This is a genomic window from Candidatus Nitrosopumilus sp. SW (assembly GCF_006740685.1).
Classification (GTDB): Archaea; Thermoproteota; Nitrososphaeria; order Nitrososphaerales; family Nitrosopumilaceae; genus Nitrosopumilus.
On sequence record NZ_CP035425.1, the window covers coordinates 57,672 to 278,530 of the forward strand.

General features: G+C 33.2%; 303 protein-coding genes and 3 tRNA genes (1 of these 306 only partly in view). 170 read left to right on the forward strand and 136 right to left on the reverse strand.

Annotation, left to right across the window (positions count from 1 at the left end; all coding sequences use genetic code 11):
* The 6 genes from Nisw_RS00340 to phnE all read left to right on the forward strand — a co-directional run.
* Nucleotides 1-345, forward strand: partial view of a CbtA family protein gene (locus Nisw_RS00340; protein WP_141975497.1) — the 3' end only. The gene continues 384 nt to the left of window position 1, outside the view; 345 of the gene's 729 nt are visible here — the last part of the coding sequence; its start codon lies off the left edge, out of view; the stop codon is at nt 343-345.
* A gap of 67 nt (nt 346-412) precedes the next feature.
* Nucleotides 413-745, forward strand: coding sequence for a helix-turn-helix domain-containing protein (locus Nisw_RS00345; protein ID WP_012215260.1), 333 nt, complete (start codon nt 413-415; stop codon nt 743-745).
* Nucleotides 746-749: 4 nt separating this feature from the next.
* The gene (locus Nisw_RS00350; protein WP_141975498.1) at nt 750-1,100 is read left to right on the forward strand and encodes a helix-turn-helix domain-containing protein; all 351 of its coding nucleotides are present in this window, start codon (nt 750-752) and stop codon (nt 1,098-1,100) included.
* Nucleotides 1,101-1,186: 86 nt separating this feature from the next.
* Nucleotides 1,187-2,275, forward strand: a complete 1,089-nt coding sequence (locus Nisw_RS00355) for a phosphate/phosphite/phosphonate ABC transporter substrate-binding protein (RefSeq protein WP_185736628.1) — start codon at nt 1,187-1,189, stop codon at nt 2,273-2,275.
* A gap of 18 nt (nt 2,276-2,293) precedes the next feature.
* Nucleotides 2,294-3,124, forward strand: a complete 831-nt coding sequence (locus tag Nisw_RS00360) for a phosphonate ABC transporter ATP-binding protein (RefSeq protein WP_141975500.1) — start codon at nt 2,294-2,296, stop codon at nt 3,122-3,124.
* Nucleotides 3,108-3,899, forward strand: a complete 792-nt coding sequence (gene phnE / locus Nisw_RS00365; protein WP_141975502.1) for a phosphonate ABC transporter, permease protein PhnE — start codon at nt 3,108-3,110, stop codon at nt 3,897-3,899. Before Nisw_RS00360 ends, phnE begins: the two co-directional genes overlap by 17 nt.
* A gap of 1 nt (nt 3,900) precedes the next feature.
* Here the strand turns inward: phnE and Nisw_RS00370 are convergent, their stop codons facing one another.
* The 3 genes from Nisw_RS00370 to Nisw_RS00380 are packed head-to-tail and all read right to left on the reverse strand — an operon-like array spanning nt 3,901 to nt 5,397.
* Nucleotides 3,901-4,926, reverse strand: coding sequence for a formate--phosphoribosylaminoimidazolecarboxamide ligase (locus tag Nisw_RS00370; RefSeq protein ID WP_141975504.1), 1,026 nt, complete (start codon nt 4,924-4,926; stop codon nt 3,901-3,903).
* A gap of 27 nt (nt 4,927-4,953) precedes the next feature.
* Nucleotides 4,954-5,163, reverse strand: coding sequence for a hypothetical protein (locus Nisw_RS00375; protein ID WP_141975506.1), 210 nt, complete (start codon nt 5,161-5,163; stop codon nt 4,954-4,956).
* Nucleotides 5,164-5,211: 48 nt separating this feature from the next.
* Nucleotides 5,212-5,397 carry a hypothetical protein gene (locus Nisw_RS00380; RefSeq protein ID WP_141975508.1) on the reverse strand — a complete coding sequence of 62 codons (186 nt, stop codon included), beginning with the start codon at nt 5,395-5,397 and terminating at the stop codon, nt 5,212-5,214.
* Nucleotides 5,398-5,509: 112 nt separating this feature from the next.
* Here Nisw_RS00380 and aspS point away from each other — a divergent pair, with 112 nt between their 5' ends.
* From aspS to Nisw_RS00415, 7 genes are all read left to right on the forward strand, one after another.
* Nucleotides 5,510-6,820 (forward strand): aspartate--tRNA(Asn) ligase, encoded by a 1,311-nt coding sequence (aspS, locus tag Nisw_RS00385; RefSeq protein WP_141975510.1) that lies wholly within the window; start codon nt 5,510-5,512, stop codon nt 6,818-6,820.
* A gap of 10 nt (nt 6,821-6,830) precedes the next feature.
* Complete coding sequence (locus Nisw_RS00390) at nt 6,831-7,100, forward strand: aspartyl/glutamyl-tRNA amidotransferase subunit C (protein ID WP_141975512.1); 270 nt, start codon at nt 6,831-6,833, stop codon at nt 7,098-7,100.
* A complete protein-coding gene (gatA, locus tag Nisw_RS00395; protein ID WP_141975514.1) occupies nt 7,097-8,542 on the forward strand; it encodes an Asp-tRNA(Asn)/Glu-tRNA(Gln) amidotransferase subunit GatA in 1,446 nt (481 codons plus the stop codon). Before Nisw_RS00390 ends, gatA begins: the two co-directional genes overlap by 4 nt.
* Nucleotides 8,539-9,942: an Asp-tRNA(Asn)/Glu-tRNA(Gln) amidotransferase subunit GatB gene (gatB, locus tag Nisw_RS00400; protein WP_141975516.1), complete on the forward strand. Its 1,404-nt coding sequence runs from the start codon at nt 8,539-8,541 to the stop codon at nt 9,940-9,942. The genes gatA and gatB overlap by 4 nt, the downstream gene beginning before the upstream one ends.
* 2 nt (nt 9,943-9,944) lie before the next feature.
* Nucleotides 9,945-10,208, forward strand: a complete 264-nt coding sequence (locus Nisw_RS00405; RefSeq protein ID WP_141975518.1) for a hypothetical protein — start codon at nt 9,945-9,947, stop codon at nt 10,206-10,208.
* 43 nt (nt 10,209-10,251) lie between these two features.
* A complete protein-coding gene (locus Nisw_RS00410; protein ID WP_141975520.1) occupies nt 10,252-12,177 on the forward strand; it encodes an AMP-binding protein in 1,926 nt (641 codons plus the stop codon).
* A 69-nt stretch (nt 12,178-12,246) separates the two neighbouring features.
* Nucleotides 12,247-13,602: a pyridoxal phosphate-dependent aminotransferase gene (locus Nisw_RS00415; RefSeq protein WP_141975522.1), complete on the forward strand. Its 1,356-nt coding sequence runs from the start codon at nt 12,247-12,249 to the stop codon at nt 13,600-13,602.
* On the opposite strand, the gene Nisw_RS00420 is transcribed toward Nisw_RS00415, so the two are convergent.
* A complete protein-coding gene (locus tag Nisw_RS00420; protein WP_255430787.1) occupies nt 13,585-14,154 on the reverse strand; it encodes a hypothetical protein in 570 nt (189 codons plus the stop codon). The two genes, Nisw_RS00415 and Nisw_RS00420, sit on opposite strands and share 18 nt — an antisense overlap.
* A 184-nt stretch (nt 14,155-14,338) precedes the next feature.
* Here Nisw_RS00420 and Nisw_RS00425 point away from each other — a divergent pair, with 184 nt between their 5' ends.
* Complete coding sequence (locus tag Nisw_RS00425; RefSeq protein ID WP_141975526.1) at nt 14,339-15,028, forward strand: A24 family peptidase C-terminal domain-containing protein; 690 nt, start codon at nt 14,339-14,341, stop codon at nt 15,026-15,028.
* A 9-nt stretch (nt 15,029-15,037) separates the two neighbouring features.
* On the opposite strand, the gene Nisw_RS00430 is transcribed toward Nisw_RS00425, so the two are convergent.
* Both Nisw_RS00430 and Nisw_RS00435 read right to left on the reverse strand, forming a co-directional pair.
* Nucleotides 15,038-16,261, reverse strand: a complete 1,224-nt coding sequence (locus Nisw_RS00430) for a TIGR00300 family protein (protein WP_141975528.1) — start codon at nt 16,259-16,261, stop codon at nt 15,038-15,040.
* Nucleotides 16,262-16,317: 56 nt separating this feature from the next.
* Nucleotides 16,318-16,665 carry a hypothetical protein gene (locus tag Nisw_RS00435; protein ID WP_048069751.1) on the reverse strand — a complete coding sequence of 116 codons (348 nt, stop codon included), beginning with the start codon at nt 16,663-16,665 and terminating at the stop codon, nt 16,318-16,320.
* 125 nt (nt 16,666-16,790) lie between these two features.
* On the opposite strand from Nisw_RS00435, the gene Nisw_RS00440 reads away from it, so the two are divergent.
* Complete coding sequence (locus tag Nisw_RS00440; RefSeq protein ID WP_255430788.1) at nt 16,791-17,042, forward strand: hypothetical protein; 252 nt, start codon at nt 16,791-16,793, stop codon at nt 17,040-17,042.
* Here Nisw_RS00440 and Nisw_RS00445 read toward each other — a convergent pair.
* Both Nisw_RS00445 and Nisw_RS00450 read right to left on the reverse strand, forming a co-directional pair.
* Entirely contained in the window at nt 17,039-17,263 is a 225-nt protein-coding gene (locus Nisw_RS00445; protein ID WP_141975532.1) for a hydrolase, read from the reverse strand. The genes Nisw_RS00440 and Nisw_RS00445 overlap by 4 nt on opposite strands.
* The gene (locus tag Nisw_RS00450; RefSeq protein ID WP_141975534.1) at nt 17,263-17,796 is read right to left on the reverse strand and encodes an HD family hydrolase; all 534 of its coding nucleotides are present in this window, start codon (nt 17,794-17,796) and stop codon (nt 17,263-17,265) included. The genes Nisw_RS00445 and Nisw_RS00450 overlap by 1 nt, the downstream gene beginning before the upstream one ends.
* Before the next feature lie 78 nt (nt 17,797-17,874).
* On the opposite strand from Nisw_RS00450, the gene Nisw_RS00455 reads away from it, so the two are divergent.
* Together Nisw_RS00455 and Nisw_RS00460 are read left to right on the forward strand one after the other, a co-directional pair.
* Complete coding sequence (locus tag Nisw_RS00455; RefSeq protein WP_141975536.1) at nt 17,875-18,411, forward strand: cob(I)yrinic acid a,c-diamide adenosyltransferase; 537 nt, start codon at nt 17,875-17,877, stop codon at nt 18,409-18,411.
* Between the two features lie 43 nt (nt 18,412-18,454).
* A tRNA-Phe gene (locus tag Nisw_RS00460) sits at nt 18,455-18,528 on the forward strand.
* A 51-nt stretch (nt 18,529-18,579) separates the two neighbouring features.
* Here the strand turns inward: Nisw_RS00460 and Nisw_RS00465 are convergent.
* On the reverse strand, nt 18,580-18,870 hold the full coding sequence (locus Nisw_RS00465) for a hypothetical protein (protein ID WP_141975538.1): 291 nt from the start codon (nt 18,868-18,870) through the stop codon (nt 18,580-18,582).
* 245 nt (nt 18,871-19,115) lie between these two features.
* Between Nisw_RS00465 and Nisw_RS00470 the strand changes: the two genes are divergently transcribed.
* The 4 genes from Nisw_RS00470 to Nisw_RS00485 are packed head-to-tail and all read left to right on the forward strand — an operon-like array spanning nt 19,116 to nt 20,349.
* Nucleotides 19,116-19,418 carry a hypothetical protein gene (locus Nisw_RS00470; protein WP_141975540.1) on the forward strand — a complete coding sequence of 101 codons (303 nt, stop codon included), beginning with the start codon at nt 19,116-19,118 and terminating at the stop codon, nt 19,416-19,418.
* 34 nt (nt 19,419-19,452) lie between these two features.
* Complete coding sequence (locus Nisw_RS00475; protein WP_141975542.1) at nt 19,453-19,692, forward strand: hypothetical protein; 240 nt, start codon at nt 19,453-19,455, stop codon at nt 19,690-19,692.
* Nucleotides 19,686-19,904 (forward strand): Lrp/AsnC ligand binding domain-containing protein, encoded by a 219-nt coding sequence (locus Nisw_RS00480; protein ID WP_141975544.1) that lies wholly within the window; start codon nt 19,686-19,688, stop codon nt 19,902-19,904. Before Nisw_RS00475 ends, Nisw_RS00480 begins: the two co-directional genes overlap by 7 nt.
* A gap of 34 nt (nt 19,905-19,938) precedes the next feature.
* Nucleotides 19,939-20,349 (forward strand): VOC family protein, encoded by a 411-nt coding sequence (locus Nisw_RS00485; protein WP_141975546.1) that lies wholly within the window; start codon nt 19,939-19,941, stop codon nt 20,347-20,349.
* Here the strand turns inward: Nisw_RS00485 and Nisw_RS00490 are convergent.
* Together Nisw_RS00490 and Nisw_RS00495 are read right to left on the reverse strand one after the other, a co-directional pair.
* A complete protein-coding gene (locus Nisw_RS00490) occupies nt 20,346-20,732 on the reverse strand; it encodes a hypothetical protein (protein WP_141975548.1) in 387 nt (128 codons plus the stop codon). The two genes, Nisw_RS00485 and Nisw_RS00490, sit on opposite strands and share 4 nt — an antisense overlap.
* 59 nt (nt 20,733-20,791) lie before the next feature.
* A complete protein-coding gene (locus Nisw_RS00495; protein ID WP_141975550.1) occupies nt 20,792-21,163 on the reverse strand; it encodes a hypothetical protein in 372 nt (123 codons plus the stop codon).
* Between the two features lie 138 nt (nt 21,164-21,301).
* On the opposite strand from Nisw_RS00495, the gene Nisw_RS08995 reads away from it, so the two are divergent.
* On the forward strand, nt 21,302-21,448 hold the full coding sequence (locus Nisw_RS08995; protein WP_185736630.1) for a hypothetical protein: 147 nt from the start codon (nt 21,302-21,304) through the stop codon (nt 21,446-21,448).
* A 14-nt stretch (nt 21,449-21,462) separates the two neighbouring features.
* Here Nisw_RS08995 and Nisw_RS00500 read toward each other — a convergent pair whose 3' ends face one another.
* Together Nisw_RS00500 and Nisw_RS09345 are read right to left on the reverse strand one after the other, a co-directional pair.
* Complete coding sequence (locus Nisw_RS00500) at nt 21,463-22,254, reverse strand: adenylate/guanylate cyclase domain-containing protein (protein ID WP_141975552.1); 792 nt, start codon at nt 22,252-22,254, stop codon at nt 21,463-21,465.
* A 9-nt stretch (nt 22,255-22,263) separates the two neighbouring features.
* Nucleotides 22,264-22,386, reverse strand: a complete 123-nt coding sequence (locus tag Nisw_RS09345) for a hypothetical protein (protein WP_255430789.1) — start codon at nt 22,384-22,386, stop codon at nt 22,264-22,266.
* A 71-nt stretch (nt 22,387-22,457) separates the two neighbouring features.
* Here Nisw_RS09345 and Nisw_RS00505 point away from each other — a divergent pair, with 71 nt between their 5' ends.
* The gene (locus Nisw_RS00505; protein ID WP_141978415.1) at nt 22,458-23,297 is read left to right on the forward strand and encodes a hypothetical protein; all 840 of its coding nucleotides are present in this window, start codon (nt 22,458-22,460) and stop codon (nt 23,295-23,297) included.
* Nucleotides 23,298-23,479: 182 nt separating this feature from the next.
* Nucleotides 23,480-24,688 (forward strand): threonine ammonia-lyase, encoded by a 1,209-nt coding sequence (gene ilvA, locus Nisw_RS00510; protein WP_141975553.1) that lies wholly within the window; start codon nt 23,480-23,482, stop codon nt 24,686-24,688.
* On the opposite strand, the gene purE is transcribed toward ilvA, so the two are convergent.
* Nucleotides 24,689-25,264 (reverse strand): 5-(carboxyamino)imidazole ribonucleotide mutase, encoded by a 576-nt coding sequence (gene purE, locus Nisw_RS00515; protein ID WP_141975555.1) that lies wholly within the window; start codon nt 25,262-25,264, stop codon nt 24,689-24,691. It lies immediately after the preceding gene.
* A gap of 106 nt (nt 25,265-25,370) precedes the next feature.
* Here purE and Nisw_RS00520 point away from each other — a divergent pair, with 106 nt between their 5' ends.
* The 4 genes from Nisw_RS00520 (at nt 25,371) to Nisw_RS00535 (ending at nt 28,047) form a co-directional block, all read left to right on the forward strand.
* Complete coding sequence (locus Nisw_RS00520) at nt 25,371-26,513, forward strand: 5-(carboxyamino)imidazole ribonucleotide synthase (RefSeq protein ID WP_141975557.1); 1,143 nt, start codon at nt 25,371-25,373, stop codon at nt 26,511-26,513.
* A gap of 34 nt (nt 26,514-26,547) precedes the next feature.
* Nucleotides 26,548-26,937: a hypothetical protein gene (locus Nisw_RS00525; protein ID WP_141975559.1), complete on the forward strand. Its 390-nt coding sequence runs from the start codon at nt 26,548-26,550 to the stop codon at nt 26,935-26,937.
* Nucleotides 26,938-27,075: 138 nt separating this feature from the next.
* Entirely contained in the window at nt 27,076-27,342 is a 267-nt protein-coding gene (locus Nisw_RS00530) for an iron-containing alcohol dehydrogenase (RefSeq protein ID WP_141975561.1), read from the forward strand.
* A 36-nt stretch (nt 27,343-27,378) separates the two neighbouring features.
* The gene (locus Nisw_RS00535; RefSeq protein ID WP_141975563.1) at nt 27,379-28,047 is read left to right on the forward strand and encodes a nucleotidyltransferase family protein; all 669 of its coding nucleotides are present in this window, start codon (nt 27,379-27,381) and stop codon (nt 28,045-28,047) included.
* 9 nt (nt 28,048-28,056) lie between these two features.
* On the opposite strand, the gene Nisw_RS09000 is transcribed toward Nisw_RS00535, so the two are convergent.
* A complete protein-coding gene (locus Nisw_RS09000; RefSeq protein ID WP_185736691.1) occupies nt 28,057-28,206 on the reverse strand; it encodes a hypothetical protein in 150 nt (49 codons plus the stop codon).
* A gap of 99 nt (nt 28,207-28,305) precedes the next feature.
* Here Nisw_RS09000 and Nisw_RS00540 point away from each other — a divergent pair, with 99 nt between their 5' ends.
* Genes Nisw_RS00540 through Nisw_RS00550 form a run of 3 tightly spaced genes read left to right on the forward strand, consistent with a single transcriptional unit; the run spans nt 28,306 to nt 30,689 of the window.
* Nucleotides 28,306-29,268 (forward strand): LLM class flavin-dependent oxidoreductase, encoded by a 963-nt coding sequence (locus Nisw_RS00540; protein WP_185736631.1) that lies wholly within the window; start codon nt 28,306-28,308, stop codon nt 29,266-29,268.
* Nucleotides 29,269-29,274: 6 nt separating this feature from the next.
* Nucleotides 29,275-30,384: a thiolase family protein gene (locus tag Nisw_RS00545; protein ID WP_141975565.1), complete on the forward strand. Its 1,110-nt coding sequence runs from the start codon at nt 29,275-29,277 to the stop codon at nt 30,382-30,384.
* A complete protein-coding gene (locus Nisw_RS00550; RefSeq protein ID WP_141975567.1) occupies nt 30,381-30,689 on the forward strand; it encodes a hypothetical protein in 309 nt (102 codons plus the stop codon). Before Nisw_RS00545 ends, Nisw_RS00550 begins: the two co-directional genes overlap by 4 nt.
* Here Nisw_RS00550 and Nisw_RS00555 read toward each other — a convergent pair.
* Both Nisw_RS00555 and Nisw_RS00560 read right to left on the reverse strand, forming a co-directional pair.
* The gene (locus Nisw_RS00555) at nt 30,682-31,509 is read right to left on the reverse strand and encodes a hypothetical protein (RefSeq protein WP_141975568.1); all 828 of its coding nucleotides are present in this window, start codon (nt 31,507-31,509) and stop codon (nt 30,682-30,684) included. The genes Nisw_RS00550 and Nisw_RS00555 overlap by 8 nt on opposite strands.
* A 40-nt stretch (nt 31,510-31,549) precedes the next feature.
* A complete protein-coding gene (locus Nisw_RS00560; RefSeq protein WP_141975570.1) occupies nt 31,550-31,750 on the reverse strand; it encodes a hypothetical protein in 201 nt (66 codons plus the stop codon).
* A gap of 313 nt (nt 31,751-32,063) precedes the next feature.
* Between Nisw_RS00560 and Nisw_RS00565 the strand changes: the two genes are divergently transcribed.
* The 4 genes from Nisw_RS00565 to Nisw_RS00575 are packed head-to-tail and all read left to right on the forward strand — an operon-like array spanning nt 32,064 to nt 33,645.
* Entirely contained in the window at nt 32,064-32,612 is a 549-nt protein-coding gene (locus Nisw_RS00565; RefSeq protein WP_141975572.1) for a resolvase, read from the forward strand.
* Between the two features lie 58 nt (nt 32,613-32,670).
* A complete protein-coding gene (locus Nisw_RS09350; protein ID WP_255430791.1) occupies nt 32,671-33,024 on the forward strand; it encodes a hypothetical protein in 354 nt (117 codons plus the stop codon).
* Entirely contained in the window at nt 33,021-33,272 is a 252-nt protein-coding gene (locus Nisw_RS09355) for a hypothetical protein (RefSeq protein WP_255430792.1), read from the forward strand. Before Nisw_RS09350 ends, Nisw_RS09355 begins: the two co-directional genes overlap by 4 nt.
* Before the next feature lie 55 nt (nt 33,273-33,327).
* Nucleotides 33,328-33,645 carry a hypothetical protein gene (locus Nisw_RS00575; RefSeq protein WP_141975574.1) on the forward strand — a complete coding sequence of 106 codons (318 nt, stop codon included), beginning with the start codon at nt 33,328-33,330 and terminating at the stop codon, nt 33,643-33,645.
* Between the two features lie 293 nt (nt 33,646-33,938).
* Here the strand turns inward: Nisw_RS00575 and Nisw_RS00580 are convergent, their stop codons facing one another.
* Nucleotides 33,939-34,313: a hypothetical protein gene (locus tag Nisw_RS00580; RefSeq protein WP_185736632.1), complete on the reverse strand. Its 375-nt coding sequence runs from the start codon at nt 34,311-34,313 to the stop codon at nt 33,939-33,941.
* 103 nt (nt 34,314-34,416) lie between these two features.
* On the opposite strand from Nisw_RS00580, the gene Nisw_RS00585 reads away from it, so the two are divergent.
* Nucleotides 34,417-35,754: a threonine synthase gene (locus Nisw_RS00585; protein WP_141975576.1), complete on the forward strand. Its 1,338-nt coding sequence runs from the start codon at nt 34,417-34,419 to the stop codon at nt 35,752-35,754.
* Nucleotides 35,755-35,906: 152 nt separating this feature from the next.
* A complete protein-coding gene (locus Nisw_RS00590; RefSeq protein WP_141975578.1) occupies nt 35,907-37,160 on the forward strand; it encodes a hemolysin family protein in 1,254 nt (417 codons plus the stop codon).
* Here Nisw_RS00590 and Nisw_RS00595 read toward each other — a convergent pair.
* Nucleotides 37,157-38,209, reverse strand: coding sequence for a type II glyceraldehyde-3-phosphate dehydrogenase (locus tag Nisw_RS00595; protein WP_141975580.1), 1,053 nt, complete (start codon nt 38,207-38,209; stop codon nt 37,157-37,159). The two genes, Nisw_RS00590 and Nisw_RS00595, sit on opposite strands and share 4 nt — an antisense overlap.
* A gap of 114 nt (nt 38,210-38,323) precedes the next feature.
* Here Nisw_RS00595 and Nisw_RS00600 point away from each other — a divergent pair, with 114 nt between their 5' ends.
* Both Nisw_RS00600 and Nisw_RS00605 read left to right on the forward strand, forming a co-directional pair.
* Nucleotides 38,324-40,153, forward strand: coding sequence for a glycosyltransferase (locus tag Nisw_RS00600; RefSeq protein WP_141975582.1), 1,830 nt, complete (start codon nt 38,324-38,326; stop codon nt 40,151-40,153).
* Between the two features lies 1 nt (nt 40,154).
* Entirely contained in the window at nt 40,155-42,074 is a 1,920-nt protein-coding gene (locus tag Nisw_RS00605; RefSeq protein ID WP_141975584.1) for a polysaccharide deacetylase family protein, read from the forward strand.
* On the opposite strand, the gene Nisw_RS00610 is transcribed toward Nisw_RS00605, so the two are convergent.
* Nucleotides 42,064-43,020 carry a response regulator gene (locus tag Nisw_RS00610; RefSeq protein ID WP_141975586.1) on the reverse strand — a complete coding sequence of 319 codons (957 nt, stop codon included), beginning with the start codon at nt 43,018-43,020 and terminating at the stop codon, nt 42,064-42,066. The genes Nisw_RS00605 and Nisw_RS00610 overlap by 11 nt on opposite strands.
* Before the next feature lie 67 nt (nt 43,021-43,087).
* Here Nisw_RS00610 and Nisw_RS00615 point away from each other — a divergent pair, with 67 nt between their 5' ends.
* The 3 genes from Nisw_RS00615 (at nt 43,088) to Nisw_RS00625 (ending at nt 46,050) form a co-directional block, all read left to right on the forward strand.
* The gene (locus tag Nisw_RS00615) at nt 43,088-43,801 is read left to right on the forward strand and encodes a hypothetical protein (RefSeq protein ID WP_255430793.1); all 714 of its coding nucleotides are present in this window, start codon (nt 43,088-43,090) and stop codon (nt 43,799-43,801) included.
* 38 nt (nt 43,802-43,839) lie between these two features.
* The gene (locus Nisw_RS00620; protein ID WP_141975588.1) at nt 43,840-44,550 is read left to right on the forward strand and encodes a DsbA family protein; all 711 of its coding nucleotides are present in this window, start codon (nt 43,840-43,842) and stop codon (nt 44,548-44,550) included.
* A 105-nt stretch (nt 44,551-44,655) separates the two neighbouring features.
* Complete coding sequence (locus Nisw_RS00625) at nt 44,656-46,050, forward strand: hydroxymethylglutaryl-CoA synthase family protein (RefSeq protein ID WP_141975590.1); 1,395 nt, start codon at nt 44,656-44,658, stop codon at nt 46,048-46,050.
* A 2-nt stretch (nt 46,051-46,052) separates the two neighbouring features.
* On the opposite strand, the gene Nisw_RS00630 is transcribed toward Nisw_RS00625, so the two are convergent.
* A complete protein-coding gene (locus Nisw_RS00630) occupies nt 46,053-46,355 on the reverse strand; it encodes a hypothetical protein (RefSeq protein ID WP_141975591.1) in 303 nt (100 codons plus the stop codon).
* Between the two features lie 85 nt (nt 46,356-46,440).
* Between Nisw_RS00630 and Nisw_RS00635 the strand changes: the two genes are divergently transcribed.
* From Nisw_RS00635 to Nisw_RS09360, 5 genes are all read left to right on the forward strand, one after another.
* Nucleotides 46,441-46,989, forward strand: coding sequence for a hypothetical protein (locus Nisw_RS00635; protein WP_141975593.1), 549 nt, complete (start codon nt 46,441-46,443; stop codon nt 46,987-46,989).
* A gap of 72 nt (nt 46,990-47,061) precedes the next feature.
* Nucleotides 47,062-47,625 carry a hypothetical protein gene (locus Nisw_RS00640; protein WP_141975595.1) on the forward strand — a complete coding sequence of 188 codons (564 nt, stop codon included), beginning with the start codon at nt 47,062-47,064 and terminating at the stop codon, nt 47,623-47,625.
* A gap of 41 nt (nt 47,626-47,666) precedes the next feature.
* Entirely contained in the window at nt 47,667-47,951 is a 285-nt protein-coding gene (locus Nisw_RS00645) for a hypothetical protein (protein ID WP_141975596.1), read from the forward strand.
* 187 nt (nt 47,952-48,138) lie between these two features.
* Entirely contained in the window at nt 48,139-48,501 is a 363-nt protein-coding gene (locus Nisw_RS00650) for a response regulator (RefSeq protein ID WP_141975598.1), read from the forward strand.
* Between the two features lie 97 nt (nt 48,502-48,598).
* Nucleotides 48,599-48,733 (forward strand): hypothetical protein, encoded by a 135-nt coding sequence (locus Nisw_RS09360; protein ID WP_255430794.1) that lies wholly within the window; start codon nt 48,599-48,601, stop codon nt 48,731-48,733.
* A gap of 2 nt (nt 48,734-48,735) precedes the next feature.
* On the opposite strand, the gene Nisw_RS09005 is transcribed toward Nisw_RS09360, so the two are convergent.
* Both Nisw_RS09005 and Nisw_RS00655 read right to left on the reverse strand, forming a co-directional pair.
* Nucleotides 48,736-48,891: a hypothetical protein gene (locus Nisw_RS09005; RefSeq protein ID WP_185736692.1), complete on the reverse strand. Its 156-nt coding sequence runs from the start codon at nt 48,889-48,891 to the stop codon at nt 48,736-48,738.
* Nucleotides 48,892-49,143: 252 nt separating this feature from the next.
* A complete protein-coding gene (locus Nisw_RS00655) occupies nt 49,144-50,007 on the reverse strand; it encodes a prohibitin family protein (protein ID WP_141975599.1) in 864 nt (287 codons plus the stop codon).
* Nucleotides 50,008-50,114: 107 nt separating this feature from the next.
* Between Nisw_RS00655 and Nisw_RS00660 the strand changes: the two genes are divergently transcribed.
* Entirely contained in the window at nt 50,115-50,513 is a 399-nt protein-coding gene (locus Nisw_RS00660; RefSeq protein ID WP_141975601.1) for a hypothetical protein, read from the forward strand.
* Here Nisw_RS00660 and bioD read toward each other — a convergent pair whose 3' ends face one another.
* Complete coding sequence (bioD, locus tag Nisw_RS00665; RefSeq protein WP_141975602.1) at nt 50,514-51,197, reverse strand: dethiobiotin synthase; 684 nt, start codon at nt 51,195-51,197, stop codon at nt 50,514-50,516.
* Between the two features lie 80 nt (nt 51,198-51,277).
* Between bioD and Nisw_RS00670 the strand changes: the two genes are divergently transcribed.
* From Nisw_RS00670 to Nisw_RS00700, 8 genes are all read left to right on the forward strand, one after another.
* The gene (locus Nisw_RS00670) at nt 51,278-51,463 is read left to right on the forward strand and encodes a hypothetical protein (protein ID WP_141975604.1); all 186 of its coding nucleotides are present in this window, start codon (nt 51,278-51,280) and stop codon (nt 51,461-51,463) included.
* Nucleotides 51,464-51,547: 84 nt separating this feature from the next.
* Nucleotides 51,548-52,828 carry an adenosylmethionine--8-amino-7-oxononanoate transaminase gene (bioA, locus tag Nisw_RS00675; RefSeq protein ID WP_255430795.1) on the forward strand — a complete coding sequence of 427 codons (1,281 nt, stop codon included), beginning with the start codon at nt 51,548-51,550 and terminating at the stop codon, nt 52,826-52,828.
* A 381-nt stretch (nt 52,829-53,209) separates the two neighbouring features.
* Complete coding sequence (locus tag Nisw_RS09365; protein WP_255430796.1) at nt 53,210-53,335, forward strand: hypothetical protein; 126 nt, start codon at nt 53,210-53,212, stop codon at nt 53,333-53,335.
* Nucleotides 53,336-53,650: 315 nt separating this feature from the next.
* On the forward strand, nt 53,651-54,628 hold the full coding sequence (gene bioB / locus Nisw_RS00680; protein ID WP_141975607.1) for a biotin synthase BioB: 978 nt from the start codon (nt 53,651-53,653) through the stop codon (nt 54,626-54,628).
* Entirely contained in the window at nt 54,603-55,742 is a 1,140-nt protein-coding gene (locus Nisw_RS00685; protein ID WP_141975609.1) for a pyridoxal phosphate-dependent aminotransferase family protein, read from the forward strand. The genes bioB and Nisw_RS00685 overlap by 26 nt, the downstream gene beginning before the upstream one ends.
* A gap of 200 nt (nt 55,743-55,942) precedes the next feature.
* Nucleotides 55,943-56,677 carry a cytochrome c biogenesis CcdA family protein gene (locus Nisw_RS00690; protein WP_141975611.1) on the forward strand — a complete coding sequence of 245 codons (735 nt, stop codon included), beginning with the start codon at nt 55,943-55,945 and terminating at the stop codon, nt 56,675-56,677.
* Between the two features lie 4 nt (nt 56,678-56,681).
* Nucleotides 56,682-57,782 carry a redoxin family protein gene (locus Nisw_RS00695; RefSeq protein ID WP_141975613.1) on the forward strand — a complete coding sequence of 367 codons (1,101 nt, stop codon included), beginning with the start codon at nt 56,682-56,684 and terminating at the stop codon, nt 57,780-57,782.
* A gap of 91 nt (nt 57,783-57,873) precedes the next feature.
* Complete coding sequence (locus Nisw_RS00700; RefSeq protein ID WP_141975615.1) at nt 57,874-58,524, forward strand: Snf7 family protein; 651 nt, start codon at nt 57,874-57,876, stop codon at nt 58,522-58,524.
* Here Nisw_RS00700 and Nisw_RS00705 read toward each other — a convergent pair.
* Nucleotides 58,517-58,858 carry a hypothetical protein gene (locus Nisw_RS00705; protein WP_141975617.1) on the reverse strand — a complete coding sequence of 114 codons (342 nt, stop codon included), beginning with the start codon at nt 58,856-58,858 and terminating at the stop codon, nt 58,517-58,519. The two genes, Nisw_RS00700 and Nisw_RS00705, sit on opposite strands and share 8 nt — an antisense overlap.
* Nucleotides 58,859-58,915: 57 nt before the next feature.
* Here Nisw_RS00705 and Nisw_RS09010 point away from each other — a divergent pair, with 57 nt between their 5' ends.
* Nucleotides 58,916-59,089, forward strand: a complete 174-nt coding sequence (locus Nisw_RS09010) for a hypothetical protein (protein ID WP_185736633.1) — start codon at nt 58,916-58,918, stop codon at nt 59,087-59,089.
* Here Nisw_RS09010 and Nisw_RS00710 read toward each other — a convergent pair.
* On the reverse strand, nt 59,086-59,502 hold the full coding sequence (locus Nisw_RS00710; RefSeq protein ID WP_141975619.1) for a DUF371 domain-containing protein: 417 nt from the start codon (nt 59,500-59,502) through the stop codon (nt 59,086-59,088). The genes Nisw_RS09010 and Nisw_RS00710 overlap by 4 nt on opposite strands.
* Nucleotides 59,503-59,554: 52 nt before the next feature.
* On the opposite strand from Nisw_RS00710, the gene Nisw_RS00715 reads away from it, so the two are divergent.
* The 27 genes from Nisw_RS00715 to Nisw_RS00835 all read left to right on the forward strand — a co-directional run bounded on the left by Nisw_RS00715 (nt 59,555) and on the right by Nisw_RS00835 (nt 72,899).
* Nucleotides 59,555-60,292: an archaeal proteasome endopeptidase complex subunit alpha gene (locus Nisw_RS00715; RefSeq protein ID WP_141975621.1), complete on the forward strand. Its 738-nt coding sequence runs from the start codon at nt 59,555-59,557 to the stop codon at nt 60,290-60,292.
* A 31-nt stretch (nt 60,293-60,323) separates the two neighbouring features.
* Nucleotides 60,324-61,136, forward strand: coding sequence for a putative RNA uridine N3 methyltransferase (locus tag Nisw_RS00720; RefSeq protein ID WP_141975623.1), 813 nt, complete (start codon nt 60,324-60,326; stop codon nt 61,134-61,136).
* Between the two features lie 205 nt (nt 61,137-61,341).
* Nucleotides 61,342-62,337, forward strand: coding sequence for a 50S ribosomal protein L3 (locus Nisw_RS00725; RefSeq protein ID WP_141975625.1), 996 nt, complete (start codon nt 61,342-61,344; stop codon nt 62,335-62,337).
* On the forward strand, nt 62,334-63,149 hold the full coding sequence (rpl4p, locus tag Nisw_RS00730; protein WP_141975627.1) for a 50S ribosomal protein L4: 816 nt from the start codon (nt 62,334-62,336) through the stop codon (nt 63,147-63,149). Before Nisw_RS00725 ends, rpl4p begins: the two co-directional genes overlap by 4 nt.
* Nucleotides 63,146-63,412, forward strand: a complete 267-nt coding sequence (locus Nisw_RS00735; RefSeq protein WP_141975629.1) for a 50S ribosomal protein L23 — start codon at nt 63,146-63,148, stop codon at nt 63,410-63,412. Before rpl4p ends, Nisw_RS00735 begins: the two co-directional genes overlap by 4 nt.
* Nucleotides 63,413-63,439: 27 nt before the next feature.
* Nucleotides 63,440-63,835 carry a 30S ribosomal protein S19 gene (locus tag Nisw_RS00740; RefSeq protein WP_141975631.1) on the forward strand — a complete coding sequence of 132 codons (396 nt, stop codon included), beginning with the start codon at nt 63,440-63,442 and terminating at the stop codon, nt 63,833-63,835.
* A gap of 5 nt (nt 63,836-63,840) precedes the next feature.
* A complete protein-coding gene (locus Nisw_RS00745; protein WP_141975633.1) occupies nt 63,841-64,299 on the forward strand; it encodes a 50S ribosomal protein L22 in 459 nt (152 codons plus the stop codon).
* Between the two features lie 2 nt (nt 64,300-64,301).
* A complete protein-coding gene (locus Nisw_RS00750; protein WP_141975635.1) occupies nt 64,302-65,057 on the forward strand; it encodes a 30S ribosomal protein S3 in 756 nt (251 codons plus the stop codon).
* Nucleotides 65,054-65,260, forward strand: a complete 207-nt coding sequence (gene rpmC / locus Nisw_RS00755) for a 50S ribosomal protein L29 (protein ID WP_141975637.1) — start codon at nt 65,054-65,056, stop codon at nt 65,258-65,260. The genes Nisw_RS00750 and rpmC overlap by 4 nt, the downstream gene beginning before the upstream one ends.
* The gene (locus Nisw_RS00760) at nt 65,257-65,523 is read left to right on the forward strand and encodes a ribonuclease P protein subunit (RefSeq protein WP_141975639.1); all 267 of its coding nucleotides are present in this window, start codon (nt 65,257-65,259) and stop codon (nt 65,521-65,523) included. Before rpmC ends, Nisw_RS00760 begins: the two co-directional genes overlap by 4 nt.
* Complete coding sequence (locus Nisw_RS00765) at nt 65,520-65,843, forward strand: 30S ribosomal protein S17 (RefSeq protein ID WP_141975641.1); 324 nt, start codon at nt 65,520-65,522, stop codon at nt 65,841-65,843. Before Nisw_RS00760 ends, Nisw_RS00765 begins: the two co-directional genes overlap by 4 nt.
* Nucleotides 65,843-66,265, forward strand: a complete 423-nt coding sequence (locus Nisw_RS00770) for a 50S ribosomal protein L14 (RefSeq protein ID WP_048069135.1) — start codon at nt 65,843-65,845, stop codon at nt 66,263-66,265. Before Nisw_RS00765 ends, Nisw_RS00770 begins: the two co-directional genes overlap by 1 nt.
* A 4-nt stretch (nt 66,266-66,269) precedes the next feature.
* Entirely contained in the window at nt 66,270-66,710 is a 441-nt protein-coding gene (rplX, locus tag Nisw_RS00775) for a 50S ribosomal protein L24 (RefSeq protein WP_141975643.1), read from the forward strand.
* Nucleotides 66,710-67,426, forward strand: coding sequence for a 30S ribosomal protein S4e (locus Nisw_RS00780; RefSeq protein WP_141975645.1), 717 nt, complete (start codon nt 66,710-66,712; stop codon nt 67,424-67,426). The genes rplX and Nisw_RS00780 overlap by 1 nt, the downstream gene beginning before the upstream one ends.
* 4 nt (nt 67,427-67,430) lie before the next feature.
* Entirely contained in the window at nt 67,431-67,952 is a 522-nt protein-coding gene (locus Nisw_RS00785) for a 50S ribosomal protein L5 (RefSeq protein WP_141975647.1), read from the forward strand.
* Nucleotides 67,952-68,131 (forward strand): 30S ribosomal protein S14, encoded by a 180-nt coding sequence (locus Nisw_RS00790; RefSeq protein ID WP_014963151.1) that lies wholly within the window; start codon nt 67,952-67,954, stop codon nt 68,129-68,131. Before Nisw_RS00785 ends, Nisw_RS00790 begins: the two co-directional genes overlap by 1 nt.
* Nucleotides 68,132-68,137: 6 nt before the next feature.
* The gene (locus tag Nisw_RS00795) at nt 68,138-68,530 is read left to right on the forward strand and encodes a 30S ribosomal protein S8 (RefSeq protein ID WP_141975649.1); all 393 of its coding nucleotides are present in this window, start codon (nt 68,138-68,140) and stop codon (nt 68,528-68,530) included.
* A complete protein-coding gene (locus Nisw_RS00800; protein ID WP_141975651.1) occupies nt 68,520-69,077 on the forward strand; it encodes a 50S ribosomal protein L6 in 558 nt (185 codons plus the stop codon). The genes Nisw_RS00795 and Nisw_RS00800 overlap by 11 nt, the downstream gene beginning before the upstream one ends.
* A 17-nt stretch (nt 69,078-69,094) precedes the next feature.
* Nucleotides 69,095-69,382 carry a hypothetical protein gene (locus Nisw_RS00805; protein ID WP_141975653.1) on the forward strand — a complete coding sequence of 96 codons (288 nt, stop codon included), beginning with the start codon at nt 69,095-69,097 and terminating at the stop codon, nt 69,380-69,382.
* Between the two features lie 72 nt (nt 69,383-69,454).
* A tRNA-Asn gene (locus Nisw_RS00810) sits at nt 69,455-69,531 on the forward strand.
* A 188-nt stretch (nt 69,532-69,719) separates the two neighbouring features.
* Entirely contained in the window at nt 69,720-69,968 is a 249-nt protein-coding gene (locus tag Nisw_RS00815; RefSeq protein ID WP_141975656.1) for a hypothetical protein, read from the forward strand.
* 10 nt (nt 69,969-69,978) lie between these two features.
* Nucleotides 69,979-70,206, forward strand: a complete 228-nt coding sequence (locus tag Nisw_RS00820; protein WP_141975658.1) for a hypothetical protein — start codon at nt 69,979-69,981, stop codon at nt 70,204-70,206.
* Between the two features lie 124 nt (nt 70,207-70,330).
* Nucleotides 70,331-70,780, forward strand: a complete 450-nt coding sequence (locus tag Nisw_RS00825; protein ID WP_141975660.1) for a DUF2299 family protein — start codon at nt 70,331-70,333, stop codon at nt 70,778-70,780.
* 60 nt (nt 70,781-70,840) lie between these two features.
* The gene (locus tag Nisw_RS09015) at nt 70,841-70,993 is read left to right on the forward strand and encodes a hypothetical protein (RefSeq protein WP_185736634.1); all 153 of its coding nucleotides are present in this window, start codon (nt 70,841-70,843) and stop codon (nt 70,991-70,993) included.
* A gap of 319 nt (nt 70,994-71,312) precedes the next feature.
* Nucleotides 71,313-71,468, forward strand: coding sequence for a hypothetical protein (locus Nisw_RS09020; protein WP_185736635.1), 156 nt, complete (start codon nt 71,313-71,315; stop codon nt 71,466-71,468).
* Between the two features lie 436 nt (nt 71,469-71,904).
* On the forward strand, nt 71,905-72,393 hold the full coding sequence (locus tag Nisw_RS00830) for a DUF4352 domain-containing protein (protein ID WP_141975662.1): 489 nt from the start codon (nt 71,905-71,907) through the stop codon (nt 72,391-72,393).
* A 101-nt stretch (nt 72,394-72,494) separates the two neighbouring features.
* On the forward strand, nt 72,495-72,899 hold the full coding sequence (locus Nisw_RS00835; RefSeq protein ID WP_141975664.1) for a histone: 405 nt from the start codon (nt 72,495-72,497) through the stop codon (nt 72,897-72,899).
* Between the two features lie 81 nt (nt 72,900-72,980).
* Here Nisw_RS00835 and Nisw_RS00840 read toward each other — a convergent pair whose 3' ends face one another.
* The 9 genes from Nisw_RS00840 to purQ form a co-directional block, all read right to left on the reverse strand.
* Complete coding sequence (locus Nisw_RS00840; RefSeq protein ID WP_141975666.1) at nt 72,981-73,385, reverse strand: PPOX class F420-dependent oxidoreductase; 405 nt, start codon at nt 73,383-73,385, stop codon at nt 72,981-72,983.
* A complete protein-coding gene (locus Nisw_RS00845; protein WP_141975668.1) occupies nt 73,378-73,698 on the reverse strand; it encodes a hypothetical protein in 321 nt (106 codons plus the stop codon). Before Nisw_RS00845 ends, Nisw_RS00840 begins: the two co-directional genes overlap by 8 nt.
* Before the next feature lie 37 nt (nt 73,699-73,735).
* On the reverse strand, nt 73,736-74,239 hold the full coding sequence (locus tag Nisw_RS00850) for a winged helix-turn-helix domain-containing protein (protein WP_141975669.1): 504 nt from the start codon (nt 74,237-74,239) through the stop codon (nt 73,736-73,738).
* A gap of 348 nt (nt 74,240-74,587) precedes the next feature.
* Nucleotides 74,588-75,412, reverse strand: a complete 825-nt coding sequence (gene purC / locus Nisw_RS00855; protein ID WP_141975670.1) for a phosphoribosylaminoimidazolesuccinocarboxamide synthase — start codon at nt 75,410-75,412, stop codon at nt 74,588-74,590.
* A 33-nt stretch (nt 75,413-75,445) separates the two neighbouring features.
* Nucleotides 75,446-75,832, reverse strand: coding sequence for a hypothetical protein (locus tag Nisw_RS00860; RefSeq protein ID WP_141975671.1), 387 nt, complete (start codon nt 75,830-75,832; stop codon nt 75,446-75,448).
* A 34-nt stretch (nt 75,833-75,866) separates the two neighbouring features.
* Complete coding sequence (locus Nisw_RS00865; RefSeq protein WP_141975672.1) at nt 75,867-76,145, reverse strand: DUF427 domain-containing protein; 279 nt, start codon at nt 76,143-76,145, stop codon at nt 75,867-75,869.
* Nucleotides 76,146-76,147: 2 nt separating this feature from the next.
* On the reverse strand, nt 76,148-77,617 hold the full coding sequence (gene purF, locus Nisw_RS00870; RefSeq protein WP_141975673.1) for an amidophosphoribosyltransferase: 1,470 nt from the start codon (nt 77,615-77,617) through the stop codon (nt 76,148-76,150).
* On the reverse strand, nt 77,610-79,775 hold the full coding sequence (gene purL, locus Nisw_RS00875) for a phosphoribosylformylglycinamidine synthase subunit PurL (protein WP_141975674.1): 2,166 nt from the start codon (nt 79,773-79,775) through the stop codon (nt 77,610-77,612). Before purL ends, purF begins: the two co-directional genes overlap by 8 nt.
* On the reverse strand, nt 79,772-80,452 hold the full coding sequence (gene purQ / locus Nisw_RS00880; protein WP_141975675.1) for a phosphoribosylformylglycinamidine synthase subunit PurQ: 681 nt from the start codon (nt 80,450-80,452) through the stop codon (nt 79,772-79,774). The genes purL and purQ overlap by 4 nt, the downstream gene beginning before the upstream one ends.
* Nucleotides 80,453-80,537: 85 nt before the next feature.
* On the opposite strand from purQ, the gene Nisw_RS09370 reads away from it, so the two are divergent.
* Complete coding sequence (locus tag Nisw_RS09370) at nt 80,538-80,660, forward strand: hypothetical protein (RefSeq protein WP_255430797.1); 123 nt, start codon at nt 80,538-80,540, stop codon at nt 80,658-80,660.
* Here Nisw_RS09370 and purS read toward each other — a convergent pair.
* The 3 genes from purS to Nisw_RS09025 all read right to left on the reverse strand — a co-directional run bounded on the left by purS (nt 80,657) and on the right by Nisw_RS09025 (nt 81,642).
* On the reverse strand, nt 80,657-80,917 hold the full coding sequence (purS, locus tag Nisw_RS00885; protein WP_141975676.1) for a phosphoribosylformylglycinamidine synthase subunit PurS: 261 nt from the start codon (nt 80,915-80,917) through the stop codon (nt 80,657-80,659). The genes Nisw_RS09370 and purS overlap by 4 nt on opposite strands.
* Nucleotides 80,918-81,053: 136 nt before the next feature.
* Entirely contained in the window at nt 81,054-81,440 is a 387-nt protein-coding gene (locus tag Nisw_RS00890; protein WP_255430798.1) for a hypothetical protein, read from the reverse strand.
* A 46-nt stretch (nt 81,441-81,486) separates the two neighbouring features.
* Complete coding sequence (locus Nisw_RS09025) at nt 81,487-81,642, reverse strand: hypothetical protein (protein ID WP_185736636.1); 156 nt, start codon at nt 81,640-81,642, stop codon at nt 81,487-81,489.
* 113 nt (nt 81,643-81,755) lie between these two features.
* Here Nisw_RS09025 and Nisw_RS00895 point away from each other — a divergent pair, with 113 nt between their 5' ends.
* Genes Nisw_RS00895 through Nisw_RS00905 form a run of 3 tightly spaced genes read left to right on the forward strand, consistent with a single transcriptional unit; the run spans nt 81,756 to nt 83,274 of the window.
* On the forward strand, nt 81,756-82,220 hold the full coding sequence (locus tag Nisw_RS00895) for a hypothetical protein (RefSeq protein ID WP_141975677.1): 465 nt from the start codon (nt 81,756-81,758) through the stop codon (nt 82,218-82,220).
* Nucleotides 82,221-82,247: 27 nt separating this feature from the next.
* Nucleotides 82,248-83,039: a twin-arginine translocase subunit TatC gene (tatC, locus tag Nisw_RS00900; protein WP_141975678.1), complete on the forward strand. Its 792-nt coding sequence runs from the start codon at nt 82,248-82,250 to the stop codon at nt 83,037-83,039.
* 28 nt (nt 83,040-83,067) lie between these two features.
* On the forward strand, nt 83,068-83,274 hold the full coding sequence (locus Nisw_RS00905) for a twin-arginine translocase TatA/TatE family subunit (protein WP_012215156.1): 207 nt from the start codon (nt 83,068-83,070) through the stop codon (nt 83,272-83,274).
* Here the strand turns inward: Nisw_RS00905 and Nisw_RS00910 are convergent.
* Entirely contained in the window at nt 83,271-83,699 is a 429-nt protein-coding gene (locus tag Nisw_RS00910) for an SRPBCC family protein (protein WP_141975679.1), read from the reverse strand. The two genes, Nisw_RS00905 and Nisw_RS00910, sit on opposite strands and share 4 nt — an antisense overlap.
* Nucleotides 83,700-83,704: 5 nt before the next feature.
* Complete coding sequence (locus Nisw_RS00915; protein WP_141975681.1) at nt 83,705-84,262, reverse strand: UbiX family flavin prenyltransferase; 558 nt, start codon at nt 84,260-84,262, stop codon at nt 83,705-83,707.
* Nucleotides 84,263-84,560: 298 nt separating this feature from the next.
* Between Nisw_RS00915 and Nisw_RS00920 the strand changes: the two genes are divergently transcribed.
* Both Nisw_RS00920 and Nisw_RS00925 read left to right on the forward strand, forming a co-directional pair.
* On the forward strand, nt 84,561-85,652 hold the full coding sequence (locus Nisw_RS00920) for a formate--phosphoribosylaminoimidazolecarboxamide ligase family protein (protein WP_141975683.1): 1,092 nt from the start codon (nt 84,561-84,563) through the stop codon (nt 85,650-85,652).
* A 686-nt stretch (nt 85,653-86,338) separates the two neighbouring features.
* Nucleotides 86,339-86,599 (forward strand): hypothetical protein, encoded by a 261-nt coding sequence (locus Nisw_RS00925; RefSeq protein WP_141975685.1) that lies wholly within the window; start codon nt 86,339-86,341, stop codon nt 86,597-86,599.
* Here Nisw_RS00925 and Nisw_RS00930 read toward each other — a convergent pair.
* Together Nisw_RS00930 and Nisw_RS00935 are read right to left on the reverse strand one after the other, a co-directional pair.
* Nucleotides 86,596-86,844, reverse strand: coding sequence for a hypothetical protein (locus Nisw_RS00930; protein WP_141975687.1), 249 nt, complete (start codon nt 86,842-86,844; stop codon nt 86,596-86,598). The two genes, Nisw_RS00925 and Nisw_RS00930, sit on opposite strands and share 4 nt — an antisense overlap.
* 153 nt (nt 86,845-86,997) lie before the next feature.
* Entirely contained in the window at nt 86,998-87,390 is a 393-nt protein-coding gene (locus tag Nisw_RS00935; RefSeq protein WP_141975689.1) for a hypothetical protein, read from the reverse strand.
* 36 nt (nt 87,391-87,426) lie between these two features.
* Here Nisw_RS00935 and Nisw_RS00940 point away from each other — a divergent pair, with 36 nt between their 5' ends.
* The gene (locus Nisw_RS00940; RefSeq protein WP_141975691.1) at nt 87,427-87,624 is read left to right on the forward strand and encodes a hypothetical protein; all 198 of its coding nucleotides are present in this window, start codon (nt 87,427-87,429) and stop codon (nt 87,622-87,624) included.
* Here the strand turns inward: Nisw_RS00940 and Nisw_RS00945 are convergent, their stop codons facing one another.
* Together Nisw_RS00945 and Nisw_RS00950 are read right to left on the reverse strand one after the other, a co-directional pair.
* A complete protein-coding gene (locus Nisw_RS00945; RefSeq protein ID WP_141975693.1) occupies nt 87,625-87,843 on the reverse strand; it encodes a hypothetical protein in 219 nt (72 codons plus the stop codon).
* 40 nt (nt 87,844-87,883) lie between these two features.
* Nucleotides 87,884-88,318, reverse strand: coding sequence for a bifunctional nuclease family protein (locus Nisw_RS00950; protein WP_141978425.1), 435 nt, complete (start codon nt 88,316-88,318; stop codon nt 87,884-87,886).
* A gap of 149 nt (nt 88,319-88,467) precedes the next feature.
* Between Nisw_RS00950 and Nisw_RS00955 the strand changes: the two genes are divergently transcribed.
* Together Nisw_RS00955 and Nisw_RS00960 are read left to right on the forward strand one after the other, a co-directional pair.
* Complete coding sequence (locus Nisw_RS00955) at nt 88,468-90,285, forward strand: CBS domain-containing protein (RefSeq protein ID WP_141975695.1); 1,818 nt, start codon at nt 88,468-88,470, stop codon at nt 90,283-90,285.
* A gap of 35 nt (nt 90,286-90,320) precedes the next feature.
* On the forward strand, nt 90,321-91,133 hold the full coding sequence (locus tag Nisw_RS00960) for a hypothetical protein (RefSeq protein WP_141975697.1): 813 nt from the start codon (nt 90,321-90,323) through the stop codon (nt 91,131-91,133).
* A gap of 1 nt (nt 91,134) precedes the next feature.
* On the opposite strand, the gene Nisw_RS00965 is transcribed toward Nisw_RS00960, so the two are convergent.
* On the reverse strand, nt 91,135-91,398 hold the full coding sequence (locus Nisw_RS00965) for a hypothetical protein (protein WP_141975699.1): 264 nt from the start codon (nt 91,396-91,398) through the stop codon (nt 91,135-91,137).
* A 73-nt stretch (nt 91,399-91,471) separates the two neighbouring features.
* On the opposite strand from Nisw_RS00965, the gene Nisw_RS00970 reads away from it, so the two are divergent.
* Both Nisw_RS00970 and Nisw_RS00975 read left to right on the forward strand, forming a co-directional pair.
* Nucleotides 91,472-91,708 (forward strand): hypothetical protein, encoded by a 237-nt coding sequence (locus Nisw_RS00970; protein WP_141975701.1) that lies wholly within the window; start codon nt 91,472-91,474, stop codon nt 91,706-91,708.
* A 5-nt stretch (nt 91,709-91,713) separates the two neighbouring features.
* Nucleotides 91,714-92,280, forward strand: coding sequence for a hypothetical protein (locus tag Nisw_RS00975; protein WP_141975703.1), 567 nt, complete (start codon nt 91,714-91,716; stop codon nt 92,278-92,280).
* On the opposite strand, the gene Nisw_RS00980 is transcribed toward Nisw_RS00975, so the two are convergent.
* Together Nisw_RS00980 and Nisw_RS00985 are read right to left on the reverse strand one after the other, a co-directional pair.
* A complete protein-coding gene (locus Nisw_RS00980; protein ID WP_141975705.1) occupies nt 92,273-92,548 on the reverse strand; it encodes a DUF5615 family PIN-like protein in 276 nt (91 codons plus the stop codon). The two genes, Nisw_RS00975 and Nisw_RS00980, sit on opposite strands and share 8 nt — an antisense overlap.
* A gap of 187 nt (nt 92,549-92,735) precedes the next feature.
* Nucleotides 92,736-92,915 (reverse strand): DUF1059 domain-containing protein, encoded by a 180-nt coding sequence (locus Nisw_RS00985; protein ID WP_141975707.1) that lies wholly within the window; start codon nt 92,913-92,915, stop codon nt 92,736-92,738.
* 144 nt (nt 92,916-93,059) lie between these two features.
* On the opposite strand from Nisw_RS00985, the gene Nisw_RS00990 reads away from it, so the two are divergent.
* Nucleotides 93,060-93,272, forward strand: coding sequence for a hypothetical protein (locus Nisw_RS00990; RefSeq protein WP_141975708.1), 213 nt, complete (start codon nt 93,060-93,062; stop codon nt 93,270-93,272).
* Nucleotides 93,273-93,274: 2 nt separating this feature from the next.
* A complete protein-coding gene (locus Nisw_RS00995) occupies nt 93,275-93,481 on the forward strand; it encodes a hypothetical protein (protein WP_141975710.1) in 207 nt (68 codons plus the stop codon).
* Here the strand turns inward: Nisw_RS00995 and Nisw_RS01000 are convergent.
* Entirely contained in the window at nt 93,478-93,822 is a 345-nt protein-coding gene (locus Nisw_RS01000) for a hypothetical protein (protein WP_141975712.1), read from the reverse strand. The two genes, Nisw_RS00995 and Nisw_RS01000, sit on opposite strands and share 4 nt — an antisense overlap.
* A 31-nt stretch (nt 93,823-93,853) precedes the next feature.
* A complete protein-coding gene (locus tag Nisw_RS01005; protein ID WP_141975714.1) occupies nt 93,854-94,231 on the reverse strand; it encodes a DUF6659 family protein in 378 nt (125 codons plus the stop codon).
* Nucleotides 94,232-94,331: 100 nt separating this feature from the next.
* On the opposite strand from Nisw_RS01005, the gene Nisw_RS01010 reads away from it, so the two are divergent.
* Complete coding sequence (locus Nisw_RS01010) at nt 94,332-94,949, forward strand: O-methyltransferase (protein ID WP_185736637.1); 618 nt, start codon at nt 94,332-94,334, stop codon at nt 94,947-94,949.
* Here the strand turns inward: Nisw_RS01010 and Nisw_RS01015 are convergent.
* Nucleotides 94,941-96,389 (reverse strand): hypothetical protein, encoded by a 1,449-nt coding sequence (locus Nisw_RS01015; protein ID WP_141975716.1) that lies wholly within the window; start codon nt 96,387-96,389, stop codon nt 94,941-94,943. The two genes, Nisw_RS01010 and Nisw_RS01015, sit on opposite strands and share 9 nt — an antisense overlap.
* Before the next feature lie 113 nt (nt 96,390-96,502).
* Here Nisw_RS01015 and Nisw_RS01020 point away from each other — a divergent pair, with 113 nt between their 5' ends.
* Together Nisw_RS01020 and Nisw_RS01025 are read left to right on the forward strand one after the other, a co-directional pair.
* Nucleotides 96,503-96,733, forward strand: coding sequence for a hypothetical protein (locus Nisw_RS01020; protein ID WP_141975718.1), 231 nt, complete (start codon nt 96,503-96,505; stop codon nt 96,731-96,733).
* A gap of 70 nt (nt 96,734-96,803) precedes the next feature.
* Complete coding sequence (locus Nisw_RS01025; RefSeq protein WP_141975720.1) at nt 96,804-97,229, forward strand: hypothetical protein; 426 nt, start codon at nt 96,804-96,806, stop codon at nt 97,227-97,229.
* A gap of 2 nt (nt 97,230-97,231) precedes the next feature.
* Here the strand turns inward: Nisw_RS01025 and Nisw_RS01030 are convergent, their stop codons facing one another.
* Genes Nisw_RS01030 through Nisw_RS01040 form a run of 3 tightly spaced genes read right to left on the reverse strand, consistent with a single transcriptional unit; the run spans nt 97,232 to nt 98,349 of the window.
* Nucleotides 97,232-97,462 carry a hypothetical protein gene (locus Nisw_RS01030; RefSeq protein ID WP_141975722.1) on the reverse strand — a complete coding sequence of 77 codons (231 nt, stop codon included), beginning with the start codon at nt 97,460-97,462 and terminating at the stop codon, nt 97,232-97,234.
* 34 nt (nt 97,463-97,496) lie between these two features.
* Nucleotides 97,497-97,727 carry a hypothetical protein gene (locus tag Nisw_RS01035; RefSeq protein WP_185736638.1) on the reverse strand — a complete coding sequence of 77 codons (231 nt, stop codon included), beginning with the start codon at nt 97,725-97,727 and terminating at the stop codon, nt 97,497-97,499.
* Nucleotides 97,728-97,773: 46 nt separating this feature from the next.
* Complete coding sequence (locus Nisw_RS01040; protein ID WP_141975724.1) at nt 97,774-98,349, reverse strand: hypothetical protein; 576 nt, start codon at nt 98,347-98,349, stop codon at nt 97,774-97,776.
* A 312-nt stretch (nt 98,350-98,661) separates the two neighbouring features.
* Here Nisw_RS01040 and Nisw_RS01045 point away from each other — a divergent pair, with 312 nt between their 5' ends.
* Entirely contained in the window at nt 98,662-100,740 is a 2,079-nt protein-coding gene (locus Nisw_RS01045; protein ID WP_141975726.1) for a pentapeptide repeat-containing protein, read from the forward strand.
* A gap of 130 nt (nt 100,741-100,870) precedes the next feature.
* Complete coding sequence (locus tag Nisw_RS01050; protein WP_141975728.1) at nt 100,871-101,254, forward strand: nuclear transport factor 2 family protein; 384 nt, start codon at nt 100,871-100,873, stop codon at nt 101,252-101,254.
* An 8-nt stretch (nt 101,255-101,262) separates the two neighbouring features.
* Here Nisw_RS01050 and Nisw_RS09375 read toward each other — a convergent pair whose 3' ends face one another.
* The 6 genes from Nisw_RS09375 to Nisw_RS01075 all read right to left on the reverse strand — a co-directional run bounded on the left by Nisw_RS09375 (nt 101,263) and on the right by Nisw_RS01075 (nt 107,163).
* Complete coding sequence (locus Nisw_RS09375) at nt 101,263-101,397, reverse strand: hypothetical protein (protein ID WP_255430799.1); 135 nt, start codon at nt 101,395-101,397, stop codon at nt 101,263-101,265.
* Nucleotides 101,394-102,068, reverse strand: a complete 675-nt coding sequence (locus Nisw_RS01055; RefSeq protein ID WP_221624834.1) for a YbjQ family protein — start codon at nt 102,066-102,068, stop codon at nt 101,394-101,396. The genes Nisw_RS09375 and Nisw_RS01055 overlap by 4 nt, the downstream gene beginning before the upstream one ends.
* A gap of 90 nt (nt 102,069-102,158) precedes the next feature.
* Nucleotides 102,159-103,349, reverse strand: a complete 1,191-nt coding sequence (locus tag Nisw_RS01060) for a hypothetical protein (protein ID WP_141975730.1) — start codon at nt 103,347-103,349, stop codon at nt 102,159-102,161.
* 50 nt (nt 103,350-103,399) lie between these two features.
* Nucleotides 103,400-103,924, reverse strand: a complete 525-nt coding sequence (locus Nisw_RS01065) for a hypothetical protein (protein ID WP_141975732.1) — start codon at nt 103,922-103,924, stop codon at nt 103,400-103,402.
* Between the two features lie 91 nt (nt 103,925-104,015).
* The gene (locus Nisw_RS01070; protein WP_141975734.1) at nt 104,016-106,208 is read right to left on the reverse strand and encodes an elongation factor EF-2; all 2,193 of its coding nucleotides are present in this window, start codon (nt 106,206-106,208) and stop codon (nt 104,016-104,018) included.
* Nucleotides 106,209-106,257: 49 nt separating this feature from the next.
* A complete protein-coding gene (locus Nisw_RS01075; RefSeq protein WP_141975736.1) occupies nt 106,258-107,163 on the reverse strand; it encodes a sugar isomerase in 906 nt (301 codons plus the stop codon).
* Between the two features lie 84 nt (nt 107,164-107,247).
* On the opposite strand from Nisw_RS01075, the gene Nisw_RS01080 reads away from it, so the two are divergent.
* The 5 genes from Nisw_RS01080 (at nt 107,248) to Nisw_RS01100 (ending at nt 112,204) form a co-directional block, all read left to right on the forward strand.
* Entirely contained in the window at nt 107,248-108,075 is an 828-nt protein-coding gene (locus Nisw_RS01080) for an MqnA/MqnD/SBP family protein (protein ID WP_141975738.1), read from the forward strand.
* 26 nt (nt 108,076-108,101) lie between these two features.
* Nucleotides 108,102-108,392, forward strand: a complete 291-nt coding sequence (locus tag Nisw_RS01085; RefSeq protein ID WP_141975740.1) for a hypothetical protein — start codon at nt 108,102-108,104, stop codon at nt 108,390-108,392.
* A gap of 88 nt (nt 108,393-108,480) precedes the next feature.
* Nucleotides 108,481-111,525 carry a matrixin family metalloprotease gene (locus tag Nisw_RS01090; RefSeq protein ID WP_141975742.1) on the forward strand — a complete coding sequence of 1,015 codons (3,045 nt, stop codon included), beginning with the start codon at nt 108,481-108,483 and terminating at the stop codon, nt 111,523-111,525.
* A gap of 41 nt (nt 111,526-111,566) precedes the next feature.
* Complete coding sequence (locus tag Nisw_RS01095) at nt 111,567-111,860, forward strand: hypothetical protein (RefSeq protein WP_141975743.1); 294 nt, start codon at nt 111,567-111,569, stop codon at nt 111,858-111,860.
* A gap of 38 nt (nt 111,861-111,898) precedes the next feature.
* Nucleotides 111,899-112,204 carry an MTH1187 family thiamine-binding protein gene (locus Nisw_RS01100; RefSeq protein ID WP_141975745.1) on the forward strand — a complete coding sequence of 102 codons (306 nt, stop codon included), beginning with the start codon at nt 111,899-111,901 and terminating at the stop codon, nt 112,202-112,204.
* Here the strand turns inward: Nisw_RS01100 and Nisw_RS01105 are convergent.
* The 3 genes from Nisw_RS01105 to Nisw_RS01115 all read right to left on the reverse strand — a co-directional run bounded on the left by Nisw_RS01105 (nt 112,201) and on the right by Nisw_RS01115 (nt 114,311).
* A complete protein-coding gene (locus Nisw_RS01105; protein ID WP_141975747.1) occupies nt 112,201-113,298 on the reverse strand; it encodes a radical SAM protein in 1,098 nt (365 codons plus the stop codon). The two genes, Nisw_RS01100 and Nisw_RS01105, sit on opposite strands and share 4 nt — an antisense overlap.
* 236 nt (nt 113,299-113,534) lie before the next feature.
* Nucleotides 113,535-114,029, reverse strand: a complete 495-nt coding sequence (locus Nisw_RS01110) for a tetratricopeptide repeat protein (protein WP_141975749.1) — start codon at nt 114,027-114,029, stop codon at nt 113,535-113,537.
* A gap of 54 nt (nt 114,030-114,083) precedes the next feature.
* Entirely contained in the window at nt 114,084-114,311 is a 228-nt protein-coding gene (locus tag Nisw_RS01115; RefSeq protein ID WP_141975751.1) for a tetratricopeptide repeat protein, read from the reverse strand.
* Between the two features lie 122 nt (nt 114,312-114,433).
* On the opposite strand from Nisw_RS01115, the gene Nisw_RS01120 reads away from it, so the two are divergent.
* Together Nisw_RS01120 and Nisw_RS01125 are read left to right on the forward strand one after the other, a co-directional pair.
* A complete protein-coding gene (locus Nisw_RS01120; protein WP_185736639.1) occupies nt 114,434-114,877 on the forward strand; it encodes an Lrp/AsnC family transcriptional regulator in 444 nt (147 codons plus the stop codon).
* A gap of 10 nt (nt 114,878-114,887) precedes the next feature.
* Nucleotides 114,888-115,436 (forward strand): DnaJ domain-containing protein, encoded by a 549-nt coding sequence (locus Nisw_RS01125; RefSeq protein ID WP_141975755.1) that lies wholly within the window; start codon nt 114,888-114,890, stop codon nt 115,434-115,436.
* Here Nisw_RS01125 and Nisw_RS01130 read toward each other — a convergent pair.
* The gene (locus tag Nisw_RS01130) at nt 115,433-115,837 is read right to left on the reverse strand and encodes a hypothetical protein (protein WP_141975757.1); all 405 of its coding nucleotides are present in this window, start codon (nt 115,835-115,837) and stop codon (nt 115,433-115,435) included. The genes Nisw_RS01125 and Nisw_RS01130 overlap by 4 nt on opposite strands.
* A gap of 92 nt (nt 115,838-115,929) precedes the next feature.
* Between Nisw_RS01130 and Nisw_RS01135 the strand changes: the two genes are divergently transcribed.
* The 3 genes from Nisw_RS01135 to Nisw_RS09030 all read left to right on the forward strand — a co-directional run bounded on the left by Nisw_RS01135 (nt 115,930) and on the right by Nisw_RS09030 (nt 119,144).
* Nucleotides 115,930-117,243 carry an HD domain-containing protein gene (locus Nisw_RS01135; protein WP_141975759.1) on the forward strand — a complete coding sequence of 438 codons (1,314 nt, stop codon included), beginning with the start codon at nt 115,930-115,932 and terminating at the stop codon, nt 117,241-117,243.
* Nucleotides 117,244-117,252: 9 nt separating this feature from the next.
* The gene (locus Nisw_RS01140; RefSeq protein ID WP_141975761.1) at nt 117,253-118,698 is read left to right on the forward strand and encodes an FAD-binding oxidoreductase; all 1,446 of its coding nucleotides are present in this window, start codon (nt 117,253-117,255) and stop codon (nt 118,696-118,698) included.
* Nucleotides 118,699-119,000: 302 nt separating this feature from the next.
* Nucleotides 119,001-119,144 carry a DUF5679 domain-containing protein gene (locus tag Nisw_RS09030; RefSeq protein ID WP_012215116.1) on the forward strand — a complete coding sequence of 48 codons (144 nt, stop codon included), beginning with the start codon at nt 119,001-119,003 and terminating at the stop codon, nt 119,142-119,144.
* Nucleotides 119,145-119,161: 17 nt separating this feature from the next.
* Here Nisw_RS09030 and Nisw_RS01145 read toward each other — a convergent pair whose 3' ends face one another.
* The 4 genes from Nisw_RS01145 to Nisw_RS01160 all read right to left on the reverse strand — a co-directional run bounded on the left by Nisw_RS01145 (nt 119,162) and on the right by Nisw_RS01160 (nt 121,882).
* Entirely contained in the window at nt 119,162-119,413 is a 252-nt protein-coding gene (locus tag Nisw_RS01145) for a hypothetical protein (protein ID WP_141975763.1), read from the reverse strand.
* 55 nt (nt 119,414-119,468) lie between these two features.
* Nucleotides 119,469-119,843 (reverse strand): hypothetical protein, encoded by a 375-nt coding sequence (locus tag Nisw_RS01150; protein ID WP_141975765.1) that lies wholly within the window; start codon nt 119,841-119,843, stop codon nt 119,469-119,471.
* Between the two features lie 104 nt (nt 119,844-119,947).
* Nucleotides 119,948-121,207, reverse strand: coding sequence for a hypothetical protein (locus Nisw_RS01155; RefSeq protein ID WP_141975767.1), 1,260 nt, complete (start codon nt 121,205-121,207; stop codon nt 119,948-119,950).
* Nucleotides 121,208-121,258: 51 nt separating this feature from the next.
* Nucleotides 121,259-121,882 (reverse strand): superoxide dismutase, encoded by a 624-nt coding sequence (locus tag Nisw_RS01160; protein WP_141975768.1) that lies wholly within the window; start codon nt 121,880-121,882, stop codon nt 121,259-121,261.
* Between the two features lie 77 nt (nt 121,883-121,959).
* On the opposite strand from Nisw_RS01160, the gene Nisw_RS01165 reads away from it, so the two are divergent.
* On the forward strand, nt 121,960-122,520 hold the full coding sequence (locus Nisw_RS01165; RefSeq protein ID WP_141975770.1) for a hypothetical protein: 561 nt from the start codon (nt 121,960-121,962) through the stop codon (nt 122,518-122,520).
* 37 nt (nt 122,521-122,557) lie between these two features.
* Nucleotides 122,558-123,172 (forward strand): hypothetical protein, encoded by a 615-nt coding sequence (locus Nisw_RS01170; protein ID WP_141975772.1) that lies wholly within the window; start codon nt 122,558-122,560, stop codon nt 123,170-123,172.
* On the opposite strand, the gene Nisw_RS01175 is transcribed toward Nisw_RS01170, so the two are convergent.
* Complete coding sequence (locus tag Nisw_RS01175; RefSeq protein WP_141975774.1) at nt 123,173-124,897, reverse strand: DEAD/DEAH box helicase; 1,725 nt, start codon at nt 124,895-124,897, stop codon at nt 123,173-123,175.
* A gap of 234 nt (nt 124,898-125,131) precedes the next feature.
* Here Nisw_RS01175 and Nisw_RS01180 point away from each other — a divergent pair, with 234 nt between their 5' ends.
* Nucleotides 125,132-125,812, forward strand: a complete 681-nt coding sequence (locus tag Nisw_RS01180; RefSeq protein ID WP_141975776.1) for a PAC2 family protein — start codon at nt 125,132-125,134, stop codon at nt 125,810-125,812.
* A gap of 192 nt (nt 125,813-126,004) precedes the next feature.
* On the opposite strand, the gene Nisw_RS01185 is transcribed toward Nisw_RS01180, so the two are convergent.
* Nucleotides 126,005-126,664, reverse strand: coding sequence for a hypothetical protein (locus tag Nisw_RS01185; protein WP_141975778.1), 660 nt, complete (start codon nt 126,662-126,664; stop codon nt 126,005-126,007).
* A gap of 155 nt (nt 126,665-126,819) precedes the next feature.
* On the opposite strand from Nisw_RS01185, the gene Nisw_RS01190 reads away from it, so the two are divergent.
* A complete protein-coding gene (locus Nisw_RS01190; protein ID WP_141975780.1) occupies nt 126,820-127,785 on the forward strand; it encodes a carboxypeptidase regulatory-like domain-containing protein in 966 nt (321 codons plus the stop codon).
* Nucleotides 127,786-128,093: 308 nt separating this feature from the next.
* The gene (locus Nisw_RS01200; RefSeq protein WP_255430800.1) at nt 128,094-128,387 is read left to right on the forward strand and encodes an ArsC/Spx/MgsR family protein; all 294 of its coding nucleotides are present in this window, start codon (nt 128,094-128,096) and stop codon (nt 128,385-128,387) included.
* Between the two features lie 2 nt (nt 128,388-128,389).
* On the opposite strand, the gene Nisw_RS01205 is transcribed toward Nisw_RS01200, so the two are convergent.
* Together Nisw_RS01205 and Nisw_RS01210 are read right to left on the reverse strand one after the other, a co-directional pair.
* A complete protein-coding gene (locus Nisw_RS01205) occupies nt 128,390-128,632 on the reverse strand; it encodes a hypothetical protein (protein ID WP_141975784.1) in 243 nt (80 codons plus the stop codon).
* A gap of 18 nt (nt 128,633-128,650) precedes the next feature.
* Complete coding sequence (locus tag Nisw_RS01210; RefSeq protein WP_141975786.1) at nt 128,651-128,959, reverse strand: hypothetical protein; 309 nt, start codon at nt 128,957-128,959, stop codon at nt 128,651-128,653.
* Nucleotides 128,960-129,163: 204 nt separating this feature from the next.
* On the opposite strand from Nisw_RS01210, the gene Nisw_RS01215 reads away from it, so the two are divergent.
* On the forward strand, nt 129,164-130,213 hold the full coding sequence (locus Nisw_RS01215) for an ABC transporter permease (protein WP_141975788.1): 1,050 nt from the start codon (nt 129,164-129,166) through the stop codon (nt 130,211-130,213).
* Complete coding sequence (locus Nisw_RS01220) at nt 130,210-131,577, forward strand: ABC transporter permease (RefSeq protein WP_141975790.1); 1,368 nt, start codon at nt 130,210-130,212, stop codon at nt 131,575-131,577. Before Nisw_RS01215 ends, Nisw_RS01220 begins: the two co-directional genes overlap by 4 nt.
* On the opposite strand, the gene Nisw_RS01225 is transcribed toward Nisw_RS01220, so the two are convergent.
* The 4 genes from Nisw_RS01225 to Nisw_RS01240 form a co-directional block, all read right to left on the reverse strand.
* Nucleotides 131,578-131,889 carry a hypothetical protein gene (locus Nisw_RS01225; RefSeq protein WP_141975792.1) on the reverse strand — a complete coding sequence of 104 codons (312 nt, stop codon included), beginning with the start codon at nt 131,887-131,889 and terminating at the stop codon, nt 131,578-131,580. It lies immediately after the preceding gene.
* Between the two features lie 2 nt (nt 131,890-131,891).
* A complete protein-coding gene (locus Nisw_RS01230) occupies nt 131,892-132,221 on the reverse strand; it encodes a hypothetical protein (protein WP_255430801.1) in 330 nt (109 codons plus the stop codon).
* Between the two features lie 74 nt (nt 132,222-132,295).
* The gene (locus Nisw_RS01235; protein ID WP_141975793.1) at nt 132,296-132,694 is read right to left on the reverse strand and encodes a Mov34/MPN/PAD-1 family protein; all 399 of its coding nucleotides are present in this window, start codon (nt 132,692-132,694) and stop codon (nt 132,296-132,298) included.
* 31 nt (nt 132,695-132,725) lie between these two features.
* Entirely contained in the window at nt 132,726-134,006 is a 1,281-nt protein-coding gene (locus tag Nisw_RS01240) for an exonuclease SbcC (RefSeq protein ID WP_141975795.1), read from the reverse strand.
* A gap of 72 nt (nt 134,007-134,078) precedes the next feature.
* Here Nisw_RS01240 and Nisw_RS01245 point away from each other — a divergent pair, with 72 nt between their 5' ends.
* Both Nisw_RS01245 and Nisw_RS01250 read left to right on the forward strand, forming a co-directional pair.
* Nucleotides 134,079-134,540 carry an SRPBCC family protein gene (locus tag Nisw_RS01245; RefSeq protein ID WP_141975797.1) on the forward strand — a complete coding sequence of 154 codons (462 nt, stop codon included), beginning with the start codon at nt 134,079-134,081 and terminating at the stop codon, nt 134,538-134,540.
* Between the two features lie 63 nt (nt 134,541-134,603).
* Nucleotides 134,604-134,936: a hypothetical protein gene (locus Nisw_RS01250; protein ID WP_141978433.1), complete on the forward strand. Its 333-nt coding sequence runs from the start codon at nt 134,604-134,606 to the stop codon at nt 134,934-134,936.
* A 148-nt stretch (nt 134,937-135,084) separates the two neighbouring features.
* Here Nisw_RS01250 and Nisw_RS01255 read toward each other — a convergent pair whose 3' ends face one another.
* From Nisw_RS01255 to Nisw_RS01275, 6 genes are all read right to left on the reverse strand, one after another.
* Nucleotides 135,085-135,462, reverse strand: a complete 378-nt coding sequence (locus tag Nisw_RS01255) for a hypothetical protein (protein ID WP_141975799.1) — start codon at nt 135,460-135,462, stop codon at nt 135,085-135,087.
* A gap of 63 nt (nt 135,463-135,525) precedes the next feature.
* Complete coding sequence (locus Nisw_RS09035) at nt 135,526-135,702, reverse strand: hypothetical protein (protein WP_185736640.1); 177 nt, start codon at nt 135,700-135,702, stop codon at nt 135,526-135,528.
* A gap of 21 nt (nt 135,703-135,723) precedes the next feature.
* Nucleotides 135,724-135,957, reverse strand: a complete 234-nt coding sequence (locus Nisw_RS01260) for an Lrp/AsnC ligand binding domain-containing protein (RefSeq protein ID WP_141975802.1) — start codon at nt 135,955-135,957, stop codon at nt 135,724-135,726.
* Nucleotides 135,958-136,008: 51 nt separating this feature from the next.
* Entirely contained in the window at nt 136,009-136,656 is a 648-nt protein-coding gene (locus tag Nisw_RS01265; RefSeq protein ID WP_141975804.1) for a nitroreductase family protein, read from the reverse strand.
* 38 nt (nt 136,657-136,694) lie between these two features.
* Nucleotides 136,695-136,880 carry a hypothetical protein gene (locus Nisw_RS01270; protein WP_141975806.1) on the reverse strand — a complete coding sequence of 62 codons (186 nt, stop codon included), beginning with the start codon at nt 136,878-136,880 and terminating at the stop codon, nt 136,695-136,697.
* 108 nt (nt 136,881-136,988) lie between these two features.
* The gene (locus tag Nisw_RS01275; protein ID WP_141975808.1) at nt 136,989-137,471 is read right to left on the reverse strand and encodes a hypothetical protein; all 483 of its coding nucleotides are present in this window, start codon (nt 137,469-137,471) and stop codon (nt 136,989-136,991) included.
* A gap of 101 nt (nt 137,472-137,572) precedes the next feature.
* On the opposite strand from Nisw_RS01275, the gene Nisw_RS01280 reads away from it, so the two are divergent.
* The gene (locus tag Nisw_RS01280) at nt 137,573-138,247 is read left to right on the forward strand and encodes a hypothetical protein (protein WP_141975810.1); all 675 of its coding nucleotides are present in this window, start codon (nt 137,573-137,575) and stop codon (nt 138,245-138,247) included.
* A gap of 50 nt (nt 138,248-138,297) precedes the next feature.
* Here Nisw_RS01280 and Nisw_RS01285 read toward each other — a convergent pair.
* Both Nisw_RS01285 and Nisw_RS01290 read right to left on the reverse strand, forming a co-directional pair.
* Nucleotides 138,298-138,379: transfer RNA gene (locus tag Nisw_RS01285), tRNA-Ser, on the reverse strand.
* Between the two features lie 40 nt (nt 138,380-138,419).
* Nucleotides 138,420-138,680 carry a hypothetical protein gene (locus Nisw_RS01290; RefSeq protein WP_141975812.1) on the reverse strand — a complete coding sequence of 87 codons (261 nt, stop codon included), beginning with the start codon at nt 138,678-138,680 and terminating at the stop codon, nt 138,420-138,422.
* A 100-nt stretch (nt 138,681-138,780) separates the two neighbouring features.
* Here Nisw_RS01290 and fen point away from each other — a divergent pair, with 100 nt between their 5' ends.
* Together fen and Nisw_RS01300 are read left to right on the forward strand one after the other, a co-directional pair.
* On the forward strand, nt 138,781-139,803 hold the full coding sequence (gene fen / locus Nisw_RS01295) for a flap endonuclease-1 (RefSeq protein WP_141975814.1): 1,023 nt from the start codon (nt 138,781-138,783) through the stop codon (nt 139,801-139,803).
* A 41-nt stretch (nt 139,804-139,844) separates the two neighbouring features.
* A complete protein-coding gene (locus Nisw_RS01300; protein ID WP_141975816.1) occupies nt 139,845-140,369 on the forward strand; it encodes a PAS domain-containing protein in 525 nt (174 codons plus the stop codon).
* Here Nisw_RS01300 and acs read toward each other — a convergent pair.
* Both acs and Nisw_RS01310 read right to left on the reverse strand, forming a co-directional pair.
* Nucleotides 140,366-142,282: an acetate--CoA ligase gene (gene acs, locus Nisw_RS01305; protein ID WP_141975818.1), complete on the reverse strand. Its 1,917-nt coding sequence runs from the start codon at nt 142,280-142,282 to the stop codon at nt 140,366-140,368. The two genes, Nisw_RS01300 and acs, sit on opposite strands and share 4 nt — an antisense overlap.
* A gap of 54 nt (nt 142,283-142,336) precedes the next feature.
* Nucleotides 142,337-143,215 carry a CdvA-like protein gene (locus Nisw_RS01310; RefSeq protein ID WP_141975820.1) on the reverse strand — a complete coding sequence of 293 codons (879 nt, stop codon included), beginning with the start codon at nt 143,213-143,215 and terminating at the stop codon, nt 142,337-142,339.
* A gap of 133 nt (nt 143,216-143,348) precedes the next feature.
* Between Nisw_RS01310 and Nisw_RS01315 the strand changes: the two genes are divergently transcribed.
* The 5 genes from Nisw_RS01315 (at nt 143,349) to Nisw_RS01335 (ending at nt 147,310) form a co-directional block, all read left to right on the forward strand.
* Nucleotides 143,349-143,642, forward strand: a complete 294-nt coding sequence (locus Nisw_RS01315) for a hypothetical protein (RefSeq protein WP_141975822.1) — start codon at nt 143,349-143,351, stop codon at nt 143,640-143,642.
* 32 nt (nt 143,643-143,674) lie between these two features.
* Nucleotides 143,675-145,291 (forward strand): FAD-dependent thymidylate synthase, encoded by a 1,617-nt coding sequence (locus tag Nisw_RS01320; RefSeq protein WP_141975824.1) that lies wholly within the window; start codon nt 143,675-143,677, stop codon nt 145,289-145,291.
* Between the two features lie 35 nt (nt 145,292-145,326).
* Complete coding sequence (gene msrB, locus Nisw_RS01325; protein ID WP_141975826.1) at nt 145,327-145,734, forward strand: peptide-methionine (R)-S-oxide reductase MsrB; 408 nt, start codon at nt 145,327-145,329, stop codon at nt 145,732-145,734.
* Nucleotides 145,735-145,826: 92 nt separating this feature from the next.
* A complete protein-coding gene (locus tag Nisw_RS01330) occupies nt 145,827-146,837 on the forward strand; it encodes a homoserine dehydrogenase (protein WP_141975828.1) in 1,011 nt (336 codons plus the stop codon).
* Nucleotides 146,834-147,310: a PUA domain-containing protein gene (locus tag Nisw_RS01335; RefSeq protein ID WP_141975830.1), complete on the forward strand. Its 477-nt coding sequence runs from the start codon at nt 146,834-146,836 to the stop codon at nt 147,308-147,310. The genes Nisw_RS01330 and Nisw_RS01335 overlap by 4 nt, the downstream gene beginning before the upstream one ends.
* On the opposite strand, the gene Nisw_RS01340 is transcribed toward Nisw_RS01335, so the two are convergent.
* Together Nisw_RS01340 and Nisw_RS01345 are read right to left on the reverse strand one after the other, a co-directional pair.
* Complete coding sequence (locus Nisw_RS01340) at nt 147,307-147,756, reverse strand: Mut7-C RNAse domain-containing protein (RefSeq protein WP_255430802.1); 450 nt, start codon at nt 147,754-147,756, stop codon at nt 147,307-147,309. The two genes, Nisw_RS01335 and Nisw_RS01340, sit on opposite strands and share 4 nt — an antisense overlap.
* A gap of 35 nt (nt 147,757-147,791) precedes the next feature.
* The gene (locus tag Nisw_RS01345) at nt 147,792-148,388 is read right to left on the reverse strand and encodes a proteasome subunit beta (RefSeq protein WP_237087638.1); all 597 of its coding nucleotides are present in this window, start codon (nt 148,386-148,388) and stop codon (nt 147,792-147,794) included.
* Nucleotides 148,389-148,482: 94 nt separating this feature from the next.
* Between Nisw_RS01345 and Nisw_RS01350 the strand changes: the two genes are divergently transcribed.
* Complete coding sequence (locus Nisw_RS01350; RefSeq protein ID WP_141975834.1) at nt 148,483-148,902, forward strand: DoxX family protein; 420 nt, start codon at nt 148,483-148,485, stop codon at nt 148,900-148,902.
* Here the strand turns inward: Nisw_RS01350 and Nisw_RS01355 are convergent.
* From Nisw_RS01355 to Nisw_RS01365, 3 genes are read right to left on the reverse strand one after another with little or no spacing between them, the layout of a single operon-like run.
* Nucleotides 148,899-150,251, reverse strand: a complete 1,353-nt coding sequence (locus Nisw_RS01355; RefSeq protein ID WP_141975836.1) for a M20/M25/M40 family metallo-hydrolase — start codon at nt 150,249-150,251, stop codon at nt 148,899-148,901. The two genes, Nisw_RS01350 and Nisw_RS01355, sit on opposite strands and share 4 nt — an antisense overlap.
* 4 nt (nt 150,252-150,255) lie before the next feature.
* The gene (locus tag Nisw_RS01360) at nt 150,256-151,119 is read right to left on the reverse strand and encodes an NAD(P)H-hydrate dehydratase (protein ID WP_141975838.1); all 864 of its coding nucleotides are present in this window, start codon (nt 151,117-151,119) and stop codon (nt 150,256-150,258) included.
* Between the two features lie 44 nt (nt 151,120-151,163).
* Nucleotides 151,164-152,030 carry a tRNA (adenine-N1)-methyltransferase gene (locus tag Nisw_RS01365; protein ID WP_141975840.1) on the reverse strand — a complete coding sequence of 289 codons (867 nt, stop codon included), beginning with the start codon at nt 152,028-152,030 and terminating at the stop codon, nt 151,164-151,166.
* A gap of 217 nt (nt 152,031-152,247) precedes the next feature.
* Between Nisw_RS01365 and Nisw_RS01370 the strand changes: the two genes are divergently transcribed.
* The 4 genes from Nisw_RS01370 (at nt 152,248) to Nisw_RS01380 (ending at nt 153,746) form a co-directional block, all read left to right on the forward strand.
* Nucleotides 152,248-152,421, forward strand: coding sequence for a hypothetical protein (locus tag Nisw_RS01370; RefSeq protein ID WP_255430803.1), 174 nt, complete (start codon nt 152,248-152,250; stop codon nt 152,419-152,421).
* A gap of 230 nt (nt 152,422-152,651) precedes the next feature.
* The gene (locus tag Nisw_RS01375) at nt 152,652-152,993 is read left to right on the forward strand and encodes a hypothetical protein (protein ID WP_141975844.1); all 342 of its coding nucleotides are present in this window, start codon (nt 152,652-152,654) and stop codon (nt 152,991-152,993) included.
* Between the two features lie 57 nt (nt 152,994-153,050).
* The gene (locus Nisw_RS09040) at nt 153,051-153,188 is read left to right on the forward strand and encodes a hypothetical protein (RefSeq protein ID WP_182126749.1); all 138 of its coding nucleotides are present in this window, start codon (nt 153,051-153,053) and stop codon (nt 153,186-153,188) included.
* A 48-nt stretch (nt 153,189-153,236) separates the two neighbouring features.
* Complete coding sequence (locus Nisw_RS01380) at nt 153,237-153,746, forward strand: hypothetical protein (RefSeq protein WP_141975846.1); 510 nt, start codon at nt 153,237-153,239, stop codon at nt 153,744-153,746.
* A 252-nt stretch (nt 153,747-153,998) separates the two neighbouring features.
* Here Nisw_RS01380 and Nisw_RS09045 read toward each other — a convergent pair whose 3' ends face one another.
* From Nisw_RS09045 to Nisw_RS09380, 3 genes are all read right to left on the reverse strand, one after another.
* Nucleotides 153,999-154,154: a hypothetical protein gene (locus Nisw_RS09045; RefSeq protein ID WP_185736641.1), complete on the reverse strand. Its 156-nt coding sequence runs from the start codon at nt 154,152-154,154 to the stop codon at nt 153,999-154,001.
* 800 nt (nt 154,155-154,954) lie between these two features.
* Complete coding sequence (locus Nisw_RS01385; protein WP_255430804.1) at nt 154,955-155,416, reverse strand: hypothetical protein; 462 nt, start codon at nt 155,414-155,416, stop codon at nt 154,955-154,957.
* A gap of 105 nt (nt 155,417-155,521) precedes the next feature.
* Nucleotides 155,522-155,650, reverse strand: a complete 129-nt coding sequence (locus Nisw_RS09380; RefSeq protein ID WP_255430805.1) for a hypothetical protein — start codon at nt 155,648-155,650, stop codon at nt 155,522-155,524.
* Nucleotides 155,651-155,873: 223 nt separating this feature from the next.
* Here Nisw_RS09380 and Nisw_RS09385 point away from each other — a divergent pair, with 223 nt between their 5' ends.
* Nucleotides 155,874-156,002, forward strand: coding sequence for a hypothetical protein (locus Nisw_RS09385; RefSeq protein WP_255430806.1), 129 nt, complete (start codon nt 155,874-155,876; stop codon nt 156,000-156,002).
* Between the two features lie 168 nt (nt 156,003-156,170).
* Here the strand turns inward: Nisw_RS09385 and Nisw_RS01390 are convergent, their stop codons facing one another.
* Complete coding sequence (locus tag Nisw_RS01390) at nt 156,171-157,403, reverse strand: cation:proton antiporter (RefSeq protein WP_141975850.1); 1,233 nt, start codon at nt 157,401-157,403, stop codon at nt 156,171-156,173.
* 162 nt (nt 157,404-157,565) lie between these two features.
* Between Nisw_RS01390 and Nisw_RS01395 the strand changes: the two genes are divergently transcribed.
* Entirely contained in the window at nt 157,566-157,967 is a 402-nt protein-coding gene (locus Nisw_RS01395; RefSeq protein ID WP_141978435.1) for an AAA family ATPase, read from the forward strand.
* 69 nt (nt 157,968-158,036) lie between these two features.
* On the opposite strand, the gene Nisw_RS01400 is transcribed toward Nisw_RS01395, so the two are convergent.
* Together Nisw_RS01400 and Nisw_RS01405 are read right to left on the reverse strand one after the other, a co-directional pair.
* Nucleotides 158,037-158,525, reverse strand: coding sequence for a YqaA family protein (locus Nisw_RS01400; protein WP_141975851.1), 489 nt, complete (start codon nt 158,523-158,525; stop codon nt 158,037-158,039).
* Between the two features lie 497 nt (nt 158,526-159,022).
* A complete protein-coding gene (locus tag Nisw_RS01405) occupies nt 159,023-159,556 on the reverse strand; it encodes a hypothetical protein (protein WP_141975853.1) in 534 nt (177 codons plus the stop codon).
* Nucleotides 159,557-159,989: 433 nt separating this feature from the next.
* On the opposite strand from Nisw_RS01405, the gene Nisw_RS09050 reads away from it, so the two are divergent.
* Nucleotides 159,990-160,157 carry a hypothetical protein gene (locus Nisw_RS09050; protein WP_185736642.1) on the forward strand — a complete coding sequence of 56 codons (168 nt, stop codon included), beginning with the start codon at nt 159,990-159,992 and terminating at the stop codon, nt 160,155-160,157.
* Nucleotides 160,158-160,340: 183 nt separating this feature from the next.
* On the opposite strand, the gene Nisw_RS01410 is transcribed toward Nisw_RS09050, so the two are convergent.
* Nucleotides 160,341-161,270, reverse strand: coding sequence for a transcription initiation factor IIB family protein (locus Nisw_RS01410; RefSeq protein ID WP_141975855.1), 930 nt, complete (start codon nt 161,268-161,270; stop codon nt 160,341-160,343).
* Nucleotides 161,271-161,495: 225 nt separating this feature from the next.
* A complete protein-coding gene (locus tag Nisw_RS01415; RefSeq protein WP_141975857.1) occupies nt 161,496-161,708 on the reverse strand; it encodes a hypothetical protein in 213 nt (70 codons plus the stop codon).
* 621 nt (nt 161,709-162,329) lie between these two features.
* On the opposite strand from Nisw_RS01415, the gene Nisw_RS01420 reads away from it, so the two are divergent.
* Complete coding sequence (locus Nisw_RS01420; RefSeq protein ID WP_141975859.1) at nt 162,330-162,554, forward strand: hypothetical protein; 225 nt, start codon at nt 162,330-162,332, stop codon at nt 162,552-162,554.
* Between the two features lie 318 nt (nt 162,555-162,872).
* Here the strand turns inward: Nisw_RS01420 and Nisw_RS01425 are convergent, their stop codons facing one another.
* Both Nisw_RS01425 and Nisw_RS01430 read right to left on the reverse strand, forming a co-directional pair.
* Complete coding sequence (locus Nisw_RS01425; RefSeq protein WP_141975861.1) at nt 162,873-163,613, reverse strand: plastocyanin; 741 nt, start codon at nt 163,611-163,613, stop codon at nt 162,873-162,875.
* 10 nt (nt 163,614-163,623) lie between these two features.
* Complete coding sequence (locus Nisw_RS01430; RefSeq protein ID WP_141975863.1) at nt 163,624-164,298, reverse strand: PEFG-CTERM sorting domain-containing protein; 675 nt, start codon at nt 164,296-164,298, stop codon at nt 163,624-163,626.
* Between the two features lie 1,120 nt (nt 164,299-165,418).
* On the opposite strand from Nisw_RS01430, the gene Nisw_RS01435 reads away from it, so the two are divergent.
* Nucleotides 165,419-165,793, forward strand: coding sequence for a hypothetical protein (locus Nisw_RS01435; protein ID WP_141975865.1), 375 nt, complete (start codon nt 165,419-165,421; stop codon nt 165,791-165,793).
* A 58-nt stretch (nt 165,794-165,851) separates the two neighbouring features.
* Here Nisw_RS01435 and Nisw_RS01440 read toward each other — a convergent pair whose 3' ends face one another.
* On the reverse strand, nt 165,852-166,238 hold the full coding sequence (locus Nisw_RS01440; protein ID WP_141975867.1) for a DUF6659 family protein: 387 nt from the start codon (nt 166,236-166,238) through the stop codon (nt 165,852-165,854).
* 98 nt (nt 166,239-166,336) lie between these two features.
* On the opposite strand from Nisw_RS01440, the gene Nisw_RS01445 reads away from it, so the two are divergent.
* On the forward strand, nt 166,337-166,618 hold the full coding sequence (locus Nisw_RS01445) for a hypothetical protein (RefSeq protein WP_141975869.1): 282 nt from the start codon (nt 166,337-166,339) through the stop codon (nt 166,616-166,618).
* A 1,165-nt stretch (nt 166,619-167,783) separates the two neighbouring features.
* Entirely contained in the window at nt 167,784-168,677 is an 894-nt protein-coding gene (locus Nisw_RS01450; protein WP_141975871.1) for a transcription initiation factor IIB family protein, read from the forward strand.
* 146 nt (nt 168,678-168,823) lie between these two features.
* Here Nisw_RS01450 and Nisw_RS01455 read toward each other — a convergent pair whose 3' ends face one another.
* Both Nisw_RS01455 and Nisw_RS09390 read right to left on the reverse strand, forming a co-directional pair.
* Complete coding sequence (locus Nisw_RS01455; protein WP_255430808.1) at nt 168,824-169,285, reverse strand: hypothetical protein; 462 nt, start codon at nt 169,283-169,285, stop codon at nt 168,824-168,826.
* Between the two features lie 105 nt (nt 169,286-169,390).
* Entirely contained in the window at nt 169,391-169,519 is a 129-nt protein-coding gene (locus Nisw_RS09390) for a hypothetical protein (RefSeq protein ID WP_255430809.1), read from the reverse strand.
* Between the two features lie 225 nt (nt 169,520-169,744).
* Here Nisw_RS09390 and Nisw_RS09395 point away from each other — a divergent pair, with 225 nt between their 5' ends.
* The gene (locus Nisw_RS09395) at nt 169,745-169,867 is read left to right on the forward strand and encodes a hypothetical protein (protein WP_255430810.1); all 123 of its coding nucleotides are present in this window, start codon (nt 169,745-169,747) and stop codon (nt 169,865-169,867) included.
* Between the two features lie 219 nt (nt 169,868-170,086).
* Here Nisw_RS09395 and Nisw_RS01460 read toward each other — a convergent pair whose 3' ends face one another.
* From Nisw_RS01460 to Nisw_RS01470, 3 genes are all read right to left on the reverse strand, one after another.
* Nucleotides 170,087-170,266, reverse strand: a complete 180-nt coding sequence (locus Nisw_RS01460) for a hypothetical protein (RefSeq protein ID WP_141975875.1) — start codon at nt 170,264-170,266, stop codon at nt 170,087-170,089.
* 308 nt (nt 170,267-170,574) lie between these two features.
* Entirely contained in the window at nt 170,575-172,461 is a 1,887-nt protein-coding gene (locus Nisw_RS01465; protein WP_141975877.1) for an arginine--tRNA ligase, read from the reverse strand.
* Between the two features lies 1 nt (nt 172,462).
* Nucleotides 172,463-173,158: a phosphoglycolate phosphatase gene (locus tag Nisw_RS01470; protein ID WP_141975879.1), complete on the reverse strand. Its 696-nt coding sequence runs from the start codon at nt 173,156-173,158 to the stop codon at nt 172,463-172,465.
* A gap of 92 nt (nt 173,159-173,250) precedes the next feature.
* On the opposite strand from Nisw_RS01470, the gene Nisw_RS01475 reads away from it, so the two are divergent.
* The 4 genes from Nisw_RS01475 (at nt 173,251) to Nisw_RS01485 (ending at nt 175,254) form a co-directional block, all read left to right on the forward strand.
* On the forward strand, nt 173,251-173,478 hold the full coding sequence (locus Nisw_RS01475; protein WP_141975881.1) for a DUF504 domain-containing protein: 228 nt from the start codon (nt 173,251-173,253) through the stop codon (nt 173,476-173,478).
* A gap of 2 nt (nt 173,479-173,480) precedes the next feature.
* Complete coding sequence (locus tag Nisw_RS01480; RefSeq protein ID WP_141975883.1) at nt 173,481-174,590, forward strand: GTP-binding protein; 1,110 nt, start codon at nt 173,481-173,483, stop codon at nt 174,588-174,590.
* A 58-nt stretch (nt 174,591-174,648) separates the two neighbouring features.
* The gene (locus Nisw_RS09055) at nt 174,649-174,786 is read left to right on the forward strand and encodes a hypothetical protein (RefSeq protein ID WP_182126834.1); all 138 of its coding nucleotides are present in this window, start codon (nt 174,649-174,651) and stop codon (nt 174,784-174,786) included.
* Between the two features lie 114 nt (nt 174,787-174,900).
* Nucleotides 174,901-175,254 carry a histone gene (locus tag Nisw_RS01485; RefSeq protein WP_141975885.1) on the forward strand — a complete coding sequence of 118 codons (354 nt, stop codon included), beginning with the start codon at nt 174,901-174,903 and terminating at the stop codon, nt 175,252-175,254.
* A gap of 138 nt (nt 175,255-175,392) precedes the next feature.
* Here the strand turns inward: Nisw_RS01485 and Nisw_RS01490 are convergent, their stop codons facing one another.
* Entirely contained in the window at nt 175,393-177,015 is a 1,623-nt protein-coding gene (locus Nisw_RS01490; protein ID WP_141975887.1) for a collagen-like protein, read from the reverse strand.
* 120 nt (nt 177,016-177,135) lie between these two features.
* On the opposite strand from Nisw_RS01490, the gene Nisw_RS01495 reads away from it, so the two are divergent.
* Nucleotides 177,136-178,254, forward strand: a complete 1,119-nt coding sequence (locus tag Nisw_RS01495) for a tetratricopeptide repeat protein (protein ID WP_141975889.1) — start codon at nt 177,136-177,138, stop codon at nt 178,252-178,254.
* Here the strand turns inward: Nisw_RS01495 and Nisw_RS01500 are convergent, their stop codons facing one another.
* A complete protein-coding gene (locus tag Nisw_RS01500) occupies nt 178,255-179,052 on the reverse strand; it encodes a sulfurtransferase (protein WP_141975891.1) in 798 nt (265 codons plus the stop codon).
* Nucleotides 179,049-180,857, reverse strand: coding sequence for a nitrite/sulfite reductase (locus Nisw_RS01505; RefSeq protein ID WP_141975893.1), 1,809 nt, complete (start codon nt 180,855-180,857; stop codon nt 179,049-179,051). The genes Nisw_RS01500 and Nisw_RS01505 overlap by 4 nt, the downstream gene beginning before the upstream one ends.
* A gap of 191 nt (nt 180,858-181,048) precedes the next feature.
* Between Nisw_RS01505 and Nisw_RS01510 the strand changes: the two genes are divergently transcribed.
* Nucleotides 181,049-181,867 (forward strand): sulfide-dependent adenosine diphosphate thiazole synthase, encoded by an 819-nt coding sequence (locus Nisw_RS01510; protein ID WP_141975895.1) that lies wholly within the window; start codon nt 181,049-181,051, stop codon nt 181,865-181,867.
* Between the two features lie 24 nt (nt 181,868-181,891).
* On the forward strand, nt 181,892-182,665 hold the full coding sequence (locus tag Nisw_RS01515; RefSeq protein ID WP_141975897.1) for a DUF6775 family putative metallopeptidase: 774 nt from the start codon (nt 181,892-181,894) through the stop codon (nt 182,663-182,665).
* Here the strand turns inward: Nisw_RS01515 and Nisw_RS01520 are convergent.
* From Nisw_RS01520 to Nisw_RS01530, 3 genes are read right to left on the reverse strand one after another with little or no spacing between them, the layout of a single operon-like run.
* Complete coding sequence (locus Nisw_RS01520; RefSeq protein WP_141975899.1) at nt 182,656-183,558, reverse strand: malate dehydrogenase; 903 nt, start codon at nt 183,556-183,558, stop codon at nt 182,656-182,658. The two genes, Nisw_RS01515 and Nisw_RS01520, sit on opposite strands and share 10 nt — an antisense overlap.
* 12 nt (nt 183,559-183,570) lie before the next feature.
* The gene (locus Nisw_RS01525; RefSeq protein WP_255430811.1) at nt 183,571-184,002 is read right to left on the reverse strand and encodes a universal stress protein; all 432 of its coding nucleotides are present in this window, start codon (nt 184,000-184,002) and stop codon (nt 183,571-183,573) included.
* Between the two features lie 5 nt (nt 184,003-184,007).
* Complete coding sequence (locus Nisw_RS01530; protein WP_141975902.1) at nt 184,008-184,349, reverse strand: HPF/RaiA family ribosome-associated protein; 342 nt, start codon at nt 184,347-184,349, stop codon at nt 184,008-184,010.
* 109 nt (nt 184,350-184,458) lie between these two features.
* Between Nisw_RS01530 and Nisw_RS01535 the strand changes: the two genes are divergently transcribed.
* Complete coding sequence (locus Nisw_RS01535) at nt 184,459-185,313, forward strand: CBS domain-containing protein (protein ID WP_141975904.1); 855 nt, start codon at nt 184,459-184,461, stop codon at nt 185,311-185,313.
* 1 nt (nt 185,314) lies between these two features.
* Here the strand turns inward: Nisw_RS01535 and Nisw_RS01540 are convergent, their stop codons facing one another.
* Together Nisw_RS01540 and Nisw_RS01545 are read right to left on the reverse strand one after the other, a co-directional pair.
* Nucleotides 185,315-185,737, reverse strand: coding sequence for a universal stress protein (locus Nisw_RS01540; RefSeq protein WP_141975906.1), 423 nt, complete (start codon nt 185,735-185,737; stop codon nt 185,315-185,317).
* Nucleotides 185,734-186,165: a universal stress protein gene (locus Nisw_RS01545; RefSeq protein ID WP_141975908.1), complete on the reverse strand. Its 432-nt coding sequence runs from the start codon at nt 186,163-186,165 to the stop codon at nt 185,734-185,736. The genes Nisw_RS01540 and Nisw_RS01545 overlap by 4 nt, the downstream gene beginning before the upstream one ends.
* A 111-nt stretch (nt 186,166-186,276) precedes the next feature.
* Between Nisw_RS01545 and Nisw_RS01550 the strand changes: the two genes are divergently transcribed.
* Genes Nisw_RS01550 through Nisw_RS01565 form a run of 4 tightly spaced genes read left to right on the forward strand, consistent with a single transcriptional unit; the run spans nt 186,277 to nt 188,486 of the window.
* On the forward strand, nt 186,277-186,714 hold the full coding sequence (locus tag Nisw_RS01550; protein WP_141975909.1) for a cyclic nucleotide-binding/CBS domain-containing protein: 438 nt from the start codon (nt 186,277-186,279) through the stop codon (nt 186,712-186,714).
* 49 nt (nt 186,715-186,763) lie between these two features.
* The gene (gene trxB / locus Nisw_RS01555) at nt 186,764-187,768 is read left to right on the forward strand and encodes a thioredoxin-disulfide reductase (protein WP_141975911.1); all 1,005 of its coding nucleotides are present in this window, start codon (nt 186,764-186,766) and stop codon (nt 187,766-187,768) included.
* Nucleotides 187,765-187,980, forward strand: coding sequence for a hypothetical protein (locus Nisw_RS01560; protein ID WP_141975913.1), 216 nt, complete (start codon nt 187,765-187,767; stop codon nt 187,978-187,980). The genes trxB and Nisw_RS01560 overlap by 4 nt, the downstream gene beginning before the upstream one ends.
* Before the next feature lie 32 nt (nt 187,981-188,012).
* A complete protein-coding gene (locus tag Nisw_RS01565) occupies nt 188,013-188,486 on the forward strand; it encodes a hypothetical protein (protein ID WP_141975915.1) in 474 nt (157 codons plus the stop codon).
* Here Nisw_RS01565 and Nisw_RS01570 read toward each other — a convergent pair whose 3' ends face one another.
* The 5 genes from Nisw_RS01570 to serB form a co-directional block, all read right to left on the reverse strand.
* Entirely contained in the window at nt 188,487-189,479 is a 993-nt protein-coding gene (locus Nisw_RS01570) for a cysteine synthase family protein (protein WP_141975917.1), read from the reverse strand.
* Between the two features lie 8 nt (nt 189,480-189,487).
* The gene (locus Nisw_RS01575; protein WP_141975919.1) at nt 189,488-189,724 is read right to left on the reverse strand and encodes a sulfurtransferase TusA family protein; all 237 of its coding nucleotides are present in this window, start codon (nt 189,722-189,724) and stop codon (nt 189,488-189,490) included.
* A 68-nt stretch (nt 189,725-189,792) separates the two neighbouring features.
* Nucleotides 189,793-190,707, reverse strand: coding sequence for a PHP domain-containing protein (locus Nisw_RS01580; protein ID WP_141975921.1), 915 nt, complete (start codon nt 190,705-190,707; stop codon nt 189,793-189,795).
* Between the two features lie 56 nt (nt 190,708-190,763).
* A complete protein-coding gene (gene cofE / locus Nisw_RS01585) occupies nt 190,764-191,489 on the reverse strand; it encodes a coenzyme F420-0:L-glutamate ligase (protein WP_141975923.1) in 726 nt (241 codons plus the stop codon).
* Between the two features lie 34 nt (nt 191,490-191,523).
* A complete protein-coding gene (gene serB, locus Nisw_RS01590; RefSeq protein WP_141978437.1) occupies nt 191,524-192,174 on the reverse strand; it encodes a phosphoserine phosphatase SerB in 651 nt (216 codons plus the stop codon).
* 102 nt (nt 192,175-192,276) lie between these two features.
* Between serB and Nisw_RS01595 the strand changes: the two genes are divergently transcribed.
* Nucleotides 192,277-192,561 carry a hypothetical protein gene (locus Nisw_RS01595; protein ID WP_141975925.1) on the forward strand — a complete coding sequence of 95 codons (285 nt, stop codon included), beginning with the start codon at nt 192,277-192,279 and terminating at the stop codon, nt 192,559-192,561.
* A gap of 53 nt (nt 192,562-192,614) precedes the next feature.
* Nucleotides 192,615-194,057 (forward strand): proline--tRNA ligase, encoded by a 1,443-nt coding sequence (gene proS / locus Nisw_RS01600; protein ID WP_141975927.1) that lies wholly within the window; start codon nt 192,615-192,617, stop codon nt 194,055-194,057.
* On the opposite strand, the gene Nisw_RS01605 is transcribed toward proS, so the two are convergent.
* A complete protein-coding gene (locus tag Nisw_RS01605; RefSeq protein ID WP_141975929.1) occupies nt 194,054-194,419 on the reverse strand; it encodes a DUF6659 family protein in 366 nt (121 codons plus the stop codon). The genes proS and Nisw_RS01605 overlap by 4 nt on opposite strands.
* 96 nt (nt 194,420-194,515) lie before the next feature.
* Between Nisw_RS01605 and egtB the strand changes: the two genes are divergently transcribed.
* Nucleotides 194,516-195,826, forward strand: a complete 1,311-nt coding sequence (egtB, locus tag Nisw_RS01610) for an ergothioneine biosynthesis protein EgtB (RefSeq protein WP_141975931.1) — start codon at nt 194,516-194,518, stop codon at nt 195,824-195,826.
* 67 nt (nt 195,827-195,893) lie between these two features.
* Here egtB and Nisw_RS01615 read toward each other — a convergent pair whose 3' ends face one another.
* Together Nisw_RS01615 and hsp20 are read right to left on the reverse strand one after the other, a co-directional pair.
* The gene (locus Nisw_RS01615) at nt 195,894-196,373 is read right to left on the reverse strand and encodes a hypothetical protein (protein ID WP_255430812.1); all 480 of its coding nucleotides are present in this window, start codon (nt 196,371-196,373) and stop codon (nt 195,894-195,896) included.
* 617 nt (nt 196,374-196,990) lie between these two features.
* A complete protein-coding gene (hsp20, locus tag Nisw_RS01625; protein ID WP_185736643.1) occupies nt 196,991-197,482 on the reverse strand; it encodes an archaeal heat shock protein Hsp20 in 492 nt (163 codons plus the stop codon).
* Nucleotides 197,483-197,606: 124 nt separating this feature from the next.
* Here hsp20 and Nisw_RS01630 point away from each other — a divergent pair, with 124 nt between their 5' ends.
* Nucleotides 197,607-197,810, forward strand: a complete 204-nt coding sequence (locus Nisw_RS01630; protein WP_141975937.1) for a hypothetical protein — start codon at nt 197,607-197,609, stop codon at nt 197,808-197,810.
* 194 nt (nt 197,811-198,004) lie between these two features.
* Here Nisw_RS01630 and egtD read toward each other — a convergent pair whose 3' ends face one another.
* Nucleotides 198,005-199,027, reverse strand: a complete 1,023-nt coding sequence (gene egtD / locus Nisw_RS01635) for an L-histidine N(alpha)-methyltransferase (protein ID WP_141975938.1) — start codon at nt 199,025-199,027, stop codon at nt 198,005-198,007.
* A 96-nt stretch (nt 199,028-199,123) separates the two neighbouring features.
* Between egtD and Nisw_RS01640 the strand changes: the two genes are divergently transcribed.
* The gene (locus Nisw_RS01640) at nt 199,124-200,089 is read left to right on the forward strand and encodes an ABC transporter ATP-binding protein (protein ID WP_141975940.1); all 966 of its coding nucleotides are present in this window, start codon (nt 199,124-199,126) and stop codon (nt 200,087-200,089) included.
* Here the strand turns inward: Nisw_RS01640 and Nisw_RS01645 are convergent.
* Nucleotides 200,086-203,610: a chromosome segregation SMC family protein gene (locus Nisw_RS01645; protein ID WP_185736644.1), complete on the reverse strand. Its 3,525-nt coding sequence runs from the start codon at nt 203,608-203,610 to the stop codon at nt 200,086-200,088. The two genes, Nisw_RS01640 and Nisw_RS01645, sit on opposite strands and share 4 nt — an antisense overlap.
* Before the next feature lie 171 nt (nt 203,611-203,781).
* Between Nisw_RS01645 and Nisw_RS01650 the strand changes: the two genes are divergently transcribed.
* Nucleotides 203,782-204,519, forward strand: a complete 738-nt coding sequence (locus tag Nisw_RS01650; RefSeq protein WP_141975944.1) for a carbon-nitrogen hydrolase family protein — start codon at nt 203,782-203,784, stop codon at nt 204,517-204,519.
* Here Nisw_RS01650 and Nisw_RS01655 read toward each other — a convergent pair whose 3' ends face one another.
* The gene (locus tag Nisw_RS01655; RefSeq protein ID WP_141975946.1) at nt 204,520-205,614 is read right to left on the reverse strand and encodes an inositol-3-phosphate synthase; all 1,095 of its coding nucleotides are present in this window, start codon (nt 205,612-205,614) and stop codon (nt 204,520-204,522) included.
* A 103-nt stretch (nt 205,615-205,717) separates the two neighbouring features.
* On the opposite strand from Nisw_RS01655, the gene Nisw_RS01660 reads away from it, so the two are divergent.
* Genes Nisw_RS01660 through Nisw_RS01670 form a run of 3 tightly spaced genes read left to right on the forward strand, consistent with a single transcriptional unit; the run spans nt 205,718 to nt 208,080 of the window.
* Nucleotides 205,718-206,659, forward strand: coding sequence for a deoxyhypusine synthase (locus Nisw_RS01660; protein ID WP_141975948.1), 942 nt, complete (start codon nt 205,718-205,720; stop codon nt 206,657-206,659).
* A 36-nt stretch (nt 206,660-206,695) separates the two neighbouring features.
* On the forward strand, nt 206,696-207,409 hold the full coding sequence (locus Nisw_RS01665) for a proteasome assembly chaperone family protein (RefSeq protein WP_141975949.1): 714 nt from the start codon (nt 206,696-206,698) through the stop codon (nt 207,407-207,409).
* A gap of 50 nt (nt 207,410-207,459) precedes the next feature.
* The gene (locus Nisw_RS01670) at nt 207,460-208,080 is read left to right on the forward strand and encodes a LysE family transporter (protein WP_141975951.1); all 621 of its coding nucleotides are present in this window, start codon (nt 207,460-207,462) and stop codon (nt 208,078-208,080) included.
* On the opposite strand, the gene Nisw_RS01675 is transcribed toward Nisw_RS01670, so the two are convergent.
* From Nisw_RS01675 to Nisw_RS01685, 3 genes are read right to left on the reverse strand one after another with little or no spacing between them, the layout of a single operon-like run.
* On the reverse strand, nt 208,077-208,316 hold the full coding sequence (locus Nisw_RS01675) for a hypothetical protein (RefSeq protein ID WP_141978441.1): 240 nt from the start codon (nt 208,314-208,316) through the stop codon (nt 208,077-208,079). The two genes, Nisw_RS01670 and Nisw_RS01675, sit on opposite strands and share 4 nt — an antisense overlap.
* Nucleotides 208,297-208,977, reverse strand: a complete 681-nt coding sequence (locus Nisw_RS01680; RefSeq protein ID WP_141975953.1) for a DNA-binding protein — start codon at nt 208,975-208,977, stop codon at nt 208,297-208,299. Before Nisw_RS01680 ends, Nisw_RS01675 begins: the two co-directional genes overlap by 20 nt.
* A 41-nt stretch (nt 208,978-209,018) precedes the next feature.
* Nucleotides 209,019-209,267: a hypothetical protein gene (locus Nisw_RS01685; RefSeq protein WP_141975955.1), complete on the reverse strand. Its 249-nt coding sequence runs from the start codon at nt 209,265-209,267 to the stop codon at nt 209,019-209,021.
* Nucleotides 209,268-209,339: 72 nt separating this feature from the next.
* Between Nisw_RS01685 and dinB the strand changes: the two genes are divergently transcribed.
* Entirely contained in the window at nt 209,340-210,434 is a 1,095-nt protein-coding gene (gene dinB, locus Nisw_RS01690; protein ID WP_141975957.1) for a DNA polymerase IV, read from the forward strand.
* On the opposite strand, the gene artG is transcribed toward dinB, so the two are convergent.
* The 4 genes from artG to Nisw_RS01710 form a co-directional block, all read right to left on the reverse strand.
* Entirely contained in the window at nt 210,418-211,362 is a 945-nt protein-coding gene (gene artG, locus Nisw_RS01695; protein ID WP_141975959.1) for a thaumarchaeosortase, read from the reverse strand. The genes dinB and artG overlap by 17 nt on opposite strands.
* Nucleotides 211,363-211,604: 242 nt before the next feature.
* Entirely contained in the window at nt 211,605-212,084 is a 480-nt protein-coding gene (locus tag Nisw_RS01700) for a hypothetical protein (RefSeq protein WP_141975961.1), read from the reverse strand.
* Complete coding sequence (locus tag Nisw_RS01705) at nt 212,085-212,747, reverse strand: DsbA family protein (RefSeq protein ID WP_141975963.1); 663 nt, start codon at nt 212,745-212,747, stop codon at nt 212,085-212,087.
* Between the two features lie 31 nt (nt 212,748-212,778).
* Nucleotides 212,779-212,976, reverse strand: coding sequence for a zinc finger, C2H2 type protein (locus Nisw_RS01710; RefSeq protein WP_048068868.1), 198 nt, complete (start codon nt 212,974-212,976; stop codon nt 212,779-212,781).
* A 50-nt stretch (nt 212,977-213,026) separates the two neighbouring features.
* Here Nisw_RS01710 and Nisw_RS01715 point away from each other — a divergent pair, with 50 nt between their 5' ends.
* Nucleotides 213,027-213,329: a hypothetical protein gene (locus tag Nisw_RS01715; protein WP_141975965.1), complete on the forward strand. Its 303-nt coding sequence runs from the start codon at nt 213,027-213,029 to the stop codon at nt 213,327-213,329.
* Here Nisw_RS01715 and Nisw_RS01720 read toward each other — a convergent pair.
* A complete protein-coding gene (locus Nisw_RS01720; RefSeq protein WP_141975967.1) occupies nt 213,320-213,688 on the reverse strand; it encodes a C2H2-type zinc finger protein in 369 nt (122 codons plus the stop codon). The two genes, Nisw_RS01715 and Nisw_RS01720, sit on opposite strands and share 10 nt — an antisense overlap.
* 81 nt (nt 213,689-213,769) lie before the next feature.
* On the opposite strand from Nisw_RS01720, the gene Nisw_RS01725 reads away from it, so the two are divergent.
* Genes Nisw_RS01725 through Nisw_RS01735 form a run of 3 tightly spaced genes read left to right on the forward strand, consistent with a single transcriptional unit; the run spans nt 213,770 to nt 215,857 of the window.
* Nucleotides 213,770-214,156, forward strand: coding sequence for a hypothetical protein (locus Nisw_RS01725; RefSeq protein WP_141975969.1), 387 nt, complete (start codon nt 213,770-213,772; stop codon nt 214,154-214,156).
* Nucleotides 214,157-214,159: 3 nt separating this feature from the next.
* On the forward strand, nt 214,160-215,038 hold the full coding sequence (locus tag Nisw_RS01730; RefSeq protein WP_141975971.1) for an NAD(P)-dependent oxidoreductase: 879 nt from the start codon (nt 214,160-214,162) through the stop codon (nt 215,036-215,038).
* A 57-nt stretch (nt 215,039-215,095) separates the two neighbouring features.
* Nucleotides 215,096-215,857 carry an SDR family NAD(P)-dependent oxidoreductase gene (locus Nisw_RS01735; protein ID WP_141975973.1) on the forward strand — a complete coding sequence of 254 codons (762 nt, stop codon included), beginning with the start codon at nt 215,096-215,098 and terminating at the stop codon, nt 215,855-215,857.
* On the opposite strand, the gene Nisw_RS01740 is transcribed toward Nisw_RS01735, so the two are convergent.
* The gene (locus Nisw_RS01740; RefSeq protein WP_141975975.1) at nt 215,846-216,427 is read right to left on the reverse strand and encodes a DUF99 family protein; all 582 of its coding nucleotides are present in this window, start codon (nt 216,425-216,427) and stop codon (nt 215,846-215,848) included. The genes Nisw_RS01735 and Nisw_RS01740 overlap by 12 nt on opposite strands.
* Entirely contained in the window at nt 216,408-216,533 is a 126-nt protein-coding gene (locus Nisw_RS09400; RefSeq protein WP_255430813.1) for a hypothetical protein, read from the reverse strand. Before Nisw_RS09400 ends, Nisw_RS01740 begins: the two co-directional genes overlap by 20 nt.
* Nucleotides 216,534-216,627: 94 nt before the next feature.
* On the opposite strand from Nisw_RS09400, the gene Nisw_RS01745 reads away from it, so the two are divergent.
* Both Nisw_RS01745 and Nisw_RS01750 read left to right on the forward strand, forming a co-directional pair.
* On the forward strand, nt 216,628-216,837 hold the full coding sequence (locus Nisw_RS01745; protein WP_141975977.1) for a hypothetical protein: 210 nt from the start codon (nt 216,628-216,630) through the stop codon (nt 216,835-216,837).
* 51 nt (nt 216,838-216,888) lie between these two features.
* Entirely contained in the window at nt 216,889-218,106 is a 1,218-nt protein-coding gene (locus Nisw_RS01750) for an NAD(P)/FAD-dependent oxidoreductase (RefSeq protein WP_141975979.1), read from the forward strand.
* Here Nisw_RS01750 and Nisw_RS01755 read toward each other — a convergent pair whose 3' ends face one another.
* A complete protein-coding gene (locus tag Nisw_RS01755; RefSeq protein ID WP_255430814.1) occupies nt 218,107-220,596 on the reverse strand; it encodes a Zn-dependent protease in 2,490 nt (829 codons plus the stop codon).
* Nucleotides 220,597-220,859 lie beyond the last annotated feature (263 nt).

Consider the following 220,859-nt stretch of genomic DNA (forward strand, 5'->3'; position numbering starts at 1 on the left):
CCTCCCACAGTAGGTGATGGTGAAACTGTTGTTTTAAGAGCGATTTTGTATTTGTCATTTATTGCAATATCTGGATTTGGCGCAGTTGGATTTTATCAATTATCAAAGAAACTAAAAAACAACAAAAAACTTGTTGCGTTGATAGGCTATGGCGTTTTTATTTCGGCAGTATTTTTTGCAATGCCAGAAAACCCTGATGAAATAACTGCTCCTATGGATTTGGTCAATGAGTTTAGATTCATGTCTGTTCTTGGAGTAACCTCATTTTGGGCATCTGTTGGAATTATTCTCGGGTTGTTTTGGAGAAAACTTTCTCCTCAACAAAAAACCACTCGCTACAACTAATTCTAAATCTATAGAACGAGAACAAAAACATCTCGTTTAAATACATCTTGAATATTTTTGATTTTAAATGTCTAGAAAACTTACATTACCTCAACTAAAAAAATATGATATTACCCAAAAAGTAATTGAGGCATTAGCTGATTCTGAATCTCGTGCAATATTGTTTTCAATTATTAGAAAAGGAAACACTGCTGCTGAACTCTCAGATAAACTCAAAATTCCTCTTAGTTCTGTATACAAAAAATTGGCTGACCTTGAAGAACTTACACTAATTGAGGTTGAAAAATGGATGTTATCTGACAAAGGTAGAAAATACAAGGTTTATCGAAGTAGAATTAGTAAAGCAGATATCTCAATAAAGAAACCTGAACCTGTCTTAACATTACTTCCAAACAAGTGATTCTATGTCAAAACCAAACATTATACAGTTATCTGAATTTGATATCACTCAAAAAATTATTGAGTCACTAAGTAATGTTTGTACAAGAGCGGTATTGTTTTCTGTCAAAAATGAATCCAAAGATGCAACACAGATTGCCGAAGAATTGAAAATTTCACTTTCTACCGTTTACAAAACTCTTTCAAATCTTGAAGATCTTGCTTTAGCAGAAGTAGACAAATTTGTGATTTCTCCTGAAGGAAAAAAGATCAAACAATACCGTAGTAGAATCGGAAAAGTTGAGATAACCGTAGACAATCTTGAGCCTAGTTTGAATCTGTATCCTAACACAGATAATCCTAAATCAAGCCTGTAGTTATTCTCGTTCTATAGATTTAGAATGATTCTATGGAATGAAAATTCAGTTTAAATAATTTAGCTCTTCCTAATTTTTCAGTAATCATGAAACAACGAACAACTTTGGCGATTATTGTTGCATTTGCAGCTATTGGCATGGCAACAATTCCTTTGAGCCAAACAGCACAAGCACAGAGTTCTATTCCTGATTGGATTAAAACAAATGCTGCTTGGTGGGCAGAAGGCGCTGTAGATGATGCAACTTTTCTTAATGGAATTGAATTCCTAATAGAAAGCGGAATCATCAATGTTTCATCTGATTCAAAACCTGTAGATGTTGATACTCTAACAATAGGATTCATTCCAGTTGAAAAGGCTGATGAATTAACTCCAAAAGCACAAGCACTGGAACAATTCCTTGAAAAGAATTTAGGTATCGATGTTGAAGTAGTTATTCCAACAAACTATGAGACCATAATTGAAGGAATGAGATTTGGTCACATTGATGCTGCCTTTATGGACACTGGACCTGCATGGATTACCCATGAAAGAACAGGTGCAGAAGCTGTTTTGGCAGAACTTGTTGGAGGTAAAGTAAATTACCAAGCAACAGTTTGGACACTGGCAGAAAATGATTCTCTTCAATCTATTGAAGATACTGTTGGCAAAAAAGTTGCATTTACCAGTATGACTGGTTCCTCTGGTTTTGTTAGACCTATGGGAACTTTAGTTACTGAAGGACATGTAACAATTGAAGGTGATGATATCGTAGCACTTGAATCTGCATTAGCAAATAGCTTTGAAAGTTATACTTTTGCAGGCGGATACAAAGCAGCATTGACCTTACTTCTTGAAGGAAAAGTTGATGTTGCATTTGGTTCTGATATTGCACCACAAAAGTATCTTGAATTAGAAGATCAAAAGAAATTACGCCCAGTTACAACTATTGGTCCAGTACCATCACACGTGTTTATGGTAAGTGCTGACATGTCAGAATCTACCAAAAATGCACTAGTTGACACTCTCATCAAACTAAACTATGATGAGCATAATTCAATTTTGACTGACTTGTATGGTGCTGAAGCACTAGTTCCAACTACTACTACGATGCACATAGGCGAATTCGGTGAATTCATCAATGCATTGACAGGACTTGATCAGAAGATACTTGACAAATACAACAAGAGCAAATAAAAACAGGAATTCTGAAAAATGAAACAAATTCAGATGACTGCAAATCCTTCTTTTTCTTCAATTTCTACAAAGAAAATCATCCAAATGAATGATGTGTGGACATCATATGATTCTAAAAATTTTGCATTAGAAGGAATCAACATGTCTATTGACCGAGGAACAAACTATGCTATAGTGGGACAATCTGGCTCTGGAAAATCAACTTTACTAAAACTGATGAATGGTATGATGATTCCAAGTAAAGGAATAATCAAAATTGATTATGTTACCCCTGATATGAATAATAAAAAATTCAAAAAAATGATGCATACAATTGGATACATTCCTCAAAATCTTGGATTGGTAAAAAACAGTACTGTTCTTGAAAATATTTTGATTGGTGCATTGCCACGATTAGGCAAAATTCAATCTCTTTTCAAAAAATTCCCAGAACATGAAATTCAAGAAGCTAAAAAAATAATTTCTCAAGTGGGTCTATCTGGAAAAGAAGATAGAAAAGCCTACATGTTAAGTGGGGGTGAAAAAAGAAGAGTTGCAATTGCCAGAGCATTAATGCAGCACCCTACAATACTTCTTGCTGATGAAATTGTTTCAGAATTAGATCATGTAACTGCTCGTGAAATTATGGGTTTGATTGCAGATGCTCAAAAAAGAATGAACCTTACTGCCATCATGGTTCATCATGATATGCAACTTGCTTTAGAGTATGCAAATCGTGTTGCAGTAATCAAGGAAGGCCAAAAAATTCTAGAGATTGGCGTTGAGGGTAATACTATAGTTGATTTTCAAACTGGTGATATGACTACCGAAGAAATTATGGAGATGTATGCTGATGACGCCAAAAAATAACATTGTAATTGGAATTATCATTGCTTTGTTAGTAGTTGCATCCTACAATGTGGATGCAAATCCTGTAGATTTTGTTCAAGGTTTGCCAAATCTTGGAATTATAGTTGAAGAAATGCTTCTAGTTGAACCAAAGTATATTCCGACTGCTCTTTGGGCAATGTTTGAAACAATTCAGATGGCCTTTATTGGAACAATTGTCGGTGTTGCAATTGCATTACCACTTAGTATGTTTGCTGCAAGAAATCTTAACAGCAAGTATGTTTATGCTCCAATTCGTGCATTATTGGCAGCAATTCGTACATTCCCATCAATTTTGTGGGCAATTCTGTTTGTAATTATGGTTGGATTAGGTCCATTTGCAGGAGTTCTTGCAATTATCATGTATACAATAGGCTTTGTTGCAAAATTACAATACGAAGCAATAGAAACAATTGATTCTGATCCTATGGATGCTGTTAGTTCAATTGGTGTGTCAAAATGGCAATTAATCCGATATGTTGTAATTCCTGAATCTGCTTCTCACTTGCTTAGTCAGATGCTTTACATGTTTGATTACAATGTACGTCAAACAAGTATACTTGGTCTAGTTGGTGCTGGAGGAATTGGATTCTATATTATCAATTATATCAAATTCTTTGAATATGGAAAGGCTGCTGTCTTTATGTTGGTAGTTTTGGCAGCAGTACTAGTAATTGATTGGGTCAGTGTTAAAATCAGAGATAAATACATCATAAAGTCTCAACACGGAATGGAAGTTACTGCAAAAAGCAATTAACTTATGTTGTAACTTTATCTAATTGATTTGATTCTGCAGCTGTCTTTACTTCTCTCGCAATTCTTTTTCCCATACTCATTGTTTCGTTAAACAACAATGAATAGTATGGAGAGCCATCCATGTAGATGTTAGAACCTGCTACAATTCTAGCTGAAAATTCAAATGATGTAAATTTTGCATTCTCATCATAAACTCCTTCTATACAAAATGGACCGTTCATCCCTGGTGCCACAACTCTTTTGGCAGCTTCTACAAAATTCTCCCCCATTGTGTATACTTCATCTAATAGAGATTCTCTCAAAACTAGTGGACTGTTTCCAATTACATTGAATGATGGTACTTTGTTTGATTTTAGTTGCTGCTCTGCTGGAATTCTTCCCAGCCCTTCAATATCTGATTCATGTCTTTGATCAACTCCATAGAATTCTAATTCTTCTTTTAATGGGGAATAGAAAAATGTCAAGTATGCTAAAACTCCAGCAGCATATTCTTGAATGTATAATGTTTCATCTTTTGAAATTACTCCTTCTGAGATAAGCTGATTTCTTTTTGTATTGTAATCGTCTTCATTGGCTGCCATAAAATACCCCTTACCTCCAGCTGCCCCTTGTCTTTTTACAATTGATAATTTCTCAATTTCACTTGGGTTGGTGACTGGTTTTGGCATTGGGAGGTTTGCTTCTCTCATGAGTTTTTCTTTCATCTCTCTGTCAGATTCCCATCTCAGAATCCACTTGTTTCCAAAGATTGGTGTCTTAATTGATTCAATCTCTTCAGAACTCATTTGTGCAATTAATGTTCCGTGTGGAATTAACACTGCATCATTTTGTTCCAGAGTTGATTGACATTTTTCATCAAGAACCTCTTTGAATTTGTCTACTATGACTAATTCGTCAATAAATGGAAATCTTCGGTATAGCCTCTCTCTTTTCTTCTCACACACTAGAATTGTTTTCAACCCTTCATCTTTTGCGCCTTTTAGAACCTGTAGTGAACAATGAGAACCTAATGTTGCAATTGAGGTCATACTATGCATATCTTAGGATTTTGTACTTTATGAACTATGTGCGGATGTGACATATTGGAATACTTCATCTATTAACTCTACACTTAGTTCTGATTTCAGATCTTCAGGAATTACCTTTAAAACAAAATCATACATAGTTGTATTTTTTGGAAGTTCCTCTCTTTCTTGCAACAAAGAAAATACAGCTATTCCATTTGAGATAACTGCTACTATCTTTTCTTTATCTGAAAGAACCATGAAAATTATGAAAATTACTAGTAATTTAATCTAAATTTTGCCCCAAGATCACGATATTGATTTTGTGATTATTTGTTTGAGAGGTTGGATATTTTTACTATCTAGATCAAGCACCTCTAGTTCTAGTGAAATGTCATGCTCTCCAACTTCTGATTCTTGCTGAGATGCATAATATCCTACATATGCTGCAACTACTATGATAAATGCGATAACAATTCCAATTAGTATGTCCATCTTGTTTTGGTGTGGAATTACTGCTGGCTATAAGCATTATGAAAATTAATGCAATGGTGAATTATTTAATATAAAAATTAATTACACCATGAAATATGGAGTACAGTAAATTATGATTGAAACTGAATTAGGAACTTTACGTAGATCTCATTATTCTAATGAAATCAACTCTTCGATGGATGGGACACAAGTTACTGTCATGGGATGGGTTTTGACTATAAGGGGACATGGTAACATCAGTTTTGCTACAATTAGAGACAAAAATGGTGATGTCTCAGTTGTTGCAAAGAAAGGTGACTGCCCTGATGAAATTCGAGAAAAAATATCTTCTCTAAAAGCACATTCTTCCATTGCTATAACTGGAAATGTGAAATCATCTGAAAAAGCTCCAAGTGGATATGAAATAGTTCCATCTGAACTTCGGGTATTTTCTGAAGTTGAAAAAATACCTCCATTTGAGCCCATAGCCAAGACTGTCAAAAATATTGATACTAGGTTAGAGGTAAGGCCAATTGATCTTAGACGAAAGGTATTGCAACATATATTCAATACTAGAAGTCTAGTCTTAAAATCAATTCGAAGTTACTTTAATGATCAAAACTTTGTTGAAATTAATACTCCCAAAATGATAGCAACTGCTACTGAAGGTGGTGCTGCACTATTTCCAATATTTTACTATAACAAAGAAGCATTCTTAGCTCAAAGCCCGCAATTGTATAAAGAACAACTTACAATGAGTTTTGAAAAAGTTTTTGAGATTGCACCGATATTTAGAGCAGAACCTTCTCGAACAAACCGTCATCTTGCAGAAGCCATCTCAATTGATTTGGAAGAAGCGTTTGTAGATTACAATGATGTCATGAGTAGAATTGAAGAGATTATCAAAATTTCAATTAAAACTGTTAATGATTATGCAAAAGATAACCCTGATACAGAATTTACAATCCCTGAAGTTCCCGACACCATTCCTCAATACTCTTATGATGATTTGGTAGACAAAATGCAAAAGGCCGGTGCAAAAACTGAATGGGGTGATGATCTTTACCCATCTAATCTTAAAAAAATTGGTCTTGAGGGATTCTACTTTATCAAAGACTGGCCTTTGGCACCAAAACCATTCTATGTTAAAGACAGTAAATCTAATCCAAAAATTTCTGAATCTTTTGATTTGATGTTTGGTGATTTGGAATTATCTTCTGGCAGTACCAGAATTGAAAAACGTGATGAATTAGCTGAAAGAATGAAAAACAAAGGCATGAACACTGATGCATTTGAGTATCACCTCGGTGCATTTGATTATGGTGTACCTCCTCATGCTGGATGTGGTATTGGTCTTGAGAGATTGATTATGGCTCTTACAGGCACAGAAAACATTCGTGATGTAACATTTTATCCAAGAGATGTTGATAGACTAACACCCTAGGTGTAGTGAAATGGTTACAGAAGAAGAGATTGAGAAAGTAGCAAAATTAATGAAAATCGAGGTAGATGATCATAAAGAGTATATTGACAAAGTCCATGCTATGATTGATTATTTTGATATTTTAGATTCTGCTGGAGTTGAAGATGAAGAAATTACCATGCAAGAAATTCCAATTACTGCATTACGTGAAGATAAATACATTCCATTTGATGAAAAATTAATTGAAAAACTAAATCACTACAAAGGAACCTATGTTCGAGCCCCAAAGATGTCAAAATGAATCTCAAAATTTCTGCTCTAGACTATGTACAAGAAGTACAAAATGGAAATATTTCTGCTGAAGATTTTACTGCCGCTACTTTAGAAAGAATTCATGATGTGGATGAAAAACTACATGCTTTTTTATCTGTTAATGATGAAGCAGTTGATCAAGCCAGAGAGATTGATAAGAAAATAAAGTCTGGACAAAAAGTAGGTGCTTGTTTTGGAATGCCAATATCCATCAAAGATAACATGTGTATCAAAAACAGTAAAACTACATGTGCCTCAAAGATGCTTGAGAATTTTGTTGCCCCTTATGATGCAACTGTAATCTCAAAACTCAAAGAACAAGATGCAATTTTCATCGGAAAAGCAAACATGGATGAATTTGCAATGGGATTGACAACCGAATTTAGTGCATTTGGTCCAAGCAAAAATCCTTGGAATGTTGATTGTACTCCGGGCGGTTCATCTGGAGGTAGTGCTGTTTCTGTAAGTGCGTTTGAATGTATCGCATCACTAGGTTCTGATACTGGCGGTTCAGTTAGAAACCCTGCTAGTTTCTGTTCTGCAGTTGGCTACAAACCAACATATGGTTTGATTAGTAGATATGGTCTCATCTCTTATGCAAACAGTATTGAGCAGATTGGACCTGTAACTAGAACTGTAAAGGATACTGCGTTTTTGTTAAACATGATTGCGGGATTAGACCCTAATGACAACACCACTGTTGATAACAGTAATGAAGACTATCTTACAGGCATAGATTCTGGTGTTGAAGGCAAGAAAATAGGCATAATCAAAGAAATGACTACTGAGGGTACAGACCCTGCAGTATTATCTGCCACCAAAGATGCTGTTTCAAAACTTGAGGGTCTTGGTGCAATATGTGAAGAAGTTTCACTTGATATGGTAAAGTATTCTGTTGCAGCATATTATACAATTACTGCAACTGAAGCTGGAAGTAACCTTGCAAGATATGATAACCTGAGATATGGTTATGATTTTCCAGTTGAAGGGTATGAATTTAATTCCTACATTCAAAAAGCAAGAAAGAACTTTGGACCTGAAGTTACACGAAGAATGATTATTGGTGGATTTGTTCCATCTGCAGGACATGCTGGAAAATATTTCCTCAAAGCACTTAAAGTAAAAAATAAACTTACCAAAGAAATCAATGAGGCATTTAAAAAATATGATTTACTAATTGCTCCAACGGTTCCTATTTTACCATTTAAACTTGGAGAAAAGATTGATGATCCTGTTTCATTATTCTTAGTAGACATTAACACTGTTACTGCAAATCTTACTGGTAAACCTGCAATTTCTGTTCCATTTGCAATTTCAAATGGATTGCCTATTGGAATACAACTGTTGGCAGATTCTATGAATGATAAATTATTACTTCAAGCTGCATATGCATTAGAGCAAACTGTAACATTGCCGGAGGTTCCAATTTGACTAAAATTGGTTTAGAGATTCACTGTCAATTAACAAATCTTGAAAGCAAATTATTTTGTTCATGTAAAGCAAACTATCGTCAGTTCCAAATTAATGAAAATATTTGTCCTGTATGCATGGGATTGCCTGGAAGCTTACCTCGATTAAATCAGGAAGCAGTAAAAAAAGCAACAATGATTGCAATGGCTCTTAACTGTTCTACTCCAGACAAAATTGCGTTTTTTAGAAAAAATTATTTTTATCCTGATTTGCCAAAAAACTTTCAAATCACTCAACTAAACATCTACGGAGATACTAGTGTGGGTGGTCCTGGCTCCATCATGGTTGGAGATAAAAAAATTAGAATTACTAGAATTCAATTAGAAGAAGATCCTGGAAGGCTGATTTACGAAGGAAATTCGTCAAAAAATCAAATTACACTTGTTGATTATAATCGTGCAGGCACACCTCTAGTTGAAATTGTAACTGAGCCTGATTTTGAGAATCCAAAACAAGTAAGAGAATTTCTCAATATTTTATCTGATTTATTGGAGAACCTTGGTGTATCTGATCCTAGTCTAGAGGGTGCGATGAGAGCTGATGCAAACGTCTCAATTGAAGGTGGCAAGAAAGTTGAGATAAAAAATATTGGTTCCTTTCACGATTTAGAAAAAGCAGTTCACTTTGAAATTACAAGACAAGAGAGTTTACATTCACGAGAAATAGAAATTGCGCAAGAAACTAGACATTGGGATGATAAAAGAAAGATAACAATTTCTTCTCGTTCTAAAGAAGAAGCATTAGACTATCGTTATTTCTTGGAAGGTGATATTCCTTGGGTTACAATTGATCCATCAATTCAAGAGAAACTAAAATCTGAAATGCCTGAAAGTATCAGTTCTAAAAAAGAAAGATATGTTTCCAAATATGGTATTCCAAACCAAGTTGCAGATGTTTTGTCTTCAGACAAGTTCTACTCAGATTTGTTTGAAGATTCTCATACTGAATCTAATGCAAAAGAGGTTGCAAATATCATTACAACTGATTTGATGGGATTAGTTGATACTAGAGAAAAACGTGAATCCTCAAAAATTACTGCAACACATTTACGTGATTTGGCTGATGCTATACAAACAGGAAAGATTTCTAGAAACTCTGCAAAAAATGCATTATATGAAATTGTAAAATCTGGAAAAGAATTATCTCAAGTAATGTCTGATTTAGATTTGGGAAATGTTTCAGATGAATCTGAATTAATCACAATAATTAAAGATGTAATTTCTGAGGAGCCTCAAGCAGTAGAGCAAGCAAAATCTAATCCTCAGACAATAAATTTTCTTGTAGGTAAGGTCATGCAAAAAACAAAAGGAAAAGCAGATCCTAAACTTACATTAGATTTGCTAAAAAAGCAGATTGAATAATCATGGCTGAATTAACCCTTGAAGATATAGAATTTATCAAAATTATGGCAACATCTGATGCCACTATACTTCAAGCAGGCATGAATGAGGCTACTCGTAGGAGATTAGATGAACAAATAGGCGTGATTTTGAGAGAATATTATCATGAAAACACGACATTTTCTGGCACAAAAAGAACAAAAGAATTTCAAAAAGCAGGAATTACAGAAGATCATGGCAAGGCAGCAATTGCATGTGCAAGACGTCTTGGAATTGATATATCATAATCTAAAATCTTTTTACAGTCTATCTGATTCTAAAAATTAAATCTTGTCAAATTTTGAATTTATTCCAACACAAAAACAAGTTGAAGAATCGAATATCTTTCGTTTTATGAAAAAACACGGAATATCATCCTTGTCTGAACTATCAAAAAAGGCAAAAGATGAACTCGAATGGTTTTGGCAAGAAGTTGACAAGGATATTGGAGTAGTTTGGGACTCTCCTTATTCCCAAATACTAGATTCTTCAAATGGGATAGCACATTCTAAATGGTTTGTAGGTGGTAAAACAAACATCTACAAATCTACAGTTGAAAAGTTTGTAAAGAATACTCCAAATAAAACTGCATATCATTTTGTTTCAGAAGATGGAACAACATCCAATCTTACCTACCAAGAATTAGATAACAAAGTGTCAAAACTTGCAAATGGTCTAAAATTGCTAGGTGTCAAAAAAGGAGATGTTGTGGCAATTTATCTTCCAATGATTCAAGAGGCAATTTTGGCAATTTTAGCATCTGCAAAAATTGGCGCAGTTCAGACTGTGATATTTTCAGGATATAGTACTGAATCACTTTACATAAGATTACAAGACTGCAATGCCAAAGTTCTATTTGTTTCAGATGGATTTTACCGAAAAGGAAAATCAATATCTCAAAAAGAAATCATGCAAAAAGCAATCCAAGATACATGTGTGGAAAAAACAATTGTTGTAAATTACAAAGGCGTTGACAAATATGAAAAATCCAAAAATATTGTATTTTTTAATGAATTAACAGAATCTCAAAATCCTATTTGTAACACGGAGGTAATGGATTCAGAAGATCCTCTCTTTATTTTGTATACTTCTGGAACTACTGGAAAACCAAAGGGAGTTTTGCACGTTCATGGGGGATTTTCAGTGTTTGCTGGTCATCAGGCATCATATTTGATTGATTTACAGGCACAAGATGTACTATTTTGGCCTGCCGATATTGGATGGATTACTGGTCTTGTTTGGAATGTCTATGGATTGCTGATGATGGGTGCCAGTTCTGTGATATATGATGGGGCATTAGATTTTCCAAAATCTGACAGAGTCTGGAAAATTTTATCTGAATATGATGCAACAATCTTTGGAATATCTCCAACTGCTACAAGATTATTTAAAAAAAATAATGAAGAACCGCTGAAAAGTTTCTCCCTAGATAAAATTAAAAACATCCCAACAACTGGTGAACCACTTGATGAGGATTCTTGGTGGTGGTTATTTGAAAAAATTGGAAATAAAAAAATCCCGATAATGAATTTATCTGGAGGAACTGAAATTGGCGGTGCAATGCTATCTGTTTTTCCTGGGATGAAACTAAAACCCTCTACTGTTGGAATTCCAGTTCCTGGAATGAACCTTGATGTTGTTGATGATGATGGGAATTCTGTAAAAAACAAAAACGGTTATTTGGTTATACGTTCACCTTGGCCTGGAATGACTCGAGGACTACTAAATGACAATGAAAGATTCATTGAAACATATTGGTCTAGATTTGAAAATGTTTGGTTTCATGGAGATTATGTCTATGTTGATGAAGATGATCTTTGGTATATGCGTGGAAGAACAGATGATGTAATTAATGTCTCAGGTCATAGAATGAGTACTGCTGAAATTGAGCATACTGTGATTTCTCATGAAAAAATCTCTGATGCTGCATCAATTGCGATTCCAGATGATTTGACTGGTGAGGCAATTGTTGTTTTCTTTGTTTCTGATAACAAAAACGATTCTAATTTAGAATCAACAATATCTGATTTTATTGGTGAAAAAATTGGCAAAGTTGCAAAACCTAAATTTGTTTTTCAACTAACTGATTTACCAAAGACTAGAACTGGAAAAATTATGAGACGATTACTAAAAGCCAAATTATTAGGTATGGATCTTGGTGATCTGTCTTCCCTTGAAAACCCTCTCGTTTTGGATGAAGTCTCTAAACTAGGTTGAGAAAATTCACTTTTTGATACTTTCCATTTCACGAAAAATTACTTTATTACATAAAGCATATCTAAATCGTTGAAATTTATCGTTGATCAACAAGTTGAAGATATTGAAATGCCTGAAAATCTGAAACTAAACACGTTTCTTCAGGAATTTCATTCTGATTGTCCTCACAAAGAATGTGGATTTGGATTCTATGGATTTGCATTTGGACAATCTCCATTTCCTGTCCCTCAAATTATTCAAGATACATTAATCAAAAATGTTCACAAAGGCGAATATGCTGCAGTTTCTGGAATCCCTGAACTTCGAAATGCAATATCAAAATACAATAAACATTATTTCGGAATAGATGTAATTCCTAACAGAATATACGTTGGGCCTGGAACAAAAGAATTAATCTTTAATCTTTTAGAAATTTTACATGGTACTGTAATTCTACCTACTCCTGCTTGGCTTGGATATCTACCACAAATCCGATTCTTGAAAAAGAACTATCATATGCTTCCAACAAGAGCAAACAAGAAAATTTCTCCAGCTGATTTACGAAAACTTGCACTAAGATTACAAGACCGACAAAAAATATTGATTTTAAACAACCCTCACAATCCTACAGGATTACTATATGATAAACTGGAACTAGAAGAAATTGCAGATGTTTGCAGAGAACAAAATATCACAGTAATTTCTGATGAAATTTACGCCCAAACTTGTTATGATTTTTCAAAGTTTGTTAGTATGGGTAAGATTTACCCTGAAGGGACGTTTGTAACTAATGGATTATCAAAATCTCATGCAGCTGGTGGATATCGTTTAGGTTATGTAATTTTTCCACAACATGCAATAGAACTCAAAGATCAATTCAAAAAAATTCTTGCAACAGAATACACTGCTGTTTCTACACCTATTCAACATGCTGCAGTGGCAGGATTTGAGATTAGCTCAGAAATTGATGAGTATTTTGAAGTCACAAGAAACATTCATCAAATTATGGGTGAATACACTTATCATGAATTATCTGCCATTGAGGGTGTAAAAGCAACAAAACCCGATGCAACATTTTACTTGTTAGCTGATTTTAATGCATATTCCCCAGAATTGCAAAAAGCAAAAATTTCTACGTCACAAAAACTATCTGAAGCATTAATTGTCCACCCCTACCACACTGCAATTGTAGGTGGAGATAGTTTGGTTCTAGAAAGAACTGATTTTAGTGCCCGAATAGCATTTGTTGATTACAATGGTGCAGCAGTATACAAAAATTATCTGGAAAATAAGCCAAAAACTAGTTCAGAGCGAACCCAGTTTGTAAAAGACAATGCCCCAAAAATTGTTTTAGGAATTAAAATGATTGAACAATTCTTTGAAGATCTAAAGAAAAATAATCTACATGAATTAAATGCTAAAAAAAGTTCAATGATTACTAGTTAGTTTTTTACTAATTTTTTCATATTCTTCAAATGAAATTTCTCCTTTAGCAAGTCTTAATTGAAGTATATCTATAGGATTTGTCCTAATAACTGGACGGATAATTTTGTTCTTGATATAGTCTGTATTAATTGAAATTTGTCTTGTATTGTGATTTACTTTTCTCTTTATACCGTACACTGCACCAAACAGTATTCCTAGCCCTCCGATTGCTAATACCATTTGTGCTATTTCTGAATTGTTTGGTTGTGATGTCTCTTGATGAACTAGTGTTGCATCGGCCTCCTGTATGAGTTCTTTTTTGAGAATTGTATCTATCATAGAATTCTCATCATTAGTTATTCCCACTGCTTCTTCTATACTGATATTTGGATAATTCCTATCAAACCATGACTTGTATGTTGGTTCATTATAATATCTGTCCAAGTAATATTGTTGATCTTTATCTGGATCAACAAAATTTGCTATTGTAGTTTCTCCATGTACATCATACATTGGAACTAGAATTATTGTGAAAACTCCAAACAAAAATGCAGTTTGTATTGTCTTTTTCAACAATGATGTTTAGTCATTTTTTCTTTTAAAAGACGCGTACCATTTTTTCATAGGAAAAGATAGTAAATTTTATTAAAATTGGAAATTGATAGATGTAGAGAAAATTTGCACATGTGTAGAAATAATTCTTTATTTTTTTTGAGAATTTTTTTAACAAATACTGATTATTTTAAGGCGATTCAGGTTGGAAGGAATTTCTGACCTATTTTTAATCCGAATTGGATTGGCATTATTCATGTTAGTTGTTGGAGGTTTTTTTGATATTTGGAAAAGAGAGGTGCATGATTATGTTTGGATTATTTTTGGTTCTGCAGGGGCGGTATTGTTACTTTTTGAACCATTTCAAATGAATGCTCTTTACTCTACACTATTTGCATTGATTATTGCCCCGATTTCAATAATAATTTGGAGAATGGGATTGTTTGGAGGGGCTGATGCTTTTGCCCTGATTGCATTGGCCATAATTGCCCCTCAAATGACATTTAGTGAAAACATGGTCACACCATTCACAACATTATCAAACGCAGCAGTACTGTTCATAGTACCACTATTGGTAAATCTTGTGCACAATATTATTTCTAAACTTCGAGGAGAGGATATTTTTGAAGGATTTGAAGAATCAATACACAAAAAAATTTTGGCGTCTTTGTTAGGATATAGATCAAAAAATCCAAAACATGGATTTTTGATTGAAAAAACTGAGGGTCATGTTAAAAAAATAGTTCTATCACTTCATCATGTTGATAATGAAAATTTTTCCCAAGAATCAAACACATGGATAACTCCTGGAATCCCATATTTGTTAATGATTGCCGGAGGATTTTTAATTCAATTAGCATATGGAGATCTCATTTTAACTAGTTTAGGTATTTGATTTTTAATATTATTTCTTTTTTCTAATTTGTTGTGCAACCATGGGCAAGAATGCTCCCACGTCTGAAACAATTCCTAATGCTTGCCATGTACCTCTATCCATAAGTTTTGTAACTGTTGGTTGATTGATGTCTACAACAATCACTTTAACATTTGCTGGAAGCATATTTCCTGTTGCAATAGAATGAAGCATGGTTGAAATCATAATCACCATACTTGCATCTTTTAGAACTTTCTTGTATTCTCTTTGTGCTTGTGCAACATCCGTAATTACATCGGGTAATGGACCATCATCTCTAATGGATCCTGCTAGTACAAATGGAACCTTATTTTTTACACATTCATACATTATTCCCTTGGTAAGTTTTTTTGTTTTTACCATATTTGCAATAGAACCTGCTTTGAAGACAGAATTGATTGCATCCATGTGGTTTCTATGGCCGTGATATGCCAATGTTGCATCTTTTACATTCATTCCTAACGATGTACCTATAGTAGCATACTCTATATCGTGAACGGCTAAAGCGTTACCTGCCAAAACCCCGTCAATGTATCCTGATCTAATTAATTCTGATACTGCATCGGATGCTCCAGTATGGACTATTGCCGGACCTCCAACAATGACAATTTTTCCACCTTTCTTTTTTGTATTGTAAATATCATCTGCAACTTTCTTTGCAATGTGTTGAGTTGGTCTCTCACTAGAACTTGAACTTCCCATAAACTCAAAGACATTAGAGCCTTCTCTTGGTCTCTCTGGTGGATTGATCTTAACTCCTCCTTCACCTACAATTATCTGATCACCTTTTTTGACATCTCTTACTGGAACACAAAATGCTCTATCACCTTTTACAACAATACATTTGTCCATCATCATATTTTCTACCTGAATCCATTTTCCTTTATGGAAAACTTGAGTGTGATTATTTGTTGTGCTGTAAAAATTATCTGGCATCACATTATTTTTTGGAGATTTTTTTAGAGTAATCTCTTTTTGTATTTTTGATACTGCACCTTCTCTGTAAACAGTCTGTAAAATTTCATCCAAATGTTTTTGATTTTTGCCTTTGACTAATAATCTGGCATATGATTGATCTTTTTTTCTTTTACCAATATTGATTTCTTGTACTTGAAATTCTCCTTGTAAGTCCATAATTTTATCAAAGATCTTAGTCAAAATCAGCGAATCAATCAGATGTCCACTAACTTCGATCTCTTGTGAAAATTTACTCATTTTACTATTCTCTACACAATCATAACTAAAGCTTTACGTTTTTTTTGAGGCTAGAATTAAACTGGAAGAATTACTTTTCCCTCAAATTTTGGAATGTTGTCTGATTCAAATGCTTTTTCCAATCTTTCTTTTTGTTCCTTTGTTACTCCTTGTACTATGGTTTTTGATGCACCGCTATTGTCAACTAGTGCAAGAATGTATCCACTATTATCAGTTAAAACAAAACCTGCAGATTCATCAACAAATGCATACAGATTTTCTTCACCTACTGGTTTCCAAACATTTGATTTTGTATCTGTTAAAGCTAATGCAGGCATTGCTTTACCATCGGTTAATTTATTGAGGTATTCTCTAGCATCTGCCACTCTTTTTTGACCAAGTTTTAGTGCTTGAAAATACTGCATGTATGACAAATTATCTGATTGTTATAAAAACAATATTACCTCAAAAGATAGTTATACAATATTATTCTAAAAATCACATGCCTCTTACAAATAATGTAATAATAAAATTAAATGAAATTACTACTATGGTTGAAGATAAATCAAATTTATCTGAATCTGAAGTTGATGAAATAAAATCAATATTCAAAGAACTGGTTGAAAGTGGAGAGAGATATGATGTGGATGAAATTGAGTTTTGGTTTGAAAACGAAGGTAGTTGGAAAACTAGAGCCCCTAGAATAAGAATTGCAAATCTCTCAAATTACATTCAAGACAAATACCAGCAAACAGCCCACTTGAGAATAATTTCAGATGATGACTGTAGTTGTGGACATTAAGTCTCTAATTGCTCTAATAATCTACCAACAATTTTTGCATTTTCTTCTCTCTCATTCATAATTTCATTTAATCTGATTTCATTTTTTTCTTCTTTTGTTATTATTTCAAAATACTCTTCATCTAAATCGCTATTAGCTTGTAATCTTTTGATTACTTCAAACAAGATTCCAATTACTTGTTTTTGTGCATCAATTAATTCATCTTTTTCTATCTCTGACATTAATTTTCATCAACTATCTTTGTAAATAATTCTTTTAATTTAGGATGAGTTATGTTTGATTTTGCGGATTCCAAGAATATTTCTAACTTTTCTTTAGAATATCCTTGTGATTGGTATATTTTTGCTTGAAGTGCCATCTCTAATTTGTCAATTTGATGCACTATTTGACTTTCAATGGAATCGTTTTCCTGATACTCTTTCCAAATTTCAGTATATTTTGTCATCAGTGATTCAGGTAGAGTTTTAACAATTTTTTCAAATGCAGAGTTTTCTAATTTTTGTTTTTCTTGAATATTCATTTTATCTGGAACAATATCTCCTACCTTTGATTCTGCTAAATCATGTAGTAAAACCATTTTTAGAATTTTTTCAAAATTCAAATTTTCTAAATCAGAAATCATCATTCCTATTATTGCCATTGAAAAAGTATGATCTGCAACAGATTCTGGTTTTTCAATGGATAATTTGTCAATCCATCCTTGACGTGAAATGTTTTTTAGATTTGCGGCAATTTCCAAAAAATCTTCTGACATGATAATATTTCATATATTCTCCTAAAGAGTTTTGAGATTTTCGAACAACATAATAGTTGAAACAGACTCTACTATTTTATGAAAATATACACCAAAACAGGTGATGATGGAAATACCGGTCTTCAAGGGGATTTACGTATCTCAAAATCCCACCCAAGAATATTTGCATATGGTGCAGTAGATGAAGCAAACGCTTCATTGGGAATTGTTTTGGCAAATCAATTAGATCAAGACATTTCTGACATTCTTACAAAAATTCAAAATGATTTATTTGTGGTTGGTGCTGATCTGTCAAATCCAAATCTTAACGATGTGAAAAATAGAGTAACATTGGAAATGATTCAGGAATTGGAACAAAATATCGATAGATTTGAATCAGAATTACCTCCATTGACTAATTTCATATTGCCTGGAGGTTCAATTTCTGCATCGCAATTACATTTCACAAGAACCGTTGTACGTAGAGCTGAAACATGGACTGTACAACTTGCCGAAAAAGATGAAATTAATTCAAATTGCATCATTTACCTTAATCGCTTATCTGATCTATTTTTTGTCATGGGACGGCTAATCAATAAAAGAAATAACAAAGAAGACATTATTTGGAAAACCTAAAAAGACACACTTTAATTCCTCAATGAAATTATTTTTTTTAAGTGCCGTGGTAGCTCAGCCTGGGAGAGCACTCGGCTGAAGACCGGGCTGTCGCGCGTTCAAATCCCGCCCGCGGCACTGTATACCATTTTAAAAAATAGGGGATGTTTTTGATTATTTTTCAAAAACTCATAATGCATCTACTAAATTATAGAAGCTTTTTCCAGAGGCTGATTTCTCGGAGACACATTTTACTGGTCCTAATGAATTCCCATTATTGACGTCAGCACGCAATTTTTCATTGCTGAATTTTTTTACAATTGCCACTCGGGTTGTATGAAATTTATTTACAAAATTCCCTTCAATCTCAAAAGTTTCTTTAGTTGTAATCTTCACTCCTTTTGTGACTAATTCACCTTGTGTATAATCTGAATCCTCAATGAACGTTATTGTAAAAGCTTTGTCGCCAATTTTTGCCAAGCTGACTGAATCGCCTACAGTTGCATAATCTGCTAGTGTTGCTATCTTGTTTCACCTCCCATCCATTTATCAAAAAGTTATTTTTTGATAAATTGAACTCAGAGTAAATTATTGACTTGGATGGCTAGTTTGATCTACTTTTTTCTAGAAAAAATTAACTGATCGGAGAATTCTGGATAATTTTTCTAAAAAATCAATTCTACAAAATCTTTAAAAATAAGGCGACCTCTAGATTTTCGACATTCATGGCTGAAAAAAAATCTACAAAGAAAACCGCAAAATCAAAAGATACTGAGGCTAAATCAACAAAATCAAAGACAACTACAAAAGCCACAAAAACCAAGGCTAAATCAACAAAATCAAAGACAACTACAAAAGCCACAAAAACCAAGGCTAAATCAACAAAATCAAAGAGTAAAAAAGATGAACCTGTAGGAGATCTAGGAATAGTCATAGTAGATGATGATATTGAAATTGATCAAGAAAAAGTCAATGAAGAAAGACGTGCCTATCTAGAAGAGGCAAGGTCTCAGGAAGCATTTGACTAGGAATCTTTATTCGATTCGATAACGTAGTACTTGTATGCGTGCATTATGTCTAATCACCGTAAAACCTGGTAAGGTTGACTCTGTTGTTCAAATTCTAAAAAAGAAGCGTAAGGTAGTCAAACAAATCATGGTTGTTACAGGTAGAGCAGACATTAGTGTTATCTTACAAGGAGGAATTGATGATATCAATAACATGGTGATTGATTTTAAAAAAATCAAAGATATTGTAACTACTGAAACCCTGATTGAAGTGGAGGTTAATTTGGGATGGTAAGGGCCATTATATTGGTGAAATCTCCAAAAAAATTAATTGCTGCTAGATTGCGCAAGGTCACTTCAGTATCTGATTCATTTCCTACTAGCGGTCAATTTGATGCAGTAGCAATCATAGATGTTAAACAACTCTCTGAAATCAAAGAAGTGGCCAATCAGATTCAAAAAATCAATGGAGTTGAACGAACTGAAACCATGGTTGAAGTTCAATGACAATTAATTTAAACAACTTCGAGGTAGACCTTCTGTGAATATCAAAAAAGTCGGAAATGTGATTTTGGCCGTAAAAGACCTAGACAAATCAATTAAGTTCTATAATGAAATTATTGGCCTCCCAATAAAAAATCAAAGAAGAACTTGGGTAGATTTGGGCACTTCTGGAGCTTTATTGAGTCTTCATCCTGCTTCATTAACTGAACAGCATGGAAATGCTCTTGAAAGTGGAATCACAATCGGTTTTCTAGTTGGAGATGTAAAATCTGCAGTTGAAGAACTAAGGGAGAAGGGAGTTAAAATTCATCGTGAAATTGTCGAAAAAGATGCAGGAAAAAATGCTGTAATTTCTGACCCTGATGATTACTTGATTTCCTTGTTTGAACCAAGTTTCTCAGATAAAGCTGAACAAACTGGTGGATACCACGGATTTACACCTGCTTAGATCATCTTCTTTATTGAAGAAATAATTTTCTCTAAGCCTTTTTCTTTTCTATTGATTGAAACATAATATGTGATGTCATTTTTTTGCAAAAGAACAATTGTTACTTTTTGATGTTGTAATATTACATGTTCTAGTTTTCCGACAGTTGTGGCAGTATTTTTTCTCAATGACATCAGTGTTGAAATTATGAAAAACTCGTTTTTTACTTGCTCGGATTTTAACAAGGGTTTAAGATTTGGTTGAACAATTCCTGCCAAGGTTCTACCATAAAGATTGATCACTCCAGCATATCTTACACTCTTTGAAACTTGAAGAATCTTTTGACATTGTTTTCGATACTTTACAATAGTGTCTTTCCATTTTTCTGCAGGAGTTTTAACCATACTAAAAATTGGTTTTGGAATTAATAAAGATACTTGTCTTAAAAATTATCAGTAATTTTTCAATCTTGTTTTTTGGATTCTTTTTCTAATTTTTTCTTTAATTCTGTATTTTCTTTTAGTAGTTTATCATTTTCTGCTTGAAGTGTTTGAACAGAATTTTGTCTAGTGTATAATGGATGTCCAGGAGGGACTACTTGATTTCCAGTCAATAGTCCTGCAGCATATTGTTGATACATGTGTTGAAATCCTTGAAGTTTCTGGCTGACTGTTTCAACATCTCGTGAGAATTGCTCTTTTACAGGATTTGTATTAATTCCAAACATTGGGTGCTTTAATCCAGGTGGCAATCTAGGGAATTGTAGTGCCACATGAGGAATGTTTGGATTCAAACCATAAAGGTCTCGTAGGTGTTTATCTACTAGATTTTCCACGAATCTTGTTTTATTTGGCTATATTTCTGCCTTGCTTTAGGCATTTGATATACGGTTTAGTGAAATCTGAGTCATTTTTGCTCAATTTGAGCTGATCGCAGATCTATATACCGTACCAGTTTTTGATCGCTGATACGCATGACAGAAACGAAAAAAACATGTCTCAGATGCAAAAAAGACATCGCAGAACAAGATCTACATAAGATAGTGATCTATGTTGTTCAAGAAAAATTTACAGAACATCATTATGAACATGTAGAATGTCCTGATAAATTTACTGTATAATCAAAACTTGTGTTTTATCCTTTAAACTCATAAACTTTGTAAATTTCGCCAGTCACTCTGGAACGATATTTCCATTCATCTTTTTTCCAAACAACTTCTACAAAATCTCTTTGAAAGTTTGGATGTAGTCTTTGATAAACATCATTTCCAATTAGAATTTGATTAGGTTTTGCCATATTCTGAATTTTAGCTGCAATATTCATTGCAGGACCCATAAGATCTACTTGAGATTGTTGTTCGTCTGCCCCGTATCTTACAACAATATTTTGCCCAAAATCAACTCCAACCTTTACCATTAGATCTGGGTAATCGTATTGATTCAAGATAGGGTTGATTCCTTTTTGTATCACAGAAATCATAGATTTTGCACAATTCACTGCATTGTCTGATGCAAGTAAACCATTACTTTGTGCGTCAAAATATCCGATGACTGCATCACCTACAAATTTTAAGACGTATCCTTCATACTGTCTGATTACTGCTGCCATCTCTTGTGCAAAAGAACTAATAATTATTGCAATCTTTTCTTCAGGCATCTCTAATGTCATGGTGGTAGAACCCACTAAATCAACATAAATTACAACTAAATCTAATTTTGAAAATACATTTTTTCTCAAGAATTTGTCCGAATCGTTAGCAACTCCTGAATATTGATAACCTTTTTTCAACGCCCCCCAAACTCGTTTTTGAGTTTCTAAAATCATTGATTCTGAATCTAATGTTTTTTCAGGTGCTGAACTGAGCAACATATCTACAACTTTGTCTTGACTAGAATCTGATTTTTTTTCTATATTGTTTTCTGCCATGTTTTTCTCCTATTCTAAGGGAAATTCCTGCCCACATTGAGCACATTTTCCTCTTTTTCCCCTATATCCATCATGATAGTATTCTACAATTTCACCTTCACAGTCATTACAGGTAAAACTAGAATCTTCCATGCCTAGAATTCCTCGATTACATATTTAGATATTGATGAAGGTTTAAGGCGAGCAATAATTTGGTAAATCTTGTGCGTTTAGGAACAAGATCTCCAAATGAGTTCATTAAACTCTTGAATAAAAAAAATGAAGATATTCAAAAATCATTTTTATCAAAAATTACAGACATGACAAAAATGATCGATGTCAAGGTTATGTTGGGAGATGCTACCGTTTCTGAACAAAAAACATTTGATCCAAAATTAATAATGGATTATTTTCGAAATATCGGCAAAAATCTAAAAGATTGGTCTATTCAAGATGTAACAATATCAAACAATGAAGATACCCGAAGAATTTTCATGAAGTTTGAAGTAATGGAGGGCAATTATCTAATTTCAGGACATGTCTCAATACAATTTCATGTGTTGTTATATTACAAACCTGTTCAAAGAGTAATTGATTGTCAAAAAGAACTATCTGAAATTATCGATATGACAAAAAACAAAGAAGAGGAGTTTTCTAATAACAGTGATCAATATGTTTTAGATAAATTAAAAGAAATGGGTTACAAGGATTTTGATCATCAAAAACTCTTTGAAGTGTTTTATGAAAATGATGAATTTAGAGAAAAAGTATTTTCTGAAATCGAGAAACAATCTGGAGTAGATTTTCAAAAATTATCTGAAAAAAAGACTCAACTGTTTAACGAATTAGATTCTCTTTTAATTGAAACATATCAAACAACACCCACATTAATTGATGATTCAAAACTGGTTACTGGTGAAGAAGGATGTTTATGTACATTTGATTTGGAATTTATAAAAAATAATACAAGGGAGGGGTTATTTGATCCTAGAAAAATGTCTGATTCTACAAAAGAAAACATTGTAAAGAGATTAGATGATTTTGCAACTATAATTAATTCATAAATTAAGATCAAGGAACCAGATATGAGAAAATTTCTCATAGGGGAATCTGATTCCTCGATATGATTTAAGCAGGATTTTTTAACTATTTAGCACTTGCTAGAAATTTACGCATAAAATTTGACTAAAAAAATAATTTTTGTATAGAAGAAGTCAAATACATCGTTTTCTTAGCAACATTTCCAATGGACCCAACATTTGATGAGATAAAAAAAGCAAACTCTATGCGGGGAGATGAAATTAAGAAAACTCCTTTGATTCATTCACCAACTTTTAGTGAGATTACAAAATCTGATGTTTATCTGAAAGCAGAGTTTAGACAAAAAACTGGTTCATTTAAAATTCGTGGTGCTTACTACAAAATCAAATCGCTGTCAGATGATGAAAAGAAACATGGTGTGGTTGCAGCATCTGCAGGAAATCATGCACAAGGAGTTGCATTAGCTTCTGCTCTTGAAGAAATTCCTTGTACTATTGTTATGCCAAAAAATGCTTCACCTGCCAAAGTTGCTGCAACAAAGGGTTATGGTGCAAACGTTATCTTGGAAGGCATAAACTATGATGAGTCTTCTGCTAAAGCAAAAGAAATAGCAAAAGAAACAGGAGCAACTATGATACATGCTTTTGATGATCCACAAATTATTGCTGCTCAAGGAGTAATTGGTTTGGAGATACTAGATGATTTGCCAGATGTTGAAGAAGTTTATCTTCCAATAGGAGGAGGAGGATTGGCAGCAGGTACTTTAATTGCAATAAAAGAGAAAAACCCAAAAATCAGGGTTATCGGGGTACAGTCAAGATCTTTTCCATCAATGTATGAGTCAGTTAAACAAGGTGCAATAACTGCAAGTGGCGGTGCAAGAACAATTGCAGATGGTATATCTGTAAAAGTTCCAGGACAACTGACATTTAATGTAATTAATGAACTAATGGATGAGATTGTTCTAGTAGATGATACTGAAATTACAAAAGCAATGTTTTTGCTAATGGAAAGAATGAAGTTTGTAGTAGAACCAGCTGGCGCTGCAAGTTTAGCATATCTAATTTCAAAGAAACCTGCACCTGGAAAGAAAGTAGTTGCAGTGTTGGCAGGTGGAAACGTAGACATGTATCTATTAGGTCAGATTGTAGACAAAGGCCTAGCTGCTATGGGTAGGTTGTTAAAACTATCAATATTGCTACCTGACAGACCTGGCGCTTTCAAAGAAATTGTAGACGAGATTACCCTTGCCAATGCCAATATTGTAGAAGTAGTTCATGACAGATTGAGTTCAAATGTCAGTGCAGGCTCTGCTGCCGTTACTATGAATCTAGAAACTCAAGGGAAAGAACAAGCAGATGGACTAATTCAAGCATTACAAAAGAAAAATGTTCAATTTAGATTATTGACATAATTATTTGAATTTCTTTTTTGTAAATTCTGTTAATCCTTGTTTTTTCATTTGTTCAGATTCTTTTAGAACGGATTTATGTTGATCTGATTTGTGCTGTTTGAGTTTCTTTTGTAATTCTGGAAATTCGTTTGCAAGTATTTTCATTGCATATATTGCTGCATTTCCAGCTTTGTTAACTCCCACTGAAACAACAGGTGAACCAGAGGGCATTTCGGTGATGGACAACAATGAATCCAATCCTCCAAAGGCAGAAAATTTTGCTGTGTCTGTTTTCTTTGGATGTTTATCATTATAGACCAGTATTGGAACCCCGATTACTGGGATAACTGTGTGTGATGCTATCATGCCAGGAAGATGTGCTGCACCTCCAGCTCCTGCAATGATTATTTTGAATCCCATCTTTTCAGCATGTTGTGCATACTCTGCTAATCTTGAAGGAGTTCTATGTGCAGAAATAATTTGATCTTCATGTTTGACTTTAAATTCATCAAATATTTCTGCAGCACCTTTCATAATTCTACTATCAGAACTTGATCCCATAATTATTCCAACAAGAGGTTTTTTTGAATATGTCATAATATTAGAAAAAACTAGAGAGTAATTAACAATAACTATTACAAGAAATCATTGAACTATTAGAAACATCATTAGCTATTTTTATTCGAAAAATATGAGGTAGATAATGGCAAAGATTCTGGGAATTATTGGCGGAGGTCAACTTGGAATGATGATAGCAGAGGCTGCAAAAAAGATGCCTGAAGAGGTATCAAAAATCATTGTGTTAGATCCGACTGAAAACTGTCCTGCAGCTCAAGTTGGTGCCGAGCAAATTATTGCAGATTTCAAAGACAAAGATGCCATAGTTGCACTATCTGAAAAATCAGATATCATCACATATGAAATAGAATCAGGAGATAGTCAAGTACTAAAATCTGTTGAAAAGAATGCAGAGATCAATCCATCTCCAGAAACACTACATACAATTCAAGACAAATTTTTACAAAAAACTTTTCTTAAAGAACACAACATTCCAGTTCCGGAATTTATAGAAATTTCAGATATTGACGACGTTAAAGAAGGTTTGAAAAAATTTGGATATCCCGCATTACTAAAAGCAAGACGAGATGCATATGATGGACGAGGTAATTTTAAAATCGATTCAGAGGAAATGATCCAAATAGCTTATGATTACTTTAAAGGTCAAAAATTAATGTTAGAGAAATTTGTGCCATTTAAAATGGAAGTATCTGTAATTGCAGCTAGAAATACCAAAGGTGAAATCAAAACATTTCCACTAGTGGAAAACATTCATGAAGAAAATATTTTACGTGAGACAATTGCTCCCGCAAGAGTTTCTGAAGAAGTAACAAAAAATGCAGAAAAAATTGCTAGTCAAACTATGGATGTTCTCAAAGGAGCAGGGGTATTTGGAATTGAAATGTTTGTTACTCAAGATGATCAAATTGTAATTAATGAGATTGCCCCAAGAGTACATAATTCAGGACATCATACTTTACAATCAAGTGAAACCTCTCAATTTGAACAACATTTACGTGCAATTTTGGGATTAGAACTTGGCAGTACCAAACTTTTACATCCTACTATTATGTACAATATACTTGGAACAAAAACCTTTGAAGGTGAATACAAGCCATTAGAAATTCCTGATGAAAATCTATTTTTGAAAATGTATGGGAAGAAAATTTCAAAACCTATGAGAAAATTAGGTCATTTTAACCTCATTGCAACTGATAACGAATCAATTAATGATCTATTAGTGAAATTAGAATCCATAAAACCTAGGGCAGTAGTTCAATCAGCCTAACTAAGTTTATTAATTGTGAGAGAAAAAAATCATCATGGCATTAACTGCAGCATTAATTATTACGGGAATTGCAATAGGATTACTTCTAATTTATGCTGCTGATGTGGCAGTTGCAATGTCTTCAGATAGTGATTATGGGTTTTTGCCTCTTGATCATATGCAAAGAGGCATAGGTTTAGGAGCACCTGCATTGATTTTGCCAATAATTGCATTTTTCATATCTCTTAAGGAATCATCTAAAGGATTAGGCATCATGATAATCATTACAGGTATTTTGATCATTATTGGAGGAATTGTAGTAATGGTAAATCCTGCACCTGCATCTGAAACTTCGGACAGGGATCCTATGGCTTCAATGGCTATGATGTTAGTTCCCGCAATTATCCAGTTAGCATTAGGCGGAATCAAAATAGCAAAATCATAATCCGAATTATTATGCCAATTTGTGCAAAATGTAGTAATGATGTAAAGAAAGTATATGATTGCGATCATACAGATTATGAAGATTATTGTGTAGAATGTTATACTGAACTGCACTATTACATGACAGAAAGTGAAAATAATGCTAACTGACCGAGAAATAGCCATTTATGCTCTGGGAAAAACAGAAGGAGTTCATTCGATAGCTGAAACTTTAGGAAAAGGTCTGGATGATGAAAAATACATTGAATCTTGGAATAAAACTATGAAGTTACTAGGAATTGAACTATCCTTAAAAGAATTAGAAAAAATTTACAAGGAATTTGCTGAGAAGATGGAGCAAGTAGTGGATAACTCAGAATCAAAAAATAAAGACAGTATGGGTAAGAAAACTCAAAAAATAAAATAGAAAATTTTGATATACTCTAAAAATTAGACGAATACATTGAAAGCAATAATTTTGGCGGGTGGACGTGGAAAAAGACTAAAACCAGTAACAGATTATGTTCCAAAACCTCTTGTCCCAATAAAGAATATTCCAATAATAGAGTGGCAAATAAGATATCTGAAAAAATTTGGAATCAATGAAGTTATCATTTGTACAGGGTATAAAACAGAAATGATTGAAAACCATTTGAATATGAAAGATATTGGAATCAAAATAAAATTTTCAATTGAAAAATCACCGTTAGGCACTGGAGGAGCTATCAAGAAAGCAGGAAAGATGATTAAAGAAAAATCTTTTTTTGTATTAAATGGAGATACAATTACAAACATTGATTTAAAAAAACTGGAAAAAAAGAAAAATGCAATTGCATCTATAGAGTTGAGAACAAAGTATGGAATTTTGGAAACTAATGCCGACAAGATTTTAAATTTTAGAGAGAAAAAAGAAATCTCGGACACCTGGATGAATGCGGGAATTTACCATCTAGAAAAAACAATTCTAAAAGAACTTCCAGATAAAGGAGATATTGAAAAAACAGTTTTTCCAAAATATGCCAAAAAAGGCATTTTAAATACAGTCAAATTCAAAAATTCAAAATGGTATTCTGTAGATTCATTCAAAGATATGGAAGAATGCGCATTAGAAATAGAGAAAATAATAAAATAGATTTTTGATTTATGCACCAGTTCTGTGCAGTGTTACCATCATGTATGCTACCTCTTCAACAAAGGGCTCATCTTTACTGGCAGATGCATATTTTGTGGCATCATCCCAAAATGTAGATTCTTGTGATGGTTTTTGTGCAAATATTTGTTCGCTCAACATTTCATAGTTTACAGATTTTTGGATAATATGACGCCTCAAGGAAAATTAACCTAATGCTAAAAGAGATACACTAGAATATCCAATTAATCTAGATAATTCATGCGTATTGCATGCAGTTTAGGCTCAATGCTTTCAATAAATGAAGTTCTAAATTGTGCTGAAAAGATAGCAAAAACCAATTCAGATGCAATTTGGGTGCCTGAAACATGGGGAATGGAGAATTTCTCAATGCTAAGTGCCGTATCTAGCAGGACATCTGCCCAAAAAATTGGTTCATCAATAATTAACATCTATTCTCGCAGCCCAGCAGCAATTGCCATGGGTGCAGTTACTGTAGATACCTTATCTGAAGGAAGGTTGATTCTAGGCCTTGGAACTAGTAGCCTGCCAATTGTAGAAACTTTTCATGGATATGAATTTGAAAAACCATTACAAAGAATGAAGGAATATGTGGAAATAATCAAACTGATAACTTCTGGAAAACCAATTAATTATTCTGGAAATATTTTCAATTTGAAAAATTTTACATTATTGATCAAACCTCAAAGAGAATCAATTCCAATATACATTGCAGCAGTTAATCAAAAAATGGTTGATTTGACATGGGAAATTGGAGACGGTGTGATTTTTTATCTTAGGCCAAAAAATGAAATGAAAGAAACAATTCAAAAAATGCAATCAAAAAGAAAAATTGATGTCACGTGTCAAATAATCACTTGTGTTTCAGAAAATTCAGATGAAGCAATAGAACGTGCAAAAAAAACACTATCATTTTACATATCTGTTGGTAAAATATATAGAGAATTTTTAGCAGAAAATGGATTTGAAAATGAAACATCAAACATATTTGAAGAGTTTAAAAAATCAGGTTTTGCATCTAATCATGAATTGGTATCGGATTCGATGCTGAAAGAACTAACTATCTGTGGAACTCCTGAAGACTGTAAAAAACAACTTGATAGTTTTAGACAAACAGGAATTGATTTGCCAATAATACAATTTAATCCTGTAGGAGACACTATGAAATCTTTTGAACTATTACAAAAAACATTTTTGGATTAGATAAACATGAACAAGGTAGGAATTGCAGCATATGGAATCACTCCATTTACAAAAGAAGACAAAAAAATAGAAACAGTACTTTTTGAATCTGCCAAAAACCTTTTTGAGAACAATCTCAATATACAAAAAGACGAGATAGATGCAGTACTTGTATCCACAAATAACAATTCAAAATATTTAGCTCCTGTTTTGTCTGAAACCCTTGAAATTCAACCAAAAACTGCTCATTCTATAGAGAATTTGTGTAATTCAGGTACCAATTCCATAGTTTCGGCATATTCGTACATTGCCTCAGGCTTGGCAGACATGGTATTGGTAAGTGGTGCTGAAAGATATGATAGTCCTGGTCAGATTTTAGAGTGGGATAATTCTAGAGGAGAATTTAAACATCCAATATTTTGGGCATCAATTTTTACGAGTTCCTATAAACGCAAATTCTCTGTAACTGATGAAGAACTGGCAATGGTTTCAGTGAAAAATCACAAACAAGCTCAAAATAATCCAAACGCACTTTCAAAAAAAATGTATTCTGTTCAAGATGTTATAAATTCCAAAAAAATCACCAAAGATATCCGATTGCTTGATTGTTCAAGATCATGTACTGGAAGTGCATCAATTATCTTGGCATCAGAAAACATTATGAAAAAAATTACTGAACAACCAATCTGGATTTCTGGAATAGGACAAAAAACAATTTCTGCAGGATTTACAAAAAATGAATCATTTTATTCTATGGAATCAACCAAAACAGCAACTCATGCAGCATTACAGATGGCAGATAAAAAAATTCAAGACGTTGATGTAGCAGAAGTACATGATGCCTTTTCTGTATGTGAGCCAATGGCCTTAGAAGCACTTGGATTATCTAATCCGGGCAAAGGCTCGATGCTGGTCAAAGAACTTTATGAGACAAATAATCTTAAGATTAATCCCCGTGGAGGACTGATAGGGTGTGGACACCCACTTGGAGCAACAGGAATTGCACAAACAATTGAAATCACACAACAATTACAACACAATGCAAAAAATAGACAAGTAGAAAATGCAAATGTCGGCCTAGTTCACAACATGTCAGCCGCAGCAACATCTTCAACAATTTTGGTGTTAGAAAAATGAGTTTTGAGTCAGAGCTTTCCAAAGGGAATTTTTTGATTCCTGAGTGTACTGTTTGTAAGAAAATCGTATGGCCTCCTACGGAATTTTGCAGTAAATGTATGGCCAAAACATCCTTGAAGGAAGGGGATTTCAAAGGTAAAATAATTGAATTTTCTAGTCAAAATGAAGATTATTTTTGCATTGTGGATATTGAAAATTCATTTAAAATTATGGCAAAAATGTCTACTGAGCCTCATATTGATCAAATAGTAAAAATCTCAAAATGTGGAATTGAAAAAGGCAACTACTATTTTGAGATTAATTAAATCGGGTATAGATGTAAGGGGTTTCAGTAGTTTGATCAAATGTCCAAACAGTTGGAAGAGAAACTGTATCTAACACTTGTAAATCATGATTTTGGATTAATGAACTCCATCCGCCGTCCGTCAAGTTTCCAGACAAATGTCGTTTTGAATGAGTTCCTGCAAACACTAATCCTGTAGATGTTTTGAGTTGTTCAAGTGATTTTATTTTATCAATTATACTTGTTGCCAACACATCCCCTCCCATTTGAGGTAAACCTCCAATGAAAAATACAGGATGTTTTAATTGAAATTTTGAATAATCGCATTCCAGTGCATCCTCACAATGTGGATCAAAATTTTGATTTGTTTCTTTACAGATTAATTTCTGTAATTCTACAAGACCATCATCGATTTCAATACTGTGTGGTGTGAATCCCAAAACTTTTCCACAAAAAGCTATTCGTCCATCTCCTGAACCAATATCTACCAATTCCTCATAGCCCAATTTTTTTGCAATTAATACCATCAAATATGCAGAGATCATCCAAGTAGGATAAAATGGCTGACAACTTGTACCATGTTTGATACTGTTTAACCAATAATCGTTAATGTCACCTTCGTAAATCACACAATCAGTACCCAAAATTTTTTCTTCAAAAGAATTGGAGTAAATGGGGTTTTTTTCTGCAAATTCATGAAGAGATTTCAAATGTTTTTCTTCAAATGGAAATTTCTCAGAACTAGAGGCAGGCAATAGCTCCTGAATATGGGCATTTCCAGAATAATTTTTGGCAAAATCCCGTTTAATTAAAACAAGGTTTTGAATAATCTCATCAAACATGAATTTTGTAAAAACAAGGGTTTGATAAACTCATTGTAGTTTAAGATGATTTATTGGATGAAAGGTAAGCAATTTCTTGTTCAACTTTTTTTAGTTGATCAACAGTAGTGGTTTGTAATGTTTCAATTTCTTCAAGTTCGTTTTCTAAAGGATCCATTACTAATTGAAATTCTAATTGTTTTAGCGTGTTTAGGTAAAAATCGCGCTGTTCAAGTAGTTTTTCAATTATGATTTCAGACATAAATTATTTGAAATCTTGTTGTATTTAGATAAAGTGTTTGAAAATTTATGAAATATCGAATTTTAGTAAGATGAATCATCATTTTGACAATCATCACAAGGACAATGCCAATGGCACTGAAGATTTTGGCGTTGTTTCAAATCTTTTTTCTTTTGTACCATAATCCACATTTTTTCTCAAGGCTAATATTGTTTTACCCACATTCCTTCGCTAGTATTGTCAATCACAAATATGAAACGAAAAACTCAATGAATTTTAACGGGTATTATGTAATTACCCACCTTACTATATCTAAAAAGAGGAAATAGAGGACATGCGTTCAAAAATAATAACGGTATCAAAATTATCAAAAAAAACTAAAACGAATAATCAAAAAGCTGCAAAAACACGTAGACAAAGAGGGTATCAATGGGAAGACACATTGGTTAAAAGATTCAACAGTGCTTCGAATTGGAAGGCATTTCGATTAGGATCTCCCAGTATTGCTTTGCCTGATGTTTTGGCAGTTAATACTGAAAATAGCACAATTTTTACCATTGAGGCAAAATCTGGAACAAGTACTTCACTACCAGTTCCATTTGATCAGATTGAGAGATGTTTGGAATGGGTAAAGACGTTTGACATTTACAAAAAAAGACAGGTATTGTTAGCATTCAAATTTCTATCTAAGAAAAGATTGGGAGTAGGCAAATACGAAAGTCGAGAACTAAGAGAGTTTTACAAAATTTGGGATGAAACATTAGATATTACTGACTGTGTGTGCACATATGAAGGAAAAATTTATGCTAAAATAGACGGTTCGAGAAAAGAACTCAATCTTCAAGAATGTAATATGCCTTTTAAAACAAAGCAGCGTAAATAGTGCCTAATTTCGTAAAACCTACAAATCGTTTTTAAAGAATAAACAAGAATCAAATACATTGTCTGAAGTAAAAAAAGATGAAGAAGCCCAATTACAGTGGGAATTAGAAACTAAAAGAATTCAAAAAATTAAAAATCCTGCAGAATCTGTTGAAGAGGTTTCAGAACCAATTGAAGAACATGACTCCGAAACAGAATTACCTGAAATTAGCATCAAAACAAGTTATGATGAAAAACCATCAACCGAGATTAATTCAGCAGCCCTTTTAGAAACTGCTTCTGATGCAGAAGTGAATTCAAGAATCAGTTTTGAAGAATTCACCGATGAAAAGACTCTGATCAGTCATGATGCGTTTGGAAACAAGCAAATGAAAATTAAAGTGTTAGAAGTATCTGATGAAACACCCCCATGAAATGGAAGTTTGGTGACAGGGTAAAAGTGACCAAGATTCTGATAACCATAAAACATCTCACAACACAAGAAGTAGAAGAAGGAGAATTTGATGTGGAGGCAATAGAAAGAGAATTACAAGAAAAGAGACATTATACCTCCACTAATAGATGGATCCCTGCAGAAGATATCAAAAACGGATATGTTGTAGGTTCAAAGCATACACGATTAATCAGTGATGCCTCTGCATTAGACTACATAGTATTCTAAGCATCAATCATTTTTCTCTGAAAAACATTATAAAGATAAGAATTCGAAAAATGTCATGAGTTCAAAAGAATTTGATGTGAATGGTACTGATTACAAAATTGTGATAACAGATCAGATTGTAGGACATGTAAATAACCTCAAAAACCTCTACAATTCAACATATGAAGATCCTGAGAGTTTTGAGGATGTCAGTGCAGAAATTTCAAACACCATAAATGAAATTGCAGCCACAGTAGAACCTGAAGTAGAAGACAGTGATCTTGACGGATTAATTCAAGAAGTTATCAAAGCAGTAGATAGTAAAGCTGAAGAAATTGAGAAGGAATTAGAAGGAAAAGAAACACCAAAGAAAAAATCAAAATCTAAAAAATAATCTCATTTGACCTTAAACTCATAAAAATTTGGGGGATAAATTATATTCTAAATAAAACAACATACATTATGTCTGGAAGTTGTGAATGTGGGATTTGTGGCCATCATTCTGAATCAGAATGTCTTGAAAAAGAATGTAAATGCTGTTTGAATTTTCATGAAAGATCCGGACCGAAACGAAAATAATTTTAAATTAATTTTCTTCTTTAAAACAACTGCAATTCTTAGACATGTGTCGATTACAACCAAATAATTTATGATCTTTGCATCCACATAACACACATTTCTTTTCACTCAAATCTTATCCCCTAACTCCTTTACATCTTCCATCATCTTATTATCCTCAAGGGATTCTAAAATCTTCAATCTCATATTTTTTACTCTATGAACATCGTCCTGGTAAAGAGGGGCCATTGTTTCAATTTCTTGTTCAAATGAGTAATTTTCTAAATAATTTCTGAATTTTGATTTTAGAGGTTTAAAGTCAGAATGAGGAATTTTACTATCCTCGATTTTGTTTGAAACAACTTTCAAAAATCCATTGATTTTAAGTAATTCTTTTTTAATAGCATCTAGATCTCCAGGTTTATCATTAATTTCTTTAAGATGTTTGTGGGATTCAAGGATTTGTAAGAGAATGCTTTTCAAATATTCGTTGTATGTAACCACAACAAATTTCCAAAGACATCTAATCTAAAGTTTAGGAAAAATAGCTTGAGCTGTGTAAAAATTACACATTTGCTTTAAATTATCATAATTTTTTGTAATGACTATGCAAGGAGAGGCATATCTCAAATGTATTGATCCACAATGTGGTTTGGAATATGCAATTGAGAGTACAAATGTACAATGTGAAAAAGGGCATTTACTTGATGTAAAATACAAACACACACCTTCTGAAAGTCTAAAAGAAGTTTTTTACGATAGAAGAAACTCTCAAGGAAATATCTTTAATGAAAGTGGAGTTTGGAGATTTAGAGAATTACTAAATTTTTGTCAAATTAATACTGAAAACATTGAAGAGTGTTCAAAATTTTTGGTTTCACTTGATGGTGCAGAAGGAAGACTATCAAAGCCTTACCACATGTCAAAGGCTTCAGAATTAGTAGGAATTTCAAATGATAATTTATGGTTGCAGCCTGAAGGATACAATCCAAGTGGTTCTTTCAAAGATAATGGAATGGCTACTGCAGTAACACATGCAAAGATGGTAGGTGCAAAAAAGATTGTTTGTGCATCTACTGGAAATACTTCAGCATCTGCAGGTATGTTTGCAGCAAATGAAGGTATAGATTGTGATGTATACATTCCTGCAGGACAAATTGCCCCAGGAAAACTAAGTCAAGCATATCAATTTGGAGCTCAAATTTTAGAGATTGATGGTAATTTTGATGATGCTCTAAAGCAATCATTAGATGATGCACAGAATCATGACGGATATACAGTAAACTCTGTTAATCCATTTAGAATTGAAGGACAAAAAACAATTCCATTTAGAGCATTAGAATATTTGAATTGGGAAGTTCCAGATTGGATTGTTTATCCAGGCGGAGCATTAGGAAATACATCTAGTTGTGGAAAAGCATTGATGGAGTTATACGAGTGGGGTTGGATTAAAAAAATTCCAAGAATTGCAGTAATAAACTCAGAAGGTGCAAGTACATTATCTGATTTGTACAATGGTAAATTTGAAGGAGAAGAATTAAGATGGAATAAAGGAAAACCAAACACTGAATTAATTACAAGATATTATGATGATTTAGATGCAAAAGGAATTAGGCCAAAAACAAAAGCTACTGCAATTCAAATTGGCAGACCTGCAAATATTTTGAAAGGTTTGCGTGCACTTGAATTTACAAATGGAGTTGTAACAACTGTTTCTGATTCAGAGATGCTTGATGGAATGTCCGTGGTAGGCCTCAATGGTTTTGATTGTGAAATGGCATCAGGTGCATCTGTAGTTGGAGTCAAGAAGTTAATGAATGAGGGAATTATAAAGAAAGACGACACCGTAGTTGGAATTCTTACTGGTAGACAAAAAGATGCAATGCTTCCAGTAGACTATCACAATAACCCCCAAAACAAGTTTGCAAAACCTCCAAAGAATTAGCCTCGTTTTTTATACACGTGTTAGATAGAATGTTTTTGACATCTGAAAGGTTAAATCCCAGTTTTGTAAATTGAGAATACCAAAGAGATGGTGCAAAAATACTAAATGGAAAAACAACATTGTTGTTCTAAGAAAATTTTCGGAGAGAAATCATGGTAGATTTATGGGTTGAAATTACTGCATTAGGATTTCTTATCGGGCTTTCAGGATTTTTTAGTGGTTTAGAGGTGGCACTTGTTGGAACAAGAAATTCTACTGTAAATCAATTAAAGAAACAAAAAATCAAAGGTTCAGAAGCACTTTACAAATTAAAACATAATCCAGGCTGGATGATGTCAAGTGTAAACCTGGGAAATAATTTGGTAAATGTTGGATCATCTGCATTAGCTACAAGTGTAGCACTTAGGATGTTTGGAGATGATGGATTGGCTATCGCCGTTGGAATTATGACATTTCTAATTTTAGTTTTTGGAGAAATTACACCTAAAACATATTGTAATGCAAATGCAACAAAAATTGCTTTACGTTTTGCTCCAGTATTGTTAGTTTTCAGTTATGCATTCTGGCCAATAGTAAAATTATTTGAAATCATCACAAGAGGAATGGTAAAAATTACAGGCAGCAGTTATTATGCGCCTCCAATTACAGAAGATGAGATTAAAGGAATAGTTGAACAAGGGTTTGCAGATAAAGCATTAGAAAAAGATGAAAGTGAACTAGTTCATAGTGCACTAGAATTTGATGATACGGTGATTCGAACAGTCATGACCCCTAGAACAAAAATGTTCATGTTACCTGCAAAGATGTTATTGTTTGAAGCATTACCTGCAATCAATCAAAGCACACATTCAAGAATTCCAATATTTGGCGAAACTCAAGATGATATTGTAGGGTTTGTTCATGTAAGAGACATTCTTCAGCAATTAGAAAAAGAAAAAGAGATGGTTACATTAGAACAGCTTTCAAGAAAACCCGTTTTTGCATCACAAGAAAAAATGGTTAGTTCTTTACTCAAAGAGATGAAAGGAAGAAAAACACACATGGCAATAGTTATTGATGAACATGGAGGAGTGGAAGGACTAGTTACTTTAGAAGATTTGATTGAGGAAATTATCGGAGATATTGAAGATGAAACAGATGCAATAAAAACAGCAGATTACAAATCAGTTGACAAAGACACAATAATTGCAAATGGGGATATTGAAATTGAGAAAATAAATAAAATTTTCAAAACATCCATCCCAGAAGGAGATGATTATGGAACTCTAAATGGTCTACTACATGAAAGATTACAAGACATTCCTCAATCAGGAGATAAGATAGAGGTTGATTCTTTGAGAATTATTGTAGAAAAAGTACGAAAGAATATGCCCAAAGAAGTTAGAATAGAGCGGATTAGAGACTAGTCTTTTTTGGCAAAATGCTCTTGTAATTTTTGTTTCTTTTCAGCCATATGAAATATTGATTCAGTATGGGCAAAAGATTCAGAGTATGATTTTTCAAATAACATTGCTTGCATTAACATATGGTTTTCAGGAATAACAATACCTGTTTGATCATCTGAATACATCATCTGAACTGTGTCTCCAATTGAAGTGGTCATGTTTGCATGAATGTGAATCATGTTAGTATCTGTAAAGTTAAAGCCCATGTTTTGAGCATAATCTCTAACATCTTTTGTTCCCTTTGCAGTCCATAATGTTGCAACACCAAATTCATTTGTAAATAATTCATGAATATCTGAGGGCTTTGGTGCAGTTCCTTTGAATCGAATATCCATAATATGCAAGTGCATCTGTCTTGTTGGAACTTTGATTGCTCTAACATACAATGGTGCATCTTTTCCAAAATACAATTTTACATCATCACCATGGTGAGGTTTTTCAGTCATTTCTATAGTATCAGATAATTTTTTCTCAGTTTGTTCAATGTCTGCCCATCTTCTAACTAGTGTAACATCAAATCGAATCAAATCATCTCCAAACTTGTCTCTTAATGGTTCAAGAATTCTTCCCATTCCGGTGACATTACAACTTCCCTGCATGACATGTGATTTTCCGATTGCAAGATCATAATTTGCCCTAGAGTTAAACAACAAATCAGATACTGCTTCATCACCCATTGTAGATTCTCCGCCTTGGTAAATTGCAGGAAGGTTACGGGGCTCATACAGATTTTTCTTGTTTTTGTATCCATGTCCACCAGGGGCAGCATCAATAACAAGATCAGATTGGTCTAAAGCAGATTCAATCGAGCCTGAAATTTTGTAATCTTTGAATTCATCTAATTTCTTTTCAGGCACATAAACATCCAATCCTCGAGAAATTGCAACATTAACATCGTTATCTGGAGAGTATTTTCCTACACCAACAACTGTAATCTCAGGATCATCTTTGAGAAAAGCAGTGATTCTACTACCAATAGAACCATATCCATTAACAAAGACTTTTTTCATAAAATTTCTAATCCTGTCCCATTTATTTAGATTAGTTCAAAAAATAGACATGAAGAAGAAATTTGATGACGAATCCACATATAACAACAAAATCATCATTAACAGTATTAAAAATTGGACAAAAGTTCTGTAATTACAAAATTAACTAAAGCCATAAAAGATTCTGCCGGAGATTGGGGTAGAAATCAGTATTTACTCAAAGTAATTGAAAATGACAGAGAAATCACAAATTCAGATAAAGTGTATTTGGAAAAAATTTTAGGAGTCAACGACCTAGTAATTGAAGAAGGGGTAAAAAAACAAGACCCAATTCTAAAAAAAGACAAAACGATATTTTTGAATCCAGAAATGGTAAAATGCAAACAGTGTCAAAAACCAATTAACTTAGATGAAAAGGCAGTCAGACGTCATAAGTTATGGTATCATAAAATTTGTTTTCAGCAAACATTTGGAGATAATTACAAAGAAAAAGAAAAAGACGTCATACAAGAAATTAGGCAAGTCAAAAAAGATCCAATTCAATTAGTGTTAACTATAGCAATTTTTGTAATACTTGCAGGTTCAGTTTATTTCATTTTAGGACCAATTAGCATGATTGCAATGGGATTAGGGGGAGGGTTGACAATCTATCATGTGATTGGGGCAACAGGAAAATTGTATTCACGTAACAAACCTGGAACTAAAGCACCATCTGTATTTTTGATATTCTTACTCGCATCTCCATTCATAATTGCAGGAATGATTGCATATGAAGGATATTCACTGTTTGAGTCACCTGTAAGAATTATTTTGCTATGGGCAATGACCATATCTTTCTGGTCTACAATGTTGTTTGTCCCAATGGCAGTACTTAGTAAGTATAGAGAAGATATTCAACCAGACGTAAAATCATATCCAAAAATATCAATAATTATTCCAGCATATAATGAAGAAAAAGTAATTGCAAATACTATAGAGGGGTTGTTGGAGACAAAATACCCTAAAAAAGAAATTATTTTTGTTGATGATGGAAGTAAAGATAACACATTACGTATTGCGACAAATTTCAAAGGCCAAATCAAAGTACTTCATAAAGAAAACGGAGGTAAGGCTACTGCAATCAATTATGGTATTCAGTATTCTACGGGAGAAATCATTGTAATTGTTGATGCAGATACAATTATTGGAAGACAATCACTAAAAGAAATTGTGAAGGGTTTTGAAGTAAATGAACACGTTGCAGCTGTTGCAGGAAACATCAAAGTTAGAAATCAAAAAAACTGGATTACAAAATGTCAAGCCTTGGAATACATTACTGGAATTCAAATTGTAAGAAGAGCATTTGACGTATTTGGTTCAATTACCATTGTTCCAGGTGCATTAGGGGCATTCAAAAAATCATTTCTGACTGAAGCTGGAGCATATGGCAAAGAAACCATTGTAGAAGACTTTGATCAAACAATCAAACTACTCAAAGCAGGATTAATCACTCAAGGGAGTGCAAAGGCCACTGCATATACTGAAGCCCCAAACACGTTACGGGATTTTATTGCTCAAAGAAAGAGATGGTATCGCGGAAATATTCAGGTGTTAAAGAGACATTCAGATGCATTGACTAATCCAAGATATGGATACTTGCAGAAATTATCACTACCATATCTCTTCTTAGGCATGGTTATTACACCAATTGTTGGCTTTACATCTACAATAAATGCAATCATAGGCATAATCATGGGCGATTGGTGGTTTGTTTTACAGGTATCCTTAATCTTTACAGTTGTTCATTATTTGATGACAGCCTTGGCATTAAGAATTGATGGAGAAGATCAGAGACTATTAGGATATGCAGGATTTCTAGTGTTTGGATTTAAACAAATTGTTGATGCATTATTATTAAAAGCGATGATAGAACAATTAACAAAGAAAAAAGCTACATGGACAAGTGCAAAGAGGATTGGAGTATAAAATGAATTTGAAATATTTGTTACTATTCGGGATTGTTCCTTTGCTATTATTTGGATTTGATAATGCAAATGCTGAAAACTCTCAAACAATTCAAGTCGAAGTAAAATACACAAATGGAGACAGAGCAGATTTTTACGGAATGAGTCTAGTTGTTTACCAAGATTCCAGTAAAGAAGTGTTTTTAGAAAAACAATTAGAGAACAATCCTGACATAATCGCAGTTCCTGAAAATCACAAGTACAAAATTGAAATTTATGCAAATGGGATGTATGCGGGAGTAGGATATGTGCAATTAGATGATACTTCTAAAGAAATCATTATCAACATTCCATTATCAGGTGGATTGAAAGTAGATGTATTCTATGAAGGCGGAGAAATTCCGATTGAAGGTGCCAGAGTAGTAATAAAATCAAGTGACAACACAGAATGGAGACAAGGAATTACAAATAATCAAGGAGAAACACTGCGTTTTTGGATTCAATCAACAACAATTCCTGAGGACTATTACATTGCAGATGTTTATCTTGGAGAGTTATTCTTAAAATCACAAAAATCAATCAAACTTCAACCAGGACTAACAAGAGATGAAAAAATTGTTACAAACATTCCTGAAATTGTAGAAGATTTGATAACAATCACACCATACAAAGATGCTACAACAAAGATTTCATCATCCGACCCAACCCATACAGTAACAATAACGAATCAATTTACTAACGAGTCTATATCAAGCGATGTTAATTTTAGAGGAGAAGCTCAATTTTCGAACCTAAAATCAGGTACATATCTTGTTGAAATTATGCCTAATGATGATGGAAATTGGCCTGATACTCATGTTCAAATTGTCGGAGACATTAATCATTTCAACATATTCAAAATTCAACCAGTCATAGAAATGGAAACAGTAGAAGACACTCTCAAAGAAATTGAATCTTGTAACTGTATTGCATTTAGATTGGATGACGTACAAGATTATTGGCTAAATGATGTCCAGATAGAATACATGAATACATTTGTTGATACTAATACTCCATTGACAATCGGAATAATTGCAGATTCATTTGGAGATGATGCAAAGATGAAGACATTTGTCTCAGAGAGCAAAAACATGAAAGGTTTTGAGATTGCCAGTCACGGAGTGGGAAATACACCATTTACTGAATTTACATTAGAAGAGCAAGATCAAAAACTAAAAGAGTCATTTGAAAAGATTCAGCAAAGTGTAGGAGTTAAACCAAATGTCTTCATTCCTCCACAAAATAGATTCAATGAAGATACAAAACAAGTCTTAATTGAAAATGGATTTACTCACATTAGTTCTAGTCTGTTGCATGGAGATCCTCCACCATTCCCACTAAAGGGCGAAACATTGTACAGATTCCCCGAAATGAGCACTACAGGAGCATATGATCCAGAACAAAATATCTTTGTTGGAACATCTCACGAAAAGACACTGTCTGATGCACTTGAAGGATTATACACGTATGGGTTTGCAGTAATTACATCCCACCCACAAGAATTCTCAACAGTAGTCGATGGAACATATGTAAATCAAATAAATGAAGAGCAAATTTCAGAATTAAGATTACTAATTGAAAAAATTCAAGACAAAGGAATCAAGATTGTTCCAATTGGAATGATCAATATAGATTCCAAACTAGTTCCTGAATGGATAAAGAACAATGCAGGTTGGTGGGCAGATGGCTCCATTGATGATGAGACGTTTGTTCAAGGAATAGAGTATCTAGTACAAGAAAAAATTATCACAGTTTCAGAAAAATCCCAATTAGGCTCTTATGATCAGATCATCCCAGCCTGGATAAAGAACAATGTAGGTTGGTGGGCAGATGGCTCCATTGATGATGAGACGTTTGTTCAAGGAATAGAGTATCTAGTAAAAAATGGAATTATCACATACTAGTTACTTTGTAATTTATGCTAGATTTCCATCTTGCATCTTCTAGTGCAAACTTGTTTTCACATTTCAAACAGAGGTATTCGACTGAGATTTCTGGGAAGAATTCTTTACAGTTATTACAAATGTAATGATTCTTCATGACACGGTAATCTACACCTAGTGCTTTAATCTCTTTTTTACAGTTAGGACAGTGATCATCTTCATAGGTACTTTCTTCTGTAATATTTCCACAATCATAATGCTCAATTAATTTTCCTAGTTTGAAATTGGAGCTCTTACAACTTGGACAATAAAATATCTGAGATGTTCTTACAGAATCGCATTGATTACACGCAATCTCTTTTTTATCTTCAGTACGAGTAATTTTTCCATTATTTTCTAATTGCTGCAAATATTTTGAAACAGAGTCCACATCAGTATCAATAATTCCAGCAATTTTGTTTAAAGTGATTTGAGGTGTAGATTTTAAAATAAAGTCAATTTGTTCGTTAAATTTTTGTTCTTGATTTTTCTCTTCTTGTTTTTGTATTTGTTGTTGTTCTGATTCTTTTAAGAAAAAGTCTTGTTCTTTTTCAATAGTTTGGAATATGCTTTGAAGATTTTCAAATCTAATTGGTTTTTCCAGATATTGATATACCCCTAATCTGATCAATTCTTTGATTCCTGCATCATCTTTTTCAGTTGCAGTTTCTAAAATTACACGAACATCTGGTTTTACTTCAAGCATTTGAGTAAGAATAGAACGAGCATCCATATCTGGAAGCATGAAATCAAGTAACACAATTGGTTGTTTTCCCTGAGAAACTAGTTCAGTAAAAGTGGAAATTGCAGTAGATCCGTTATCACAAGTGTGGATTTGTGTGTAACCTAACTTTTCTAAATAATTCTTTAACAGCATTCCAATAGCTGGACTGTCTTCTACTATCAGAACAACATCTTTGTTGACCAAAATTTCCCTCTCAATAGTATGTATAGTAAATTCTTTATAAAATAAACACCTCAAAATGAATCATAACTTGAATTTTAACAAAATACTATCCATATTCCTGATACTTGGCATTGGAATCACTACAAGTTTTGCATATGCTCAAGTTGATGTGAACGATATTGAGTTTTTACAAACAGGAATCATAAACACTGCTGAAAATGAATTTTCAATCAGTAATGATATAGCGTTAAGAGAGTTCTTTAACGGAAACATAGTCAGGGTATCTGGACAAACCATTGAAGGGTTTCCATATATCACATATTCTGAAATTTTAAATGAAAAAATCAAAACCCGAGGGATAATCTTTGTTGGAGGAGAGTTTGTAAAGTTATCTTTTGAAGAAAAGTCATTACAAGAAGAAGATACAGTAGAGAAGAAAGATGATTTGCAAATTTTAGTAAAGTATTCTCAAAGAGTGTATTCAAAACAAACTGCATCAATTGAAATTAAAACATATGATCCAGAACAAAATAAGTTGAAAGACTTTAATCAAAACTATGGATTCATTCCAAATATCAACATCAAAGTAATTGTTTTGGATGAAAACAATAATGAATTCCATTCGACAACAGGAATTACTAACAGTAAAGGATTCTTTGAGACAGAATTTTACATTCCTGAAAGATATCCCCAAGAAACTCTAACTGTAACCATTACTGCTGAAGATGATGATTCAACATCATCAAAAATTTTACAGGTGTTTACTTTGGGAGCAATACCAGACAATGGTAGTTCACCATAGCACAAAGACTAAATGAGCTAAAAAATTCTCAGAAACCATTGATACACGGTCCATCTTTGGCAATAGGTGCAGGAATTTCTGCAGTTGTCTTGGTAATTGTGTTTTTGAGTTTTGATGGAATAAATAATGAGCCTGAACTAGTAATGCAACCGACACCAACAGTTCAGCCAGAAGGACCTGCAAAAGTAACTATGGAGACATTTTTGAGTAACGGTTCGCCCATTTTGGGAGATTCTAATGCACCAGTAACTCTAGTGGAATTTGGAGATTATCAATGTCATTTTTGCAATGTCTTTTTCCATTCAACTGAAGGAGATATTTTGAAAAACTATATTGAAACGGGTAAAGTTAGAATGATCTTCAAGGATTACAACATCATTGGTCCTGATTCCATTAATGCATCTCATGGTGCACATTGTGCAAATGATCAGAATATGTTTTGGGAGTATCATGATATTTTGTATAATAATTGGACTGGAGAAAATAATGGATGGGCATCATCAGAGAATTTGTTACGATTTGCACAAGAGATTGGATTAGATGTGGATAAATGGTCTGAGTGTATGATAAATGGTGAGCATTCTCAAACTATTGTTGCAAGTAATGATGATGCTAGAGCACTAGAACTAACTGGAACTCCTGCATTTTTTGTAATAGGACCGGATGGCAAAGTTACAAGATTGTTTGGAGCACAACCTTATGACACATTTCAAAGAGTCTTTGAAACAGAGTTAGAAAAACGTAGTTAGCGATCAAAATAGGCATAACAAGTCAAAAAAAAGTCTCAAAATTCCCTTCCTAGTTATCTAGAATTTACCCGCTAACCTTATTAGTGAATTATCGGAGGCAAGCTTATGGCAGCTGGAATTGACGATATTGCAATATACATCCCCCGATTGTACATTGATGCCGCAGATTTTGCAAAGGCCAGAGGATTAGACCCAGTAAAATTACAAAAAGGTCTAGGAGTTTCTCAAATGGCAATAGTCGATGCTAATCAAGATCCTGCAATCTTGGCTGCAAATGCTTGTTTGAAGATTATGCAAAAAAACAAGCTATCCCCAGAAGATATTGGTAGATTATACGTTTCAACAGAATCATCTTTTGATGAGTCAAAGGCAATGAACTCTTATGTCATCGGAATGCTAGAGCAGGTTTATGGTCAAGGCGCATTTGAGCACTGTGGTGGTGTTGAGACTAAATTTGCATGTGTTAGTGGTTCTTATGCTCTATATGATAATACAAATTGGATTAGGGCAGGAGAAGCTGAAGGAAAACATGCACTGGTAGTTGTATCAGACATTGCAAAATATGACATGGGATCTAGTGGAGAGATGACTCAGGGTGCAGGAGCAGTAGTAATGCTTCTTAATGATAAACCAAGACTATTGGCATTTGACCCCAAAGTGACCTCAACTTCAATTAAAGATGAATATGACTTTTACAGGCCATTTGGAAAAGAGACTCCTATAGTTCACGGTCAATACTCTAACATGCTATACATGATTCAGGTGAGAAAAGCACTTGAAGCATACAAGAAAAAAGTAATCTCATCAGGACTAATCAACATAGAACCAGGGGAGACAATACTAGACCACATGGATTACATCAACATGCACTTGCCATATAGTAACATGGGAAAGAAAGCATTGGCATATTTGGTAAGACATGAGTGGCGTCAGCTTCCAAGATGGAAGAAGATATTACAAGAAATTGGAATGGAAGAACCAGTTCCAAAAGATCCTCGTGGAACTATTGAATCAGTGTTGGGAGATGAAGAATTTATGGCAAAAGATCATGAGTTTACAAAATTATTTACAAAAACTCCTGAATACCAGGAAGTGTATGAATCAAAACTTGCAAGTTCATTAATTGCATCTAGTATGATTGGTAACTTGTACACTGCATCATTGTATTTGGGATTTAGAAGTAGTTTAGAATTTGAATATCAAAAAGGAATCAATTTGGAAGGAAAGAGAGTCGGATTTGGTTCCTATGGTAGTGGAAGTAGTGCAATGGTGTTTAGCGGAGTGATCCAACCAGAATTTGAGCAGATTGTAAAGAATATGAACTTGGAAGCAGAAATCGGAGAGAGACGAAAATTAACTTGGGAAGAATATGAAGAACTACACGAAAATAAAATTTCTCCTGAAGATTCAATGCTTCACTCCAAGAAAGAATTCAGTTTAGTTGATGTAAAAACTGAAACAGAATCCAGAGGCGAAAGACGTTATGTCTATAACGAATAAAATTATCTAGCTTTTCGTTTGTAACCCTGTTCTATTTTGCAGTTTGACAGTGAAGAGTTTTGAGCTTTACTTGATGTTTTTTTCTTTTTTGACGTACTCATCTTTTCTTCAATTTTGAAAATTTTTGGAGTTTTTGATATGATTTTTGTATTTTTAGAATGAATGATGTTTGTTGGAGAAGTTTGTTTGTTGTTTTTCTTTTTTGGTTTATCAGGATCTGTAGGATTCTTTTTTGTCCATATGATATTTTTGAGATCAGTAGATGAAGAACGTTCGATATTGTAATCACCTAATGATTTACCCATGACATTCTTACAGAGCAGAGAGTTTAAGCGTATGCAATAAAGACATGAATTATTCATATAAGGCACATGAATGATCAGGATAAGAATGGATGAAGAAGTAAATCCAATCAAAGATTATCTGTTTGACTATATCAAAAATTCACAAACAATACCGGAATTAATAACTGAGAAAAAATTTGATTTGGTGATTAGTGAAATCATTGAAAATTGTTATGATAAAATCACAACTATGGATGAAAAAGATTTAGCAGTAGGAGTACTAGCTACTGGTATTTTGCACTATTTGTTGACTAATGCATTATTGACTAGTCAGAGAAAAATAGAGTATGACGGAATAGAATTAGACATTGTAATTCCAGATGTAAAAACTCTAGAAAAAGATCCTAAAATGACTCTACTCATTTGCATTCCAAAATCATTAAACAAACAAGTAATTGAAGAAAAAATCACACAGTTAGAAAGAATTCAGCCAAACAAAGAAAACATTTGGGTAGTTTTATCTGAAGACATATCCATAAAGAACAAAACATTTGTGTTATCAAAAGAAAATCCATCTTTTTTGAAGATAATCTTTGAGATTGCACAGTTTAGCAATGTTGGCGGGGCAAACAAGTTCAAAATTTTACGGATATAAACAAAATTTAGTAAAAACTAACGAAAATCATTTTGAAGAAATCAATATAACTTTCAATCTGACAGGGTTTACATGATAAATCCTGTAGAAGAACTAAAGGCGTTAGGATTTAAGCAAATTTGCAATTCAAAAGAAGAAACAATTGATTTTGTTCACAATCTCAAACATAAAGACCACAGCATCTTAATTTTCCATCAAGATCAAACAAGAGACATAATTGTAAATGAATTTCTCAATAAAGAAAATACCCGAAATTCAATGACTGCTTGTTTTACCAATAATCCAAAAAAATACAATTGCCATCATCAAATTACATATAATGAATTAATCCAAGAGCAAAAATTTCAACCAAATATTGTAAGTGATTTTCTGTTAAATGTTTTGGCAGATTCTTACAAAAAAGAACAAACTCGAATTGCTTGTGAAGAGACATCTTGGCTTGCAGAGCAAGGAGTATTTGATGAACATCAAAAATGGGGTAACACTATAGACCAAAAAGTAATAGATGAATCTTCAGTAATGTGTTGTTATAATGTAACAAAACTAACTGAGGAACAAATGAAGACTGTTCTATCAAGTAGAAAATACATTATTTTGGATAATCCGTTTTCAGTGTATGAAAAAGAATATTCCTAGTGTTAAATAGGGATTAAATATCAAAAGTACACAACTAGATCATGGCATCAATAATTGTAATTCCAATAATTATAGTTGCAGTTGTGGGATTAACTGGATATTTGGTATACAAATTTGCCATGTATGATCTTCTTTGCAAAAGATCAGTGAATAAGACGTTACAAAAATACAATATCCAAAAAACACCTTCACAAATAATCAAAGAGTATTACGACATGAGAGGAGAATCAAAATCTCACAAAGAAATTCAAAATCTTGAAAAACAATATAGGCAAAAAGAACCAGATCAGTTCCTAATAATGTATGATAAAATTAGAGAAAAATAGTAAATGATTAGATCATATTCATATAATATGAGAACAATATAATAAGATGTGAATAGAATCCTCATAATTGGAATAATAGCAATAAGCATTTTTGGTTTAATAGAGACATTAATTTTTACAAATGCAATTCCATAGAGAATTTGTTTTAGGACAAAAGGTTATTAGAAAACTTTGAGACTAGAAAAGAATGGCAAAAAAAGTTCTGATAGTAGATGATACCATTAGTATTTTAGATATGTTAAAAGACAGTTTGACATCTGAAGGTTATGAAGTTGAAACTGTAAACAACAGTACAAAAGGGCTAGAGATGATCAAAACTGATGCATATGACATAGTTCTGTTAGACATCCAAATGCCAGAAATGACAGGATTGGAAATTATTAGTTCATTGAAAGATACATCAATTATACATACTACAAAAATTGTTTTGATGACTGCATCAGAGATTCCTAGTGAAGATTTGACAAACTTGATGAAGGTAGGCGTTGCAGCATGGATAAGAAAGCCAATTAATTTAGAAATTCTTTCAGGACGATTAAAGACACTGTAATGAAAATAATTTCAGAATAAACCCGTTATCATATGACCAATCAAGTACAATTATCGCAGGATTTTTTGCTTAAATAGAAAGAAATGTACAGTATAGTATGGTTCAACTGCACATTTCAAATGAAACAAAACGTAGAATGGAAAATATTGTAGGCATAACAAATACCCGAGATGGAGATTATTTTGTGAATAACCTAATCGATATTTTAGAAAAAAAGGCTAGACAAAGGTAAAACTATTCTTTATAGTGAACTAGCAAAGAATTTCCCATAACAGGCATCACTGCAATTATGTTTTCACCTTTTTCAGCTAGAAAATCATTTACCACATCTTGAAGGTATACTCCTTCAGAAAGGGTCTTTGTTTCAAAGTAGCGAATTTTATGAATCATTGTCGCTAAAAAATACATTTACAAGTATATTACATTTTGATAACGAACAAAAATTACATGAAATTATTGCTAAGTAGATAACGCATATTTCATTTATTGTCCTATTTCTTTTGCACAAGTTGATGAACAAGTAGAATCATCACTCAAACTCTCATATTCTCTGCCACAGTGAACACATGTTCTAAAAGACATGTGTTAATTACACGTTCATACTATAAAAGAAAACAAAGTCCAGTGTAAAATATTCTAAAATTATGGAGTCACTGGAATTTGAATAAATGGAGTTCCACCTTCACCAACTACTAGAGGTAATTTTCCATCCCAGGCTTGTGTCTTTAACCAATCTAGGTAATTTGGATTCTCTGCAAGGGCTTTATTGATAATTGCAATAGCTTCTGCTTCACCTTTTGCTTCTGCAATATTTGCATTTGCAAGACCAATTGCATTGGCCTCACGCTGTCGAGCTTCAACTTCAATTCTTCTCAAGTCATTTTCTGCTTTGAGTGCCTTTTGTTCTGCCTCTACTTTAGATTCAATTGCCTGAGCAAATAATGGTGAAAATTCAAAATCAGTAATTGAAATTACCTCAGTTACTACATCAAATTGGTTTAATCTATCTCTAATGGATGATTCAATGTCTGCTTTGACAAGAGGTCGTTTTGTGATTAATTCTTCAGCATTATAATTTGCAGTTACTTGTTTTACTGTTTCTTCAATTGCTGGCTGAATTACTCTGTTTTCATAATCTAGTCCCAGATTTTTGTACAATCTATGTACTGCTTCTTTATCAGGGTGATAGTTTACAGTAACAGTAGTCTCTACTGTCTGCAAATCTTTTGATGCACTTCTAGCATCATTTGCGTATTTTAGAGTACGAACTTCAATGTTAACTACTTCATCTTGGAATGGTACAACAAAATGCAGACCTTCGTCAAGTGGTGGTTGTGTTAAATCAACAGCATTCCAATGTAATAATACACCTCTGTGTCCAGAATCTACAATTTTTACTGAAGCAGTTGCCACTACTCCAACTATGATCAAAACTACAATTGCCACTGCAATTCCTTTTGCAGCACCCATATTCACACTAACACTAGGAGATTGATATTTTGACAATAGTTACAGTGTGTATCTACTACTATTATACCATCTGTAAAATCACAACTTAGGCACACCAGATGCCTAAAATGAACAAATTTATCCCAAGAATAAGAAACTAATTCATGGTAGAACCAAACTTTTCTTGGATTTATCTGATAATTTTCTTAGCAATACCATTATCAAGAATCATTCCAAGAATATTGGCAAAAAGAAGACAAACAAATGGAGATTATTTAGGAATTAAAAGACCAAATCAAGAAAACATAGATGCAGTTAGAATAGAAGAGCCACCATCAAGACCTCAAACAAAAGATATGCAAGTTTTAGGAATTATGCATCAAGGAGCAAATACATTTGAGAAAATTCAAAGATCAGTAAAAATGGAAAATAAAGAACTAGACTCAATTTTACAGGAATTGGAAAACAAAGATCTTATCAAAGTAGTACAAAAACAAGGAATGTTTGGACCAAAAATTGAACTTTATTCTACAGATAAGGGATTCAAAGAATATTATTCTTAATTATTTTAATAATGATTTCAAATCAATATTATTCTTAAAGATACTATTAAGAGCAGAATCACTCATGTCTTTGATAAATGGAATAGAACCCAGAACCTTGACGCCAGTTAAATTCTCTAAATCTCTTTTTAGATTTTTTACAGAATAACCATCATCAAAATCATTAATGATTATTCCTTTGATTGGAATTTTGTATTTCTCACACATTTTAACAGTCATTATAGTATGATTAACAGTTCCAACTTTGCTTCTAGTCACAATTACTGTAGGAATCTTGAGTTCTTTGATTAGATTTGTAATGTAATAGTCTTTGAGAATTGGAGTCATAATTCCTCCCATGCCTTCTACAAGAATCATGTCATGGAGTTTTGATAATTTTTTGAAACTAGTTAGAATGGTTGAAATTTTGGGTTTTGTTTTAAGATTCTTCCAAGCAGTGTATGGAGATGCAGGAATTGGAAAGAATTGAGGATTTACCAAATTTTCAGGATCAGTTGTTTTTGAAGCTCTTGCTAAAATTTCAACGTCTTCTGATTTGTAACCCTTTTTCTGGGCGGTTCCTGCTGCAAATGGTTTCATGACTCCAACATCTACATCCATTTTTCGCAATGCAACTGCCAGTCCTGCTGTGATGTAGGTTTTACCAACATCAGTGTCAGTTCCTGCAATAAAGATAGATTTCAACAGACAGATTATAGATTAGTCCATTGATTAACTCATCGGTTGAGCAATATTGTTAAAAATATCCAGATAGTGTTGTAATCATGGCAGAAAATTTTCAAGATCCTAAAAAATACGAAACGGTAACAATTGAATCAAAAGTTAGAGAAGGGGTTTTTCATAAAGTAGTCAAAGAGTTAGAGAGTGGAAAAGCAGTTTCTTGTTCTTGTAAATGTTGGAGTAAAGGCGGAAAGGCTTGTGCTGCCATGAGAAGCATAGGTGTGGAATAGTTTTTCAAAGTAATCGGATAATTATTAAGATCTGAAATCATAGTAAATCAGTTGAAAAGTTCTGTTTGGCATCCCAATACCCAAATGAAAGAATGGAATTCATTTGATAAAATTATCAAGGCCAAAGGAGTCTGGCTTGAAGACTCAAAAGGTAACAAAATGATTGATGCTGTAGCCTCTATGTGGTGTAATGTTTGGGGTCATTCCAACCCTCAACTAGTCAAAGCAATCACAAATCAAAGCAAAAAATTACAACATTCTTCAATGTTCAACATCACAAATGAGCCTGCAGAACAACTGGCAAACAATCTTGTAAAAATATCACCTAGAATGCACAAGGTATTCTATTCAGATAATGGCTCTTCTGCAATGGAGATTGCAATTAAAATTGCATTACAGTACTGGAAAAATATCGGAGAGAAAAAGACAGAGATTGCAACTATAGAAAATGGATATCATGGTGACACATTTGGCGCAATGGCAGTAGGTTATGTTCCACAATTCTTTGGGAAATTTAAAAAACAACTTTTTCAAACAATGCAATTTCCAGTTCCAAACAAATATCGACTACCAAAGGGATACACGTTAACGGACTATCAAAATCACTGTCTAGAAAAAATTGAGAAACAGTTTTCAAAAAATAACAAAATTGCAGCATTTGTCATGGAAAGTGGTGCACAAGTTGCAGGTGGAGTAATAATTTATCCAAAAGGATTTCAAAAAAAGATTAGTCAATTATGTAAAAAATACAATGTTTTGTTTGTCTTAGATGAAATTGCAACAGGGTTTGGAAGATTAGGATCAATGACACAATACCAAGAACAAAAATCTATTCCAGATATTATAGCATATGGGAAAATGTTGACTGGAGGATATCTAACTATGGCAGCAACTCTTGCAAACAAAAAAGTCTATGATTCATTTTCAGGAGAATTTAACGATTGGAAACATCTATTCCACGGACATACTTATACTGGAAATCCACTTGCAGCATCAGTTGCAAATGAAAATATCAAGATGTATAAAAAAAATAATCTAATTAAAAAAATCCAAAAAACATCCAAAGTGTTTGAAGAATATTATGATGAAATTTCTGAAATCGATATTGTCGGAGATATCAGACACAAGGGAATGCTTATGGGAATAGAACTAGTTACAGACAGACAGAAAAAGACACCGATTCATCCAAAAAAATCTATCAATAAAATATTCTATGAAACCGGAAAGAAAAACGGGATTTATCTCAGAACCCTGGGCAACATAGTCATGCTTGTACCACCTCTGGCAATTTCTGAAAAAGAGCTAAATTCACTCATAAAACGTACCATCAAGACAATCAAAAATGCAAAATCACAAGTAGTCTGATAGTTAATCCCATCCCAAGTCTAATCTTTCTGTTATTGTAATGATCAATGTCTTTTCTTTTTTATGATTTTGTGACTGTCTGAAAATCATGATTTTTGTAATTACGCCGGTATATAACAGAGACCAACTATCTAAAGTATGTTTAAAAAAATAATTGAAAAACTGAAATTTGGTTCTTGTAAAATCAAAACAACTAGTGATGTAAACGCATTTACAGAATCTGAAAAAAAGAAATCAGAGAGAGCAGACAAATAATGGCATACCACTGCAAACACTGTAATTTTACTTGGGATGCAGCTGAAGATAATATTCAGCAATTACTTTCACATGAAAAGACTCATCTAAAAAAGAGAACATCTTAGATTGCAGGTGTTTTGAGAATTGAAATACAAATGTAGTCAATGCGATTTTCATTGGATTGGAACATCATACACATTTGATGAAGTACGCAAACATGAAAAAATTCATTTGAAAAAGAATGCTAAACAATCAAAAAAATTAACATGACTTTGATTTCTCCTAAAGGAACCAACATACCAGGGTCATATCGAAAATGTGAAGAAACAGAATGTACTAGATTAATTCCATGTCCGCATGTTAGATGCCAGAAACATCGCACAGACATGGCAATCAAAGATTGGGTTGTCCAACACAGGGAACAATAATTCCAAGTACGATGTATCTATTTGAGACCAATGATTTTAGCCTCAGACCCAAAATACGAACAATTCAAAATTCATTTTAAAGCCTTGTTAACCCCCTATACCCTCAAAGGTTAACCTTTCCATTATTGTTATAAATGGAAAATATCTGGGTTAAATTATGAGTGCTCTAGAATTCATCAAAGAGTGTCAAGAAAAAGTATTTTCAGGAAATCACATTACTGCTGAAGATGCCGAAAAATTACTGAACATTCCAGAAGAAAATCTTAAAGATTTGGCAAAATGTGCAAATGAGATTACACGAGATTTTAATGGAGAAAAAGTAGACGTAGAGCAACTAAATAATATTAAAAAAAATGCATGCAGTGAAGATTGTACGTTTTGTGGACAATCTGCATTCTTTGATACAGGTATAGAGACATATCAATTACCAACACCAGAAGAAGTGGTATCAAAAGCTCAAAAAGCAAAAGAAGAAGGAGCTGAGTCATATTGTCTAGTAGCTGCATGGAGAGAACCATCAAAAACAGATTTTGAAAAAGTTTGCAAAATAATTACAGAGATAAATGAAAAGGTGGGAATTAGTGTTGAGTGTAGTTTAGGATTTCTAACAGAAGAGCAAGCAAAAAAACTCAAAGAACTCAAAGTCAAAAGATATAATCATAATTTAGAGACTGCAAAATCAAAATTCCCCGAGATATGTACTACTCACACATATGAAGACAGACTAAAAACATTAGGAATTGCAAGAGATGCAGGTTTGGAGTTGTGTACGGGTGGAATTATTGGTTTAGGGGAAACCAGAGAACAGAGATTAGAATTAACATTAGAACTTGCAAGACTATTTCCAGAAGAAGTTACAATAAACATACTAGTACCAGTTCCAGGAACTCCGTTGGAATTACAAACAGATTTACCAAATTCAGAAATTGTTAGAATGTTTTCTGTGATCAGATTCCTATTACCTGAATCAGTCATTAAAATCTCTGGAGGTAGGGAAACACAACTCAATGATTCAGGAGAAGAATTACTGCAAAGCGGAGCAAATGGAATTATTACTTCAGGTTACCTTACAATGGGTGGCAATGAGGCTCAAAAAGACCGTGAAATGATTGAAAAAATTGGCCTCCAGGCATAAACTTGACTTTGTGGATGCAGAGTTACAAACAATAAAACAAAACAACCTATACAGAAAATTACGATATGGGAAAGCTCAAGGGGCACACATTACAATTAATGGAAAAAAACTTCTCAATTTGTGCTCAAATGACTATCTAGGAATACCAATAACAAAAATTCAAGCAAATCAACTTCAATCAAGTTCAAGACTAGTTTCAGGAAATGATGAATCATACAAAAAATTAGAAAAATCTCTTGCAAAGCACAAATCTCAGCAAAACAGTTTGATTTATCCTACAGGATATATGGCAAACTTGGGTTCAATTTCTGCAATTGCAAAAAAAGGAGATTTGATTCTCAGTGATGAGTTAAATCATGCAAGTATTATTGAATCATGCAAATTAACAGATGCTAAAGTTTCAATCTACAAACATAATGACATGCAAGATTTGCAAAACAAATCAAAACAAAAAGCAAAAAACAAGTTCATCATAACTGAAGGAATTTTTAGTATGGATGGAGATTTATCATCACTAAAACAAATTACGGAAATTGCAGATAAAACTAATGCCATAACAATTGTCGATGATGCACATGGAGATTTTGTAATTGGAAAAGATGGGAAAGGTACACCAAATCATTTCAATGTTGGAAAAAAAATTGACCTGTACATTAGCAGTCTAAGTAAAGGATTAGGATCATTTGGAGGATATATTGCAGCACAAAACAATGTAGTTGATTTGTGTATAAACAAATCAAAATCATTTATCTATACATCAGCATTGCCATCATTTTTGGTAAAACATTCTCTAAAGAGATTTGAATCAAACAGAGAAAAACAAAAAAAGAAACTAGAAAAAAACACCAAACTGTTATCAAAAGGCCTCAAAGAAATAGGTTTTGAGATAAACTCAAAATCTCAGATAATCCCAATTATCATAGGAAATGAGAAATCTGCAATGAATTTTGGAAAATTTCTGTTTGATAATGGAGTATTTGCACAACCAATCAGATATCCAACCGTACCAAAAAACCAAGCCCGATTAAGAATTTCAGTCACAGCATGGCTACAAGATAGAGATATTGTAAGAGCACTAGATATCTTTCAGAAAGCATACGTAAAATTCTGCTAATTATCTCGCAGCGTCAAAGCCGCCAAACATCGGAGATCCAATCAAAACTGCAGCCACTACAACGATACCCAAAACAATGCCTACTATAACGAATCGTTTGTTCATATCAAAATTATTTGCAACCCAGTTAAAAACGGATTGTATTAGAATTGGTAAAAATCTGGAAGAATGCTTTAAAGTAAAAATTGTAACTTTAGAGTATGGCAGAAATAACTCTCGCAGTTGCAGCACTAGCAGGACTAAGTTCATTTGTTGCACCATGTATTTTGCCTATGATTCCAGCATTTCTTGCATACATTTCAGGAACCACACTATCAGAGTTAAATCAAAAAGATGGAACAAAGACATTTTCAATAAACAGAACAAACATTGTTCTAAACTCTGTATTTTTTGTACTAGGGTTTTCTGTAGTTTTTTCAACACTAGGAGTGATTATCAACAGTGCGCTTTCATCAACATCAGGAGAACTGGTAGAAGGACTTAATCAAATCGGAGGGGTAATTATAATTGGATTCGGAGTATTCTTACTACTTTCAATGAAGATAAACAAATTAAATTTAGAAAAAAAGTTTTTCCCAAAAAGATCAAAGGCAAGTTATCCAATGTCATTTGTTTTTGGATTAGCGTTTGCAGCAGGTTGGACTCCATGTGTTGGACCAATCCTGGGAACAATACTTACACTTGCAGCAACAACGCCTTCTGTTGCATTCAACTTACTGTTAGTGTATTCATTAGGATTAGGAATTCCATTTATCTTAATTGGAATCTTTTATTCTAGAGCAAGTAAAATAATTCGTTCAATGAGCAGACATCTAAAATATTACAACATTATTTTGGGAGGATTTATTGTAATTTTGGGAATTCTAGTATACACGAATCAACTAGCATATATTGCAAACTTTCCACTTCTCAATGAATTATTATTTTTAGGGTGATAAAATGAAATCAGAAATTAAAACAGCAATTATTCTTGTAACAGCCATAGGGATAGGAATTACAGCCTTAAGTTTGTCATTTTCAACACTTGATCAAGCCAATGTTTCAAACATAACAAGTAGTGATTCTACAAACATAGACAAATCTGGATTCAAAAAGGCTCCCGACTTGGTAGGAATTGCACACTATCTGAATACAACTCCAGAAGAATTAGCTCAAGAGATAGAAGGAAAAGTAGTGTTGTATGACATTTGGACATATAGTTGCATTAATTGCATCAGAACTCTCCCATACATTACAGCATGGGATGACAAATATTCTGATCAGGGATTATTAGTAATTGGTATCCATTCTCCTGAATTTGAATTTGAAAAAATTCCCGAAAATGTAAAAATGTCAATTGAAAAACATGGAATCAATTATCCAGTTGTCATGGATAATGACATGGAAACATGGAAAGCATTTGAAAACAGATACTGGCCAAGAAAATACATTGCAGATCATGAGGGATACATAAGATATGATCATATCGGCGAAGGTGGATATCAAGAAACAGAAAAAATCATTCAACAATTAATTAAAGAAAGATCAGATGCATTAGGAATTCAAATGGCATCTGCATCTTCATTAGTAGATATTGAAGAATTTGAACATACATTGTTTAGAACCCCTGAATTGTATTTTGGATATTATTTTGCACAAAACAGAAATCAATTAGGCAGTCAAGAAGGATTTCAACCAGACAAGATAGTAGTGTATCAAGAATCAGACAAAATTGAATTACATAAATTCTATCCAGTTGGGACATGGAAAAATCATGAAGACAGTATGGAGTTAATTTCAGAAACTGGAGTGATAAAATTACTGTATAATGCAAAAGAAGTAAACATTGTCACTGCAAATAATGCAGAACTTGAAATTTATCTTGACGGAGAACCACTACCAGATCAATATTCTGGAAGCGACATTACATCAGAAAATATCCTAAATGTTTCAGAACCGGGATTGTATAACATCATAAGTAGTGAGGATAGTGCTTCTCATGTATTAGAAATTAAAATCAAAGGTAAAGGATTCCAGATATTCACATTTACCTTTGGATAGTGTAACTACATCTGTCTGTCACTCCAGTTACACTAGTTAGAGTGACAAATCTCTTTAAAACAAAATTTATGACCAATATCGAGAATCAAATATGCTAAGTAACTCTTGGAACAAAACACAGGGAGAAAGTATTTCCCAAAAAGTCATGGGAAAAGTAAAACCAGATGAACCCCTAAAAAATAAAATCGATTTTGCACAAAAAAAATTACAATTTCAAATCTCAAAATTAGAAGGAATTAATGAAAAATTACGAGTAAAACATGATCAAATTTTTGAAAAAATAGTTCACGCTCATAAGAATAACAAAAATGCCTATGCACAAGCATATGCAAATGAATTGGCACAGGTACGAAAAATGAAAAACATGGTCAGTGGTGCCAAACTTTCAATGGAGCAAGTCAAACTTAGACTAGATACAGTATCAGAACTAGGAGATGTTGTAGTCACACTTAGTCCATGTATGTCAATTATCAAAGGATTAGCCCCATCACTTAATGGAATCATGCCAGAAGCAAATGCATCAATGCAAGACTTGTCATCCATACTTGGAGATGTAATGGCAGGCTCATCAGTTGAATTGGGAGATACAATGAGTGTAGGGGCAGAAACCAATGCAGACACATTGGCAATATTAGAAGAAGCACAAGGTGTTATTGCAGGTCAAACAAAAGCATCTATTCCAGATGTTCCAGATTCTCTCAAACAGCAAATTGTTGAGAGAAAATCAGATATTTTCATTTAGATTTCTTTTTGCTTTTTTGAACAAGGATTTTTTTTATTCTAGAAATTGTAGGATAACTGTATCCACGTCTTCGATAATTTGCAATCATCATCTTCCAATTCTTTAATCTCCATTGAGCTTGTTCAGCAGTTACAGAATGAACTTCTTTTTGAATAATGCTTTTTCTTCCAACCTTTAGAGTACCTGCATCTTTTGCAGACCATCTGTTTTTAGCAAATTTCAACCCAGTAAGAATTTCATCAATAGGCATTTCTTTGAAATAATCTTTGAGTTTTTTGAGTTCTGCATCTGTAGGTTTTTTAGAAATCGGTAACTCGATTGTAGGTTTTACCATGAAACATCTAATGATTCATGTCTTAAGAAAATCATGATAAATCAGAATTAACTAAAGATGGAAATTATTCAGCAAGGTAATGGAACAAGAGCATTTTTACACAATGTCAGATACATTCCTGAACCTAGAATTATTGCTGCAAATGCTGCCAAGGGGACTAAAATGAACAGATTAGTTTTCATTCCCATGATCAAAATTAGATTAATGACTATAAAATTGTCACAGTTTTAATCAATTGTAATGGTAAAGGTACCTTTGGTTTTTGGATCTTGTAACAATGCAACCATTTCTCTAGGTAACAAATCAGAGGCTTTGTCACATTTTACAGCTAAAGTTCTAGGACATACAAAATCACTTTTTCTAATTACAATGTCTTCAGTATGAGTAAGGATTAGATCAGGATGACCTTTCCCCTCTACAGTGAAATTGTAATCCCCAATATCAATAGAAAAGGTAATGTTTGAATCAGAATTTTTTAATTTGTCTTTTAGATCCTGAGGTAAATCAGCACATGCATGATTTGCATTTACACCAACTATGCAATCTCCCCGAGGTGTCAAATGAGACTCTTTTGTAATCTCTATAGTTTTTTGATGGTTTGATCTAATATTCTCATGTCCTGAAAATTCAATTTCGAATCTCACGGCAAATTAGATAGGCTAGACTTAAATTAAACTTTCAGAGCATTGGAATCAAATGCTTCCTGCACAACAAGGTTACGACAGAGCAATTACAGTGTTCTCACCAGATGGCAGATTATACCAAGTCGAATATGCAATTGAGACTGTAAGAAGAGGAACAATTGCCGTAGGTGTAAAAAGTAAAGATGGCATCGTAATTGCAGTAGAAGAAAAACCAAGAAAATTACAAATTTCAAATACGGCTCAAAAGATTTTCCAAATTGATGATCATGTTGGGGTTGCAGCAGCAGGATACATACCAGATGCAAGAAGTCAAGTTGACAATGCAAGATTCTTTTCTCAAAGTAACAAAATGATTTATGACGAACCAGTAGAAGTTGAAACAATTGCTAAACATTTAGCTGATCAATCTCAACAATATACTCAATATGCAGGTGTAAGACCATTTGGTGTTGCATTAATTCTTGGAGGGGTTGTTGCGGGAAAACCACAATTGTATTTGACAGATCCTAGTGGAACATACATTTCATATGATGCAATTGCAATTGGTTCAGGTTCTGATCAAGTAACAGACTTTTTGGAAAAAACATACAAAAATGATCTTTCATTAGATGATGCATCTGCATTAGCTTCTGCAGGAATTTATCTATCAAGTGAAGACAAAGAAGGAACTAGTCATATCAGAATGGCACATATCAAAACAAATACTGGTTTGTATGAAATAGTTTCAGAGGAGCAGATTGCAAATTATGCAAAAACTGCTAAAGAAAAATATCCACACGACAAAAATTAATTATTTTATCTGTTTGTGAGACTCGATTATATTGAAATTATCTGTTGCAATTCCTGAATCATCTCTATCAGATGAATCATTAAAAATAGACAAAACTAGAAAGATTTCAGTTTTAGCAAGAGCTTGTGCAATTTTTAAAATTGAAACTATCTATGTTTACCAAGAAGGAAACAACAAACAGGATGGTAATCTCATGGTAATGATTCTAAAATATTTAGAAACACCACAATTTTTGAGACGAAGGTTATTTGCAAAAGTAAATGATTTAAAATTTGCAGGAGTATTACAACCATTAAGAATTCCAAGTCATGTTACACCAGCAAATCCAAAAAAAATAAGCAAAGGAGATGTTAGAGAAGGAATAGTAGTTAGTGTAAAGGGCAAAAGATTTGTGGACGTAGGAATCAATCAATTGATTCCATTTTTTGGAAAAACATCTGTTGGAAAAAGAGTAACAGTACAGTTCAAAGAAGGGCATCCAAATTTCTCAATTAAGGAAATCAGCAGAAGCGAAGCCCCAGAATATTGGGGATATACTGTTAAAGAAAGAGCAAACCTGTTTTCATTGTTATCAGAATGGAAGGGAAACATAATTCTTACATCAAGAAAAGGTAAAACTGCAACAAAAGAACAGATTGCAAAATACACAAAATCAGATCAACCAACACTTGTGGTGTTTGGTTCTCCTGAGAAAGGAATTCATGAGATCTTAGGTGGGAAGATGAAAAATGTGCAAAATGCAAAGTCTCTAAACTTTTTTCCAAACCAAGCTACTCAAACAGTGCGTCTTGAAGAAGCATTACTTGGAACTTTATCCATATTGAATGCCCAAACTACATCATAATCATGGCAGAAAGAAAAAATTTTTTGTTATTGGCAATAGGAGTAGGAGCTGCAGGAATTGTTATTGGAACAATAACAATTTGGAATATGTTAAATGAAATTCTAAATCCATAGTTTTTAGGCACAGTTGGTTAACTAGTGTTTTTTTAGTGGTTAACGACATCTCACATGGTTTAATAGAGGGCAATCGATGATGCGTTTTAGTCATGGGTGCTAGAAAAAGACATTCACCACGTAGAGGAAGCCTTGCGTATTCACCTAGAGTACGTGCTAAAAGCATGGAGGCAAGAATCAGAGCATGGCCTAAATTGGATTCAGAAGAGCCAAAGATTTTAGCTCATTGTGGTTTCAAAGCAGGATGTGTTCAAATTGTCAGTATTGATGATCGTGAAAAAGTACCCAATGCAGGAAAACAACTAGTAAGTCTTGGAACAGTTCTAGTTACACCACCAGTTTTGATTTTGGGAATTAGAGGTTATTCAAAAGATCATGATGGACTACATGCAGAGTTTGATGTTTATGCAGAAGACATACCAAAAAATATCGCTAAAGAAATTTCACTAAAAAACAAACAAGAAAATGCAATTGACAATGCAGAAAAAAGTTTGAAAAAAATTAAAGAGATTTTTGCAATTGTTGCAGTATCACCAAGTGCAGCAGGATTAGAACAAAAGAAACCATATGTCTTTGAAGCATCAGTAAGTGGAGGAGACATTCCAAAACAATTTGCACATGTAAAAGAATTACTCGGTAAAGAGATTAAGATTGATCAGATTTTTGAAACAGGTGCAAGTGTTGACGTTGCAGCAATTACAAAAGGTAAAGGATGGCAAGGTGTTTTGAAAAGATGGAACGTAAAGAAGAAACAACACAAATCAAGAAAGACAGTTAGAGAAGTTGGTTCATTAGGTCCAATTTCTCCACAAAGCGTCATGTACACAGTTCCAAGAGCAGGACAGTTTGGATTCCATCAAAGAATCGAATATGATAAACGAATTATGATCATGGGCAATACTGAAGAAGATAAATTAAAAATTAATCCAGACGGAGGGTACAAACACTTTGGTTTAGTTAAAGGAGATTTTATTATTCTAAAAGGTTCAGTTCCTGGAACTTATAGAAGATTAATCAAACTAAGAAGTCAAATCAGAAATGTTCCAGCTAAAGTCAACAAACCAAATATCTTGGAGGTAGTAGTATGACCAAGACCGATGTATACACAACAACTGGAACAAAAGACGGAGAAGTAGAATTACCAGCAGTATTTTCCACACCATTTAGAAGAGAATTGATTCACAAAGCTTTCACTAATCTCACATCACACAAATTCCAACCACAAGGAAGACATCCAAGTGCAGGTCAAGACGTAGTTGCAGACTCTAATGATCCACCAACAGGTCAAGGTGTATCTCGTGTAGCCAGAGCACAAGGTGGAGGTGGCGGAAGACAAGGTCAAGGTGCAGAAGTTGCATCAACTAGAGGAGGAAGACAAGCACATCCACCTATTGTTGAAAAAGTAATTTACAAAAAATTGAATAAAAAAGAAAAGAAATTAGCATTATGTTCAGCAATTGCTGCAACTGCATCAAAAGATAAAGTAGTATCAAGAGGACATAAGGTAGAAGGAATCGAATCATTCCCAATTGTAGTCTCAGACGATATAGAATCAGTTTCTAAAACAAGTGAAATATCCAAAATACTAGATTCATTAAAACTAACACAAGATGTAGAAAGATTACAAGCAAGAAAACCACGTTCTGGACAATCAAGACTTAGAGGAAGGAGTAAAAAAGTTGGAAAGAGTGTGTTGTTTGTAACTAAAGATGCAACAAACATTTCAAAGGCAATTGGTGCATTACCAGGTGTAGAAGCAACAAGTGTCAAAAATTTGAGCGTATTAGACTTGGCTCCAGGTTCTGACCCAATTAGATTAACCGTTTATTCCAAATCTGCAATTGAAGAAATTGGAAAGATTAAATCAACACATCTAGAGGTAATGGCGAAAGTACAATGAACGTAGATCAAGCAAGCAAAATCATACTCAAACCATACATTACCGAAAAAACATTTGCAATGGTAGAGAATGAAAGTAAAATTTGTTTCATAGTAGATAGATCAGCAAGCAAACCAGAAATTGCTGATGCAGTTAATACACTATACAATGAAAAAGTCACCAATGTCAACACAGCTAGAACAATTTACGGTAAGAAAGCATTTGTTCAGTTTGAAAATACAGAAAAGGCAAGAGACCTCGCAACAAAGATAGGAATGCTATAATAGGGAGTTTGAAGGTGAAGAACAAAAATGGTTAAAGAATTTTCATACAGAGGAATTCCAAAAGAGGAACTTGAGAACATGTCATTAGAAAAATTATTCCAATTATTCAATGCAAGACAAAGAAGATCTCTTACCAGAGGAATTAACGACGGTAAAAGAAAATTAATTGAAGAGATCAAAACAGCAAAAGCAGGTAAATTAAAAAATCCAATCAAAACACACGTTAGGGATTTGATTATCCTACCATACATGGTAGATGTTACAGTAAATGTTTTCTCAGGAAAAGAGTTCAGACCAGTTCTAATTAGAACAGAAATGATTGGTCATTATTTGGGAGAATATGTCATAACAAACAAGAAGGTTTCACACGGTGCACCAGGTGTCGGCGCATCAAGATCCAGCCTCTATGTGCCATTGAAGTGATTATTATGGGTAGATTCGGTTACGCTTTCCAAAATTATGATGCAACAAGACATGTACGTTCTTCAGTCAGAGAAAAAGACATGTCACATAAACATGCAAGAGAAGTTGCAGTTGCCATCAAAGGACTATCAATTGAGAAAGCAAGAGATTACTTGCAAGCAGTAATAAACAAAGACAGAGCAGTTGCATTTAGAAGATACAAGAATCAAGTAGGACACAAAGGAGATCCTGGTATGATGGCAGGACGTTACCCACAAAAAACAGCAAAAGAATTCATCAAAGTTTTAGATAATTTAGAATCAAATGCAGAATACAAAGGAATGGATTTAGATAGATTAAAAATTGTAAACGCAACTGTTCACAAAGGAGTAATTGTAAAAAGATTCATCCCAAGAGCAATGGGAAGAGCAACTCCAAAGAACAACGTATTGACTCATGTAGAATTGGTGGCACAGGAGATTTAGAAATGTCATCAGTGAAAAACGTAATCAAAGACAATTACAACATGATGCTACTCAAAGATTATCTTCGAGATGCTATTAAAGAAGCAGGATTTTCACATGCAGAAATCTCAAAGACCCCAACAGGAACTAGAGTTGCATTACATGTTACAAGACCAGGAATAGTTATCGGAAGAAAAGGTTCAGGAATTAGAGACCTTACTGACAAACTAGCAACAGACTTTGGATTAAAGAACCCACAAATTTCAGTAGTTGAAATTGAGAAACCAGAATTATCACCAAGTGTAATGTGTAACAGAATGGCTTCTCACCTTGAAAGAGGAACCGCATTTAGAAGAGCAACCATGTGGACTCTAAAACAAATTATGGAAAACGGTGCTATGGGTGTACAAATTACAATTTCAGGTAAGCTTAGAGGGGACCGTTCTGCCTTTGAAAAACACACAGCAGGGATTTTACCAAGAGCAGGACATCATGCAGAAGTAATTGTTGCTGAAGACATCGCACATGTTAATACAGCAATGGGATTAATTGGAATTAGAATTAGAATTGCAAGAAAAGAAAAATTTGTTCCAGAATTTGAAATGAAAGTAGAGAAGCCAAAGAAAGCAAAACAAGTCAAAGATGCAGAAACAGGTAAGATGAGAGATGAAACAGCTGCTGAAAAGAAAGCAAGAACAGAATCAGAACAAATTGCAATAGAAGAAGAAAAGATGAAAGAACTTGAAACATTAGAAGAAGAGGAGGCCAAACTCAAATGACCAGAATCAGCATGAAGACGATTAAACAATTAAACGAAAAGGATCTAAAAAGCAAGATTCAAGAATCAAGAAGTGAGCTTTCAAAACTTAGAGTAGATGCAGCTAAAGGTACACTAAGAAAAGAGAGCGGAAAACTAAAACCCCTAAGACACGATATTGCAAGAATGCTAACAAGATTAAACGAGATGAGGAACGAGAAATGATCACTGCAGATAACATTACATCACATGAGTTTATTGGGTTAAATACGGAGATTGTTCAATCAACAAATCCACAAGTAATAGGATTAAATGGAAGAATCGAAAATGAAACAAAATCAATGTTTACAATTAACACAGATAATGGAGTGAGATCAATTGCAAAATCTACTAGCAATTGGAAGTTCTCAATCAATAACAACGATGTTGTTGTTGAAGGTTCCAAAATTGCAAAAAGACCATTTGACAGAATTGGAGGAAAGGCATGACTAGAAACATCGGACTAAAAGTAAAAGAACCAAAAAGAGAATGTACAGACAAACATTGTCCATTCCACGGAGAATTAGCAATTAGAGGAAAACTCTTTGATGGCAAAGTCACTGGAAGTAAAGCTAGACAAACCATTACACTACAAAAAGATGCACCAATTTACTTTAACAAATTCAAAAGATATGCAAGAGGAAAAAGTAGCATTCATGCCCACGTTCCTGGATGTATTGATGTTGAGTCAGGAGACAGTGTATTAACTGCAGAATGCAGACCGATATCAAAATCAGTGTCATATGTTGTTGTGGAGGTTAGATCATAATGGCAAAACAAGCAGGTAAAGGAGTAGAAGAATTCCGCCCATATGTAACTAAAGTAATTCCTGTTGGAGCAAATATTGTATGTGCAGATAATTCTGGTGCAAAAATTTTAGAAGTAATTAACGTTCCAAGACATAAAACAAGAGCATCAAGACTTCCATCAGCATCAGTTGGAGACTTTTGTAATGTTGTTGTAAAGAAAGGACCAGCAGAATTAAGAAAACAAGTGTATGGTGCAGTTATAATTAGACAAAAGTATCCAGTTCGCAGATTAAACGGTGTAAGAGTTTGTTTTGAAGACAACGCAGCAGTGTTGATCACTCCAGAAGGAGAAACAAAAGGAACAGACATCAAAGGACCAGTAGCCGCAGAAGCTTCAGAAAAATGGCCAAGAGTAGCTAACTTGGCATCAATGGTGGTATAAGAAGATGAAGCCAACTAAAATGCGTAACAAGATGATTTATCGTGCATCTTACCAGACAAAAAGCAAACAACTCGGAAGTGCACTATCAAAAGATCTTCATAAAAAATACGGTAAAAGAAGTGTCAGAGTTGTTGAAGGTGACAGTGTAACAATTCTTAGAGGAGAATTCAAAGGAGTAGATGGCAAAATTGCAGAAGTTTCTACAGAGAAGAGCAGCGTTGCAATTGAAGGAGTTAAAAAAGAGAAGACCAAAGGCGATAAATTTGATGTTTTCATTCATACTTCAAACTTACTAGTAACATCACTAAACACAGAAGATAAGTGGAGAATAGCAAAACTCGAGGGCAAAGATCCAAGAAAACAGCCTAAAGAAACACCAAAGAAAGAAGAGCCTAAAGAAACAAAAGTAGAGAAAAAACCCAAAGAAAAGGAAGATGAGAATTAATGGTAAGTATTTCAGGTAGTAAAAAACTCAAACGTCAAATGGCACCTCAATTCTGGGGAATTGCCAGAAAAGACAAGAGATTTGTAATTACAGTAAGACCAGGACCACATAAAAAACACCATTCAGTTCCAACAGCAGTGTTCCTCAGAGACATGTTAAAAATTGTCACCAGTCTCAGAGAAGCAAAGACTGCCATTTATTCAGGAAAAGTAAAGATCGATGGTGTCGTTAGAAAATCATTACATCATGCAATTGGACTAATGGATGTAGTAGAGTTAGAAAATGTCTCAGATGTTTATCGTCTTGTTCCAACAGACGGCAAATTACTAAAACCAATTAAGATTAACGATTCTGAAAAAACAAAAAAACTTGTCAGAGTTACAAGTAAAACAACAATCAACAAAGGAAAAATGCAAATTGGATTCCATGATGGCCGCTCAACCATTTCAGATACCAAAGTAAATGTTGGCGATGTATGTTTAATTCAAGTACCAGATCAAAAAATTCTTGAAGTAATTAAATTAGAAGCAGGAAACCATGGATTAGTAACACGTGGAATTAATGCAGGACAAATTGGAAAGATTGAAAGTGTTGAAGAAGGTACATTCATTCTTCCAAAAAGAGTTATTCTATCTTTGGAAGACAGAAAAATCGAAATTCCTGCAGACATCATCATGCCAATCGGAAAAGAGGAGCCAGTAATTCAATTAAAGTGATCATATGTCTCAAACAACAGAATCCCCAATGAAAAAAATCTCCTTAGAGAAAGTAGTTCTCAACATGGGAGTTGGAAAATCAGGAGATGTAATTGACATTGCAAGAAGAGCATTGGAACAAATTTCAGGTAAAAAACCATCAGCACGAAATGCAAAAGAAACCCAAAGAGATTGGGGTGTGAGAAAAGGAGAACCAATTGGGGTTGCAGTTACAATTCGAGGAGACGATGCCAGAGCATTGTTGAAAAGATTGTTAGAGGCCAAAGGCAATACCGTAAATGGCAGAGCATTTGATAATTTTGGTAATTATTCATTTGGAATTAAAGAACACATAGATATTCCAGGCGTCAAATATGAGCCATCAATTGGAATCTTAGGTCTTGGAATTTCAGTTACATTAACTAGACCAGGTTATGGAATTAGAAGAAGAAGTAAACACAAAGCAAGTGTTGGTAAATCCCACATTATTACAAAAGAAGAAGCAAAGGATTATCTAGCAAAAGAGTTTGGAGTGACGGTAGCATAATGGCAAAAGATAGATCATACGAATTTACTGGAAGAAAAAAGCATGATTTTGGCAGAGGATCAAGATGGTGTAAAAGATGTGGAGATTATACAGCAGTTATACAAAAATACGACTTAATGTTATGCAGACGATGCTTCAGAGAGGTAGCAACATCTCTAGGATTTAGGAAAAATAGGTGATAGAATATGCCAGCAACTAACATTTTAGCAAATCTATTTGTTACATTATACAATAATGAAACAAGAAGAAAAGGAGAGTGTACAATACTCCCAACTTCAAAATTAGGAATTGAAGTTCTAAAAACACTTCAAAGAGACGGATACATTGGAGAGTTTGAACATATTGATGATAAAAGAGGCGGAAAATTCAAAATCAAATTATTGGCAAAAATTACAAAATGTGGTGCAATCTCACCAAGATTCAAAGTAAAGACAGATGAATTTAACAACTGGGAACAACAATACTTGCCAGCATATGACAGAGGAATGCTTCTAGTTACAACTAATCAAGGTGTAATGTCACATCACGAGGCATCACAAAAAGGAATTGGAGGATTTTTGATAGGATATGTCTACTAGTCAACTCGAAAAAATGCAAGACCAGGTAACAATACCTGAAGGAGTAAAAGTAACACAAAACAAAAACATGTTAACATTTGAGGGTCCTCTAGGCAAAACACACAAAAATTTCAGAAACATCCCAGTACAAATTGAAATTGTGGATGATAAAGTCAACCTCAAAACAATAGGTGAGAAAAAAAGAGATTATGCAATTTTACACACAGCAAGATCAATTATCAGAAATATTTGTGAAGGTCTTGTTGAAGGATATACAATTAAAATGAAAGTAGTGTTTGCACACTTTCCAATCACAGTAAAAGTAGAAGGTAAGAAAGTTCTAATTGAAAACTATCAAGGTGAAAGAGCACCAAGAACCACACACATCATGGGAAATACCAAAGTAATTCCAAAAGGCGAGGATGTTATTCTTACAGGAGAGGTTTGGACAGATATCACACAAACTGCAGCTAACATAGAATTAAAAACCAAAGTAAAGAATAAAGATCACAGAGTTTTCCTAGACGGCATCTATGTCTATGAAAAGAAGAAAGGTATAGACAAGTAAAATTTTTAATTTTTCTAATGACCCTAGACCCAGAATTTGCCAAACAAACAACAGATTTAATCCAACAGACTTTAGAATTATACAAAAAATCAGGAGCTTCTCCAAGAGTTGGAGAGATTTGGAATTGTGAAAAAATTGGTGATTTCTTGTGTGGTTTTTTTGTTGGAGAAATGGTCGGTTCAGCGCTAAGTGCGTTTCAAGTAGTACATCAAAGAGAGCCTACCGCAGATGAGCATTTGGAAATTATTGAATTAGTAGAGAGCCATTCAAAAGAAATCAAAGAGTTTTTTGCCAAATTTAACTAAACTACTAACAACTTTGGTCTAAATTGTATAGTCGCAAGGATTAAATCACTTTTGCCAAGGTACAAACATGTTGCCGCCCTAGCTCAGCGTGGTAGAGCATCCGACTGTTAATCGGACGGTCGTCAGTTCAAGTCTGATGGGCGGCGCCACTTATTTCTAAACTCGAGTTTTGAAACATTTTATTTTGATACTAGGGACATAATCCCCATAATAATAAAATTATATTTCTAAATTCGAATTTAGAAATATTGATCGGTTGACAGTAATTGGTTTACACTATTAGACAACATAGATCTAATAGATGATCGCACATTTAGAATAATGCAGGAGGTTTACATTGGTCAGAACTAGAAGGGCCAACAGATATTGTGTTGATTGTGGTGCAAGACTGGTGTATTACCCTAGATTATCAAACCCAAAAGCACCAAATGAACATAGAGTACTAGTATATGCATGTCCTGACTGTACAGATGACTTTGAGAAACCAAAAATGTTCTCAATTAAACGCAATCAAGTAGAGGATCCGTTAGAAACTGTTGAAATTGAAATCACACAGTTACAGAAAAAAGCAGCTACTGCAAAATAATTTTAAGAAAATGACATATCCTGAAAGACCAAGAAGTAATCTATGGTTTTTGTTACCGATATTTTTTGGAATAATAGGCGGAGTTATTGCATATTTTATTATACGAAATGATGATCCAAAAAAAGCAAAAAATTGTTTGTATCTAGGAATTGCATTGATGATAACAGGGTTAGTTCTTAATGCAATTATCGCATCATTTATTCCTGAATTTGGTCCAGGTTTCAGAGTAAACGTTTAATGAAAAAGTTTTGGTTACAGGTAAAGATTCACAGTATTTCTAAACTCGAATTTAGAAATATCATAAATTTAGTACTGTAATCAATGGATTTAGAATCATATAGAAGCAATTACAATGATTTGTGATGAGTGCATCCAGAATGAGAGATAATGTTGAAAGATGGTTAATTCATGAAGGGTTATCATTTGAGGATATCAAAAATCCCGAAAATACATTTCAAATTCTAGTAAAACATGCAGGTCCAGCAGGAGTTCCTGTAGAAATTTTTGAGCCAAAAGCACAACAAGGTATTTTGGTAATTGGTTCCAAAATCACTATGAAAAACAACCAGATTGCAAGATATCTTGGATTTAGTGAAGATGAGAAAGAAAAATTTGAGAAAAAAGTAGCAGATTATTGCTATACAATCCAAGCAATTAACAAAAACACTACAGAAGACGGCAAACGAAAGATTGGGGTGTACGCAGTTCTAGATAAAGAAGAAAATATCAATCAACAAGGGTTGTTTGATGCAATAGATAGGGTTTCAGAAATGCATGAAAAAACTGCAAGATTTCTAATGAAGACATTCTAAAAAATAGACGATTTATCAGTTCTACGCGGGCCTTATATCAAAAATTACCCTATTCTAATCATGAAAAGAAAAACATCAAAATCAAAACCAAGAGAACTTACAATTTCTACAAAAGAATTGTCAAGATTTGGCATGGGGGTAATGAACAAAGCCCTCAAAATAGTCGACACTGCAAAAAAAGGCAAAATTACAATCAGAGTAGAACAACAATAAACTCAGTTTTGTCATTTCAACTAGGGGCACAAGCCCCTTTTTTATCAGACTTTCAAGACATCCTATTGTTTAATACAAAATAATTTGTGTTTTTTTCATGAAATTAAACCCAATATTGAACAGGGAGTTAATCACAGGTACTGCAACAAAAAGGGCAGAAAGTGATGAATAACATCATGATCCCAGTTAACAGATTAATGGACTAGTTCTAAGATGTTTTTTGGCAATATTTCTGTCCAAAAACCCCCCTATTTTGGCAGAAAATGTATGTTCAGATGGACAAGCAGAAGGTAAAATCACAATATCTTGCTAAAAAAATATGAAAATTGATTCTTTACAGATTAATGAGAATGCAATAAACGAATCATTTGAAACTACCAACAACTTGTTTGATAGTTTCAGGATACTTTCATCTGAAATATTTGCTCAATTTTCAGAGTTTATTGGAGAGTTTGCTCAAAATTTTCTAAAATGATGTATTTCCAGAATTATGCCTAGGCGTTAAACCCCCCATTAATTTTAGCATAATTAGGCACAATACCATTTTTTCAAAATTAGGTATTTGGAGGGGGGGTTGAACACTTATGCCTAGATATGAAATGCAATCCTCAAACCACCTAGATGTCCCAGCTAAACATGTATGATCTTTTTGAGTCGTGCCTGGGAGCTAAACCCCTATTTTTAATGAAAAATTACCAAAAAATTTCCAAAAAACAGACCAAAATAGGCCAAAAAAAGGCCAAGATGGAATGCAAGATCTGGTCAAAATTCCGTGGATTTTATGTCATAAAGTGTCGTAATACTATCAGAGTTTAGGCCCCTGCCCCTCTCACTTGTGCAATTTTGCACCGGGGTCTAAGCACTTTTTTTCCAAACATTGCAACTATATATCAAAAAAATCATGATTTTTTGTGGCAGGTTTAGGGGTAATCATAGTGATTGGAGCCATACTTGTTTCAATGGGGGCTGCAATGTACACATACACACAATATCAAACAAACTTTATTGAAACTACAGCAGGGGAAATAGTCACTGTTGGACCTGTAGAATACACAATTACATTTGAGGGAACACATGAAGGAGATAAAGAGACACAACCAGAAAATACATTTGTGATGATAGGAATTACTGCAAAATACATAGGAGATGAGGAAAGAACTCTACTCTCAGGAGGACAATTTTACATTGTTGATGAAAAGGAGCAAAAACATGAAGCAGTTTATGGTGAATTTTCTTCAAAAGATCTTCTTTTAGAATGGTTAGAGCCCAACAAACCAGTAGAAAAAACAACACAATTTGACATTCCATTTGATGAAGAAAAAATATACAAAATAATTATCAGACCACAAAAAGAACAATCAACAGTTGATACTGCACTAGTTTGCATAACAAATTGTTGATCGGAAAATTAAAAATCAAAAATAATTGTCAAATTTTTCTATAGTTTACGTAATAATGTGTGACTTTTACCATATAACACACATCATTTTTGAAAAAAATCATGGCAATATCTAAAGCCAAAAGAGCCGAAGCAGCTAAAAAAGCAGCACGAACTCGAAAGAGAAATGCAGCTAAAAAAGCAGCTGAAGCAGCAGCAGCAGCAGCATCTCGTAAGAGAAAAGCAGCACGAAGAAGAAATGCAGCTAAAACAGCAGCACCAAAACGACGTACTGCAGCTAAACGTAAGGCAGCTCCAAAGAGGAGAACTGCAGCTAAACGTAAGGCAGCTCCAAAGAGAAAAACTGCAGCTAAAAGAAAAGCAGCTCCAAAGAGAAAGGCAGCACCAAAACGCAAAGCCGCTCCAAAGAGAAAAACTGCAGCTAAAAGAAAAGCAGCTCCAAAGAGAAAGGCAGCACCAAAACGCAAAGCCGCTCCAAAGAGAAAGGCAGCTAAACGTCGACGTTAAGCTGTCTATGCTAACTTTTTTATGATTTACATCCTACATTTATTATGTTTCTAAACTCGAATTTAGAAACATTCTATATTGTTACTCAGAGATTTTCAATTCAGGTAAAACAAAAACTTTGTTTGGTTTTATTTTTAGTATAACTCTTTTTTCATCATCACGTTTGAAAGGATAATGTTCACGTCCCATGTATTGTTGTGTTAATTTGTCTGCATGTTTGTAATCGTAGTCTGGAATTAATTCTTCAACAACTCCACGGATAGTTGCCATGTCAAGAGGATTATCTTTTGATACAACGGAAACTGCAACTCTAGGATCACGTAAAACGTTTTTGTGTTTAATTCTGCCTTCTGCAGTATTTACCAAAACATAACCATCTTCAAAATTTGCCCAGACAGGTGAAACTTGTGGAGAACCATCTTTCATTACAGTTGCAATATACACAAGATTTTTTTCAGAAAATAATTTTATAGCTTTTTCATCCATTTACCTCATCTCTCCATATTGTTGGAAGTTGTTCAATTTTTGTAATTATCTCAAGTGCTTTTTGGTTATCTTTTTCTTGCATTGCCACTGAAAACTCATATCCCAATCGGATCGCCTCAGGAGAAAGATCTTTTATTGATTCAAGATCTTTGCCTTCAATTTTTATTCTCTCTCCAATTGCACACATTTTCCAATTATCAGACATGTCCTGGTGTTCTTGACCAAGTTCTTGTTGAACATGATTACGCCAATTTGTAAGAGTCATCTTTTCGATTAGATCTTCTGTTTTTTGGCTGTAAAATACACGCACCATACAAGAATTTCTTACAAGAAATACTTAGGTGTAACGATTATTTTTTGCCAGAATTCTCGAGGACATTTGTCATGGCGCGATTCATAATCTCCATTATCAAATACTGAGAATATTCTTCAGATTTTTTGCCTTTTGTTTTTCCAGTTTTTGGAGTTAATCCCTTGAGAATTTTTTCAATTTTTGTAGAGGTGTTATCGATGATTTTGGAATATTTTGATTCAAAATCTTCAGGGGTTTGAAAATCAAGTAGCTTTGTAGAAGTGCTGTAAAATTTTGTAATAGCACCTCGAGATTCCTCAATTTTAACAATTTCAATTAATCCAGATTCTTTGAGAATCTCTAAATGATGACGGATTGTTGTTAATGCTTTTTTGAATCCAGATTTTTTTAATGTAGTTGTAATCTGATCAGCAGAGAGAGCTTGATGATATAATATCTCAACAATTTTTGCACGTGCAGGGTCTTCAATTGCTCGGGCGTGTTCAATACTTGTCGTAACAATACGATTTACTTTGATTGGCTTTTCTAGTAACGTAGACATACTGAATTTACCTTTATTTCTGATCTAAAAGATCCTTGTATCATATTTTTTTGTCTAATCGCATCAATTTTTTTTCATATCTAAAAAAATCATACCGCTATCAAATATACTGTTAGGACTACAATAATTATCATAGTGCAATCAATAAAAATAATACCACTACAATGTATCTTGTACTGGATAAAGAATTATTGTAACGGTCTAAGATTTTTTGTAAAATATCAAAAAACCCATGATCATGGGACAAAGGTCTGAAAACATGCTATCAGGACATAAATTTTCATATTTTCAAAAATACAATTCGAGTTGAAAGTTAACTACTAGTCAACATTAAATGTAAAAATGAATCTACAAGGATTTACCAGAGATTTTTTCATATGCAGTGACATAACGTTCTGTCATTTTAGAAATAATTTCAGAAGGAATTTCAGGTGCAAGTGGTTCTTGTCCGTTATCACGAGCATCATCAAATTGTTTTTGATATCCATTTGCAGTTAACCAATCTCGTAGGAGTTGTTTATCATATGCTTCTTGGATTTTTCCAACCTCAAAGGAGTCTTTTGGCCACAACCGATATTCATCAGGACCAATAGAATCACCCAGAGTGATCTTACCATCTAAAATTCCAAATTCTAATTTCAAATCAGCCAAGATAAAACCAACATTATCTGCAATTGCAGCCATCTTTTTGTAAATTTCAATCGAAGTTTTTTCTAACCAATTGTATTGTTCTTCAGAAACAAGATTCATTTCAATTGCTTTTGTTTTGTCAATTGGAATATCATGTTCAGATTTGGTAGTAGGATCAAATATTGGCTCTGGAAGTTTTGCAGCAAGAGTAGTGTCAGTTCCCTCAGGAACTTTAACTTCACCTTTCTTCCATCTGCTTACCAAACTACCATAAAAATAACCACGTACTACACATTCTATTGGAAGCATTTTCATTTTCTTTACAAGTATCTCGGTTTCAGATTCACGTTTAATGAAATGATTTGGAACATCTAGTTCATTGAACCAAAATTCAGCAAATTTGCATAGAACTTCTCCCTTCCTAGGAATATCTTGCTTGAATTTGACATCATATGCAGAAACTCGATCAGAGAATTTGAAGAGTAAAGTGGTATCATCAACATCATAAAGATCCTTTACCTTTCCACTGGTAAGAAATTTCAAGTAAAATTACTTTGTTTTTACAGAATTTAACTGCTAGGAACCCATCATGCCAACCATTTTGGGCATTTCACGGTAGGCCTTGTTAACAAATATGTCGTTATCAGCACTAATCATTACAAATTCCATAGAGTTTTCTGGAGGTGGAGATACGATGATCTTTTGCCCAACATTTAGAGTCTGAATATCCAAGATATCACCATCACCAAAATTTATGTGGAGATTAGTTATTGGTTTGGCACCAATGTTTTGAATAGTAACTCGACCCATGGTAAACATTCCTTGCTCATCTAAAAGAGGGTCTACAAAAATTTCATAATCTTGAGTGGTTACAGAAAACTTGAAAAAATCTGCACCAAAAACTGCACCAATTATCACAATTACCCCAATACCAACACAAAGAAGTGTAGTGTACTGTTTCACAAAAACCCTATAGTATTTCTAATAATTAAATTGGTTACTTTACTTCAACGCCATTCCAAAATGCAACCATGCCCTTTATCTTCATAGCAGCATCATTTGGTTCTGCATAATACCATGCACAATCTTTGTTTGTTTTTCCATTAACTGTTACAGAGTAATAATTCGCCATTCCTTTCCATCCACAAAAACTAGTCATGTCAGTTTTTTCAAAGTATTCTTTTTTGATAGAATTTATAGGAAAGTAATGATTGCCTTCAACAACTACAGTGTCATCACTTTCTGCAATTATTTCTCCATTCCAAATTGCTTGCAATGTTAACTTGCTTCTCCTTTGATTTCTTCTCTGCTCTTAAACTCTGGAGTAATTCCAAGGGAATCATAATTTCCAGAGGCACATGTAAAACACATAGAATCAGTTGGAATTCCAACAGCTGCTGCAAGATTCTCAGCATCATTATATCCCAAAAAGTCAGCACCTATACTTTTTCTTACCATATCTATTGTTTCTTCATCAGATTGGTCTTTTCCATTAGAAAATGTTGCAAGTTCTTCTTGAGATGGGAAATCAATTCCAGCATAGCAAGGGAATTTGATTGGAGGATATGTAATCACCATACTGATTTTTCTTGCACCAGCACGTCTTAGTGCCTTGATTATGGCTTTAGAACTAGTACCTCTAACTAAGCTATCATCAATTACAACTACATGTTTTCCTTCAATAATTTCTCTAATTGGAATAATCCATCGATTAATTTCTATTCTGTCAGTTTGGTGAGGTTCAATGAAACTTCGTAATGGGCCTTTCTTACTGTATCTATCTTTGAGCAATCCTTCATCAAAAGACACACCAAGTTCTTGAGCATATCCTAATGCAGCAGGTCTTGCAGAATCAGGTACAGGTATTACTAAATCAGCATCTTTTATAGGAAATTTCTTTGCAAGATAACGACCAATATTTTTTCTTGCAACATAGATGTTAGTACCTTCCATGTTACTTGTAGGATGAGCAAAATAAGTAAATTCAAATGAACAATGTGCACGTTTTGAATCATCAGAAAACATTTCAGTTTCAAGACCATCTTTGCTCATTCGGATTAATTCACCAGGAGTTACGTTTCGTTCCATTTTAGCTCCTACTGCAGAAACAGCAGAAGATTCTGATGCAACAATGTAAGTATCATCAGATTCTTTATGACCTAAAACCATTGGACGAAATCCTTTAGGATCACGTGCAGCGTAAACGGAATTATCATCAGAGATAAAAGTAAAACAGTAAGAACCAACCATTTCATTTTTTAGGACAGACAATGCTTTTCCCATTTGTCCATTTTCAGAAATTAATGAAACAAGTCTTTGAGCAGCAACCAAAGTATCACTTGCATTTTGAGGAGTAAATGAACATCCACCAACTAAATTTGATAATTCTTGAACATTAGCAATGGTACCGTTGTGAGCAACACAGAGATCTTTTACTTTGAGAGGCTGGGCATTTTCCAGTGAACTTCTGCCCATAGTAGAATACCGAACATGTCCAATTACACACGGGGAAGAATACTCTTCAGAGATTGTTTTGAATTCAGATGATGCAGCAGATACGAGACCTAGTCTTTTGAGTGGAGGTTTGTTTGGAATTGCAAGACCCCATGCTTCTTGACCTCTATGTTGTAAAGCACGTAATGCATCAATTGCCATTGGAATAACGTTGGTACCACTAAGACTATAAATTCCAATTACGCCACAATTTTCTTTTGGTTTATCATCAAGAATATGCTGAGGTTTATCCATGCAGTACCAAATCCCTTAACGAATTTAACCAAGTTTTTTGTGCTTTATCAACTCTTAGATCTATAATTGATTTTGTTCCCTTTACGAATTGAATCTTATCTCCTCCAAATTTACCTATAATATTGTATGATGTCTTGTTCTTTTTGAGAATTTTTTCAATTTTTGAGAGATTTTTCTTATCAAATGTTAAAAGATAACGAGAGTGACTTTCAGAAAATAATATTCTGTCAACATCTAATTTTTGAGAAGAGACTTTATCCAATGATACTTTGCATCCAATTTGGTTATTCATAGATAATTCAGATACTGCAACAGCCAATCCACCTTTTGAGCAATCATGAACAGATTTCAAAAGTTTTTTTGGAATTATTTCCAATATAGACTTCATATTTTTCTTAGATTCAGCAAAATCAACTGTAGGACATTTTCCACCAATGAATTTGTGTATGTATTCAAAGTACTCTGAACCGCCGAGTTCATCTTTGGTTTCTCCAACAATTATTAGACAATCATCTTTAATGATTCTTTGAGAAATCTGAGGATTTTTCTCAATTAGTCCGATAACCCCAATTAACGGAGTGGGTTTGATAGGGCCACTAGGAGTTTCATTATACAGACTAACTTTGCCTCCAACACAAGGAATTTTGAAGTCTTTTGCAAAATCAGTTAGTCCTTTTAGAGATTCTAAGAATGTCCAAAATATTTCAGGATCCTTCGGATTTCCAAATTGAAGATGATCTAACATTCCAATTGGTTTTGCTCCAGTACAGACAACATTTCTACATGCTTCTTCAAAACATCCAATTGCACCTTCTCGAGGATTAATGTAACATTGTTTTGGATTCCCATCAATCTTGACTGAAAGGAATTTCCCATTATCCAGCCTCAAAACAGATGCATCTCTTCCAGGTTTTATCACAGTTCTAATTCCAACTTCGTGATCATATTGTCCATACACCCAAATTTTACTTGCAATGTTTGGAGATGCAAGTAGTTTCATCATTGTTTTAGAATAATCAGATATTGGTTTGAGTTTCTTTTCTTTTTCAATATTTTTTAGATATGCGGGTTCTTTTGAGGGTAAATCAAGTAAGGTTGCATTTGCAACAACGTCTGTTGGAAGATTTGCAAATGTTTTTTTGCCTTTTTTGACATGCATTTGATGATCAGATTTTACACTTCCAATTACAGAGCAACCAATTCTGAATTTTTTACAGATTGCTTGTAATTTTTTGAATTTGGATTTACTAGTAACAATTAACATTCTTTCTTGAGATTCAGAGACCATAATCTCATCAGGATGCATGTCCGATTCTCTAGTGTGAACTTTGTCTACATCCATCTCTATTCCAATTTCTAATGCATCGGCAGTTTCAGAAATGGCGCAAGACAATCCACCACCGCCCAAATCTTTCATTGCATGAATGAGTTTTTCATTTCTTGCTTCCAAAACTGCTTCAATGATTAGTTTCTCTATAAAGGGGTCAGGGATTTGTACTGCAGAGCGGTCTTCAGACTCTAAAGAATCAGATGCAAACTGAGAGCCTCCAATTCCATCTCTTCCGGTGGAGCCACCCATCAGAACAACAATGTCTCCTTTTTTAGCATGATTTTTTATCAAGTTCTCTTTTTTGCCGAATCCTATAGCGGCAACATCTACTAGAGCATAATTTTCATAACATTGATCAAACTCAACTTCTCCACCAATAGTTGGAATGCCTAAACAATTTCCATAATCAGCAATACCAGTAACTGCATTTTTGAATAACCATCTTGCTTGTTGATCTTTTTCAATATCACCAAATCTTAATCCATCAAATATTGCAATAGGTCTTGTTCCAGCAGACAGAATATCACGAATTACACCACCAACACCAGTTGCAGCTCCTCCATAAGGTTCTACGGCAGAAGGGTGGTTGTGACTTTCAATGTGTGCTGTCACAACATATCCGCCACCAACATCTAAAACACCAGAATCATATCCTTTCTCAGTTATTACAAGAGGGCCTTTCATTGGCAACATTTTGAGATGTCTTTTTGAAGATTTGTAAGAACAGTGTTCAGACCATTCTGCTGCAACAATTTGAAGTTCTGTAGAAGTTGGGTCTCTTCCAATTTTGGATTTTAGTTCAGATAATTCTTGAGGCTCTAAACTCAATTGCTTACACCTATTTTAGATAATAGAGATTCAAAGATTAGAGAAGAAGGTTTGTTATCAATTGGATTGATTTCTGATTCAACAGCTCTTTCAGGATGAGGCATCATACCAACAACATTTCCATCTTCGTTACAAACACCTGCAATTCTATCTGAAGAGCCATTTACTACTTGCTCATATCGGAACACGATTTGATTTTTCTTCTTTAGTTCTTTCAGAGTATCATCATCAACATAGTATCTACCCTCACCATTTGCAATTGGGATTGGAATTTTTTGGTGAAGTTTGAATTGATTTGTAAATGGAGTTTTGTTATTTTCTACAATTAGGTTTGTCCACTCACACATAAAATTAAGAGATTCATTTTTGAGTAAAACTCCAGGCAAAAGACCAGATTCTACTAAAATTTGAAATCCATTGCAGACTCCCAAAATAGGAATTCCTTTTTTAGCTAATTTTTGAACATCCTTAATGATTGGGCTATGAGCAGCAATGACTCCTGCGCGAAGCCTATCTCCATATGAAAACCCTCCTGGGAGAATCACAGCATCAATATTTTTTGGGAGAGACTTTTCATGCCAAAAGTATTGTGCATCAAGATTAAAGACATCAGTTAGAACATGATACATGTCACGATCACAATTACTGCCAGGAAAAACTACTACCCCCACTTTCACAATTAGAATTAGATCTAGAGATATTTAATTTGAGTCTAGTGAGAAAAAATTATTGGAAAAACAATCGTGATCGCATGTCTCATGTATGAGATATCATACAGAAAGATGTCATTCTATTGAACAAGATAAAACAATACACTATACGGATGTAGTTCTAAAAGAAAAAGAGATCAGTTTCTTGGCGATGATCAAAGATGAAAAACCTTAGGCATCAAAAACGTCAATTGTGACTTTGCTTACCATAGGATTGTAGATACGTAAATCATCACAGATTTCTTGAACTTTAGATTGGGCAGTTTTTTTGTCCTTTTCTTTAATTGTGAATTTTAGCATTTTTGCAGTTTTAATTTTTGATACAGTTTTGTGAGTTCCCTTCAGTACCAAGTCATTAAGGATTGTATCACCTTCAGGATCACTGATTCCAGGCTTGTTTTCGATAGTTACATGGACATTATACATTGCCATAATAATTTGCAGAATTGAATTGAGGTTAATCTATCTTCCGAATGGTTTTGTGTTTTTATACTTATTTTGAAATAAACAGTAAAGTTTCCGGTTCTGAGGACTTGTGTTGTGCAGATATTACCCAGCCCAGAATCGGTTACTTTGAGTTCATGTTATTTTTTACAAATTCAGTATATTTTCTATAGAGTCCTGAGACATATTGGGGATTTTCTATAATGAGTTGTTTGTTTTTCAAATCTTCTTTTGATTGAAACATTTCTTTTTCGATGATTCCTTTGTTATCGAGAGTTATACAAAGATCTTGCCATGCAAATACTTCAGATGCATTTCTATTTGCAGTTGCATAATACACATACAATAATCGAAGTTTATTGTATTCATCTTGAGTCATATGTTTTCCCAAGATATGATTTCTTTTCAAAGATTGAAAATAGACCAAACCGTCAGCAGTTAACACATAATCAAAAAGCTTTGGATAATCGTCAAGCTCAATTGGATAAAGAGGGTTTTTTTGATCTATCATGAATAATTAGAATTAGGGATAGTAAATGAATAATTGTATTGTTGAGTTATGCTTTGTGTTTTTTTAATCCTTCACTTAGAACTAAATTCAAAACATGTGAGAAGCTAACGGATTTTGTAGAGTTTCGGATCATCTTGGCTTGGATATTTCGTAGTTTTTCAGCATGTTCAGTTTTTAACACAACAGTGATTCGGTCTCCCAATAATCATGATACATGTTTTTCATATAAAAGGAGACACCAAATGCTCCAACAATAGATCTAGTCACGGTCAGGCAATATTGGAATTTATATCAGAATGATTTTGATAAATCAATATGGCAAGATCGAGATATTGGAAGATCACTTCTGAAGAGATGGAAGGATTCAGTTACAAAGAAGAAAACTTGCTAAATTGGGAGATAAAATGTGTAAGAGAACCAGAAGATGAAGCACATTTTATCGGAGTTTTCATGTATCGAAATGGTACAGCATATGATTATGAGTCAGTAAAAGGAATTTGTTATTTTCATAACAACATAGACAGAAAAGAATTGCCGGAGATTACCAGTTTCCTTCAAGGGAAATTCGGGGGAAAAGAGATGGAGAAGGGAGAAAGGATTTTCTTAAGGGATTCACAAGAAATCTACTCAAGCAAGGATATTGCAAGTTTGGCAAAAGAGATGGAATCCAAATTCAACACAAAGGCCATAATTTCTTTAGAATTTGACGGTATTTCCATAGAGCAGTTAAAAGAAGATGGATTGCCGGAAGCAAAGTTGTTGCCAATTCCCGGCAAATAGATATAGCTAAAAACACAAAGAGATCAGATGTCAGAGCTAGATGGTATCAATCAGCATTTTGAAGAATTACGAAAAAGAATACTTCGTATTGTATTGGTAATCGGAATCATCACAGGGTTCATTCTAACATTTCATGCCGAACCAATTCAAGTGGGTCAAACTATATTATACTATCCAACACCTGAACCATTAAACAACATTGCAGCACAGATTACCAACCATATGAAAATTAATCTTGTACCTGAAGATGTACAATTAATTCAAACAGCACCAGGTCAAGCATTCTTTGCACAAGTGTACATTGCAGCTTTGGTGGGAATTGTAGTTGGGATGCCAGTAATCATCAAAGAGTTGGTAGGATTTATCAAACCAGCTCTTAAAGAAAACGAAATTAATGTTAGCAGAAGCATCACAATTCCAGCATTAGGATTATTCATTACAGGATGTGCATTTTCTTACAATCTAGTTATCCCATACATTCTTGAGTTCTTATACAGATATGGTGAATCAGCAGGATTAGTTACATTTCTCAACGTAATAGAATTTGTAACTTTTGTGTTGCAATTCTTGTTAGCATTTGGATTTTCATTTCAGCTTCCACTTGTAATGTATGCAATATCAGCATCAGGGATGGTTGATGCAGATTTTTGGCGCAAAAACATCAGATATGCAATTGTCATAATTGTGATCTTTGGTGCAATAATTACACCTGATGGAAGTGGTGTTACAATGTGGTTTATTGCAGGACCAATGATTGCATTGTATGCTACAGGCATGGTTCTCATTGAGCGTAAAGAACGCAAAAAGTTGAACACTTAAATCCGAATTTAGATAAAGAGACTCAGAAATGTTTGGAATGAATTTAGCCAATTTCATTGCAGGTCAAGAATGGATATTCATCATAGTTATTGCTGTAGTGTTAATTTTTGGTGCCAAGAAAATTCCAGAATTAGCAAAAACCTTCGGTAAGGCTAAAGGAGAATTTGAGAAAGGTAAGATCGAAGGTGAAAAAGAACTTAAAGACTTCAAAGATAAAGAAGCAAAATCAGACTAATTTTCAGCAATTTTTATAAAATTATCTATAATTTCTTCATAGTTTTGCTGATATCGATTTTTAGAAAACATACTACCAATTTTCATTTTTCCCTTTAATTTCAAATCCACATTAACTAGAATTTTTGTGCCATGAGGTGTTTCAATGAATTGTTCTTGGATGTGAGAGCCTTTGGCATCACCTCCAATTACAAAGACATCGTGCAATACAGGTTCATCAGTTACATGTTTTGCCATAATTACTAATTCATCATCCCCCAAATTCAGATGTTCCTCAACTACTGCAACATTATCTCTGATAGAACGAATTCTAATTGATGGAAAAAACTTTGGAAATGTTTTTTGATAGTTTTCATAATCGGAGAAAATTTTGTAGACAGTGTTTCTATCAGAAGAACATGTTTTTTCAAAAGAGAATTGTGGCAATTAATTTAGGAAGTGCCCCATCTAGGGTATAAATTATGTTCAATGTCAAATTGGTCTAAGCATTTTCCTACACCATGGTTTACAATATCATCAATTGATTGAGGTTTGGTATAAAATTCAGTCACGGGAGGTAAAATAACAATACCAAGTCTTGAAAGTTTTAACATATTTTCTAGATGAATTGCAGATAATGGAGTTTCTCTAACCATTAAAATTAATTTTCTAGATTCTTTGATTGTAACACCAGCTGCACGTGCAACAAGTGTGTCATCATATCCGTTAGCAATTGCAGCCAAGGTTTTCATACTACAGGGAGCAACAATCATTCCATCGATTCTATGAGTTCCACTAGAAACACTTGCAGCCATATTTTTTTCATCAGAAACATTAGTTGCAAGAGATTTTACATAGTCTACGGTGAATTCAGTTTCCATGGGAATACATTTTGCACCCCATTCAGACATTATCAAATGAGTCTCAATGTTTAATTTTTTTAGAATCTCAAGCATCCGAATTCCATAGATAACTCCAGTGCTTCCAGTAATCCCAATTATTAGTTTCAATAATTTAGATTAGAATGTAGAGTATTTTATGTATTAGATAGAATTGTATCATTAGCACTAGATAGGAGGCTCGTCATTTTTGAAAGAGGTTTCAAGCTCCTTTCTTTCTTTTCGTCGTTTTAACCAAAGGCTGATTCCTCCAACGGCCATTGCAGTTAGCAGAATTACGCCAGCCATCTGCAATTCAAAACTATACAGCACGGTTATGAAAAACACCAATTTCAGAAAAATCTTGCGATTTTGTCCGATCCTAAAAATTGAAAATTAGCTATATTAGATCCTAATTTCAAGGCATTATGTGATAAAGAGTTCTGAGATCAAGAAAATTGTTAATGAGTACTCAGATGTAAAAATAGGCGTTCTTGGAAGCCATTCAGCACTAGAAATAATGGATGGTGCAAAAGATGAGGATTTCCAAACTAGAGTGTTTTGCCAAAAAGGCAGAGAGGGACCCTATCAGAGATTTAATAGAATTGCAGATGAAATTACAGTATTAGATAAATTCAAAGAGATGGCATCAGCCAAAATCCAAAAAGAGTTACGAGAGTCAAATACGATTATTGTACCACATCGTTCCCTCACAGTATATCTAGGATACAAGACAATTGAGAATTCTTTCAAAGTTCCAATCTTCGGAAACAGAAAGTTGTTTCAAGCAGAAGAAAGAACTGCAAAGAAAGGGCAATACTATCTTTTAGAAAAAGCCAGAATAAAATATCCAAAATTATTCAAGGATCCTAAGAGAATTAACAAACCTTGTATTGTCAAAGTACAAGAAAAAAACAGACCACTAGAAAGAGCATTTTTTACAGTATCATCTTACAAAGATTATGTTACAAAATCCGAAGAAAAGATCAAACAAGGAGTGATAGCAAGAAAAGACCTAGAAAAAGCAAGTATTGAAGAATTGGCAATTGGAACATACATGAATTTTAATTTCTTCCACACTCCGATTTCAGACCAAGTGGATTTCATTGGAATTGAGAGAAGATTACAAACAAACATTATGGATTTCAATGCATTACCTGCAAAACAACAATTAGATATCGATATAGATTTGCAAAATATCGAAGTAGGCCACACACCTGCAAGCATTAGAGAATCACTCTTAGAAAAGGTACTCAAAATAGGAGACAAGTTTGTAAAAGCAGTCAAAAAAGAATACGCCCCAGGAATCATTGGGCCATTCTCACTCCAAAGCGTAATAACAAAAGATTTGGAATTAATTGTATATGATGTATCATTACGAGTTCCAGGAAATCCTATTGTTGCAACAACCAGCCCATACACAAAATACCAATACGGTCAAACATTTGGAGTTGGCAGAAGAATTGCCATGGAAATCAAAAGAGCACAAGAAGAAGACAGATTAGATGAAATAGTTACATAGAAAAATTTTCGTGGAAAAAATAATTTTTAGAAATTAAAAAGGCGCAACCCCAAATTGCAGAACTTTGAGAGATTCCCTCTCGTGGTCAAACGTCTAAACGTTTGATGGCCTTTAACGTTCTGCGGGGCTACGCGGTTTATTCGTTAGATTTTTTAACTAACGACATCAATTACTATAGGAAATTTTACTATTTAAGATTTAGTGTGAAAAATTACAAGAAAGATCCAAAAATATTATAAAATTTTAGTTAAACAAACCACATACAAAAACATATTTTCAAAATGAATTATTTGGATTTTGTTAATTGGTTAGATTGGAAATATACTGAATACCATTCGTTCTAATTTCAGGTGATTAAAACGGTTTGACACTTGAAATTGAATTGCTGATACCAATTAACAAAATAATGCTTTTCCGGAGAAAAATTTGTTAGCACCAGGATTTTTTTCATCTTTTCTTTATAACTAAATCCAAGTTTTTTCCTTTGTGAAGTGTAAGAATTGTGGGAATGATCTGATAGATGTCAGGCAAAAATTTTGTTCTTTGAATTGTCAGGATGAATACATTACAAATTTGGAGAATATCATAAGAGAAGTTACAAAAAAAGACATGTCGCATTCACAAAAATTGGCAGAATCAGAATAGTTAATTTAAAAAAATAAAGGGGTGATTACAAATAGGAAAATATGGGTAGAACCATCTTTGTCAAAGAAATAATCACAATCGCAAAAGAGCCAAAACTGTGTCCAACTTGTGAGAAAGAAGATAGATTAGAAAGAGATGTGATCCGAGAAGAAAGATCAGATGGAAAAACAATTCTTTGTACTCGTTGTGAGGCATTAATCGTAGTTACAAATTTGAATCTAAAACAAGTAGAACTATCCTCAAGAAAAGACGATACAATAATGCTCAAAGAGCCTCATTTAATTAGAAAAGTGGCTTATTAGTCCTCAGATTTTGACAGTAATTCTTCAATGATATGTCTTCTAACATTTGCAATCTCCCAATCTCGAAGATTAGCAAGTTTGCATTCTTCTTTTATTATCAATCCGACTAAACCATCACTCCACATGTGACGTTTTGGATCATAAACTTGAATAATTTTTCCACGCTTTTTTATTCTAATTGCACCATGGCACCTATCAATTACTTGTAACGCAACTTTTTTGTATAGTTTTTCAAAATTTACCATATCTAAAAAGGAAATACTAGTATCAAAAAGGTTCCTGACATATGAATAATAATATACTATTAACAAACAACATAATTTGCTGATGATTAACCGACAACTAAGCTAATCACTGAATGATGATGAGTTTGCCGAATTATGAAGCAGAATTTTGAATCAAGTACTTCTATTCTCAACATATACAATCATAGAAAGTGGGGGAGATAGTGCTTCCGGATTATCTACACTTTCCCAGACAAAAACTTGGATATGAAAAGTTCCAGATTCAGTTGGAGTCCAGGATTGAGATGGAGAAAATGATTGTCTTGGAGACAGTGACCCAGTTAACCACGATAGCGAAATTACAACACCCTGATCATTTTTTACTTGTGTCAAATATGCAAAGTTCTGAGAAATGTCTTGATTATTTGAGATGTCAGCCATGATCATAATTTGTTCATCAACATAGTGAGTTTTTTCCCCAGAAGGGATTTCAGAAGATACAGGGTCAGCAAAAGCCATACCACTACTCAAAGTTATCAAAAATACAAGAAATGTTGTAATCTTCATAACGAGTATTAGTAAGTTGGATATTTAATCTAGCTAATGGCAAAACTGCCTGAAAAATTTCCAGAGTACTCCATAATGTACAAAACAATTTCCAATCAGATCAAAAATTTAGAAAAGCAAAAAGAAGATGCGTCAAAAGAAAATATATTGGAATTGGATGCAAAAATCACAAAGTATCAAGAAGAATTAGATAGAATAAAGAAAATGTTTCCAGATAATTTTTTTGAAAACTAGTCACTCGTGATGATGATCATGACCACAATCACATTGATGACCTTCGCCATTTGCTGCCATTAATTTTTGAACCATCTCATCTCGAATTTTTAACAAATCACCGACTTGTTTTTTGTGAGAATCAGAATCCCAATTTCCTTGATGTAATTCCCTTACAACATCAATTATTTCAAGATCCACATTTAGTAGATTGTCCATTAATTGTTCTTGCTCATTCATGATAAACCACAATCAAACTAGGAGAAAAACTGTTCTAATATCAGGTTTCAGCTTCCATGCTTTCTTTTAGGAGAGTTTTTCTAACTAAAATTGGAATATTATAGTATGCAGCAAGTGCCATGGCATCAGATGCACGATAGTTTCTCAAAACAAGGTCTTTTTTGCCTGTAAAGTATAGATTTGCTCGTAAAACCTCACCGCTTTCATAGATTTTGACTTTAACTAGAACCAATTCATTTTCTTCGCAAATATCTTCAATCATTTTGTAAATCGAAGGAGCAGTTTCGCCACCTTTCTCATCACCAAAACTTGAGATATGTTTTGCAACTTCGCCAGAAAAGGCTCTCATGTGAAATTCTTTTCCATTATCAGACTTTAGAATCACCATGCCTTCAACAGCATAGGGGTCAACAAATCCAACATAATCAATTTTTACCGATTCGTAATCAGGCTCTTGTGCTTGATTGATATCCATTATACGCATAAACTTCACGCTCAGTGCTTATAAAGATAGCAAAATTAAGAGATCAATTAAGATCATTTAACCAAGGTAAATTTTTTTTAAACGATCAAATCTGAAGCGTAACCCCAAATTATTTAAAATCCCTAACTAAGGGTAGCTTAATGTCGACAAATCCAGAACGTGCTGTATCATATGTTCTAAACAAATCAGTAACAGAGTACATGGACAAAGACGTTTTGATTCTTAGTCAGAATACATTAACTAGAGAAGCAGCTAGAATGTTGCGTCACTATGAAACAGACGACATTGTTGTTACAGATGAAAATAGAATCCCAGTTGGAATTGTTACAGATGAGGATATTCTAAGTAAAGTAAGTGATGTTACAGTATATGCTGAAGCTACCAAACTAAAGGACATCATGACAACACCACTTGTTACAATTAATGAAAAATCAACATTGCAAGATGCATTACATAAAATGAGAGATAACAGTATTAGGAAATTACCAGTCATATCAAAAAAGAACGAAGTAATTGGAATGGTTTTTCAAACAACAATTGCAAATGTAATAAGAGATGCAACTGCATCAGAGCCACGATTATTGAGTCCACCAGTAAAAGCAGTGCTGGGCAATCTAGGATTTGTTTTGCAATTTGCAGGAGTATTGTTACTGGTTCCAGCAATTGTTGCAACAATTTTAGAAGATACTACAACGGCTACAGGAATTTATCTTACAACAGTTCTGTTACTAGTCACAGGTTTCTTTTTGAACTCATATGGAGAAAAAGCGAGTTTAAATCTACAACAGGCATCGATACTGGTGTTTTCTAGCCTGTTTTTGCTGTCTTTGTTTGGAACGGTTCCGTATCTGTATGTTCTACCAGGTGAAGAATCAGGAGTAGAAGTATTTGGAAATGCATTCTTTTCAAGTGCAGCAGGATTCACAACAGGAGGGATATCTCTATTTCACACACCAGAGGAAGAACTTACTCAGAGTTTCACATTCTATCGTAGTTACACACAACTTGTAGGAGGAATGAGTTTCATTTATCTGGTAATTACAGCATTTTATCCAGAATCAAAATTACAATCAATGCGTGGTTTTATTTCCGGTAGAACTCTTCACATGAAAGAACTATTTTCAACAATTACTGTCATCTTTGCAGTATACATTGTAATTGTTGCAATGCTTTTGTATTTCTTTGGTCAAGAGAATCTACTTGATGACTTTTCATTAGCTATGAGTACGCTTGCTACAGGAGGTTTTGTTCCATCATCAACTATCATTGAAAGTCTAGGATGGCAAGAAGAAGTGATTTTGATGGGAGCAATGATACTAGGAGCATTGCCATTTACATTCCATTACGCATTTGTAAGAAAGAAATTCCTTGCACCAAAATTAGGAAAAGAAGTTCTCACATACTTTGCAATTTTAGGAGGTGCAACAGCATTGTTTATCGGAATAAGTGGATTGGAGCCATTAGAAAGTACATTTTATTCTGTTTCTGCAAGCACTACTGCAGGACTTCAACTACAAAGTTTAGCAGGATTAGGAGGATTTGCTCATGCAATTTTAATCACATTGATGTTCATTGGAGGATGTGGTTTTTCAACAGCAGGAGGATTAAAGATTTTCAGATTATTCCATCTCAAAGATTGCAGATCATTTTTCAACAATGTAAAAAGAAAGGAACTTTCAATACAAACAAAAAAAGAAATCATATCCACATTAATCATTATAGGACTATTTCCGTTAATATCAGCCATCACAGGACTACATCTTGCAGAGACAGAAGATGTGCCTTACCAGGACGCGTTTTTTGAGGCTGCAGGAGTAATAACTACAGGAGGACTATCTGCAGGAGTAATTGATTTTGATACTGATCCTGCAACAAAAATTGTCTTAGGATTCCTGATGATATTTGGAAGACTCGAAATAATTGCAATCATATACATTTTTGTGCCCAGATTAAGTTAAGATAGAATTTAATCTCATGGTAAAAAGACAGCATCATGGACCAGACAAATTCAGTTAGTAAAGGCAAAAAACTAATTGTATTAGGATTTGTTTCCATTGCGCTATTATTCATAATTTATTCAAGATATCAGGATTCAGAATTACTAACACCTAGTGCAATTGAAGTGATTCAAAGAATTGCATACATCTTTTACATTGCGCTACTAGCATCATTTGGAGCAATTGCTCTTGGAATGTACAGATACCATAAAGGTAAGATAGAAAAGAATGAAAAAAACCTCTCAACAATAATTGCATTAGTTACTTGGAACAAAAAATCAAGAAAAATTTTCGTGGCAACTTTTGTAGGATATGGCATATTTTTTGCGCTTGTGTCAGGAACACTGGTGTATCAACCAGAAGTCACCTTTTCAATACATTACGGTGCAGAGATTCCATCAGGATTTGTTGCACCTTGTTGTGGGGAATTAGGATACATGCCAAAGATAATCATTTATCTTACTGAACATGTGGGATTACAAATAATTCCAATAAACTTGGTGTTACAAGTAATTGTTTCATATTTAGTTGCATTAAACACAACAATTGCAATTAGCGCATACACATTTTCCAAACAAGGAAGTGGTATGAGTGGAATTGGTGCAATTGTAGGTGCATTTATCGCATGTCCGACTTGTGCAGGCACATTTTTCTCATTATTCATTGGAACAGCAAGTGGAATTGCATTATCTCTTGCATTAGCACAATTACAGACACTGCTAATTGCAGTATCAATACCAATTCTTTTAGTCACGCCATACATCATGGCAAAAAAGTTACGTAACCCTGATGGAAGTTGCAAAATCTAATTTATGTAAACCAGTGATTAAATTTCCTTACATGAGGACGTTTCCAGTTTCCAATATCATAGCCATCTCGTCGCAAAAACTTGAGAGTGAATTTGTAAATTAATTCATCATGATCAACTTGTTCTAAAATTTGAGACCACAAAACTCTTCCATTTTGTTCAATTTGATCTTTAAAATTAGGATTAAGTGATTCTGCAATCTCTTTGCATTCATCAAGTGTTTTTCCGTTCTTGTACGCTCGAACACGTCTGTCACATTTATCCATATTAATACAGAGTTTTGAAATTATTTTAATCTAATAGTGTTTCAAACAAATACAAGAAGAAAAGATAACTAGTATGGGTATTAACAGCGCTTCTGAATATGTAGATTTTTTCATCAATCTAAACATGGGAAAAGAGGTTAGTTTGATTAGTTTTGTAAACAATGAAAAACTAGTCTTGAAACAAAAATTAGAAAACAAGAATATTCCAAAAGAGCCTATCAAAAAAGGAATAGAGATCTTAGAACAACTAGCAAAAGAGATTAGTGAAATGGGTCAAAGCAAAGTCATAGCAAAATATCAAAAACAGTGAAAATTATGGATAAAAATTCAGAGATAATCAGAATAGAAATCATCAGAATTCTAAATGAGAACGGAAAAACCAGAGGTACCGAATTAGCAAAGAGGGTTATTGAAAAGGTGGGAAATGAAAAAACAGTATACAGAGAAATCAGTGCACTAGTAGAATCAGGAGATATTGAAAAAAAAGTTCACAGTAGAGCACATATTGAATATGAACTAGTAAATCTATACGAGTCAGTAAATAATCAACTAAAAAATCTACACAGTGAAGTAAAGACAATTTATGATGAGATAGAAAACTTTGAGGCAATTAGTAAGACAGAAAATTTTTCATTTCATGAAAGACTAAGATCAGTAATTCATCTAATACAAATTGTTCAGTCAACTGATGGGATTATGAAACTATTATCATTTTATCCAACATTTAGAAAAGACAAAATGTTTCCACAAATTAATAGAAAAATTGATGATTGCTGGCAAGCAATTATGACAAACATCTCACATCAACCAGAAGATGTGTTTCTAAATGAGGTTTTAGCAAATTTGAGAATTTCTCACATAGATGCAAAAAATATTAACTAAAATTTTTTAGTTTTTCAATAATTACTTTGAGAATTTCTTCATCATCAAGAAGAATCAGTGGAAAATCATTTTCTTCACTTGCCTTTCTAAATTCAGTATCCTTTGTAACAATAATCAAGTCATTCTTTCTAGCATAGTTGATAATAGAATAATCAGAACCTAATTTTTCTCCAGCCTTTTGTAATTTTCTAACACTTAGTGCATCATATCCGTGTTCTTTAAGACGATCATCCATCCCATCTAGATTTTCATCAACAAGAATTTTCATAATTAAACTAAATTTGATTTCAATATTAGTGTAAAATTATCAAAGGCAATTCAGGAACACATGTAAGGCAGACTTTGAGAATACGATAGTCATACCCGTTTACTGCAGGATTTGATAGAATCCAGCAAAAATAGCATGACATGCATTGCAAAATCTATTTTTTATTCTGTTTTGAGCCCAAATATGTTTATGAGTTTATTTGCGTCAAAATCCTCTTTTTGATATAGCTACCCAAGGTTCCAGGAGAATATTCTATTCCGTGTTCTTTTGCCATATGATTCCAATATGAAAAAACTACTTGCTCCATTTCCCCATTTATTGAGTAATCACAGTCAAAACCACATTCGTCGCACCTAATATCGACCATAAAAAATCATCAAATTAGTAGAATAAAAGAGACGTTAGAGAAAATCTAAAAATTTGTTTAGTTTTTTAGAAAAATTTGTATGAACATAAGTAAATAAGAATATTAAAACACCAAATACTTATTTTACAAAAAAAAGACCATTTTGTGGACATAAAAGAAGAAGATACATCAAAAGAATCAAAACAAAAGCACATCAAATATTTCAAATCATTGACAAAAACAATTGAAGATATCAGAGAAGAGGAAAAACAAGAAAATGATCCTGTGATTAAAAATCACCTTGAAAAGAGGATAGAAGCTATGGAAAAAGATAAGATAAGAATTAAAGAAATGTTCCCAGACATTACAGATGACTAAAAATGCCAACTCCAACAGAAAATAACCATAACAAACATTTGGATTTACTACATGACTATAAGATCCATCTTATCAAATACATCAGAGAGTTAGAAAAACTGGATCAAAAATCAGAATTTGCTAAAAAATGGAACGAAACTACAATCAAAGAAAGAAAGGAAGAACTCAAAGTAATAGATAAAATATTAAAAAATTTGATCAGGTTTTAGGATTGAGTTATATCATAAAGTTCGTTACAAAAAGAATCAAGATTTTTTATAGAAATGCCGTCAAACCAAGCAAGTTCAGAAGTAATGCTAAATCCCTGTAATTCAGGCTCAGAATTTGATTTTAAGAAGGCATTTTCATGTTTTACCATTTCCTTCAGTGTTTTCTCATCATTTTTTGAGAATTTGTAATTGCATGGCATCAAATCGATTTGAACAAAATAATTTCCATGTTGAGGATTAATCTTTGCTTTGATGAATGGTTTGTCAAATTGTTGGCAATTACGATAGTGTTTGTCATATTCAAACATCTTAGAGTCACCAAGATATTTTTGAAAAGTCATGACTATGTAAAAACAAGCAGTTTGAGTTTTGTTATAGACCTATGGTAAGTTTTTTGATTTTTGTAATTAGTCTAATTTTTGTATCAATTGGCATTTCAGGCTCCATTGTAAAGTAAATGATGTTTCTTTTGGCATATACTACCATTTGAGAAACTTTCTCTCTTTCAACATGTACGTATCGAACCTTCCCAAGAGACCTATCAAATTCTTTTCTCATAGCACGTCTTTGGGCAACTTGCTTACAAAAGTGCTCTTCTTCTTTTTGAGATTTGAGATTTGTTTTACCTGTTTTCATGATTGCTTCTCGTATGTTACCTTTAGAGTCAATAATTGCAGCAAATCTCATTTTAGAATCTAAATTGATAATTTTTTGAACGGTTTCAAGAAGATCGATTTTCTTTGCTGCCATACACAATGGTGCCATTCTCAGGCAAATATAATCTAATAAAAATAATACACGATCTTAGAATAACTAATACAGGAAGAGGTTTTGCATACCTATAGAAAATATGAACAAACCGATTTTCAAAGTTTTAGAGGAATTAGAAAATCAATCATCATTAGAAAAATCAAGACAGGTAGATGTTCCAGCAGATGAAAGGATGTTAGCAATAACAAAAGAAACAGGTGAACTCCTAAACATGATACTACGCCTAAAAAATGCAAAAAATGTCTTAGAGGTTGGAATGTCAGTAGGATATTCCACAATATGGTGCGCTGAAGCAATTGTTGAGAATCAGGGTAAAATTATAACAATAGAACAAAACCCAAAAAAGATCAACAGGGCAAAAGAAAATTTTCAAAAAGCAAATGTGTTAGACAGTATTACCATACATGAAGGATTGGCAATGCAAATACTACAAGAGTTTAATTTGAAAGAAGAATACAAAGAATTTTTTGATTTTGTGTTAATTGATGCTGATAAGGAAAATGTTATCAAATATTTCGAGATGGTTTTACCTCTAGTGTCAGTTGGAGGGGTAATTATTACAGATAATATGCTATATCCTGAAAAATACAAAGAAGATATGAAAAAATATTCATCATACATTAGATCAAACCAAAATGTCAGAACAATAACATCACCGATAGGAAACGGTGAAGAGATAACAATAAAGCTAAGATGATTTTTTCTTTGTTCTTTTTACTGTTTTACTAGTAGGCTTTTTGGTAGTTTTAGTAGAAATCTTCTCATTTAGAGATTTTAATTTCTTGTCTTTAGCAGAGATTTGTTGCTTTAATTTCTGCTGTTTTTCTTTTAGTTTTTGATTTTTTAGTTTGATTTGTTGCTCTGTCTTTTCACGTTTCTTTTTAAGAGACTCGTATGCTTTTTCTTCTTGTTTTAGTTGCTTTGCAAGTTTTTCTTGGGATTTTAGTCGCTCTTTTTCTTCTTTTGCCTTTTTAGTAATCAGTTCTTTTTCTTCAGATATAGTATTAATGAGATTAAGTCGTTCTTCTTTTGCTTTAATCAAATCAGCCTCTTTAGATTTTATCAAATTTTTGAGTTTTTCAGACTCTGCAAATTTTGCTTTTTCTGCATTTACTTGAGAAACAATAATCTCGTAATCTTTTTTTGCATTCTCCAATTCATTTTGTTTTGATTTAATTTCATTTGCAATTGATGCCTGCTCAAGTAGACGAGATTTTTGCTCTTCAATCATCTTTGCAAGCAAGATTTGTTCTGTTTCAACTTGTTTTTCAATTTTCTCTTGTTCAAGTTGTGCTTGAACTAACTGTCTTTTTTGTTGTGAGAGTTCTTTGGTAATCTTTGTTTTTTCAGAATTGATATTTTTGATAATTTTTGTTCTTTCTTTTTTGACTTTTGCTAATTCTTCTTTTTGTGCGATGATTTCCTCAGATAGTTTTGTTTGGGTTTCAATTTTGAGTCTCTCTTCTTGAATTTGTGCTTCAAGTGTTGCTTTTTCTTGAGTTACTTTTTGCTCATATTCTTTTCTGTGAGACATTAATTGTGTTAATTTTGAGCGATGAGCATCAATTTCATTTGAAATTAATTTTTGTTTATTGATTTTTTCTTCTTCTTTACGAATATCATTTGAAATCTTTTCTACTTCGGTATAATCAGGAGTAGCATTCCAACCTTTTGGCATTGTTCCTCGATTAATTTTGGGTTCAGATTCAGGTTTAGGAGGAGGGGTAGAGACAAATTCTGGTTTTTTTGGTTCAGAAATAATTTTAGTTTCTACTTGTTGTTGAGGAATTGGTTCATTAAGTTTTGATTCAAGATAGGCAGCATCAGAATGATACAAAGTTTTGTTATTTGAAATCATATCAAAGATATGTTGTAATCTTCCTGGATCACCGATTCCAGAATTGATTAATTCCTGGATTTTTGGTAAAAAATAACTTTCAGCAGAAGACTCTGATTTTTCTTCAAGATTGATTGGTGATTCTAGTTTTTTTTCAAGATAGTTTTGATCAGAACGATATAGATGGCGATTATTTTTTAGACATTCAAGTATATAGTATAATCTTCCCGAGTCACCATTTCCAGAATCAATTAGGGCTTGGACATTTTCAATTGTTTGAGACAGAGTCAATTGGGACATATTATTTGCCTGTGGTTGATTTTGTTCTAATCTAGTAAAAATAACTTTTTAAAAATAATTCACCTGTGCATAAATTTTAGGTGATTTATTAATTAGAAAATCAACTACCCAGTATGAAGACAGGAATTCCAATGATCCTTGTAGGAGGAGGCATGTTTTTGGCAGGATTGGTAATGTTTTATTCAATAGAATTAGGTCAAACAGAACCTACTCTGAGATTAATCAAGAACATTGGAACATTTGTAGGCCTTAGTGGAATTGGAGTTGGCGTAGCAGGGATTTTGCTATATCTGATTAGCCGAAACCAACCGCCAATTCAAGAAAATTTTGAATCCAAAAAATAACTTGAGAAATAATATTGAATTTGGAATATTGAGACAACTAAATTATATCACATCAATCTCAATTTGAGATATGACAGATAAAGTATGGATGGGTGCAATTTTTCTCAAAGATGAAGGAGGGTATGAGATTCTCTTAAAATCATTAGAGCATTATCGAAAAAGGTTAAGAACTATTGGACAAAGTCCAGAACTGAAAGATTCAGCAGCAATGTTTGCATCAGTTTTAAATCAACAAGCAATGAAAACAGTTCCAAAAATAGATGAAGTAGTTGAAAAGATCAAAAATAGCATCAATGACATTCAGGCAGTCAAAAATTTAAGTGCAGAAGTTCCATTTTTTGAAAAAGCATTGATGTGTTATGAATCAGATATTGACAAAGCACAAAATACAGGGCACGAGTATTTTGTAAAACTAGTTGGAGATTTAGAAGCAGCAAGAAATGATTTAGATGTTATAAAAACAGCATTAAAGAAAATAAAAGAATATTCTGAATAGTTTCAGAGTCCTTGCAAATACCAATCCAAGTAAGGAATTAATGCTTTGCATTGTTTCTTTTTCTCAGATTCATCTTCAGCATCAGAGATTTTTTGTATTTTCCCATCAAGGTATTCAGATGTCAAATTACTCTTAAACTGAGGTTGAATTTGCTTTAAGACGTCAATAAATTCACTTGAAGGTGTATCTTCAAAATTTTCTAAAATTTTAGAAACTTTTTCCTCTAATGACATACCGATGATTCAAAGATATCCCATTATAATTTTACTAGTCAAATACATCATCATCATCCCAAGTTAATCTGAATCTTCCAGTAACTCGGAACATCTGAATTTTTCCACCCTTTTTGAAATTAAGTTTGTAAAAATTATGAGAAGCATCATCTATCTCCAAAGAGACATTTTCTTTTTTTGTCTGAAAGATGATGGGATTGTTTGAAATTTGAGTCCAATCACTGTCATCAAAATCCATGTAAAATTTTGTGTAAAGTAATCCCATGAATCATCTAAAATGAACCTGAATAAATAACTAAAGAATTTAGGATTTATCTAGTGGATTTTTTGGGTACAATAACTCCTAGAAAACTGGTAATTGTCGGAAGTAATAATTCAGAATCCTTGTCGTGTTGTATTATTTCATAAACTTGGTAAATTAACTGTTGAATGGTCAAGTGTTCATCACGATACAGTGTTTTTTTAGGATTTTTTATGGAATCTAGAATTGTAAACCCGTTATCGGTTTGAAGTAGTTGTTTCAAAAGCAAATTTGAGATGTGTATCTTTTCATCAATGTCTTTATGAGGAAAATCAGTTTCTAGTCGCTTGATCTGCATTTTTAGATCATGAAAAGAGTTGTTTGTTGTTTGTTCTATGTGTTGAGCAGCTTTATGGGCATAGTTTTCAGTAATGTGATAAAATTTCATGTTTTTTTCAGAATTTACAAAAATGACTTCTTTTTCAATAAGAGAATCGCGAGTCTTCTCAAACGTGGTCTTTGCCATAAATTTTGGAACAACAAGTTTCAAGAGAGCATTATGGTGTAGTTGGGGATTTTCTTTGATGTGTTCTAGAATTATTCTTTCACGCTCATATGTCATTAGGGTAGGCTCAGATTGACTCATTGTATCTAGGTCAACCTATTATAGGTAGGTCAACTATTAAAAAATTCCGGCAGGCACAAAAGATTAGGGCAAATTGTGTAAAAAAATTTGGCACATACATTTAGATCCAAGAAGGAAAGACAGATTGTGAGATGGGCACGCAGGAATTAACTAGTGAGCAGAAAGAAGCAATTCAACAAAAAATCATCGATGCATGCAAAAAAGACATGGGGCATGTTCAAAGAATATGCTCAGAGATTTAAAATCAAGCCTGATTGAAAAATAGGCGAAAATCTGTTTTATATTTAAATTCAAGAAAAAAATCCGATCTGTGTGATTCGAGGGGCAACAATTACAGTTTCGGCATTAATTTTGATAGGATTTGTAACTCCTGGTTTTGCTCAAATAGATTCTGAGATATTTCCAGAGTGGATAAAGACCACCATAAAATTTTGGGCAGAAGGAATGATGACAGATACAGAGTTAAAAAATGCCCTAGAATATATGATTAAAAACAAAATCATCGTAATTGATGAGCCTTCAAAAGGATTTGGAGGTATTTTGATGACAGATGATCAGAAAATCATTTCAGGAGTATCATTTGTAGGATTAGATTTATCAGAAGTCAATTTTGTTGGTGCCAAAATAATTGATGTAGACTTTACAGGGGCGGACTTGTCTGGAAAAGACTTTACATGGACATCATTTCACAATGTGGACTTTACTAATACCAATCTTAGTGATACGAATCTATCAAAACAAAATTTGTCAGATGTAATTTTAAAGGGAACTATTTTGAAAAATTCTGACCTAAGTGGTTCTAACTTTGAAGGGGTGATTTTTGATAATGTTGATCTATCAAACACAAATCTACAGAATGCAAACTTGAAAGAGATCACAATGAAAAATTCCATTCTAACAAATGCAAATCTTGAAAAAGTTAATCTGCTCAAAAGTACAATTAGCCAAACAAGATTAGATGAAACTAATTTGAAAAATGCAATCCTAAAAGATAGTGATCTTAGTTGGTCAATGTTTGATAATGCAGATTTAACAGGAGCTGATTTATCAAATGCCAGATTTGAAAATACAAATTTTAGATTAGTTAATTTCCAAAATGCCAAACTAGATGGAGTAGACTTTAGAGATGCAACCCTTGAAGAGGCCAATCTATCAAATGCAAAACTGATGAAGTCTAATTTGGCAGACATGAAATTAAATAAAATTAATTTATCGGGTGCAAATCTGACAGGTTCAGACATATCAAATTCCCTGTTTATTGAGGCTAATTTGGCAAATTCTGACTTTGATTTCTCAGATGCCAGAGGAGCTGATTTCAGATGGGCAGACATGACAAATTCCAGATGGAGTAATTCTGATTTATCAAATACGGATCTGAGCAATGCAGATATGACATTTTCAGTAATTGATGGTGCAAATACTACAAATGCAATAATAACTGACACAGTATTCACAGACGTCAAAATTACAGAATCACAAGTAAGGGGATTTGTTAATGATTGTAAAATTAAATCATTTTCAAATTTAATTGGATGTAATTTATCAGGCGAGTCTCTATCAGAAATTCAAATTAATAATTCAGATTTGAGATTTGCAGATTTATCAGATGCAGTTTTAGAAAACATTGATCTTTCAGACTCTAATTTGGAGAGTTCCAACCTACAAAGAGTAAAATTGATTGGTGTTGATTTCTCAAAATCAGATTTTAAAAATACAATGATGAACAATTCAACTTTGAGCAATGTTATATTCACAGATGTCTCATTAGAAGGAATTAATCTAAAAGACAGTGTAATTTCTAATGTTAATTTTGTCGATGTCAATCTAGAAGGTGCTGATATGAGTTTTTCACAGATTTCAGATTCAGATATGACGGGAGCTGATATGCAAGGAGCTGATATGCGTTATGCAATTATCGAAAATTCAATTGCAAAGTATGTTAACTTTAAGGATGCAAATCTAGATACAATTACAATTACAAATTCAGATTTGTCTAAATCAAACTTTGAAGGAGCACATCTAAATCAGATTGATTTTGATAATGTAAATTTGAAACACACAGACATGACAGGATTGAATTTGGAAAATGACAAAATGACAAACTCTGATTTTTCAGGAGCAATACTTTCTAAAATCAAATTGGCAGGTGCAAATTTGAAAAATTCCATATTTACAAATACAGAGATTAAATTTGCAAATCTCGCAGGTGTTGATTTGACAAATGCAGATTTGAGTGGAAGTAATCTAGAAGGATCAATTTTGACTAGTGCAATACTTGTTCAAGCAGACTTTACTGATGCAGACCTTACACTTGCAGATTTAACAAATTCCAACACACAATATGCAAAGTTTAACGGAATAATTTCAGATAATTGTGAAGGTTGTCCTTAGAACAAAGGATTTTTGTAAAAAATTAGAATCTATTCGTTGTAGATAGACCCATTTTAGGAATGATTTTTGCCATACAACTTGGTTTATCACTGTCGAAAAAAATTATTAATGAAAATCCAAAAAAACTGTTATGTCAAATGTTGAATTGATCAAACTATTCTATAATGCATTTAAGAATCAGGACAAAAATACCTGCACTGATTTGTGTGATGATAAAATTCAGTGGCAGTTAGCTGAGGGTATGCCAAGTGGAGGCACATATGTCGGAAAAAAGGCAGTATTTGACGAGTATTTTCCAAAGATGTTGTCTAATTTCAAAGAGTTTCATGCAGTTCCAGAACAATTCACAGACATGAAAGACCATGTAATGGTAACTGGAACATATTCAGGAATATCAAATAGCGGCAAATCATTTCAAGTAGAGTTTTCTCACATGTATCATATTCAAGATGGAAAAATTACTCAATTCAGACAATTTACAGATACTCAGAAAATCCAAGAGTCCTTAACATAATGTGAATGTTATTTCTCAGATGAGGTGTTTGAGGCATCAAAACTATCAATACTCTGAAACCATGCAGATTCTATTTTCTTTAATTCAACATCTAATTTTTTTAGGTCTTCTTTTAGAAGTTTAACTTTATCTTCCAGATTCATTTTCTTGTTCTTGTAATTACTGCAGTACCTGTAGCTATCACCATTAACATTTGTTTATTTTTTCCCTCTACAGAATTAAAAGCAACATTTACTCCAACTACTGCATTTGCCCCCATTCTTCTTGCATCTTCTGTCATTTGCTTTATTGCTTCATCTTTTGCAGTTCTAAAGTTTCTCTCCATGATCCCAGAACGTCCACCAAACGTATCACTTAATCCCATTACCCAGTCTTTGAGAAACATTAAACCAATTGCAGTTTGACCGCTAACAATTCCAAGATATGCAACAATTTCACGTCCCTCTACATCCAAAGTTGTAGTTACAACCCCTTGCTCAAACTCTCTTATTTTGGCTAGAAGGTATTCATAATCCACACCATAAAGATTCTCATTGTTGGTTAGTTTCTCTCTTAATTCATCCCATCGTTCTTTATGTCCAATTCCTTGTTCTTCCAATGTCTGAATTTTTTCTAATTGCCATTCTCGTTTTTTTCCTAGTGCTCTAGTGTATTCTTCACCTATTTGGCGATAATAATGATATTCCTCTTCGTCAAGTTCTTGATTTTTTTGTAATTTCTTTTTGATTCCTTTCCATTTTTTCTTTTCTCCAAACTCTTGTTGTTCCATCAAAACAATATTGTGAAGAACATTTTCAGGGTTGTAATCATCCAATAATTATGAGAATCATAATGTCTTAGATAAGGTTATAGAAGATATCGATACACTATACTAAATTATGGTTAATTTTAAAAAATATCTTATTTAATCTGGACATCCATCATCATCCTTGTAACCATTGTATGTTTCAGGTTTTGTATTACACATATCACGTGTATCATCAATTCCATCATTATCTAAATCAATTGTATTTTTTGAAGAAGAGCCAAACTGTCTGAATAAATCTTCAAAAAACCATATCAATCCATCAAAAGGTCCCATTGCAACGCATTGACCATTTTTCTCATACGTTCCCGAACCACAGGATAAACCACTTGATAATGAATTAGAAGATGTTTGTTTTGAGAGTGTTGTTGCTTTTTTAATTGTAAATCCTTGTGAATCGCTTGATTTGATATATGTTATTGCCTTGTTTGATTTGCTTTTTTCACCATAAAATTCAGCCTTGATTTGATGACTTCCATAACCAGGACTGAAATTCCAAGACCATTGATTGGTTGTGAGTCCAGATTGAGATGATCTTCCGTCTACAGAAATTGCAATACTTGTTGAATGAACTTTATTGCCATTTTCATCTGTCAAAGTAGGTTTTACTTGAATACATCCTTGACATGTTCCATCACGAACATCTAATGATAGATTTGTAAACACTGTTTTCTTTAATGGGATAGTAACTTTCATGTTTGGAGACGGTTCTAATCGATATGTGTCAGATGCTAATTTTTGATTAAACAAAACCACATTCAAGTTTGCACCAAATTCTGTATCAAGAAGGGTATTGATATCCAGAGTTATTGAATCGTAATTTCTAATATTTTCATTTACTGAAACACGAAATGTTTTTGCAGTCATACTATCAAGTGAAATCCAATCATTTGAAACGATGTAGGCAGGGCCTGATACTTTGGGCAATACATGAGCTCTTGAATCTGCAAATAACCCGATTCCATATCCTCCAGGAATTCCAAAGGTTGCTTCTTGGCCTAAAACTAAATCTGCAGGAAACGTACCTACTTTATCTCCATCAAAGGTTACAGTTGATGTAACAGTACTTGATTTTGGCACAAGTGTAATTTCAACAACATCTCCTGCCTCAATTTCAGAAGGAGTAATAATGTTGAATCTTAGATCATATTTTGCAACAATGTCTAATGGACCTAAATCCACTAATAGTGATGAACTAGTAGTTCTGGAATAAGTTTCTGCAAAAGCAAAACTTGTACTAGTAAAAACTATTCCGCTAATAATTAGAATGATGAAAAATACATTTCTCATGATTTTCATAATTTATGAGTATTAGATAAAAGAAGCGGTGTCTAAAAACATCATGGTCTTTCTTTAATCTCTACGGGAATATTTTCTGTGATTCCTTTTGATAGATCTGCAAGTGTTTTCTCAAATGTCTCAGGTGGAATAATGTCATCTATTCTTTGATTTGCAATTGTAATATCATAGTTAATGTATGCAAACAACCCTAATCCTAAGACAATTCCTATTGGAACAAGTATCATGATTTTCTTTTTTGTTCTTCTTCTCATTCTAAATTGGCGGTTGTGACTGCCTGCACCTCCATATCCCCTATATCCTCTGTATGGTCCGGCTTTTGCCAAAAACAAAACTCCAAAGAACCCTGAAATCCAGGGAGAATAATAAAACACTTGAACTTTCATGCATTGACCAGTAATACCAAATGCATCCCCCCATCCTGAATCACACATTTTGGTGATTTTTTCAATTGATGAAGTTCCAAAAAATCCCAGTCGGTCATCTTTGATATCTTCAATGTAAAAATACATCACAACTGCAATTATCAAAAGAATAATTCCAACTGAAAATTTGAAACTGTCCAATGATTATCAGAATTTTGTATGAATTTAAGAATGTTCTAAAACTTTACGAGAACCGTCAGAAATTTACGCGTAGAATACGGGATTTCTATTTTTACTCTTTATCGATAAATTCGCTGGCGTTTGGAGGTTCTGGAGCAAGTCCTTTTCTCTTTCTAATATCAGCAACAGCAGTTGCCAACATTGATTTTGGAACTTCGGTCCATTCTTTAAATGAGGTATTCCATGTTGCACGTCCTGCAGTTTGACCTCTCATCTCTTCAGATAGAGTGAATGTTTCAGAGGCTGGAATTTCTCCAGTAACAATACTTGATGCACCTTTTTGGGACATATCAAGAACTTTACCACGTTTACCAGAAAGAACTGTTGCAACATTTCCAACTAAATCAGTTGGTACACGAACTTCAATTGCTAAAGTTGGTTCCAAGACAGCAGTTCCTGCAGTTAGTAGTGCACCCATACATGCTCTACGTGAAGCAGGTCCTAATTGAGACAAACCTCTGTGAGCAGTATCCTCGTGAGGAACAAAGTGAGTAAAGGTAAATTTACAATCTCTCATCTGTTCTTTACATAGAGGACCTTCTTTCATCACTTCATCAAAACCAGAATTAATAGAATCAGTAGATTCTTGAACAAATTGAACACCTTTTGTTCCGTTAATCAAAACATTACCACGAGAATCAAATTTCATAACTCTCTTGATTGTGTCAGTATCCCATCCTGCACCTTTGAGTAAATCTGCAACGACTTTTTTGTCTTTCATATCACTGATTTCACCAGTTCTAAGCATATGGGCAATTTCAGGCTCCAATGGTTCGACTTTCATGAAAATCTTGTTGTGTCTGTTTGGGGATTTTGCCATGATTGGTTCACATCCGGCCTTGACAGTCTCTCTGTAGTTGATTAATGGCTCAGAAGTAACAATTTCACATTTTGCATCCTGAATTCTGTGTGTTGCAACATCCAAGTGCAAAACACCCATTCCGGCAACAATAGTTTCACCACTTTCCTCATCAATCTTTACAATAAGATTTGGATCTTCAATGGTTAACTGTCTGAGAATTTCAACTAGTTTAGGTAAATCTTTAGGATGTTTTGGTTCAATTGCAACTTGAACAACTGGTTCTGAAACATATTTGACACCTTCAAACATTGGAATGTCTTTAACAGAAGATAATGTGTTACCTGCTCTTGCTTCAGTTAATCCTAATAATGCAGGAATGTTTCCAGCTCCAAGTTCTCCGACTTGTTCTCTTTGGTTTCCCATGAAAAAGTTTACAGATTGAACTCTTCCTTCACGTTTTTCATCTATGATGTTAATTGTTTGACCGTCTTTGATAGTTCCAGAGAATAATCTTCCAATTGCAACAGGACCTGCTGCAGGATCTAATACCATGTTTACAATCATCATGATTGTTGGACCAGAATCATCACATGCAAGTAATGCTTTTCCAACATCAGAATCTAAATCACCTTTCCAAATTTGTGGAATTCTGTACTTTACTGCATCTTTAGGAGCAGGATGATGTTTTACAACCATTCCAAGTACTGCATCAGCTAAAGGTGCTTTCTCAACTAGGTCTGCAACCTTTTCATTTTCATATGCATCAATAACATCTTTGAATGTAATTCCTCTCTCTTTCATCAAATCAACGTTAATTGCCCATCTGTCTTTTGCAGAACCAAATGTTACGCTTGCATCCTGAATAGAGACTTTCCATTTTTCTTTGTATTCAGGTTCTGCATAAGTATCAATTAATTGGTTAAAGTTAGAAACTACTTCTGCAAGTTGTGCTTGCATTTTTTCAGGAGTTAAACGGAGTTCTTTGATGAGTCTATCTACTTTGTTGATAAACAATACAGGTTTTACTCTCTCTTCAAGTGCCATTCTAGTGACAGTTTCAGTCTGAGTCATGATGCCTTCAACTGCATCACAAACAACTACTGCACCATCAATTGCCCTAAGACTACGAATTACCCTTCCACTAAAGTCTACGTGTCCAGGAGTGTCAATCATGTTAATGACATATTCTTTGTCTTTTTGTTGAAAGAGCAAAGTAACGTTTGCTTGATAAATTGTAATTCCTCTTTGTTGCTCTTCTTTATCAAAGTCCATAGCAAGTGCTTTACCAGCAGCAGATGGGGCAATGATTCCAGAATAAGCTAAAAGGCTGTCACTCATGGTAGTCTTTCCATGGTCAACATGTGCGATTACACCAAAGTTTCGGATCTGATCCTTATTTTTGATAATTTTCATAACGTCGCTAGTTGACTTGAATTTTACCATATTCGCAAACCCTAGGATTCAGCTATTAAACCTTATCAAAACAAAAAGATCAATAGATCATTTGGTTGCTTACATTACGAATATTTTTTGCAGCGACAAAATGACAGTCCTTTTTCCGTTTCTTTTTTGCCTCATTTAGTGCAAGGAACTGGGAAAGAAATGTGCAGTAAAGTATCTGGGATAATTTTTCAGAAGGCAGATTGGGGTGAACTACATTAATTCCAATTTTCTTTAGGTTTTTGGCCAGTTGTTTATTGTGGGGGTTTTTTTCTTCAAAAATTATTACAGTATCACCACTTTTTGCAGAAAACAATTCCATGTGGGAAAATTGCTCTATCCTAGAGTAATGAACATCATAACCCATTACTTCATAAAATTTTGCTGCACAAAACATTGCAAGAGGATATGTCAAGAGATTACCTAGAACATAGACCTTTTTTGATATCTTGATTTTTTTAGAATAACATTTTGTTTTTCTAAAAAGCACATCTGGTTTGTGAATAGAGATAGGTTTGACTAGGGAAATACACGTAAGTGCACTTTCTAAAAAGGAGAGACTACCTGCAGTAAACACATCATTATTTGGAGAATTTAGCAAGATTACACCATCAGATGCTTTGGCTAGTCGACTGTCAGATTTTGAAGTAATTGCAATTGATTTTTTTGCAAATTTTGCAGTTTTGATATTAGTAATGGTATTTCCAGAAATTGAAACAAAATAGACATGTTTTGATTTTATCAAATGCTTGTTTTTGTACAAATCCAAAGGATCCATTGCTTTTATCAATCCATCTGAAAAAGATTCAGCAAGTAATGATGAAATTAATGAGTCACCACTACCTGTAAAAATAGTATTTTTTTGAAGAGATTTAGAAATAGGTTTTTGTTTTTTAAAAGATTTTAGAAAATCAACTTGAAGATGTATGTCTTTTTCAAATGCATCTATTGTGTTCATCAATCAAAATAGATTTTTGGCATATATTAGAAAATCTGTTTAGAGTATGTTTTGATTTTTATTACGACTGACTAGGGTAAGATTATGGAAATTTCAGTAGGTCATACTCCTGATTCAGATGATGCATTCATGTTTTATGGAATGTTTACAGGAAAAGTTCCATCACCAGATTTCAAAGTAACCCATGTGATTGAAGATATTGAAAAATTAAATCGCAAAGCTACAGATCCACAATTAGACGTCACAGCAGTTTCAGTTCATGCATGTGCATACATCCCAGGATATACAATATTGCGTAGTGGCGGAAGTTTTGGAATTGGATACGGCCCAATTGTTACAGCCAGAGAACAGATGACTATTGATGAGATAAAAAAATGCAAAATTGCAATTCCAGGAAAGATGACATCTGCATTTTTACTATTACAATTAATGATTGGAAAATTTGATTATGTTGAAATGAATTTTAGCGACATTCCAGAAGCAGTAAAGTCAGGCAAGGTAGATGCAGGCCTGGTAATTCATGAAACACAATTATCATATGAACAAGAAGGAAATGTCAAAATCTTAGATGTAGGTGAGTGGTGGCACAAAACTACAAACGGATTACCAGTTCCACTTGGAATTAATGTTATGAGAACTGATTTAGGAATGGAAACAATCCACAAATTTGATCAGTATCTTCAAGCATCAATAGAGTACGGTTTAGAGAATTTAGAAGATGCATTAGAATATGCAATGCAGTATTCTAGAGGAAAACCACGAGACTTGATTGAAAAGTTTGTAAAAATGTATGTAAATCAAGTGACTGTCAACATGGGAGATTCTGGAGAAGAGTCCATACGAAGATTATTTGAGATGGCAAAAGAAAAAAATCTTGTTCCGGATTTTGAATTAAGTATAGCCATCAAGTAATTATAGAACAAAAAAGAAAAAAAATCATGGGAGACGGTATTGGTGGAGCAGTTATCAATATTCTTACAAACAATGCTTTTGAATTGCTAATCAGTCACACTAGAAAAGATAACCAAGAAGAATACGGTAAAGTAGAAAAAATAATCATGAGTAAAATTGACGATCCGAATCAACCACAATATGAAGAAAAAACAAAAGAGGATTTAGAAAGAGCATTGAAAGGAAAATTTGTTTCATGTAATGTGCAATACAGAGATAAAAAAACAGATGCACTTGTTTGCAATGTATTTGTGCAAAGACCCCCAGAAGGATTTTAGAAATTTTAGCATAAAAAAATATCATATTATTAAATTAGGAGCATCTCATTTTTATTTCACAAAATCACAGAAAAATTGAGGGGTATTGGTGCAAGTAGCATTATTAGGATTATTGATACTCGTAGGTAGCATCCCCATTTCAGGAATAAATTTTGCAGATGCTCAAACTGATGAAATCCCAGAGTGGGTAAAGAGGACTTTGGAATTGTGGTCAAATGGAGAAATTTCCAATGAAGAATTTGTAAGGGCAATTGATTATTTATCTCAAAAAGGAATTGTGGAAATTTCTTCAACCACAGATAAAGAATTGAAAAGAGATGTAGAATATCTAAAGGCAAAAGCAGAGGTATTCCAACAAGAAGTCAAAGAATTAAGAGACGAAAATGAAGAGTATAGAATACTACTCAAAAGTCAGGAAATGAATAGATCAGGACAATTTCCAACATCAATGTCATCAATTTTTGATGAATATCAAGCATTGAAAAAAGAAGTTGACAGATTACGAGAGACAAACAAGAGGATGTCAACTAATATCGATGCATGGGTAGCAAACATGAATCCAGAAACAACTGTTTTAGGAAATTCTAATGATAATGGGTTAGTTCAAGTCAAATCAGATGTAATTGAGGAATTAAATAATTTAAAAGTAGAAAATAAAAAGTTACAAAATAAAATTACAGAATTAGATGAGAAAAAAGAATCCTATAAACAAAATATTGAACTGTTAAAAATTGAAAATGAAAATAAACAACAACTAATTGCAATTCTAAAAGAAAAGAATCAAGAAAATAGAAACAGTGCTAATGAATTAATTCAAGATAAGGAAACATATGAATCGCTAATCACGAAATTAAAAAATGAAAGCTTTATTCAAAAACAAAAAATCATTGAATATGAAAATAAAATAAAATCATATGATGAGACAATAAAGCAAATTAGTGGAGAAAAAATACAAACAGATGAAACAGTTGTTAGTTTGAAAAATCAAAATACTGGCTACATTAATGCCATAAATCAATTAGAAAACTTAAACCAAGAACAAAAATTACAATTATCATCAATAACTAATGAGCTTCTAAATGCAAATGAGGCAATAATGAAATTTTCAGCAGAAATTCAGGACTATGAGAACAAAATAGGCACGCTTGAGGATGAAAATAATCAGTATAAAAATAGGATTGACCAGTTGGGGTTGCAAAATACAGAATATGAAAATAAAATTTCACAGCTAGAGTCAGAAAATATTGAGCAACGAAAAACATTGATAGGAATAATGAATGATGCAGAAGAATCAAATGAATTTGCAACAGCATTAAACTCTAGATTATCAGAATTCCAAAAAATAATCAAAGAGTTAGAAGATGAAAATGAACAATACAAAACAACCATACATGAACTAGAAAATGAAAATTTTGAGAAAAATACATCATTAATTTCAATGAAAAGTGAGTTTGATAAGATGAATCAATTAGTAAACGAGTTAAACTCCAAAGTAGCCAAATATGAAAATACAATTCAAGTTTTAGAAGATGAAAATGAACTACTCAAAAATAACATGATGCAGGTAAATGATGAAAGCATATCAGAATACGAGTCACTTGTAAGACAGTTACAAGGCGAAAAAACTATTCAGCAAGAAAGCATTACTTTGATGAAAATAGAAATTGAGGAATCTAACGAGTTAATCAATTCACTAAATTCAAAGATTGTGAGTTATCAAAAACAACTAAGTCTATTTGAAGAAGAAAACTCTCAATATAGAAATGAAATTACAGATTTGAAAAATACCAATGAATCTCAACAAGATTCTTTGAATTCATTTGATACGGGCATAAATGAAAGCGATGAGATGATCAAATTACTTGTAAATGAAAATAAAATGTATCAAAGTACAATAGACAAACTCAGAGAAGAAAACAGATTATTGGAAAATAAAGTAAGTGTAGTTTCAAATGAAAATACTGATAGTTTAATCACCATATCAGAAATTGAATCGGAAAATAAAGAAATGAGAAAACAAGTTGAACTACTACAATCAGAAATCAGACAAAAGCACGAGCAAATTCAGAATCTAAAGCAGGTTCAAGAACAAAAAGATGTCAAATATGAGCAAATTCAGGCACAAATGTCAACAAAGCAGTCTGTAAAAGAACCAGCAATCAACACAGCAAATGAAAAAGATGATGCGTTGATTGTTGAGTTGAACTATCTTAAAGCAAAAAATCTGGTTAATGATGAAGAGATAGAAATACTCAGAGCAGAAAATGAAGAGTATAGAGTTTTGTTAAACTTGTTAAAGAAAGGTGAGAGTTCATCCACAGGTATTCAAAATACAGATTATGATAAAATTGACAATGGTCAAGGAGTCATAGTATACAACAATGCAAATCCAGAAAAAACATTACCAAGTGACTGGATAGCAAGAGTAGATAATTCAAAAACATATCCAATTTACATTGAAAAAAGTCCTTCATGGTCAAAAGACATGTCAATAGAAGTTACCGAGGCTTTGAGATTTTGGGAATTGACTGCAAACGTAAAATTTGAAATCGTAGACTCACCATCATTTGGAATTACTTCGATTAATTGGGAAAGAGAATTAAAAAATGGATATGATGGTTATGTTGTTGGTCAAACAAATGTTTCAATTGGATTAGGTAGTAGCGACTGTGATGGAAAATGGAAAGCATACAGTTCAGAATCCATAAAGAGTATTTTGATTCATGAGATTGGTCACACAGTAGGATTAGATCATGCAGTAAGTAAATCAAACATAATGTATCCAATGATTCAAGATGCAAAATTTGCACCAATTGAACAACTAGTAACAATTCCACAAGATGAATCAGTATTCATAAAGGGATGTTCATTTAGTGCAGATCCGGTTTACAAATACAATGTAAAAGTCAATGATTCAAAGACTGCAGATATTTTCTTTGTGCCATCAATTGATGAAAAATTCAAAGTAGATTCTGGAATGACTTTTGACTATTATTCAGACATTAATTGTATAGGACTAGAAAAATCATACAAAAATGGAGCCTGCAAAGTGGCAGATTCTGCAGGAATGTTGATAATTAACTCAGGAGATCAAGGTACAATTTCCTTGAAAATCTACCTAGAAGAGCAATAAAATCAAAAAAAATTACAATCCAATTTCCTAATATATGATAAATTCAGAATAAAGTCAGTTTGGTGTTAATTGATAAGAAGATTTTTGCTGCAGGCATTGCAATGATTATTGCAGGTGTCATTATCGGAATAACTACAGGCGAAGGACCAACAGGTCATGCAGGAATGACTGAAGAGGAGATAATTGATTTGATGGTTGCTGAAGATGAAAACCAGGCATTACAGTTATTGTATGGATTGTTAATTGGTGTTGGATTTTTGTTAGTTTTGATAAGTTTTGGAGCAAGACGTAGAAAAGGAAGCGCAAAAAGAACAGAAAAAAAACCTGCAGAATAATTCAAACTTTTTTTATCTGATAAAAATAAAGAGAAGGAATGATTCATGCAGAAATTAGCGTGTATCCAATGGCAACAAAAACTACCAGTGCAAGTTTTTACATTGCAAAAGCAATAGAATCAATTCAAAAAATTGACAATCTCAAATATGAAATTAATCCTATGGGTACTATTTTAGAATCAAATGATATGGATGTAATCAATAAAGCTACAAAACAAATGACTGAAACAGTTCACAATTTAGGAATTAATAGAGTAGAAGTTGTAATTAAAATAGATTCAAGAAAGGATAAAGACCAAAGCGGGAAAGAAAAATTAGAATCTATTAAAAAACATCTAAATTAAAAATTCTTTAAAATTTCAAAATGAGTATTTCGTTGTGCAGGAGTACGTCCTATCTCTTTTACCATAGTTGCAAGTTCATCTACTGAAGAACTAGTTTCTTTTCCTGCAGCACGATAGATTTCTTCAGAAAATGCAGTTCCTACTAAATCACTTCCACCATTAGACAAAGCCACCTGAGCAAGTTTCTTGCCATATGCTACCCAATAAACAGAGATATTATTCAGGTAATTTGCAAGCATAAGTCTAGACAATGCAATTACTCTCAAGTCATACACAGAAGAGCATTCATTGTTTACCAAGTGTTTTTGTTCTAATTCAGTATTATCCAAGCTGAATTTTAAAGGAATAAGTGTAATGAACCCGTTTGTTTTCTTTTGCAAGTCACGAATTTTAATGAGATGATCAACGATATGTTCAGGTTTTTCAATATGTCCATAAAGCATAGTTACATTACTTTTAATTCCCATGTTATGTGCTTCTTCAATTACATCTAACCATTCTTGTCCAGTACATTTTCCTCTAACAATTTCTTTTCTAATTTCTGGATGAAATAGTTCTGCACCTCCACCAGGCATTGAATCCAATCCAGCGTCTTTTAGACGAGATAAAATTTCTTTAGTAGAATTTTTAGTAAGTTTTGACAAGTAAAAAATTTCTGCAGCAGTTAATGCTTTGATGTTTAGTTGAGGATGATTTTTCTTGATTATTTTCATCATGTCTTCATAATATTCAAGTGGAAGTTTTGGATGAAATCCTCCAACAATGTGTACTTCAGTGGCGCCCATTTGTTTTGCAATTCCAACTCGTTGTTCGATTTCTTGAGGAGTTAATGTGTAAGCATCTTCTGCGCCATCTTTTCTATAAAATGCACACATTTGACAACTTGCAGTACAGACATTGGTGTAATTCATGTAGTAAGATGCTGCAAAAGTTACAGTGTCACCAACTAATTCTTTTCTTCGAGTATCAGCTACTGCACCAAGCAAATGTAAATTATCATAATTCATCAATTCTAAGCCGTCTTTGTAGGATAATTCCTGACCAGCAATTGCACGATCTAGTGCCTGAGAATCCCCTACCAATTGATCTAACATATTTTTACTCATTCCCATCATGATATATTCCTTAGTTAGGCCCAAGAAATAAGTAGTCAAATTACAATATCAATGCATGGTGCTCCCTTTAGTAGACGAACATAAACCAAAATGCTATCTATGCCACGAAGGGTTTGAAGATTTAGAGAGTCTCAGAGAACATCAAAATTCTAAACACAAAGAGTTTTTTGAATCACATGAAAAAGAAATGAACCGAGAGCCAGCACCTGGCGATGTTACGGTGTTTTGATTTTATTTTCATTAATAGATTTTAGCAAGTCTTGAGCCATATCTTTTGAAATACTGGCCAAATCAAACTCTTTATCAATAGATAGTGCTTTTTTGAAATGTTTTAGGGCTTCATGTAGTTTTCCAGTTTCTCCTAAAGACAGTCCTTTGTATGCCAATGCCATTGCACATTTTTTATCAATTTTTAAGACATGATCATAACACTTTATCGCTTCTTCATATTTTTGATCAGAATGTAATGCAGTACCTTTGTTTAGTAATGCATCAATGTTTTCAGGAGAAACCAATAGTGCTTTATCATATGTTCTAATTGCAAGTTTGATTCGACCCATGTTTTGGAGAGTAACTCCTTTATCGATTAGGGCACCAATGTTTGAGGGATCATTTTTTAGCACAAGATCATAAAGTTGGATGGCATCACTAAAATCACCATCCTCAACACATTCGTAGGCTTCAGCTAGCATTCGATCTGTGTTATTCAATACAGAAGATAATATTTTGTTAATAATATAGATTCACTATTTGTCAATAACAGATCAAGAAGCATTTCTATCACGAGGATCAATATTGAGAGATTTGTTAAAACAATCCATTGCCTCTTCGTACCTACCAAGACTTCGTAATGTTATACCTTTGTAATTCCACAAATCAGGATCGTCTTGATTCAAAAGCAGTGCCTGCTCAAAAAACCCAAGTGCATCATCAAATTTTCCATCCTCTAGTAGGATCTTACCACGAGACACAAGTTCTTGAATTTCGTCCACAAGGAATGTAATTTAGTATTTGTATTAAATTTGAAAAATTATAAAAAAAATTGAGCCTGGTAAATTAAACAAACTTTTAGTTATTTAGTGAAAATTTAAATAAATTTTTCATCATAGAAAATATGAATTTGGATAAAACAGATGAGAAAATTTTAAGAAATCTGATGGTAGATGCACGATTATCAGCACGACAGTTAGCACTAAAACTCGGCATGTCAACTGTAACAGTTCTATCAAGAATCAAAAAGATGGAAAAGGAGAAGATCATTAAAGGGTATTCAGCAATGATTGATCATGAGAAATTAGGATATTCTCTTACTGCAATAATTGAAATCATTGCAAAAAACGACAAAGTTGTGGATGTTGAAGAAGAGATATCAAAGTTTGAAAATGTTTGTGGTGTTTACGATATAACAGGTTCAACAGATACAATAATCATTGCAAAATTTAAGGAGAGAAATGAGTTAAGTAAGTTTGTCAAAGAGCTTGCCTCTATTCCAAATGTAGAAAATACAATCACTCATGTAGTATTAAATACTGCAAAAGAAGATTTTAGATTATCATAGTGAAAAAGAATTGAAAATTGCAAGTGTTTTTCTAATTTCAGTAGTTTTGCTTTTAGTTCAATCATCATACGGCCAAGAAAAAGAATTAGACATGGATCTTGAAGTAACAGATGAAGAAAAAATCATACTGTTTGGAGGATTTGCAATAGCAGTTATTGGCTTGTTTTTATTTTTGGCAAGAGACATCATACTTAGAAAAAAAACATCATATGACAAAGAAGAACTAGAATCAAAAAAAGACAAAACATATGAGAAATACAAATCAGATTGGGGAGATGATTATGAAGAGATTGGAAAGAGAAGAAACACTGTTAAAGATAAAGAATTCAGAGAGGCTGCAAGAAATGATGAACTTCCAAATTATTATGAAGTGTTAGGAGTGTCAAGAGACGCAACACAAGAAGAAATAAAGAAAAGTTTCAGAGAACTTGCAAAAAAAACACATCCAGATAAAACAAAGAAAGATTCTGAAGAAGAGATGTCAAAATTAAACAAAGCATATGAAGTTCTTTCTGATGAAGATAGTAGAGAAAGATATGACAAGTATTTTGTAGATTAAACAGATTCTAGTTTTACAATAATCATGCTAAGCTCTATAGAATCAGGGGTCTGAACACTGTTTGTTAGATTAGCAGATATTTCCAAGTTTTTTTGATTCCCATCATTACCTATAGAAGTGGTGATTTTTAATTCTCCAAACTCAGTATTGGGGCCAAGCATCTTCTTTGTAAGTAATGGGACTACAGAAAGATCTTCGACAGTTCCTTTCATTTTATATGCAAATTTTTCTGAAAAATATACACCCCCACGAGTTGTAGGTTCGTTAATAGGAACAGAGGAATGGATTACCTGAACGTTAGTTAGAGGATACAAGTTGTCTTTTAAATGAAGATTGAATTGTGATGAACCAGATTCAGTAAAATCAATTAGTGATGTTAAGAGAATCTCATCAACAGTCATTTAAAAATAAAAAAATCATAATTCTATTGAATCTTTCTACAAAAAAAATTCTTTCAGATCATCTTTAAAAAGAACAAAAAGATCGTCTGATTATGCAATTATTTGCAAATACTCAAGTCATGAGAAACAATATTCTTGATTTGTTAATAGAAAATAGATTAGAAGAAGATTGCTATGTTGAAATGTTAGATTACACCATTGATTTGTTTGAAAGTAGAGGACTTGGAAGAGATTATTATGGATATCACAATATCAACCATGAATTAGAAGTAACATATTTTTCACTATTAGCTGCAAAACAAGAAAAAATAGAATTCACACATGATGATATAAAATATCTATATGTTGCTGCATTATTTCATGACTTTGATCCAGAAAAAAGCGTTGACAAACCACATGAAGAAAGTGTATTAAAATTTATTTCAACAGATAGAAAACTTAGCCAGTTAATAAAAATTGCAAATATTGATTTAGAAATTATCAAGGTTTTGATTTTAAGAACAACATATCCTTGGATGGGAGAATTAAAGAAAAATGCTGAAGCACAAATTAAACAATGTTTTCAGAATTCAGAACTGACAAGAAATGACATAGAATATCAAAAGCACATAATGGATATGGGGTGGTATCTTACAGTAGTAGACAGAATTAGTGGTTATGCATTAGGAGATTTCTCAAAGGCTATGGAAATGGCAAAAATGAATGCTCACGCACTTGCATGGAGACCATCATTAATTGTCAGAAGTGCCGTAGCATATTTTGAAGAATTGCTCAATAAAGAAACAGATATGGTAAAACCAGTTCTCAAAGTACTTTCAAATGAAATGAGGAAGAACTTTTTTGATACAGTTTTATCATTTATGAGAATCAGACAACAAGAAATTACCATTCAAGCAGATTCTGCATATAAAAATCTCAGGTTAGTTCCAACCATAGAATGCATGACAACTAGAAATGATCCAGAATTCATTAATTCATTACATGATATTTTACTAGAATTACCAAGACCACTGCAATTCTTAGATAATTTTGAAAAATCAGTAAAAGATCCAGAGACAATAATCACCACATTGAGATTAAATGGAAAAAATGGAGAAATTGTAGGGTATGCCAAAGGAGGTTTATTAGAAAATTATAATTTAAGAGAGGAAATAAGAGATGAAAATTATGGTTTAGGAAACACAGTATTCTTAGAACCAATTGCAGTGAAAATGGGATATTGGGGTCTAAAAGGAGGCAGTGAGATGAGACACATGTTTGTAATGCAAGCACATTCTAAGAAATTCAAGTATCTAACAAGTTTTGCATTAAGAGATGTAATTAATGCAAGAATTGAAAAAGAGCAAGCAGAGTTTGTAGCACAGTTTGATCCAGAGCGATGGGATTATTATCGAATCAAAATTTAGATTCATTAAATGAATTCAATCAAAGTGCAATTATCCAAAGTTATCAAGGGAGAAGTGCATTCAGAAGAAGAGTTTAAGAAATTTTATTCTGTTGATGCAAGCTCATATCAAATAATTCCAAAAATAATAGTTATTCCAAAAAATGAAAAAGATGTAATTAACACAGTAAAAATTGCAAAAAAATTCAAGACATCAGTAACTGTACGTGGTGCAGGCACAGGATTAGTAGGTAGTTCATTAAATAACGGCATTATTTTAGATATGAAAAAATTTGATTCAATCAAAATTAAAGAAAAATATGCAATAGTAGGTCCTGGAACAATCAAAGGAAAATTAGACAAAGCATTAGAGAAAAATAAAAAATTTTTTCCACCAAATCCATCAATAGGATCATTTTGTTCTGTTGGAGGAATGATTGGGAATAATTCTAGTGGAAGTAGAAGTTTGAAATATGGAAGTATGATAGACAATGTAATCGAATTAACTATAATTGATGGGAATGGGAATAAAATCACCCTTCCAAATAACAAAAACTTTTCAAATAAAATCCAAAAGAAAATAAAAATTAATAACAAAAAAATCCCAAACGTTTCAAAAAATTCATCAGGATATAGAATAGACAAAATCAAATCAAAAAATGACATTCATAAAATCATTATCGGTTCAGAAGGAACATTAGGAATTGTCACATCTGCAAAATTAAAAATAAAAAATATTCCAAAGAAAAGAATTCTATTCATCATAGAATATAACTCCATAAAAAATGCAATTAGAGACTGTGTACTTGTAAACAACACTAACCCATCAGCAATAGAATTTGTAGATAAAATAACATTACAGCAAATTGATTTTAAATTTGAAAGTAATGCGAAATGTTTACTTTTTGTAGAATATGATGAAAAAACTAATCAAAACAATAGAAAATTTGAATCAATAATTTCGGGAAAAATTGTTAAAAAATTAACAAAAAAGCAGGAAATTCACCAATGGTGGAAATATCGAGATTCATCGTTGTTTTACAGCCTGAAAAACATAAAAAAAGAAAATAGAATCCCGCATGTGATTGAGGATGCAGCTGTTCCCATTGACAAATTATCAGAATTATTTTCAATATTAGAAAAAATTCGTAAAAAATTCAAAACTAAATCAATTGTGTATGGACATATTGGAAATGGTAATTTGCATGTCAGACTAATAGGAGAAAGGAAAAAACTATCACTAGTCAAAAATATTGCAACATACTATTTTGATGAAATTATCAAAATAGGAGGAACTATTACTGCAGAGCATGGAGATGGATTAGCACGTTCAGAGTTTATCAAAAAACAATATGGAGATACAAATTATCAAACATTTCAAGAAATAAAGAAATTGTTTGATCCAAAAAATATTTTGAATCCAGGAAAAATAATTAGTAGACAAAGTACAATTATCAAAAATTTTGAAAAACTATAATGTTTAACAATGTAACACAAACAGCATTACAAAACTAATGAAGGATTCAATTATGTTTTTGATAGATATTGAACATTAGTTTTATCAAAAATGGAACATAACTGATCAAATTCAAAAATAAAAATTGAATGAAAAACAATAATTATTTAAAAAATACGTAGAATTCATTCCTAATTTTATCAAAATAACATCCAATACGAAAAAAATAGTTCTAAAACACAATAATTAAGATCGGAGGTTTGCCTATTTGTGAAAAAAGTTCAACAAGTTCTTGCTAATAGAACCTTGAGCCTAGTGAACATATGACAATAGGATATTGCGTAAAATGCCGAGACAAACGAGAAATCGGTGGCGCTAAACCATACACAATGAAAAATGGTAAACCTGCAATCAAAGGCACATGCCCAACATGTAGTACAGCCATTTTTAGAATCGGCAGAGGATAAATTTCTAATTTAGAAATTCAATACTGCCATTCGTCAGTAAGGCCATTCCATAGCGAACGCATAGGGGATGGATCTTTTTCTATTTCTTCTGTAATTCTGTTTTTTAGTACAAAAAAGAAGTTTTCCAAAGCATCAACACCGCCATCATCATACAATTCACGACCAATTTCAGAAATTCGTTTATGTTTTTCAGAGATTTCAGAAGAGTCAGGGTTTTGTAAACAAAACGTCATTAAATCAATTAGTTCTTCTTCAAGCATGAAATCCATACAAAATTTTTGGAGTTTTAATCAAATTTAGGTTTTAGGAAAAAAGAAAAAGAGATTATTTTAAACGTCTGTAAATCTCTTTGAACTCAAGGGATAGATTATACGAGATGTTAAGTAAATGAGCAAGTTGATTCATAGATGTTTTATCATGTCCAAGTTGTCTTAGAATTGTTAATGCTTTTTGTGGAGAACTAGACAATAATGGATTTTGTCCAGACCAAGTCTTAAATGCCTCATCAACATCTAGACTAAAGTTCAAAACAAATTCTTTCCAATTTGGCATTGCCTTGAGAGCTTTTTCAGTTAACAGAACTTGAGACAATTCTCTAAACTCATTTTTCCTGTCAATGTATAACATGTCTAAAGCTTGTTGGACTTTTTCTTCTTGATATTGAGGTACATTCAGCATGTACATTCCTGCAATACTCATATGTTATTATTCACATAATTCAAAATAAATAGTATAGTTGATTCTCTGAAAATTTGTTAGAATTTTCAAATAAAATTAAACAAATGTAAGAAAAAAAGAAGATCTTATTGGAATGGGTCAATAAATGGACAGTTTACAATATGATCACTGTTCATTGGACGTGCAATACCAATATCGATCAAGCCAGTTTCTCTGTATGCATTCAAATCATCAATTGTCTCTAACAATTGGGCATTTTCGGGACTAGTCCAACCAGTCATGAAAATTCTCCACATTGGAGAGTAATTTTCATCGCCAGGAGCTCCTGCAGCAATTCCTGCTTGGAAGCCCAAAGGACCAGAACCAGTCAAGCCATTTTTGAATTGAAATAGATCAACTGCGGCTGAATTTGCAATTAAACTTGCAGATGTTGGAGAACTAACAACACCCATCATACCTGCAGGACCGCTAGGAGTAGCATCTGTTACAATGTAATAGATGGTTCTACCATCAGGTCCCCATCCACGATGAGCTATGAAAGTTACATTCATCTCTTCTGTATCGATATCAAGAACTTGTCCACCACCATAAGGAGTTTCATCAGTCAAAGTTTTGTCATCTTTAACCATCATTTGCCCATCAGGCCAAACAATTTGAGGCATATTCAAAACCACATCAACAGATGTTAATGTGATTTCACCATTATCTGCAGCTTCCATTACCATTGCATCAGAAGTTAACACCCTAGGTGTTGTGCCTTCATTCCAAGTTACATGTACATGTGAGGTTAATGCACTGTATACATCTGGTTGTGCAGGAGTGCTAGTAAAAACTTCTCCTTGGAAACCATGTACACCATCACCATCTATTCCATTTGTAAACATGTAAGTTTTTGAAAGTGCAGCATCAGGAGCATTCTTTAGCAATGGTGCAAGTTCCACTTTCCAATCTTGATTTTTTGTAATCAATTCTGCATGTGTAGGATCACTTGAATCAGTGATGATAAAATAAACATCTCCGCCATCATAGTATCCATGATGCATAGGAATAGTTGCAGGAACGTTTGCTCTTGATAATCTAAGTACAGACCCCAAGTCTGCTTCAGTTATTTCCTCCATCATGGTTTCTTTATCCATTTTTTCAGGAGTTTCGGTAACTGGAATTACAGGTTTGGATTTTCCTTGTTCGGCCATCCATGCAGTTTTACCGCCTGGAATTTCAGAACATAGTTGCAATCCACAAACATCAGTGCTAGAACCATATTTTGAAGATCCAACACCCTTACCTTTCAAAGCTTCAGCGTCTGTGAAAGAACCAGTGGTCATTCCTACTGTAAACAAGGGGAGAATTGCAAGTAATGCAATGTATCTTAGACTCTTGTTCATTAAACAAAAGATCAAATTTTTCTTTAAAAGAATTTGTCCAAATCAGATACGTTAGTCAGAAAGTTCTGAGAAACGATTTTCAACATAATCCCAATTAACAATATTCCACCAATCTTTAACATAATCAGTTCTTCGATTTTGATGTTTTAGATAGTAGGCATGCTCCCAAACATCTAATCCCAATAAAGGGATTTTTTGTAGAGTCCATGGACTAGTTTGGTTTTCAGTGGAAATTATTTCTATTTTGTTGTATGTCGAATTAAAAACTAACCAAGACCAGCCACTACCTTGAATTCCAATTGCAATATCAGAAAATACTTGTTTGAAATTTTCAAAATTCTTAAAATAAACATCAATGGCATCTTCTATCTTCCCACCAGGAGAACCATCACCATTTGGAGTCATAGTTTCCCAGAATAATCTATGATTCTCAAAACCACCACCAAAAAAATTAATTTTATTTCTTCCAGACTCAGGAATTGGGGTTAGATCAGATAGAATTGAAGTGATGTATTGAGGGTGAGATGCACTACCTATCTCTTCAAGAGATCTATTCAAGCCATCAACATATGATTGATGATGTTTTTGATGATGAATTTTCATTGTTTCAGTATCAATGAATGGTTCTAACTCATCATAATCATAAGGCAGTCTTGGAAGTTCATACTGAACCATAAATTTATTCATTACAATCCACATATAATCTTCAAGTAGGAATCAAGTTTTTATCCAAAATTACATTGAAAAAAATATTGATTCATCCAACCATTACAGAAATATTTTCAGATGATAGTAAAGCAAATTTATTTTTTAAATGGATTTCAAACCAGATAAAGGAAAGAAAGAAAATGCAAGAGTTTTTGCATTGGCATGTAGAAGTAATTTCAGAGGTAATTAGTGAAGTAAACAAAACTCAAAAAATTGATTTTTTTGAAAAAAATGAAACAGAGCAATGGGCAAAGGATTTTTTAAAAAATTACGATGAAAAAATAAGAAAAATGAGGAACATTAGCAATCAAATATTTGAGAGATTTCATGAATTGAAAACAGAATTTAAAGAAATAATTCCAAAAGATCACAAATATGAAAAAGAATCAAATGAGACAATGCAAATATTTCTTAACAAACACGAATTACTAGTTGGAAAAATTATTTTTTCATATAGGGAATTATGGTTTTTAGCAAATCACATTACTGATTCTAATTTTAAGTTGGGTTCAATTAAAAAATATCAAGAATGGGTGGATGAAAATTATACGAATCTAAAAAATGTGAAAAAAGAATTGAAAAATATTGAAAAAGAAATTTCCTAGTAGAAAAGATGATAAGAGTTGAAAAATTCAAAAAAACATGAGAAAATTAGGAACAATTGATTTAGAAATTTTACATTTAGCAATCAAAGAAAATGGAACATTTGATGAAACTCATATTGAAAATTCAGAATTAAAAAGATTGGGAGTAGGAAAAATTTTAGATTCGCTAGGTTCGCTAAAAGATAGAAAATTTATTTCACTTAACAAAAACGGCTCATTTTCTATAACACCCGTTGCAAAAGCAATTCTATGGGGAAATGATATCCCAATCTGGGCAAAAATATTACGTTTGCTTCAAATAAAATCATGCAATATGGAGCAGATTACAGACATACTAAGAATTCCGGAAGATAAAATTTTACAGGAAGTAGAAAAATTAAGACAAAATCAGTTTGTTTTAATGTCACCTCAAAGGCAAGATGAGAAAATCATCAAAGTATACGAAATATTACCCGAAGGAATAGAAGAGATTGACAAAACAGAAACAGTTGGGTTTGATAAAATAAAATTTGGAAATGTAAAACCTGAAATTGAGATTTTGAGTTTAATTGATGAGGTTACAAGAGACATTCAAGAATCTCAAATAGAATCAGAAATGAAAACAAAAATCATCAATAAATTATCAAAACTCAAAACAAAATTGAATATCTAGTTATTTTGAACGTATTTTATCCTGAATTTGTGCAAGAATAAGCTCTGCTTTGTCTTTATTTTCAAAGTTCTCAACACTTTCATCCATAATTTCATCAATTTCATAACTCTTGTCCACAAGAACATTTGCAACATGATCATCAAGAGTACCGTTTCCAATCAAATAATATGCAAACACAGTATTCTTTTGTCCTATTCTATGTAATCTGTCTTCAGCTTGTCTATGAATTGCAGGACTCCAATCAAGTTCTGCAAAAATTACGTATTTTGCCCTAGTGAGATTAATTCCAACATTTCCTGCACGAATTCCAGCAATCATTAATTTTGATTCACCTTTTTGGAATTTATCAATCTGATCTTGCCTTACAGAATCAGACTGACCACCAATAATGGAAACAGGTGAGAATTCTTGAAGACTCTCATGGAGTAACTTGTGAATTACTTTATGATGACAAAAAACTACGACGCTTTCTTCAATTTCCATGATATTTTTTACAAAATTGATAACATGAGGAAGTTTTGCCAATCCTGCAATTTGTCTTTCACTTTGTATAGCTCTATGATATGAAGCAGATTTTGAGAATTCAGATTCAGCATCCTTTTGTTCTTCTTCAAGACGTTTCCATATTTTATCTAATTCTTCAAGATAGTAATCAGTATCTGCAGCAATTACTTCTTTGTAACGAACTTTATCTTTAAGTTCTTTTAATACATCAGATTTTTTTCGTCTAAGCATAACGTGTTTTTGTAATTCATTTCTCAAAGACGCACGTTTATTTTCCAATACAATTGCTTTGCCTTTTTCATTAACATAGCAAAAATATTCACAAAACTCTTTGAAACTTCCAAGAAGCCCAGGTTTCAAAATATCAATTATCGGCCAGATTTCAGAGCCACGATTGTAAATAGGAGTTCCAGAAAGTCCTATCCTATAAGAGACAGAAGGCAATGCAGCTAATTTTTTTATGGATTTGTATTTTTGAGTAGTTTTTGATCTTAGATTATGCACTTCGTCACACACAATGGTTTTAATTCCAACTTTTTCCAGATCATCATATCTTTTGAAAAGTAATTCATAATTTATTACATAAATATCACTTTGAGGGAGTTCTTTTTTCTTTCCAGTTCGAATCAAAGTAACACTAGGAGATTGAGATTCAATTAGTCTACCATTCCTGCTTTTCTTCTTGAGGAATTTTTCAATTTCTCGTTCCCAGTTGTTTAGGGTAACTAATGGTGCAACAACTAAAACTGGAAATGTTTGTTTCTCAGTAGCAACATAAGATAGTGTTTGCACAGTTTTTCCAAGTCCCATTTCATCAGCCAACAATGCATTTCCAGAAGATTTCATCAAAAAGTCCAATCCCTCTTTTTGGAAGTTCAGTAATTTTCCTCGGAATTGATCACCTGTTTTTGCTCGTTTTAGTTTGTGTTTGACTGGAGGCAAGGTGGGTTTAGGGGCATATGTTTTGATAATTTTTCTTTGCCATGTAGTTTTTGATAATATTTCAAGTGGGTACCTATCAAGGATCATTTTGATTTGTTTTACACTTTCAGTACTATCAGGAATGATTACTTCATTGATGTTCTCCCCATACCAGGCTTCTGGCACCAATCTAGAGATCATGCTTACAGCACGCTCACCTGTAATCTTCCAGCACCAGATTTTAGAGTATTTGTCAAGAACATACTCTAATGTACCGATGTTTTCCATGGATGTTTCCATAATTTGTCGATAGAATGTTTTTTTGCCTTATGAATCTTCATGTTTTCATCGATCACTATAAAGTGAATGAAAAATCTCCAAGAGTTAAAATATGATAATGTTTTTACGTATTAGAAAAATCATATTTTGTGCTTAAGCATAAGTTTTGAGTAACAAAAAATATTCTGCTAAAATTCAAACATGAATGATATCAAAATCGCATATGTTTAAAGTTCATTAGATTTTTAATGAAACATGGATTTTAAACAAGAATTAGAACCCGATGTTGAAAAACCAATAATTATTGCAGCAATGCAAGATATGGGAAATGTTGGAAGTATTGTAATAAATTTCATCAATGAATCATTAAGAACTAAAACATTCAGAGTTTCAAAAACTCCATTTCCAACATATGTGGTAGATAGAGGAGGATACATTGATCTTCCAGATGAAAGTTGGGAATACAGATACACAGAAGACTTGATTGTTTTTGGAGGAGGTAAAGGGCAGCCACAAAACACTAGTGAATTAAATGCATTATGTCAGGATGTAATAGATGTAGCAAAAAAATATTCTGCTAAATTCATTTACACGTTAGGGGGATTTCATACAAATAGACCCTACAAAAATAATCCAAAAACATACATCACTACAACATCAAGAGAGTTAACAAAACAGATGGAAGGATTGGGAGTAGACATCACGCCACAAAAATCAATCATCACAGGGTTTAATGGGTTAATCTTAGGATTTGCTAAAAAAAATGAAATCCACGGAATTGGTATGTATGGAGAACTTAACGAGCCTGAAATACCCCAATATCGTGCAGCAATTAGCATAATCAAAACTCTTGAAAAACTAACTTATAGAAAATTTGGAGATACCAGCAGATTGGAAGTTATGGCTCAAGAAATTGAAAGAAAATTCAAAAATTAATTTTTAATGAGAGTTTCCTACTGGGTGAGGTTCAGTATTTTCATCATGACAATCACAAGAACATAAATGAGTTTTGTGATTATTCATACAGTCAATGCATTCAAAGTGTTTTCGAGTTTCACAAGCAGCACAGATCATCTTATTATTGATATTTTACTAGATGAATTTGAATTTTTTCTTAGTTTTTGCATACTAATACTCTATTTTGCTTCTACTTAGTAGATCATGAGTTAAGTCAACATATCCCTGTGGATCTAATTCTTTTACAAATCCACCATCAATGTTAATCAAATAGACTGAATGCAGACGAGCATTCAAAATATCATCATATTCTATTGGAGGATTTTTGTAGTATCGATCACAAAGATCTTTTACTTTTTGAACATCTTCTTTTTTTCTTGCACTAGGAGGAAATAAGAAGATTTTTGGAATTGGTAAAACTCCAGTGGCAGGGCTTGCTAATGAGAACTTGGAACAATGTTGACTATACCTTGCAATCTTACTCATTATTCTTGCAGTAAAATAATCTATTGTATCCATTGCATGTTCGGGGGGAGTAAACCCAGTTTCAATTTCAATAATGGTATTTCCTCCACCTTTCTTTGCAAAAATATCACAAACTAAAATTTCCGAAATATCTTTTTCCACTTCTACAGCATATCCTCTAGAAATCAAATTACTTGCACAAATTAGTTCCAAAATAGAATGATTAATTTTTACCAAGTTTTTTTGATACATTTCAATTAATTGTTGCCGAACATAGTTTAATTTTGGAAGGTCTTTTTCAAGTAAATCTACAGATAGTTTTTCGGTCATACGATATACATCATTTCTAAATTTTTCTAAATCCATAATTCAAGATTAGATAAATTTGGGGGTTTAAGAACAATCTGAAATTAAACTCTTTTTTTAAGCATAAATCTTGTCAAAATTAATCAAATAAAATTGAAAGTTAGCGAATTTTTATTCATACTTTATCTTAACAATAAAAATCAACACAACATCAAGTGTACAAAAAGGCAGGCATAGTAGGAATATTTTCATTCTTAATGTTATTTTCACTTGTTCAGACATCTGAGGCAGAATTATGGGAGTTAATTATTGACCTCAATGTAGAGAAAGGAGCAATAGTTTCAGGGGAAACAGTAGTAGTAACTGGCAAAGTCGTAGACCATGCATACAAACCAATCAGAGGCGCAGAAATATTGATCAGAACAGGTTCTGAAACAACAAAAGCATTCACGGATCCATGGGGGGTTTTCAAAGGAGAATTCAAAGACTTTGAAAGAGTTCCAGGAACTTATACAGTTAATGTAATTGCAACATGGTACGGTATGACAGGATTAGAAACCACACAGTTTCAAGTAAAAGGAGACGCATCACCTGTTTCATTATTACAACAAAAATTAGACACAGAAGAAGCAATAAAATATCTTAGTTCAAATGAAAGTGATTTTGAAAAAGATCCAATAGGACAAACACTCTTCAAGTATTATCATGGATTATTACAAGAATTAATTTTAGAAAATAAAAAAGCACTGCAACCAAATGAAGACGAATTGTATGTAGAAGAACAAAGAACAATTGCAAAAGACCTTACAGAACAAGCAATTGAAGAATATAGTCCAAGTAACGGAGTGTTTGAGGGTTTGAACTATGATGACTATGTTAATAGTTTAGACTCTGAAATTCGAGATATTGTAGTTAGCCAATTGAATTTTACAAAGAATTTGTTTGAAGAAGCCCAAATTGCAAGAGCGCAAATTATTGCAAATGGAGGAACATATGAAGAAGCCCAACAAGCATATCTAGAAATGATTACAGTTCCAAGAGAAAAATTAGAGGAATTTAATGAGCAAAAACTTGAGGAATTAGAAAGTTCTGAGGAATCATCAGAAGAAAGTTCTGAGGAATCATCAGAAGAAAGTTCTGAGGAATCATCAGAAGAAAGGTCTGACGAAAAGAACGATTGATAAATTCTACGTGTGTCTTATATTCAAAATTCACCTAAAGGATTTATGAAAATAGATATTCCAATTCCATGCCCAAGTTGTGGCGGAAAAATGTATTCAGTTTGCTACGAATCATCATTTTCTCTTCTAAAGAAAAGAAGCTGGCAAGTATGCAAAGAATGCAGTTTTGAAAGAAATTCAGAAGATTTTAAAAAATCAATTTGCTGTGCGTAACAGCACATTTTTTCTAAACAATTTTTAACGATGTAGGATAGAAAAATCATAGATTGAAAATATTTCACAAATCCACTTGCATTACGTGTAAAAAGATGATATCAGAAGTTGAAAGGATGAATGCAGACATTGAAAAACGGGATTTTTTCAAAGATCCACTTTCAGAATCAGAGTTGAAAAAAATTATAAAAATGACAGGAAAAAAACCTTCAGAGTTATTGAGAAAACGTGATAAAATGTACAAAGAATTAGATTTAGAAAATAATAAAAAAACAGATGCTCAAATTATTAAATTAATGATTAAGCATCCAGGTTTAATTTTAAGACCAATTATCATATCAAAAAATAAAGCATTTGTTGGAAAAGTAGATACAGCAAAAATAAAATAATTTTAAGGATTTTCTTTTTTGAATATCCTAATAGCTTCCAAGTGAGAGCAATTTGCTTTTATTCCCTTACCATGATGAAATTTGTAAAAATTTTTGAATCCGGGACATTCACAAGTATCAGACGTTACAAAATAGGACTTTTCAGGATCAGATGAGGACTTTATTTGAAATAAATCATCGTCAATTTTTGAAACACCGCCACTTTCAACTAATTTTTTTGCTTTTCGAATTGTGTTTGCACTCATAACATTACAAAAAACATCTTATTTTTTATTCTTTAATTTTTTTAACATGTTTGACCACTGTTCATCTTGTGACATCGCATTCTCATAAAGAAGTTCAAAAGTCCATGCAATAATTTCGCGCCAAATTGCTTTAAGAGATTCATCGTCAGTCCACAGAACACTAGTTTTAACAGCATTCATTGCAAGGATGTTTTTTGCATTTTTTGTAGTATTTTTGCTCCATTTTTCTATCACCCTATCACAAAATTCTAAAATCTCATTCTTTGATAATACTAATTCATCAGGATCAAATAGATTTTTTGTGTCAGATTTACCAGTTTTTACCATATTTTACCAATGCCGATGAGAATTATAATTTTTTAGAATAATATTTTCATAAATTCTTAAATAACTTTGTTACTATAATATATTGACGAGAGACCTGCTTTTCTGCCCAGAATATGCCTAGAGTTCGTTTCACTCTCGTCAAAATATTTTTGAGCCTGTTTTCAAATGATTATAAACTGATTTTTGTATTTGGGATTATTGGGCATGAAGAGATATGTTGCAACAAGGGCTGTAACAATGTTTGGAGTTTTAATGGTCACACTGTTAATCACAATTTCGTTAGTAGGATCAAATATGGATACCATTCTAAAGCAAGGAATAGTTTTTCAAGTACGTTCTGAAATAACTGAAAATCCTGCCATTGCAGAAAGTTTTTCATCAGTAGAAGAATTTGAAAGATTCATTCAAAGTCAGATTGAACAAAGAACCAAAGTTTTAGGTCTAGATGAACCATGGTATTCACCTCAAAGAATAGGATTGACAATGTACAAAATATTATTATTGGATTTTGGTCATGCAACTTTTCTTACAAGTGACGCAGGTTCATCAGATGTAAAGGACATAATTTTTGAAAAACTTCCAAGAACAATCCTATTATTCACAACTGCTACAATAATTATTTCAGTAATTGGTATTTTCTTAGGGGCATTGTCTGCAAGTAAAGTTGGATCAATCATAGATAGAATTACGTCAAGTTTTGCAATTATCAGTTCTAGTTTTCCAGTTTGGTGGATTGGAATGTTGATGATATTTTTGTTTTCTTTCACATACCAAATATTTCCTGCAAGAGCAACTCCAGATATCCCATCATCAGATCCAGGATACATTGGTTCGCTGTTATACCATATGGCATTACCACTAATCACAATTGTAATGATTGGTTTTGGTTCATGGGCATATTTGGTAAGAAATTTCATGGTAGGAATTATGCAAGAAGACTTCATCATGGCAAAAAGAACAATAGGAATAAAACAAAAAAAGATAATCTATACACATGCATTAAAAAATGCAGCACCACCAATCGTTACGATTTTAGCTCTTAGTCTTTCAGGATCCTTAGGAGGTGCAATAATTACAGAAGCAGTATTTGATTGGCCAGGAATGGGTAGACTGTATTTTGAGGCAATTACAGTTATGGATTTACCTGTAATAATTGGAGCCACATACATTCTAACAGTATTCTTCCTTGTCAGCATATTCATTGCAGATTTGCTTTATGGTTACTTTGATCCAAGGGTGAGAACAGGTCAATGAGCAGTATAACACCACAGGAAATTAAACAAGAGTTTCTTAAAAGTAAAATTGGGATTGTCGGAATCACTATTCTTGGAATTCTTATTGCCATATCAATAATTGCAATTATTTCAATTCCAGTAGAGACATTTCAAGAGTGGAACAATCCAGGAAACTGGATCCTATATCCCAAAGTGGCAATTCCAATATGGGTAAATCTTTTCATGACAGAAAAAATTCCAGAGCACAAGATTCTTGAAAATCCAAATATTCAAACATATTCAGAAGGTGAAATTATGTTGTCATCCCATAAATTTGGTGTTAATTTTGATTATGGGTTTTTTCCAAATGATTTCATCTATGTGTTCTCATCAGAATATTCTGAATCAGTGTTATTACAAATGTCAGTAATAAGACCTGATGGTATAAAATTGGAATTATTATCTACATCATTACCACATTCTAACACAAAAACAATTCACAGTGAAAGAATTTTTTCAACAGATGAATCAATGAAAAAAAAATTATTGTTGCAATCAGACTTGTTTGAATTTGATTTGGAAGGACTGTCATCTGAAGACATTGTTTTTTCAAACACCAAAACAAATCAACCTCTTAAAGGAAATTACATTTTTTCAATTGACATGTATTCAGTAAATTCAGAAATCAAAAATCATGAATCCAAATTAATCATAGGTGGAAAGGCATTTGGAATAATGGGAACCGATGAATTGAGACGAGACCTTGCCATAGGATTGTTATGGGGAACACCACTTGCATTGTTCATTGGTCTAGTTGTATCTATTGCATCAGTAATAATGGGATTGTTGTATGGCGTATATGCAGGATTCAAAGGTAAAAAAACAGACGAAGTGATGATGAGATTCAATGATGTCATCTACGCGTTGCCAGCATTGCCATTTCTCATTATTTTATCAGTCACAATAAGTAACAGCATATTCGTTTTGGTAGGATTTTTAATGATTTTTGGTTGGGTAGGCATTGCAAAGGTTGCCAGAAGCATGTCTCTTCAAATCAAGACTAGGGGATACGTAGATGCAGCTAACATGATGGGACAAAAAAATTCTAAAATTGTGCTTAAACATATCTTACCTCAATTATTGCCATATGCATTTGCAAGTATTGCAATATCAGTTCCAGCAGCAATAACAACAGAAGCAGGTTTGAGTTTTCTAGGGTTAGGCGATCCATCATTTCCAACATGGGGACATATCCTTCATGATGCAAACACATTTGGAGCAGCAGCAAGGGGATTATGGTGGTGGATCATGCCACCAGGAGTAATGATAGCAATTGCAGGACTTGCATTTGTGTTTATAGGAAATGCTCTTGATGCAATAGTTAATCCAAAATTAAAACGATGATTAGAAATAACTTCGAATAATGCCTATTGCAGAATCATTTAGTTTTATTGTATAAGTTTGAGAGTTTGGATCAGTTGCTTTTGTTTCGGCTAAAATTTCAGTAAATTTTGTTTTTTCTTCTTCAGTAGCTCCTGCTTCATGAGTGCAAAGATTGAAAGCTTTGAGATTAAGATTGTTTTTTAACAAATGTGCAATAAATTGTTTATACTCTTCAGGATTTGTCCAATCTTTGTTCTTTTCCCCGCATGCGGAAATCCATACGTCAACAGAATTGTGAAAGATTACCTTTTGGCGAATTTCATCAAGAGACATTTTTAGAAGTCAGCACGTTGCATTTTGGAACCACATCGAGGACAAGAGCCACCTTTGTGTTTATTGTTACATACAAGACATACGTAACGTACACCACCAGAGCCACCTTGTGAACCCATTCCAAAGAATCCACCACCTCCAGTGCCAGAATCGCTACCACCATAACCGCCTCTCATACGATTCATGTATCGTCTTCTCAAAATTAATGGAAATGCGATAAATATTGCAAGTGCAGCTCCCAATCCATACGGAAATGGCAATACCATCTGAAGTCCAATACTGATAGCTAATGAAGCAAATAAGAATATCAAATAAGTTTTGTAATTAAACAATTCATAGAAAGTACCTTCAAAAAGGTTATAAAGTTTTGTTAGTTTTTTTAAAATTCCACTATAATTTTGAAGAATTATTTTATTGAAAGAGGGATAGAATTTCCCCCACTATCCCAAGCAAAAATAGAATCATCAGTATAAGGAGATTTTACAATCACGGAAACTAATCCAAAGAAATTATTCAAATCAGTAACAGAAGGTTCAGCTGAACCACTGGGATGAGAATGAACAATACCAACATAACTCATATCAAAAGGCAAAAAAGAATGAGGGAATCCTGCAAATGTAGGTCCAGTGTAATTAAATGGTGGAATCACAAGTCCATCGATGTTAATTTCACCATTTTTTGATTTTCCTTTAAGAATCAAGATTCCTTCATTAGGATGTTTCATTTGGCAATATGAGAGAATGCTATCAAGAACTTCTTTTTGAAGTATGACCTTGCGTTCAAATTTTTTCTTTTTGAATAACATGAAAGTTATAAAATTTTAAACTAATTTAATTTTAAGACATCAAAACAGTATATTTTGTGTTTGAGAATAAACGTAATTTTTTCTCAATTTCAGATACAAGTTTAGGTATATCAGAGTCAATTTCATCAACTTCAGCCTGAAATGTTTCAGATTTTAGTTGTAAATCACCCTTATTTTCAGATGCTTTAGTAAATTCAGATTCCAATGATGTTAATTTTTCAGAGCGTAAAGAATCCAGTTCATCAGACATTTGTTGATATTTTTCAAAATATTTTGAAACCTGAGAGATAAATCCATCCAGAGTCTCCTCAGTTTCAGTAATTTGAGACAATGTTTTATCAACATCTTTTACAGATATAGAACCCGAAACGATGCCTTTTCTAACATTTTCTAAAATCAGAATTACAGAATCTTTGTTTTGAGGAATCAAGATATCAAATGGATTTTCTACTAATTTTGTGAGAATATTTTTTTGGTCTTTATCTAAAGATGATGCATATTCATACCTTCCAAGAGGCCTAGAAATTTTTGTAAATTGAGAATTAATTTCATCTTTAATTTTTGATTTTTCATTTTCAAACAATTCTAAGGATTTTTTTGATTTCAAATATTTTTTATATTCATCAGAAGATTTGATTTCTTCAATAGATTTTTCTAAGGAAGAAATATGTTCTTTTGTAGATTCTAATTCATTGTTTGTATCAATGATTTTTTGAGTTTTTTCCATCTTTGTAGATTTAAGATTATCAATTTTTTTTAATGTGGCAATAATTTCACTAGAAGTTGATTTTGTATTTTCATAGTTTTGAAGAATGTCATGAATGTCAGAATGGTTTTGATTCATTACCTCCAGATTATCTTTTAATTGTGTAGCATATTTTTTTGCAAAAATATGAATGACCCTAGTCTGACGTCCTAAAACATCGCCTACTTTTTTTAGAATTTGATTTAGAGAATTATCCAGTTTTTTGGCATTGTCAATAGAAGAGACCTCAGGAAGCGAAACAACTCCTTTCTTAATCATATTAATTACCTGTTTTTTTCCTCTAACCACAATTATTGCAAGATGTTTATCAATATCATCAACGTTGAGGGTGTCTTTTTCAAGCATTTTTCCAACCTTAATCAAATCATCAATCAGTGGAGCAGTATTATTTCGAAGATGGTTTATCTCAGAAACTGTTTGAGATTCACGTAGTTTTTCAAGATCAGTGACAATTCTTTCTACATCATTTAGAGAGATGCTTTTTGTTTGAGGCGTCTCTTCAACAGGTTTTTCTTCTTGTTTCTTTTTCCCCCATCCAAAGACCATTTGATAGTATTTGCCAAGGGGGATTAAAAATGGTTGTACAAAATTTAAAACTTACAAGATTTGAGGGCTCATATGGCAAAAACATTGAAAAAATCATTTCATACAGGCACGGTTAAAAAAACAATAAAGATCAAAGCATCAAAAGACAAAGTCTGGAGAAAAGTCAGCAATATTGTTGGCCTTCCAACATGGTTGGTAGATGTAAAAAAGACAGTGTACCTTTCTAAAAAGAAAAAAGATGTAGGTGCAATAAGATTAATCACATTTGCAGATGGGAATCAAATTGAAGAACATGTTGTAGCATGGAAAACAGGGGAATATTTCACATATGTTGCAACCGAAGGATTGCCATTAAGAGCATATGTTGCAACAATATCCATCAAGCCAAAATCAAAAAATCTTGTGGAATTAACATGGCAGTCATATATCAACAGCAAAAAAATGTCAGAAAAACAATTCACAGATTTCCTTGTGTTTATGGGGTCATTTTACGATGCATCACTTGAAAATCTAAAAGCATTATTAGAAAAATAACACTAGAATTTTTTTGGGTCAAAATGTAAATACTGTGAAGCAAGAAAAAATAACATGACAGATATGCGATTTATCCTAATTGGGATAGGTCTAACTTTTGTGGGATTTTTAGTTTTAGGTGTGATGGGAGGTCAATATCAAGCTGCAACATTTGAGGAAAACGAATTTGGAACTTGTTACGAATATTTTGAAGATAAACCCCCACAGGAGATTAATTGTTCATTTAAGATAATGGACCAGACAGTATTTTTTGCATTGGTCATAGGATTGCTGGCAGCAGGGATGATTGCATTGGTTAAAGGTGTCAGGGGAGACTGGGACAGTAAAGTAAAACCAGAAGATATTGTAGGTCCAGGGAATTCACAAAATGAAGATTCCGAAGGAAAGCAAGACTAGGAATCTTTTTTAGATTTTATTTTTTCATATGCTTCAGGTTCATCTTCTTCTAATCTTTGAAAATATACTTCTTCATAGGGCATTTTTATCAATACATTATATCCAAATTTACTTTTAAGGTTAAGGAATGATTTCTACTTGTCTAGGCTCAGGAAGATTCTAGAATTTGTTTCATGTGGTTGACCATTTCTTCAAGCTCTTCCATCCTTTGATTGAATTGTTCATCAGTTAATTCATCTGGTTTGTTCAGAGTAATCAAAATTTCAGAATAATCTCCATTTGAAACAACCCTCATAGGAACATCCCATACAGATTCTTCATCCACATATTGATGGTCTAAAATACCAAGGGACTTGTTTTCATTAAATTTCAGCTTAGATTTTCCATGAGGTCCAGTAAATGACCACCATCCATCATCTTGGAATTTTGCATCAGGCATCATTTTACGAGGAAGTTGTAAAATTGCATCAAATGCATCACCGGTTTTTTTCTTTACAGTAATGGTGATGGTCCTAGATCTTGACACAATTTGAAACCAAGTTAATGATTAAAAAGGATATAGTAGTAATGACACGATTCAATTTGAAAACTATTTGTTAAGAAATTCTTTAATTTTTTTTAGATTTTCAACATTTGATTCATGAAACATGACCATGGATTCAGCAAGTGAATTTGGGAGGACAGTTTTGAGATTGTCGACTAGTTCGTCACCACTACGTATCATATTATCAATGAGTTTGTCTATCTCAGTTTTGTCGTCAACCATCTAAATTAGATTAACGTCAATCTAATTATCTTTTTTTATTAGGGTTGCAGTAGAACGAACCTTATCTAATTTTTGAATATTCCAAGATACAATTTCTCGAATTTTCTCAAAATTTTCCGCCTGTAATTTGACTAGCATATCATGGGTTCCGATAGTTTCAAAGACATCAACAACCTGTTCAAGTTCTTTGAGTTTTTCAATGATTTCGGCCTCTGCGCCTAACTCACAATTTAGCATAACGTAAGCATCAGTCATGAATCTAGCAAATAGTATTGATTATTTAAAGATGAATATTTTAGGTAGGGTTTACCAGATTACATGAACCAAGTCTTGGAGATTTCGTCTTGGTTTTGGGAATTTAGTTTGTTTAGGGTATCCAATACAAAGTACAGAAGAAGGAACCAAATCAGTTCCAATAACATCCATTACTTTTTGTTCATCAAACATTCCAATCCAAATAGAGCTCAACCCCAAAGCTTGTGCTGCTAATTGAGAGTATCCTGCTGCCAATGTAGCATCTTGGATAGCAAATTTCTTTAGTACATATTCAGGAAAATCAAATTTTACTCGGGACGGATTTTTACAGAAAATCAACACTACCGGAGCATCAACATAAGGTTGATTGTTACATGCTTCAATTAGTTGTTTTTTCTTTTCTGGGCTTTTTACGTAAAAAATTTCAAATCCCTGATAGTTTCCAGCAGTAGGAGCAGTATCAGCTGCTGCAATAATTTTATCAATTTTCACAGTCTCAACAGGTTTGTCTAAAAATTTTCTTGTAGATCGTCTCTTTGCCATGACAGCAAACAAATCAGTATCTACAACTTCAGTAGGTCCAGATTTTAAAATAAAATTAATTAATTCATTTCTCACATTAGGATTGGTGGATTCAGGAGTAATTTCAGGTTCATAACCCAGAGGATAGGTCTTTTCTTCTTTTATATCAGGAGTCATAAAATAACTAAAAGAAATTAGTATTAAAGAATTTGAAATTATTCCGCTTCAAATTTATCACAACCAGAAGTGCAAGGTTTGTTCATAACACCTTCGCATTTTCCAAAGGCATTATGCATGATTCTATGATGACCACAAATTTTACATTTTTCTCTAAAATGCAAAATTAATTCATCAGTTGAAAGATAAGAATTTTGAATCTTTGATTCAATATTATCAACCATATTGGTTCTCTTCAAAAAGCACCTTAAAAATTATGAATATATGTAATAAGTAAACAGCACAAAAACCAAAGCCCAGATTAGAAGAAAAGAAGGACCAAAGTTTAAAACTTAATCTAACTGCAATATTGTTAAAATCATACTTGGTATAACAGGTGCTCCGCTAGGTTCAATGCATTCAATTCCTAGCCCTTCATTTAGTTCTTCAACACACATCATAATGTTCAGAGTGTCTCCTTTGTTCAATTTTGTTAGTACCTGTAAAATGGCAACGTCTTTGACATCAGGATCTTTAATAGTTCGTCTAATGTTAGAGTTCGGAACATCCACATTATTGACTCTAAGCCACACATCTACCCATCTTGAAATATTACCAGATTCTTTTGCAATCTGAGGACCTGCAATAATCAAATACATTCCCGTATTGTTAATAGTAATTTGTCCTTTGTCAAATGAAATATGATGCTCACCACCATAGGTATCTTCTTGGGTATCTAACTCAATCTCAACTGGTTGTAAGGTAGTCGGTCTTTGAGTTACACATGAAGAAAATTGGCCAAATGCTTTTTGAAAAGTGAGATTATTTTTTAACAATCAATTTTACAAAAATTAATTCTATATAACATTATGTTTCACAATTTAAAAAAATTATGATATGAAGATATGCTTATATGTATTTAAGAAATTAAATTTTGATGAAAAATATTTTTTTATCATTTGTGATTATTTTATTTTCTACAATGATTCTAGCTTCACTTACCATCAATTATGCAGAAGCAAGAGCAGATTTAGAACGTTGTGGTTTTTTTGAAGTCAATGAGAATTGTGATTTATCCGGACTGTATCACTTAATTCTTGGAGATGTTATAATTGGAGGAATATTAGGAGCTGTTTTTTTCGTTTTAACTGAAAGAAACAATAGAGCTATTCAAAAGATTATCGCATCTGAAAAATCATGGTCAGATGCAAGAAGAGATTTTGCAGTTAGAAATATGAAAGATGCATTAAATACAATCATGTTTATTTCAGGAAGAATCAAGAAGTTAACTGAAATATATAACAAAAAAGGGGTAACAGATCCAAAAGAGGAAATTAAAGAGAAAATTAAAGATGAAGAAGCAGTTCTTCAGAGATTCTTACAAACTGCACGAAATGGATTAATTTATTCTAGTGATGTTTTCGATCCTGTCGTCATGTATCAAATTGAAGGAATGTGTACATTTATCAGTCAAATGTCAACAGTTCATGAAGGAGAAAAAATTCTTTTTCCAAAATACAATGATGCAATTCTCAAAATCAAAATTTTATACAAACAACTTCAAACATATAGAAATTTGACTCATTCATTTGAAGAATATGTTGAAGAATAGTAAATTGTTAACTAGTAATTTTTTGAATAGATTTTAAAGGAAATATTTTACGCCGGGAAAGGGATTCGAACCCCTGCACGCTTGCACGTAGCCGTTTTCGAGACGGCCGCCTTACCACTTGGCTACCCCGGCAATTAATATGAAATTTTCTCCATAATAAAGCAAATCAGAACTAGGATTTTTTATCAATTTCAAATAATTCATCATTGAATCTTTTTTTGATTTGTGTCTTGGTACGATTCCATTCTTCATCAGAAATATTATCAGTAAAAATAGAATAAAACCCTAAATCTGTTTTCAGAATAGAACAGATTTCCTGTTTTTCAGAATCAGATAAAGGAAAATACGAAGTAATTCTGGAAACAGTATTATCAGAAGATTTTATTTCAAATATTTTATCTTCAAGATAGGATGGGAGATTCAGTTTTGACATAATATATTGTAAATAAAATCAATATTAAAATCGATTTTTTCAAAAACCCGATCAGATTAAAAAGACAAACACAAAATAGCATAAAATTTCAACCAAAATCATGGGGTTAAATCTAAAAGATTTAGTTGTCAGAGAGAAAACAACATTAGAAGCATTTTCAAACAAAGTAATTGCAATTGATGCATACAATGCAATCTATCAATTTTTAGCAAGTATTAGAGGTCCAGATGGATTACAATTATCAGATGCAGAAGGCAGGATCACTAGTCATCTTAGTGGATTGTTATACAGAAACGTAAATTTTCTATCACTAGGGATAAAACCAGTTTATGTCTTTGATGGAAAACCACCATCCCTCAAAACAGCAGAAATTGAGCGTAGAAAACAAATCAAAATGGATGCCACCATAAAATACGAAAAAGCAATTGCAGATGGAAACATGGAAGACGCCAGAAAATATGCTCAACAAACCACAAGTATGAAAGATGGAATGGTAAAAGAATCAAAACAACTTTTGACATATTTTGGTATTCCATATATCGAAGCCCCATCAGAAGGAGAGGCAACTGCAGCTCATCTAACAAACACAGGGCAAGCATATGCTTCTGCAAGTCAAGATTTTGATTCAATTTTATGTGGTGCAAAAAGACTAGTCAGGAATTTTACAAACAGTGGTAGAAGAAAGATACCAAACAAAAACACATACATCGATATTGTTCCAGAAATTATTGAAACCCAAAAAACATTGGACTCATTAGAATTAACACGTGAAGAATTAATCGATGTGGGAATATTAATTGGGACTGATTTTAATCCCAATGGATTTGAAAGAGTCGGTCCAAAAACTGCACTTAAAATGATCAAACAATATTCAAGATTAGAAGATATTCCACAAATTCAGGAACAATTAGAAGAAATTGATTTTCAACAAATCAGAAAAATATTTTTGAATCCCGAAGTTGCAGATGTAAAAGAAATTGTCTTTGAGGATGTAGATTATGAAGGAATGATCAATTATCTTGTAAAAGAAAGGAGTTTTTCTGAAGACAGAGTAACCTCGACATTAAACAGATTAAAAAAAGCATTGGAAAAGAAAAGTCAAAATCTGGACCAGTGGTTCTGAAAATATTTCAATTTAATAACTAGTTCTTACAATTTTAAAAAATGCCGCAAACAGAAGCAAGAAAAACACTCAAAGATGCACCAGTGATGTGGAGAAGAATCAATTCCATAGGAGCAATACTTGACTGCAATTCCACTTATGCTGCAAACCTAGGATATGCAAAATCAGAGATTTTAGGTAAGACAATATTTGAACACGTGCCCAAAGAAGAGTGGCAAGACATGAACAATTCCCTCAAAACATGGTTTGAAACAGGAAAAGTAACTGACAGGAAAATCATATTCAAGAGACAAGACGGGAGTACATTTCCAGGAATGCTACATGCCACAAGCCTATATGATGAAAACAAAAATCTTCTAGGAAGCAATACTGTGATTTTTGACCTTACACAAATGACAGATGAAAAAATAAAAGAGTATGAACAGTTTTTCAAAGATGCAAATAACAGATTAGATGAAATCAAAGAAAAAGAATACAATGAATTAGACGAAGAATCAAAATCTGAATATGATGGACTAAAAGATATGTTTGAGATGTTATCTACAATTGATTTAAAGAAAATTTAATTTGATTCTTGAATAGATTTTTGAATTTCATCAAAAGCAGTTTGTACTTCAGTAACAGCAGCACCATCTTCTAAAGTGCTAACATCACCAATCTTTTCGTTATTTCCAATTGCCTTAAGCAATCGTCTCATAATTTTTCCACTTCGGGTCTTTGGTAATTTTGAGACAAAATAGATTTGTTTAGGAGTGGCGATTGCACCAATATCAGTTCTAATTTTTTCAACAAGTTCTTTTTCTAAAACTTTTGTGTCAGCGGTAACTCCTTCTTTAAGTACAACAAATGCAATTATCACTTCACCTTTAACTTCATCAGGAATACCACATGCAGCTGATTCAGCAACATCATCATGAGAGACAATACAACTTTCAAGTTCAGCAGTACCAATTCTATGTCCTGCAACTTTTAAGACATCATCTGCACGTCCAAGTAGCCAAATATATCCATCTGAGTCTTTTAGAGCATAGTCTCCAGGATAGTAACAGTTCTCATATTTTGACCAGTATACTGTCTTGTATTTTTGATCATCACCCCATAGTGTCAAAAGCATTCCAGGCCAAGGATTTCTAATTACGAGATAACCCTTGGTATCAGGTGCAACATCATCGCCATTTTCATCTACAACAGTGATATTTACGCCTGGAATAGGACGTGTTCCAGAGCCAGGTTTTAGTGGAATTGTTTCTATGCCAGGTAAAGGGGAAATCAACATTCCTCCAGTCTCTGTTTGCCACCAAGTATCAATTATTGGACACTTTTCTTTACCAATAGTTTTGTAATACCATTTCCAAACTTCAGGATTGATTGGTTCTCCAACAGTTCCAAGTAATCGTAATGATGAAAGATCAAATGAATTTGGAATATCATCTCCAAATTTCATAAACATTCTAAGCGCAGTTGGTGTGGTGTAAAAAATTGTGGCGTTGTATTTTTGTAAAATATCCCACATTCTTGACGCATCAGGAAAATCAGGTGCACCCTCATACATAATCTCTGTTGCACCATGTAACAAAGGTGCGTAAACAACATAACTATGACCAGTAACCCATCCAATATCAGCTGTACAAAAAAATACATCAGAATCTTTAATGTCAAATGCCCATTTGAAAGTAGAATGAAGATGAGTCAGATATCCGCCGGTTCCATGTAAAACACCTTTTGGTTTTCCAGTAGTTCCCGAAGTGTACAAAATGTAAAGTGGATGTGTACTATCTAATTTTTCTGCAGGGCAATCATCAGATGCATTTTCCATTAGTTCATTCCAAAGTTTATCTTTTGAAGACATTGAAATTTCATTTTTTGTTCGTTCCACAACTACAACATTTTTAACAAAATCAAAGTCTTTGATTGCTTCATCAACTACCTCTTTGAGTTTTACAATTTTTCCACGACGATAGCCTCCATCTGCAGTGACTATAACTTTGGATTTTGAATCATCAACTCTGTCTTTAATAGATGTTGCACTAAATCCTGAAAAGATAACAGTGTGAGGTGCTCCAATTCTAGCACATGCCAACATTGCAATTGGCAATTCTGGAATCATTGGAAGATACAAAGTCACACGATCTCCTTTTTCCACACCAAGAGATTTGAGAACATTTGAGAATTTTTTGACTTGAGACAACATCTCAGAATATGTGAGAATCTTAGAATCACCATTCTCACCTTCCCATAATATGGCAGGTTTTTGGGATTTTGTCTCCTGATGGACATCTAGAGCGTTGTATGAGGCATTAATTGTGCCTCCAACAAACCATTTTGCAAAAGGAGGTTGCCAATCTAAGGTCTTGCTCCAAGGCGAAAACCAGGTGAGTTTTTTTGCCTGATCATCCCAAAATGAGACATAATCAGAATCGGCTTTACTGCGGATGGTGTTATCATTATTTCCAAGCCCGATATCATAGGTCTCAGCCAACAAAAAGTGTATGAACTAAGATCTTTCTAAATGTTAAAAAAATAATTAAAAAAATTATTGTGCTTCCATTCTAGCAAGCCAATCATTATCGTTGTCGTCTTTTGGAGTCTCTGCGGTCACCTGTTGGGGTGGTTCTGGAAATGCAAATGTTACTTCAGATTCTGTTGGAGGTTCTGGCATAGGGGATGCGCTTACCTCAATTGGTTCTGAAGGTGTTGTAACGGGTTCTGTTGGTGCTTCCGGAAGACTTGTTTGAACTACTTGTTGTGGTTCATTTGTCTCCAGATATGAAACGGCTGATTCTTGGATGTCTGGTGTAGGAGGAGCTGTTATCTCTTGCACTTCCAATGACAAGTCTGCAATTCTACTCTTAACATTCTCAATTTCTGCGACTTCGTGAGTTACATGCTCAATTACCTCAGTTGTGCATGCTTTCACAGTTTCAAATGTTTCTTCAGAGATTTCATTGCTCTTGTATTGTACTTTTGCATCAAATGATAACATCTTTGCAGACTTCATTTGTTCATCTAACTCTGTCAATCTTGCCTCAAGTTTGGCTTTGATTTCACTTTCTGTTTCATCTAATGATACAAGTTTTGACTTGTATTTTTCATGAATGATTTCTGCATCTTCTTTCATGTCATCATTTTCTGAAACAATATCAATCAAGGCCTTTAGACGACGTAACGTTAGTTGTTTTTCACGAATGAGTCTTTGTGAGTCGAGTCTCCATTTTGGAATGAAAATAACTACATCGCCTTGAACTACTAGTTGCTCATATTGGATTTGCTGTAATCCTTGAGAACCGCAGTCAACGCCGACGGATTGAATACTACCGTCAATGTCAGTTATTGTTCCTGCAACTTTACCCATGAATGTTCCGTACATGTCTTTGACGTTTTTACCGATTATCTCGATATCGTCTTTGGTCATGTGAGTAACTTTAGAGATTTGTATAACCAACAAAGTGTAAGTAATCTTTTTAGTTTTGGTAAGATTATTTTTACTAACTCAAAATCACATATTTTGTAGAAATTTTAAAATTTAGAGGTCAATTAGTAGGCTCATGATTCAAAGAGAAGAACTTGAACAGATTTTGAATTTTGTATCAAACAGATGGTCTGAAGTTGCTAAAGAAAAAGACAGTAAAGTTATGGAGAATTTGCCAAGTGATTTTTGGATGAATTCTGTTGGAGGTAAAACTGCCAACAATGGCTTTTGGGTCACCACTTTGATGTATACTGAAAATGAAGCTGATGCAGCTGCATTCAAAGAAGTGTTACTTAGATGGCAAGCAAAAGGCCAAGAAGGCAATAAAGACAAAGCCCCCGATCTAATTCAAATTGGAAAAAAGAAATAGACTATTAATAATTGAAAAACCTGACAACAATATTGTCAGAATTTTCAGTTAAAGAAAAAAAGATTTTATCAGATCATTTTTCAAATACTGATGGCAATGTGTTTGCCATAATTACACCACAACAAGTTGATCGTGGTGCATTAATGTCAAGATACAGTCGAACTGACAAAAGTATGCGACGAATTTTTCTTGATGAATTTTTGAAAAATAAAAACAGAGGAGAGGAATTTTACAATAGAGTACTTTTAGAATATGGGGATGATTCAGTTGCAGAACTTGGAGAAGCACAAATTGCAATTGAAGGATTATCAAACATTGCAGTAAAAAAAATTGAAGACAGAAGAATTGGGTTATCATATTTAGAAAAATCATCAAGATACGTTGCATGGAACAAAAAAGAAAAAGGAAAATACAGATTTTACAGAGATCCAGAAATTATGAAATCTAAATTTGCAGATATGTATGAAGAAACATGTAATTTTTCATTTGATGTTTACTCAAGAAACATTGAACCAATGATAAATTATGTAAGAGAAAAATATCCAATTGAAAAATACAACTTTAAAGATTCAAGAGATGGGAAAGAAAAATCATTTTCTAAATTAAAAAATGAAAGTGACATAAATTCTGCAAATATGATTTACAAAGGTTCAACAAAAGCTAAAGCATTGGATATTTTGAGAGGGCTATTACCTGCATCAACTTTGACAAATGTAGGAATCACAGGTAATGGAAGAGCATTTGAATATCTCCTTACAGTTCTAGCCTCATCTGACCTCAAAGAAGAGCAAGATTTAGCCTCAAAAATCAAGATAGAACTTGATAAAATCATAAAATCATTTGTTCGAAGAGCAGATGACAAACATGGAAAGGCATTTCAAAAATACCTCAGAGATGTGAAAAATAAATCAAAGGCAATATCAACAAAACAAATTAAATCAAATCCAAAAAAAGGAACTAGAACAAAATTAGTAGATTATGAATCAGAAAAAGTTGCAATTGATAAAATTATCACAAGTATAATGTATGAGCAATCTCCAAGTACATCATATCAAGACATTTTGCAACAAGTTAAAAAAATGTCAATGAAAAATAAAACAAAAATCATTGACGAATTTGCAAAACTTAGAACAAACAGAAGACATAGACCATCACGAGCATTTGAAAATGTCTATTATACATTTGATTTGTATAACAATTTTGGAATGTTTAGAGACTTTCACAGACATAGAGCGTTAACATTAGAAAGGCAATTACTTACAACAGATCATGGATACAACATCCCTAATGAAATAAAGATTCTAGGTATTGAAAAGGACTTTAAAGATTGTATGAACAAAACAAAAGAAACATTTGATAAAATTAGAAAAAAATATCCCGAACAAGGACAGTATGTAGTAAACTTTGCATATAATTATCCATACTTTATAAAATTCAATTTAAGAGAAGCATGTCATTTAATAGAATTAAGAACAGTACCACAAGGACATGTTGATTATAGAAGGGTTGCACAACAAATGTTTCAACAAATTAACAAAGTACATCCAAGTTTAAGCAAAATCATGAAGTTTGTAGATATGAAAGAATATGATCTAGAGAGATTTGAATCAGAAAAAAGAACTGAAGAAAAAAGAAAGAAATTGAAATAGAAAATATTGAAATATTTTAAAAAAGAATCCATACCATGACAGAAAAAATCAGAAAAACACCAGAAGAATGGAAAGAACAGTTAACACCTGATCAGTATGAAATTTGCATAAATCACGGAACAGAGCCGCCATTTTCTGGAAAATATAACAATTCAAAACTTGAAGGGAAGTTCAAATGTACGTGTTGCGGGGAAGAATTATTCTCATCAGATGCAAAATTTGATTCAGGTTCTGGTTGGCCAAGTTTCTGGGAGCCAGTTTCAGAAGACAAGATCGAGTACATTTCAGACACATCATATGGAATGGTAAGAACTGAAGTCAATTGTAACAAGTGTGGAGCACACTTAGGACATGTTTTTGATGATGGACCCCAGCCTACAAACCAAAGATATTGTATCAATTCAATTTCATTACAACATGAAAAAGATGATGAAGGTCAATAATTTCAAAAATTATTAATAAAACACATTTAATGATAAGAAAATTAAATGAAAAAGAAAATGGACAACAAACATTGGAAAAGGAATGACGTGATTTGAGAATAATATTGTGTGGATTTGGTGTTGTTGGCCAAAGTTTAGTTAAATTATTTGATTCTAGAGCAGAGGATTTGTATGCAAAGTACGGATTAAAACCCAGAGTTGTAGGGGTTTTTGACAGTAAAGGGAGTGCAGTTAATCCTTCAGGATTAGATTTAAACAAACTTATCGAAGTCAAGAAAAAATTTGGAACTGTAAAAAATTATGCTGACACAAAAAATACAATGTCAGGTATCGACATGCTCAAAAATGTGGAAGCAGATGTGCTCATTGAAACTACTGCAAGTAATTACAAAGATGCAGAACCAGGAATGACACACATCACAACTGCAATGAAAAAAGGAATGCATGTGATCTCAGTAAACAAAGGTCCATTGGCACTTGCATTTCCCTCACTAATGGAGCTTGCAACATACAATCAAGTTATGTTCAAATTTAGTGGGACAGTTGGTGGAGGAACACCAATTCTAGATTATGCAAAAAATAGCCTTAGCGGAGAGAGAATCATATCATTTGCAGGCATTCTAAATGGAACAACAAATTATATCCTAACAAACATGGCAACAGGAATTTCATATGAAGATGCGCTCAAGGATGCCCAAGAGAAAGGATACGTAGAAGCAGATGAGTCTTTAGATTTAGACGGTCTTGATGCAGCAGCTAAATTAGTAATTCTTGCAAATTGGATTATGGGAATGAAAGTAACAATGCCAGACATTAATTGTACTGGAATTCGTAAAGTAACAACTGAAGACATCAAAAAGGCAGCTAAAAACAATTGTTCAGTAAAATTAATCGCATCATGTAACAAAGAACTGATAGTTGCACCAAAAGAGGTTTCAAATGATGATCCACTTTGTGTAAATGGGACACTTAATGCAATTGCATTTACATCAGAGCATTCAGGCACACAAACAATAATCGGAAGAGGTGCAGGAGGTATGGAAACTGCCAGTTCCATTCTAAGAGATTTGCTAGACATTAGACAAGAGATCGCAAGAACTTGAAGTCAAATCTAATTTCAAAGAGTGAGACATCTGCACTCTTAAAAACAGTTTCAGAAGAGTGGGGAATCGAATTTCCTAAAATCAAAAATCTTAAAGTACATCAAATTTTAGATGACGCACAAATCATTACAGGAAATGGAATTAAAATTCTAAAAATTAATGATGATTATTTGCCGTTTTTATCAGAAACAGAAACTCTAGAAAAATTTCCTAGTGTTACAGTAGATATGGGTGCAGTCAAATTCATGTGTAAAGGTGCAAATCTGATGAGGCCAGGAATCAAATCATTTACTGAATTTGAAAAAGATAAACTGGTTTGTATTGTTGAAGAATCGCAACACAAATTCTTAGCAGTAGGAAAATCAGTTGTATCAAGTGAAGAATTAGAAAAAATGGATAAAGGCGAAGTTCTAAAAAACCTTCATTATATTTCAGATAAATTCTGGGAAACTGGAAAAACGATTTATGATTAACTTGGTCTTTTTAATTTTTTAACAAATTCTTGTAAATTTTTGATATGAGTTCCTTCCCAGTAGATCTGACCACAATTTTCACACCTCCAAAATTTTTCGTTATTATCAAAAACGCCTTGAGGTATATTTTTTGAAATTTTTGATTTTTCTACCATAGAAGTTAGAGAATTGCATTTTGTACATCTTGCAATATCACCAGAAATACCATTTAATTTCAAATTAGTTTGTTTGATAATTTCTAAAAATTGTTCAATTTCATTTTCTTGAGTAAGATAGACAACAGAAATGTTATTCTTTTTTGCTTTGTTAGTTAATTCACTATCTTTAGTAATGATCACTCTGTTCTCATTTTTAGATTTTTCAATTAATACAGAATCATCAACATCAGACAAATATTCTGAATCAAAACCTAATAGACGTAATTTTTTGGCAATATTGCCAAGCATAGCATCAACACAGAATAACATTATTTGTTAAAATTTTATTTTATTTCTTCTGTAAATTCTTCTGTACCATCTTTGGTAATTACAAGAACATCCAAACCGTCACCACTTGCAGAATCTCTAAGTGATGCTGCACGTACTGCACGTTTTGCCAAATCAATTGCTTCATCCTTTGTCATGTTTGGTTTGAATTGAGGATCAAGTACACCTAATGCCATTTCAGCACCAGTTCCAACTGCTGCATATTCATCAGGAAGAACGGAACCTAATGGGTCCAAAGTATACATAATTGGTTTATCTACAACACCACCAACTATCACCTGAGTCAATAATGGGAAATATCTTCTCTCATACATCATATTTGACATCATTTTGGCAACAGTGTTTGGAGGAACATCTCTTTTGAGTTCCATTTTTCTAATTTTAGCAAGAGCAGCAATTTGTAATGATAAAATCTGCATATCGGCGACAAGACCAGCACAAGTTGCTCCAACTTTAGGAGTGATAGGAAAAGTCTTCTTTGTGGTTTTGCTTACCAGAAAGTTTCCAAATGCGATCCTTTTTTCGCTAGCAAAAACTACGCCACCATCAAAAGTAATTCCAACAGCAGTTGCTCCTGGCATATACATTGACATATTTCAAATAATTTTGCAGCATAATAAAGGGCTTTCTACAATTTACAGAGAAACAATCAGCAAAATAGTTATACTAAAAAAAAATCTTTGAGTCATGGCTACTAGTGAAATTAGCAAACGAAATTTTGTAGACATTTCGTTTATGGGTCTAAGATCATCAATAGGTGTGATCTTCATTGTTGCAGGCATGTCTAAACTTGGCAATCCAGGGTTTGGAGGATTTTTGAGTAGTTTAGGATTACCACCAGAAATGCACATACCCATAGCATTAGCAGAATTAATTCCAGGAATTCTATTAATCATAGGAGTTTTGAGTAGAATTTCTGCATCACTGATTTCAATAATTATGATAGGAGCAATTTTTGTCGTAAAAGAAGCTCAAAGTCTCACAGGAGATGGAGGGTATCGCATTGATTTGATATTGCTTGCAGCATGCTTGGTAATAGTTGCAGGAGGTCCAGGTAGAGTTTCACTAGCACATATTGTTAAGAAACTACCTAGATGCCTCCATTAGGACTTTCCAAAATTCTCCATTATCAAACATGTACATTTTGTCATTTTCTTGAGTAAGTCAATTCGTGCAAATTCATTTGGAGAATGAATTCTTGAAAACATGTAGGTACTTCCTATTGAAATGCAAGGAGCCTTTAGTACATCAACAAAAGGATACATCGGACCAGTGCCAGCATTTGATACGTTTAGAATGGATTTTCCAAAGGATTTGTTAGCTGCATCTTTTACTTGAGATACAAATGGATTTGAAGAATTTGTTCTAGCAGCTGCTTCCCCATGAAATACTTTGATTCCAATATCAGAGAATCCATGTGATTTTAGATGTTTTTTCAAACGTGTGACTTGTTTTTTTGGATCCATTTTAGGAATCAATCTAAAATCAATCTTTACAAGGGATTCTGAAGGAAGTACAGTTTTTGCACCATCTCCAGTATATCCAGAAATGAATCCTGCAATATTACAAGTGGCATCTCCAACTAGAGCCTTTTTTGCATCAATTCCTTTCTTATTTCCAACAAATGACTTGATGCCAAATTCCTTTTTGAAGTCATTTTCATCAAAGGGTTCACTTTGAATTAATTTCAAATCTTGTTTTGAGAAAGGAGTTACCTCTTTGTACCAATCTTTGATGAGTATTTTTCCATTGGAATCACGTAGAGTGTGAACTGCTTCAATCAATCGCCATGCAGGATTTTTTATCAAAACTGCCAAACTAGAATGTGCATCTCTGACAGATTCTTTGACAGATAATTCGACAAAGAGTAATCCCTTCATTCCAAGTCCAATAATAGGTCTATTTTTTGCATCAACATATCCAAATTCCCAGATTACGCCATCACAAGCAAATTTCTTTTTGTATTTTTTTAGATAATCTTCAATATGAGCACTGCCAGTCTCCTCTTCACCTTCAATTACAAATTTTATGTTACAAGGAACATCACCAGTTGTTTTAAGACAAGCCTCAACTGCTTTGATTCTAGTAATTAGTTCGCCTTTGTCATCAGTTGCTCCACGTCCAAAGATTTTGTTTCCTTTACGAACTCCACTAAATGGTGGAGAATCCCATAAATCAAATGGCTCAGCTGGTTGTACATCATAATGATTGTAAAACATGAGAGTTTTGTTGGGATTTTGTTTTGACTTTATTTCACCATAAACAATAGGAGCTACACCTTTTCTTAGTCGTAAAATTTCAGATTTTACTCCAGCCTTTTTCAATAATTTTTGAACTAATTTTGCACATTCTTCGATTCCTTCGTTTTTTGCAGAGACACTAGGCTGTCTAATCAGCGTTTGAAGATCTGAAATCAGATTTTCCATGTGAGTATCAATATGTTTTAGGGGATTCATGGCCTTACACTATTTTATCAAAGGGCTTCATTACAGAGGGGATCTCAGTTAGAAGATCCATTGAAGTCATATGCAATCCCAGTTTCTTTTGGACTACTTTTCCTGCCAATCCATTGACAAATGCAGCAGCTGCTGCAGATTCCAGAGGTTTTCTATTTTTTGATAGTAATCCTGCAACCAATCCAGACAAAACATCTCCAGTTCCACCAACAGTCATTGCAGGAATTTTTTTCTCATAGAGATAAGTAGTGTTTCCATCAGAGATAACGTCAGTTGCACCTTTTAGTAAAATAGTAATTCCAAACTTTTTTGCTTTTTCTTCTACTAATTTTATTCGTTCATTTTTAGAATTAGAAGGTTCTTGTCCAAACAGTCTTTTGAATTCTCCTGCATGAGGAGTAACTACAACATTCTTGTTTGCCAAAAGAGGCAACACTTCAGGAATTAATGCACTAGCATCAAGGGACAATCTAACATCTCTATCCAAAAGGGATTTGACAAGATGCAAAAGTGCATTTTTTTCTTGAACAGCAAGTCCCATTCCAATTGTTGCAGAATCCAGTTTTCGGGGCAATGCTCCCAAGAGTTTGTTCACAGCGCCACGGGTTAGTTTTTGATCAACCAGTGGAATTACAATCAAATTTGGAGATACAGAACGAGTAGATGAGACGTTAATTTTAGGAACAGAAGTGTAAACTAGATCAGTGCCAGATCTTAATGCTGCAACTGAAGATAGAATTGGAGCACCATGGTAAATGTAACTTCCACCAACAACTAAAACAACACCATTTTCACCTTTTCGAGATTTCGCTTTTCTAGCAGGAATGAATTTTTTCACCAGTGCAGTTGTTAGTGTTTTTCGAGCCAATATGACACCTCTAAAGAATAGATGAATAAATCTTGTTTTAAAAATTAGGAGGTTTTCTTGCTTGTTTTCTTGGTGGTTTTCTTGCTTGTTTTAGAAACAGATGTTGTTTTTGAAGAAGATTTCTTTGATTCTCTTCCAAAAAAAGCCTTTCTTGCAAAGCAGAGATAAGTGGTATGACCTATTCCTTGAAAAGAATGTCTTGTTTTTCCTTCACGAGCTTCAATTGTTCTTAAGATATGTTCGGTGGATTCAATATCAGTAAATTCATTCTCAACTAGAGCCATCGTTAATTTCTCTAATTGGTTCATTGTAGGGCATATTGCAAAGATAGAACCACTGCCTTTGAGCATTTTACGAACTTGTGGAATCACTACCCAGGGGTCACCAAGATCAATTAATGCCACATCCATATCTTCAAGGGGCATCTTCTTTGCAGTTTTCAAATCTTGGTTATGTTGTGTAACATATTTTGAGACTCCAGCCTTTTTGATATTTTTTTCAGCTATCTTCATGAAATTTTCATCAACATCAAAAGTGTAAACATGTCCACGAGGTTTTACAATACTTGCAATACATGAAGTAAGAGAACCACTACCAGTTCCTATTTCTAAAATTTTCTGACCGCTTTCAATTCCAGCCCTTGCAATAATGTAACCAATATCTTTTGGATAAACTATCTGTGTACCATGCTGTATTTTCATGACATAGTCATACATTGTTGGTTTGAGCAAATAGACATACTTGTCCTTGTTTGTGACAAGTCTAGAACCATATTCTTTTCCTATAGCATCAGAATGTTTGATAACTCCAATATGAGTATGAAGAGAATCCTTTTTTGAGATTTTAACTAGCCATTTTTTTGAATGATTAAAGTAGAATAATACAGAAGAATTTTGTTTTATTTTATCCATAAATTTTGCTGAGAAATTTTAGATAAGAATCTATGGTTTTAGAAATTAAGCACTACGCTTAAGTTTACAACTAGTTCACGAAAATTATGGATCTTAATGAACTGCATCAAAGAGAGATAGATTCGCTTCGAGATGAAAATATAGAATTGCGAAAAAAAGTCCAAGAACTTGAGGCTAAAATCAAAGAATTAGAGAGTAAAAATTGAATTTCAACTGTGTGTTTCCAGATTGCAACTACAAAGAAAACAACATCAAAGAAGAGGAATTTCTAAAACATTTGAGAGAAGAACACCATAGTGAAATCACATCTATTTCAAAAAAAGAAGAAATTTCAATAGATATGGCAGAAATGATAACAGTGTCAAATTCCAAGGTATTCATCAACTCATAGTATACAAAGTTAGCAGCAGGTGAGAATCAAGATCATTGTTAAATATCATTTTGACGTATAGTATGTAACGAGAAAACCTTTTTTCTGCGTCGTAGAATAAAGGTATGGAAAGCGTTTCATGTTAGGTCAACGTCCTAGGAAAAAATACGCTTTCCGTGTGTCTCGTTGTTTTAAAAAATTGTCATTTTAACACAAATAGTATTTTAGTAACTAAAAAAGAACAATATGAAATGGCAGAATTAAAAGTTCAAGGTTCTGGAGGATATGTTATTGCAGACCTTACTGATGAACAAGCAAAAAAAGCAGATTTGGGAGTAGGAAAATTATTTCTAGCACCAATAGGAAAAATTGAAACTGAAAAAATGTTAAAACATTATTGTAATAATTGTGAAACCGAATTTGATAATCCACCAAAAATTCAGTTAGAAGAAAGTCCTAATGAAGAAGTTGCAGATAATTTGATCTTAATTGAGAGAGGTCAATACGTCTGTGAAAAATGCAATGGAGTCATAGGAGAATACAGAGAATTCCAAAAGAAAGGCGAAGTTGGTAACGCAAGACCATCAGAATAATTGATAGGCGTACAAATAACCCGTATTCAATAAATACAGTAGTTTTTGATGATTAACATGGCAAATCAAAAATGCGTTTCTTGTGGCATAGGATTTTTCTCACCAACAGGTTCAGACAAATGTTCTAGATGTGCAGGAAAAGAAACAGAGGGTCATGGAGGACATGATTCCTGCGGTTGTGGACACAGCCATTAACTCTTTTTTCTATAACATGCATATATTGCACATATTGTGAGTGGTTTTATGGTAAAGACATCTGATGAAATGAAAAATCTTGTTGAAGAATTCATCAAAGTAACTAAGATCAATTATGAAGATCAAACTGACAAAGTCAAAGAGAAAAGCAATCTAATTGAATGGCAGTTTAGAGTAGGAACAAATGTCATTGTAAGTAAAAATGCAAACAGAGCAGACAGAATTCATTTGAATGTAAATATGAGATTCCCACCTGAAGATGCAAAATTATTGGTAATGAAAAACCCATCATTTTCAAAGGCAGTGATGGACATCAGTGAAATATGTACAATTTGTAATGTAGGACATCAGTGGGTAAAAGACAAAGAAAACATTGCAGGTTTGGCAATATTTTCACATGTTGATGAACAAATTTTAGACAGAATATCATTTCATGACACCTGGGATAATGTTGCAAGAGTAACTGCACATATTCAAAAAATCCTTCGTTCTAATTTTAGCGGTTTTTCAGGACAGGCAAATTCGGATGAGACCACTGAAAAGTCAATGTATGGATAATAGCAAAAAGCAAGGTTTATTGACTTTGAATATTCAATTTTCTTAATTGGTTTGCATGCCAAATAGTGTTTACCGAGTATTGGCCAAGAAATGATCAAACAAGAGTTGAGTTATTTTTATGTTCTCCAAGTAGACAAAAGATACAAGTATCATAATAGACATTGGATATTTTTCGTTCACATCCACACTTGCAAGGGCATATTTTGTTCATTGTCGTTAAAAGATATTTTTTATGAACTTAAGTATGATTAACTAGTCTTTAGATTCTTCATAATTTTCGTCACTTTCATAATTTTCTTTCAAGTCAAGTTGATGCTGTTCGTCTTTCATCTCTTCTTGCTCAGCTGACCTATTTTCAGAATCAGTTGATGTGTCTTTAGTTTTTTTGAATTTGTCTAGAAATCCCATAACATCTATACATTTTCTAAGAACTTAAGCATATTGATTAGTATCAAAAGAGTTTAGAATCTAACCCTAACTATCCAAATAACCACGTTCATTTACGTGATAGGCCGTTAGGAACTATGTTGTATTGCCACTTTTGTGAGAAATGTTATGTGTTATGTGAAAAGATTAGAGAGTCAGATACTCAATGGTGGGTTTGCCCTAGTTGTCATTTCCATTATCCAGTTGAATGATTAGAATCTAAGTGCTCTTTATGTATAATGAACTGCCTATTACATTATGACAAAAGAAGAAAAAGAAAAAATCTTTGAAGAAGTTATTTTAGGTCTTAGAAAAAAATTCACCGATTATGATAAAGAATACCTAGAGGAAAAGTATCGAAGACTACCTTTAGACTAGAGTTTAGAATCTAAGTAAAGGTCACAAACCAATCATTCTCTTGGTTTAATACGTGTCAATTGAACTGAACGTGCCGTCAATAGGTTTGTAGGTAAAACCAAATTAGGCACATACGGAAGCAAAAACCTTCATTTTAATCATCATCCTTCTTCATTCAAAAATTCTCCATCATCCTCAAATCCTGTTTTAGGAGTTGTCATGTCAAAACCAATTTCTTTGCATTGAGGGCATTTTGAAATGTTTATGATCCCCACTATTTTAGAAAAATTATTCCCACATTTTTCGCATACATGTGATTTATTCATAGACGTCACTGATTACATTTTCTAATTAATTAAGATGTTGTAAAAACCGTTTTGAATATCAGAATTTCATTATGTACAGGATAAGGTATCTTTCACAATTCATTTGATTATGATTTTATATTTGCAAAGCAGGTCAAGAAATAACCTCAAATCTTTTTTGTGTTCCTTTTCTGACTCGTTTAGTTCCTTGAGCAAGTCTTTGTAGTCATAATCTGAATGAGATTCCATTGATTCCTGATTCACCTCGTTTATTGAGATCCTTTTTTGGATCTGTCGGATTTTGTTTTCTCCGTATTCTATTGTAGAATTAATCTTCTGCATATACTCATTAGGATTTTGCTTTGAATTATCCTGCTGTCCAGTCATTTTTGCAACTATCTCATGGTTTTGCAGAATCTGATTCCATTCCTCAAGTGTTAATGGATATTTTAGTATGCAAACTTCAGTTCCATCAGGTATGTCTTTGTGTATGTATTCTGTAGTATGTATTACTCTATCTTCACTCAATTTGGTTTTGTAAGATAACATATTTGATGTCATTGGATAGATTCCTTCTTCCACACATTACACGCAGGACATCTGTTTGTTAACTTGTTTGTTATTTTTTTTAAGAACACGTTACCACAATTCTCACAGGATCTCAAATCATCAATTGAAATCATGATCTTATGCCGTTTTTCCTGCAATGCGTGTTGCCTTTTCTTTCAAATGAGTCTTTTCATGAAGAAGTAGTTTTTGAATATCCCCTTCAGAGGAATCCCAAGTAAATTTGCAGTATTTGCAATGATATGTCATTTATTTTTCTACCCCCACGGGTTTCTTTTCTTCGGATTCTTTGAATGCGTTTACGTCCTTTGATGTCTTTTCTTTTTTTCCTTTTAGTCTTGCAAAAATATTTTTTAACATGATTATGTTGGTCGTTCCTGCTTATTAAGACATGATGAAAATGATTTACTATAGAATAGACACAACTATACTTCCCCTTAACTATTAGTGACCAGCCACAATAGTCATTATAATGAAAAAACAAACAAAACATCCACAAATTAACAAAAATAACAAAACAAAACCTGAAAATTTAGCTAAAAAAGAATATTTGGAAACTCTTGATAAATTAAAAAAAGACATCAGGGAAGAACAAAATTAGAATTCAAGTGGAATTGATCAGAAACAAAATCATGGCAAAAAGAATAGAAGAAAAGGACTGTAGTTTACCCAAAAATAAGAAGAATCTCAAGTCACAATAATTACAAATCGGTTAAGATCCGGTACAATAATGTCTCTAGTTTGAATTACGAAGATTAACCTGTATTTTCTATTTTTTCATAACATTTTTGTCCAGTTCTTTTCCATATGAATTCCGAAGTAAAATAGGAGTTATGAATATAGTTACCAATACAACCAAGACTATTGTAGAATAAATTATCTCATCAAATATTCCTGCAGATAACCCAACTCCCATAGTGATAAATGCTACCTCTCCTCTGCCAATCATCCCATATCCGACGCGCAATCCCTTTGTTCTATTTTTTAACATAACTATTGAAGGAAGTCCACATCCAATAATTTTGCTAAATATCGCCACTGCCAAAATCACAATAAAGAAAACAAAATTCATTTCATTAATCTGTGCAAGATTGACATGTGCACCAATGATAACAAAAAACAATGGCTCTACAATCACCTTTAACCTTCCCACAAATTCCCTTACCTGGCCTGCCAGCTTTGAACCCGCAAGTCCCATTCCTGCAGCAAATGCCCCGACAATAGGATTCAGCCCCACAGTGGATGCAATAGCTGCAAATCCAAATGCAGAACCCAATGATGCAGCCTCTTTGGCTCCTCTTGCCTCCAGAGAGGATGGCTTGCTCAAAGATACACCGTGGACAATTTTGGGGAGTATGAACACGGCACCCATCAAAATTAAAAACCAAAGACCGACATCTCTTGCAACGGTGAAAAATATTGATTCGACACTTGGCATAGTGTGAAGTGTAACTAGTGAAATTACTGCTGAAAGCACAGCCAATCCAACCACATCATCTAAAACCGCCGCGTTTACCAAGATGTTTCCTTCCTCTGATTTTTCCTTTTTGAGTTCTTCAAGAATTGTTACTGCAACTACAATGCTAGTTGCACTTAGCGTTGCTCCGATGATGACTGCCACTGTCCAGTCAAATCCAAACAAACTGGATACATAGTATCCTAATACCAAAGGAACTACAACACCCATGACTCCAACAACAGCAGACCGATATCCTGCTTTTATCAAACCATGAAATGTAAAGTGAAGCCCTGCTGAAAACAAAATGATAATTCCAGAAATCTGCCAAAGAGACAGCATGATTTCATTTAGATTCACTATGGAATTCTCAAAGAAAGGGATGATACCACCAAGTGCAAACGGTCCAAGCAATACACCGGCCAAAACAAATCCGACAATCTCTGAAATTTTGAAATGCTTGCAGATTTTGCCAAACAAGATGGCAGGCAAAACCATAAACAATATTCCAATCATTGTTGGTATGACATCAAATTCTGTAACCATGATCTTCAATGAAGTAGTGTCTTAATAAAAAATAAAGTAATCACTGGTTCTCAGATAGAAATTTGTATAAATCTAGGAAATTATCCCCAAAATGATATGGGCTTGTCCCTTAGAAATGCAAGAATAATGAAAGATAAGACATTAAGCTTGGAATATGTCCTTATGATAGGTATTACATTGAGCGGAAAAACTACTTTTGTCAAAGCAAATTTCAATCATGAAGAAATACGACTGTATTATTTTGACAACAATAGAAAAAAAGAGATGAATTACATTGAACAATGCCTCAAGCAAGGTAAAAGCATAGTTGTTGATGATACCAATCTTACAAAAAATATCCGAAAAAGGCATATCGATATGGCAAAAAAATACAATGCTAAAATGATTGGAATTTTTATGAATACATCATCAGGAATAATTGAACAAAGAAGGACAAGAAGACGTGATTCTTTTCCATTGGTTGCAATAAACAAACAACTAAAAGAATTTGAAACACCCAACAAAGATGAGGGTTTTGACACATTGATAATTCATAAAAACTATGAATCCGCTAATAGATCCTAATCTTATTTAACATCTTATGCTATTTTGTGAAAAATGCAAAAAATACGGGTAATTTTGACGTGTCTTTTTTTAAAATACCAATCCTAACCCAGATACTATTGCAATAGTTTTGAAAGTCTTGCCTGAAACCATAAAAATGAAAAACTTGGTGAAGTTCATTTTCTTTGCGCCAGCAGATATCAAAATCAAATCACCAACAACCGGAATCCAGGATGCAAAAAATACTGCACCCCAACCAAATTTTTCAAGGAGTTTATTGTCTTTGTTTTTCTGCTCGACTTTTTTTTGATCTTTCTTTTTCTTGAATTTTGTAAGCAGTGTGTTTCCTCCAAACCCAATAAAATAATTTAACACCCCACCAATTGTAGAACCTAAAACCAAGGCAATGCCAACTAAAATTTGACTTTCTCCACCTAGAAGTAAAGCTGAAGTCAGAATTTCGGTAGGTAATGGAATTGCAGTAGCTGACAAAAAAGAATTTAGAAATAATCCAATTATTCCATAATCCTGAAATGTGTTATTGGCTAAAATTTCCTGAAGTTGTTGATAAATCTGCATAAATAATCCAAAACTCCTACCACAGGGGTATGATTTTAAATCATCTAACTATACCCCCACAACAAAATGCTCTCATTACAATTTGAACGATAGGCACGGTAAAAGTAAAAAACGATCAGTTTTGAATATGCATTTTTTGTTGAAATTGAACCGTATCGAATGATATCAAAGGAACTATTATTTTTGGATCAATACTCTAAGTTCTGCAAATTAGTCCGAAGATATTGTCCTAAATTTTTCATAAATTGTTGACTTGCATGCCAAATACTGTTTACATAGTATTGGCCAAGAAATGATCAAACTAAGAGTTTGAACCTGTCATTTCATTCCTCCAAAAATTTATGACATGTGGTACATTCGTATCGATTTTTGTATCCTGGCATCTTGACTTTAGCATTATGCAAACATGTGTTTTGTGAAATTATTTTAAATACCAAATCAAGACACCTTACCGTAATCATGCATTCCAAATTTTTATCCTGTAAGTGGTGTTATCCTTAATCATGAAATTCACTATCCTGTAATTTGTTATAGTCTAACATAATTTTTGGGAGTTTGTCATCAGGATTAAGATGAATTTTGTGTTTTTCACAATATTGAAAATAATTTGGCCAATTCTTTTTGGCAGTATCTAGAAAATCCTCTCCAACCATATCATCATACCAATTAATAATGTTCAAACCATAAGCAAAAAATCGTTCAAGATAGGCAGCAATTCCTTTTGGGATTTTTCCACTACCATCTAAAAAGGCTATTTCATCTACAGTGTTTAGATAATCATTTGCATATCGCTTACAATCATCTGTAGTTTTAAGAACAGAGTTTTTGTTAAGACGATTTGTCAAATCTTCATGAAATCCTCGAAGTAATTGAGAGTAAGTTGTATTGGTGCTTTCATGAATGTTTTTCCAAGTAATTACAACCATTACAGCAAGTATCGTTGCAGTTACAGAACTTACAATAATTGCAATTACAGACAAATCAAGAGTTTGTGGAATTTGCAAAAAAGTATTTTCGAAATTAAACAACATGATTTTATCTGTCAATCCACCTGATTAAAACACAGTCATTATGAATTTGAGTCATTTTTATGGCTCCCAATGACAATCGCAATTACATCCTTTTTGACAATGAACTCTTTTACAATCAGAGCATGTTTTTTGAAAATGGGATGGTATTGTGTTCATATTATTAATAGTCGTTTCATCCTAATTAACCTGTGTAATTTAGGAAAGCTCTTTAAGCAAAATAGGCGTAATGACCATATCGTAGTGGTGTGAGTTTGCATATCTGTAAGGAAGGACTGAATTAACTACTCAGCTACGACAAAGGGTTATCAAAAATTATCTGTATCTTATATGTTAGTATGACCTCTTAATGTATGATAAAAAATACATTACTAAAACAAGAAAGTGACCACAGTTATCAATTAATTAGCAGTTTCTTGTGCAGGAGAAATTAAATTTGTACTGTGCAAATTGTGGAAATCAGGCAAGTTGGAGGGATCCTATGTGTAACAAATGCAAAAAACAATTGCATCAAGTAAATTGTAAAACAAAGGCATCTGATTGCAAATGTCATCAAATCAACGAGCTAGCATGGACACAAAAAAAGACTCCAAATACAATCTAAAACAGATTTTATCTAAATATTTTTTAATTAATTTACTGTGAACATTTGCCACATAATGATTCACCAATCATGCTGTTTACAGGCTTGAATGTGTTACCACACATTACACAAATGTTTAGCAAAGTTATCCCATTAACGATATTAGGATCTTTTTGTTTTTCTGTCAATTAATCAAGGTCTATGTTAGTTGAGTGTTGAAAACAAATCTAACTTTATTTTGAATTCACGAATTCTGGTTCTTATTGAGACAGTGCTGGTGTTTGCAGCTTTTGCAACTTCTGTTTGTGATTTCAATTCTCCCGTAATCACACATGCTGCATAAATTACAGATGCCGCCAAAATTTCAGGATTTTTACCAATGGTAATTCCTGCATCTTGGGCTGCAGTCAAAATTTGTGTTGCTTTACGACTTGTTTTTTCAGATAATTCAAGTTTACTGGTAATCTTGGAGATTGATTTTATTGGATTTGTTACATTTACTGCAAATTCCAATTCTTTAAACAACATGCGATAAGCCCGTGAGATTTCTTTTCTTTTAATCACAAATTGACTGGCAATTTCTGTCAGAGATCTATCATGACCCAAATCTCTACATGCAGCATACAGACATGCCGCTGCAACAGATTTTACGGTTCTTCCACGAATGAGGTTTCTCTTTATAGCCTTTCGATAAAACAGAGATGCCCGTTCAACTATGGTATCAGATAGGCCTAATTTTGATTGTACCTTGTCAAATTCAACAAGTGCAAACCTGAGATTCTTGTCTGCAGAATTTTTTGTTTGGGATCTAGTATCCCATTTTCGCAATCTTCCAAATGCCTGAACAGTTTTTACAGATAGAGGCTTTCCTACTGAATCTCGATTCTGTGCACCTATTATTGTGTTCAGTCCCTTATCATGCATTTTAAGTGTCAAACCAGGACCAGTTCTAGCATTATCTGATGGACTCGAGATGAATCGACGTTCCATTCCTCGGTATTCTGCATTTTCTGAAATTACAAAACCACAACTTGAACAAATAGTCTCTCCAAGTATTTCATCAGTTACAAATCTAGAGGCATGACAATAATTACAAAATATTTTTGTTTTTTTAATTGTCGTTGTTATTGTCAAAGATTTTTTCTAAGCTGAGATAGCAATTTTTTTAGCAATACAATCAGAATGAATTTCTTTGTCCGTATTAATATTGCAATTGTGGCAAATAAACTCTATTGGCTTTTTACATTCATGACAGTTTTGATATACTTCAAGTCCGTATCCACATTTTCTACAAGAGGTTACTTTCATGATTTTCATTATGTGGTTGTTTGTATTAAAGGTGTGTAAAATTAGCACACCCTAATGTTCAATTACTTCATTAAAATTTTTAATTTCAGAATTAATTTCTTTTAGGATATGATTTTCATCAGGTAATGCATCATGAAATTTTTGAAACACAGAATTATCCATTTTGGATCTAAAAAACAGAAATTCCAATTCTAATCTTTTCAAACGATTCATTTCTAACAATTCTTTTTCTGTTGTTATTGATGTGGTTAATTGTTGATTCATTATAATTTGATAATTAGTAACCCATGTAAAAGATGGGAAAGTTGTAATTCTATTTGTCTTTTTTAGAAGCGTCGTCTTTCTTTGGCTCTTCTTTTTTATCGTCGTTGCCGACTACTATTGTTGGGTTTGTTTCTTTATTTTCCATACTATATAGAATATTATGATCAATATATACTTGCGTATTTAAATTTATAGTTATTAAAAAAACATATAGAAATTTAGGCGTGAAATTAAAAAATTACGCCGGTATATATTATAGAGAAACAAGATAAAGCATGTTCAAAAAAATACTTGAAAAATTGAAATTTGATTCGTGTAAAGTCAAAACCACAAACGATGTAGATGCATTCAAAGAATCTGAAAAGAAACAAGAAGGCTCAACTAATGAATGATTATGTATGTACCTGTAATTGTGGTTGCAGGAATTCCACGGGCGAATATATTTGCAAAGATTGCATGGTGAATCTTTGCAAGATTGAAATTAAAGAGATGTTAGTTGCATGATGAAACCAAGACATAGATTATCATATTATACATTCTATCTTTTTAGTGTATGTGCAATAGTAGGTCTCACATGGGGATTCTCATTGTGAACGTGTTAACAATAGAAGGTTTTATGAAATGAAATATCAATGCAAAACATGCAGTTTTCAGTGGGAAGGAACTTCATATACTTTTGACAAAGTACGTGATCATGAAAAAACTCATTCAAAAAATAAAACCATTCGTTGTAAGGTCTGTAATGCATCAAAGAATAGTGTTAATGTCAAAAATAATTCAGATGAGAAATGGGAATGTCAAAATTGTGGCAACATACTTGATATAAATGGCTTAATTAGTTCATAGTAAAATAATTAAAAAGTTGATTTTAAGATTGCAATCTCATGCAACACTCTTTATACTTTGTATACATTCTAAATACATGTCAAATCAACTATATTGTCAAGTATGCCATAAACTCAAATTCCCAAGATTTGAGAAACAGCAAAAATGTGAGTGTAAGACAATTTAAACTGGACGATAATTGTTTTTGTAAAATTATGTTTTCTTCCACCATTGGTGTTTATCTTGGATATTATAATGCAAAAATACATGAATTAATTTTTTAATATTTCTACATACATTAGAATTCATAATCACCATTTCCGTTTTCAAATAAATTGACTAGTTTTCTACCAAGACCTTTTCAATTATTTCAATTTCTATATGGTTCAAATGTGTAGAATAAATTTTGGTTTCATAGTTTCGACAAGAGTTTGGCAAGATATCTTTATCAGATCCAACAAGAATGATTTCCATATCAGATTTTACCAATACTTTGGCTTTATCCAAAATTAGATCTCCTGCACATATATCAAACTGAACCATAAATGTTTCAGAATAGAGTTGTTCTGTTGAGCGAACTTCTGTGTAAGGTTCTACTGGAATTCGTGAGGAAAGTGTGAGATTTTGTTCGTGAATTTCAATAAATTTATTGTAAATTCTCTCTTTTTTGTCATCTCCCTGATAATCCCAAACTTTATCGTTATACAAATCCACACAATCATACAGATAAGTTATGTGAGAATGTTTGTCTTGAAATTGTGCATACTCTAAAATCACATATGAAGAGTACAGAATATTGCACTGTGTTATTCTTGGATCATTAAATGATTCATCAGGCGTCAAAATGACAGGATCTACAATGACTTTGTCTTTTATCTTATCTATTGTGATAATGTTATTTTCAATTAAAAATTTTATAGCGTTTAGAAATTCTTGTTCAGATATCATATCTTCTCCAAACCACATGGCAGTATTTTTTATCCATGAAGGGACAGACTCTGCATACGAATAAGAGCTAAAGACTCCCATCAACAACATTACGGTAGGAATCAAGACAAGAATTTTTTTCAATTTAGACATTCTTTTCTTCCTAACTTGAGGTAAATGATTTGAACACCATTTTGTTTTTGGCACCAATTACAATTACACTTGTGATTGAAACAACTAGGATCATCATTGCAATTGTCCCAAATTCAGGAACTATGTTAATGTCAATAGATTCTCCATCTAACGCAGTTAAGGAATTATCTCCAATCGGATGTAATGTGATGGTAATACTCACATTATCATTACTAGGTAATGCTTGTGTAAGATGGTTACGAATACCTATTTGTTGATTTATCATTGTTTCGTACAAAATGACTTCATTATTTTGAGATGCTAAAATATCATAGTTTACATCGGTTAATTCTTGTCCATTCTTATCAGTAAACCTTACATTAATTGTCATATGTTCACGCTCTACAGGTTCTGAAGCTGTAACAAATATCCAAACAGACCCATCATCAGAAATAGTCTGAGTTTTTATCATAGAGCCAAGATGATTTGCACCAATACTCAATTCAGCCTTTGGACTAACTGGCTCTTCTGCAAATGCAAATGTGTGAAAATTAGTAGCAGCAAATATTGTTACAAGTAATATTGAAAAGCATAGAAGTTTTTGTCTTGGATTCAGATTCCAAGTGCAACCTGAATTATTCAAATAACGAGTCCTGAGGGATTTGGATTCACTGCCGTTAATTGAACCAAATTCAAAAAAAATCATTCGTGTTTACTACGCTTATCTTACTATTAAAGAGTCCTTTTAGAAGTTACACGCCAAAAGAAGATCATATGAAATGTTTTTTGTGTTAAATCAAAAATAATCTTTTGAAAAAATTAGTCTACACACAAAATTTAACTCAAAATTCCAATTTTATTATTTTTTAGTATTGTTACAGGAATGAATTTGTGACATTGTGTGCATTCATACAAATCCTTGTATCCGGCCATCAAGACTTTAGCATTATGTAGACATGTATCTTGGGAAAATATCCTATAAGCCACTATCGCTATTCCCTAGTGTGATGACATCGGTGATCAAATTTATTGAATGTGAATGGTATACATTTGAATATTTTCTCATAGTGTAGATATCCATGTAACAACAACAACTGCACTTATGCTGGAAAAATAGAATCCATATGCTATAATCCTATTCCTGGGATTCATTATGCAGCCACCACCGGTATCTTGAGTTTAATCTTACAAAGATTCATCATGCAATCATTGCAGACATATTCCCCAGTAAGATTACTGCATTTACAGTCACATGTACAGGTATAATTATTCATTATACTTGCTTCTTCCATACATTGCACGCAGGACATCTGTTTGTTAACTTGTCTACCATTTTTTTCAGAAATACATTACCACAATTATCACAAGACATTAGATCATTAATTACAATCAATTTCTTACGCTATAATCCCACAACATACGTTGTTTTGTTTTTGAATTAATTTTTTAAACATACTATAGATAGTTGGTCTGTGATATATACCCGCGTAATTTTTTGAATTCATCAAAAGAGTTCAGACCAAGTCAAGATTTTGTTTTTCTTACTGTTTTTACAACAAAATCAAACAGATGTTCAGATTATACACAATACGTTCATGTATTAGTATGACATTGTTACATTATGGTATACTCTAACGCAATGTATTTTGCATTAAAATTTGACAGATTATCCAAAGGCATATTCTCAAATTTCAATTTTAAAAAAATAAAAATGAACATTACATCAAAATAAAATCAAAAATTGATTAAATCTACAATCTAGATGATTAGTGTGTGTAATTGATAGTGATTATCAAGACTTAATAGCATTTTGAACAAACAAAAGCATGAACACAACAGGACTGTATATGCTAAACACCTCAAAATACACAGAAGAAAAAATCAAAAAGTCTATGGAATTATTATACGAGGATAGAAAAAATGAATTTAGGGAATTATCTAAAGTATTTCTTGGAGAAAAAGAATTAAACAAAACTGCAAATTGGAAAGGATTTGTTTTAAATTTTTGTTTAGATGTTGGAGAATCCTTCAAAACATGGACTGGTCAATTACCACTAACAGAAACATCTCCTCAAAAAGCTCTTACCATTTTAAGGCAAGTTAGTAACGGTTTAACATCAATGAATCAACTAATGCACATACTAAATGTCTCATATATGATTTCAGTGGAATTTAACGAAATTTACAAAAGGCTGAATTAGTGTTTTTAGAACACAGCATCAAGATATGGGATGTTAACTCAAAAAAACACGATTTTCGTTAATTATTTACAACATAATCTTTCAAGGATTGAATGATGTCCTCAATTATGGGTTCGATTTTCGTAGTAGATTCTGCAGATATCAATGCAAGACTATCATTCATCGGAATTGTAATTATTTTGATATTTTTTCTTTTTGACACTATGTAATCAAGTGATCCTAAAGAATTGTCAAGATCTTTTTTCATGAATAATTCCAATGCATGTTCTACACAGATCTTATAATGATCAATCTTTGCGATTGGCACTATTCCTTTTTTGTAATTTCCCACAACAAGATTGCCCATGCTGTTTACAATTCCAAAAAATCTAATTTCTGGTAAACTCAAAATATACTTACTTGTAGATTCCCAATTTGATGTTTTTTCAAATATTAATTTTGACATCACATTGAGTAGTTGTTATTTGTATTAAACATATGTAAGATACAACAGTAATTATCACATTGTTGTACCTTAATTAACTAGAACAGCTTCAATATTGCATGGTACGTGTATCAAACATACTCACAGAATTATTAAATGAAATTAATTATGAATTGACAAACCAGATTTCTTTGGGGAAAAATGCAAAAATAGATGCAAGGAAACTTTTCCGGCAATCAGATTCTCTAAACAAGATTCTTCTAACCTCAGTCATCACTCAAGAAAACAAATCAATGTTACAGGAATTCTCCAAGACATTACAAGATAGTTCAACAGTTAAGAGTCTCAGATATGAAAGACAAGATCTTGAAAGAGTACTTGCAAACCTTAACGATGTCTAAAAAAATCTCATCGTTTGGCGGAGAGTTTTATTTTTAGGCATAAACTGTATAAAATACAGATAATTTTTGATTTTCTTAAAACAGCTAATTCGGTTTAAGTCATGTGTGGTAATTAATACAGAGGAGACAGTATAACTCATTTTTGTTTATGCTTATTCTTGATAGTAGATATTGCATGTGGAAATTGTGGAAAAGTAATCAAAAATATGATCAAACTTAGATCAATAAAGGACTGCATGCGTAATTTTTCTAATAAATGTCCACATTGTGGAAAATTGTTGTCTGTTTCAGACTTTAGGTTGGATGTTGAGACTTGTGCATGATAACTATCCAAATAACCTAAGTGATAAGAAAAAGAAACTACAAAGGTATACATGAACAATAGTGGAATAATAGATATGACTAAGAAATTACCACGTGGGCACAATATTGGCGGTGGCGCCAAACAAAAAAGACGCAAAAAGCATAAACAAGAATCTAAGAAAAACTAAGTTGGAAAATCTTTTCGAGTATAATTCTAGAATAAAAAGCGAGTGTTGATTTCCAAATAACCTAATTCATTTACTTGATAGTCCATAATGAATTAGGTCGTATTGTCACTTTTGTGAAAAATGTTATGTGAAAAGATTAGAGAGTCAGATACTCAATGGCGGTTTGCCCTATTTGTCATTTCCATTATCCAGTTAAATGATTAGAATCTAAGTGCTCTTTATGTATAATGAACTGCCTATTACATTATGACAAAAAAAGAAAAAATCTTTGAAGAAATTATTTTAGGTCTTAGAAAAAAGTTCACTGATTATGATAAAGAATACCTAGAGGAAAAGTATCGAAGACTACCTTTAGACTAGAGTTTAGAATCTAAGTAAAGGTCACAAATCAATCATACTCTTTCTTGGTTGCATCAGCTAGATTTGATTCAGAGATAGTCATTTTGAAGTAAAAAACAGACACAGGTAAGATGAAAATTGGATCACTATAAGAGGTATTCTTGGAAATATTGTTCTTATTCTATAGAATCAGAATCTAATCTAAATAAATCCTAAAAAGATCAATTTATTCTAGAAAATTCAACAATATGTAATTAATCATGTTTTATTTTGTATGTGTAGTAGCTAGAACTAATTTTGTCGGGGTTTAAAAGACAAGACATGCATTATAGTACATGTTACAAAAGTACCAAGTTCATAATTGCAATTATAGTAAATTAATCACAGATACATTTAATGGAGAAATTTTTTGTTCAAATTGTGGCACAGTTATTGAAGAAAAATTAGATAATCATAATGAAACGCCTGTTCATAGTTTAGAAGATTTCATGAGTAAGAGTCAAGTTGGTTCAAAGCAATCCCTTTCAATACATGACAAAGGAATGTCATCTATCATTGGAAAAGATAAAGATGCTACAGGCAAATCATTAAGCTCATTTAACAAATCAAGATTTAATCGATTAAGAGTGTTAGATAGTAGAAGTAAAACAAGAAAATCATCAGCAAGAACCCTTGTAAAATCCCTAACTTTTCTAAATGGATTAAAGGGAAAGCTAGGAATATCTGAGAATACAATAGAAAGTACATCAGCACTATTTAGAAGGGCACAAAAGCATCAATTGATTCGAGGAAGAAGTTCTAATGATTTAATGGCAGCGGCTTTGTATGTTTCATGCAGACAAACTATGACTCCTAGAAGTCTTGAGGATATTTCTGAAACTGCCAACATTACAAAAAAACATCTACAAAAATCAGTCAGAGTTTTAATTAATGAATTTGAACTTGTATTGCCTCAATACAATATATCCTCATTTCTAACTAAATTATCCAATGATCTAGGATTTTCTGAGAAAACTAAACGTTATGCTTTGAACATATTATCAGATGTTGAAAAATGTGGTTCTGCTGCTGGAAAGAACCCTATTGGTCAGGCTGCTGCATCACTATATCTGGCATCTATGCTGATGGGAGAAAATATCTCACAGAAAATATTCTCAAAAATTTCAGGAGTATCTACTGTAACATTACGTAATAGAAAAAATACAATACAAAAATTATTGGAATTGTAAGTGGGATATTATGTTAGATATTTCTTATTTCAAGAAACTATTGCACAAATTCCTGCACCACAATGTAGAAAAGAAGCATCATTGGTGGACTGAATAATAAAATCTACTGAATCCGATTAGTCCCAGGACAGAGTATATTTCACAATTCATTTGCTTGTGATTTTATATTTGCAAAGCAAGTCAAGAAATAACCTCAAATCTTTTTTGTGTTCCTTTTCTGACTCGTTTAGTTCCTTGAGCAAGTCTTTGTAGTCATAATCTGAATGAGATTCCATTGATTCCTGATTAACCTCATTTATTGAGATCCTTTTTTGGATCTGTCTGATTTTGTTTTCTCCATATTCTATTGTAGAATTAATCTTCTGCATATACTCATTAGGATTTTGTTTTGAATTATCCAGATGTTCAGTTATTTTTGTAACTATTTCATGGTTTTTTAGAATCTGATTCCATTCCTCAAGTGTTAACGGACGTTTTAGTACACAAACTTCAGTTCCATCAGGGATGTCTTTGTGTATGAATTCTGTAGTATGTATTACTCTCTCTTCACTCAATTTGGTTTTGTCAACAACCACATTTGATGTCATTGGACAGATTCCTTCTTCCACACATTACACGCAGGACATCTATTTGTTAACTTGGTTGCTATTTTTTTTAAGAATACGTTACCACAATTCTCACAGGATCTCAAATCATCATTTGCAATCATGGTCTTATGTTGCTTTTCCTGCAATGGGTGTTGCCTTTTCTTTCAGATGAGTCTTTTCATGAAGAAGTAGTTTTTGAATATCCCCTTCAGCAGAATCCCAAGTAAATTTGCAGTGTTTGCAATGATATGTCATTTATTTTTCTAAATCCTCTGGTTTTATTTTTCCAGATTCAGTGAATTCTTTTACATCCTTTGATGTCTTTTCTTGTTTTCCTTTCAGTCTTGCAAAAATATTTTTTAACATGATTATATAGGTCGTACTTGCTTATAAAGACAAAATGTAGTTGATTTGCAACAGAATAAACTCAACTATACTGCCCTTAAACTATTAGAATAAGCAACCAAAATGAACAACATTATGAAAAAACAAACAAAACATACACAAATTAACAAAAATAACAAAACAAAACCTGAAAACTTAGCTAAAAAAGAATATTTGGAAACTCTTGAAAAATTAAAAAAAGACATTCGGAAAGAGTAAGTTAGTATTCAAACAAAATTGATTAGAAATAAAATGATAAAAAGAATAGAAGAATCGTAAAAATGAATTGGTTGAAAAAATTAGAATCACAATTTCTATTTTTACAAACTAGGTTGAGTTAATAATATACTACAAAAATATTGTGACGTCTAAATAACTAAAAGCACCATATCTGAAAATACGGATCTACTATCCAACACATTGGAGTTTATAATTAATTTAATCATCATCTTCCCAATTATTCTCCAAATATTGTGGAGCTCTATGATCAATCTCTTTTGATTCAGTAATGGGGATAAATTTATGACAATTTGTGCATTCATACATGTCCTTGAGTCCTGCCATCCGGACTTTAGCATCATGAGTACATGTTTCCTGAGTAAAAATACCGTGTGTCAAAATTGTTTTTTATGGCTCCCAATGACAATCACAGTTACATCCGCTCTGACAAGAGGCTCTCTTACAATCTGAACACGTTTTTTGACGGATGGATTTCATTGTATTCATAATGTTAATTGCTCTTTTGTCCTAATTAACCTGTCTTGAAGAATCCCTATAATCAAAATTGATGTAATGTTAGTATGCTCTACAATCTACAAACACTAAGCAACGTTTATTGGCTTAAAAATATTTGATAACAGTAATTGGTTTGCACGCCAACAACCCAGTGAGACAGCCAGCATTCGTGTAGTGCACTCACTGGGACATTACATCTTATCAGGAGCAGTAATTCCCAACAGATTTAGTGCTTTTTCAATAGTAATTTTAAAAGAATGAACCAAACACAAGCGGGAATTTTCTAGTTGTTCATCACCTAAATCAAGAACCTTAGATTTTTCATAAAAGGAGTTGAATGCAACTGCCAAATCATGACAATATCTAGAAATTACTTTTGGAGACAAGTTATTTGCGGCATCGCGAACTTGCAAATTGAAAAGACCAATTGTTTTAACTAGATCAATTTCTGATTGCTCTTTGAGTAAAGAAAAATCAACATCAATAGAAGGATTTCTTCCAGATTTTTCTAAAATTCTAGATGCTCTAGCATGAGTATACTGTATGTATGGTGCAGTATCACCTTCTAAACTAAGGGATTTTGTTAAATCAAATGCAATAATTTTGTCTAAATCTTGTTTTATCATTTCATAACGTAATGTTGCAACAGATACAGCATGAGAAATTTGTTCAATTTCAGAATCATCCATTTCAGGATGTCTTTTCTTTGTTTCTTCAGTTGTTTTTTCTTTTAGTAAGTCATAAACAGAATCAGCATTAACATACAATCCTTTTCTTCCAGACATTTGAGCCTGCTTGCCATCAGTTTCGAGTCCCAAAACTTTTGCAGTATCAGAACTCAGAGTAACCGATTCATATCCCAAATGAACATAAGCATCAGGAACTGATTTGAATTTTCCCATTAATGATGTGATAATTTTTTGCAGTCTTGCCTGGCGGGAATCAATTACAGTGATGACCTTATCACCGGAAAAATTCTGAGGTTCTGAATTATTATCATTAAGAGTAGTCTGCCACAAAACACGTGAATTTGGTTGGTCTTTTTCGTATTTTTCATAATAGAATGGATCATCAAGTAATCCTAATTTCCAGGCAGCATATGGAATGTCTTTTGCAATATAGGTAGCAGTTCCATTACTTCTGACAATTACTTTGTCTTCTTCTTTACCATCACCACGAATAACCCAGCATCCAGCATTTTTCCCATCATTTTCAAATTCTACTAGTTTCATTTCTTTGAGTTTTTCAAATATTCCATCCCATAATCCAGAGCGAATTATTTGAGATTCAAAATTCAAGCAATCATAAGAGACGGATAGATTCCAGCATGTTTCGAGCTGATTTGATAATACACGACGAGTTATTTTATCAGCAAATTGTGCAGTTTCAGAATTCCCATCTTCTAATTCCTTGAGAACATTTTTTCTGATTTCTTCCAAGCTAGAATCTTGTTCATACTTTTCAGTAGTTTTGACATAAACGTCATCCCCACAATAATGATCAAATTTTTTCCCTTTTGGAGGTTCAACATCAAATCCAAAATGTTTGAATCCAACAATAATGTCTGCAACTTGAAGACCAGAATCATCAACATAGTTTAAGACATTAACTTTGTAGTTTGCTTTTTGTAATATTCTAGAAACAGTATCACCAATGATGATGTTGCGTATGTGACCAATGTGAAGAGCTTTGTTTGGATTTACGCTGGTATGTTCTACAACAATTGTAGAGTTTTTTCCAATATCTACGTCACCAAATTCAGGCAAATTAGATTCAGATAAAATCAGTTGATTTAGTTTTGGCCAATCAGCATAAAAATTTAGGTAGCCAGAAGGATGAGGTTCAGATTTTGATACAAGTGTGTTTACACATTGAGAATATTTTTCAGATAACATTTCAGAAATTTCTTTTGGACTTTTTTTGAGTTGTTTTGCAAGCAAAAAAGACACATTAGAGCTAACATCACCAAATCCCGGTTTTGCAGGTTCAACAGAAAACTTTACGTCAGAAATAGAAAGATCATTTAAAATCTTGTTGATGTTATTTTCAATTTCATCAATAATAGATTTGAAAGTCATATTATATCTCAGATAATATAGGTGCTAATTTATCTAATGCTTCAAGCACTCCATCTCCTGCATGTGCAGAAACAGTCATTGTGGCTTCTGATTTTACATCATCAAATGCATTACCTAGTGCAATACTGGTTTTTGCTACTTTGAATAACGGAATATCAGTTGCGCTATCACCAATTGCAATAACATCATCTTTTGAAATGGAAAATCGCTTCATGATTTCAGTAAATCCAGTTCCCTTGTCAATTCCTGGTGAATTGATATGGTATGCATACTGACTATCAGACAGTACTACATCAACATCATTTTCAAGTAGTATCTTTCTAGCCTGATCCAGATCAAAGGTTCTTTGTAAAACAACCTCTGTCATTCTAGGAAAAACGTACTTTTCTTCTACATTTTCCATGTTATTTTTTAAGATATTAAGGGCATTTTTGCATTCATTAAGATTACCAAGTAAAATATGATCGTTTGAATCAAGTGTGATACATCCCCCGTTTTCACCCACAGCAACTTTTGTTGTGCCACCAAATACTGAAAGTAAAAATCCTTCAACAGAAGATCGACCAGTTACAAAAATTACATCGTGTCCCATATTGACGAGACGTCTTAATGCTTCTAAAGCATCCAAATGAATTCGGCCGCCTCCATTTTCAGTTATAGTACCATCAATATCTACTGCAAAAGTTCTTTTTTTCACATCAGATGTTTTTTTTACCGAATAATATTTGCTGCGTATGAAACAAAAAAGAAATACGTATTGTTCATTAATGCAATGATTTTACTCAAAATATGGCAAAAAAAGGAATTATTGAAGAGATTTTTAGTAAAGCAAAATTTGCAGATGAGTCTAAATCATACAAAATTTTCTACAGAAATTTTGAAAGAATAGTTGAAACCACTTTGCCAGAATTTTTGGTTCAATCAGAAAATCTGCAAACCATACCAATAAGCAGAATAAAGAAAATTAAAAAAAATAATACGGTTTTATTTGAAAAGAAATCAGCAGGTAGTGAATAGTATTGGGAATTCCTGAAAAAATCAAGGCCATTCAAGATGAAATGGCTAGAACACAAATTAACAAAGCAACAGAACATCATCTTGGATTACTAAAAGCAAAGATTGCAAAACTCAAAAGAGAGCAAGAAGATAACGCTGCAAAAAAATCTGGAATGAAATCTGATGGATTTGATGTTAGGAGAACAGGAGATGCAACAGTCGTATTCATTGGATTACCAAGTGTTGGAAAATCAACATTGCTCAATAAATTAACTGGAGCAAAATCAGCAGTAGGAGCATTCCAATTCACAACATTAACAGTAGTACCAGGAATGATGGAATATAGAGGAGCAAAAATTCAGGTATTAGATTTACCTGGAATTATCAAAGGTGCATCTACAGGAAAAGGATTAGGAAAGAGGATCTTATCCGTGGCAAGAACAGCAGATCTTGTGTTATTGGTTTTAGACGTATTTCAGCCATATCATGAGGATGTTTTAGTTAACGAGTTAGGAAATATAGGAATCAGGCTAAACCAACTACCCCCAAACATTACAATTGAAAAAGCAGCAATGGGAGGAATTGCAATTGCCCAACAAGTTAAACTTACAAAAATCACAGAAAAACATTTGAAAGATATTTTGCACCTTTATGGAATTGTCAGTGCACGTGTTGTTGTTAGAGAAGACATAACATCAGAACAGTTATCTGATCATATTGCAGGAAACATTAGTTATTCAAAAGCACTCACAGTTTTGAATAAAATCGATTTAGTGGATGAGAAATTTTTGAAAGATTTGAAAACAAAAATCAAATCAGATGTGATTGAAGTGTCAGCAAATTCAGATATCAATATCGAAATATTAAAAGAAAAAATCTATGAGAAATTAAAATTCATTCGAATATACATGCGTCCAAAAGGGGGTGAAACAGATTTCAAAGAACCATTAATTGCAAGAGAAGGAGATACAGTAGAAGATATTTGTAACAAATTACATCGAAGAATGAAAAGAGAATTCAGATACGGAATGGTTTGGGGAAAGAGTGTAAAGTTTGGAGGACAAAGAGTAGGTTTGAGTCATATTCTACAAGATGAAGACGTGTTGACAATTATCAAAACACGAGGAACATAATTTTAAAAAAAAGTTTAACATGGATCAAGAATTTGAACATCGTTGGTGTAAATTTTGCATGACAAAAACAAAACAAGAACTAGTTTTTCTTCCAGAAATGGCAACTTACAAGCGTAGAAGGAAATACAAATGCACAATTTGTGGAAAAACAAGTTGGTTGCAAGGTAGAAGACCATCAGCTGAAGGCGTTTATTGAAAATGTACGATCACAAATAATTTTTTGAAAAAAAATTACTTGAGAAATTGTAATCAAATTGTGTAAATTTCTTTAGTTTAACCACTGAAAAACAATGAAAATGTCGATCAAAACATGGCAGCTAAACGAAAAGCCGCTCCAAAGAGAAAAGCAGCTCCAAAGAGAAAGGCAGCTAAAAGAAAAACTGCAGCTAAAGCAGCTCCAAAGAGAAAAGCCGCAAAAAGAAAGGCAGCTCCAAAGAGAAAAACTGCAGCTAAGAAAGCAGCTCCAAAGAGAAAAGCCGCAAAAAGAAAGGCAGCTCCAAAGAGAAAAACTGCAGCTAAGAAAGCAGCTCCAAAGAGAAAAGCCGCAAAAAGAAAGGCAGCTCCAAAGAGAAAAACTGCAGCTAAGAAAGCAGCTCCAAAGAGAAAAGCCGCAAAAAGAAAGGCAGCTCCAAAGAGAAAAACTGCAGCTAAAAGACGAAAGTAAACTCGTCAATAAATTAACAATCGTCACAAGGCGAATTGTTTTCCATTTTTCTAAAAACAGTTAGTGTAAACTGTTCAAAAAAATATTTTTCATTAAAAAATTGTGATTTTTTTTTTTTGAAACTTAATTTTTAGAAAACTAGTAAAGATAACTCATTAGTTTAATTTGTTCTTCAGTACTAATGACATTTTTCTCTGTTAGTATTTCTAACAATTCTTTGAACAATGCTTTTTGTTCAGATGACATTCCACCTGATGGACCTTTTTCTCCTGGAGGACCTGGAGGACCTCTTGGACCTGCTGGACCTAACGGACCTTGTTCTCCACGTGGACCTTGTTCTCCGATAGAACCTATTGGACCTGTTGGGCCTCTTTCACCTTGTGGGCCTTGAATTCCTTGTGGACCTTGTGGACCTTTTTCTCCAGAGGGACCTGTTGTTCCTCTTTCACCTTGTGAACCTTGTGGACCTTGTGGACCTTTGTCACCTGGAGGACCTGTTGCGCCTGTTTGTCCTTTTTCTCCTTGAGGACCTAACGGACCTTTGTCACCTTTTTCTCCTTGAGGACCAGGAACGCCTGTTAATCCTTTTGCACCAGCTGGACCTTGTGGACCTTGTGGACCTTTGTCACCGATAGGACCTTCAGTTCCTCTAACACCTTTTTCGCCGATAGGACCCGGAGGACCTATTGGACCTTTGTCACCTGGAGGACCTGCTGGACCTGTTAATCCTTTGTCACCAAGTGGGCCTGGTGGACCTATTGGGCCTTTTTCGCCGATAGGACCTATTGGACCTTTTTCGCCGATAGGACCCGGACCACCTTGAATTCCTTTTTCTCCTTGAACACCTGCTTGTCCTGTTGGGCCTTTTTCTCCCGGAGTTCCAATAGGACCTGTTAATCCTTTTTCTCCTGGAGGACCTTGTGGACCTTTTTCTCCTTTATCGCCAGGGGCACCTCTTAATCCAGATAATCCTTTATCGCCAGGAGGTCCTGTTGGACCTTTTTCTCCTTTATCGCCAGTTGGACCTTTTAGTCCAGTTGGACCTTTGTCACCAATTGGACCAGTTACACCTTTGTCACCTTTTTCGCCAGGTGGACCAGGAACACCTTTGTCACCTTTGTCACCTTTGTCACCAGTGACTCCTTTGTCTCCAGTTAGTCCTTTGTCTCCAGCAATTCCTTTGTCACCAGATGGACCTTTATCTCCAGTTGGACCTTTGTCACCCGGAGGACCTTGTGGACCTTCGGGACCTTTGTCACCCGGAGGACCTACTTGTCCAGGCGGACCTTGTGGACCTTTGTCACCTTCTGGACCTTGTGGACCAGTAGCACCTTTGTCACCTGGAGCACCTTGTGGACCTGGATAACCAGTACTTGTTTTAGTTGTACGTTTTTGTTTTGGAGTTTCAGAAATTGTTCTAGTTTCAGTTGATGTTTGTGTAGTTGATTGAGGTTTTGGTCTTGATAATGGAACATCAAAAACAGAATGTAATGAGGAAAATAGATCTGTAACGACTATCCAAATTGTTTCTAATTCTAATACTGATGAGGGGATTGGATTTTCAGGAGAACCAATAGTTTCAGAAAAAATTCCATCTTTAACTCTAAGATGGAAATTACCCCGCCAAAGAGAAGTAAATTGTTTAGATTTAATTTGTTCATCTGAAGGCCTACTACCAACAATTGCTATTTGGGCTTCATACACACCTGACTGTTTAAATGGTGCCTGGCCTTGGATTTCTAATTTAGACTGAGATGACACAATCGTTTGTTTATACTTCAAGTATTTCTGTATTTAGATCGCATAATTAGGTTCTAAATCAAATAATTTCCAGGCTCACGCAGGATAGTATTTATCTAGATAAAAGGGCATTTTGAGCTAGTGAAGAAACCTTTCGGAAAAAAATCAAAGGAAAAAGAAGAGTACAAAGTAGAAAAAAAGACAGAAGAGACAGCGTTAGTTGATATCGACTATAATCGTAAGAGACTGTTTAAGAAAGGAATCAATTTGATGGCAGATGAAAAACTTGAAGAGGCCATCACAGTATTTGAACAAGCATTAAGAATTGATCCAGATAATGTCGAGACATTATTGAAATTAGGATATGCAAGATTTCATATCGATGATCATCATGAAGCATTAAGAGTTTATGATAGAATTTTAGATATTGACGTTACAAATCCTGAAGCTTGGAATCTAAAAGGATTAGTTCATTATGAACAAAAAAATTATTCTAAAGCTCTTGATTCAGTTGAAAAAGCAATTGAAACAGACCCAACATATGGAATGGCATGGTACAACAAAGCATGTTTCTTATCATTATTGAATCAAGTTCCAGAATCATTAGAGGCATTGAAACGTTCAATCGAAATTGATGTAAAGAATGCTAGAAAATCAATTAGAGACAAAGATTTTGTTAATGTCAGAATCGAAGAAGGATTCAAAAGAATTCAAGAAGTGGTAGTTTTAGAATCAATCAGACAAGGTTATCACACAATTGGTTCAATCGTTTGGACGACATTTCTAGATAAGAAAGATGCAGAAGATGCATTAAGAAAATTATTAGAGAAAGGATTGATTGTCCAAAATGAAAAGAGAGATGGGTTAAGCAGAATTCCAGTATATGATCTTGCACCAAACGTTGCAGAAAAAATGGGTAAAGAAAAGAAAGGATTGTTTGGAATTACAAAAAAGAAATTACCAAAACCTGTAAAGAATCTAAAAGAATTAAGTCAAGCAATTCAAGATGCTAAAGAGGCAATAGAAGAAGAGAATGCAGAAAGAGCAATAGAAGTGTTTGATGAGTTTATTGATCCAAAGAAATCAGGAGAACAGATGATTGAAAATTTCTTTGATGAACATAGAGAGATTAGATTATGGAAAATCAGACTAAAAGATAGAGGTAATGATTACATTGTAGAAAACAAAGAAAAGATGTTGATATTGTTTGATAACGTAGAAGTTACAATTACCAAAAAACTCAGAAATGAAATTTCTTAATTATTCAGCAGAAAGATCCCAATAATTTGCATCTTCTTGTTTTACAGTAGGTTTTTGAAGACTTTTCCATTCTTTGAAAGAACGGACATATAGTTTAGCATTTGGAAGACCTGCAGTCTTTAATGCATAGTATGCCAATCCAGAAAGTGTGCCCACACTGCCACAATAAGTAATAATTTCAGAGTCGCCTGTCACTCCACGATTATCAAGTAAACGTTTCATATCCTCTTTTGGACGTAAAATTTTGTCATTTGATGCAAGTGTTCTATAAGGTAAACTGATCGCACCAGGGATGTGTTGTTCAAGGAAGTTTAATCTCTCTCTATTATCAATCAAAATAACATCATCACGTTGTTTTGCAGTTTCTAGATAATCAGATGTAGCTAAAATATCAGGTTGTAATTTCACAGAGTGTTCTTTACTTTGTACCTCAGGAGTCTGTGAGTCGCTTTCAAGACCAAGAGATTTCCAATTACTATAAGTTGTTTCAAGTAAGCTTACATCAGAATGTCCAAGATATTCCAAAGTCCATGCAACTCTTGATGCCAAGGCTCCAAATGTATCATCGTAAACTACAACACGAGTTTCATCATCAATTCCCATTGAGTTTACCAGTTTAACAACACGTTCAGGACTATCATCTGACAAAAGATTTGCCAAAGGTAAATTCACAGCAGTAGAGATATGATCTTTTTTGTAGTCATCTTCTCGTCTTACATCAATTACTCGAACGCTTTTGTCTCTAATTTCTGAACGTAAAGAGTCCACATCAGTTGTGACATTACCAGATTCTGTCAAGCAGCACATTCACCTTTTCCAGTTTTAGTATGGTAACTAGTGTCGCTTCCATAATCAAGATAGAAATCAGGATCCTCTTCTTTTGTTGGAGGAATTGTTAATGGATCAATTGCTTTTCTAATATCATTGAGAGTTTTAATTTCAGAATCTTCACTGTTAGTTGCAATTCTGTGAATCCAGGATTTTAGTGTGTCATCAGGTTTTTTATGTTCCTTAAACAACTCAATGATTTTCAAAATTACAGGAATCACTCTTTTTGCAGGAACCCTGTGACAAATCTGCCCCAACATAGTATCACCATCAGAACGTCCACCTAACAACATTTGATAATTTGCATACATGTCTTTTCCTACACGTGCACCGCCACCAAAGAATCCTATTGTTGCAATTCCATGTTGGCCACAAGAGTTTGGACAACCGCTAATTTTGATAGAAGCGTCACGTAAATCATCATCTTCATCAAGTTTTAGTTCTAAGAATTTTCTTTGGATTTCTTTAGCTAATCTATGAGAATTTGTCAATGCGAGATTACACGAGGTTGTGCCAGAACAGCCTATAGGGGCAGTCATGGTAAGAGCACCAGATTTTGCCAATCCAACTTCAAGCAGTTTAGAGTACAGACGTGGTAAATCATCCTCATGGACATAACGTAACGCAACATTTTGTACAAAGCCGGCACGGGCCTTACCTTCAGATGAAAAGTCACGTATAATGTCAGCCAATGCATGTAATTGATTTGAAGTGATGTCTCCTGCTTCAAGAGTTATGTAGACAGTTCTGTAATCAGATTGTTTTTGTGTTTCAGTGTTAGTTTTTAGCCATCTTGCATATCCATCAGGAGTTCCACTTCCACTCTCATCACTAATTCTAATTGGTCGTTTGATTTCATCAGGAGTATGATCAACATCAAGTTGTGTGATTACAGATTGAGTAGCTCTTACTACAGCTCTTTCTTTTAGTACAAGGTTTTGGAATTTTTCCCAACCCATATCATTAACAAGATAACGCATTCGATTTCTTGCAAGATTTTTTCTATCACCTAATCTATCAAAGATTCTCATTACAGCAATTGAAGTATAGAGTAAATCTTCTTCAGGAGTAAAGTCTTCTAATTGATGTCCAACAAATGATCTATTTCCTAATCCACCACCAAGAAATATCTTGAACCCTTTTTGCGGAGTTCCATCTACTTCTTTTATTTGAGGAATTAATCCAACATCAACCATTCTTACCATTCCGTGTTTCTCACAACATGTGAAAGTGAACTTGAATTTACGAGGGAGATTTTGAGCCATAGGATTTCTTAAAAAGAATTTTGCAGTTGCAAGTGCATATGGAGTTGCATCAAATTCTTCAGCAGGACAAACACCAGACATTGGACTACACATTACGTTTCTTACACTATTTCCACATGCCTCTCTTGACGTAAGTCCAACCTCAGCTAATTCTCTAAAAATTTCTGAAACATCTTCAAGAATTACCCAGTGTAATTGAATATTTTCTCTTGTTGAAAAATGAGCACTGCCAATTGAATATCGTTCGCTGAGTTGAGATATCTTTTCAAATTGATGAGGATAAATCTCACCTGCAGGAAGTTTAATTCTAACCATTGCATAATCACCAGTCATTCTAGTACCATATGCACCATGTTGAAGTCGGAATCGTCTAAAACTATCTTCGTCGTATTTTCCTTGACGGAATAATTTTACAGTTTTTGCAAAATTATCAGCCTCTTCTATTCTTGCCCAATTAATTTTAGGCTTTGGAGAATCAGCTGTAGATTGTTTAAGATCAGATACTGTCAATACAAAGGAATTTCTTTTGGTTGTGATATAAATTTTTGAGAAAGGGGGGTTTTAGGACTCAAACTTTCAAGGCTGGCAGAATATTTCCTATAATTTTAAGAAAAAATCATTTTACAGATATAGAATAATTAGTAACTCCTAATTTTAGAGATGTGGCAAAGTATTAATGGGTTCTCGACTGGAAATTTTTCATGCAAGAGGCAACTGTAGCAGAGCAATCAACAAAAATATTTACTGACGTACGTGAAGTCGAAATCACACAAGCTATCGCAAATGAATTCCACGAAGTTCTAATCGATAGAGCAGAGTCAGATGTAATCATTATTGGTGCAGGTCCAGCAGGACTTACTGCAAGTAGAGAACTTTCAAACTTGGGTTTCAAAGTTCTAGTTATTGAACAAAACAACTACCTGGGAGGAGGATATTGGTTAGGAGGTTACATGATGAATCCAGTTACAGTCAGAGAGCCAGCACAAAAAATTTGGGATGAATTAGGTATTCCATACAAGAAAGTGAAAGATGGATTGTATTTGACACCAGGTCCACATGCAGTATCAAAATTAATTGCAGGAGCATGTGATGCAGGAGTAAAATTCTTACAATTAACAAAGTTCGATGATTTAGTTCTAAAGAATGGCAGAGTTGCAGGAATTGTTGTTAACTGGATGCCAGTTTCAGCATTACCACGTAACATTACATGTGTGGATCCAGTTGCATTTGAAGCTAAGGTGATTATTGATGCATCAGGTCACGATTCTGTTGCAGTAAAAAGACTAGTAGATAGAGGCTTAGCTGAATGGAAAGGTATGGAACCAATGTTTGTAAACGATGGTGAAGAACACGTAGTTCACAAAACAGGCGAAATATATCCAGGACTAATTGCAGCAGGAATGTCAGTCACAGAAACTCACGGATTAGCAAGAATGGGACCTACGTTTGGTTCAATGCTTTATTCTGGAAAAAGAGCAGCAGAAATTGCTGCTGAAAAAATCAAAGAGTTAGAAAGATAAGCAATCAGACATTTTCTTTCTTTATTGAAAACAAGCAAAATTATCATTTATGACGAACCTACAGTTCCAGAAATTCAGATAAATAAATTAGAAAAATTTCTCAAAGACACATTTCATGTAGACACAGAAGTAAGGAGGAATTTTTTTGAGGATGCTAATGATGAGTTGTTTCAAGAAATCGCCGCCACAAGAATTTTTGAATTAAAAAAACCGTTTTCAAAACACATTCCAATAGAATCAGAGATACAAACAGAAAGAGAAAATATAGACAATTCACAAAGTAAAGAAAAAATTCTTTATGATGGATTTGAATTTCAAAAAGCAGTATCAAAATTCATTCCAACAGAAGAACAACATCAAGAGATCTTACACATAATTTTAACAAATAAACTACCATGTACGTTTGACGAAAGCGATTTCAGATACCATGCAAGGGCATTAATTGGAACAAATCCTTCAATAATTTCAACCACGGGAATAATAGAAGCCCCTGCAAAACCTAAAGAATACTATCTAGAATTAATGACAAATTTTTCAGAAGGGAGTATAGACAAAATTAACGAGAAATACAAAGGAGAATTTTTAGAATATAATGATCCAAGAATATCAGAAATTACAGAAGGGTATCTCTTGCAGGCCATTATGTATTATGAAACAGGTGATGCATTCTGTGAAGACAAAGAATGTAGGTTGTATAATGCACATTGGCAAAAAGATTTGTTTAATTCACAATTAAAAAATAAAAAATTCTGCAGTAAACACGAAAAAAGTTTTAGAAAAATTATTGATCATTCATGAACAGATTTTATATCATTACGAATTTTTTCAGAGGATTTTTTTAGAGAAGAGGATTCAGTATCATCAAGTTTAATTTGTTGTATTTTAGATACCCCGTTTTGATCGATTTTTACAGGAACACCCATTGCAACATCATATTCTCCATACTCACCATCAAGAACGATAGAAGCAGGAATACTGATTTCTTTTTTCTTTGAAATGGCATCAATTACGTCAAAGGTATTTTTGGCAATACCAAACTGAGATCTACTCTTAAAATTACGAAGAGTCCTCCAATAGTTTCTCACATTTTCAGTGATAATATCTCGGCTATCAATCATAGAAAAAAGAGGGTTACCACCAACAGAGACACCAGAAAAAATAGGAACCATAGAATCACCATGTTCGCCCAAAACTAGTGCATTGGAAATAGACGATTGGGGAACAGACAATGTTTCAGAAATATAATAACGAAACCTACTAGTATCAAGACTAGATGCAATACCAATTACTTTGAACCTGGAAAATCCACTAATCTTTTGAAAATAATAAGTTAAAACATCAAGAGGGTTAGAAACCAGTAAAACAATTGCAGAAGGACAATATTGTTTTATTTTTTCTGCAATTTCTTTTATCATTTCAACTTGGAAATCTATATTTTCAGATCTGTCCTTTGTGTAAACACCAACACTTGCAGCAATAACAACAATATCAGAACCCACTAATTCAGAATAATCATCCGTTCCACGAATAGAGAATTTTGAGTCAGCAGGAATTGCACTTGCAACATCAAGAGATTCTCCAATTGCTTTTTCTTTTGTTTTATTTACAAGCAATACATCATCTAGGCCATTTGCAACACAAAGAAATGCAATAGATGCACCGACTCTACCACTGCCAACAATTGAAATCAACCGTATCACCAGTTATTTTACTATAAGAACTGGACACTTTGCTTTTTGAGAAACACCATTTGCAACACTGCCTAAAAGAACCTTATCTAATCCAGTTCTCCCATGAGAACCAATTACAATAAGATCATATTTTCTAGATTTTGCAAATACAACAATATCATTTACAACAGATTTTGATTTTAAAATATGGGATTTTACAGAGACATTATTTTTTTCAGCAATCTCTTCTAGTTTTTCAAGATGTTTTTGAGAAACTTTTTTTTGTTTTTTAATTAATTCTGAATCAGCTCTAGAATCATAATATTTGTGATGCCAAGCATCACCTTCAAGACAAGTTAGTAGCGTAAGTTTTGAATCATATTTTTTTGCAAGATCAACTGCAACCTTAAAAGCTCGAGTAGAATGAGCAGATAAATCAAAAGGAATCAAAATATTCTTAAACAATTTTTCTATGGCTCTCTTTTACGAATACTATCTCTTTGACGTTTATCATCATGTTTTGGCATTTCTCTTTCTAATTTTTTAATTAGTAGATCGCAAATTTTTAGAATATCCCAATCAGATTCAGTATAGATTAATTGATTTTTGGATGTTTTTATTGTTGCAGTAACATCATAATGAGTTCGAGAGCCCTCAGGATTCTGAGATTTTACATCAATTTTGGCCTCAATAATGTCAGGCAATACAGGTTGAACTTTCTCTAGGGCAGCACCAAACTTGGAATACAGAACTTCAGTAGCAGGTTCATCTTTAGACAATCCAATTACGTATAAGGGAATTTTTTCAGTCATGAATATCTCTTAAAATATCAACTTTAAACGGTTATAATAATTATTAAGTGCGATTTTCATCCATGATATTAGAAATGATATATTTAATGAGTAATCAAGAGTTAACCTCATGAACATAAAAAAATCAAATTTAACAAAAATCTTAACAAAACCAATCACAGTAGGACCTAATTCAACACTCGTTAAAGTGCGAGAGTCATTACTTAAGAATAAAGTCAAAAGATTGGTGGTGGTAGATAAAAAAAAGCCCATTGCAGTAATTACAGAAAAAGACATTGCAAAGAAAATTTATGAGTTAGGAAACAAACCAATCAAATCAGTACTTGCAAAAAATTTCAAACCAAAAAAACTATTCACGCTAACTAGAGAAAACACAGTTAGTGAATGTGCAAAAATGATGAAAAAACACAGAATCAGTGTTGTTATAATTTTAAATGAAGATAAAACACTTGGAGGAATTGTCACCAAAACAGATCTAGTCAAAATATTCTTGACAAAAGGTTCTGAATCACTCAAAGTCTCTCAAGTAATGAAGAAGGATTTGATAACTGCATCTCCAAGTGACCCCATACTACATGTCGAAAGTTTGTTGTTAAAATACGGAATATCCAGAGTGGTGATTAAAAGAAATGAAAAACCCGTTGGAATCATAACATTCAGAGATTTTGTACCTGCAAAAATACCACAATGGATAGCAGAATCAGCAGATCCGAAGGAAGTAGAAGAGTACAAATTCAAAAAAGGATTAGAAGAAGGTCACGCCAATCAAATGAGTTACCTTTTTCCATTCCATGCCACAGACATTATGGCTTCAAAACCAATCACAATTGAGGCAGATAAAGAAATCAGAGCAGCAATAACACTTATGATCAAACACGACATCAGTGGATTACCAGTTGTTAAGAATTCAAAATTGGTTGGAATTATAACAAAATCAGATATTGTAAGTGTATTAGCTAGTTGAATTACTTTACAATCAATATAGAACAGTTTGAATGTTGAGCAAGTTTGTTAGAAACACTACCTAACAAAAATCTTGTAACGGCTCCAAGGCCCTTATTACCAACAATTATCAAATCACATTTTTCAGATTTTACAATTTTTTCAATTTCAGAGACAATATTTCCTTCTTTAAGAAGAGATTTTGCAGAAATTCCTTTTTTTGAAAGTGTTTTGTTCGCATCATCAAGAGTTTTTTTTCCAAATTTTCTAAGCATTGTTAGGTACTCTTTACGATCTAGTAAATTGATTGATGATTTTTCTGCAACATAAAGTAAAATGATCTTAGAGTTAAATGCATGAGTAATTTCGCTTGCACGTTGTAATGCTTTTTTAGAATATTTTGAACCATCAAGGGGAACAAGAATTGTTTTAAAATTGTTAGTCATTTCACAACAAGGACTGGTTTTTTGGACTTATGCAAGACATAATTTGAAACACTACCCAAGAACAATTCTTTTGCAGAACTTCTTCCACGAGCCCCAATTACAACTAAATCAATTCCATTTTTTTTATTATTTGCAAATCGTGCAATATCATATCCAGGATCACCAGACAATGCCTTTGAAATTAACTTAATCCCTTTTTTTGCAGCTCGTAGTTTTGCATCATCAAGAGTTTTTTTCAATTCTTTTGAAGAGTTAAAATCTAAAAATCCTAGTGGATGAATAGCATAAATTCCAGGAACAGATTTTACGCTTAAAGCAACAATTACTCCATGAGATTGTCTTGCTATGTGAATAGCCATATCTAAACCTCGAATAGAATTCTTTGAACCATCAAGAGGCACCAAGATTTTCTTAGTTTTAATGACCATGTTCTAAAATGATATAATTGAACATTAAAAGGCTTTAGTAATTATCTGGGATGATTTTCAATTATGATAATTTAGAATTTATATGATATAATTGAAAAAGGTCAAAAAGTCATGGACAACACATTTGTCAATCAAGTAATGAGTAAAAATGTACTAACAGCGGAAAAATCAACATCATTACAAGATGCAGCACAAGAAATGAATCGACTCAATGTCGGTTGTGTTATTGTTATGGACGAATCCAACCCAATCGGGATTGTTACTGAAAGAGATTTTGTAACAAAAGTTGCAGCCGAAGGAAGACCATTATTTACTGAAATTTCAGAAGTGATGTCATCACCTCTGATAACCATAGAACCTGAAGAAACAATTTGGGAAGCATCAGAAATTATGAAAGAAAAATTAATTCACAAACTACCAGTTATGGAAAAAGAACGAATTGTAGGAATTATAACAACATCAGACATTGTTAGAATTTCCAGTGTTGGTTCTGATTCTCAAATGCGTAAAATATGTGATCAGATTCTTATGAGAATGAAAGATGATTAATCAAAAAAGGATATTCACTTAAATTATTGAAATTAAAAGACGAATTACTATGATGGCAGCAGATTCAGGTGCAACAGTACTTGAAACAAATGATGATAATCCAAAAATGCCAGATAAAAAGAAAACAAAATTTGATGTCATAATAATTGGAGCAGGTCCATCAGGATATACTGCAGGAATTTATTGTTCCCGAGCAGGTTATGACACATTAATTTTATCAGGAATATTACCAGGAGGGCAACTAGTAAACACAACAGAGGTTGAAAATTATCCAGGATTTGAGAACGGAATTATGGGTCCAGATTTGATGATAGATATGCGAAAACAATCTCAAAGAATGGGTACTACCATAATTGATGATGAAGCAGTAGATGTAGATTTTAGACGTAAACCACTCAAAGTGTTAACAGCATCAGAAGAATATGAAGGCCGTGCAGTCATAATTGCAACAGGAGCTAATCCTAGAAAACTAGGATTGGAAGGAGAAGAAACTTTTGGTGGAAAAGGGGTTTCATATTGTGCAACATGTGATGGTCCATTCTTTAGAAATCAAGAATTAATTGTAGTTGGCGGAGGGGATTCGGCCATAGAAGAAGCAACTTTTCTAACAAAATTTGCAACAACTGTTCATGTGGTTCATAGAAGAAATGAATTACGTGCAAGTAAAGTTATGCAAGAAAGAGCATTAAGTAATGAAAAGATAAAATTCCATTGGGATTCAGCTGTAATAGATATCAAAGGAGATCAGAAAATGCAACAAGCAGTATTGAAAAATCTCAAAACAAATGAAGAATCAACGTTAGATGTGGGAGGACTCTTTGTTGCAATTGGACATGAACCAAATACAAAATTATTCAAAAATCAAATTGAATTGGATGAGGAAGGTTATGTTGTATTAAAAAATAAAACGCATACTAATGTCGAAGGTGTTTTTGCCGCAGGTGATGTGCATGACAGAAACTACAGACAAGCAATTACAGCTGCAGCATTTGGTTGCATGGCAGCAATTGATGTGGACAAATATCTAACAGAAAGTGCAGACAAACAAGAATGAAAAATGCACAATGCAAAAAATGCTTAAACAAATTTTTTGAAAAAGAAATCTACACAATTCAACAATTCCAATATAGAGAAGAGCCACCATACAAATGGTCATTAGAATATTTTAAAAAAATTGGAATTGATGAATGGGATTCATTTTGTGAAAAGTGCTTGCTAGAATATTCCAAAGAATCCTCGGAGTCTTGGAAGAAATCACAAATCTAAACTCTTTTTTGGTACAAAATATACTAAGTTTTATGACTGAAGAAACAGAAAATAAGAAAAAAATCATGAAAGAGTACAGTGATAAACTGGCAAAATTAGGAATGGATTTGAGTAAGATTCAATTTAGTTACAAAGTAGAAGAAAAGACATCAAAAGAATATTGGCAAAAAAGAATTGAAAGTTTTGAAGAATATAACAATAAAGCTTTAGAATACTATAATCAAGTATTTTCTTTAATCAAAGTTACCAACAAAGAAGAATCAGAAAGATTCCTTTTACAGATTAGTAAATTTCGACAGTTAGGATCATCATTAATGGAGATCATGGAAAAAATCAAGGAAAACCCATCAATTATCAATTCTAAAGACAGACAACAAAGTCAATGGAGTAGAGAAATCAAAAACAACATTACAGAACAAAGTAACAAATGTTTACATCATGAAAGAGACATGAATTCATACTTTAGGGATTTTTATGAAAAACATTTGAAAGATATTTTAGAATAATTAGTATGCCAATTCAGATAGATGTTTTGCATCTTTAAGGCAGTTTTCAAAATGTTCTTCAGACATTACGTTTTGTTTAGCATATACACTCTTGAATTTTCGTCCATCATCAGCAAAAATTCCAACAACACATGCATCCCCTTCAACAGGATATTTTTTCATACAAGCATAAACTGCAGCAGAAGAAGGACTGATCAAGAGTTGATCTTTTTCAAAAACATCCTTTACAACAGAAAATGCTTCTTCGTTATCAACAGATATCCAATCATCAACCACATTCTCTCGTTTCAAAAATAAATCAGGTTTTGCAGATTCTTCAAAATTTCTCCATCCCTGAATGAGATGGTTTTGTTGTGGTTGGCATCCAATGATTTTCACGTTAGGATTTTTTTCTTTAAGAAATGTGCCAATGCCAGTAATTGTTCCGCCAGTACCCACGCCAGTGAAGAAGTGAGTTACTTTACCTTCAGTTTGTCTCCAAATTTCAGGTCCAGTTCCAATGTAATGACCCTTGAAATTTGCCTCATTAGCATATTGATTAGGAGAGTAATAGGTATCAGGTCTCGAAGATGCAATAGATGTTGCAAGGGCAATACTTTGATCAGTTCCTGCACCAACTTTTGGACACAAATCATCACTCGTTTCAAAGACTTTGGCACCTAAATTTCGAATAATATCTTTAGTTTCATTACTTGCCTTTTCAGGAATAACTATCTCAACTTTATATCCCAACAAATTTGCAATTCCAGTTAAAGCGATTCCAGTGTTTCCAGAAGTAGGTTCGATGATAATGCTCTTACCTTTTGTAAGAATTCCTTTTTCTTCTCCATCTTTTATCATCCAATATGCAGCTCTATCTTTTACAGAACCAAATGGATTGTGTCCTTCTAGTTTTGCAAAATAATTCACATTATCATGTGAAAGAGAATTTAATTTTACAAGAGGAGTGTTACCTACACGATTCAAAACATCTGTGTCAGTTACAGTAGTCATAATTTTGGTTATTTCACCTTTTTAATTTGAAATGTAATTACATTTCCATCTTTAGACATATCTAGTAATTCATGACCTTGTCTTGTTACCCATCTAGAGATATCATCTTCAGCTGCAGGATCATCTGCAGAAACAGTTAATGTTTCACCTACCTGCATTCTTTCAATTTCAATTTTGGTCCTAAAAACAGGTTCTGGGCAAAATAATCCAGTAGCATCTAATTTTTTTTCTGTTGATTCAGACATCTTATCTAATTAAAAAAGGACGTTTTGTCATATTAAAATCTATTTGAGTTATTCAGATTAATTATTACTCATAATGCCATTTTAAACATAGTTGTAAGATTCCTATCTTTCATAAAACTAGGATCTTGATTCTGGAAATTGATTTTTTGTGAAATTCTCTTCATTAAATAAATTGCAATTTTGTAAAAAAGTGACCACATATGGCTATTTTGATTTGAATCATAAATTCTCAGTAATAATGTCAAAAGCCATTTTGCATTTGGATAATGTTCAGAAATATAATCAATCAAGTATTCTTTTGAATTATTAATTTTGTATCGTAAATGATCAAGAGTTTCAGTTTGATGAGCATAGCCTGTTTGAGAGATTTCTATTTTCCCATGTTTCATGGCAGATAAAATATCATCAAGATTATTTTCAGAGTCAATCACATTAACACATCGTCCAAGTGTAGACAAAACATGAGAATCACTACCTGCAACTTGAATCATGTTATTATCTAAAGCAAATTCAGTTGCACGGGCATTAGATAAAATATCTACATTATTGCTGTTAAAGACCTCAATCATATCACATTTTTTAGCACCATCACGTAACGCATCAAGTAAACTAAAGGGGTGAGGAGCAGATGAGACACCACCTTGTTTTTGAACTTCATCTATGACTTCCTCAAGAGAGAGACCAGGAGATATCGCATCATGAATTCCATAAGCTAAAACATGTGCACCGGTATCAGTAGTGATTTCTTCAGCAGGAAAAACATCAATGTTTTTGAATTTTGAGTGATTATTTTTGTATTCCAATAATTGGCGATAGCCATCTAATGTGTTGTGATTGGTAACAAAAATTGCATCTAATCCTAAATGATATGATCGCTCAAGTTGATCTCGTATAGAAATATCGCAATCATATGGAGGTTCATCATCACCTACATGAAAATTTGAAAAAGAGTTATGACAATGTAATTCAGCATTTATTGGCATTTTCAAATAAAATTTTTCATCTTTAGGTAATAATCTTATGGAATTACAATGGTGAATTATCTAAAAAGATCTTCATCCTCAGGACGAATTAATTCATTAATTTCATGTTCACCTTTCTGAAAGGAATAATTACGAATTATTGCTACAGGTGTTTTCAATGTTTTACCCATAACTAATTCAGATGCAGCAGAAAGTTCATCTGCAATTGCAATTGCCGTAACTCGCAAAGTTTTTCCGAATGTATCTCGAGTTCCCTCATAGTCAGTTATTGGAGACAATCCAGAAATACCTATAGCACAATTTGTTTGTCCCATTCTAAATGGACGACCAAAAGTATCAGATATTATAACAGCAACATCTTTTTTTGTAAGTCCAAAAATTTTTTCACGTATGGTTTTAGCAGATATATCGGAATTCAGAGGCAATAATGTTGCATACCCTTCTTTTACATTACTTTCATCAATACCAGCATTAGCACAAATTGCACCATCGTTTGTTTCAACAATCAAAATTCCATTCTTCATACGGATGATTCGTTTTGATTCAGATAAGATTAATTCAATGATCCTAGGATCTTTTTGGTATTGGGAACTAATTCCTTCAGAAAGTAATGAGGGCTTTACGGTGGATAAATCAATCATGCGTCCTTCTTGTTTTGAAATTATTTTTTGAGCAATAACCAAGATATCGCCATCCTGAAGTTGATTTGAAGAAGTAATTAATTCCGAAATATCATCTGAAGGTTCAATCTCTTTTTCGATATGAACAGGTATAATTTCCAATTATAATATGTCGTGATTAGGACTAAAAAATTGTTTATGCAGGGGTTGGAGCTTCTAGTTCTAATTTGTAATGTTTGTTAATAATATCCAAAATTTTTGAAAGATCTTTTTCTTCCAAAGTAGTAGTTGCCAAATCTTTTACCAAATCTTGTGCACGGTATGCAATTCCCAATCCACAAATATCAAATAATTTAACATCATTTGCCCCATCTACAACACAGACAATATTTTCTTTCTTTTCACCCCATTCTTCAATTTTGATTCGGGCAGATTTTGATTTATCTGAATCAACATTGATTTTTACTCCATCAAGTTTACCATCTTTGAAAATTAACTCGTTTGAATAAACATAATCCAATCCTAATTCTTCTTTTAATCTGTCCATCATCAAGGTGAATCCACCTGAAACAGCCATCAACTTCCAACCAGCAGCCTTTAATGCTCTACATGCTTCCTTTGCACCAGTCATGATAGGCAATTCATCTGACACTTCTTGACATGTTTTTTCATCAAGACCTTTTAGAGCAGCAACGCGGGTTCGAAGTCCTTCTTCCCAGTTAATTTTTCCCTGAATTCCTTGTTTTGTGATTGCCCAAATTTCATCTTGTTTATTCAGTTTTTCTGCAAGAATAGGAAGATATTCTTCATCATACAATACACCTTCAACATCAAAAATTACTAACAATTGATTTCTGTTTTGCAAAAATTTGCTAATTATATTAAAGTTTAAACTTTTTTGAGATCCAAAAAACGCTAGTAATAAATCACCGGAGTTAATGGTATAGTCATGGGCGAATTAGAACACAAATACGAAGTAGATATCAAAGAAAGAGAAGGACGACAAAAACTGCCAGATGACGTAAAAGCAGAATTAAAAGTATCAGGTATGATGGACGATAAAGGAAAATTGAAATTAAAAGGTGTGAGTCCAAAAATGCTCAAAAGAATGAAACAAGAATTTGTAGAATGTCCAGTTCTAAAAGACGACATACACTTTATCCAATGTTTCGTATGTCCAAATTTCCAAAGTAGGGTTACAGGACAAGTACTCTGCAAAGGCGATAAATTATAATCAAAAATTTCTCACGAAAGGCTCATTAGTTAATTTATTCTGAGAATTTTAGTTTGAGTAAAGAAGATGTAGGAATTACAGTTTCAAAAAAAGATGATTTCAGTGAATGGTACACTCAAGTTGTACTAAAAGCCAAATTAGCAGATTATGCACCAGTAAAAGGACTAATAGTGCTCAGACCAGATGGGTATTCTATTTGGGAGTCGTTAAAAAATACATTTGATAAAAAATTTGCAAAAAACGGAATTAGAAATGGATTTCTTCCAGTGTTGATTCCTGAGTCACTGTTGGGAAAAGAACAAAAACACTTTGCAGGTTTTAATCCTGAAGTTTTTTGGGTAACACATTCAGGGACAAATGAAATTGGGGACAGATTAGCATTAAGACCAACATCTGAAACATTAGCATATACTTTGTATTCAAAATGGATTCAAAGTTGGAGAGATTTGCCATTAAAAATTAATTTTTGGAATACTGCTTTACGTGCAGAAATTAAAGCAACAAAACCATTTCTAAGAACATCAGAATTTTTGTGGCAAGAAGGACACACAGTACACACAACACAAGAAGAAGCAGAAGAAGAAGTAATGAAAATTTTAGAAATTTACAAAAATACTGTTGAAGAAGAATTAGCAATTCCAGTCACAACGGGAAAGAAAAGTGAGAAAGAAAAGTTTGTGGGAGCAGTATATACAACAACAATGGAATCCATAATGCCAGATGGTAAAGCACTACAAATGGGTACATCACATTTCTTAGGACAGAATTTTTCAAAACCATTTGAAGTAAAATTTGCAGACAAAGACAATGTGGAGCATTTTGCATGGCAAACATCATGGGGAGTTTCATGGAGATTAATTGGGGCAATGATAATGACACACGGCGATGATCAAGGCCTTGTGTTACCACCTAAAGTTGCACCAATACAAGTAGTAATTGTTCCAATTTACAGAAATGATGAAGGTAAAGACAAAGTATTGCCAAAAGTAAAAGAAATACAAGAAAAATTAGAAGCAAAAGATATTCGTATTCAGGTAGATGACCGAGAAGGATTATCTCCAGGTTACAAATTCAACGATTGGGAAATGAAAGGAGTTCCAATACGCATAGAGATTGGACCAAAAGATATTGAAAAACAGAGTTTTGTTGTTGCAAAAAGATACAATCGTGAAAAAATTAACTTGGGACTAGAAGAGATAGAGAAAATTCTTTCAGTTCTAGACGAGATACAAAAAGCCATGCTTGAAAATGCACGAGTGCAATCAAAAGAAAATACAAAAGATATTTCAAATTATACAGAATTTAAATCACAAATTGAGGTGGGGGGATTTTTCAATGCACCTTGGTGTGGAAAATTAGAATGTGAAGAAAAAATAAAAGAAGAAACAGGTGCAGATATACGGGTAATCCCATTTGACAGTAAAAATACTGATTTGAAATGCATGTATTGTGGAGAAGAAAGTAAATCAGTGCCGATTTTTGCTAGAGGATATTAGTTATTTTCAATAGAACAAATATTCATTATTTTCTGTGCAGTTTTGTCAATATCCACAGTCGGTTCAGCAGATACAAAGAGAACATAATCACCCAATGCAAAAGTGAATGTAACAACATTTTTTCTTCTTGCAGCAGCATAACTTACGGGTCCTAAATTCTCATCAAAATCTTGTCTAGTTCTAATTCTCAATACAGCTTCAATGAACATTTTTTTACGTTCTTCTTCATTTTTTAGAGGTTTTACATTGTCACGAAATGATCCTGCAACTAAATTTCCCATCATATCTAAAAATCCTGCAAAACGAATTTCAGGTTCTTTGAGCAAAAGTTCACATTTGGAAGATAAAGAATCATCTGACACGAATTTATAAAAAGAAAATAGGAATAAAAGAATTTTCAAATTTTCAGTAAGGAACACAGGATCAGATATAATAGTGGAAAAAACTGATTAGCAATTGTGACTAGCAATCCACAGTTAGAGGAAAGAAAGCCACTCTTAGAGCAATTCAGAGAGACCAGAAGTAGAACTCTAGAATTAGTAAAAACTTTAGAAAAGGATGATTTTGTGGTTCAAACTGCATTTTTCATGAGTCCGCCAAAATGGCACATAGGTCATGTTAGTTGGATTTATGAAGCAATTATGAGTAAATTGGACAAAAATTACGAATTTTATTCAAAAGAATTTTCAGAATATCTTAATTCGTACTATCAACAATTTGGAGTTCCACACGATAAAGGATTGCGAGGAGTAATTTCAAGACCCACAGTTGATCAGATTTTTCAATATTTCAATACAATCAATCAAAGAGTAGAGAAATTTATTGAAACCCAATCTTTGAATGATGAAGGAGTCAAATTAATCACAATGGGATTCCATCATGAATGTCAACATCAAGAATTGTTAGTGTATGATTTACAGCATCTTCTTGCAGAACAATACAGACCAGTAAGAAAAAACCAAATTCAAAAACAAAACAATGTTGAAAAACAAACTGTCGAAATAAAAGGCGGTTTATACACAATGGGATTTAATGGAAAGGGATTCTGTTATGACATTGAGCTTCCAGAGCACAAAGTTTACCTTAATGATTACAAAATAGATGTTTTTCCAGTTACAAACCAACAGTATTTAGAATTTGTTGAGGATGGAGGATATGAGACATACAAGTATTGGTTATCAGATGGATGGGAAAAAGTAAAAGCTAACAAATGGAAATCTCCAATGTATTGGGAGAAAATTGACGGTAAATGGCATGTCAGAGACTTTTTAGGAATCAGAGAGATAAATCCAAACGAACCAGTATGTCACGTTAGTTTCTATGAAGCTGATGCATATTGTAAATGGGCAGGAAAAAGATTACCAACTGAAGCAGAGTGGGAAAAAGCTGCTTGTTGGGACGAGAACAAACAAGAGAAAACAATTTTCCCATGGGGAAATGAACAAGCAACAGAGAGAAAATGCAATTTACTTGAGTCATATCATTGGGGATGTACAGAAATAGGAACATATCCAGAAGGAAAAAGTCCTTCAGGCTGCCAACAAATGATTGGAGACGTATGGGAGTGGACATCATCAGAATTCACAGGATATCCAGGATTCAAAACAGGATTTGATGAATACAATGACAAATGGTTTACAAATCAAAAAGTTTTGAGAGGAGGTTCATTTGGAACACCAAAAATGTCAATTCGTGGAAGTTACAGGAATTTCTTTAGATTAGATGAAAGATGGTTATTTTCAGGTTTCAGATGTGTTGAAGATATCTAGTTATTCACAAGCAAATAATGATATTCTTCGTAAAGACTAGAGCCATTTTTTGAAAAAGATATTTCAATTAATCTTGTTGAGTGATCACTTCAAAAGTAATTGGAAGATATGTCATTCCCTGATTACTTCTAAAAGATATTTTCCAAGTTCCAAAGAATTCACACTCACCACACTCTTCTAAATCACTTGAAGATACAGGAGTAAAGTAGTGATTTACTGCATTCTTTGATCCATCATATTGTAGTGAATGATGGATTACACCATCAGGACGAATAAAGTCAATCATTCCTTTGGAATCAAGTGGAATCTCATCTCCAATCAAAAATACTGTATCATTGACATCATAGGTGCCATCCAAAATGGCAAATGGTCCTGAATAGAGGTTATTTGGATAACCAAAATCCTCAGAAACAGCCTCAAGATTGGAGTTCAAAGGTACAGATAAAGAAGTTTCAATTGCAGAATCATCTAATACAAGATTGATGATTATGGCAGATAGAATAACTAGAGGTATGCCATAAACAATCTTTGGGATTTTGGCATTCATTGTTTTCCCTCTTTTAGATTGAATGTTACATCACATTTCATGCAGTGATATTTCTTAGATTGGTAGTTTTTCAATAAAATAGAGTGTTTGCAGCCAATGCTTGGTTTGGTAATCTGTTTTAGCATTCAGAATTACCTCCAAAACATTTGCTGCACAAGACTTCACAAGAATCATTCAATGTTACTTGGACATTGCTTGACCAGCAACGATGGCATAGACCAACAAAAGTTGGAACATATAGGGAGGAATTGGCTCCCCATATGTTTGAACTAGGTGTTCTATGACTTATGCAAGTGCTGCGACTGTGTGACATAGCATCTCCTCATTGTACATGCATTGGCTGTGAAATCTTACTTCAGTTGGTTGCAAACATTTCGTACAAACTAGCTGAACTGGTTGATGGCAATGCAAGCATTGCTTTTCTATATCCAGTTCTCCACCACATTGTCTACACAAAGTGTCTGGCATTTTTGTTCACCTCAGGGGAAGTTTCTCCTACCAAACTTCCATTTGGAAAAAACTTCCTCGCATTCTGAAGAAACTCTTTCCACTGAAGATTTGAGAGAGTCTCTGACTTGTTTTAGGGATGAATTACAGTTCATTGTTCTTCCTCCAGTTTATTCAACTGACACTAGCTTGCCTTGAGGTTTTTCCTTGGCAAGTGAAATTGTCAGTTCCAAGACTCCGTTTGTGTATCTGGCTTTTGCAGAATTTTCATCTACTTTTGATGGTAGAGGAATCTTCTTTTCGTATTTTCTTTCTCCATGCTCGGCTGAAAGCAGTACTAGTTTATCTGACACATTTAGTTTGATGTCAGACTTTTCAATTCCTGGCATCTCTGAGACAATTTTGAGAGTACGTTCTTTGTCATTGACTGAAACGTCAACATATGGATCTCTCACTGTTGAATCTGCAAGAGAGTCAGTTGGTTTTGTATTTCCCCATTCAGTTACATGAGGAATGCCATCTTCACCTACAGTCTTTACGTAACCATAGTAGTATGGTCCAAAGGTTTGGACTGTTTTATTTGGATTTTCGAAAACATCTCCCATTGAAAAAAAGGGGCTCGATAATCTTCGAAATGTTCTTTCAAAGTGGTCATCAAACATCTTTTAATCACCGAATTAGTGTAATAGTGATGACAAAATATAAAGATTTTGCATAAATTATTCATAACTGACATAATGTCATATACATGACAATATTAAAATATCCAAATGGTATTCTCATCTCATGCAAAGTACAATTTTAGAATATGAAAATCAGGCAATGCCAAGATCTCAAAGACAGGTAAGTTACTTTTGCAGATTATGTAGAGAGTATGGAATTAAAACAAGAAAAGCACATCTACAAAATTTCCATAATGCAAGTAGAGATACCGTAACTAAGAGAAGCAATAATGATCTTGTTGATGTGATCTTTATCGAATCAAGATAAAATCAACAAAAAATAAAAATATTGAAAGGGGCAATATGGAAAAAAATGGCTACAGGGAAAGGTTGTAACATTTGTGAGAAAGAACATGACGGTGATTTTTACAGATTTTGTAAATGTTCATGCCATGGAAGAATTGCAAGAGAAATTGTGGGATGACATCCATAAAAATTTGAATCAATCAAGTGCAATATTGATTAATTTTTAGAAACTAAAGTTAATGAAAAATATTTTTTGTCATCAAGCCATGTATGTTTTAAGTCAAATCCTACATCATCAAGAAGATCATGAATTTGAGACATACGGTATTTATGAGAATACTCAGTATGGATTAATTCATCTTTTTTTAATTTTAATTCCAAATCAGATTTCGATATAACAATAGATTGATCAGATAATGATTTCAAATACATTTCAATTCGTTGATCCTTTTCATTGTAAATTGCATGATGTGAAAAGTTTTTGAGATTAAAATCAGCATCAAGCTCATCATTGATTCTAGATAAAACATTAAGGTTGAATTTAGCAGTCACACATTCAGAGTCGTTATAAGCTGATTCGAGAACAGATTTGTCTTTTACAAGGTCAAGTCCAATCAAAAATAAGTCACCAGGTTTCATTGTAGAATATATTTTCTCTAAAAATTTGTAGCCATCAACAGGTGAAAAATTACCAAAACTAGAACCTAGAAAAACTATAAGATTGTGTTTATCATCATATGTTTTTAAAAATTCTAAACCACCTTCATAAGTATCAATAATGCCAGTAATGGTAAGATTCTTGTAATCATTTAGAAGTTCTTCAGAGCTTTCAGTAAGAATTTCAGAGATATCTATGGGAAAATATTCAGTAGAACTTTGAGAAGTTGTCAAAAAATCTAAGATTAGTCGTGTTTTTGTGGATGAACCACTCCCTAGTTCAACTAATCGATATTCATCATCTAGAAATGAAGATAATTCAGTTTGTAATTTTTCTAAAATGGAAATTTCAGTTCTAGTAGGGTAATATTCTGAAACAGAACAGATTTTTTCAAATAGGGCAGAGCCTTTTTTGTCATAAAAGAACTTTGGATGAATAGATTTTGAATTTGTGCCTAAACTCGTAGAAATTTCTTCAGCAAATGTTTTTTCAATTTTTGTAGCATGAGGTTTGAAATATTGTAATCTAGAATCAACAACAAATTTTTTGTACTCTTTATTTTTCTGTAATGTGTCGTTCAAGTATTAGAATCTCGTTTAGTAGACTTAAAAGTTTTAACCCAATTAATTACGCATAAACTATATCTCTTGATATACTTCTAAATTCAACTATATTTGTTGGATGAGATTCTTAGAATAGAGCATTTGAAAAAACATTTCATCAAAAAAGGAATGTTTGGAAAACAATCAGATGTTGTAAGAGCAACAGACGATATTTCATTTTCTGTAAAGAAAGGAGAAGTGTTTGTTTTAGCAGGAGAATCAGGTTCAGGAAAATCTACAATTGCAAAATTAATTTTAAGATCAATACAACCAGATTCCGGAAAAATATTTTTTGAAAATAATGAAATTGATAATAATCCTGAAAATTTGCAGAAAATTAGAATGGGATGTCAAATGATTCATCAAGATCCGTATGATTCGATTAATCCAAGAATGAAAATCGGAGATATAGTTTCAGAACCATTAGAAATTCACAACATAGGGGATAAAAATGAAAGAAAGAAGAGAGTAATTGAAGTTCTTCAGGAAGTAAAACTAGAGCCAGCTGAAGAAATTATTAAAAAATATCCACATATGTTGTCTGGAGGACAAAGACAAAGAGTAGTTTTAGCAAGAGCATTATCATTAAAACCCAAAGTCATCTTAGCTGATGAGCCAGTTTCAATGCTTGACGTGTCAATAAGAGCTGAAATGCTAGAATTATTGCAGGAACTTCAAAAAAAATACAATATTTCATTTATCTACATCACTCATGATTTGGCAACTGCAAGGTATTTCGGTCAAAGAATAGGAATTTTGTATTTAGGTAAAATCGTCGAGATAGGACCTATTGATCAAGTTCTACTAAGCCCAAAACATCCATACACACAGGCATTAATTGATGCAATATCAGAGCCAAACCCAGATAATTTACACAAAGAAAAAAAAATTAGAATTAATGAACCAACAAACATAGGTATTCTTCAAGGCTGTAGATTCAGAAACAGATGTCCATACATCATAGATAAATGCGAATTAGAGCCAAATTTAGAGAAAATAGGAGTAGAACACTTTTCAGCTTGCCATGTAAAAATTAACTAAGTTGTTCTAACAGAAGGCATGCGTTTATCTTTGTAAGTAACAACATTTGAAACACCATTTTTGGGGAAAACCCCATAGATCAATTTTGCTTTTTGAACTACAGAGTCTTTTAGTGAGACCATAATGAATTGACTTTCTTTTGATCTTTCTTCTAAAATGTTTGATAAGCGTTCAGAGTTTGGAGCATCAAGGTGAGCATCTACTTCATCAAACAAGTAGAATGGAGAGGGTTTGAGTTTTTGTAAAGCAAGTACAAATACAATTGCAGCTAATGTTTTCTCACCACCACTAATGGAAGTAGATTCTCTTTTAGGTTTATTTGGAAATTGGATCAGGTAAGAGATTCCAGAATTAAATATATCATCTTCATTTTGTAATTCTAACCAAGCATTTCCACCAGTCATTTTATTGAAAATTAATTTAATTTCTTTATCGACCTTGTCAAATGCATCCAAGAATGTTTGACGTTTATCTTTTTCAATATTTTCAATGAATTTGACAATAGAGTTTCTTTCTTCCTCAAGAGAATTCTTTCTAGTAGACATGGAACGATAACCATAAGATACTTCCAGATATGTTTCAGGAGCCTTTGCATTTAGTGCATTAAGTGAAGCCAGTTCTGCAGATAATCCTTGAACAATTGACTCGACATCAAATGTTTCCATATCCTTATCAAAGCCAAACGCAGAGAGAATTTGCTGTAATTTTACCTCATTTTCCACCAAATCTCGTAAATCTCTATTCAAAGAATCAGATTGTCTCTCCAAAGTATTGATTTGTTTAGTTAATTCTCGATCTTTTTCAGATAGAACTTTTAATTTATCATCAAATTCTTTAAGTTGACCAATGGATGATCCTGATGTTTCAATAAGTTCTTGTTCTTTTTCTCTTAATTTTACAAGAATTTGATTTTTAGATTCTTTTTGTATTTCTAGTTCATTGATTTTTGTTTGTAATTCCTCTTTTTCTGAATTTAGTGAAAGTTCTTCATCATGGAGTCTATTAGATTGAGATTTTTCACGGTTATCTTGAGTTTCTAATGTTGTTAGTTGTGAAGCTTTGTCACGATATTCATTTGTGATTGTTGTGTATAATTTTTCAACTTCTGCTTTCTTAAGGTTAATTCTTGATAATTCATTTGCAATACGTGTTTGTTCACCACTTGCATAGTTGTCTTCCACGATAGAAATACGCTCTAGCAAAGATTCTACATGAGATTCATTTGTAAGAACTTCAGACTCAATATTTTGATCACGTGAAGTTAAATCAGCAATTCTATCTGTAAGTTGTTTTTTCATATTCAATGCAGATTCTATTCTAGGGGTAAGAGTAGAGTAGTGTTCATTAGTGGATGCCAAGGATTGTTCAGAGATTGAAAGACGTTCTGAATTTAATTGGATAGAATCATCTAATTTTTTAATTGCATTCTTTTTCAACAGAAGGTATTTCTTTACAGCATTGATTGATTGGAATAATCCATCAACATCACTGCTCATTGAAATTAATTTTGTAAGTTTTGATATCTTTGAGTCAATATCAATAACAACCGTACCACCTTTTGCCTCAAAGTATTCACCATCCATAGTAACTGCCTTGTATCCAGATTGGGAAACATTGTAAGCAGATTCCCGAGTTTTTGTGAGGACAATATTGCCAAATAGGAAGGTTTTGAGTTCAGAATAAGCAGGTTTACAACGAACAAAGTCTGAAAGTACACCTATCACACCAGATTCAGTAGGTAGTTTCAGATTGAATTTAGGAATTGAATCCATAGGGATTATCTTGAGTTTAGACAATTTTCTAGATCTTGCAAATTCTGCAATTCCAAGAAGAGTTGCAAAGTCTTTCACAACTATTGCTTTAATCCAATCAGAACTTACAGCTAATACAGAACGCTCATACTGTTTATCCCAAGAAATCATTTCATAAACAAGACCTTCAATTCCTAGTTGTTCTGCATCTTCTTTTAATTTTGCAACAGTGTAGTCTTCATGCATGAATCCCTTTACAGTTTTAATTTTTGATTCATAACGTGTTGCAGCTTGGTTAGATTTTTCAAGAATTTCACCCCACTCATCCATATCAGAAACAATTTTAGATTTTTTTGATTGTAATTTTTGAATTCTAGATTTTAGTTCAGTAATTGTTGCATTGTGATTTTTTATCATAGATTCTAATTTCAATTTTGATGAAGTGAGTTCTTCAATTCCTTGTTCAAGTCCTTGAAGTTTTACAGTGTTTGATTCAACCTTAATTTTTGATTCTTCTTTTTCGTGTTGAAGTTTAGAGAGTTTAAGTTTTGTATCATTTAATTCAGAAGTCAACGTCCTAATTTTTTCATCAATTTCAGATTTTTTAGCAGCTGCTTGTGATTGTTCATCTAAAATTTTATTTCTTTGGGAGTCAACAACTTCTAAATCAGAATTTATTTTGTTTTTCTTTACATTAGTTTCTTCAATTGATTCTTTAATTTTTAAAATTTGAGTATCAATGTCACTTCGGGCATTTTCAACTTCTTCAAGTTCTTGTTTTATTTCTGGAATTCTAGATTCAATTTGTTCTATTCTCTTCTTTGATGCAGAAATTGCACTGTTATCAATTTCATATTGTTCCATGGCAGTGGCAATTTCAGTGTCAAGGGCAGATTTTGCTTGAGTGTAATCATTTGCTTCAGTCATCAATTTTGATTTTTCAGTTTCCAGTGCTCCAATTTCATTTCTCAAGACACTTCTTTCATCATCAAAGGTAGTGATTTCAGTGGTGACCGAGTGCAAAGTAGATTCTTTAGACTCTTTTTGGCTAGAGATTACTTTGAGTTTATTGGCAGCTGCTATTGCCTTGTACCTATTTAGTTCACGCTCAAGAATATCATGACGTAGTTTCTGATTACGCTCTTCTTCAAGTTCATCGATACGTTTCTTGATTTCACCCATTTTTGCAAGAGCAATTTCCAGCCTTCTGTCTGCCTCATCAAGTTGTTTAACAGATTCAGCCTTTTTTTCGTCAAAATATGACAGCCCGATTAAATCTTCAATTGTTTTTCTTTTTTCTTCAGATGTGAATTCAGAGATTCTTGTAACGGTTCCTTGTTGGACTGCATTGAGTTGTCCCAATCCAGCATTTGCCATATCAAGCAAATCAAGAATATGACTTCGATTAGTTTTCTTTTTGTTCAGATAGTATGTATTTTCACCATTAGCATCCATTTCTCTTGTAATCTCAACAGTATCAGTATCAACAGGAATTTTTCGATCAGAGTTATCAAAATGAACACTAGATCTTGCCATTTTTGGTCCACGTCTATTTCCCTCAATATCGTGAATCAGTGATCTTAATTTGTCAACTCTCATAACTTTGGGTTTGTTTTCACCCATTGCAAAAATTATGGCATCTAAAATGTTGCTTTTACCAGAACCGTTTGGACCTGAGATCGATACAAGTCCTGGTTCAAAATGAACAGTCGTGTTCTTAAAACCAAATGACTTGAAACCAAAGATCTCAACTTTTTTTACATGAACCAATATCATTATTCACTCAAATGGTGAGATAATCGATGTTTAACAAGTTTAGTTGACACTATTGCATAATTTTTCTTGTTTTAGTATGATATTTTTCGTAACGGTAAAGACAAAATATTTTACAATAACCCTCTTGTGCCTACTTATAATTACCAAATAGTAGGGTTTACAGATATGACAAAACTAGGATTGATTCAAACTATCGCACATGATACAGATCAAAAAGCAATTTCAGAGGTTTCCAAAATTCTAAAAAAATTAGGTAAGAATGAAACTGAGATCGTGTGCCTACCTGAACAATGGTTAAAAAATAATCAAATTTCAGACTGGGATTTACAATTTAGAGAGTTTAAAGAAATTGCCAAAGACTTTCAGATGACAATAATTCCAGGTGCATTTTATGAAACAAAAAGAGGTCAATCATCCATAGTATCACCAATTATTGGACCAAAAGGTGAATTCATAGGAAAACAAGAAAAAATACATCCATTTGACTATGAGAAAGACAGGATCACGCCTGGAAAAGAGGCCAAAATTTTCAAAACTGCCTGTAAGTTTGGAGTGATTATCTGCTATGATATGGTATTTCCCAAAGTAGCAAACACATTAGCCACAAAAGGAGCCCAAGTGTTGTTATCTCCAAGTAGAATCGTCAAGCGAGGCATAGAACCATGGCAAATGTATGTTCAAGTAAGAGCATTAGAGAACAGAATCCCAATTCTTGCAGCAAATGTTGAGAATCAGAAATTTGGAGGCAATAGTATGATAGTAGATTTAAATCAAAATAACAAAGTAGTCACGACAAAAATCACAAAACTAAATGGCGAACAAGGAAGATCACATGAATTTGACCTTAAAAAATATGAATCAATAAGGAAGAAAAGATTTTCAGATTCTAATGAATTTCAATAATTAGTCGCCTGCAACAAACTTTTCACATGCAGCCTTTGCTTTAACATCTGAAGTTTGTTCAATTGGATGTTTCATTAAATATGCACTTGCAGGTTTAATTGGACCACCAACTCCTCTATCAAGAGCAATTTTTGCAAGTCTAATTGCATCAATTACAATTCCTGCAGAATTTGCTTTGTCATCTACTTCTAAACGAACTTCCATGTTGTAAGGAATGTTTGCCCATTGACGTCCTTCAATTCTCATAAACATGAGTTTTGTGTTACCTAAAAAGGGAATAAAGTCAGAAGGGCCAACATAAATTTGATCATCATCCAATCTTTCATCGAGTTGGCTTTGAACACTTTCAGTTTTAGAAATTTTCTTTGAAACAAGTCTATCTTGTTCTTTCATGTTTAAGAAATCAGTATTACCACCTACATTGATTTGGTAAGTCTTTTCAATTTTTGTACCTCTATCATTACATAATTTTGCTAATGTTCTGTGAACAATTGTTGCACCAACTTGTCCTTTGATGTCATCACCAATACAAGGAATATTTTTTTCAGCGAATTTTTTTGCCCAGGTCTCATCTGATGCAATGAATGAAGGTATACAGTTTACAAATGCAGTGTTGGTGTCAAGGCAAATTTGTGCCCAATATTCAGTTACTTTATCAGAGCCCACAGGTAAGTAAGATACGATTATTTCAACACCAGTGTCCTTGATTACTTGTTTTACTTCTTTAGTGATTTCTTCAACAGATTTTGGATTTTCAACAGGTTTGATTCTATTTTCCACCCATAAACCAACACCATCCAAAATGGGGCTTTCGTAAATTTTAGCATCAGTTTTTGGCAATTCATCTTTTGGAATCCAATCAACCATGTTGGGATATGCATAGATTGCCTCATGGAGAGGTTTTCCTACTTTATTTTCACCAACATCAAATCCACAAACAAAATCAATATCATGAATACCATAACCAGCTAATTTATCATGAATAATTCCAGTAACTTCTTGATCAGGATTTTGTCTATAATACTCAATACCTTGAATTAAACCTGAAAAACAATTACCAATTCCTACTAATCCTACCTTAATTCTACCTGCCATTCGAAAATTGGTGTTATTGGGCGGGTTTAAAGTTTTCTTAGAGAAATTAAAAAAGCAACAAAATTAAGGCAGGATTTTATACTTGACATCGACGATTAAGATCATGTTAGAACCAGGTCGTCCTGTTAAAGACATAGAAATTAGTCCAAACATGCCAATAGAGAAAATTTTTGAAGAGTTATCTCAATCAGGAGGATTTGAATCAGTGAATCTTTCAGACGGTTTAGAAATTCTAACAGAAATGATTTCAGACAAACAATGTCTCAAATTTGTTTCATTTGTAGGTGCTGTAATTTCAACAGGTCTAAGAGGAATCATCAAAGATATGATCAAAAACAAATGGTTTGATGTAGCAATTACAACATGTGGTGCATTAGATCATGACATTGCCAGACATTTTTCACATTACAAAGAAGGTTCATTCACAATGGATGATAGAGAGTTAGCAGATCAAGATATTCACAGATTAGGTAATGTTTTGGTGCCTATGGATAGTTATGGACCACTAATTGAAGAAAAAATGCAGGCATTCTTAGAAGAAGAATATCAAAACGGGGTAAAAGAAATGACGACAGCAGAAATTTGTAAAATGATTGGAAAGCATTTAGGAGAAGATTCATTTCTTTATTGGGCATACAAAAATGACATTAGTGTTGTAGTTCCAGGAATTATGGACGGAGCAGTAGGAAGCCAAATTTGGCTATTCACACAAAAACATAATGATTTTAAGTTAAACATGGTAGGAGATGCAAATTTACTTTCAGGATTTATTTTCAAAGCTGAAAAATCAGGAGCTTTTATGATTGGAGGAGGAATTTCAAAACATCATACATTATGGTGGAATCAGTATAGGGAAGGATTAGATTATGCATTGTATATTACAACTGCACAAGAATTTGATGGAAGTCTTAGTGGGGCATTAGTTAGAGAAGCAATCTCATGGGGAAAAGTTACACAAAAAGCTAAACAAGCAACACTTCATGCAGAAGTTACAACAATTTTACCATTTATTTATGCAGCACTAGTATCAAAATTACAAAAATAGACAAAACCTATTATCTAATAAAAACAAAAAGTAATCATGTTTACCAAAATTAAAATTAAAGAATTTGAGCCACTTAATTTAGAAGGAGGTTATCTCATCGATGGTTTTCCGTCAGCAGGTTTTAGCAGTGCAATTGCAACAGAATCAATGGTACATACATCGAATTTTGAATTAAAAGGAATTATTGATTCAGATACATTTCCCCCAATTAGCATAATCAAAGATGGAAAACCAAACTATCCATCAAGAATTTTTGTTAACGAAGAATTGAAAGTCAGCGTATTTTTATCATATCTCACACTTGATCAATCACTACACAAAGTTACAGCCAAAACAATGCTCAAGTGGGCACAGAAACACAAAATTGGATTGATTGTAAGTAGTATTGCTGTAAAATCCCCTAATGAGAATGAAGAATTGATTGGAATTGGAAGTACTGATTCAGCAAGAGAAAAAATCAAGAATGCAGGATTAAAAGTTTTAGAACACGGAACAATTCCAGGAATTCCAGGTGCATTATTAAATCAGGCAAGTATAACAGGACAAGATGTCATTGTAATTATTTTTCATACAAATGGGCAGGGACCAGATTTCAAATCAAGTGCACAATTATGTATGGCAATGTCAAAACTTATTCCAGGAACTTCATGCGATATTCTTGCTTTGCAGCAAGAGGCAGAAAAAGCTGAAACTGTTATCAAAGAAGCAGAAGAAGAATCAAAGCACATGAAAGATTCTATGTACATGTAAGTTCTTTTGACTATGTTTATTTCATTATCAAAATAATAAAAATTTGATAGATGGAACAGTTTTTAGAATTTGCAGTTTTAGTGATAGTTATCTCAGCATCAGGAGTCATGGCCCCAGGACCACTTTTTGCAGCAAACATATCATATGGATTGAAAGAGGGTACAAAATCAGGCATCAAAATGGCCACAGGTCACGCAGTAGTAGAATTACCTTTAGTAATTTTGTTGGGAATTGGTGTTTTTTCGTTAGAAAACTTTCCAGAATTTAGAATAATTATTTCTATTTTAGGAGCAATAACACTTTTTGTTTTTGCGACGTTACAAATCAGAACAGTTCTTAGAAAGAAAGAGTTTTCAATTAAAAATCAAAAACAAGGGGCGTTAATTACAGGGGTTTTACTAAGTGGTTTAAATCCATTTTTTATTATTTGGTGGTTAACTATAGGATTCAAATTAATTTCAGATGCGATGTTGATTTGGGCATTTTCAGGCATGCTAATCATGTTTGGATTACATATTTGGATGGATTTTGCATGGTTAGGAGCAATTTCATTTTTGGCATCAAAGAGTTCAAAAATCATTTCCAATAAAAATTACAAAATATTGATGATAGGATTAAGTGGTATTCTGATTTATTTTGGAATTACATTTTTGCAAGAAGTACAATATTAACCACAATCAAGGATTTCTATTTGAGGTTCACAAATATCATTAAACAAGTCAATCTTTTCAACAATCACTTCACAAAGTTCTGGATCAAGTGTTTCTTCATAAGAGTTAATTTCATTTAAAATCATCACATGTTGTACGCCACAAGAAGAATTAGAAAACAGTATTACAAGTATTGAAATTAAAATTCCACTTAGAATTATGAGAGGGATTTTAAAATTATTCTTTTGAAATGTCAATTTCCATGGTAGAGACATTACGTTGCTTACCATCTTGAGAAGTTAGTGAATCAGATGAAATTCTTACATCGCTTATTACATAACCAACAGAGTCCATTCGTTTTACAATCATTTGAGATACATCAACAGCTTGAGTAATTCTTTTTCCCCTAGCTTTTATGGTAACAGTTGGTCTTGTCGAAAGTTGAGTTAAAGTTGCAGAAACATAAGTCATGATTGGTTTTGTACCAACAAAAATCACATCACGTTCTTCTGAGGATTTAGAGTGTTCTGGTGTTGGTTCAGGTTCTGGTGTTGGTTCAGGTTCTGGTGTTGGTTCAGGTTCTGGTGTTGGTTCAGGTTCTGGTGTTGGTTCAGGTTCTGGTGTTGGTTCAGGTTCTGGTGTTGGTTCAGGTTCTGGTGTTGGTTCAGGTTCTGGTGTTGGTTCAGGTTCTGGTGTTGGTTCAGGTTCTGGTGTTGGTTCAGGTTCTGGTGTTGGTTCAGGTTCTGGTGTTGGTTCAGGTTCTGGTGTTGGTTCAGGTTCTGGTGTTGGTTCAGGTTCTGGTGTTGGTTCAGGTTCTGGTGTTGGTTCAGGTTCTGGTGTTGGTTCAGGTTCCGATTTAGTTCTAGAGTCAAATTCAGATAAAATATCTTCTGCATCTTTGGATTTTTTGTCACTCAATTCTTTATTCCTTTAATAACAAAATTCTCTCTCGCTTTTATTTAATTTTTCAGGTCTTGCCCCTTGAGATAGTCATCAAATAATTTTTCTAGATCGTCATCATTAGTAATTTGCTTGATTTTTTCAACAAGATCTTTTTCTTCAATCTCATAACAATTCATAACATCTTGAGAATCTTTGAAAACTAACATTGCCTTTTCCTTGAAAATACAATGATAGAGTTTCTCTTTTTCCATTTTTTCAGGTTTTATTTTTAATCCATTTTCATCAACAGAAACAGGATAATCCATAAAAGATGTAAGCAAATTGAGTATTTAGATGAATACACAATATAGTAATAATCTAAAGTTCATCTCATAGTATTGGAAACAAGAATCGTTTTCCACATAGATTTTGATTATTTTTATGCTCAGTGTGAAGAGATAAGATCACCAGAATTAAAATCAAAACCAGTTTGCGTATGTGTCTTTTCAGACAGAGGGGGAGATAGTGGAGCAATTGCAACTGCAAATTATACTGCAAGAAAGTACGGTGCAAAATCTGGAATACCAATAGTCTTTGCTAAAAAAAGATTGGGAGAAAGAAAAGATGCTGTGTTTTTACCCGTAGATTTTGATTACTATTCAGAAATGTCTGAAAAAGCAATGAAGATCATAGAAGGATTTTCAGATGTTTTTGAATATGTAGGAAGGGATGAAGCATATTTGGATGTGACAAAAAGAACAGAAGGTGATTTTCATAAAGCTAGTCATCTGGCACAGCAAATTAAAAATTCCATAAGAGAGAAGACAAAACTTAGTTGTTCAATTGGGATTTCCCCAAATAAATTAATTTCAAAGATTGCATCAGATTTTCAAAAACCAGACGGACTAACAATAGTTTCACCAGAAAAAATCGAGGAATTTTTAGAATCATTAAAAATAAGAGACATTCCAGGTATTGGTAAAAAAACAGAAGAAAGATTTGTTGAAATGAATTTAGAAACAATTGGAGATGTAAAAAAACTGGATGTTTTTACTTTGAATAAAGAGTTTGGAAGAAAAAGTGGAACTTACATCTACAATGCAGTAAGAGGAATCGATGATGAGCCAGTAAAAAGAAGAGAACCTAGTATTCAACACGGAAAAATTGTTACTCTAAAAAAAGATTCAAAAGATTACAAATTTCTTTTAGAGAATTTGTCAGAATTATGCAAAGAAGTACATGAGATAATTCAAAAAAAGAATCAAATGTTCAAATCAGTTGGAATAAGTTTTGTTCAATCAGATTTATCAAACAAATCAAAATCAAAAATGCTCAGAAATTCTACTATGAGTTTAGAAGAATTAGAAAAAACAGCAGAACAATTACTAAAAGAAGCACTAGAAAATCAAACAATCACCATCAGACGATTAGGAGTCAAAGTTTCGGAACTTTCAGAGAATCAGGGACAAAGAGACATTACGAGTTATTTTTAGAAATACCATCTCGTTCTTCTTGTTTTTTGAGACGTCTAGATTCTATCAATATGACGACTAGAATGAATGCAAATAACCAAGGCAGGAACATTATTTCGCCTGCAATTTTGTGATATTCCTCCCAAGCCACAGGGTCAGTTGTTACTTTTAGTGCATACCAAGATAAAGAGAAAATACGAATCAAGTTTACAGTAATTGTTCCAATAATACCCAAAACAAAATACATTGATTTTCTTGCTCTAGGGATATTCATCTTGAGCATAAATGCACCAATAACTAATGAGAAGATGATAATACTATGAACGCCAGCTGATGGCCAAAATACTTGCAAGGCCATTGAACCATGATCTCCACGTAAGAACATGACATTGTCTCTTGCAACAGCAGTACCAAGTTCAAGTACGGTAATCACCCAAACATTAGCTTGTACAAAATATGGAACGATGTATTGTAAAGGACCTAATGTATCATATGGGAAAAATGCATCAAGAGATAAAATAATTGCAGTACCAGTTAAGAAAATAGGTCCAGCAGGAGCAATCCTAATCCATCTCTTTCCAAAGAATATAGACAATGTAACAACAATAAATATTGCCATGACGATAAAGTCCCACATCCATGTCCAAGAATAGATTAGTTGAACATCAAACTGTTCTGCAGATGTAACAATGTAGTCCCTTAAACCATATTCTAATGAAATCAGATAAGAGATTGTCAGTAATGCAATAGGAATTACTGCAAGTAAGCGTTTTTTTGAAATTACAATCTTGAGACCAATTAGTTCAGCTACAACAAAAACAAGTGCAAAGAGATATCCACCTCGACCCTCATTCCAACTCCAAGCTACAGAATCAGGGTATGCGATCATTGAAAATAGAATCGGACTGGCAATTATCAAAATTCCAGCAATCAAATTCCAATTTTGCATTATGTTAAACTTGAAAAAGGCAAATAAATAGCTCGACTTTGAAAATTTCCTAAATTCATTTATTCATAATCAAATGGGAAAAGATGCTAATCTTCAGCATCTTCGATTTCATCGGCGTCTGGATCTCGCCTACTTGGCCTAATTGGAACATAAATGAATGTCACACAAGTAATTCATCAGACTTTAAGATACGTCCAAAGGTTGAAAACGTTTGCCTAAATGGTGATTTCTAATGAATCAAATCAAAGATCAAATTTACATTCAGTTTTAAGGGATTTTACAGTTGTAAAATAGGTAATTACTAAAACCCCAATAGCAATTATCCGAAGAGGAATTTCATAATTAGTCAAAAATGCAGTTGCAGTTGCACCAACAGAACCAAATGTTGAGATCACTGCAAATCCAATTGGACCACAACTACATGCTCCAGCTGCTGCACCAACAAAAGAACCAATAACACCACCACCCATTTTTTTTGTTGAGCTTTTTAGCACACTAATTCTAAAAATATTCATTGGAAGAACTAATGCAGACAATCCAGAAAGAATCACAATTAGTGCAAACCCCAATTCAGTCCCAACAGGGAGATGACTTACAACATAAGGTTCTAAGAAAATATACTCAGATATTATCAGTAATCCAATAAGCATTGGAACGAATATTGCAAAAGAAAGAACGATGTATTTAGGATTTGAAAAAACAAATTTTATTGTACTTGCCATCTATACCAGTGGATCCAGAACTTGTTTAAAGACAGAGAATGGTTGTGCCCCACCAATCTGTTGTTGTCCATCTGGACTTACAATAAAGAATCCAGGAGTTCCTCTTACACCATGATCTCTTGCTTGTTGAGTGTTATATTGAACACGTTTAGAATATTTTCCAGAATCAAGACAACTCTCAAACAATTCCATATCCAACCCCATTGAAAATGCAAATGCCTTTAGTCTTTCAGTGTTGGCCCAACCACCATCGATTTTATCTTCTTGTGCATTATACAACATGTCATGATACTCCCAATACTTTCCTTGATCTTCAGCACAGTAAGTTGCTTGAGCTGCAGGACTTGAATCTCTTCCCAAGAATGCCATATCAACAAAAACCAAGTTAGCTTTTCCAGTGTCAATATAATCACGGGTTATAGCAGGTTTTGTATTGTGGAACCAATTGTAGCATTGATGGCATTGGTAATCGCCAAATTCAACAATAGTTACAGGTGCAGAAGGGTCACCTAGTATAGGAGAGCCCATTGCAGTAGAAATAGTTCCATGACTTCTAGTCATGTCAAGATTTACAGTTTCATTAGGAGTAGAAGACAAAGATGCAGCCACTCCAGCAATAATTGCAATAACAACGACGCCTATAATCACGCCTTTTTTGTTCATGTTCAAAAGAAATTAGATGAGTTAAAAAAACTTATTCCAAATTATGAGAAGATTTTCGTTTAAACAGATTAGTGAATTTTGCAATTGCAGTATCAATTGGACAAACTTCACATTGAACACCAGATGAGTGGCTGTCTAGATGTTTTTCAAATCGTTCTCTAGATTCAAACACAAGATCACATTTTTCACAATAAACCTTTGAAACATTATTTCTTGATGGTTTATCCATAACAAATTACAGGAATTAGTGCTTATAAAGATCCTGTTGAAAATCAACATATGAAAAAAATTCTGGACAAATTTGTAACCGGATTTTTTGTAGTAATATTAGGAGTTGTATGGTATTGTAGTACAAAATTTTACATCAAACCAGATAATCATTCAATAGTTGTCTATGATATTTTTGGTAAAGAAGTCAAACTAGATGGAGTGAGAGTTGATTTTAAAACACATAATGTAGCACAAAGTTACATTTCAGAATATAAAAAAAGATTTCCACATTACAATTTTGCAATGGCAATAGAAGTTCCAGAAATTAGAAAAAATACAATACCTAGAATTTTTAAGAAGATTCAGAGATAATGAATTCTCATATGAGTTTCTAGTTCAACCTGATACTGAGTTACAAATCCGCAATGAGAGCATGAGAACATCTCTTGTTGTGGAGGAGCTTGTCTTTCAATTACTTTTCCAGATACAGAAGTAATACTTATCATGTTATGATTTCCAATAACAGCAAAATTTCTACCCTCGCCAATGGAATCTAAAAATTCCTTGATTGCAGTAATTACAGTGTTAGTATCAATTACCTCATCATCTTCTAAAGTAGATAAAGTAAATTGATTATTTTTTAGAGTTGGAATAGCTGCTACTTGATCTGATACATACACTACAAGTTCATGTTTGATTGAGATCACATCTTTACAATCAACAGTAAGCATGAATATTTTGAGTCAAATCGATATTTTAGTTTAACAATTATCGAAAATGATTATTATGGTTCAATATGGTGGTTTTTGTAGATGAGTGATTCAGAAACTTTTGGAGTTGAAAAAGGTCACGGTGAAGAAGTAGTTGCATGGTTAAACGAACATGCAAAATCTCAAAAAATAAAACTTGAGGCAAGACTGTATGGATATACTGTATCTACAAAGAATTTTGGAGAGTTTGAAATGTTTTCATGGATAGGAGATGTTCAAGTGGCTAGAAAAATGATAATCAAAGTAAGTAAGAGATTCAAAGTCAAAGTTATCGAAGGAGGATACAAACCAAAAGAAAAAGTATTCAGTATGAAAAAATTTGATTTTGCCAAAGTCAAAAAAGGAGACAAAACAGTTGGGCAATTAAAATTTGCAGCAACAAGATTTGGAAATGCTCATTGGGAAATTGAAGAGGAGGAGCGTCATTAGAATATGAAAAAAATAGGAATTGTAGGATTGGGAATGCTAGGAAATGCTGTAGCACTACATTTGTTAGATTCAGGATTTGAAGTTACAGTGTTCAATAGAAACAAAGACAAAACAATTCATGCAAAAGAAAAAGGTGCAATAGTTGTAAATTCGCCTAAAGAAGTTGCAGAAAAATCAGATTTAGTAATAATAGTAGTTAAAGATGCAGAAGCAGTAAAACAAGTATCATTTGGAGAGAATGGAATTGTCAAAGGAGATAACGAAAGACTAATTGTTGCAGATATGAGTACAATAGACCCCTCAGAATCTAAAAATATTTCAGAAAAGTTTGAGGAATTTAAGATAAACAAATTAGACATTCCAGTCATGGGAGGTCCCAATGTAGCAATTACAGGAAATTTAGTCATGATGGCATCAGGAGATAAAGAAAGTTTTGAAGAATGCAAGGAGGTCTTTGAAAAGATTGCAAACAAAGTCTTTTTCTTGGGAGAAAAGGGAGTTGCACATTCTATCAAGTTAGCCATGAATCTACAAATCACCATGCTTGCACTTGCATTGTCTGAAGGAATTTTACTAGTCAAAAAAGCAAATGTAGATCCTAGAATTTTTCTTGAGATTTTAAATTCTACTTATTTCAAAACAGGAATGAGTGAAAATAAGGCTTTCAAAATGATAGATGGAAAATACGAACCAACATTTACACTTGAAAATCTCAAAAAAGACATTACAACAATGACAAATGCTGCAAAAGATCTAGGAATCGAATTACCTATGATAAAAAAAGCTGAAGAGGTTTATGAAAATGCAGTAAATGAAGGATTAGGTGGGATCGATTATACAGGAATTATTGAATATATCAAAAGAATTAATGAAAATAAATAAAATTCATGAATGAAATTAAACAAAAATCTATTAAGTCAGTAGCAAAAAAATAACATTATGAGGTTAAATGAGAAAGTTGCAATTGTCACAGGAGCATCAAGTGACATTGGAAAAGGGATTGCCAAGAAATTTGTTGAAGAAGGAGCAAAAGTGGTTCTTGTTGCAAGGAATTTAGAAAAATTAGAAAGTGCAAGAAAAGATATAGGAAATGAGGATTCTACAGTCCCCATTACTTGTGATTTAACAGATGAGTCTCAAACATTACAAGTTGTTAATCAGATCATGGACACATATGGGAAAATAGACATTCTTGTAAATAATGCAGGTGCAATTAATGACCCAGTTCATTTTCATGAAATGCCAAACTCAGAAATTCAAAAACTCATCAATGTAAACCTGATGGGAGTTTTCAATATGACAAAAGCTGTTTTGACAAAAATGTCAGATGTAAAAAGTGGTTCAATCATAAACATAGGTTCTATCTCAAGTGAGAGGGCAATTCCACGAGTTCATTTAGCAGTGTATTCAGCCACAAAAGCAGCAATACCCATGTTTACAAAATCAATTGCAGTAGAGTATGCAAGAAAAAATATCAGATGCAATTGTGTTAATCCAGGAATAATCAACTCAGGTTCAATCAAACCATATCTTGATGATCCACAAGCAAGAAAAGTACTTGAAGAAAGATTACCACTTGCAAGGGTCGGAGAACCAGAAGATGTTGCAAACGCAGTAACATACTTGGCTTCAGATGAAGCAAGTTGGGTTACCGGAACAATTCTAAATGTTGATGGTGGAAAGACAGCTTCAGAAGGATAGATCTTTCTCAAGTAGTGTTTTTGCCAAAAGTTGAGAGACCCTAATTGGTTCAGGAACAGAACCATGTAATGTCAAATCATTAAGAAGATGTTTTACTTCATTTAATGTGCACCCTTCTTTTCTAATGTAAACATCATGGGAAGTATTTAGAGTGATTTTTTCACGTTTACCTAATTTTTCATATTCATTTATCTTGGATTCAAAAGATTTTGGAAAATGGTGTTTTAGTGAATCTTCAATTCCTGAAGAATCATGATATGAAACACCAATAATGGGAATTTGTAATGTGTCAAATAGTTTTTTGATGTCAATGATGTTATACATCGAAACAATTAATCCAGAAATCAAAACATAGCTAATATCAGGCCTGTTTAAATCACCATACATTTTCAATATCGTATCCGTTGCATCATTTCCTTCCAAAGTAGCACTGCCAAAGACGAATCCATCTATTACAAAGTCTCGTCTCATTACAACTCCAGAAAAAACGGATTTTACAGAATTTTGTTTAAAGCTCTCAGCAATTGCCAATCCACGTAGGCCTTTTTTTTCAAGATGAAGAGATCTCATGGTTGTTTTTCCTCATATATGCACGATAACTCAAGCCGGTGACAAGCATTATGATTCCAGTAACTGCAGACCACATAACAAAAGATGTAATTTCAGATTCATCCATAAAAAATAAGGGATTTTTAAACATCTAAAGTTTCGGATCAGGAAGACGATAGTATCCCTGAAACATCTAAATAGATTTGATATTGTCTAAAATTATGCCTGAATTCACATGTCCAGAATGTGGAAAACGACTATTTCATGAGAATGAAACTACACTAAAAGTAGAAGAAACAATTCATTCAAAATTCTGTAGAAAAGCAGAAGGTGAAACTCACAGTTACATGCATAGAGATCCAGCACATATGAGTACATTTGATCCTGAAAGAGAAAATGATTCAAATGGTGTGCCTGTATTAAAAAAATAATTTTTCTCCAGACCTCAAAATTATATCCTAGGTGCTATTGATTCAAACCAATTGTCACATACTTATGATGTAGTTGTTGTAGGAGGAGGGCCGGCAGGGTCATCAGCTGCATATGCTGCATCAAAGAATGGATTGAAAGTGGCATTAATTGAAAAAGAAGAATCAATTGCAGAATCAGTTAGAACCAGTGGCGTTACATGGATTCAAAATATCAAAGAGTTTGGAATTCCAGATGATTGTTACAATCCAGTAAAGAATTTTGTATTTTACTCACCAAACAACAAAGTAAGTATTGGAGACACTGTTGCTCGTTCTGCAGTACTAGATGTCAGAAAGACGTATCGATGGTTAGCATCTCAAGCAGAAACAGAAGGTACTGAAACTTTTGTGGATACTTTTGTAAAAGACGCAATCAAAGACGAATCAGGAAAAATTATCGGAGTAAAGGCAATAAGATATGAAAAAGAAATTGAATTTTATGGTAAAGTAATCATTGATGCAAGTGGTTTTCAATCAGCAGTTGCAAAATCAATGGGTTTTGTAGAACAATGGGAAAGATTTGGCGCAGGTGCAGAATATGAAGCAAAAGTAGAACACGTTCAAGCAGATACATGGTGGTTAATGGTAGGACAGAAGTATTCCCCTGCAGGGTACGCATGGATTTTTCCATTAGGAGACAATATTGCAAGAATAGGAGTAGGAATTGGAAAACCAGACTCTCCAGTTGACCCAATAGCCAGATTAAAAGAATTGATCAAAAATAAAGAAGGCCCAATTGCAGATTTGGGTAAAATCGAACCAATAGAGTTTCACTATGGATTAATTCCAAATGATGGTCTTTCAAGAAAAACTGTTTATGATAATTTGATTCTAGTTGGAGATTCTGCAGGGCAAGCTAATCCACTAGTTTTGGAAGGAATTCGTTATGCAATAAAATTTGGGAGAATAGCAGGTGAAGTAGCTGCCAAAGCAATCAAAGCAAATGACACTTCAGAGAAAAAACTATCAGAGTATGAGGACAATTGGAAGAAAGCAATTGAATCTAAAATAAAATCTGCAGGAAAGGTGCAGGACAGATGGATTGGATTAACAGATGAAGATTGGGACAAAGAGTTAGACATTATCAGTGAATTAAAGCCTGAAGAATTTTTAGACTTCATCAAAGCAGATTTTGGATTATCCAATATGCTAAAACTTGCAACTAGCCATCCAAAACTAGCAGTCAGACAGTTATTTTCCATGATAAAAAAACCAGGTAAGAAAGAGTAATCATTGACCATAAAATTGGCCATCACGGGGGTCCATAGGGATTCCGTAATAGTTGGTTTCAGAAATAAAATTATCAATTTGTTCTTGTGTCACATAGAAGTTACTTATTGAATGATAAGATGTAGAGATTGTTTGGCAAATTGGTGTTGCACCAGTATGTTGGCTAGCATCAAGATCAACAAAATCACCATTTACATCTAGAATTGCTCCAAAGTAAGGAGAATATGATTCAGGACAATATCCTGCAGGTTGTATTGAGAATTGTACAATTGGAGCATAGACTCCTTGTACAATCAAAACTTTGATTGAGATGTCACCAGTGTTGTCAGATGTTTGTGAATCATCTACAGGTTCAGATTCTTCTGGAGTGTCAGAATCATTTGGTTCAGTACTTTCATGTTCTTCAGACTCAGATACTTCCGGAGCACTAAAAACAGAATATTCGTTGGCAAAACCATCACCAATTAGAACAACAATAGGTTGAATTTGTTCTGCAACACTATCAACCTCATCTACAATTTCATCTATTTGTTCATGGATGTTAACATATGAAGGATCATCTTCTTTTTCAAGAATGTTGATTTGTTGTTCAGATTCTACATCAAGAAAACTCAAATCATTAATTCCGAAAATCGTTTCAAAGAAAATTACAGAAGATAAAAATCCAGCAGAGTTAGGAAGTTCTTCATCATTATCCGTAGGATGAATTAAAACAAAATCAAAATCATCTTCAAAATTCAATTCACCAGTAGAAGGTCCAATGATATCACTTAACATATCCACATCACCAATTTTTGAAAATGTGACGTCAGAGAGAGATGCATTCAAAGAATTTTCTAACTTGTTTGTATCTTCAGAGTTTTTCAAATATTTTGAAAGAGTGTCTGTGAATAACAATGATAATGATTCACGCATACTGGAATTGGTTTCCTTTTGAATTTTCTGTAGTTCTTTTGCACCAGATTGAATCGATTCTATAGAGGACATTTTTGGTAGATTGTCTATTCTAGCATCAATTTCATAATCAATTTGATCAAATTGTTCAAGATTAAAATTCAAAGTTTTTGCATATGTTTTTGTTTGTTCCATTTCATTTTTTAGTTTGGATAATTGTTTTGTGACAAATAGTGCATCATTAGTGGTCTTGCCAGAGAGTTTTTCTATAGATTGGGCCCTAGTTGCCTTTTCAGAGGTTTGTTCATCAGCATAATCATCCCAAGCAATCACAGATGCTTTTTTGAGAAGAGCAGATTCTGCATTTTTTACATCCAACAATAGATTAAAAGAGAGTTCATTGAGTTTTTGAGTTTCATAAATGCTAAAAATAACTCCCGAATCAGATATGTGAAATGTACCTGCATTACTATCACGTGCAGGACCGCTTTCAGGCCTTCCAAATTCATCACGTGTTTTTTCTTCGACTTTTTCCTGAACTTTTTCTTTAATTTTTTCAGAGCTGATGATTCCAGTGCTCATCAGATGTCCAATTGAATTGACAATCTCCCCATCAGAAACTAATCCTTCACTCCAATAACCAAATACAGTTTTTTGATATTCAGGAATTGTGACAAAGGTTCCGCCAGGTTGCACTCCAGCTTCATGTTCTAATCCAGGGTGAGAAGGAAATTCAGGAGTTATCTCAAATGTTCCACCTTTTTCAACACCTGCTTCATGTTCTAGTCCAGGATGAGACTCGATGAATTTGTCAAGGGGTATGACATCTTGAATTAACAGACTTTCCAAAGCATTAACAATTTCAGTATCGGAAATTATTCCTTCTTGCCACCATCTTGCATTGTTTTTGAACCAGGCAGGAATTAAAGAAACAGTTTCATCTTCTTGAACCAGACAATTGTCATTATTTTCATATGTCTGAGTTCTCTTTATCACAAAGACACCAGAGATACTTTCATCAGAACCAATTTTTGCATTGAGTTCATATTCATAAATTGCAAATCCTTCTGCATGAGAGCCAGGAATGGTTCTAGAAGAGGTTCCAATCCATTCATCACCTTGTTCAGACAAGATATCTTGTAAGGTAATGTCTGCATAAGATGATGAATCATCTGAATGAACCCTTTGATTGATGTGTTTTGCAGTATCAGATAGGTTGTCTTGATCAGATTCTGCAGCCCATAATTTTATCTTGATATCCCCCAGAGGAGAACATTCATCATGACTAATCACCTCTTTCCCAATTTCCAAGTATGTGTTCTCAGAAATTGAAACATCTGTAAATGCCATCACATCTCCAGATACAGAATCAGAGTGTCCCGTAAGTTCCACATTCCAGCCAATCACCAGATCTGCAGTTAGAAGATCATTCCAAGTAGTAGAACCTTCATTGAATTGAATTTGCTCCAAAGTAACAGTAGTGTGATATGCACTTCCCTGAGGAGGTGTATCCCAATGAGCATGTGCCAATCCATTACTAAATGAACTAGCTAACAAAACAGCACTTAGAAGAAAAACGATGAAAAATTTGGTCACATCAAAACTAGCAAATATCAGTATTTGAATTTTAGTTAGAAATGATAACCATGGAATTTGTTAGATCTGCAAGTAATTTTCAATTTGTAAAAGTTGGAATAATCAAGCCATGGCAACTACCCTAGAGTAGTTGCCAGACTTGAAAAAGGGCACGGTATTGGTCTGGTTTGTCTCAGCAGACATACAAATTGAATGAAATTGCTCAGTTGTGCTAAGGGCACAATCTTGACAAATCATACTGTTTGGTTTCATGCAATGAGCAC

Bases quoted from the DNA above. Each gene is read 5' to 3' on its own strand.
- Nisw_RS00345 (WP_012215260.1), top strand. From the start codon at position 413: ATGTCTAGAAAACTTACATTACCTCAACTAAAAAAATATGATATTACC.
- Nisw_RS00350 (WP_141975498.1), top strand. From the start codon at position 750: ATGTCAAAACCAAACATTATACAGTTATCTGAATTTGATATCACTCAA.
- Nisw_RS00355 (WP_185736628.1), top strand. From the start codon at position 1,187: ATGAAACAACGAACAACTTTGGCGATTATTGTTGCATTTGCAGCTATT.
- Nisw_RS00360 (WP_141975500.1), top strand. From the start codon at position 2,294: ATGAAACAAATTCAGATGACTGCAAATCCTTCTTTTTCTTCAATTTCT.
- phnE (WP_141975502.1), top strand. From the start codon at position 3,108: ATGACGCCAAAAAATAACATTGTAATTGGAATTATCATTGCTTTGTTA.
- Nisw_RS00370 (WP_141975504.1), bottom strand. From the start codon at position 4,926: ATGACCTCAATTGCAACATTAGGTTCTCATTGTTCACTACAGGTTCTA.
- Nisw_RS00375 (WP_141975506.1), bottom strand. From the start codon at position 5,163: ATGGTTCTTTCAGATAAAGAAAAGATAGTAGCAGTTATCTCAAATGGA.
- Nisw_RS00380 (WP_141975508.1), bottom strand. From the start codon at position 5,397: ATGGACATACTAATTGGAATTGTTATCGCATTTATCATAGTAGTTGCA.
- aspS (WP_141975510.1), top strand. From the start codon at position 5,510: ATGATTGAAACTGAATTAGGAACTTTACGTAGATCTCATTATTCTAAT.
- Nisw_RS00390 (WP_141975512.1), top strand. From the start codon at position 6,831: ATGGTTACAGAAGAAGAGATTGAGAAAGTAGCAAAATTAATGAAAATC.
- gatA (WP_141975514.1), top strand. From the start codon at position 7,097: ATGAATCTCAAAATTTCTGCTCTAGACTATGTACAAGAAGTACAAAAT.
- Nisw_RS00405 (WP_141975518.1), top strand. From the start codon at position 9,945: ATGGCTGAATTAACCCTTGAAGATATAGAATTTATCAAAATTATGGCA.
- Nisw_RS00430 (WP_141975528.1), bottom strand. From the start codon at position 16,261: ATGAGTAAATTTTCACAAGAGATCGAAGTTAGTGGACATCTGATTGAT.
- Nisw_RS00435 (WP_048069751.1), bottom strand. From the start codon at position 16,665: ATGCAGTATTTTCAAGCACTAAAACTTGGTCAAAAAAGAGTGGCAGAT.
- Nisw_RS00440 (WP_255430788.1), top strand. From the start codon at position 16,791: ATGGTTGAAGATAAATCAAATTTATCTGAATCTGAAGTTGATGAAATA.
- Nisw_RS00445 (WP_141975532.1), bottom strand. From the start codon at position 17,263: ATGTCAGAGATAGAAAAAGATGAATTAATTGATGCACAAAAACAAGTA.
- Nisw_RS00450 (WP_141975534.1), bottom strand. From the start codon at position 17,796: ATGTCAGAAGATTTTTTGGAAATTGCCGCAAATCTAAAAAACATTTCA.
- Nisw_RS00455 (WP_141975536.1), top strand. From the start codon at position 17,875: ATGAAAATATACACCAAAACAGGTGATGATGGAAATACCGGTCTTCAA.
- Nisw_RS00470 (WP_141975540.1), top strand. From the start codon at position 19,116: ATGGCTGAAAAAAAATCTACAAAGAAAACCGCAAAATCAAAAGATACT.
- Nisw_RS00475 (WP_141975542.1), top strand. From the start codon at position 19,453: ATGCGTGCATTATGTCTAATCACCGTAAAACCTGGTAAGGTTGACTCT.
- Nisw_RS00480 (WP_141975544.1), top strand. From the start codon at position 19,686: ATGGTAAGGGCCATTATATTGGTGAAATCTCCAAAAAAATTAATTGCT.
- Nisw_RS00490 (WP_141975548.1), bottom strand. From the start codon at position 20,732: ATGGTTAAAACTCCTGCAGAAAAATGGAAAGACACTATTGTAAAGTAT.
- Nisw_RS08995 (WP_185736630.1), top strand. From the start codon at position 21,302: ATGACAGAAACGAAAAAAACATGTCTCAGATGCAAAAAAGACATCGCA.
- Nisw_RS00500 (WP_141975552.1), bottom strand. From the start codon at position 22,254: ATGGCAGAAAACAATATAGAAAAAAAATCAGATTCTAGTCAAGACAAA.
- Nisw_RS09345 (WP_255430789.1), bottom strand. From the start codon at position 22,386: ATGGAAGATTCTAGTTTTACCTGTAATGACTGTGAAGGTGAAATTGTA.
- ilvA (WP_141975553.1), top strand. From the start codon at position 23,480: ATGGACCCAACATTTGATGAGATAAAAAAAGCAAACTCTATGCGGGGA.
- purE (WP_141975555.1), bottom strand. From the start codon at position 25,264: ATGACATATTCAAAAAAACCTCTTGTTGGAATAATTATGGGATCAAGT.
- Nisw_RS00520 (WP_141975557.1), top strand. From the start codon at position 25,371: ATGGCAAAGATTCTGGGAATTATTGGCGGAGGTCAACTTGGAATGATG.
- Nisw_RS00525 (WP_141975559.1), top strand. From the start codon at position 26,548: ATGGCATTAACTGCAGCATTAATTATTACGGGAATTGCAATAGGATTA.
- Nisw_RS00530 (WP_141975561.1), top strand. From the start codon at position 27,076: ATGCTAACTGACCGAGAAATAGCCATTTATGCTCTGGGAAAAACAGAA.
- Nisw_RS09000 (WP_185736691.1), bottom strand. From the start codon at position 28,206: ATGTTGAGCGAACAAATATTTGCACAAAAACCATCACAAGAATCTACA.
- Nisw_RS00540 (WP_185736631.1), top strand. From the start codon at position 28,306: ATGCGTATTGCATGCAGTTTAGGCTCAATGCTTTCAATAAATGAAGTT.
- Nisw_RS00545 (WP_141975565.1), top strand. From the start codon at position 29,275: ATGAACAAGGTAGGAATTGCAGCATATGGAATCACTCCATTTACAAAA.
- Nisw_RS00550 (WP_141975567.1), top strand. From the start codon at position 30,381: ATGAGTTTTGAGTCAGAGCTTTCCAAAGGGAATTTTTTGATTCCTGAG.
- Nisw_RS00555 (WP_141975568.1), bottom strand. From the start codon at position 31,509: ATGTTTGATGAGATTATTCAAAACCTTGTTTTAATTAAACGGGATTTT.
- Nisw_RS00560 (WP_141975570.1), bottom strand. From the start codon at position 31,750: ATGTCTGAAATCATAATTGAAAAACTACTTGAACAGCGCGATTTTTAC.
- Nisw_RS00565 (WP_141975572.1), top strand. From the start codon at position 32,064: ATGCGTTCAAAAATAATAACGGTATCAAAATTATCAAAAAAAACTAAA.
- Nisw_RS09355 (WP_255430792.1), top strand. From the start codon at position 33,021: ATGAAATGGAAGTTTGGTGACAGGGTAAAAGTGACCAAGATTCTGATA.
- Nisw_RS00575 (WP_141975574.1), top strand. From the start codon at position 33,328: ATGAGTTCAAAAGAATTTGATGTGAATGGTACTGATTACAAAATTGTG.
- Nisw_RS00585 (WP_141975576.1), top strand. From the start codon at position 34,417: ATGCAAGGAGAGGCATATCTCAAATGTATTGATCCACAATGTGGTTTG.
- Nisw_RS00590 (WP_141975578.1), top strand. From the start codon at position 35,907: ATGGTAGATTTATGGGTTGAAATTACTGCATTAGGATTTCTTATCGGG.
- Nisw_RS00595 (WP_141975580.1), bottom strand. From the start codon at position 38,209: ATGAAAAAAGTCTTTGTTAATGGATATGGTTCTATTGGTAGTAGAATC.
- Nisw_RS00605 (WP_141975584.1), top strand. From the start codon at position 40,155: ATGAATTTGAAATATTTGTTACTATTCGGGATTGTTCCTTTGCTATTA.
- Nisw_RS00625 (WP_141975590.1), top strand. From the start codon at position 44,656: ATGGCAGCTGGAATTGACGATATTGCAATATACATCCCCCGATTGTAC.
- Nisw_RS00630 (WP_141975591.1), bottom strand. From the start codon at position 46,355: ATGGGTAAATCATTAGGTGATTACAATATCGAACGTTCTTCATCTACT.
- Nisw_RS00635 (WP_141975593.1), top strand. From the start codon at position 46,441: ATGGATGAAGAAGTAAATCCAATCAAAGATTATCTGTTTGACTATATC.
- Nisw_RS00640 (WP_141975595.1), top strand. From the start codon at position 47,062: ATGATAAATCCTGTAGAAGAACTAAAGGCGTTAGGATTTAAGCAAATT.
- Nisw_RS00645 (WP_141975596.1), top strand. From the start codon at position 47,667: ATGGCATCAATAATTGTAATTCCAATAATTATAGTTGCAGTTGTGGGA.
- Nisw_RS00650 (WP_141975598.1), top strand. From the start codon at position 48,139: ATGGCAAAAAAAGTTCTGATAGTAGATGATACCATTAGTATTTTAGAT.
- Nisw_RS09360 (WP_255430794.1), top strand. From the start codon at position 48,599: ATGGTTCAACTGCACATTTCAAATGAAACAAAACGTAGAATGGAAAAT.
- Nisw_RS09005 (WP_185736692.1), bottom strand. From the start codon at position 48,891: ATGATTCATAAAATTCGCTACTTTGAAACAAAGACCCTTTCTGAAGGA.
- Nisw_RS00660 (WP_141975601.1), top strand. From the start codon at position 50,115: ATGGTAGAACCAAACTTTTCTTGGATTTATCTGATAATTTTCTTAGCA.
- Nisw_RS00670 (WP_141975604.1), top strand. From the start codon at position 51,278: ATGGCAGAAAATTTTCAAGATCCTAAAAAATACGAAACGGTAACAATT.
- bioA (WP_255430795.1), top strand. From the start codon at position 51,548: ATGAAAGAATGGAATTCATTTGATAAAATTATCAAGGCCAAAGGAGTC.
- bioB (WP_141975607.1), top strand. From the start codon at position 53,651: ATGAGTGCTCTAGAATTCATCAAAGAGTGTCAAGAAAAAGTATTTTCA.
- Nisw_RS00690 (WP_141975611.1), top strand. From the start codon at position 55,943: ATGGCAGAAATAACTCTCGCAGTTGCAGCACTAGCAGGACTAAGTTCA.
- Nisw_RS00695 (WP_141975613.1), top strand. From the start codon at position 56,682: ATGAAATCAGAAATTAAAACAGCAATTATTCTTGTAACAGCCATAGGG.
- Nisw_RS00700 (WP_141975615.1), top strand. From the start codon at position 57,874: ATGCTAAGTAACTCTTGGAACAAAACACAGGGAGAAAGTATTTCCCAA.
- Nisw_RS00705 (WP_141975617.1), bottom strand. From the start codon at position 58,858: ATGGTAAAACCTACAATCGAGTTACCGATTTCTAAAAAACCTACAGAT.
- Nisw_RS09010 (WP_185736633.1), top strand. From the start codon at position 58,916: ATGGAAATTATTCAGCAAGGTAATGGAACAAGAGCATTTTTACACAAT.
- Nisw_RS00715 (WP_141975621.1), top strand. From the start codon at position 59,555: ATGCTTCCTGCACAACAAGGTTACGACAGAGCAATTACAGTGTTCTCA.
- Nisw_RS00725 (WP_141975625.1), top strand. From the start codon at position 61,342: ATGGGTGCTAGAAAAAGACATTCACCACGTAGAGGAAGCCTTGCGTAT.
- rpl4p (WP_141975627.1), top strand. From the start codon at position 62,334: ATGACCAAGACCGATGTATACACAACAACTGGAACAAAAGACGGAGAA.
- Nisw_RS00735 (WP_141975629.1), top strand. From the start codon at position 63,146: ATGAACGTAGATCAAGCAAGCAAAATCATACTCAAACCATACATTACC.
- Nisw_RS00740 (WP_141975631.1), top strand. From the start codon at position 63,440: ATGGTTAAAGAATTTTCATACAGAGGAATTCCAAAAGAGGAACTTGAG.
- Nisw_RS00745 (WP_141975633.1), top strand. From the start codon at position 63,841: ATGGGTAGATTCGGTTACGCTTTCCAAAATTATGATGCAACAAGACAT.
- Nisw_RS00750 (WP_141975635.1), top strand. From the start codon at position 64,302: ATGTCATCAGTGAAAAACGTAATCAAAGACAATTACAACATGATGCTA.
- rpmC (WP_141975637.1), top strand. From the start codon at position 65,054: ATGACCAGAATCAGCATGAAGACGATTAAACAATTAAACGAAAAGGAT.
- Nisw_RS00760 (WP_141975639.1), top strand. From the start codon at position 65,257: ATGATCACTGCAGATAACATTACATCACATGAGTTTATTGGGTTAAAT.
- Nisw_RS00765 (WP_141975641.1), top strand. From the start codon at position 65,520: ATGACTAGAAACATCGGACTAAAAGTAAAAGAACCAAAAAGAGAATGT.
- Nisw_RS00770 (WP_048069135.1), top strand. From the start codon at position 65,843: ATGGCAAAACAAGCAGGTAAAGGAGTAGAAGAATTCCGCCCATATGTA.
- rplX (WP_141975643.1), top strand. From the start codon at position 66,270: ATGAAGCCAACTAAAATGCGTAACAAGATGATTTATCGTGCATCTTAC.
- Nisw_RS00780 (WP_141975645.1), top strand. From the start codon at position 66,710: ATGGTAAGTATTTCAGGTAGTAAAAAACTCAAACGTCAAATGGCACCT.
- Nisw_RS00785 (WP_141975647.1), top strand. From the start codon at position 67,431: ATGTCTCAAACAACAGAATCCCCAATGAAAAAAATCTCCTTAGAGAAA.
- Nisw_RS00790 (WP_014963151.1), top strand. From the start codon at position 67,952: ATGGCAAAAGATAGATCATACGAATTTACTGGAAGAAAAAAGCATGAT.
- Nisw_RS00795 (WP_141975649.1), top strand. From the start codon at position 68,138: ATGCCAGCAACTAACATTTTAGCAAATCTATTTGTTACATTATACAAT.
- Nisw_RS00800 (WP_141975651.1), top strand. From the start codon at position 68,520: ATGTCTACTAGTCAACTCGAAAAAATGCAAGACCAGGTAACAATACCT.
- Nisw_RS00805 (WP_141975653.1), top strand. From the start codon at position 69,095: ATGACCCTAGACCCAGAATTTGCCAAACAAACAACAGATTTAATCCAA.
- Nisw_RS00820 (WP_141975658.1), top strand. From the start codon at position 69,979: ATGACATATCCTGAAAGACCAAGAAGTAATCTATGGTTTTTGTTACCG.
- Nisw_RS00825 (WP_141975660.1), top strand. From the start codon at position 70,331: ATGAGTGCATCCAGAATGAGAGATAATGTTGAAAGATGGTTAATTCAT.
- Nisw_RS09015 (WP_185736634.1), top strand. From the start codon at position 70,841: ATGAAAAGAAAAACATCAAAATCAAAACCAAGAGAACTTACAATTTCT.
- Nisw_RS09020 (WP_185736635.1), top strand. From the start codon at position 71,313: ATGAAAATTGATTCTTTACAGATTAATGAGAATGCAATAAACGAATCA.
- Nisw_RS00835 (WP_141975664.1), top strand. From the start codon at position 72,495: ATGGCAATATCTAAAGCCAAAAGAGCCGAAGCAGCTAAAAAAGCAGCA.
- Nisw_RS00840 (WP_141975666.1), bottom strand. From the start codon at position 73,385: ATGGATGAAAAAGCTATAAAATTATTTTCTGAAAAAAATCTTGTGTAT.
- Nisw_RS00845 (WP_141975668.1), bottom strand. From the start codon at position 73,698: ATGGTGCGTGTATTTTACAGCCAAAAAACAGAAGATCTAATCGAAAAG.
- Nisw_RS00850 (WP_141975669.1), bottom strand. From the start codon at position 74,239: ATGTCTACGTTACTAGAAAAGCCAATCAAAGTAAATCGTATTGTTACG.
- purF (WP_141975673.1), bottom strand. From the start codon at position 77,617: ATGGATAAACCTCAGCATATTCTTGATGATAAACCAAAAGAAAATTGT.
- Nisw_RS09370 (WP_255430797.1), top strand. From the start codon at position 80,538: ATGAGATATCATACAGAAAGATGTCATTCTATTGAACAAGATAAAACA.
- purS (WP_141975676.1), bottom strand. From the start codon at position 80,917: ATGGCAATGTATAATGTCCATGTAACTATCGAAAACAAGCCTGGAATC.
- Nisw_RS00890 (WP_255430798.1), bottom strand. From the start codon at position 81,440: ATGATAGATCAAAAAAACCCTCTTTATCCAATTGAGCTTGACGATTAT.
- Nisw_RS00895 (WP_141975677.1), top strand. From the start codon at position 81,756: ATGGCAAGATCGAGATATTGGAAGATCACTTCTGAAGAGATGGAAGGA.
- tatC (WP_141975678.1), top strand. From the start codon at position 82,248: ATGTCAGAGCTAGATGGTATCAATCAGCATTTTGAAGAATTACGAAAA.
- Nisw_RS00905 (WP_012215156.1), top strand. From the start codon at position 83,068: ATGTTTGGAATGAATTTAGCCAATTTCATTGCAGGTCAAGAATGGATA.
- Nisw_RS00925 (WP_141975685.1), top strand. From the start codon at position 86,339: ATGGGTAGAACCATCTTTGTCAAAGAAATAATCACAATCGCAAAAGAG.
- Nisw_RS00930 (WP_141975687.1), bottom strand. From the start codon at position 86,844: ATGGTAAATTTTGAAAAACTATACAAAAAAGTTGCGTTACAAGTAATT.
- Nisw_RS00935 (WP_141975689.1), bottom strand. From the start codon at position 87,390: ATGAAGATTACAACATTTCTTGTATTTTTGATAACTTTGAGTAGTGGT.
- Nisw_RS00940 (WP_141975691.1), top strand. From the start codon at position 87,427: ATGGCAAAACTGCCTGAAAAATTTCCAGAGTACTCCATAATGTACAAA.
- Nisw_RS00945 (WP_141975693.1), bottom strand. From the start codon at position 87,843: ATGAATGAGCAAGAACAATTAATGGACAATCTACTAAATGTGGATCTT.
- Nisw_RS00950 (WP_141978425.1), bottom strand. From the start codon at position 88,318: ATGGATATCAATCAAGCACAAGAGCCTGATTACGAATCGGTAAAAATT.
- Nisw_RS00955 (WP_141975695.1), top strand. From the start codon at position 88,468: ATGTCGACAAATCCAGAACGTGCTGTATCATATGTTCTAAACAAATCA.
- Nisw_RS00960 (WP_141975697.1), top strand. From the start codon at position 90,321: ATGGACCAGACAAATTCAGTTAGTAAAGGCAAAAAACTAATTGTATTA.
- Nisw_RS00965 (WP_141975699.1), bottom strand. From the start codon at position 91,398: ATGGATAAATGTGACAGACGTGTTCGAGCGTACAAGAACGGAAAAACA.
- Nisw_RS00970 (WP_141975701.1), top strand. From the start codon at position 91,472: ATGGGTATTAACAGCGCTTCTGAATATGTAGATTTTTTCATCAATCTA.
- Nisw_RS00975 (WP_141975703.1), top strand. From the start codon at position 91,714: ATGGATAAAAATTCAGAGATAATCAGAATAGAAATCATCAGAATTCTA.
- Nisw_RS00980 (WP_141975705.1), bottom strand. From the start codon at position 92,548: ATGAAAATTCTTGTTGATGAAAATCTAGATGGGATGGATGATCGTCTT.
- Nisw_RS00985 (WP_141975707.1), bottom strand. From the start codon at position 92,915: ATGGTCGATATTAGGTGCGACGAATGTGGTTTTGACTGTGATTACTCA.
- Nisw_RS00995 (WP_141975710.1), top strand. From the start codon at position 93,275: ATGCCAACTCCAACAGAAAATAACCATAACAAACATTTGGATTTACTA.
- Nisw_RS01000 (WP_141975712.1), bottom strand. From the start codon at position 93,822: ATGACTTTTCAAAAATATCTTGGTGACTCTAAGATGTTTGAATATGAC.
- Nisw_RS01005 (WP_141975714.1), bottom strand. From the start codon at position 94,231: ATGGCAGCAAAGAAAATCGATCTTCTTGAAACCGTTCAAAAAATTATC.
- Nisw_RS01010 (WP_185736637.1), top strand. From the start codon at position 94,332: ATGAACAAACCGATTTTCAAAGTTTTAGAGGAATTAGAAAATCAATCA.
- Nisw_RS01015 (WP_141975716.1), bottom strand. From the start codon at position 96,389: ATGTCCCAATTGACTCTGTCTCAAACAATTGAAAATGTCCAAGCCCTA.
- Nisw_RS01020 (WP_141975718.1), top strand. From the start codon at position 96,503: ATGAAGACAGGAATTCCAATGATCCTTGTAGGAGGAGGCATGTTTTTG.
- Nisw_RS01025 (WP_141975720.1), top strand. From the start codon at position 96,804: ATGACAGATAAAGTATGGATGGGTGCAATTTTTCTCAAAGATGAAGGA.
- Nisw_RS01030 (WP_141975722.1), bottom strand. From the start codon at position 97,462: ATGTCATTAGAGGAAAAAGTTTCTAAAATTTTAGAAAATTTTGAAGAT.
- Nisw_RS01035 (WP_185736638.1), bottom strand. From the start codon at position 97,727: ATGGGATTACTTTACACAAAATTTTACATGGATTTTGATGACAGTGAT.
- Nisw_RS01040 (WP_141975724.1), bottom strand. From the start codon at position 98,349: ATGAGTCAATCTGAGCCTACCCTAATGACATATGAGCGTGAAAGAATA.
- Nisw_RS01050 (WP_141975728.1), top strand. From the start codon at position 100,871: ATGTCAAATGTTGAATTGATCAAACTATTCTATAATGCATTTAAGAAT.
- Nisw_RS09375 (WP_255430799.1), bottom strand. From the start codon at position 101,397: ATGAATCTGGAAGATAAAGTTAAACTTCTAAAAGAAGACCTAAAAAAA.
- Nisw_RS01060 (WP_141975730.1), bottom strand. From the start codon at position 103,349: ATGAGAAATGTATTTTTCATCATTCTAATTATTAGCGGAATAGTTTTT.
- Nisw_RS01070 (WP_141975734.1), bottom strand. From the start codon at position 106,208: ATGGTAAAATTCAAGTCAACTAGCGACGTTATGAAAATTATCAAAAAT.
- Nisw_RS01075 (WP_141975736.1), bottom strand. From the start codon at position 107,163: ATGAACACAATAGATGCATTTGAAAAAGACATACATCTTCAAGTTGAT.
- Nisw_RS01080 (WP_141975738.1), top strand. From the start codon at position 107,248: ATGGAAATTTCAGTAGGTCATACTCCTGATTCAGATGATGCATTCATG.
- Nisw_RS01085 (WP_141975740.1), top strand. From the start codon at position 108,102: ATGGGAGACGGTATTGGTGGAGCAGTTATCAATATTCTTACAAACAAT.
- Nisw_RS01100 (WP_141975745.1), top strand. From the start codon at position 111,899: ATGATTCATGCAGAAATTAGCGTGTATCCAATGGCAACAAAAACTACC.
- Nisw_RS01105 (WP_141975747.1), bottom strand. From the start codon at position 113,298: ATGTTAGATCAATTGGTAGGGGATTCTCAGGCACTAGATCGTGCAATT.
- Nisw_RS01120 (WP_185736639.1), top strand. From the start codon at position 114,434: ATGAATTTGGATAAAACAGATGAGAAAATTTTAAGAAATCTGATGGTA.
- Nisw_RS01130 (WP_141975757.1), bottom strand. From the start codon at position 115,837: ATGACTGTTGATGAGATTCTCTTAACATCACTAATTGATTTTACTGAA.
- Nisw_RS01135 (WP_141975759.1), top strand. From the start codon at position 115,930: ATGCAATTATTTGCAAATACTCAAGTCATGAGAAACAATATTCTTGAT.
- Nisw_RS01140 (WP_141975761.1), top strand. From the start codon at position 117,253: ATGAATTCAATCAAAGTGCAATTATCCAAAGTTATCAAGGGAGAAGTG.
- Nisw_RS09030 (WP_012215116.1), top strand. From the start codon at position 119,001: ATGACAATAGGATATTGCGTAAAATGCCGAGACAAACGAGAAATCGGT.
- Nisw_RS01145 (WP_141975763.1), bottom strand. From the start codon at position 119,413: ATGGATTTCATGCTTGAAGAAGAACTAATTGATTTAATGACGTTTTGT.
- Nisw_RS01150 (WP_141975765.1), bottom strand. From the start codon at position 119,843: ATGAGTATTGCAGGAATGTACATGCTGAATGTACCTCAATATCAAGAA.
- Nisw_RS01155 (WP_141975767.1), bottom strand. From the start codon at position 121,207: ATGAACAAGAGTCTAAGATACATTGCATTACTTGCAATTCTCCCCTTG.
- Nisw_RS01160 (WP_141975768.1), bottom strand. From the start codon at position 121,882: ATGGTTCAGTATGAACTTCCAAGACTGCCTTATGATTATGATGAGTTA.
- Nisw_RS01170 (WP_141975772.1), top strand. From the start codon at position 122,558: ATGAGAAAATTAGGAACAATTGATTTAGAAATTTTACATTTAGCAATC.
- Nisw_RS01175 (WP_141975774.1), bottom strand. From the start codon at position 124,897: ATGGAAACATCCATGGAAAACATCGGTACATTAGAGTATGTTCTTGAC.
- Nisw_RS01180 (WP_141975776.1), top strand. From the start codon at position 125,132: ATGGATTTTAAACAAGAATTAGAACCCGATGTTGAAAAACCAATAATT.
- Nisw_RS01185 (WP_141975778.1), bottom strand. From the start codon at position 126,664: ATGGATTTAGAAAAATTTAGAAATGATGTATATCGTATGACCGAAAAA.
- Nisw_RS01200 (WP_255430800.1), top strand. From the start codon at position 128,094: ATGATATCAGAAGTTGAAAGGATGAATGCAGACATTGAAAAACGGGAT.
- Nisw_RS01205 (WP_141975784.1), bottom strand. From the start codon at position 128,632: ATGAGTGCAAACACAATTCGAAAAGCAAAAAAATTAGTTGAAAGTGGC.
- Nisw_RS01210 (WP_141975786.1), bottom strand. From the start codon at position 128,959: ATGGTAAAAACTGGTAAATCTGACACAAAAAATCTATTTGATCCTGAT.
- Nisw_RS01215 (WP_141975788.1), top strand. From the start codon at position 129,164: ATGAAGAGATATGTTGCAACAAGGGCTGTAACAATGTTTGGAGTTTTA.
- Nisw_RS01220 (WP_141975790.1), top strand. From the start codon at position 130,210: ATGAGCAGTATAACACCACAGGAAATTAAACAAGAGTTTCTTAAAAGT.
- Nisw_RS01225 (WP_141975792.1), bottom strand. From the start codon at position 131,889: ATGTCTCTTGATGAAATTCGCCAAAAGGTAATCTTTCACAATTCTGTT.
- Nisw_RS01235 (WP_141975793.1), bottom strand. From the start codon at position 132,694: ATGTTATTCAAAAAGAAAAAATTTGAACGCAAGGTCATACTTCAAAAA.
- Nisw_RS01240 (WP_141975795.1), bottom strand. From the start codon at position 134,006: ATGGTCTTTGGATGGGGGAAAAAGAAACAAGAAGAAAAACCTGTTGAA.
- Nisw_RS01245 (WP_141975797.1), top strand. From the start codon at position 134,079: ATGGCAAAAACATTGAAAAAATCATTTCATACAGGCACGGTTAAAAAA.
- Nisw_RS01250 (WP_141978433.1), top strand. From the start codon at position 134,604: ATGCGATTTATCCTAATTGGGATAGGTCTAACTTTTGTGGGATTTTTA.
- Nisw_RS09035 (WP_185736640.1), bottom strand. From the start codon at position 135,702: ATGGTTGACGACAAAACTGAGATAGACAAACTCATTGATAATATGATA.
- Nisw_RS01260 (WP_141975802.1), bottom strand. From the start codon at position 135,957: ATGACTGATGCTTACGTTATGCTAAATTGTGAGTTAGGCGCAGAGGCC.
- Nisw_RS01265 (WP_141975804.1), bottom strand. From the start codon at position 136,656: ATGACTCCTGATATAAAAGAAGAAAAGACCTATCCTCTGGGTTATGAA.
- Nisw_RS01270 (WP_141975806.1), bottom strand. From the start codon at position 136,880: ATGGTTGATAATATTGAATCAAAGATTCAAAATTCTTATCTTTCAACT.
- Nisw_RS01280 (WP_141975810.1), top strand. From the start codon at position 137,573: ATGAAAAATATTTTTTTATCATTTGTGATTATTTTATTTTCTACAATG.
- Nisw_RS01290 (WP_141975812.1), bottom strand. From the start codon at position 138,680: ATGTCAAAACTGAATCTCCCATCCTATCTTGAAGATAAAATATTTGAA.
- fen (WP_141975814.1), top strand. From the start codon at position 138,781: ATGGGGTTAAATCTAAAAGATTTAGTTGTCAGAGAGAAAACAACATTA.
- Nisw_RS01300 (WP_141975816.1), top strand. From the start codon at position 139,845: ATGCCGCAAACAGAAGCAAGAAAAACACTCAAAGATGCACCAGTGATG.
- Nisw_RS01310 (WP_141975820.1), bottom strand. From the start codon at position 143,215: ATGACCAAAGACGATATCGAGATAATCGGTAAAAACGTCAAAGACATG.
- Nisw_RS01315 (WP_141975822.1), top strand. From the start codon at position 143,349: ATGATTCAAAGAGAAGAACTTGAACAGATTTTGAATTTTGTATCAAAC.
- msrB (WP_141975826.1), top strand. From the start codon at position 145,327: ATGACAGAAAAAATCAGAAAAACACCAGAAGAATGGAAAGAACAGTTA.
- Nisw_RS01340 (WP_255430802.1), bottom strand. From the start codon at position 147,756: ATGCTTGGCAATATTGCCAAAAAATTACGTCTATTAGGTTTTGATTCA.
- Nisw_RS01345 (WP_237087638.1), bottom strand. From the start codon at position 148,388: ATGTCAATGTATATGCCAGGAGCAACTGCTGTTGGAATTACTTTTGAT.
- Nisw_RS01350 (WP_141975834.1), top strand. From the start codon at position 148,483: ATGGCTACTAGTGAAATTAGCAAACGAAATTTTGTAGACATTTCGTTT.
- Nisw_RS01355 (WP_141975836.1), bottom strand. From the start codon at position 150,251: ATGAATCCCCTAAAACATATTGATACTCACATGGAAAATCTGATTTCA.
- Nisw_RS01365 (WP_141975840.1), bottom strand. From the start codon at position 152,030: ATGGATAAAATAAAACAAAATTCTTCTGTATTATTCTACTTTAATCAT.
- Nisw_RS01375 (WP_141975844.1), top strand. From the start codon at position 152,652: ATGGCAGAATTAAAAGTTCAAGGTTCTGGAGGATATGTTATTGCAGAC.
- Nisw_RS09040 (WP_182126749.1), top strand. From the start codon at position 153,051: ATGGCAAATCAAAAATGCGTTTCTTGTGGCATAGGATTTTTCTCACCA.
- Nisw_RS01380 (WP_141975846.1), top strand. From the start codon at position 153,237: ATGGTAAAGACATCTGATGAAATGAAAAATCTTGTTGAAGAATTCATC.
- Nisw_RS09045 (WP_185736641.1), bottom strand. From the start codon at position 154,154: ATGGGATTTCTAGACAAATTCAAAAAAACTAAAGACACATCAACTGAT.
- Nisw_RS09380 (WP_255430805.1), bottom strand. From the start codon at position 155,650: ATGACATATCATTGCAAATACTGCAAATTTACTTGGGATTCCTCTGAA.
- Nisw_RS09385 (WP_255430806.1), top strand. From the start codon at position 155,874: ATGAAAAAACAAACAAAACATCCACAAATTAACAAAAATAACAAAACA.
- Nisw_RS01390 (WP_141975850.1), bottom strand. From the start codon at position 157,403: ATGGTTACAGAATTTGATGTCATACCAACAATGATTGGAATATTGTTT.
- Nisw_RS01395 (WP_141978435.1), top strand. From the start codon at position 157,566: ATGATAGGTATTACATTGAGCGGAAAAACTACTTTTGTCAAAGCAAAT.
- Nisw_RS01400 (WP_141975851.1), bottom strand. From the start codon at position 158,525: ATGCAGATTTATCAACAACTTCAGGAAATTTTAGCCAATAACACATTT.
- Nisw_RS01405 (WP_141975853.1), bottom strand. From the start codon at position 159,556: ATGTTGTTTAATTTCGAAAATACTTTTTTGCAAATTCCACAAACTCTT.
- Nisw_RS01415 (WP_141975857.1), bottom strand. From the start codon at position 161,708: ATGAATCAACAATTAACCACATCAATAACAACAGAAAAAGAATTGTTA.
- Nisw_RS01420 (WP_141975859.1), top strand. From the start codon at position 162,330: ATGAAATATCAATGCAAAACATGCAGTTTTCAGTGGGAAGGAACTTCA.
- Nisw_RS01425 (WP_141975861.1), bottom strand. From the start codon at position 163,613: ATGTCTAAATTGAAAAAAATTCTTGTCTTGATTCCTACCGTAATGTTG.
- Nisw_RS01430 (WP_141975863.1), bottom strand. From the start codon at position 164,298: ATGATTTTTTTTGAATTTGGTTCAATTAACGGCAGTGAATCCAAATCC.
- Nisw_RS01435 (WP_141975865.1), top strand. From the start codon at position 165,419: ATGAACACAACAGGACTGTATATGCTAAACACCTCAAAATACACAGAA.
- Nisw_RS01440 (WP_141975867.1), bottom strand. From the start codon at position 166,238: ATGTCAAAATTAATATTTGAAAAAACATCAAATTGGGAATCTACAAGT.
- Nisw_RS01445 (WP_141975869.1), top strand. From the start codon at position 166,337: ATGGTACGTGTATCAAACATACTCACAGAATTATTAAATGAAATTAAT.
- Nisw_RS01450 (WP_141975871.1), top strand. From the start codon at position 167,784: ATGTTACAAAAGTACCAAGTTCATAATTGCAATTATAGTAAATTAATC.
- Nisw_RS09390 (WP_255430809.1), bottom strand. From the start codon at position 169,519: ATGACATATCATTGCAAACACTGCAAATTTACTTGGGATTCTGCTGAA.
- Nisw_RS09395 (WP_255430810.1), top strand. From the start codon at position 169,745: ATGAAAAAACAAACAAAACATACACAAATTAACAAAAATAACAAAACA.
- Nisw_RS01465 (WP_141975877.1), bottom strand. From the start codon at position 172,461: ATGACTTTCAAATCTATTATTGATGAAATTGAAAATAACATCAACAAG.
- Nisw_RS01475 (WP_141975881.1), top strand. From the start codon at position 173,251: ATGGCAAAAAAAGGAATTATTGAAGAGATTTTTAGTAAAGCAAAATTT.
- Nisw_RS09055 (WP_182126834.1), top strand. From the start codon at position 174,649: ATGACAAAAACAAAACAAGAACTAGTTTTTCTTCCAGAAATGGCAACT.
- Nisw_RS01485 (WP_141975885.1), top strand. From the start codon at position 174,901: ATGGCAGCTAAACGAAAAGCCGCTCCAAAGAGAAAAGCAGCTCCAAAG.
- Nisw_RS01510 (WP_141975895.1), top strand. From the start codon at position 181,049: ATGCAAGAGGCAACTGTAGCAGAGCAATCAACAAAAATATTTACTGAC.
- Nisw_RS01530 (WP_141975902.1), bottom strand. From the start codon at position 184,349: ATGACTGAAAAAATTCCCTTATACGTAATTGGATTGTCTAAAGATGAA.
- Nisw_RS01535 (WP_141975904.1), top strand. From the start codon at position 184,459: ATGAACATAAAAAAATCAAATTTAACAAAAATCTTAACAAAACCAATC.
- Nisw_RS01540 (WP_141975906.1), bottom strand. From the start codon at position 185,737: ATGACTAACAATTTTAAAACAATTCTTGTTCCCCTTGATGGTTCAAAA.
- Nisw_RS01545 (WP_141975908.1), bottom strand. From the start codon at position 186,165: ATGGTCATTAAAACTAAGAAAATCTTGGTGCCTCTTGATGGTTCAAAG.
- Nisw_RS01550 (WP_141975909.1), top strand. From the start codon at position 186,277: ATGGACAACACATTTGTCAATCAAGTAATGAGTAAAAATGTACTAACA.
- trxB (WP_141975911.1), top strand. From the start codon at position 186,764: ATGATGGCAGCAGATTCAGGTGCAACAGTACTTGAAACAAATGATGAT.
- Nisw_RS01560 (WP_141975913.1), top strand. From the start codon at position 187,765: ATGAAAAATGCACAATGCAAAAAATGCTTAAACAAATTTTTTGAAAAA.
- Nisw_RS01565 (WP_141975915.1), top strand. From the start codon at position 188,013: ATGACTGAAGAAACAGAAAATAAGAAAAAAATCATGAAAGAGTACAGT.
- Nisw_RS01570 (WP_141975917.1), bottom strand. From the start codon at position 189,479: ATGACTACTGTAACTGACACAGATGTTTTGAATCGTGTAGGTAACACT.
- Nisw_RS01575 (WP_141975919.1), bottom strand. From the start codon at position 189,724: ATGTCTGAATCAACAGAAAAAAAATTAGATGCTACTGGATTATTTTGC.
- Nisw_RS01580 (WP_141975921.1), bottom strand. From the start codon at position 190,707: ATGCCAATAAATGCTGAATTACATTGTCATAACTCTTTTTCAAATTTT.
- Nisw_RS01595 (WP_141975925.1), top strand. From the start codon at position 192,277: ATGGGCGAATTAGAACACAAATACGAAGTAGATATCAAAGAAAGAGAA.
- Nisw_RS01615 (WP_255430812.1), bottom strand. From the start codon at position 196,373: ATGAATGCCAAAATCCCAAAGATTGTTTATGGCATACCTCTAGTTATT.
- hsp20 (WP_185736643.1), bottom strand. From the start codon at position 197,482: ATGTTTGATGACCACTTTGAAAGAACATTTCGAAGATTATCGAGCCCC.
- Nisw_RS01630 (WP_141975937.1), top strand. From the start codon at position 197,607: ATGCAAAGTACAATTTTAGAATATGAAAATCAGGCAATGCCAAGATCT.
- Nisw_RS01650 (WP_141975944.1), top strand. From the start codon at position 203,782: ATGACAAAACTAGGATTGATTCAAACTATCGCACATGATACAGATCAA.
- Nisw_RS01655 (WP_141975946.1), bottom strand. From the start codon at position 205,614: ATGGCAGGTAGAATTAAGGTAGGATTAGTAGGAATTGGTAATTGTTTT.
- Nisw_RS01660 (WP_141975948.1), top strand. From the start codon at position 205,718: ATGTTAGAACCAGGTCGTCCTGTTAAAGACATAGAAATTAGTCCAAAC.
- Nisw_RS01665 (WP_141975949.1), top strand. From the start codon at position 206,696: ATGTTTACCAAAATTAAAATTAAAGAATTTGAGCCACTTAATTTAGAA.
- Nisw_RS01670 (WP_141975951.1), top strand. From the start codon at position 207,460: ATGGAACAGTTTTTAGAATTTGCAGTTTTAGTGATAGTTATCTCAGCA.
- Nisw_RS01685 (WP_141975955.1), bottom strand. From the start codon at position 209,267: ATGGATTATCCTGTTTCTGTTGATGAAAATGGATTAAAAATAAAACCT.
- artG (WP_141975959.1), bottom strand. From the start codon at position 211,362: ATGCAAAATTGGAATTTGATTGCTGGAATTTTGATAATTGCCAGTCCG.
- Nisw_RS01700 (WP_141975961.1), bottom strand. From the start codon at position 212,084: ATGGCAAGTACAATAAAATTTGTTTTTTCAAATCCTAAATACATCGTT.
- Nisw_RS01705 (WP_141975963.1), bottom strand. From the start codon at position 212,747: ATGAACAAAAAAGGCGTGATTATAGGCGTCGTTGTTATTGCAATTATT.
- Nisw_RS01710 (WP_048068868.1), bottom strand. From the start codon at position 212,976: ATGGATAAACCATCAAGAAATAATGTTTCAAAGGTTTATTGTGAAAAA.
- Nisw_RS01715 (WP_141975965.1), top strand. From the start codon at position 213,027: ATGAAAAAAATTCTGGACAAATTTGTAACCGGATTTTTTGTAGTAATA.
- Nisw_RS01720 (WP_141975967.1), bottom strand. From the start codon at position 213,688: ATGCTTACTGTTGATTGTAAAGATGTGATCTCAATCAAACATGAACTT.
- Nisw_RS01725 (WP_141975969.1), top strand. From the start codon at position 213,770: ATGAGTGATTCAGAAACTTTTGGAGTTGAAAAAGGTCACGGTGAAGAA.
- Nisw_RS01730 (WP_141975971.1), top strand. From the start codon at position 214,160: ATGAAAAAAATAGGAATTGTAGGATTGGGAATGCTAGGAAATGCTGTA.
- Nisw_RS01735 (WP_141975973.1), top strand. From the start codon at position 215,096: ATGAGGTTAAATGAGAAAGTTGCAATTGTCACAGGAGCATCAAGTGAC.
- Nisw_RS01740 (WP_141975975.1), bottom strand. From the start codon at position 216,427: ATGAGATCTCTTCATCTTGAAAAAAAAGGCCTACGTGGATTGGCAATT.
- Nisw_RS09400 (WP_255430813.1), bottom strand. From the start codon at position 216,533: ATGGATGAATCTGAAATTACATCTTTTGTTATGTGGTCTGCAGTTACT.
- Nisw_RS01745 (WP_141975977.1), top strand. From the start codon at position 216,628: ATGCCTGAATTCACATGTCCAGAATGTGGAAAACGACTATTTCATGAG.